Source organism: Uliginosibacterium flavum (assembly GCF_040566545.1).
GTDB lineage: Bacteria > Pseudomonadota > Gammaproteobacteria > Burkholderiales > Rhodocyclaceae > Uliginosibacterium > Uliginosibacterium flavum.
Window position 1 is genome coordinate 1 of the sequence record NZ_JBEWZI010000006.1, and the last position, 220,813, is coordinate 220,813.

202 protein-coding genes are annotated in these 220,813 nt (G+C 59.7%); 85 read left to right on the top strand and 117 right to left on the bottom strand.

The window, feature by feature from the left end:
- Window positions 1–356, bottom strand: a 356-nt coding sequence (locus ABXR19_RS06865) for a hypothetical protein (protein WP_354600369.1), incomplete at its 3' end; no start/stop codon positions are given.
- 261 nt (window positions 357–617) lie between these two features.
- Here ABXR19_RS06865 and ABXR19_RS06870 point away from each other — a divergent pair.
- Window positions 618–1,952: an IS4 family transposase gene (locus tag ABXR19_RS06870; RefSeq protein WP_435594302.1), complete on the top strand. Its 1,335-nt coding sequence runs from the start codon at window positions 618–620 to the stop codon at window positions 1,950–1,952.
- Here the strand turns inward: ABXR19_RS06870 and ABXR19_RS06875 are convergent.
- From ABXR19_RS06875 to nifL, 3 genes are all read right to left on the bottom strand, one after another.
- The gene (locus tag ABXR19_RS06875; protein ID WP_354600370.1) at window positions 1,912–2,478 is read right to left on the bottom strand and encodes a DUF5343 domain-containing protein; all 567 of its coding nucleotides are present in this window, start codon (window positions 2,476–2,478) and stop codon (window positions 1,912–1,914) included. The genes ABXR19_RS06870 and ABXR19_RS06875 overlap by 41 nt on opposite strands.
- Before the next feature lie 526 nt (window positions 2,479–3,004).
- A complete protein-coding gene (nifA, locus tag ABXR19_RS06880) occupies window positions 3,005–4,546 on the bottom strand; it encodes a nif-specific transcriptional activator NifA (RefSeq protein WP_354600371.1) in 1,542 nt (513 codons plus the stop codon).
- Window positions 4,547–4,642: 96 nt separating this feature from the next.
- Window positions 4,643–6,184, bottom strand: coding sequence for a nitrogen fixation negative regulator NifL (gene nifL / locus ABXR19_RS06885; RefSeq protein WP_354600372.1), 1,542 nt, complete (start codon window positions 6,182–6,184; stop codon window positions 4,643–4,645).
- Window positions 6,185–6,495: 311 nt separating this feature from the next.
- On the opposite strand from nifL, the gene rsxA reads away from it, so the two are divergent.
- From rsxA to ABXR19_RS06925, 8 genes are all read left to right on the top strand, one after another.
- Window positions 6,496–7,077 (top strand): electron transport complex subunit RsxA, encoded by a 582-nt coding sequence (rsxA, locus tag ABXR19_RS06890; RefSeq protein WP_354600373.1) that lies wholly within the window; start codon window positions 6,496–6,498, stop codon window positions 7,075–7,077.
- Window positions 7,078–7,087: 10 nt separating this feature from the next.
- Entirely contained in the window at window positions 7,088–7,615 is a 528-nt protein-coding gene (locus ABXR19_RS06895) for an RnfABCDGE type electron transport complex subunit B (RefSeq protein WP_354600374.1), read from the top strand.
- A gap of 73 nt (window positions 7,616–7,688) precedes the next feature.
- Window positions 7,689–9,206, top strand: coding sequence for an electron transport complex subunit RsxC (gene rsxC / locus ABXR19_RS06900; RefSeq protein WP_354600375.1), 1,518 nt, complete (start codon window positions 7,689–7,691; stop codon window positions 9,204–9,206).
- Window positions 9,203–10,288: an RnfABCDGE type electron transport complex subunit D gene (locus ABXR19_RS06905; RefSeq protein ID WP_354600376.1), complete on the top strand. Its 1,086-nt coding sequence runs from the start codon at window positions 9,203–9,205 to the stop codon at window positions 10,286–10,288. Before rsxC ends, ABXR19_RS06905 begins: the two co-directional genes overlap by 4 nt.
- A gap of 1 nt (window position 10,289) precedes the next feature.
- Window positions 10,290–10,898 carry an RnfABCDGE type electron transport complex subunit G gene (locus ABXR19_RS06910; protein WP_354600377.1) on the top strand — a complete coding sequence of 203 codons (609 nt, stop codon included), beginning with the start codon at window positions 10,290–10,292 and terminating at the stop codon, window positions 10,896–10,898.
- On the top strand, window positions 10,895–11,587 hold the full coding sequence (locus ABXR19_RS06915; RefSeq protein WP_354600378.1) for an electron transport complex subunit E: 693 nt from the start codon (window positions 10,895–10,897) through the stop codon (window positions 11,585–11,587). The genes ABXR19_RS06910 and ABXR19_RS06915 overlap by 4 nt, the downstream gene beginning before the upstream one ends.
- Before the next feature lie 13 nt (window positions 11,588–11,600).
- Entirely contained in the window at window positions 11,601–11,882 is a 282-nt protein-coding gene (locus ABXR19_RS06920; RefSeq protein ID WP_354600379.1) for an RnfH family protein, read from the top strand.
- Between the two features lie 207 nt (window positions 11,883–12,089).
- Window positions 12,090–13,004, top strand: a complete 915-nt coding sequence (locus tag ABXR19_RS06925; protein WP_354600380.1) for a hypothetical protein — start codon at window positions 12,090–12,092, stop codon at window positions 13,002–13,004.
- Here ABXR19_RS06925 and ureG read toward each other — a convergent pair whose 3' ends face one another.
- The 15 genes from ureG to urtA form a co-directional block, all read right to left on the bottom strand.
- Window positions 13,005–13,622, bottom strand: a complete 618-nt coding sequence (ureG, locus tag ABXR19_RS06930) for an urease accessory protein UreG (RefSeq protein ID WP_354600381.1) — start codon at window positions 13,620–13,622, stop codon at window positions 13,005–13,007.
- A gap of 38 nt (window positions 13,623–13,660) precedes the next feature.
- Window positions 13,661–14,071: a hypothetical protein gene (locus ABXR19_RS06935; protein WP_354600382.1), complete on the bottom strand. Its 411-nt coding sequence runs from the start codon at window positions 14,069–14,071 to the stop codon at window positions 13,661–13,663.
- A 9-nt stretch (window positions 14,072–14,080) separates the two neighbouring features.
- On the bottom strand, window positions 14,081–14,761 hold the full coding sequence (locus tag ABXR19_RS06940) for an urease accessory protein UreF (RefSeq protein WP_354600383.1): 681 nt from the start codon (window positions 14,759–14,761) through the stop codon (window positions 14,081–14,083).
- Between the two features lie 402 nt (window positions 14,762–15,163).
- Window positions 15,164–15,652 (bottom strand): urease accessory protein UreE, encoded by a 489-nt coding sequence (gene ureE, locus ABXR19_RS06945; protein WP_354600384.1) that lies wholly within the window; start codon window positions 15,650–15,652, stop codon window positions 15,164–15,166.
- A gap of 57 nt (window positions 15,653–15,709) precedes the next feature.
- Window positions 15,710–16,462: a hypothetical protein gene (locus ABXR19_RS06950; protein ID WP_354600385.1), complete on the bottom strand. Its 753-nt coding sequence runs from the start codon at window positions 16,460–16,462 to the stop codon at window positions 15,710–15,712.
- Window positions 16,411–18,111, bottom strand: a complete 1,701-nt coding sequence (gene ureC, locus ABXR19_RS06955) for an urease subunit alpha (RefSeq protein WP_354600386.1) — start codon at window positions 18,109–18,111, stop codon at window positions 16,411–16,413. Before ureC ends, ABXR19_RS06950 begins: the two co-directional genes overlap by 52 nt.
- 109 nt (window positions 18,112–18,220) lie before the next feature.
- Window positions 18,221–18,526, bottom strand: coding sequence for an urease subunit beta (locus ABXR19_RS06960; protein ID WP_354600387.1), 306 nt, complete (start codon window positions 18,524–18,526; stop codon window positions 18,221–18,223).
- 109 nt (window positions 18,527–18,635) lie between these two features.
- Complete coding sequence (locus ABXR19_RS06965; RefSeq protein WP_354600388.1) at window positions 18,636–19,220, bottom strand: HupE/UreJ family protein; 585 nt, start codon at window positions 19,218–19,220, stop codon at window positions 18,636–18,638.
- A 15-nt stretch (window positions 19,221–19,235) separates the two neighbouring features.
- Window positions 19,236–19,538, bottom strand: a complete 303-nt coding sequence (ureA, locus tag ABXR19_RS06970) for an urease subunit gamma (RefSeq protein WP_305978066.1) — start codon at window positions 19,536–19,538, stop codon at window positions 19,236–19,238.
- Window positions 19,539–20,417 carry an urease accessory protein UreD gene (locus ABXR19_RS06975; RefSeq protein WP_354600389.1) on the bottom strand — a complete coding sequence of 293 codons (879 nt, stop codon included), beginning with the start codon at window positions 20,415–20,417 and terminating at the stop codon, window positions 19,539–19,541.
- Window positions 20,418–20,555: 138 nt separating this feature from the next.
- Window positions 20,556–21,248, bottom strand: coding sequence for an urea ABC transporter ATP-binding subunit UrtE (urtE, locus tag ABXR19_RS06980; protein ID WP_354600390.1), 693 nt, complete (start codon window positions 21,246–21,248; stop codon window positions 20,556–20,558).
- 102 nt (window positions 21,249–21,350) lie between these two features.
- Window positions 21,351–22,217: an urea ABC transporter ATP-binding protein UrtD gene (gene urtD, locus ABXR19_RS06985; protein ID WP_354600391.1), complete on the bottom strand. Its 867-nt coding sequence runs from the start codon at window positions 22,215–22,217 to the stop codon at window positions 21,351–21,353.
- 94 nt (window positions 22,218–22,311) lie between these two features.
- Complete coding sequence (urtC, locus tag ABXR19_RS06990) at window positions 22,312–23,415, bottom strand: urea ABC transporter permease subunit UrtC (protein ID WP_354600392.1); 1,104 nt, start codon at window positions 23,413–23,415, stop codon at window positions 22,312–22,314.
- 17 nt (window positions 23,416–23,432) lie between these two features.
- Window positions 23,433–25,049 (bottom strand): urea ABC transporter permease subunit UrtB, encoded by a 1,617-nt coding sequence (urtB, locus tag ABXR19_RS06995; RefSeq protein WP_354600393.1) that lies wholly within the window; start codon window positions 25,047–25,049, stop codon window positions 23,433–23,435.
- 214 nt (window positions 25,050–25,263) lie between these two features.
- Window positions 25,264–26,538 (bottom strand): urea ABC transporter substrate-binding protein, encoded by a 1,275-nt coding sequence (gene urtA / locus ABXR19_RS07000; protein ID WP_354600394.1) that lies wholly within the window; start codon window positions 26,536–26,538, stop codon window positions 25,264–25,266.
- Window positions 26,539–26,741: 203 nt separating this feature from the next.
- Between urtA and ABXR19_RS07005 the strand changes: the two genes are divergently transcribed.
- The 3 genes from ABXR19_RS07005 to ABXR19_RS07015 are packed head-to-tail and all read left to right on the top strand — an operon-like array spanning window position 26,742 to window position 29,634.
- Window positions 26,742–27,284 carry a GbsR/MarR family transcriptional regulator gene (locus ABXR19_RS07005; RefSeq protein WP_354600395.1) on the top strand — a complete coding sequence of 181 codons (543 nt, stop codon included), beginning with the start codon at window positions 26,742–26,744 and terminating at the stop codon, window positions 27,282–27,284.
- A gap of 29 nt (window positions 27,285–27,313) precedes the next feature.
- Window positions 27,314–28,642 (top strand): cytochrome ubiquinol oxidase subunit I, encoded by a 1,329-nt coding sequence (locus tag ABXR19_RS07010; protein WP_354600396.1) that lies wholly within the window; start codon window positions 27,314–27,316, stop codon window positions 28,640–28,642.
- Window positions 28,639–29,634 (top strand): cytochrome d ubiquinol oxidase subunit II, encoded by a 996-nt coding sequence (locus ABXR19_RS07015; protein WP_354600397.1) that lies wholly within the window; start codon window positions 28,639–28,641, stop codon window positions 29,632–29,634. The genes ABXR19_RS07010 and ABXR19_RS07015 overlap by 4 nt, the downstream gene beginning before the upstream one ends.
- Before the next feature lie 251 nt (window positions 29,635–29,885).
- Here ABXR19_RS07015 and ABXR19_RS07020 read toward each other — a convergent pair whose 3' ends face one another.
- Window positions 29,886–30,692 carry a TIGR01458 family HAD-type hydrolase gene (locus ABXR19_RS07020; protein ID WP_354600398.1) on the bottom strand — a complete coding sequence of 269 codons (807 nt, stop codon included), beginning with the start codon at window positions 30,690–30,692 and terminating at the stop codon, window positions 29,886–29,888.
- Between the two features lie 378 nt (window positions 30,693–31,070).
- Between ABXR19_RS07020 and ABXR19_RS07025 the strand changes: the two genes are divergently transcribed.
- Window positions 31,071–31,901 (top strand): helix-turn-helix transcriptional regulator, encoded by an 831-nt coding sequence (locus ABXR19_RS07025; RefSeq protein ID WP_354600399.1) that lies wholly within the window; start codon window positions 31,071–31,073, stop codon window positions 31,899–31,901.
- 133 nt (window positions 31,902–32,034) lie between these two features.
- Window positions 32,035–33,030: an MBL fold metallo-hydrolase gene (locus ABXR19_RS07030; RefSeq protein WP_354600400.1), complete on the top strand. Its 996-nt coding sequence runs from the start codon at window positions 32,035–32,037 to the stop codon at window positions 33,028–33,030.
- A 127-nt stretch (window positions 33,031–33,157) separates the two neighbouring features.
- Here the strand turns inward: ABXR19_RS07030 and ABXR19_RS07035 are convergent, their stop codons facing one another.
- The 6 genes from ABXR19_RS07035 to nifV all read right to left on the bottom strand — a co-directional run bounded on the left by ABXR19_RS07035 (window position 33,158) and on the right by nifV (window position 40,600).
- Window positions 33,158–33,889, bottom strand: coding sequence for a response regulator (locus ABXR19_RS07035; RefSeq protein WP_354600401.1), 732 nt, complete (start codon window positions 33,887–33,889; stop codon window positions 33,158–33,160).
- Complete coding sequence (locus ABXR19_RS07040) at window positions 33,870–37,454, bottom strand: hybrid sensor histidine kinase/response regulator (protein ID WP_354600402.1); 3,585 nt, start codon at window positions 37,452–37,454, stop codon at window positions 33,870–33,872. Before ABXR19_RS07040 ends, ABXR19_RS07035 begins: the two co-directional genes overlap by 20 nt.
- Window positions 37,455–37,708: 254 nt before the next feature.
- Window positions 37,709–38,581 (bottom strand): nitrogen fixation protein NifM, encoded by an 873-nt coding sequence (gene nifM, locus ABXR19_RS07045; protein ID WP_354600403.1) that lies wholly within the window; start codon window positions 38,579–38,581, stop codon window positions 37,709–37,711.
- Window positions 38,574–39,047: a nitrogen fixation protein NifZ gene (locus tag ABXR19_RS07050; RefSeq protein ID WP_354600404.1), complete on the bottom strand. Its 474-nt coding sequence runs from the start codon at window positions 39,045–39,047 to the stop codon at window positions 38,574–38,576. The genes nifM and ABXR19_RS07050 overlap by 8 nt, the downstream gene beginning before the upstream one ends.
- The gene (gene nifW, locus ABXR19_RS07055; protein ID WP_354600405.1) at window positions 39,044–39,370 is read right to left on the bottom strand and encodes a nitrogenase-stabilizing/protective protein NifW; all 327 of its coding nucleotides are present in this window, start codon (window positions 39,368–39,370) and stop codon (window positions 39,044–39,046) included. Before nifW ends, ABXR19_RS07050 begins: the two co-directional genes overlap by 4 nt.
- Before the next feature lie 93 nt (window positions 39,371–39,463).
- Window positions 39,464–40,600 carry a homocitrate synthase gene (gene nifV, locus ABXR19_RS07060; RefSeq protein ID WP_354600406.1) on the bottom strand — a complete coding sequence of 379 codons (1,137 nt, stop codon included), beginning with the start codon at window positions 40,598–40,600 and terminating at the stop codon, window positions 39,464–39,466.
- A gap of 463 nt (window positions 40,601–41,063) precedes the next feature.
- Here nifV and ABXR19_RS07065 point away from each other — a divergent pair, with 463 nt between their 5' ends.
- The 4 genes from ABXR19_RS07065 to ABXR19_RS07080 all read left to right on the top strand — a co-directional run bounded on the left by ABXR19_RS07065 (window position 41,064) and on the right by ABXR19_RS07080 (window position 43,738).
- Entirely contained in the window at window positions 41,064–41,522 is a 459-nt protein-coding gene (locus ABXR19_RS07065) for a hypothetical protein (protein WP_354600407.1), read from the top strand.
- A 239-nt stretch (window positions 41,523–41,761) separates the two neighbouring features.
- Complete coding sequence (locus ABXR19_RS07070; RefSeq protein ID WP_354600408.1) at window positions 41,762–42,139, top strand: DUF4398 domain-containing protein; 378 nt, start codon at window positions 41,762–41,764, stop codon at window positions 42,137–42,139.
- A gap of 80 nt (window positions 42,140–42,219) precedes the next feature.
- Window positions 42,220–43,152, top strand: a complete 933-nt coding sequence (locus tag ABXR19_RS07075; RefSeq protein WP_354600409.1) for an OmpA family protein — start codon at window positions 42,220–42,222, stop codon at window positions 43,150–43,152.
- A 49-nt stretch (window positions 43,153–43,201) separates the two neighbouring features.
- Entirely contained in the window at window positions 43,202–43,738 is a 537-nt protein-coding gene (locus tag ABXR19_RS07080; RefSeq protein WP_354600410.1) for a ferritin-like domain-containing protein, read from the top strand.
- A 1,057-nt stretch (window positions 43,739–44,795) separates the two neighbouring features.
- Here ABXR19_RS07080 and ABXR19_RS07085 read toward each other — a convergent pair.
- The 4 genes from ABXR19_RS07085 to ABXR19_RS07100 form a co-directional block, all read right to left on the bottom strand.
- The gene (locus ABXR19_RS07085; protein ID WP_354600411.1) at window positions 44,796–45,539 is read right to left on the bottom strand and encodes a Crp/Fnr family transcriptional regulator; all 744 of its coding nucleotides are present in this window, start codon (window positions 45,537–45,539) and stop codon (window positions 44,796–44,798) included.
- 5 nt (window positions 45,540–45,544) lie between these two features.
- Entirely contained in the window at window positions 45,545–46,372 is an 828-nt protein-coding gene (locus tag ABXR19_RS07090; RefSeq protein ID WP_354600412.1) for a response regulator, read from the bottom strand.
- The gene (locus tag ABXR19_RS07095) at window positions 46,369–49,956 is read right to left on the bottom strand and encodes a PAS domain S-box protein (RefSeq protein ID WP_354600413.1); all 3,588 of its coding nucleotides are present in this window, start codon (window positions 49,954–49,956) and stop codon (window positions 46,369–46,371) included. Before ABXR19_RS07095 ends, ABXR19_RS07090 begins: the two co-directional genes overlap by 4 nt.
- Before the next feature lie 411 nt (window positions 49,957–50,367).
- The gene (locus tag ABXR19_RS07100) at window positions 50,368–51,684 is read right to left on the bottom strand and encodes a cation:proton antiporter (protein ID WP_354600414.1); all 1,317 of its coding nucleotides are present in this window, start codon (window positions 51,682–51,684) and stop codon (window positions 50,368–50,370) included.
- Between the two features lie 299 nt (window positions 51,685–51,983).
- Between ABXR19_RS07100 and ABXR19_RS07105 the strand changes: the two genes are divergently transcribed.
- Both ABXR19_RS07105 and ABXR19_RS07110 read left to right on the top strand, forming a co-directional pair.
- Window positions 51,984–52,631: a hypothetical protein gene (locus tag ABXR19_RS07105; protein WP_354600415.1), complete on the top strand. Its 648-nt coding sequence runs from the start codon at window positions 51,984–51,986 to the stop codon at window positions 52,629–52,631.
- 121 nt (window positions 52,632–52,752) lie between these two features.
- Window positions 52,753–52,998 carry a hypothetical protein gene (locus tag ABXR19_RS07110; protein ID WP_354600416.1) on the top strand — a complete coding sequence of 82 codons (246 nt, stop codon included), beginning with the start codon at window positions 52,753–52,755 and terminating at the stop codon, window positions 52,996–52,998.
- A gap of 420 nt (window positions 52,999–53,418) precedes the next feature.
- Here the strand turns inward: ABXR19_RS07110 and ABXR19_RS07115 are convergent, their stop codons facing one another.
- The gene (locus tag ABXR19_RS07115) at window positions 53,419–53,577 is read right to left on the bottom strand and encodes a DUF3309 family protein (protein WP_354600417.1); all 159 of its coding nucleotides are present in this window, start codon (window positions 53,575–53,577) and stop codon (window positions 53,419–53,421) included.
- Between the two features lie 399 nt (window positions 53,578–53,976).
- Between ABXR19_RS07115 and ABXR19_RS07120 the strand changes: the two genes are divergently transcribed.
- The 8 genes from ABXR19_RS07120 (at window position 53,977) to ABXR19_RS07155 (ending at window position 68,042) form a co-directional block, all read left to right on the top strand.
- The gene (locus tag ABXR19_RS07120; protein ID WP_354600418.1) at window positions 53,977–54,510 is read left to right on the top strand and encodes an ElaB/YgaM/YqjD family protein; all 534 of its coding nucleotides are present in this window, start codon (window positions 53,977–53,979) and stop codon (window positions 54,508–54,510) included.
- A gap of 113 nt (window positions 54,511–54,623) precedes the next feature.
- On the top strand, window positions 54,624–54,848 hold the full coding sequence (locus tag ABXR19_RS07125) for a CsbD family protein (protein WP_354600419.1): 225 nt from the start codon (window positions 54,624–54,626) through the stop codon (window positions 54,846–54,848).
- A gap of 79 nt (window positions 54,849–54,927) precedes the next feature.
- Window positions 54,928–55,350 (top strand): hypothetical protein, encoded by a 423-nt coding sequence (locus tag ABXR19_RS07130; protein WP_354600420.1) that lies wholly within the window; start codon window positions 54,928–54,930, stop codon window positions 55,348–55,350.
- A gap of 52 nt (window positions 55,351–55,402) precedes the next feature.
- Window positions 55,403–55,786, top strand: coding sequence for a GlsB/YeaQ/YmgE family stress response membrane protein (locus tag ABXR19_RS07135; protein ID WP_354600421.1), 384 nt, complete (start codon window positions 55,403–55,405; stop codon window positions 55,784–55,786).
- Between the two features lie 188 nt (window positions 55,787–55,974).
- On the top strand, window positions 55,975–56,289 hold the full coding sequence (locus ABXR19_RS07140) for a BON domain-containing protein (RefSeq protein ID WP_354600422.1): 315 nt from the start codon (window positions 55,975–55,977) through the stop codon (window positions 56,287–56,289).
- Window positions 56,290–56,548: 259 nt separating this feature from the next.
- The gene (locus ABXR19_RS07145) at window positions 56,549–65,527 is read left to right on the top strand and encodes a glycoside hydrolase family 94 protein (protein ID WP_354600423.1); all 8,979 of its coding nucleotides are present in this window, start codon (window positions 56,549–56,551) and stop codon (window positions 65,525–65,527) included.
- Between the two features lie 352 nt (window positions 65,528–65,879).
- The gene (locus ABXR19_RS07150; RefSeq protein ID WP_354600424.1) at window positions 65,880–66,878 is read left to right on the top strand and encodes a 2-hydroxyacid dehydrogenase; all 999 of its coding nucleotides are present in this window, start codon (window positions 65,880–65,882) and stop codon (window positions 66,876–66,878) included.
- A gap of 198 nt (window positions 66,879–67,076) precedes the next feature.
- Window positions 67,077–68,042 (top strand): AraC family transcriptional regulator, encoded by a 966-nt coding sequence (locus ABXR19_RS07155; protein ID WP_354600425.1) that lies wholly within the window; start codon window positions 67,077–67,079, stop codon window positions 68,040–68,042.
- A 395-nt stretch (window positions 68,043–68,437) separates the two neighbouring features.
- Here ABXR19_RS07155 and ABXR19_RS07160 read toward each other — a convergent pair whose 3' ends face one another.
- The 4 genes from ABXR19_RS07160 to ABXR19_RS07175 all read right to left on the bottom strand — a co-directional run bounded on the left by ABXR19_RS07160 (window position 68,438) and on the right by ABXR19_RS07175 (window position 71,844).
- A complete protein-coding gene (locus ABXR19_RS07160) occupies window positions 68,438–68,710 on the bottom strand; it encodes a hypothetical protein (protein ID WP_354600426.1) in 273 nt (90 codons plus the stop codon).
- A 183-nt stretch (window positions 68,711–68,893) separates the two neighbouring features.
- Window positions 68,894–69,436, bottom strand: coding sequence for an REP-associated tyrosine transposase (locus ABXR19_RS07165; RefSeq protein WP_354600427.1), 543 nt, complete (start codon window positions 69,434–69,436; stop codon window positions 68,894–68,896).
- A 98-nt stretch (window positions 69,437–69,534) separates the two neighbouring features.
- A complete protein-coding gene (locus tag ABXR19_RS07170) occupies window positions 69,535–70,368 on the bottom strand; it encodes a hypothetical protein (RefSeq protein WP_354600428.1) in 834 nt (277 codons plus the stop codon).
- 66 nt (window positions 70,369–70,434) lie between these two features.
- On the bottom strand, window positions 70,435–71,844 hold the full coding sequence (locus ABXR19_RS07175; RefSeq protein WP_354600429.1) for a DUF2130 domain-containing protein: 1,410 nt from the start codon (window positions 71,842–71,844) through the stop codon (window positions 70,435–70,437).
- A gap of 394 nt (window positions 71,845–72,238) precedes the next feature.
- On the opposite strand from ABXR19_RS07175, the gene ABXR19_RS07180 reads away from it, so the two are divergent.
- Together ABXR19_RS07180 and ABXR19_RS07185 are read left to right on the top strand one after the other, a co-directional pair.
- Window positions 72,239–73,276 carry an alpha/beta hydrolase gene (locus ABXR19_RS07180; protein WP_354600430.1) on the top strand — a complete coding sequence of 346 codons (1,038 nt, stop codon included), beginning with the start codon at window positions 72,239–72,241 and terminating at the stop codon, window positions 73,274–73,276.
- Between the two features lie 70 nt (window positions 73,277–73,346).
- Window positions 73,347–74,408: an NAD(P)-dependent alcohol dehydrogenase gene (locus ABXR19_RS07185; protein ID WP_354600431.1), complete on the top strand. Its 1,062-nt coding sequence runs from the start codon at window positions 73,347–73,349 to the stop codon at window positions 74,406–74,408.
- A gap of 144 nt (window positions 74,409–74,552) precedes the next feature.
- Here ABXR19_RS07185 and ABXR19_RS07190 read toward each other — a convergent pair whose 3' ends face one another.
- Window positions 74,553–75,845: an MFS transporter gene (locus ABXR19_RS07190; protein ID WP_354600432.1), complete on the bottom strand. Its 1,293-nt coding sequence runs from the start codon at window positions 75,843–75,845 to the stop codon at window positions 74,553–74,555.
- Between the two features lie 646 nt (window positions 75,846–76,491).
- Between ABXR19_RS07190 and ABXR19_RS07195 the strand changes: the two genes are divergently transcribed.
- Together ABXR19_RS07195 and ABXR19_RS07200 are read left to right on the top strand one after the other, a co-directional pair.
- Window positions 76,492–79,422 carry a chemotaxis protein CheB gene (locus tag ABXR19_RS07195; RefSeq protein ID WP_354600433.1) on the top strand — a complete coding sequence of 977 codons (2,931 nt, stop codon included), beginning with the start codon at window positions 76,492–76,494 and terminating at the stop codon, window positions 79,420–79,422.
- Window positions 79,419–81,650: a PAS domain-containing hybrid sensor histidine kinase/response regulator gene (locus tag ABXR19_RS07200; RefSeq protein WP_354600434.1), complete on the top strand. Its 2,232-nt coding sequence runs from the start codon at window positions 79,419–79,421 to the stop codon at window positions 81,648–81,650. The genes ABXR19_RS07195 and ABXR19_RS07200 overlap by 4 nt, the downstream gene beginning before the upstream one ends.
- A gap of 179 nt (window positions 81,651–81,829) precedes the next feature.
- Here the strand turns inward: ABXR19_RS07200 and ABXR19_RS07205 are convergent, their stop codons facing one another.
- Window positions 81,830–82,405 (bottom strand): chemotaxis protein CheB, encoded by a 576-nt coding sequence (locus ABXR19_RS07205; RefSeq protein WP_354600435.1) that lies wholly within the window; start codon window positions 82,403–82,405, stop codon window positions 81,830–81,832.
- 358 nt (window positions 82,406–82,763) lie between these two features.
- Between ABXR19_RS07205 and ABXR19_RS07210 the strand changes: the two genes are divergently transcribed.
- Window positions 82,764–83,063: a hypothetical protein gene (locus ABXR19_RS07210; RefSeq protein WP_354600436.1), complete on the top strand. Its 300-nt coding sequence runs from the start codon at window positions 82,764–82,766 to the stop codon at window positions 83,061–83,063.
- A gap of 432 nt (window positions 83,064–83,495) precedes the next feature.
- Here the strand turns inward: ABXR19_RS07210 and ABXR19_RS07215 are convergent, their stop codons facing one another.
- Together ABXR19_RS07215 and ABXR19_RS07220 are read right to left on the bottom strand one after the other, a co-directional pair.
- Window positions 83,496–84,323 carry a universal stress protein gene (locus tag ABXR19_RS07215; RefSeq protein WP_354600437.1) on the bottom strand — a complete coding sequence of 276 codons (828 nt, stop codon included), beginning with the start codon at window positions 84,321–84,323 and terminating at the stop codon, window positions 83,496–83,498.
- 63 nt (window positions 84,324–84,386) lie between these two features.
- Window positions 84,387–84,938, bottom strand: coding sequence for an NADPH-dependent FMN reductase (locus ABXR19_RS07220; RefSeq protein WP_354600438.1), 552 nt, complete (start codon window positions 84,936–84,938; stop codon window positions 84,387–84,389).
- 330 nt (window positions 84,939–85,268) lie between these two features.
- Between ABXR19_RS07220 and ABXR19_RS07225 the strand changes: the two genes are divergently transcribed.
- The 3 genes from ABXR19_RS07225 (at window position 85,269) to ABXR19_RS07235 (ending at window position 86,688) form a co-directional block, all read left to right on the top strand.
- Complete coding sequence (locus tag ABXR19_RS07225; RefSeq protein ID WP_354600439.1) at window positions 85,269–85,781, top strand: hypothetical protein; 513 nt, start codon at window positions 85,269–85,271, stop codon at window positions 85,779–85,781.
- Between the two features lie 29 nt (window positions 85,782–85,810).
- Window positions 85,811–86,101, top strand: a complete 291-nt coding sequence (locus ABXR19_RS07230; RefSeq protein WP_354600440.1) for an acyl carrier protein — start codon at window positions 85,811–85,813, stop codon at window positions 86,099–86,101.
- Between the two features lie 257 nt (window positions 86,102–86,358).
- Window positions 86,359–86,688, top strand: a complete 330-nt coding sequence (locus ABXR19_RS07235) for a TraR/DksA family transcriptional regulator (protein ID WP_354600441.1) — start codon at window positions 86,359–86,361, stop codon at window positions 86,686–86,688.
- A 174-nt stretch (window positions 86,689–86,862) separates the two neighbouring features.
- Here ABXR19_RS07235 and ABXR19_RS07240 read toward each other — a convergent pair whose 3' ends face one another.
- The gene (locus tag ABXR19_RS07240; RefSeq protein ID WP_354600442.1) at window positions 86,863–87,699 is read right to left on the bottom strand and encodes a PRC-barrel domain-containing protein; all 837 of its coding nucleotides are present in this window, start codon (window positions 87,697–87,699) and stop codon (window positions 86,863–86,865) included.
- Between the two features lie 337 nt (window positions 87,700–88,036).
- On the opposite strand from ABXR19_RS07240, the gene ABXR19_RS07245 reads away from it, so the two are divergent.
- A complete protein-coding gene (locus tag ABXR19_RS07245) occupies window positions 88,037–88,684 on the top strand; it encodes a YiaD family glycine zipper/OmpA-like lipoprotein (RefSeq protein ID WP_354600443.1) in 648 nt (215 codons plus the stop codon).
- A 223-nt stretch (window positions 88,685–88,907) separates the two neighbouring features.
- Window positions 88,908–89,645 carry a Crp/Fnr family transcriptional regulator gene (locus ABXR19_RS07250; protein ID WP_354600444.1) on the top strand — a complete coding sequence of 246 codons (738 nt, stop codon included), beginning with the start codon at window positions 88,908–88,910 and terminating at the stop codon, window positions 89,643–89,645.
- 107 nt (window positions 89,646–89,752) lie between these two features.
- Here ABXR19_RS07250 and ABXR19_RS07255 read toward each other — a convergent pair whose 3' ends face one another.
- The 5 genes from ABXR19_RS07255 to rsgA all read right to left on the bottom strand — a co-directional run bounded on the left by ABXR19_RS07255 (window position 89,753) and on the right by rsgA (window position 97,865).
- Entirely contained in the window at window positions 89,753–90,877 is a 1,125-nt protein-coding gene (locus ABXR19_RS07255; protein WP_354600445.1) for an ABC transporter permease, read from the bottom strand.
- Between the two features lie 9 nt (window positions 90,878–90,886).
- Window positions 90,887–93,637, bottom strand: a complete 2,751-nt coding sequence (gene rbbA, locus ABXR19_RS07260; RefSeq protein ID WP_435594303.1) for a ribosome-associated ATPase/putative transporter RbbA — start codon at window positions 93,635–93,637, stop codon at window positions 90,887–90,889.
- Window positions 93,634–94,830: an HlyD family secretion protein gene (locus ABXR19_RS07265; RefSeq protein ID WP_435594304.1), complete on the bottom strand. Its 1,197-nt coding sequence runs from the start codon at window positions 94,828–94,830 to the stop codon at window positions 93,634–93,636. The genes rbbA and ABXR19_RS07265 overlap by 4 nt, the downstream gene beginning before the upstream one ends.
- Window positions 94,827–96,272, bottom strand: a complete 1,446-nt coding sequence (locus ABXR19_RS07270) for an efflux transporter outer membrane subunit (protein WP_354600446.1) — start codon at window positions 96,270–96,272, stop codon at window positions 94,827–94,829. The genes ABXR19_RS07265 and ABXR19_RS07270 overlap by 4 nt, the downstream gene beginning before the upstream one ends.
- Before the next feature lie 444 nt (window positions 96,273–96,716).
- Window positions 96,717–97,865, bottom strand: coding sequence for a ribosome small subunit-dependent GTPase A (gene rsgA, locus ABXR19_RS07275; RefSeq protein WP_354600447.1), 1,149 nt, complete (start codon window positions 97,863–97,865; stop codon window positions 96,717–96,719).
- 740 nt (window positions 97,866–98,605) lie between these two features.
- Between rsgA and ABXR19_RS07280 the strand changes: the two genes are divergently transcribed.
- Complete coding sequence (locus ABXR19_RS07280) at window positions 98,606–99,301, top strand: Crp/Fnr family transcriptional regulator (RefSeq protein ID WP_354600448.1); 696 nt, start codon at window positions 98,606–98,608, stop codon at window positions 99,299–99,301.
- A gap of 77 nt (window positions 99,302–99,378) precedes the next feature.
- On the opposite strand, the gene ABXR19_RS07285 is transcribed toward ABXR19_RS07280, so the two are convergent.
- From ABXR19_RS07285 to ABXR19_RS07300, 4 genes are all read right to left on the bottom strand, one after another.
- Entirely contained in the window at window positions 99,379–100,245 is an 867-nt protein-coding gene (locus ABXR19_RS07285; RefSeq protein ID WP_354600449.1) for a diguanylate cyclase domain-containing protein, read from the bottom strand.
- A gap of 222 nt (window positions 100,246–100,467) precedes the next feature.
- Window positions 100,468–101,547 (bottom strand): OmpA family protein, encoded by a 1,080-nt coding sequence (locus ABXR19_RS07290; protein WP_354600450.1) that lies wholly within the window; start codon window positions 101,545–101,547, stop codon window positions 100,468–100,470.
- A gap of 163 nt (window positions 101,548–101,710) precedes the next feature.
- On the bottom strand, window positions 101,711–102,073 hold the full coding sequence (locus ABXR19_RS07295; RefSeq protein ID WP_354600451.1) for an HPF/RaiA family ribosome-associated protein: 363 nt from the start codon (window positions 102,071–102,073) through the stop codon (window positions 101,711–101,713).
- A 227-nt stretch (window positions 102,074–102,300) separates the two neighbouring features.
- A complete protein-coding gene (locus ABXR19_RS07300; protein ID WP_354600452.1) occupies window positions 102,301–103,134 on the bottom strand; it encodes a PRC-barrel domain-containing protein in 834 nt (277 codons plus the stop codon).
- Between the two features lie 96 nt (window positions 103,135–103,230).
- Here ABXR19_RS07300 and ABXR19_RS07305 point away from each other — a divergent pair, with 96 nt between their 5' ends.
- Window positions 103,231–103,884 carry a BON domain-containing protein gene (locus tag ABXR19_RS07305; protein WP_354600453.1) on the top strand — a complete coding sequence of 218 codons (654 nt, stop codon included), beginning with the start codon at window positions 103,231–103,233 and terminating at the stop codon, window positions 103,882–103,884.
- 76 nt (window positions 103,885–103,960) lie between these two features.
- Window positions 103,961–106,561 carry a cation-translocating P-type ATPase gene (locus ABXR19_RS07310; RefSeq protein ID WP_354600454.1) on the top strand — a complete coding sequence of 867 codons (2,601 nt, stop codon included), beginning with the start codon at window positions 103,961–103,963 and terminating at the stop codon, window positions 106,559–106,561.
- A 305-nt stretch (window positions 106,562–106,866) separates the two neighbouring features.
- Here ABXR19_RS07310 and cls read toward each other — a convergent pair whose 3' ends face one another.
- The 10 genes from cls to ABXR19_RS07360 form a co-directional block, all read right to left on the bottom strand.
- Window positions 106,867–108,288, bottom strand: coding sequence for a cardiolipin synthase (gene cls, locus ABXR19_RS07315; RefSeq protein WP_354600455.1), 1,422 nt, complete (start codon window positions 108,286–108,288; stop codon window positions 106,867–106,869).
- Window positions 108,289–108,304: 16 nt separating this feature from the next.
- Complete coding sequence (locus ABXR19_RS07320) at window positions 108,305–109,663, bottom strand: PQQ-dependent sugar dehydrogenase (protein ID WP_354600456.1); 1,359 nt, start codon at window positions 109,661–109,663, stop codon at window positions 108,305–108,307.
- Window positions 109,663–109,923, bottom strand: coding sequence for a DUF3309 domain-containing protein (locus tag ABXR19_RS19685; protein WP_435594305.1), 261 nt, complete (start codon window positions 109,921–109,923; stop codon window positions 109,663–109,665). The genes ABXR19_RS07320 and ABXR19_RS19685 overlap by 1 nt, the downstream gene beginning before the upstream one ends.
- Before the next feature lie 806 nt (window positions 109,924–110,729).
- Window positions 110,730–110,993, bottom strand: coding sequence for a hypothetical protein (locus ABXR19_RS07330; RefSeq protein WP_354600457.1), 264 nt, complete (start codon window positions 110,991–110,993; stop codon window positions 110,730–110,732).
- Between the two features lie 9 nt (window positions 110,994–111,002).
- Window positions 111,003–112,082, bottom strand: coding sequence for a zonular occludens toxin domain-containing protein (locus tag ABXR19_RS07335; protein ID WP_354600458.1), 1,080 nt, complete (start codon window positions 112,080–112,082; stop codon window positions 111,003–111,005).
- A gap of 3 nt (window positions 112,083–112,085) precedes the next feature.
- Window positions 112,086–112,391, bottom strand: a complete 306-nt coding sequence (locus ABXR19_RS07340) for a DUF2523 domain-containing protein (RefSeq protein WP_354600459.1) — start codon at window positions 112,389–112,391, stop codon at window positions 112,086–112,088.
- A 1-nt stretch (window position 112,392) separates the two neighbouring features.
- Window positions 112,393–113,460: a virulence factor TspB C-terminal domain-related protein gene (locus ABXR19_RS07345; protein ID WP_354600460.1), complete on the bottom strand. Its 1,068-nt coding sequence runs from the start codon at window positions 113,458–113,460 to the stop codon at window positions 112,393–112,395.
- 65 nt (window positions 113,461–113,525) lie between these two features.
- Window positions 113,526–113,741 carry a major capsid protein gene (locus ABXR19_RS07350; protein ID WP_354600461.1) on the bottom strand — a complete coding sequence of 72 codons (216 nt, stop codon included), beginning with the start codon at window positions 113,739–113,741 and terminating at the stop codon, window positions 113,526–113,528.
- 252 nt (window positions 113,742–113,993) lie between these two features.
- A complete protein-coding gene (locus ABXR19_RS07355; protein ID WP_354600462.1) occupies window positions 113,994–115,019 on the bottom strand; it encodes a phage/plasmid replication domain-containing protein in 1,026 nt (341 codons plus the stop codon).
- Window positions 115,020–115,085: 66 nt separating this feature from the next.
- Complete coding sequence (locus ABXR19_RS07360; RefSeq protein WP_354600463.1) at window positions 115,086–115,379, bottom strand: CTX-RstB family phage integration protein; 294 nt, start codon at window positions 115,377–115,379, stop codon at window positions 115,086–115,088.
- Between the two features lie 102 nt (window positions 115,380–115,481).
- On the opposite strand from ABXR19_RS07360, the gene ABXR19_RS07365 reads away from it, so the two are divergent.
- Window positions 115,482–115,895, top strand: coding sequence for a hypothetical protein (locus ABXR19_RS07365; protein ID WP_354600464.1), 414 nt, complete (start codon window positions 115,482–115,484; stop codon window positions 115,893–115,895).
- 187 nt (window positions 115,896–116,082) lie between these two features.
- Here ABXR19_RS07365 and ABXR19_RS07370 read toward each other — a convergent pair whose 3' ends face one another.
- Window positions 116,083–116,784, bottom strand: a complete 702-nt coding sequence (locus ABXR19_RS07370; RefSeq protein WP_354600465.1) for a DUF3592 domain-containing protein — start codon at window positions 116,782–116,784, stop codon at window positions 116,083–116,085.
- A gap of 384 nt (window positions 116,785–117,168) precedes the next feature.
- Between ABXR19_RS07370 and ABXR19_RS07375 the strand changes: the two genes are divergently transcribed.
- From ABXR19_RS07375 to ABXR19_RS07395, 5 genes are all read left to right on the top strand, one after another.
- A complete protein-coding gene (locus ABXR19_RS07375) occupies window positions 117,169–118,206 on the top strand; it encodes an amino acid ABC transporter substrate-binding protein (RefSeq protein ID WP_354600466.1) in 1,038 nt (345 codons plus the stop codon).
- Between the two features lie 214 nt (window positions 118,207–118,420).
- Entirely contained in the window at window positions 118,421–119,389 is a 969-nt protein-coding gene (locus ABXR19_RS07380; protein WP_354600467.1) for an amino acid ABC transporter permease, read from the top strand.
- On the top strand, window positions 119,386–120,417 hold the full coding sequence (locus ABXR19_RS07385; RefSeq protein WP_354600468.1) for an amino acid ABC transporter permease: 1,032 nt from the start codon (window positions 119,386–119,388) through the stop codon (window positions 120,415–120,417). Before ABXR19_RS07380 ends, ABXR19_RS07385 begins: the two co-directional genes overlap by 4 nt.
- A 203-nt stretch (window positions 120,418–120,620) precedes the next feature.
- Entirely contained in the window at window positions 120,621–121,415 is a 795-nt protein-coding gene (locus ABXR19_RS07390; RefSeq protein ID WP_354600469.1) for a substrate-binding periplasmic protein, read from the top strand.
- A gap of 80 nt (window positions 121,416–121,495) precedes the next feature.
- Window positions 121,496–122,428 (top strand): dihydroorotate oxidase, encoded by a 933-nt coding sequence (locus ABXR19_RS07395; protein WP_354600470.1) that lies wholly within the window; start codon window positions 121,496–121,498, stop codon window positions 122,426–122,428.
- A gap of 160 nt (window positions 122,429–122,588) precedes the next feature.
- Here ABXR19_RS07395 and ABXR19_RS07400 read toward each other — a convergent pair whose 3' ends face one another.
- The 3 genes from ABXR19_RS07400 to ABXR19_RS07410 all read right to left on the bottom strand — a co-directional run bounded on the left by ABXR19_RS07400 (window position 122,589) and on the right by ABXR19_RS07410 (window position 124,847).
- Window positions 122,589–122,786, bottom strand: coding sequence for a hypothetical protein (locus ABXR19_RS07400; protein WP_354600471.1), 198 nt, complete (start codon window positions 122,784–122,786; stop codon window positions 122,589–122,591).
- A gap of 551 nt (window positions 122,787–123,337) precedes the next feature.
- Window positions 123,338–123,952 (bottom strand): 3'-5' exonuclease, encoded by a 615-nt coding sequence (locus ABXR19_RS07405; protein ID WP_354600472.1) that lies wholly within the window; start codon window positions 123,950–123,952, stop codon window positions 123,338–123,340.
- Window positions 123,953–124,136: 184 nt separating this feature from the next.
- A complete protein-coding gene (locus ABXR19_RS07410) occupies window positions 124,137–124,847 on the bottom strand; it encodes an ABC transporter ATP-binding protein (protein ID WP_354600567.1) in 711 nt (236 codons plus the stop codon).
- Window positions 124,848–124,866: 19 nt separating this feature from the next.
- On the opposite strand from ABXR19_RS07410, the gene ABXR19_RS07415 reads away from it, so the two are divergent.
- Window positions 124,867–125,439 (top strand): arylesterase, encoded by a 573-nt coding sequence (locus tag ABXR19_RS07415; protein WP_354600473.1) that lies wholly within the window; start codon window positions 124,867–124,869, stop codon window positions 125,437–125,439.
- Window positions 125,440–125,885: 446 nt separating this feature from the next.
- Here the strand turns inward: ABXR19_RS07415 and ligA are convergent, their stop codons facing one another.
- The gene (gene ligA / locus ABXR19_RS07420; protein WP_354600474.1) at window positions 125,886–128,240 is read right to left on the bottom strand and encodes an NAD-dependent DNA ligase LigA; all 2,355 of its coding nucleotides are present in this window, start codon (window positions 128,238–128,240) and stop codon (window positions 125,886–125,888) included.
- Window positions 128,241–128,522: 282 nt separating this feature from the next.
- On the opposite strand from ligA, the gene ABXR19_RS07425 reads away from it, so the two are divergent.
- Window positions 128,523–128,924, top strand: a complete 402-nt coding sequence (locus ABXR19_RS07425) for a hypothetical protein (protein ID WP_354600475.1) — start codon at window positions 128,523–128,525, stop codon at window positions 128,922–128,924.
- A gap of 177 nt (window positions 128,925–129,101) precedes the next feature.
- On the opposite strand, the gene ABXR19_RS07430 is transcribed toward ABXR19_RS07425, so the two are convergent.
- Together ABXR19_RS07430 and smc are read right to left on the bottom strand one after the other, a co-directional pair.
- A complete protein-coding gene (locus ABXR19_RS07430) occupies window positions 129,102–130,247 on the bottom strand; it encodes a cell division protein ZipA (protein WP_354600476.1) in 1,146 nt (381 codons plus the stop codon).
- Between the two features lie 224 nt (window positions 130,248–130,471).
- Window positions 130,472–133,990 (bottom strand): chromosome segregation protein SMC, encoded by a 3,519-nt coding sequence (gene smc / locus ABXR19_RS07435; RefSeq protein ID WP_354600477.1) that lies wholly within the window; start codon window positions 133,988–133,990, stop codon window positions 130,472–130,474.
- Window positions 133,991–134,136: 146 nt separating this feature from the next.
- Here smc and dapC point away from each other — a divergent pair, with 146 nt between their 5' ends.
- The 4 genes from dapC (at window position 134,137) to prmB (ending at window position 138,617) form a co-directional block, all read left to right on the top strand.
- Complete coding sequence (dapC, locus tag ABXR19_RS07440; RefSeq protein WP_354600478.1) at window positions 134,137–135,321, top strand: succinyldiaminopimelate transaminase; 1,185 nt, start codon at window positions 134,137–134,139, stop codon at window positions 135,319–135,321.
- 41 nt (window positions 135,322–135,362) lie between these two features.
- The gene (gene dapD / locus ABXR19_RS07445) at window positions 135,363–136,187 is read left to right on the top strand and encodes a 2,3,4,5-tetrahydropyridine-2,6-dicarboxylate N-succinyltransferase (protein ID WP_354600479.1); all 825 of its coding nucleotides are present in this window, start codon (window positions 135,363–135,365) and stop codon (window positions 136,185–136,187) included.
- 204 nt (window positions 136,188–136,391) lie between these two features.
- A complete protein-coding gene (locus ABXR19_RS07450; protein WP_354600480.1) occupies window positions 136,392–137,573 on the top strand; it encodes a PilT/PilU family type 4a pilus ATPase in 1,182 nt (393 codons plus the stop codon).
- A gap of 90 nt (window positions 137,574–137,663) precedes the next feature.
- Window positions 137,664–138,617: a 50S ribosomal protein L3 N(5)-glutamine methyltransferase gene (gene prmB, locus ABXR19_RS07455; protein WP_354600481.1), complete on the top strand. Its 954-nt coding sequence runs from the start codon at window positions 137,664–137,666 to the stop codon at window positions 138,615–138,617.
- A 74-nt stretch (window positions 138,618–138,691) separates the two neighbouring features.
- Here the strand turns inward: prmB and ABXR19_RS07460 are convergent, their stop codons facing one another.
- Together ABXR19_RS07460 and ABXR19_RS07465 are read right to left on the bottom strand one after the other, a co-directional pair.
- Window positions 138,692–139,159, bottom strand: a complete 468-nt coding sequence (locus ABXR19_RS07460; RefSeq protein WP_354600482.1) for a YaiI/YqxD family protein — start codon at window positions 139,157–139,159, stop codon at window positions 138,692–138,694.
- Window positions 139,159–140,046, bottom strand: coding sequence for a LysR family transcriptional regulator (locus tag ABXR19_RS07465; protein WP_354600483.1), 888 nt, complete (start codon window positions 140,044–140,046; stop codon window positions 139,159–139,161). Before ABXR19_RS07465 ends, ABXR19_RS07460 begins: the two co-directional genes overlap by 1 nt.
- 209 nt (window positions 140,047–140,255) lie before the next feature.
- On the opposite strand from ABXR19_RS07465, the gene ABXR19_RS07470 reads away from it, so the two are divergent.
- The 8 genes from ABXR19_RS07470 (at window position 140,256) to ABXR19_RS07505 (ending at window position 149,622) form a co-directional block, all read left to right on the top strand.
- Complete coding sequence (locus ABXR19_RS07470; RefSeq protein WP_354600484.1) at window positions 140,256–140,567, top strand: DUF485 domain-containing protein; 312 nt, start codon at window positions 140,256–140,258, stop codon at window positions 140,565–140,567.
- Window positions 140,564–142,219, top strand: coding sequence for a cation acetate symporter (locus ABXR19_RS07475; RefSeq protein ID WP_354600485.1), 1,656 nt, complete (start codon window positions 140,564–140,566; stop codon window positions 142,217–142,219). Before ABXR19_RS07470 ends, ABXR19_RS07475 begins: the two co-directional genes overlap by 4 nt.
- 62 nt (window positions 142,220–142,281) lie before the next feature.
- Window positions 142,282–144,087, top strand: coding sequence for a putative nucleotidyltransferase substrate binding domain-containing protein (locus tag ABXR19_RS07480; protein ID WP_354600486.1), 1,806 nt, complete (start codon window positions 142,282–142,284; stop codon window positions 144,085–144,087).
- Window positions 144,084–144,713, top strand: coding sequence for a 3'-5' exonuclease (locus ABXR19_RS07485; RefSeq protein ID WP_354600487.1), 630 nt, complete (start codon window positions 144,084–144,086; stop codon window positions 144,711–144,713). Before ABXR19_RS07480 ends, ABXR19_RS07485 begins: the two co-directional genes overlap by 4 nt.
- A 312-nt stretch (window positions 144,714–145,025) precedes the next feature.
- Window positions 145,026–145,559: a YgjV family protein gene (locus ABXR19_RS07490; RefSeq protein WP_354600488.1), complete on the top strand. Its 534-nt coding sequence runs from the start codon at window positions 145,026–145,028 to the stop codon at window positions 145,557–145,559.
- A 2-nt stretch (window positions 145,560–145,561) separates the two neighbouring features.
- Window positions 145,562–146,605 carry an RNA methyltransferase gene (locus ABXR19_RS07495; protein WP_354600489.1) on the top strand — a complete coding sequence of 348 codons (1,044 nt, stop codon included), beginning with the start codon at window positions 145,562–145,564 and terminating at the stop codon, window positions 146,603–146,605.
- A gap of 288 nt (window positions 146,606–146,893) precedes the next feature.
- A complete protein-coding gene (locus ABXR19_RS07500) occupies window positions 146,894–148,324 on the top strand; it encodes an alanine/glycine:cation symporter family protein (RefSeq protein WP_354600490.1) in 1,431 nt (476 codons plus the stop codon).
- Window positions 148,325–148,821: 497 nt separating this feature from the next.
- A complete protein-coding gene (locus ABXR19_RS07505) occupies window positions 148,822–149,622 on the top strand; it encodes a beta/gamma crystallin-related protein (RefSeq protein WP_354600491.1) in 801 nt (266 codons plus the stop codon).
- 82 nt (window positions 149,623–149,704) lie between these two features.
- Here the strand turns inward: ABXR19_RS07505 and ABXR19_RS07510 are convergent, their stop codons facing one another.
- Both ABXR19_RS07510 and ABXR19_RS07515 read right to left on the bottom strand, forming a co-directional pair.
- Window positions 149,705–150,181, bottom strand: coding sequence for an FKBP-type peptidyl-prolyl cis-trans isomerase (locus ABXR19_RS07510; protein ID WP_354600492.1), 477 nt, complete (start codon window positions 150,179–150,181; stop codon window positions 149,705–149,707).
- A gap of 92 nt (window positions 150,182–150,273) precedes the next feature.
- Complete coding sequence (locus ABXR19_RS07515) at window positions 150,274–151,617, bottom strand: pectate lyase family protein (RefSeq protein WP_354600493.1); 1,344 nt, start codon at window positions 151,615–151,617, stop codon at window positions 150,274–150,276.
- 244 nt (window positions 151,618–151,861) lie between these two features.
- Between ABXR19_RS07515 and ABXR19_RS07520 the strand changes: the two genes are divergently transcribed.
- Window positions 151,862–152,860, top strand: coding sequence for a 2-hydroxyacid dehydrogenase (locus tag ABXR19_RS07520; protein ID WP_354600494.1), 999 nt, complete (start codon window positions 151,862–151,864; stop codon window positions 152,858–152,860).
- A gap of 256 nt (window positions 152,861–153,116) precedes the next feature.
- The gene (locus ABXR19_RS07525; RefSeq protein WP_354600495.1) at window positions 153,117–154,676 is read left to right on the top strand and encodes a DUF4832 domain-containing protein; all 1,560 of its coding nucleotides are present in this window, start codon (window positions 153,117–153,119) and stop codon (window positions 154,674–154,676) included.
- 191 nt (window positions 154,677–154,867) lie between these two features.
- On the opposite strand, the gene ABXR19_RS07530 is transcribed toward ABXR19_RS07525, so the two are convergent.
- From ABXR19_RS07530 to ABXR19_RS07570, 9 genes are all read right to left on the bottom strand, one after another.
- A complete protein-coding gene (locus tag ABXR19_RS07530) occupies window positions 154,868–155,248 on the bottom strand; it encodes a hypothetical protein (protein ID WP_354600496.1) in 381 nt (126 codons plus the stop codon).
- Window positions 155,249–155,403: 155 nt separating this feature from the next.
- Window positions 155,404–156,486, bottom strand: a complete 1,083-nt coding sequence (locus tag ABXR19_RS07535) for an alkene reductase (RefSeq protein ID WP_354600497.1) — start codon at window positions 156,484–156,486, stop codon at window positions 155,404–155,406.
- Window positions 156,487–156,510: 24 nt separating this feature from the next.
- Window positions 156,511–156,840, bottom strand: coding sequence for an ArsR/SmtB family transcription factor (locus ABXR19_RS07540; protein ID WP_354600498.1), 330 nt, complete (start codon window positions 156,838–156,840; stop codon window positions 156,511–156,513).
- A gap of 256 nt (window positions 156,841–157,096) precedes the next feature.
- Window positions 157,097–157,591, bottom strand: a complete 495-nt coding sequence (locus tag ABXR19_RS07545) for an SRPBCC family protein (RefSeq protein WP_354600499.1) — start codon at window positions 157,589–157,591, stop codon at window positions 157,097–157,099.
- 133 nt (window positions 157,592–157,724) lie between these two features.
- The gene (locus ABXR19_RS07550) at window positions 157,725–158,159 is read right to left on the bottom strand and encodes a VOC family protein (RefSeq protein ID WP_354600500.1); all 435 of its coding nucleotides are present in this window, start codon (window positions 158,157–158,159) and stop codon (window positions 157,725–157,727) included.
- 59 nt (window positions 158,160–158,218) lie between these two features.
- A complete protein-coding gene (locus ABXR19_RS07555; RefSeq protein WP_354600501.1) occupies window positions 158,219–158,566 on the bottom strand; it encodes a GFA family protein in 348 nt (115 codons plus the stop codon).
- A 25-nt stretch (window positions 158,567–158,591) separates the two neighbouring features.
- Complete coding sequence (locus tag ABXR19_RS07560) at window positions 158,592–159,038, bottom strand: SRPBCC family protein (protein WP_354600502.1); 447 nt, start codon at window positions 159,036–159,038, stop codon at window positions 158,592–158,594.
- Between the two features lie 53 nt (window positions 159,039–159,091).
- Entirely contained in the window at window positions 159,092–159,592 is a 501-nt protein-coding gene (locus ABXR19_RS07565) for an SRPBCC family protein (RefSeq protein WP_354600503.1), read from the bottom strand.
- A 41-nt stretch (window positions 159,593–159,633) separates the two neighbouring features.
- On the bottom strand, window positions 159,634–159,972 hold the full coding sequence (locus ABXR19_RS07570; RefSeq protein ID WP_354600504.1) for an ArsR/SmtB family transcription factor: 339 nt from the start codon (window positions 159,970–159,972) through the stop codon (window positions 159,634–159,636).
- Window positions 159,973–160,153: 181 nt separating this feature from the next.
- Between ABXR19_RS07570 and ABXR19_RS07575 the strand changes: the two genes are divergently transcribed.
- On the top strand, window positions 160,154–161,200 hold the full coding sequence (locus ABXR19_RS07575) for a Rieske 2Fe-2S domain-containing protein (RefSeq protein WP_354600505.1): 1,047 nt from the start codon (window positions 160,154–160,156) through the stop codon (window positions 161,198–161,200).
- A gap of 111 nt (window positions 161,201–161,311) precedes the next feature.
- Here the strand turns inward: ABXR19_RS07575 and ABXR19_RS07580 are convergent, their stop codons facing one another.
- Entirely contained in the window at window positions 161,312–162,910 is a 1,599-nt protein-coding gene (locus ABXR19_RS07580; protein ID WP_354600506.1) for a B12-binding domain-containing radical SAM protein, read from the bottom strand.
- 582 nt (window positions 162,911–163,492) lie between these two features.
- Here ABXR19_RS07580 and ABXR19_RS07585 point away from each other — a divergent pair.
- Window positions 163,493–165,043, top strand: coding sequence for a pectate lyase family protein (locus ABXR19_RS07585; RefSeq protein ID WP_354600507.1), 1,551 nt, complete (start codon window positions 163,493–163,495; stop codon window positions 165,041–165,043).
- Window positions 165,044–165,169: 126 nt separating this feature from the next.
- Here the strand turns inward: ABXR19_RS07585 and ABXR19_RS07590 are convergent, their stop codons facing one another.
- The 7 genes from ABXR19_RS07590 to purL all read right to left on the bottom strand — a co-directional run bounded on the left by ABXR19_RS07590 (window position 165,170) and on the right by purL (window position 173,893).
- Window positions 165,170–165,607 carry a hypothetical protein gene (locus ABXR19_RS07590; RefSeq protein ID WP_354600508.1) on the bottom strand — a complete coding sequence of 146 codons (438 nt, stop codon included), beginning with the start codon at window positions 165,605–165,607 and terminating at the stop codon, window positions 165,170–165,172.
- A 471-nt stretch (window positions 165,608–166,078) separates the two neighbouring features.
- Entirely contained in the window at window positions 166,079–167,035 is a 957-nt protein-coding gene (locus tag ABXR19_RS07595; RefSeq protein ID WP_354600509.1) for an MBL fold metallo-hydrolase, read from the bottom strand.
- Window positions 167,036–167,670: 635 nt separating this feature from the next.
- Window positions 167,671–168,108 carry a hypothetical protein gene (locus ABXR19_RS07600; protein ID WP_354600510.1) on the bottom strand — a complete coding sequence of 146 codons (438 nt, stop codon included), beginning with the start codon at window positions 168,106–168,108 and terminating at the stop codon, window positions 167,671–167,673.
- 65 nt (window positions 168,109–168,173) lie between these two features.
- Window positions 168,174–168,764 carry an AbiU2 domain-containing protein gene (locus tag ABXR19_RS07605; RefSeq protein WP_354600511.1) on the bottom strand — a complete coding sequence of 197 codons (591 nt, stop codon included), beginning with the start codon at window positions 168,762–168,764 and terminating at the stop codon, window positions 168,174–168,176.
- Window positions 168,765–168,927: 163 nt separating this feature from the next.
- Window positions 168,928–169,131, bottom strand: coding sequence for a hypothetical protein (locus tag ABXR19_RS07610; protein ID WP_354600512.1), 204 nt, complete (start codon window positions 169,129–169,131; stop codon window positions 168,928–168,930).
- A 98-nt stretch (window positions 169,132–169,229) separates the two neighbouring features.
- Window positions 169,230–169,451, bottom strand: coding sequence for a DUF1161 domain-containing protein (locus ABXR19_RS07615; protein ID WP_354600513.1), 222 nt, complete (start codon window positions 169,449–169,451; stop codon window positions 169,230–169,232).
- 518 nt (window positions 169,452–169,969) lie between these two features.
- Complete coding sequence (gene purL / locus ABXR19_RS07620) at window positions 169,970–173,893, bottom strand: phosphoribosylformylglycinamidine synthase (protein ID WP_354600514.1); 3,924 nt, start codon at window positions 173,891–173,893, stop codon at window positions 169,970–169,972.
- Window positions 173,894–174,034: 141 nt separating this feature from the next.
- Between purL and msrB (ABXR19_RS07625) the strand changes: the two genes are divergently transcribed.
- Both msrB (ABXR19_RS07625) and msrB (ABXR19_RS07630) read left to right on the top strand, forming a co-directional pair.
- Window positions 174,035–174,433: a peptide-methionine (R)-S-oxide reductase MsrB gene (msrB, locus tag ABXR19_RS07625; RefSeq protein WP_354600515.1), complete on the top strand. Its 399-nt coding sequence runs from the start codon at window positions 174,035–174,037 to the stop codon at window positions 174,431–174,433.
- Between the two features lie 461 nt (window positions 174,434–174,894).
- Window positions 174,895–175,290, top strand: coding sequence for a peptide-methionine (R)-S-oxide reductase MsrB (gene msrB, locus ABXR19_RS07630; RefSeq protein ID WP_354600516.1), 396 nt, complete (start codon window positions 174,895–174,897; stop codon window positions 175,288–175,290).
- A 118-nt stretch (window positions 175,291–175,408) separates the two neighbouring features.
- Here msrB (ABXR19_RS07630) and ABXR19_RS07635 read toward each other — a convergent pair whose 3' ends face one another.
- The 5 genes from ABXR19_RS07635 to ABXR19_RS07655 all read right to left on the bottom strand — a co-directional run bounded on the left by ABXR19_RS07635 (window position 175,409) and on the right by ABXR19_RS07655 (window position 182,593).
- Complete coding sequence (locus ABXR19_RS07635; protein WP_354600517.1) at window positions 175,409–176,125, bottom strand: DUF599 domain-containing protein; 717 nt, start codon at window positions 176,123–176,125, stop codon at window positions 175,409–175,411.
- Window positions 176,126–176,388: 263 nt separating this feature from the next.
- Entirely contained in the window at window positions 176,389–178,302 is a 1,914-nt protein-coding gene (locus ABXR19_RS07640; protein ID WP_354600518.1) for an ABC transporter substrate-binding protein, read from the bottom strand.
- 71 nt (window positions 178,303–178,373) lie between these two features.
- A complete protein-coding gene (locus tag ABXR19_RS07645) occupies window positions 178,374–179,216 on the bottom strand; it encodes a helix-turn-helix domain-containing protein (protein ID WP_354600519.1) in 843 nt (280 codons plus the stop codon).
- Window positions 179,217–179,292: 76 nt separating this feature from the next.
- Complete coding sequence (locus ABXR19_RS07650) at window positions 179,293–180,246, bottom strand: alpha/beta fold hydrolase (protein ID WP_435594306.1); 954 nt, start codon at window positions 180,244–180,246, stop codon at window positions 179,293–179,295.
- Complete coding sequence (locus ABXR19_RS07655; protein ID WP_354600569.1) at window positions 180,230–182,593, bottom strand: DNA internalization-related competence protein ComEC/Rec2; 2,364 nt, start codon at window positions 182,591–182,593, stop codon at window positions 180,230–180,232. Before ABXR19_RS07655 ends, ABXR19_RS07650 begins: the two co-directional genes overlap by 17 nt.
- 93 nt (window positions 182,594–182,686) lie before the next feature.
- On the opposite strand from ABXR19_RS07655, the gene ABXR19_RS07660 reads away from it, so the two are divergent.
- On the top strand, window positions 182,687–183,244 hold the full coding sequence (locus tag ABXR19_RS07660; RefSeq protein WP_354600520.1) for a DUF2062 domain-containing protein: 558 nt from the start codon (window positions 182,687–182,689) through the stop codon (window positions 183,242–183,244).
- An 88-nt stretch (window positions 183,245–183,332) separates the two neighbouring features.
- Window positions 183,333–184,034 (top strand): hypothetical protein, encoded by a 702-nt coding sequence (locus ABXR19_RS07665; protein ID WP_354600521.1) that lies wholly within the window; start codon window positions 183,333–183,335, stop codon window positions 184,032–184,034.
- A gap of 392 nt (window positions 184,035–184,426) precedes the next feature.
- On the opposite strand, the gene ABXR19_RS07670 is transcribed toward ABXR19_RS07665, so the two are convergent.
- The 3 genes from ABXR19_RS07670 to ABXR19_RS07680 form a co-directional block, all read right to left on the bottom strand.
- Complete coding sequence (locus tag ABXR19_RS07670; RefSeq protein ID WP_354600522.1) at window positions 184,427–184,765, bottom strand: hypothetical protein; 339 nt, start codon at window positions 184,763–184,765, stop codon at window positions 184,427–184,429.
- 686 nt (window positions 184,766–185,451) lie between these two features.
- Window positions 185,452–186,147: a lipoprotein-releasing ABC transporter ATP-binding protein LolD gene (lolD, locus tag ABXR19_RS07675; protein WP_354600523.1), complete on the bottom strand. Its 696-nt coding sequence runs from the start codon at window positions 186,145–186,147 to the stop codon at window positions 185,452–185,454.
- Complete coding sequence (locus ABXR19_RS07680; protein WP_354600524.1) at window positions 186,140–187,393, bottom strand: lipoprotein-releasing ABC transporter permease subunit; 1,254 nt, start codon at window positions 187,391–187,393, stop codon at window positions 186,140–186,142. The genes lolD and ABXR19_RS07680 overlap by 8 nt, the downstream gene beginning before the upstream one ends.
- Before the next feature lie 81 nt (window positions 187,394–187,474).
- Between ABXR19_RS07680 and ABXR19_RS07685 the strand changes: the two genes are divergently transcribed.
- The 3 genes from ABXR19_RS07685 to ABXR19_RS07695 all read left to right on the top strand — a co-directional run bounded on the left by ABXR19_RS07685 (window position 187,475) and on the right by ABXR19_RS07695 (window position 190,654).
- Window positions 187,475–188,623 carry a hypothetical protein gene (locus ABXR19_RS07685; RefSeq protein WP_354600525.1) on the top strand — a complete coding sequence of 383 codons (1,149 nt, stop codon included), beginning with the start codon at window positions 187,475–187,477 and terminating at the stop codon, window positions 188,621–188,623.
- Window positions 188,620–190,329, top strand: coding sequence for a single-stranded-DNA-specific exonuclease RecJ (gene recJ, locus ABXR19_RS07690; RefSeq protein WP_354600526.1), 1,710 nt, complete (start codon window positions 188,620–188,622; stop codon window positions 190,327–190,329). Before ABXR19_RS07685 ends, recJ begins: the two co-directional genes overlap by 4 nt.
- A 118-nt stretch (window positions 190,330–190,447) precedes the next feature.
- Window positions 190,448–190,654 carry a hypothetical protein gene (locus tag ABXR19_RS07695; protein WP_354600527.1) on the top strand — a complete coding sequence of 69 codons (207 nt, stop codon included), beginning with the start codon at window positions 190,448–190,450 and terminating at the stop codon, window positions 190,652–190,654.
- Between the two features lie 62 nt (window positions 190,655–190,716).
- On the opposite strand, the gene ABXR19_RS07700 is transcribed toward ABXR19_RS07695, so the two are convergent.
- The 4 genes from ABXR19_RS07700 to ABXR19_RS07715 all read right to left on the bottom strand — a co-directional run bounded on the left by ABXR19_RS07700 (window position 190,717) and on the right by ABXR19_RS07715 (window position 195,373).
- On the bottom strand, window positions 190,717–191,970 hold the full coding sequence (locus ABXR19_RS07700) for an L-lactate MFS transporter (RefSeq protein ID WP_354600528.1): 1,254 nt from the start codon (window positions 191,968–191,970) through the stop codon (window positions 190,717–190,719).
- 273 nt (window positions 191,971–192,243) lie between these two features.
- Window positions 192,244–193,701 (bottom strand): serine/threonine-protein kinase, encoded by a 1,458-nt coding sequence (locus ABXR19_RS07705; protein ID WP_354600529.1) that lies wholly within the window; start codon window positions 193,699–193,701, stop codon window positions 192,244–192,246.
- A gap of 11 nt (window positions 193,702–193,712) precedes the next feature.
- Window positions 193,713–194,585, bottom strand: a complete 873-nt coding sequence (locus ABXR19_RS07710; RefSeq protein ID WP_354600530.1) for a c-type heme family protein — start codon at window positions 194,583–194,585, stop codon at window positions 193,713–193,715.
- Window positions 194,586–194,635: 50 nt separating this feature from the next.
- Window positions 194,636–195,373: a FecR domain-containing protein gene (locus ABXR19_RS07715; RefSeq protein WP_354600531.1), complete on the bottom strand. Its 738-nt coding sequence runs from the start codon at window positions 195,371–195,373 to the stop codon at window positions 194,636–194,638.
- A gap of 470 nt (window positions 195,374–195,843) precedes the next feature.
- On the opposite strand from ABXR19_RS07715, the gene ABXR19_RS07720 reads away from it, so the two are divergent.
- The 3 genes from ABXR19_RS07720 (at window position 195,844) to ABXR19_RS07730 (ending at window position 198,520) form a co-directional block, all read left to right on the top strand.
- Window positions 195,844–197,046 (top strand): DUF2252 domain-containing protein, encoded by a 1,203-nt coding sequence (locus ABXR19_RS07720; protein ID WP_354600532.1) that lies wholly within the window; start codon window positions 195,844–195,846, stop codon window positions 197,044–197,046.
- A 197-nt stretch (window positions 197,047–197,243) separates the two neighbouring features.
- Window positions 197,244–197,807, top strand: a complete 564-nt coding sequence (locus ABXR19_RS07725) for an NADPH-dependent FMN reductase (RefSeq protein ID WP_354600533.1) — start codon at window positions 197,244–197,246, stop codon at window positions 197,805–197,807.
- Window positions 197,804–198,520 (top strand): pirin family protein, encoded by a 717-nt coding sequence (locus tag ABXR19_RS07730; protein ID WP_354600534.1) that lies wholly within the window; start codon window positions 197,804–197,806, stop codon window positions 198,518–198,520. Before ABXR19_RS07725 ends, ABXR19_RS07730 begins: the two co-directional genes overlap by 4 nt.
- Window positions 198,521–198,729: 209 nt before the next feature.
- Here ABXR19_RS07730 and tatC read toward each other — a convergent pair whose 3' ends face one another.
- The 10 genes from tatC to hisB all read right to left on the bottom strand — a co-directional run bounded on the left by tatC (window position 198,730) and on the right by hisB (window position 204,209).
- Window positions 198,730–199,452, bottom strand: coding sequence for a twin-arginine translocase subunit TatC (gene tatC, locus ABXR19_RS07735; protein WP_354600535.1), 723 nt, complete (start codon window positions 199,450–199,452; stop codon window positions 198,730–198,732).
- A gap of 5 nt (window positions 199,453–199,457) precedes the next feature.
- A complete protein-coding gene (gene tatB / locus ABXR19_RS07740) occupies window positions 199,458–199,919 on the bottom strand; it encodes a Sec-independent protein translocase protein TatB (RefSeq protein ID WP_354600536.1) in 462 nt (153 codons plus the stop codon).
- A gap of 84 nt (window positions 199,920–200,003) precedes the next feature.
- On the bottom strand, window positions 200,004–200,225 hold the full coding sequence (gene tatA, locus ABXR19_RS07745) for a Sec-independent protein translocase subunit TatA (RefSeq protein ID WP_354600537.1): 222 nt from the start codon (window positions 200,223–200,225) through the stop codon (window positions 200,004–200,006).
- Between the two features lie 12 nt (window positions 200,226–200,237).
- Window positions 200,238–200,585, bottom strand: coding sequence for a histidine triad nucleotide-binding protein (locus tag ABXR19_RS07750; RefSeq protein WP_354600538.1), 348 nt, complete (start codon window positions 200,583–200,585; stop codon window positions 200,238–200,240).
- On the bottom strand, window positions 200,582–200,905 hold the full coding sequence (locus ABXR19_RS07755; protein ID WP_354600539.1) for a phosphoribosyl-ATP diphosphatase: 324 nt from the start codon (window positions 200,903–200,905) through the stop codon (window positions 200,582–200,584). Before ABXR19_RS07755 ends, ABXR19_RS07750 begins: the two co-directional genes overlap by 4 nt.
- Window positions 200,906–200,925: 20 nt before the next feature.
- Window positions 200,926–201,327, bottom strand: coding sequence for a phosphoribosyl-AMP cyclohydrolase (hisI, locus tag ABXR19_RS07760; RefSeq protein WP_354600540.1), 402 nt, complete (start codon window positions 201,325–201,327; stop codon window positions 200,926–200,928).
- On the bottom strand, window positions 201,324–202,082 hold the full coding sequence (gene hisF, locus ABXR19_RS07765) for an imidazole glycerol phosphate synthase subunit HisF (protein ID WP_354600541.1): 759 nt from the start codon (window positions 202,080–202,082) through the stop codon (window positions 201,324–201,326). The genes hisI and hisF overlap by 4 nt, the downstream gene beginning before the upstream one ends.
- 4 nt (window positions 202,083–202,086) lie before the next feature.
- On the bottom strand, window positions 202,087–202,836 hold the full coding sequence (gene hisA, locus ABXR19_RS07770; protein WP_354600542.1) for a 1-(5-phosphoribosyl)-5-[(5-phosphoribosylamino)methylideneamino]imidazole-4-carboxamide isomerase: 750 nt from the start codon (window positions 202,834–202,836) through the stop codon (window positions 202,087–202,089).
- Between the two features lie 90 nt (window positions 202,837–202,926).
- The gene (gene hisH, locus ABXR19_RS07775) at window positions 202,927–203,559 is read right to left on the bottom strand and encodes an imidazole glycerol phosphate synthase subunit HisH (protein WP_354600543.1); all 633 of its coding nucleotides are present in this window, start codon (window positions 203,557–203,559) and stop codon (window positions 202,927–202,929) included.
- 62 nt (window positions 203,560–203,621) lie between these two features.
- Entirely contained in the window at window positions 203,622–204,209 is a 588-nt protein-coding gene (gene hisB / locus ABXR19_RS07780; RefSeq protein WP_354600544.1) for an imidazoleglycerol-phosphate dehydratase HisB, read from the bottom strand.
- 127 nt (window positions 204,210–204,336) lie between these two features.
- On the opposite strand from hisB, the gene hisC reads away from it, so the two are divergent.
- Window positions 204,337–205,413, top strand: a complete 1,077-nt coding sequence (gene hisC, locus ABXR19_RS07785) for a histidinol-phosphate transaminase (RefSeq protein WP_354600545.1) — start codon at window positions 204,337–204,339, stop codon at window positions 205,411–205,413.
- Window positions 205,414–205,473: 60 nt separating this feature from the next.
- On the opposite strand, the gene ABXR19_RS07790 is transcribed toward hisC, so the two are convergent.
- Window positions 205,474–206,424, bottom strand: coding sequence for a hypothetical protein (locus tag ABXR19_RS07790; RefSeq protein WP_354600546.1), 951 nt, complete (start codon window positions 206,422–206,424; stop codon window positions 205,474–205,476).
- A 146-nt stretch (window positions 206,425–206,570) separates the two neighbouring features.
- Between ABXR19_RS07790 and recQ the strand changes: the two genes are divergently transcribed.
- The 8 genes from recQ to ABXR19_RS07830 all read left to right on the top strand — a co-directional run bounded on the left by recQ (window position 206,571) and on the right by ABXR19_RS07830 (window position 213,056).
- Window positions 206,571–208,388 carry a DNA helicase RecQ gene (recQ, locus tag ABXR19_RS07795; protein WP_354600547.1) on the top strand — a complete coding sequence of 606 codons (1,818 nt, stop codon included), beginning with the start codon at window positions 206,571–206,573 and terminating at the stop codon, window positions 208,386–208,388.
- Between the two features lie 159 nt (window positions 208,389–208,547).
- A complete protein-coding gene (hrcA, locus tag ABXR19_RS07800) occupies window positions 208,548–209,579 on the top strand; it encodes a heat-inducible transcriptional repressor HrcA (RefSeq protein ID WP_354600548.1) in 1,032 nt (343 codons plus the stop codon).
- A gap of 10 nt (window positions 209,580–209,589) precedes the next feature.
- Complete coding sequence (locus tag ABXR19_RS07805) at window positions 209,590–209,925, top strand: helix-hairpin-helix domain-containing protein (protein ID WP_354600549.1); 336 nt, start codon at window positions 209,590–209,592, stop codon at window positions 209,923–209,925.
- A gap of 9 nt (window positions 209,926–209,934) precedes the next feature.
- Window positions 209,935–211,041: a ferrochelatase gene (hemH, locus tag ABXR19_RS07810; protein WP_354600550.1), complete on the top strand. Its 1,107-nt coding sequence runs from the start codon at window positions 209,935–209,937 to the stop codon at window positions 211,039–211,041.
- On the top strand, window positions 211,038–211,400 hold the full coding sequence (locus ABXR19_RS07815; protein ID WP_354600551.1) for a phage holin family protein: 363 nt from the start codon (window positions 211,038–211,040) through the stop codon (window positions 211,398–211,400). Before hemH ends, ABXR19_RS07815 begins: the two co-directional genes overlap by 4 nt.
- 253 nt (window positions 211,401–211,653) lie before the next feature.
- Window positions 211,654–211,956, top strand: a complete 303-nt coding sequence (locus tag ABXR19_RS07820; protein ID WP_354600552.1) for a 4a-hydroxytetrahydrobiopterin dehydratase — start codon at window positions 211,654–211,656, stop codon at window positions 211,954–211,956.
- A gap of 111 nt (window positions 211,957–212,067) precedes the next feature.
- Window positions 212,068–212,517, top strand: coding sequence for a glycoside hydrolase family 104 protein (locus tag ABXR19_RS07825; RefSeq protein WP_354600553.1), 450 nt, complete (start codon window positions 212,068–212,070; stop codon window positions 212,515–212,517).
- On the top strand, window positions 212,514–213,056 hold the full coding sequence (locus tag ABXR19_RS07830) for a hypothetical protein (RefSeq protein WP_354600554.1): 543 nt from the start codon (window positions 212,514–212,516) through the stop codon (window positions 213,054–213,056). The genes ABXR19_RS07825 and ABXR19_RS07830 overlap by 4 nt, the downstream gene beginning before the upstream one ends.
- Before the next feature lie 141 nt (window positions 213,057–213,197).
- On the opposite strand, the gene ABXR19_RS07835 is transcribed toward ABXR19_RS07830, so the two are convergent.
- Window positions 213,198–214,109, bottom strand: a complete 912-nt coding sequence (locus ABXR19_RS07835; protein ID WP_354600555.1) for an SPFH domain-containing protein — start codon at window positions 214,107–214,109, stop codon at window positions 213,198–213,200.
- A gap of 30 nt (window positions 214,110–214,139) precedes the next feature.
- Entirely contained in the window at window positions 214,140–214,562 is a 423-nt protein-coding gene (locus ABXR19_RS07840; protein ID WP_354600556.1) for an NfeD family protein, read from the bottom strand.
- Window positions 214,563–215,044: 482 nt separating this feature from the next.
- On the opposite strand from ABXR19_RS07840, the gene ABXR19_RS07845 reads away from it, so the two are divergent.
- Window positions 215,045–216,418 carry a pectate lyase family protein gene (locus ABXR19_RS07845; protein WP_354600557.1) on the top strand — a complete coding sequence of 458 codons (1,374 nt, stop codon included), beginning with the start codon at window positions 215,045–215,047 and terminating at the stop codon, window positions 216,416–216,418.
- Window positions 216,419–216,519: 101 nt separating this feature from the next.
- Here the strand turns inward: ABXR19_RS07845 and ABXR19_RS07850 are convergent, their stop codons facing one another.
- The 5 genes from ABXR19_RS07850 to ABXR19_RS07870 form a co-directional block, all read right to left on the bottom strand.
- On the bottom strand, window positions 216,520–217,026 hold the full coding sequence (locus ABXR19_RS07850; RefSeq protein ID WP_354600558.1) for a zinc ribbon-containing protein: 507 nt from the start codon (window positions 217,024–217,026) through the stop codon (window positions 216,520–216,522).
- Between the two features lie 69 nt (window positions 217,027–217,095).
- Entirely contained in the window at window positions 217,096–217,326 is a 231-nt protein-coding gene (locus tag ABXR19_RS07855; protein ID WP_354600559.1) for a DUF3096 domain-containing protein, read from the bottom strand.
- Window positions 217,327–217,638: 312 nt separating this feature from the next.
- Window positions 217,639–218,301 carry a PEP-CTERM sorting domain-containing protein gene (locus ABXR19_RS07860; RefSeq protein ID WP_354600560.1) on the bottom strand — a complete coding sequence of 221 codons (663 nt, stop codon included), beginning with the start codon at window positions 218,299–218,301 and terminating at the stop codon, window positions 217,639–217,641.
- Between the two features lie 361 nt (window positions 218,302–218,662).
- Window positions 218,663–219,568, bottom strand: a complete 906-nt coding sequence (locus tag ABXR19_RS07865; protein WP_354600561.1) for a patatin-like phospholipase family protein — start codon at window positions 219,566–219,568, stop codon at window positions 218,663–218,665.
- A 180-nt stretch (window positions 219,569–219,748) separates the two neighbouring features.
- Entirely contained in the window at window positions 219,749–220,558 is an 810-nt protein-coding gene (locus ABXR19_RS07870; protein ID WP_354600562.1) for a DUF3025 domain-containing protein, read from the bottom strand.
- Window positions 220,559–220,813 lie beyond the last annotated feature (255 nt).

Consider the following 220,813-nt stretch of genomic DNA (forward strand, 5'->3'; position numbering starts at 1 on the left):
GCATTTCTACCTGTATGCCATTGATTCTTTGCTTCTGCCGCTTTCCGATCTTCCACTTTCTTTTTCATAGCTAGAGAAGCTCGCTTACTGAACCATTCTTCTTGATCGAGTTCCTCAAGAACCTCACGAACAAACTCTCGCACCACGTTCTCTAAGACAAATAGAAGGCGGTAGCAACGCTGCATGTAGAGCGACCCAGATCGTATTGATTCCGAGACTGGGGCCATGAGATCAATATCACCCCGTTCTTGTGCGTCTCCCATAGGCTCTCGTAGTTGGCCGACTGCTTGCATATCGCGTAGCGCGTGTTTCGTTAGAAGTCCGCGAAACATGAAATCAGACAGGTTTGCTTTCACATTAGCTCCTCGCGCAACGCACGAAATATGGCGCGATATGTATCAACGTTTTGAGTGTCTGGCAAATTAATTTCAAAACGATAGACCAGTCCAATCTGCGACTTGTGCGTATTGATTTGGGGTAATGGCTGGCCTGGGTTGGATGCACGCCATTCCACACAAGTCCTATGACATAAGTTCCAGCTGATTCTGGGGCGCAATACCCCTTGAAATTAGTCTGGTATACCTCGTGCTTGCCCATGCCTTTTGATCAAACAAGGCATGATGATGCGTTACGAGGAAGGCTGGGCAATGGACGAATTTGGCAAGGCGCAGATGGGCGATGCCCGTCTGACTAGGCGGTTGATCAAGTTGGCGGACAGACTGGGTGACGCACCATCGGCGAGCATTCCGGGCGCCTGCAATGGGCACGCGGAAACCCAAGGGGCTTACCGGCTCTTTGACCAGGCGCGTAAGGATAAACGTGCGCTGGGCTGGGAGGCCGTGCTCACGCCGCACATGGCGCGTACCGAGGAGAGGATGGCCGCGCACCCAGTCGTGCTTTGTCTGCAAGACACGACGGAACTGGACTTCAACGGGCAGCAGATCGACGGGCTGGGCCGCCTGTCCTTTGATGCGCAGCGCGGCATGTACTTGCATCCAACCTACGCAGTCACGCCCCAGCGGCTGCCCTTGGGCATTCTGGATAACTGGATGTGGGCCCGGCCGCTGGAGGGCTCGGAGAGCCGGCGCTGGGTCGAGGGTTATGAACGCGTGGCCGAGCGGGCTGGACACATGCCGGACACGCGTCTGGTCTTTGTCGCTGACCGCGAAGCCGACATGCTGGAGCTGATGCAATGCGCCCACGCACTGGGTCACCCGGCGGACTACTTGCTGCGCGCCCAGCACAACCGCTGCTTGCCGCAAGGCGGCAAGCTGTGGCCTGCAACGCTTGAGGCTGCGCCCTTGGGCGAGATCGAATTCACCCTGCCTGCGCGTACTGGCCAACCCGAACGCCTTGTCCGCCAGGCGTTGCATGTCCGCACGCTAGATTTGCCGAACGGCCAAGGTGGCACGATGCCGGTCACCAGCCTGATCGCCCGCGAAGTGGGCGCACCGCCGGGCAGGAAAGCCATCGAATGGCGCCTGCTGACCAACCGGCATGTCGCCACGCTGGAAGCGGCTGCGGAGCTGATCGACTGGTATCGCTGCCGGTGGGAAATCGAAACCCTGTTTCACGTGCTCAAGAACGGTTGCCGTGTTGAGGCACTGCAACTGGGAGACATCAAAAAGCTGGAGCTGGCCTTGGCGCTCTATCTCGTGGTGGCTTGGCGTCTGGCACATCTGACCCGGCTGGCGCGCGTTCATCCCGATCTGCCTGCCGTAGCTGTATTTGATCCTCTCGAATGGCAAGCGGCCTGGCTCGCGGCCGGGAAAGCACCACCCAAAAAACCGCCCACCGTGCGCGAGGTGGTCCGCCGCATCGCCATGCTCGGCGGCTTTCTCGCGCGTAAAGGCGATGGTGAGCCCGGCGTCAAAACGCTCTGGCAGGGCTTTGAAGGCCTCCGCTGCTTCGTCAGAGGCCTTGAGACGATGCGCGCGATTCATGCATTATGAGTTGTGTGGAATGGCATGGGTTGGATGAGGTGGCATCCTCCTGTGTCTCGGACGACGACTTTGTTGACTCGGTTGTCGATGAATCAACTTGATCGACATTAGTCGGTGCTGAGAAGTCTCCGTAAGCTGCTAGTGAGCGAAAGGTAGAAGCAAGCTTTTGAGCAACCGCGTCACCGGCTCCCGTTTTTGTTTTGAACCACCCCTTTAAATGCTCAACTGACTTTGTATTCGCATTTCGATCGGCAGTGAATAAATCATCAAAGGCGACTTTAATTCGGGACGCCAAGACCCGTTTAGCTTTGTTGTGATCCATGAACTCACGGTATGGCGCAAGTGGCCTGCCTGACTCGTCGAGCATTCCCAAATATTTCAGAATTTTTACGGCGCCACGATCATTAGATCCCTTGAAACCCAAATCCCTTAGGAAGTCCAGATGAAATACTTCAGGAGCTCCGGCTCGTTGGATTGCATCGAGAATTCTATGCAGGTTGCTGACTGAAAGCATGTACGGGATATTTGCGTTCAATGGAAATCCTTTTTTTGAAAATCATGAAGTTGCAAAAATAACTAAGTATTTGATCGTCGTTCAAACTGCCGTTTGAGCAATGTTTGTTGGATGGCCAAAGCATACGCCGGCCAGTAGGACTTTCGTCACCTTGTTTAGGTAATTTGCATCAAGCTGCGCACCAATTCACGTTTTCGGGGCACGCCTGCAGAGCCGCATGGGGCGGACCTGTGCGGGCAGGGTGGCCGGAGAAGTCCGCTGGGTGCGGGTCTTCGGGCGATGGTCTGGAGTTTCTCCCTCGCCCCTTGGGGGAGATGGTTGGGGAGAGGGGAGTTGGCGCTGGTGCGCCTTCATGCTTCGACTCCATCCGCTGCGCTTCTTACGCTCAGCACGAACGGAGTTTTTGTGGACGGACGCTTGCCCTCTCCCTTGGCCCCTCTCCCTTGGCCCCTCTCCCTTGGCCCCTCTCCCGCAAGCGGGAGAGGGGAATGGTTTGGGCCGGTGCGGCTTTAACTCAGCACTCAATCCTCAGAACTCAGCACTGATTTCAGAACTGCTTGACCTCAATCCCCAAGGTCAATATCCGGTAAGCAATCTGCCTCGGGGTCATGTTGAGCAGGCGCGCGGCCTTGGCTTGCACCCAGCCGGCTTGCTCCAGCGCGCCGATGACTTTGGTGCGCTCGTCGACGTTGGGATCGTCGAAATCAATGCGGGGGCCGGCGCTGGCGCTGGCGGTGGAGATGGGGCCGCTGTCGCGCTGGCGGTCGATGCGGATCAGGTCGCTGTCGATGTGGCCGCTCTCGGACATGACGGCGGCGCGCTCCAGACAGTTTTCCATTTCGCGGATGTTGCCGGGCCAGGGGTATTGGGTCAGGCGGGTGATGGCGGCTTCGCTCAGATCGAGCGGGCGGCCTTGCATCTGGCCGATGCGGCCCATCAGGTGACGGGCAATTTCGGGCACGTCTTCGAGACGCTCGCGCAGGGCGGGCAATTTGATCGGCATGACGTTGAGGCGGAAGTACAAATCCTCGCGGAATTTGCCTTCGTCGATGGCGTCTTCCAGATCGCGGTGGGTGGCGGCGATGACGCGCACGTCGACCTTGATGGTGCGACCACCGCCGACGCGTTCCAGCTCGCCTTCCTGCAGCACGCGCAGGAGCTTGGCCTGGAAGGCCGGGGAGATCTCACCGATTTCGTCGAGGAAGATGCTGCCGCCATCGGCCATTTCGAAGCGGCCTTTGCGTGAATTGACGGCGCCGGTGAAGGCGCCTTTTTCGTGGCCGAAGAGTTCGGATTCGAGCAGGTTTTCGGGCAGCGAGGCGCAGTTCAAGCGCACGTAGGGGCCGCGCGCGCGCGGCGAGTTGTAGTGGATGGCGTTGGCGATGAGTTCCTTGCCGGTGCCGGTTTCGCCACGGATCAGGACGGTGGTGTTCCACTTGGCGACCATGCGCACTTGTTCAAAGATGCGGCGCATGCCGGCGGAATGGCCGACGATGTTGTCGAAGCCGTGCTGAACGCGCACGGTGCGGCGCAGGGTGTCACGTTCCTCGGCGATGACTTTCTTTTCTTCGGCCACGTCGAGCGAGAGCCGCACGCTCTGGCCGATGAGGTTGGCGACCATTTCGACGAAGCGAGCACGCACGGCGAGCAGGCCGTCGTCGAGCCGGTTCGGCTGCACGGCGAGCACGCCTTCCATGGCGCCGCCGATGTGGATGGGCGCGGCGATGAAGGGCAGGCGGCGCTCGTAGATGCCGAGGCGATTGAGGAAGCGCGGATTGGCGGCGATGGAGGGCAGGGCGACGGTCTTGCGCTCTTCCAGCAAGAGGCCCAGCACGCCTTCGCCAGACTGATAGCGGATCGGCTCGAATTCCTGTGGCTCGATGCCTTGCACGGCATTGACGACCAGATCGCCGCTCTCGGCGTCGAGCACGCTGATCATGCCGCGCGTGAGGCCGGCGGATTCTTCGAGTACGCGCAGCACTTCCTGCGGTGCGGTTTTGGTGTCGAGCGAACGCGAGAGGATGACGCTCACTTGGTAGAGCGCTTCCATCAGCGTGCGGTTCAGGGTGCCTTCGGCGTCGAGAGCCATGATGCTTACCTTTTGCTTCGGTGCTGCGTAACTGTTTCGTAGGTCGGGCTTCAGCCCGACGCTTTCGGGTTCGTGGGTGTCGGGCTGAAGCCCGACCTACATCTGCCCATTTCGTTTGAGTGGTAACACCAACTTCGCTACGCAGCCGCCATACGGCCCTGTGCCCAGTTCGATGCTGCCGTCGTGATCGACCGCCACCTGCTGGGCCGAGGACAGGCCGGTGCCCAGATGCTGGCCCTGACCTTTCTTGGTGCTGAAGAAGGGCTCGAAGGCTTTCAGGCGCAGATCGGGATCGATGCCGGGGCCGCTGTCGGTGACCGTGACCTCGATGCTCTGTTTGTCAGCGCGGGTGCTGATGGCGAGCAGGCGTTGCTGCCAGCCCTTGGTGTTCATGGCTTCGATGGCGTTGTCGACCAAGGCCTTGATCAGCGTGCGCAAGCGGTTCGGATGGCCTTGCAGGGTGGGCAGGACGAGCTGCGGATCCCATTGCACGGAGATGCCGGTGGCGAGAAATTTCTGTGCGGACAGGTCGAGCACGTCGCGCACGGCTTCATTCATATTGACCGGCCCGGTGATCGCGCTGCCCAGCGCTGGCACGGCGGCGCGCAGGGTTTCGAGCGCGTCCTGACCGGCCTTGAGGGCATCCGTCAGCGCAGCCTGGGCGGGATCGCAGCCGCGCCGGCCCATCACGGTGACCACGGAATTGAGGACGTTGAGCGGACCTTCGAGCTGGTACACGGCGGCCGAGAGGCTTTCGCGCAGGGCCTGCTGGCGGTTCTCGTCGGCGAGTACGGCGTGCAGGGCGGCGACGCGGGATTTCTCCTGCTCCATGACCATGCGCGTGACATCGGTGGCGACCAGCAGCAGATAGCTTTCGGCCGCCTCGTCGTAGAAGGCGTCGGTGCTGTCCTTGTCGGCAGCCACCCACACGCCGGAGCAGGCGTAGCAGCGCGGCGTGCGCCAGTGCGGGCGATCCAGGCGGATCTGCTGGTCGAGGAAGGCGTGCGCGCCCGGTTTGAAGGGGCCAAAGCCCGCGCCCAGATTGGCCCGCACGGCCTCGAGCAGCACCGCGGCGGGTTCCTGCATGCGCAGGTCGGCCATCAGCGCCTTGTAGGCGTGGTTATCCAGCAGCACGCGGTCTTCCATGTTGAGCAGGGCCAGCACCAGCGGCGCGCCATCGACGACGGATTCGATCAGCGCCTTCTGGTTGCGCACGGCGCATTCGAGCTTGTGCAGCTCGGTGATGTCGCGGTGCAGGCCGAGGAAGTGCGAGATCTCGCCAGCCTCGTCCAGCACCGGGGTGATGGTCAGGTCGGCCAGATACTTGCCGCCATCCTTGCGGCTATTGACCAGACGCCCGCTCCAGGGCTGCTTGCTGTTGATCTGCTGCCACAGCGCCTTGTAAACGCCGGGCGGAGTGGTGTGGTTCGACAGGATGCTCTGGTTCAGGCCGACGGCATCTTCCGGGCTGAAGCCGGTCTTGCGGGTGAAGGCCGGGTTGACGTATTCGATGTTGGCGCGCGGATCGGTGATCGAGATCGCGATGTCGGCCTGCTCCACGGCGGCGCGATACAGCGCGGCGGGGATGGAGCGCACGGAGCTGCGCGGAGTGGCGGTTTTCTTTTTCGGACTGGGCATGACGGGCCTCGCATGGGATTCAGGCTGCTTCAGACGGGTTAATGCAGCTTCCGTGCCTTCTCGTGCCCGTTCGCGCAGACGATCCGGTTTCCTTGCGCTGGCTCAAACCCTGTCGACGCAATGGGCTTTGTCGTATCCATTCGTCGGCTTGTTGCATCCCCTACAAGCCGCGCGCAGCTTGCCTCCCCGGCCTGCATGCCTGCAGATGCCCGCAAATGGCGGCTGCGCAAGGCATGCACGCACCGGATCGGTGCTGCGCCCAAAACTTGGCACGGATTCTGCGAAAGGGGAGCCAGGAGGTTGTACCCGACATGAGTGAATACCTGATCCTGCTGGTGACCACGGCGCTGGTGAATAACGTGCTGATGGCGAAATTTCTGGGCCTGTGTCCGTTCATGGGCGTGTCCAAAAACATCGATAGCGCACTGGGCATGGGCTTGGCGACGACTTTCGTGATCACGGTGGCCTCCGGCGCGGGCTGGATGATCGACCACTTTCTGCTCGCCCCACTGGGGCTGGAATACCTGCGCATCCTGACCTTCATCGTGGTGATCGCCGCGACGGTGCAGTTCGTCGAGGCGGTGGTGAAGAAGTCGGTGCCGGGGCTGTATCGCGCGCTGGGCATCTACCTGCCGCTGATCACGACCAACTGTGCGGTGCTGGGCGTGGCCCTGCTCAACGTGCAGGAAGGCAACAGTTTCGTGAAGAGCCTGGTGTATGGCTTCGGCTCATCGATGGGCTTCACCCTGGTGATGGTGATGTTTGCCGGGCTGCGCGAGCGTCTGGTGCTGGTCAAGGTGCCGGCTGCGTTTGACGGCGTGCCGATCACCTTCGTGCTGGCGTCCTTGCTGTCGCTGGCCTTCATGGGTTTTGCCGGCCTGAACTTCAATTAAGGAGATCGCGATGATTGCAGCCATTCTGAGTTTGACCGCGCTGGGCCTGATTCTCGGTCTGGGCCTGGGTTACGCGGCGAAAGTCTTTGCGGTGGAGGGCAACAGCCTAGTCTCCGAGCTGGTCGAGATGATGCCCGGCACCAACTGTGGTCAATGCGGTCTGGCTGGTTGCGGCGCGGCGGCGGAGGCGGTGGTGGAAGGCAACGCCGCAGCGACGGTTTGCCCCGGCGGCGGTGTGGCGCTGGCCCAGGCGATTGCGGCCAAGCTGGGGATCACCTTGTCGCTTGATGGTGTGGCGGACAAAGGCCCGATGGTGGCCGAGGTGGCGGAAGAGATCTGCATCGGTTGCGGCAAGTGCATGAAGCATTGCGCGACGGATGCCATTGTCGGCGCAGCGAAACAGATTCATGGCGTGCTGCATGAGGCCTGTACGGGTTGTGGCGGCTGCATGGATGACTGCCCGACGGGCGCGATCATCTTGCGTCCGCTGCCGCAGACGCTGCGTGACTGGAACTGGAGCAAACCAGCCCTGGCTTGAAACGATTGTCGGGTTTGGCCTGTCGCTAAACCGACCTGTGAAATGCCGGCGCTGGCCGCCTGAGGAGAAGAATATGGGTATGCTTGAAATGCTGAACGGAGCGCGCTGGGGCGTGCATCCGCATGACGATCACAAACGCCCGGCGGCCGATGTGCCGCTGCGCGTGATGAGCCTGCCGGCAAAGCTGTGTGTGCCATTGCTGCAGCACGTAGGTGCGCCGGCCAAGCCGCTGGTGGCGGTGGGTGACCGGGTGCTGCGCGGCGAGTTGATTGCCAGCGCGCAGGGCAATGTATCGGCACCGGTGCATGCGCCCAGTTCCGGCATTGTCACGGCGATTGGCGAAGTCACTGCGCCACATCCTTCCGGCCTGCCGTTTGCAGCGATCACGATTACGCTGGATGGCAAGGACGAAGCGATTCCGCTGATCGAAGTGGCCGACCCTTTCAGCCTGGAACCCGCCGAGGTGTCGCAGCGCATCGCCGATGCCGGCATTGTCGGCCTGGGCGGCGCGACTTTTCCGTCGGCGCCGAAAGCACAACTGGGCCGCAAGCTGGCCGTACAGACGCTGGTGATCAATGGCGGCGAATGCGAACCGTATCTGTCCAGCGATGACAGCGTGATGCGCGAACGTGCCGACGATGTGATCGACGGCGTGCGCATCCTGATGCATGCCACCGGCGCGCCGCAGGCCTTGGTCGGTATCGAAGACAACAAGCCGGAGGCGATTGCCGCGATGCGCAAGGCCGCCGCGCCGTTTGCCACGATCAAGATCTGCCCGGTGCCGGCGCGCTACCCGATGGGTTCTGACCGTCAGCTGGTGCAGGTGCTGACCGGCAAGGAAGTGCCCTCCGGCGCGCGTACCGCCAGTGTTGGCGTACTGGTCAATAACGTCAGCACCTGTGCGGCGATTCATCGCGCCGTGCGTCTGGGGGAGCCGCTGACCCAGCGCATCGTGACCGTGAATGGCGGTGCGGTGGCAATGCCGGGCAATGTGTTGGTGCCGATCGGCACGCTGGTGGAAGACTTGCTGGCTTTCGTCGGCCTGAAGGAAACCCCGGCGCGCCTGGTAATGGGCGGGCCGATGATGGGCGCCGCTCTGCCGCATGCGCAGGTGCCGACGGTGAAGGGCTGCGGCGGCATTCTGGCGCTGACCGCCGCCGAGATTACGGTGGAAGAGCCGTCGCCGTGCATCCGCTGCGGATCGTGCGTGAAGGCCTGCCCGATGGGCCTGGTGCCGCTGGAAATGGCGGCCCACATCAACGCCGGTGATTACGACAAGGCCGATGCGCTGGCGCTGGACGATTGCCTGGCCTGCGGCTGCTGTGCCTATGTGTGCCCCTCGCATATTCCGCTGGTGCAATCCTTTTCGCATGCCAAGGGCGAAATCTGGAAGCGCGCGCAGAAGAAAAAACGCAACGAATTTACCAAGGGTCTGGCGCAGGCGCGTGTCGAGCGTCTGGAGCGCGAAGCGCGCGAACGCGCCGAGGTTGCGGCCAAGCGCAAGGCCGCGCGGGCGGCGCAACTCGCGGCCGAGGCGGCTGCAGCGGCTGCGGCAATCGAAGCAACAGGTTCACAGGAGAGCTCGATATGAATACATCCATTTCCTCTGCTTTGCCCGCCGTCGCAGCTTCGCCGCACGCACAGGCACAGGGCAGCATCACTGCCGTGATGGCCAAGGTGATGTTGGCGCTGGCCCCGGCCACGCTGTGCGGCTTCTGGTTCTTCGGTTTGCCGGCGCTGAGCTTGTGGATCGTCACCATCGCGGCGGCGCTGGCGGGTGAAGCCATCTGTTTGCGCCTGATGAACAAGCCGGTGAACAGCACGCTGTTTGATGGCTCGGCCATCCTCACCGGCTGGCTGCTGGCGATGTCGCTGCCACCCTGGGCGCCCTGGTGGATTGGCGTGCTCGGTGGGTTGTTCGCTACGGTCATCGGCAAGCAGGTGTTCGGTGGTGTAGGGCAGAATCTTTTCAACCCGGCAATGATCGCGCGGGTAGCCTTGCTGGTGTCCTTCCCGGTGCAGATGACGGCCTGGGTGATGCCGATGACGGCGGCCCATGCGCCCGGCCTGCTGGATGCGCTGCAGGTGACCTTCGGCGGCGGCGCGATTCCGGACGCGATGTCCAGTGCCTCCTTGCTGGGTCAGGCCAAGAGCGAGTTGTCGCGCGGTGTGAATCTGCTGCATGTATTTGCCAACGGTTTGCCCACCTCGTTCAGTGGTGCACGCCCCGGCAGCATGGGCGAAACCGCCGTGCTGCTGATTGCGGCCGGTGGCGTAGCGATGATGCTGATGCGCATCATCACCTGGCATATCCCGCTCGCCATGCTGGCGGCGATTGCCGTGCCGGCGGCGATTGCACATGGCATCAATCCGGCGCGCTACCTGGATGCGGGCACGCATGTGCTGTCCGGTGCGGCAATGCTGGGCGCCTTCTTCATTGCGACGGACTACGTCTCTTCGCCCACCTCGCGTGCCGGGCAGATCGTGTTCGGCCTCGGCTGCGGTTTCCTGACCTGGGTGATCCGCAGCTACGGCGGTTATCCGGAAGGTGTGGCCTTTGCGGTGCTGCTGATGAATGCGCTGACCCCGGCGATTGACCGCCTGGTGAAGCCACGCGTGTATGGCCGCGATTTCAAGGGCCTACCGATTGTTTTGAAGAGCGGGGGGAAGTGACATGGAACTCGCGATTCTGCGGGACAAGATCGGCTATCACGGCGTTTCGCTGGCGCTGGCCACGGTGCTGACCGGCGCGGCGCTGATGCTGGCCAACCACCTGACCCTGCCGGCGATTGCTCAGGCGGCAGAAGATGACCTGAAGGCCTCGCTGGTACAGGTGCTGCCGGAAGGCATGGCGGACAACAACCTGCTGGCCGACACGGTGAGCATCGACGGTCTTGGCGGCAAGCCGGTGACGGTGTATCGCGGGCGCAAGGCCGGCGTTTACTCGGCGGCGGTTTTCCAGCACCGCGCGCGCGGCTATGCCGGGGATATCGTGATTCTCGTTGGCCTGAATGCCGAAGGCGTGGTGCAGGGTGTGCGCGTCCTCAAGCACGCTGAAACGCCGGGTCTGGGTGACAAGATCGAGGTGGCCAAATCGCCTTGGGTGCACGCTTTCGAAGGCAAGGCGCTGGGCACTGCGCGTTGGGGGGTGAAAAAAGATGGCGGCGAGTTCGATCAGTTCGCTGGTGCCACCATCACGCCGCGCACCGTGGTCAAGACGGTGAAGGAAGCGCTGGAATTCTACGCAGCGCATCGTACTGAAATTGCAGGAGAGAAACCATGAATTGCGAATCGGTGACAACGGGCAAGCTGTTTCGTGACGGGCTGTGGGACCAGAACGTGGTCTTCGCCCAGTTGCTGGCGATGTGCCCGGCGATGGCGGTGACGACCTCCGGCACCAATGGATTGGGCATGGGTCTGGCGACCACGGCGGTGCTGGTGGTGTCGAACATGTTGATCTCGGCGATCCGCAATCTGGTCAGCGATCAGGTGCGCATCCCGATCTTCGTGGTGGTGATTGCCACGCTGGTGACCCTCGTGGATATGTCGCTGAACGCCTGGCTGCATGACTTGCACAAAGTATTGGGCTTGTTCATCGCCCTGATTGTCGTGAACTGCGCAATTCTTGGCCGGGCCGAGGCGTTTGCTTTCAAGAATGGCGTTAAGGCATCGGCCATTGACGGGCTGGCGATGGGCCTGGGCTTCACGCTGGCCTTGACGATCATGGGTCTGGTGCGCGAACTGATCGGCGCGGGCACACTGTTTGCACAAGCCAGTCTGTTGCTCGGGCCGAGTTTTTCATTCCTCGAAGTGAAAGTGATCCCGAATTACTCCGGCGTGCTGATGATGATCCTGCCGCCGGGGGGCTTTCTGGTGCTGGGCATGTTGCTGGTCGTAAAGCGCATGGTCGATCAGCGTCTGGCCAAGCGTGGCTGTGCGACGCCGGATGCGGCCGCACATTGCAGTGTCTGAGAGGGAGAGCGAAATGAAAGTTGCCGTTGCCTACACCGAACCCGCTGGCCAGACCTGGCTTAACATTGACGTGGCCGATGACGCCAGCGTGCAGGACGCGATCCACAAGAGCGGCATCCTCGCGCTCTATCCGCATATCGATCTGAACGCCCAGCGTGTCGGCGTATTCGGCAAGGCGGTGAAGCTGGAAGCTGCGCTGCGCGCAGGCGACCGTGTCGAGATCTATCGCCCGATCAGCTGCGATCCGCTGACCGTGCCGCGCCGGCCGGGCTTTGAGCTGGATCTGGATGAGTAGGCGGATAAGTAGCCGCAGGGTCGCGCTTGAGTCCGGGAGTGTTAAATCAATGCAAACCGTCCATGCGGGAACGAGAATCTTGTAATTAGCTGCTAGATTGAGGGAGCCGGTTGTCGGACGCACGCAGATTGGAGCTGCTGCGCGTCGACTCCGTACCGCCCGGGCTGCTTGCCCGGGTGCCGAAATGACCTTCGGAGCCCCAGATTGATGACGCACCTGAGATCGCTGTTGTCCTGCCTGCTAATTGCAGGGCTCGCCCATGCAGGCTTGGCGCAAGCTGAAGACGTGATTCTCCTGCAGGGAACAGACCCGGCCAAGGGCACTGTCTCGGATTTCAAGATCACCGTTGTCGATGAGGCGCTCAAACGCACAGAAAAACGTTATGGCCCTTATCGCTATGTGCAGGGGACGTTGAGTTCGACGCGCGAGCGCATGCTGCAGGAATTGCTGCTCGGGGAAATTCAGAACATAGCCATGGTTGCCACCCAGCCCGCCTGGGAGGAGAAGCTCATTACGATCCGGATTCCGATCGACATGGGCTTATCGGGTTTGCGCATTGCGCTGATCCGCAGTGATGCACAGGCCAGATTGGCTGCCGTGCGCACGGTGGAGGATCTGAAGGCCTTGCGCATGAGCGTCGGTGCCGGCTGGGCTTCGCGCAAGGTGGCCGAAATGGGCGGTTTTTCGATTGCCCCCGCTGAGAACTACGAGGCAAGTCTGAAAATGCTGCTGCGCGAGCGCACGGACTACTTCCCGCGCAGCTTGAATGAAGCCTTTTCTGAATACGATACTTGGCATGAAAAGGCCCCGGAGCTGGCCATTGAAAAGACTCTGCTGCTGAATCTGCCGCTGCCAACCTATGTCTTTATTTCGCCCAAGGCGCCACGTCTGGCTCAACGCATCGAAGAAGGCATGGAGTCGATGGTGCGCGATGGTAGTCTGCGCAAGCTGATGCTTCAGTTCAATGCAGAGGTCATCGCGCGTGCCGACTTGTGTTCGCGTCGCATCATCGAGATCGAAAATCCGATGCTTTCATCGCAGACCCCCTTGAGCCGCAAGGAGCTGTGGTTCAATCCCAGAGACCCGAAAACGGGGATCTGCCGCAGCGGCAAGCGCCGCTGATCAGACCGCGTGCAGCATGCCCTGCGTTTCGATGAAGGCAATGATCTCGGCCAGCCCTTGACCGGTCTTCTGATTGCTGAAGACGAAGGGTTTGCTGCCGCGCATCTTCTTCGAGTCGCGATCCATCACCTCCAGCGAGGCGCCGACCATCGGCGCCAGATCGATCTTGTTGATCACCAGCAGATCGCTCTTCATGATCCCCGGCCCGCCCTTGCGCGGAATCTTGTCGCCGGCCGACACGTCGATTACATACAAGGTCAAATCCGACAGCTCGGGCGAGAAGGTCGCCGCCAGATTGTCACCACCACTTTCCACAAAAATGATTTCCAGCCCCGGGAAGCGCTGATTCAGGCGGTCGATCGCCTCTAGATTGATCGAAGCATCTTCGCGGATCGCCGTGTGCGGGCAGCCGCCGGTTTCCACGCCCAGAATGCGCTCGGCCGGCAGGGCTTCATTACGCACCAGAAACTGCGCGTCCTCCGCCGTGTAGATGTCGTTGGTCACGACCGCGATGTTGTACTTGTCGCGCAGGGCGATGCACAGGGCTAGGGTCAGGGCCGTCTTGCCGGAGCCGACGGGCCCGCCGATGCCGATGCGCAGGGGTTGGGATTGGGTCATTTTTGGTCAGGTCAGTCGTAGTTAGTGAAGTGCTGCGTTTACGTACTCAATAAGCTTTCTGGTTCATCTGACCAGACTTCCGCCTGCTCCCCGAATTTGCTTTCTAGGGCATTTCGAACAAGCGCCGGATAGCCAAACCAGTACTGCCTTTTGATGGCATTTTTGGTGTGTTCTGCTCCAAACCACTCGCAATAGTATTTTTGCTCCACGCTTGAAAGAGGGCTTCTGTCGTCGGTGAGCAGTGCGCGTCGGTACTTGGTCAAGAGACGTTTTAGCTGCCCGCGTGTCGTGATTTCGAAGCGAGCAAGTTCTGGAAGCAATTCCTCAAAGAGTGTTATGTCGGAGACGTAGTCATTTCTCTTCGGGAAAATTCTGCGCATGATGCTGCGAATGTTCGGTCCGGTGAGCGGCTGATCCTGCAATATTTTTCTCGCAGATGGCGCGTGCATGGTCATCCTTCAGGAACGAAAAAGTCGGGTGTATTGGATTTCGTGCTGACAGCTCGCCAGCGTCATGCCGGGGGTGAAGTTTTCCCAGTCTTGTTCATCGGCGCGGCGCTGGGCTTCGGTCGCCAGCGCGGGCAGGTCTTCGGCCAGTGCCACGAGCATGCGCTGGCCGGCGGTCTGGCCCAGAGGTACGAGCTTCACAGCGGCCATGACCTGATTCTCCAGCCAGGCCCACAGGTAGGCGGTGGCGGCTTCCAGTTCATCAATCTGCCAGTGCGCGGCCGCTGCGGCCCAAGGCGTGGGGAAGGCAATTTCGCGCAGATCAAGCAAAGCGGTTTTGCTGGTTCCGGGCGTGTCTGGCAGGTCGCGCAGTAGGCGCGCCAGCGAATAGCCCATCTGCAGGGTTTCGGCGCGCAGTTCGGCGGTTTCGCGGGTGGAGATGAACTCGGCATTCAGACGGGCAACTTCGGCAGTGTCGCCGGCCTTCCAGGCGCGCAGCAGGGCGATCAGGGCCGGTGCCTCGCAGCGGGCCAAGGCGAAGTGCAGGGCGTCGTGAATCCAGAGTTGGGCGGCGGCTTCGGTCGTGACCGCGCCGGATTCGACAGCCCATTCCAGACCTTGCGAATAGGAGAAGGCGCCGACGGGCAGGGCCGGGCTGGCCAGATGCAGCAGGCGCACGAGTTGCAGGTTCATGCCGCAAGGCCTGTCTGGAGAGCCGCATGCAGTAATCCTCTACAGGTAGGTGCTGTGGATAGGTTTACTGGACGGACTTGTTCAGCATGGTTGCCTGAAGATGTCCGCTGGGTGCGGGTCTTCAGGTGGGCTATTCCATGCTGAAAAGCCGAGCCACTTGTGTACTGAGTTCGGCAGACCCGAACATTTCCTCCCCCTTCCAGGGGGAGGGCGAGGGTGGGGGTAAATGCGTCAAATCCAGAGCTGGCTTTGTTGAGCGAGACAACCCCCATCCCAACCTTCCCCCTGCAAGGGGGAAGGAGCCGTTCTGGCTCGGCGCGGCGAAGTGTAACGGTTTGGCAGGGAGACGCCGTTTGAGAGCGTATTTGTGAATTTCGGCTTTTAGCCTTCATCAAGGCCCGCTCAACCATGCGCTCCGCCCATGACATGAATCTTCGCCTCGGTGGCGCCGCGTTCCGCATGATGATGGCCCGAGGCATAGGCGCCGGCTTCGGGTTCGAAAGGCGCATCGAGATGCGTAAGTTCGGCGCCCAGGCCAGTCAGCATGTGTTCCAGCACGTGATCCTGCTGGATGCGCAGCGCACCCTCGCAGACCTGCACGGCGACGTGGCGATTGCCCAGGTGATAGGCGGTGCGCGCCAGTTCGAAGGCGCTGGCGCAACGCGCTTCGACCAGGGCTTCGGGCGCAGAGACCACCTCAACGATGCGTCCGTCCTGCGCCTGCAATTTGTCGCCGCCGCGCAGGATGCCGCCACGCGGCAGAAACAGGCCCACTTCCTCGCCGGACGCCAATTGCGTGCGCAGCCGGGTCTTGGTGCGCGCGTCGAAGTCGAGGATCAGCTGTTCGGTGGCTGGCGCAGTGCCAGTGTAGAGGGATTCGATTAGGAGCATGGTGAAAAAAGCAATTTCAAAATTAGTGTTCGTGATCAGGAAGTATGTCTGTTTGGTTTAGATTGGCTGAACAAGTGATGTGACTGGAATTTCACACAAGATGCCGTTTTTGCGATTAGTGATAATCAGCTTGTTGTCGTGTAATTTCATGTCCTTGAATTCGTAGTGGTAAGCAAGCGGATCTGGATCAGTACTCAAGATTAATGTTGAATGTTCGGCTTGTCCGTCCCGTTCGGTTGCAAGCGTCAGAGTGAAGTGATGTTGTGAGATTCGGCAAATCAGTTTTGCGACCAGCTTCTTTCGAATAATAGTTTTACTCTGATAGAGCCATTCGTTAACACAGTGGCCATCAAAGAATTTATCAACAGCATCAAGAACGGGAGTCAGGTTGTACGATTTTTCTGCAGAAATCCCTGAAATGCAGGTTCTTATGAATGTTCGCATGAAAGCAAAAACATCAATTGCCTCTGTTTTGGCTCTATAGGATATTTCATCAAATGGAGCCCTTAGGCAGGCAACTCCAAAAGAGTTGACCTTAAAATCAAATCTGTCAGTTTTTGCGCCGTTAAGTACCAACTTCGATGAATCAAAAAAAACTTCTGTCTTGATAAGTTCTCGTTCAACAAAATTGCAGAGAGCTCGGGAACGAAGGTATAAGTCGTAACCAAATTCGTTGGGCCAATCGTACCTATCCAGGTTAAGTGCAAACTTTCGGAGTCGTTTTTGCTTTGCAAGCATTGTTGTCTCTATTCCCGGAATTAAAACAGGAAGTAACGCTGTGCCATCGGCAGTGAAGTCGCCGGTTCGCACACCAGGTGTTCGCCATCGGCACGCACTTCGTAGGTTTCCGGATCGACCTGGATGTCGCCACACCAGTCGTTGTGAATCATGTCGGCCTTGGTGACGCTACGGATGTTCTTTACTGCGACCAGCGGCTTGGCGAGACCCAAGCCGGTGAGCGTGCCCTTGTCCAGCGAGGCCTGTGAGACAAAAGTCAGCGAGGTCTTCAAACCGCCGCCGAAGCTGCCGAACATCGGGCGGTAGTGCACCGGCTGTGGCGTGGGGATTGAGGCATTCGCGTCGCCCATTGCGGCAGCGGCGATCATGCCGCCCTTGATGATGGTGGAGGGTTTTACGCCGAAGAAAGCGGGACGCCATACCACCAGATCGGCGAATTTTCCGACCTCGACCGAGCCGACGACATGGCTGATACCGTGGGCGATGGCCGGGTTGATGGTGTATTTGGCGATGTAGCGCTTGGCGCGGAAGTTGTCATTCTTCGCGCCATCGCCTTTCAGGGCGCCGCGCTGCTGCTTCATCTTGTGTGCGGTCTGCCAGGTGCGGATGATGACCTCACCGACGCGGCCCATGGCTTGCGAGTCGGACGACATCATGGAGAGTGCGCCGATGTCGTGCAGGATGTCTTCGGCAGCGATGGTTTCGCGGCGGATGCGCGATTCCGCGAAGGCCACGTCCTCGGCAATCGAGGAATCCAGGTGATGGCAGACCATGAGCATGTCCAGATGCTCGTCGATGGTGTTGACGGTGTAAGGCCGGGTCGGGTTGGTCGAGCTGGGCAGCACGTTCTTCATGCCGGCGAGTTTGACGATGTCTGGCGCGTGACCGCCACCCGCGCCTTCGGTGTGGAAGGTGTGGATGGTGCGGCCTTTGAAGGCGGCGGCGGTGTCTTCCACAAAGCCGGATTCGTTGAGCGTGTCGGAGTGGATGGCGACCTGCACGTCGTACTTCTCGGCCACCGCCAGGCAATTGTCGATGGCCGCTGGCGTGGTGCCCCAGTCCTCGTGCAGCTTCAAACCAATCGCACCGGCTTCGATCTGCTCGGCCGCCGGGCCGGGCAGGCTCACATTACCCTTGCCAAGAAAGCCCAGATTCATCGGGAAGGCGTCTGCCGCCTGCAGCATGCGCGCGATGTGCCAGGGGCCGGGCGTGCAGGTGGTGGCAAAGGTACCCGTGGCCGGGCCGGTGCCGCCGCCGATCATGGTGGTCACGCCACTCATGAGTGCTTCGTCGATCTGCTGCGGGCAGATGAAGTGAATGTGGGTGTCGATGCCGCCGGCCGTGATGATCTGGCCTTCGCCGGCGATGATCTCGGTGGCCGCGCCGATGGCAATCGTCACGCCGGGTTGTACGTCCGGATTGCCGGCCTTGCCGATGCCGCTGATGTAGCCGTTCTTGATGCCGATGTCGGCTTTGACGATGCCCCAGTGGTCGATGATCAGCGCATTGGTGATCACCGTATCGGCCACTTCAGCGGCAGGCAATTGGCTCTGGCCCATGCCATCGCGGATCACCTTGCCTCCACCGAATTTCACTTCCTCGCCGAGGATGGTGAAGTCTTTTTCAACCTCGATAATCAGGTCGGTATCGGCCAGACGCAGGCGGTCGCCGACGGTGGGGCCGAACATTTCCGCATAGGCGCGGCGGGAGATTGTTGCCATGGTGGTTCCCCGTAGGGTGGGTTCGCGAAGCAACCCACCGATGTATCAATTCATTAATTGCAAAGTTCGGCTGGTGGGTTGTCGCTACGCTCCGAACCCACCCTACGAATTACAAGCTGCCCTGTACCAGGCCGCGGAAGCCATACACCTTGCGCTCGCCGGCGTAATCAACGAGTTCCACCGTGCGGCTCTGGCCCGGCTCAAAGCGCACCGCCGTGCCACTGGCGATGTTCAGGCGCATGCCGTGCGCGGCGACGCGATCGAAACTCAGCGCCGCGTTGGTTTCGGCAAAGTGGTAGTGCGAGCCGATCTGGATCGGCCGGTCGCCGGTATTCGCTACGCTGAGCGATTGGGTGCGGCGACCGACATTGAGTTCGTGCTCGCCCTCATCGACGAAAAGTTCACCAGGGATCATGATTTCCTTTCCGCCGCAAAAGCGGCGCATTACGTTCCCCTCTCCCGTTCGGGGAGAGGGGCTAGGGGAGAGGGTAAGCAAGCGCCCTCTCCCGGCTTTTATAAGCGTATCAGGCTGCCAGCAGGCTCAGACCGAACAGGGCAACAACGGCTCCGGTGATACGCGGCAACCAGACATTGCGCTCCAGACCAAAGCGGGCCAGTGCCATCCCTCCGACGTGCAGCAGCAGGGTGCCCAGCAGCATGCCGGAGAGGGCCGCCAGTGCCCGGTCTACAGGCAGTTCTGTGCCGTGGGCGATGCCATGAAAAACGGCGAAGGCGCCGACAATCAGCGCACCGACCAGCGCCGGCAGCTTCACGCGCAGTGCGACCATCAGGCCCAGTACCAGCAGCGAAGCGGCGATCATCGGCTCAAGCGCACCGAATGCCATGCCTGTGAAGCCGAGCAGGCCACCAATCAGCAGCAGGCCGGCAAAAGCGGCCGGAGCTGCCAGCGATGCGCGCGAGCTATGGCTGAAGGCGAGCATGCTCCACACCCCGACCATGATCATCGCGGCCATGTGATCCAGCCCGGTGAAGGGATGGGTAAAGCCGATGATGAAAGCCGAGCCGTGATGGATGCCGGCATCCGCGCCGATGTGGGCAGAAGCCAGGGCAGGGAACAGAGCGATGAGAGCTAGCAGGCTGCGTTTCATGTGAGTCTCCTCTGATTAAATAATTGGATTGTGAACCGTGACGAGTTTGGTGCCGTCCGGGAAGGTGGCTTCCACCTGGATTTCGGGAATCATCTCGGCGATCCCGTCCATGACGTCGGCGCGCGACAGGAGTGTCGTGCCGTAGTGCATCAGTTCGGCCACGCTGCGCCCGTCGCGCGCGCCTTCCATGATGGCGGCGGAAATGAAAGCAACCGACTCCGGGTAATTGAGCTTGAGGCCACGGGCCTTGCGACGCTCGGCGAGCAGGCCGGCGGTGAAGATCAGCAGTTTGTCTTTTTCGCGGGGGGTGAGTTCCATTCAGGTTCTCCAGATGCGAGGCGGTACTGCCTCGCGTTGCAATACATGGGGCCGGGCCAAGGCCCAGATGGCTTCGAAATACTGACGCGCCGCTTCACTGGAGTGTGACAGCAAGCGCACGACAGTGACATCCGGCAGGGCCGATATGCCACATTCGCCTTCGGCGATGTTGATGCTGCGCAGGGCTTCGGTCAAGGCCGTCTCGGGCGCCGATTTTGCGTTCACTCCGGCCAGCCAGAGCGTCCCGAAAACAGTGTAGTTCTTCAGGGCGACGGCAGACTGCATGGCGGCGTCGCTGCCCTGCAGATGCATGGCTTCCTGCCAAAGTGGCGTGCCGTCCGGGCGCTGCAGGCGCAGGTGCTGACGAAATGAGCCGTGATCGAAGGCTTCGCCGCTGGCCTGACGGCCCAGACACAGGATGTCCCAGCCGATGGCGCGGGCGCCTTCGGCGAGGCTGATGGTAGTTGTGGCACGCGCGCGCGCCTGATCGAAAATGATCACCTCTTGTGGCAGCCATTCCAGCGTGGCATCGGCGGCGATATTCAGATTGATATCTTGCGTCGCCAGCGGCCCCTTGCTGCGATACCACTTGCCCGCACCGGGCGTGGTGACCTGGGCGTGGGCGCCTGTCTCGACGTCCAGCGTGATACGTAACTGGTCGCCCCCAGCAATTCCGGCCGGTGGGTGCAGGATCAGCAATTGGCAGACCGCATCGCCTTCGGGGTACAGCGCCTTCTGCACGCGCAGCGGCCCCTGATGCAGGTTGTGCGCCAGCACGCTGCGGCTCTCACGCGAGGCGACACGCAGGTCGAGCGAAGCCTGCCAGCCTTGCTGATGAGAGTGTTCTTGCAGGAGGATCGCGTCGGTTAATGCGTTCATGCAGCTTGCGTGGGTCGCGTAGGGTGGGTTAGCGAAGCGTAACCCACCGGTTGTAAGCATGCGGGCGTTTTACGCCCGGAAATTATTGTGATCGGTGGGTTACGCCTACGGCTAACCCACCCTACTGTCACGATTGCGTCAAATTGCCACCAGACTCTTTACATTCTGTTCCTGCATCTCGCTGCCCGGCCCGGCCTTGATGATTTCACCACGGCCCATGACCGCATATTGATCGGCCAGCGATTCGGCGAAATCATAATACTGTTCGACCAGCAGGATGGCCATTTCTCCCCCTTCGGCCAGCTTGCGGATGGCGGAGCCGATGTCCTTGATGATGGAGGGCTGGATGCCTTCGGTGGGTTCATCGAGGATCAGCAGCTTGGGGCGCATGACCAGCGCACGGCCGATGGCGAGCTGCTGTTGCTGGCCGCCGGATAGATCGCCGCCGCGCCGCTTGAGCATGTCTTTCAACACCGGGAACATCTCGTAGATGTAGCCCGGCACGCCGCGTGAGGCCTTGCCGTTGGCGAGACCCATCAACAGGTTTTCTTCTACAGTGAGGCGAGGGAAGATTTCGCGGCCCTGTGGCACATAGGCCATGCCCAGTGCGGCGCGGGCATACGGCGCGGTTTTGGTGATGTTCTTGCCATCAAAACTGACCGAGCCTTTGGCGACCGGCAGCAGGCCCATCAGGCATTTGAGCAGGGTGGTCTTGCCTACGCCGTTGCGCCCCAGCAGGGTGGTGACTTCGCCTTGCTTGAGGGCGAGCGAGACGCCGCGCAGAGTGTGGCTGCCGCCGTAGTACTGGTTCAGATTTTCTATGTTCAACATCGCGTTGCTCACATCTTCGGTAGGGTGGGCTCGGTGAGCCCACGCGTTGATTTCCACGAACCGCGTGGGCTCACCGAGCCCACCCTACGGCCAGTGCCCCACTCATCTTCCCAGATACACCTCAATCACCCGTTCATCGTTCTGTACCTGCTCCAGCGAGCCTTCAGCGAGCACGCTGCCTTCGTGCAGGCAGGTCACCTTGCCGTTGCGTGCGGAGATCTGCTTGATGAAATCCATGTCGTGCTCGACCACGACCAGGGTGTAGTCCCCGGCCAGTTCCAGAAAGAGTTCGCCGCTGCGTTCGGTTTCCTCGTCGGTCATGCCCGCCGCAGGTTCATCCAGCAGCAGCAGGAGCGGCTCCTGCATCAGCAACATGCCGATTTCAAGCCATTGTTTCTGGCCGTGCGAGAGCAGACCTGCCGGGCGATGGGCCTGATCCTTGAGGCGGATGAGTTCGAGTTTCTGTTCGACCTTGCTACGGGCTTCTCCCGTGAGCTTGAAGAACAGGCTCGACCAGATGCCCTTGTCGGTCTTCATCGCCAGTTCAAGATTCTCGAACACGGTCAGTTCTTCGAAAACGGTCGGTTTCTGGAACTTGCGACCGATGCCGGTGTGGGCGATCTGTGCTTCGTTGAGCTTGGTCAGGTCGATGGTCTGGCCGAAATAGGCGGTGCCGGCGCTGGGGCGTGTCTTGCCGGTGATCACGTCCATCATGGTGGTCTTGCCGGCGCCATTGGGGCCGATGATGGAACGCAGCTCACCTTTGTCGATGGCGAGGTTCAGATTGTTGATGGCCTTGAAGCCGTCGAAGGAAACGGTAATGCCTTCCAGATACAGGATCACGCCGTGCGTGGTGTCCAGCTGGGTCGAATCAACCGGGCGTTCCAGACCGACGGCGCGGTCGAAGGCGCTTTCGGCGCCGGAGATTGGCAGGCCGGGTTTCTTTTCCGTTGTAGCTGCAGCGTTCATGCGGGGCATCCTTTTAACTCTTGCGCAGCAAGGGCTTGAGGCTCCCCTCGCCCTTTAAGGGAGAGGGGTTGGGGGAGAGGGTAGAAATTTTCAGTCATGCCCGTTCCTCTTTCTTGCTGAACCAGCTCTGCACCTGACCCAGCACGCCGCGCGGCAGCCATAGGGTCACGAGGATGAAAATCAAGCCGAGGAAATACAGCCAGTATTCGGGAAACGCCACCGTGAACCAGCTCTTCAGAATGTTGATGAGGCCAGCCCCGATCAGCGGGCCGATCAGGCTGCCGCGCCCGCCCACAGCGGTCCAGATGGCGATCTCGATGGAGTTGGCGGGGCTCATTTCACCGGGATTGATGATGCCGACCTGCGGCACATACAAGGCGCCGGCAATCGCGCAGATCACGGCCGACAGGGTCCAGATGAAGAGCTTGTAGGGCAGGGGGTTGTAGCCGGAGAACATGACGCGCGATTCGGCATCGCGGATCGCCGCCAGCACTCGCCCGAGCTTACTGGTGACGATGAGGCGCCCCAGCAGCAGGAAGCCGATCAGCGCAGCAGCGGTCAGGCCGAAAAGCACGATGCGGGTTTCCGGTGCAGTGATCGAGAAGCCGAGGATGCGCTTGAAGTCGGTGAAGCCGTTGTTGCCCCCGAAGCCGGTTTCGTTACGGAAGAACAGCAGCATCGTGGCATAGGCCATGGCTTGCGTGATGATCGAGAAATACACGCCCTTGATGCGCGAACGGAAGGCGAAGTAGCCGAAGATGAAAGCCAGCAGGCCCGGCACCAGCACGATCAGCAACAGGGCCCAGAGGAAGTGCTCGGTGCCCTGCCAGTACCAGGGCAGTTCCTTCCAGTTCAGGAAGACCATGAAATCCGGCAGATCGCTCTGGTAGTTGCCCTCGCGGCCGATGGCCCGCATCAGATACATGCCCATGCCGTAGCCGCCCAGCGCGAAGAACACTCCGTGGCCCAGCGAGAGGATGCCGGTGTAGCCCCAGACCAGATCCATGGCCAGCGCGACGATGGCGTAGCACATGATCTTGCCGGTCAGCGTGACCCAGTAGGTGGACAGGTGCAGGGCACTGGTTTCGGGTACCGCCAGATTCAGCAAAGGCACGATCACCAGCATCAGTGCCGCAAAGGTGGTGAGGGCGGTCCAGGCTTTGGGGCCGAAAAGTCGGGATGTGAGGGTTTTGTTCATGGCTTATTGTTCCGCGCTCAGTTTTCTACAAACCGGCCCTTCATCGCGAACAGGCCTTGTGGCCGTTTCTGGATGAAGATGATGATGAAGACAAGCACCGCAATCTTCGCGAGTACAGCGCCGGCGTAGCCTTCCAGCAGCTTGTTGAGCACGCCCAGACCGAGTGCGGCATACACCGTGCCGGCGAGCTGACCAACGCCGCCGAGCACCACGACCATGAAGGAATCGATGATGTAGCCCTGACCCAGATCCGGCCCGACATTGCCGACCTGGCTCAGCGCGCAGCCGGCCAGCCCGGCCACGCCGGAGCCGAGCCCGAAGGCTAGGGTGTCGACGCGCGGGGTGGCAACGCCGACGCAGCTCGCCATCTGGCGGTTCTGAGTGACGGCGCGGACAAACAGGCCGAGCCGCGTGCGGGTCAGGATCAGGGTCATGCTGATCACGACAATGATGGCGAAAGCAATGATGGCGAGGCGGTTGTAGGGGAGCATCAAATTGCCCATCACCTGCACGCCGCCCGACAGCCAGGCGGGGTTTTCGACCATCACGTTCTGCGCACCGAATACCGTGCGGACCAGCTGGATCAGCATCAGGCTGATGCCCCAGGTAGCCAGCAGCGTGTCCAGCGGGCGACCGTAGAGGAAGCGAATCACCAGGCGCTCCATCAGCACACCCATCAGGGCGGAGGTCATGAATGCCACCGGAATGGCCAGCAAGGGATAGAACTCGAAGAGCTCCGGCGCGTAGTTGCGCACCAGATTCTGCACGACGTAAGTGGCGTAGGCGCCAATCATGATCAGCTCGCCATGGGCCATGTTGATCACGCCCATCAGACCGTAGGTAATCGCCAGACCCAGTGCCGCAAGCAGCAGAATGCTGCCCAGCGAAATGCCGGTGAACAGTCCGCCCAGCGCCTCGCCAAGCTTGAGTTGCGAGTTGATGGTGTTGATGCCTTGCTGGGCGGCGACACGGATGGCTTCATCCGGCTCCTTGGGTGTGGCGCCGTCCTTTTCCAGCAGGGCGACGAGAAGCTGCTTGGCGTTAGGCTCGCCGCTGGCGCCCAGCGTGGCAATCGCCGCCAGGCGTACTGTCTTGTCCGGGTGCTGCAACTGGGCTGCGGCCTGGGTCAGGCGCAGCAATTTGATGATGTGCGGGTCCGCTTCAATCGCAAGAGCCTTCTCCAGCAGCGGCAGGATGGCCGGATTGGCCGAGTTCTGCAGCTGCTTCACGGCGGCCAGACGCAGCGCCTTGTCGGGCGAAATCAGGTCGAGCGCGGCGAGGGCGCCTTCAAGGGCATTGGTGACACGACCATTGCTGACCACGTCTTCGAGTTCGTCCGGCACCTTGGCCAGTTTTGCGCCGGTAATTGCATCAACAGCAGTTTCGCCGTCATAGATGATGGCTTGCTTGCCGCCCAGGGATTTGAGCGTGTCGTCGCGCAGGGCTTCGAGGATCGGCAGGGCTTCGGGATCGGCACTGCCGGCAATCGCATAGAGTGCGGCGACCTTCGCATCGTTGTCGCCGATGACAAGCTGGAGAACCAGTTCGGGCGCGGGTTTGGCGAAGCTGGCCGGACTGATGGCGCAAAGGGCCAGGGTCAGCAGAGCGAGGAAAGCGGGGCGCATGAAGGTCATGGCGGGTCACAGATATGTGTTGCGCTTCCCCGAGCAGAGAAACGCCTCTTGAACCAGACTCGCCCTTTGCTTTTTCGGCGCAGGGCGGGCGTAGCGCTTAGGGAGAAATCGTCGCGAGCGGGAGCAAGGTCGAAACGAGGAGCGGAAACGTATGTGAATACGTTGAGCACCGGAGTTTCGAGATTGCCCCGCGCAGCAGATTTATACCAAGTGCTTACTTCTTTTCCGGCTCATCCTTCTTTTTGTCGTTGCCTTCTACGAAGGGGCTCCAGGGCTGAGCCTTGACCGGACCTGGCGTCTTCCACACCACCTTGAACTGACCGTCAGCCTTGATCTCGCCGATGAACACCGGCTTGTGCAGGTGATGGTTTTTCATGTCCATGGTGGAAACGAAGCCGCCCGGAGCCTTCACAGTCTGGCCGGCCATCGCCGCGATCACCTTGTCGGTGTCGGTGCTCTTGGCCTTCTCGACCGCTTGTGCCCACATCTTGATGCCGATGTAGGTGGCTTCCATCGGGTCATTGGTTAGCGGCTTGTCCTTGTGGCCGGCGATGCCCTTGGCCTTGGCGTAGTCGCTCCACTGCTTCACGAAAGCGGTGTTGGTCGGGTTCTTCACGCTCATGAAGTAGTTCCAGGCGGCCAGGTGGCCCACCAGCGGCTTGGTATCCACGCCGCGCAATTCTTCTTCACCCACCGAGAACGCCACGACCGGCACGTCGCTGGCCTTCAGGCCCTGGTTACCCAGTTCCTTGTAGAAGGGCACGTTCGAATCGCCATTGATGGTCGAGATGACCGCGGTCTTCTTGCCTTCAGAGGAGAACTTCTTGATCTTGGCGATGATGGTCTGGTAATCGCTGTGACCGAAGGGGGTGTATTCCTCGATGATGTCGGCCTCGGCCACACCCTTGGATTTCAGGAAGGCGCGCAGGATCTTGTTGGTGGTGCGCGGATAGACATAGTCGGTGCCCAGCAACACGAATCTTTTCGCGCCGCCGCCGTCCTTGCTCATCAGATACTCCACGGCCGGGATGGCTTGCTGATTCGGCGCGGCCCCCGTGTAGAACACATTCTTCGACAGTTCTTCACCTTCATACTGCACCGGGTAGAAGAGCAGGCTGTTCAGCTCTTCATAGACCGGCAGCACCGACTTGCGCGACACCGAAGTCCAGCAGCCGAAAGTGACGGCAACCTTGTCCTTGGAAATCAGCTGGCGGGCCTTTTCGGCGAACAGCGGCCAGTTGGAGGCCGGATCGACGACGACCGGCTCAAGCTTCTTGCCGAGCACGCCGCCCTTGGCGTTGATTTCGTCAATCGCCATCAACACGGTGTCTTTCAACACGGTTTCGGAAATTGCCATCGTGCCGGAGAGCGAGTGCAGCACGCCAACCTTGATGGTGTCAGCGGCAGACGCGCTGAAGGATGCGAAGCCGGCGACGGCCATGGCGGCCGACAGGGCCGAGATCTTGATGAAGCTGCGACGAGATTGCATTGAAGAACTCCCTGGCAAGTTGATGGTGTGCTGGCGGCCCGTTGTCTTGCCGCGTGGTGCCACTGTAGGGAGTCAGGCTCTGCGCATGAATACGTCAGAGTGCGTAGGTCAATGAGCAGAATTGAAGTGTTCTCAATTTTCAGAAATTTCTGAAACTTCATGATAGTCTTGATGCAGATCAAAAACTAACAGAGAGTCTGCCCGTGACGCCACTTGTTCGCGCCTTCGTTTCCCATTTTGGCGAGATGGGTTCCCGCTGGGGAATCAACCGTACCGTAGGCCAGATTTACGCACTGATCTATGTCTCGCCACGCCCCCTGAACGCCGATGAGATCGCCGAGGCGCTTGAGTTCTCGCGCTCCAACGTGAGTATGGGTCTGAAGGAATTGCAGGCCTGGCGACTGGTGTGCCTGCGTCATTTCAGTGGAGATCGCCGCGAATACTTCGAAGCGCCCGGTGATGCCTGGGAGGTATTCCGCACCCTGGCCGAGGAACGCCGCCGCCGCGAGATTGAGCCCACGCTCTCAATGCTGCGTAGTTCCCTGCTGGAGGATGTCAGCAGCGAGGAAGACCTTCATGCCCAAGCGCGGATGCGCGACATGCACACGTTGATCGAGCAGTTCACCACCTGGTTCGACGATGTCCAGCGCCTGGATAGTGCCACCCTCAGCAAGCTGATGGGTATGGGGGCAACAGTGCACAAGCTGCTCGACTTCGCCGACAAGTTCAAGCGCAACAAAAACTAAGTTCCTGCAACATCCCCCGGAGTAGCACCATGGAAGTCTTCGACCCCCTCTTGCTGGCGCGCATTCAGTTCGCCGCCAACATCACTTTTCACATTCTCTTTCCTACCATCACCATCGCGCTGTGCTGGGCTCTGCTTTTTTTCCGCTGGCGCTGGATCGCCACGCGTGATGAGGCCTGGCTGGAGGCTTACCGCTTGTGGACCAAGGTGTTCGCGCTATCTTTCGCCATGGGCGTGGTCTCGGGTATCACCATGAGTTTCCAGTTCGGCACCAACTGGCCGGGATTCATGGAGCGCGTGGGCAACATCGCCGGCCCTTTGCTTGGCTATGAGGTGCTCACAGCCTTCTTTCTGGAGGCTACTTTCCTCGGTGTGATGTTGTTCGGCCAAGGCAAGGTTTCCGAACGCGTACACATGTTTGCGACTGCGATGGTGGCGCTGGGCACCACTTCTTCTGCATTCTGGATCCTCGCGCTGAACTCCTGGATGCAGACGCCAGCGGGCTTTTATGTGGAAGGCGGCCAGTACCATGTGGCCAGCTGGCTGGCAGTTATCTTCAACCCCTCTTTCCCCTATCGCTTCAGCCATGTGCTATTGGCCTCCGGACTCACAGTGTCCTTCCTGCTTGCCGGGCTGTCGGCTTGGCAGATCCTGCGCCGCCGCGAAACGCTGGGCACCGGCGTGGCGCTGCGCACCGGCCTGATCGCTGGCGCCATCCTGATCCCGATTCAGATTTTCGTGGGCGACATGCACGGGCTCAACACGCTGACGCACCAGCCGCAAAAGGTGGCCGCCATTGAGGGCGTCTGGGAGACTCAGAAGGGCGCGCCGCTGCTGTTATTTGCCCTGCCGGACGAAAGGACGCGCAGCAACCACTTTGAAATCGGCATTCCCAAAGGTGCCAGTCTGATCCTCACCCACAATCCGGAGGGCGAAATCCGTGGACTGAACGAGTTTGAAGGCAAGCATCCGCCTGTCGCGCCGTTGTTCTGGGGCTTTCGCATCATGGTGGGGGTGGGCATGCTGATGCTGGCGGCCAGCTGGGCAGGCGTGTGGGCCTTGCGTCGTCGTGCCGCCAATGCCTTGCCACGTCCTCTGTTGTGGGGTTTGGTGGGGATGACCTTCTCCGGCTGGGTGGCCACCGTGGCCGGCTGGTATGTCACTGAGATCGGCCGCCAGCCCTATCTGGTGTTTGGTGAGCTGTTTACTCGCGATCTGGTAGGCCCTGCGCCGGCTTCTTCCATCGCCGTCTCCCTTGCCGCTTATCTGGTCACCTATCTGGTGCTGATCGTGGCTTACGTCAACGTGCTGTTCTACATGGCCGGCAAGCCTGCCAATGCAAAAGGAGTCTCGGCATGAGCTTCGACCAGTTCCTCCCGATCTATTTTTTCGTCATCCTCGGCGTGGCGATGCTGCTCTACGTACTGCTAGACGGTTTTGACCTCGGCATAGGCCTTCTCCTGCCGCTGGCGCCGGATGCGGAGCAAGACAGCATGATTGCCTCCATTGGCCCCTTCTGGGATGCCAACGAAACCTGGCTGGTGCTGGGCGTAGGCGTGCTGCTGATCGCTTTTCCGCAGGCCCACGGGAAGATCCTCGGCGCGCTCTATCTGCCAGTCATGGTCATGCTGATCGGCCTGATCCTGCGTGGCGTGGCCTTCGATTTTCGGGTCAAGGCGCGTGATCAGCACAAGCATTTGTGGAACCTGAGCTTCTTTGTCGGCTCATTGATGGCTACCTTGGCCCAAGGCTGGATGCTCGGCCGCTATGTCACCGGCTTCGGCGAGAGCGCAGGTCATCAAGCCTTTGCACTGCTGATCACACTCACCCTGCCGGCCGCCTATGTGATGCTGGGTGGCTGCTGGCTACTGCTGAAAAGCGAAGGTGCATTGCAGGACAAGGCGCGCCACTGGGCACGCAACAGCCTTGCTCCGGTGGCGTTGGGCCTGCTTCTGATTTCGCTCGCCACGCCCTGGGTAAGCGAAACAGTGCGTGAGAAGTGGTTCGCCATGCCCGCCTTCCTTGCTCTGCTGCCGATTCCGCTGATCAGTGTGCTGGCCCTCGCGGGTCTGGCTTGGGTTTTGCAGCGGCCAAAAGTGCGCGATGAATTTTCCTGGCTGCCCTTCGTGCTCGCTATTGTGATCTTGCTGATGGGCTTTTTTGGTTTGGCCTACAGTCTGTATCCCTATGTAATCATGGACCGGATGACACTGTGGGATGCCGCCGCCTCCACACCCGCACTCACCGTTATTTTCTACGGTACCGTGGTTACTGTGCCGGTGATTCTCGGCTACACAGCCTTCGCCTATTGGGTTTTTCGCGGGAAAAGTACGCCGCTAACCTACGGTTGAGAGCTCCTCACCCGCATTGTGATGCGGGTGAGGGTATTTCATCAGCATCCTGCAGCCTTAGTTGGGCGGCAGATTGCCTAACGCGCATGGGTCTCGATGTTCGGTGTTGTTTCGCACTTGTGTGTGGTGCCGGGCGCTGCCTGAAGATCCGCTCTGCGCTTGCTGCTGCAGTGCTTGTCGGCGGAGAGTAGCGATGATATTGGTTTGCCGTGATGCTCGCCGGCGCAGGCAAGCACATAGAGATTTTTCGGCTAGGTTGTCGGCATGCTCAGGCTGCTGCCGTTGAGAATGGCCTCGACCGCTGTGGAAAAATTATTGGTGATCATTGCGGGCCGCTCGCCTGCGGCTTCTTCGTCTTGCGGGCGATACTTGCCGGTGCGTACCAGAATCGCGCGGATGCCCGCCGCCTGGGCGCCTTGTACGTCGTCGCGCAGATCGTCGCCGATCATCAGCGCTTCGTCGGCACGGATGCCAAGATCTGCCAGCCCGGCGGCAAAGAAGGCCGGGGAAGGTTTGCCGATGACGGTGGCTTGAACACCGCTGGCGTATTCCAGCGCGGCGACAAAGGCGCCCATGTCAATGGTCAGCCCGTCGGCTTCCTGGAAGTAGCGGTTGCGGGCCATGGCGATCAGCGGCAGGCCGCGCATGAGCAGGCGGAAGGCGGTGTTCATGGCGTCAAACGTGAAGCCGGCGCCGGCATCGCCGAGTACCACCGCGTCGGGTTCGGCAGCGCTGGGCCCGGTTTCATCTGTCACGTCGGGATGTACCAGCCAGTGCGGATGCAGACCACGGCTTTGCACATATTGTCGCGTGGCATGCACGGCGGTGAGGATTTCCTCTTCCTTGATATCGAAACCCATCATGGCCAGCTTGTGCACAATCGTGGTGCGTGGGCTGCGCGTCGTGTTGGTCAGGAAGCGCAGCGGGATGTTCGCTATGCGAAGGCGGTGCAAGCCAGCCAGCGCGCGAGGAATCGGCGTATCGCCCGTGTGCAGCACGCCGGCAAGATCGATCAGGATTCCCTTGGGACGCTCGGGTCCGAGCGTTGTCGTCGCCATGCTTGCTCCTTCTGTACGCAGCGTTCAATCAGACAAGCAAGAAGTGCTCTTGTTCCACCGTTTGCTGATTCTTGCATTTCGCCTGTCGAGGCCCGCAGTGAGGCTCAACGAAACGCCTTGATAAGCGCATGCGCAAGGTGGTAGTGCCAAATTGCCAATTCAGCAGCCGGTGCTCGAAGAAGCTTGCTGATACTGGCTCTCCAGCGTGCCTGCCCGAAGACGCTCGTCGGGCGCGGCTCTCCGAGCACACGGGCATAGTCCTCCCGGCCCGCAACCCGGCGAGCCGAAACTGCGAGTGAAAGCCTCCGCTGACCTGTAATCTGACGGTTTGACACGCGGCATTTTGCCGCGCGCCGGATTAACGGAAGGATGTATCAAGTGACGGCCGCTTCACGTCTGGATCAACTGCTGGCCCTTCTGCTGGAGCTCAGTCGTCGCGAGACGCCGCTCCCGTGCCTGTGTGTGCGAGCACTCAGCTCCCATCGTTTGAATGCTTTCGACGTCACCGGTCCGCTTGTTGCCCTGCCGCTGCAGGGGCGCAAGCGTGCGCTGGAGGGCGGTGAATGGATAAGCAGCGTGCCGGGGGAGTTGTTTTTGGTGCCGGGCTCACGCCGTGTGGATGTGGAAAATATTCCCGATGCAGAAAGTGGCGAATATGTCGCGCTGGGGGTGTTGATCAGCGCCAATATTCTGGAGGCTGCCCGTCAGCTGATTCCTGACCATGTGCAGGCAGAGCCGGGGCCGATCGCTTCGGTGCCGTTGGAGTCGCTGGTCGATCCTTTGCTGAAGTGGGGCGAGTCGCTGCAACACGAACGCTATCCGCAAGCCTGTCACGGCATGCTGGGAGTGGTGCTGCGCCTCTACGAGATGGGCTATCACGGTCTGCTCAGTCGGCCGGTGGAGAGTCTGGCGGCACGCGTTCGCAATCTGGTGGCCGGGAATCTGAGCCGCGAATGGGTCTCGGGTGACATCGAAGACGCGCTTGGCATGAGCGGTGCAACATTGCGCAGGCATCTCGCGGCTGAAGGAACCAGCCTGCGCGATGTGATCGTCAATGCGCGACTGGCACGCTCGCTGGAATTACTGTATTCGACGCGCCTGCCAGTCAAGGCGGTGGCGCAGCGGGTCGGCTATGCGTCTGCTTCAAGCTTCACCAAGCGGTTTACCGAGCGTTACGGGATGGAGCCCTCACGTATCGGCAATGCCTGATCCATCTGAACGGACTTCCGGCTGATCACTTCGCGCGCCATTCTGAGCGTTTCGCGTAAGCAGTCGTCGTTATGCTCCACCTATGTCGTGACAGTCAGCTATTCTGGAACGATCAACCCTGGGAGAGAAAACAATGAATCACCAATCAGTATCTGTATGGGCTCGCAAGACAGCCTTGCTGGGCATTGCCGCGATCGCACTGAGCGGCAGTCTGACTGCAGCCGCCGCTGCGCCCGCCCAACTTAAAACCCAGGTGCCGGGCTATTACCGCCACGCGCTGGGCGAGATGGAAGTTACCGCGCTGTACGACGGCTACGTCGATCTGGGCAGCAATCTGCTGAAAGGCATTCGTGCCGATCAGATCCAGAGCCTGCTGGCGCGCATGTTCCTCAAGGACATCAAGGGTATTCAAACGGCGGTGAATGCCTATCTGGTGCACACCGGCGGGCGTCTGGTGCTGGTGGATGCCGGCTCGGCCAGCTGCTTTGGGCCGACTCTTGGCCAGGTTCAGGACAATATCCGCGCGGCTGGTTATGCGCTGGAGGATGTCGATACGGTGCTGCTGACGCACCTGCATCCTGACCATATGTGCGGTCTGCTGAACAAGGATGGCAAGCCGGCATTTCCCAACGCAACCGTCTTTGCTGCGCAGGAAGACATGGATTTCTGGTTGAGCGAAGCGACAGCGGCTACCGCGCCGGAAGACAAGCGCCCGTTCTTCAAGATGGCGCGTGAAGCCGCCGCTCCGTATCTAGCTGCTGGCAAGTTCCGCAGCTTCAAGGCGGGTGAGCAATTGTTCGCTGGCGTCAGCGTAGTGCCAACCCAAGGACACACGCCGGGCCATATGTCCTACCTGTTCAGTTCCAAGGCCAGGCAGCTGCTGGTGTGGGGCGATATCGTGCATAACCACGCCGTGCAGTTTTCACGGCCAGAGGTGTCTCTGGAGTTTGACTCGAACCAGAAACAGGCAATCGCTACGCGCAAGGCATTGTTCGTGACCGCGACAAAAAATGGCTGGGAGATTGCCGGTGCACACTTGCCCTTCCCCGGCATCGGCCATATCCGCAAGGATGCCAAGGGCTATGCCTGGGTGCCGCTGGAGTTCGGTCCGATTCGCACGGATCGCTGAAGCGCAGATTGAGCGGGGCTGGCTGGAATTTTGTTAATGACAAAGTTCCAGCCAGGCTCCTTTCTTCCTTGTGCCTGCCCGAAGAAGCTTGCCGGACGCGGCTCTGCAAGAGTGCGCCGCTCAGCACTCATTGCTCAGAACTTTTTTTGTCATTTTCCTCGCTCAACACCAGCAGCCATTCGTCATCGGCGCTCTGGCTGTGCAGGCTGAAGATGACGCGGCTGGAGGCATGAATGACTTTCAGCGGCTGCAGTGGTGTGCCCGGTTGGCTGCGTAAACATGCGATGCTGGTTCTGAGCCAGTTGCGCACGATGGGCGGCACCAGATCGATCCGGATGTTGAAGTAGCGGGCGAGCAGGTCACGGGCCAGCGGGGTCTGCCAGGTGACGCGGCCGGTTTCCGGAATTACCGACATGGTGGCCTGGCCGAAGGCGTCGAGGGCGCTGCGTGCCTGTGTTGTTTTGCGGGCGCTCTGCAGGTGGCTGGCGATGCGGGCAATGACTTCGCTGGTGCGTACCGGCTTGCTGACATAGTCGGTGCCTCCGGCTTTGAAGGCGGCGACGATATGCTCGGGTTCCGTGATGCCAGTCATGAAGATGATCGGGATATGGCTGGTGGCGAGGTCGGCCTTGAGGAGACTGGCGACTTCGAAACCATCCATGCCCGGCATCGCTGCGTCGAGCAGGATGATGTCCGGCAGGCTCTGGCGCGCGCGGATCAAGGCCGATTCGCCATTGAGGGCGGCCAGCACCGAGTAGCCGGATTCATCCAGAGCATCGTGCAGTACCGAGAGGTTTTCCGGCACGTCATCGACGATCAGTACCAGGCGGGTGGCGCGATCAATTCCTTGTGATGGCATCAAGATCCTTTTTGATCAGTATTGTCATGGCATCCAGTTCGAAGTCTGCGAGCATTTGTCGTAGCGGCTCGGCATAGCTTTGGCCGGGTGTGTCGGTGGCGATTTTGTCCAGCACGCTGTGCACGCCGCGCACGTAGCCGAGCTTGAGCTGATGGGCGAGTTGTTCGAGAAGCTCCCGCGCAGGCAGGCTGGACGAGGCTTCGCGAGGGGCTGCCTGAAGAAGGCCGTCCGGTGCGGCTGCGCAGGCCGCCTCCTGCCATTGCAGATCGAGCTTGCGGCCGATCCATTCGAGCAGCTCAGCTACTTTGAACGGCTTGAGAATGAAGTCTTCGCTGGCGACGCCCACGTCATTCTCCAGGCCCTTGTCAAAGGCATTCGCCGAGAGGATGGCAATCTGTGCGTCAGACAGTTTGCCGGCGCGGATGCGGCGGATCGTCTCCCAGCCGTCGATGCCGGGCATGGCCAGGTCCATGAAGATCAGGTGGGGCTGGAAACGCGGCAGCACTTCCAGACATTCGATACCGGAGGCTGCCTGATCCAGCTCGAAGCCCAGCGGCGCGAGGATGCTGGCGAGCAGTTCGCGATCCGGGGCTTCGTTATCCACGATCAGGATGCGCCGCTTCTCGCCTACGTAGCCGGTGTAGTGGCGGCGCGGCAGCTCTTGCGCAGCCTGGGCCGAATGCAGTTGGGGCAGGAACAGACGCACGGTGAACAGGCTGCCGCTGCCGGGCGTGCTCTTCACCGTAAGTTCGCCCCCCATCAGGTTGGTGAGCATGCGCGCGATGCTCAGGCCCAGACCGGTGCCAGCCGCCTGCTGTGGACTGTCGCCACGCGCAAAGGGCTCGAACAGGCGCTCGATCTGATCCGCCGGGATGCCGGGCCCGCTGTCTTCGATTTCGAAAGTGGCCATGTCGCGGGCGAAGTTCATGCGGAAAATCACGCCACCGTTCTGGGTGAATTTCACCGCGTTACCGAGCAGGTTGATCAGGATCTGGCGCAGGCGTTTTTCGTCGGCGCGCACCACGGCCGGAATTTCACGGGCGTGCTCGAAGTGGAAGGCAATCCCCTTGTTTAACGCCTGCAGTTCGAACATGTGGGTGAGCTGTTGCAGCAACTCGCGAAAGTCCAGCGCACGCACCTCCAGCTTCAGTTTGCCGCCCTCGATGCGGGCGATATCCAGCGTGCCTTCGATCAGTGAGAGCAGGTGGTCGCCACTGCGGCGGATGACCTTGATGGCCTGCTGACGATGGGCCGGAATGCTTGGGTCGCCATCGAGGATTTGCGCATAGCCGAGGATGGAATTGAGCGGCGTGCGCAGCTCGTGGCTGATGGTGGTTATGTAGCGGCTTTTGGCCTGATTGGCTGAGTCCGCAACACGTTTGGCTTGCTGCAGCGCTTCGTCAGTCTGCTGGTGGGACGCGATTTCGCGCATCAACAAATGGGTCTGACGGTTCGATTCCTCTTGCGCCACCTGCCGGCTCTTGTGGGTCAGCACCAGCCACCAGGCGATGATGCCGCTGGCCAACAGCAGCACACTGAAAACCTTGATGAAGCCCGTACGCAGGGCCGGCAGCAGCACCGGATCGCTCAGCGTTTGTGCTTGCTGGTAATACAGCACGCCGAGCAGCGTCCCCAGCCCGGCGACGACCGCCGCCATCAGCAGCAGGTAGTGGCCGAGACCGCTGTCGATGTAGGGCCACAGCGGGCGCGGCAGCAGATGGCGCATGCCCGCCGACCATTGTGCCGACAGGCGCGCATCGGGCTTGCACAGGTCATGGCAGCGTGCATCCAGCGAACAGCACAAGGAGCAGATATGCCCTTGATAGGCCGGGCAATGCGCCATGTCCTCGCCTTCGTACTGGCGTTCGCAGATGACGCAATGGAGGGTGGCTACGATAGGGTTTGGGTTTGCAGGTAGGCCATCTTCCAAATCCCGTGCGTCCTGAGCGTAGTGCAACGAAGTCGAAGGGCAGGTTCCGTGGCAGGTGGTGGGGCACGCTGCGCTTCGACTTTGCTCGCCTTGCTCGCGACGCTCAGCACGAACGGGTTGTGGTAGGACGCTTGGCTCCGGCTTGCGCGCCAAGTAGTACTTGCCCTTGGTGGCCCAGGCAATCAGCGGCGAGGCGATCAGGGCGCTGGCCAGCGCGATGAAACTGGCGAAGGCTTGAGCGTTGGCGCCGAATGCACCCAGATACGCCATGATCGACAGTGTGGAGGCAATGAACATTGCACCGACGCCGACCGGGTTGATGTCGTACAGGTGTGCGCGCTTGAATTCGATGCCCGGCGGCGACAGGCCTAGCGGCTTGTTGATGACCAGATCGGCGACCACCGCCACCAGCCATGAAATCGCGATATTCGAATACAGGCCCAGTACCTGACCGAGCGCCTGGAACACATCCAGCTCCATCAGCATCAGCGCAATCGCTGTGTTGAAGACCATCCACACCACGCGGCCCGGGTGGCTGTGGGTCAGGCGCGCGAAGAAGTTGCTCCAGGCCAGCGAGCCGGCATAGGCGTTGGTGACGTTGATCTTGAGCTGCGAAATGATCACGAAAGTGGCGGTGGCCGCTACCGCCCAGCCCGGATGACTGAAGACCGCCTCGAAGCCGACCAGATACATCTGGTTGGGGTCGACAGCGCGATCAGCCGGTACCGAATTGCGCAGGGCCAGGTAGGCCAGCAGGCAGCCGCCGAACATCTTGGCCACGCCCATCACGACCCAGCCGGGCCCGCCAACCAGCACGGCGGCGAGCCAACTCTTGCGATTGGCCTGCGTGCGTGCCGGCATGAAGCGCAGGTAATCGACCTGTTCGCCCATCTGGGTGATCAGCGCAATGCCCACGGTCAGCGCGGCGCCGAACAGATGCATGTTGAATTTGCCGCCTTCGCCCTTGGCGCCGGCGTACTGGCTCAGTTCGCCGAGCACACCGGGATTTTTGGCCAGCACAAAGATGAAGGGCAGGGCCAGCAGGATCAGCCAGATTGGCTGGGTCAGGCGCTGCAGACGGCTGATCATGGTGACGCCGTGGGTCACCAGCGGAATCACCGCCAGCGCACAGAGCAGATAGCCCCATGCCGGCGGAATGTCGAAGGCAAGTTCCAGCGCGTAGGCCATCACCGCCGCTTCGAGCGCGAAGAAAATGAAGGTGAAGCTGGCGTAGATCAGCGAGGTGATGGTCGAGCCGATGTAGCCGAAGCCCGCGCCGCGCGTCAGCAGATCCATGTCCAGGCCGTAGCGCGCCGCGTACAGGCTGATCGGCGTGCCACACAGGAAGATGATCAGCCCGGTAGCGAGGATTGCCAGGGCCGCGTTGGTGAAGCCGTAATTGACCAGCAGGGTCGCGCCGACGGCTTCCAGGATCAAAAAAGATGCGGCGCCAAAGGCCGTGTTCGCCACCTGCCATTGCGACCATTTGCGGAAGCTTTTGGGCGTGTAACGCAGGGCGTAATCTTCGATGCTCTCATTGGCGACCCAGGTGTTGTAGTCGCGCCGCACTTTGACGACGCGCTGGACGGCGTCGCTATCGGCAGCACTGCTCTGGGGCGGGGAATGGGTACTCATCCCCGATTCGATGCACGGCGCGTGCCTGAGTTGGCAAGATCTTGATTCAAATACGTTTATCCGTGAATCAAGGGCATGCCCTGAGGGTCACCAGTTGCTCATGCACTGGCATGGGTCGGCGTATGGCACGAATCCGCACCACTTTGAGCGCAAAGCCAGCATGAAAGACCATCTTCAGCGGCAATGCCTGAAGAGCCTCTTCCGCATTGGGTCTTCAGCATACTAGCCTGAAGATACCCGCTGGGTGCGGGTCTTTAGCTTGCTCGTTGCAACAGGCTTTTCACCCAGGCGCGTTGCTTGTTCTGGCGGCGAACTTGCCGCATCTGTTCGCGAATCTTGTCGCGCACCTGAGTCAGTGGCAAGCTGCCAGCGGGCTGGATATTCTCGCAGCGCAGGATGTGAAAGCCCATGGGCGATTCAAGGACTCCGGACAAGCTGGCCGGACGCATCTCGAAAGCGGCAGCGTCCAGTGAGGGAAACAGCTGACCGCGCGGCACCTGACCGAGCAGACCGCCTTGCATGGCCGTCGGGCATTCGGAGTGACGCAGGGCTTGTTCGGCGAAGCGATCCGGCGCTTTCAGAAGCAGGGCGTGGATGGATTCGATGCGCTTCAGTGCTTCCTCACGGCCATTGCTTTTCAGGTCTTCATTGATGGTGACCAGGATGTGCCGCAGGCTGCGCCGTTCCGGCGTCTGGAAGCGTTCGAAATGCTGGTAGTAAAAGACCTCTGTTTCCAGATTGCTTACCGGCGCGATGCGGGCAGAAATGAAATCGAGCACAGCCTCGACACGCAGTTCGCGTTCTACATCTTCGCGCAGCGTTTGTTGGCTGAGGCCGTGGCGCGCCAGATCGAGAATGAACTCGGCTTCGGTCGTGAAGCGCGCGGCAATCTCGGACAGGTTGTGCTCGATGGCTGCGGCATCGACGACGACATGGGCGGCCTGTGGGCTACTCAGGATGCGTCGTTCGATTTCGTGCTGACGGGCCACGACGGCACTGACTTGTTGCCGCTGCTCCGGCGTCAGCGCCTCGGGCGTCGCTGAAAACATCGCATTGGCATGCTTGAGCGTCAGGTAGGGAGAGCTGGCGGCGCTGATGGCGGCAGAGGTGGCGGCAAGTTCAGACATGATGTGTTTCTTCCTGCAAGGCGCTGGCGGATTCCAGCGCGGTTTCACGAACAATCAGGGGGTGGCCGGCGTAGCAGCCGAAATGCACGTGGTAGGCAACGCCGCCGGGGGCATCGCGCAATACATTCATGACTTCTCCACGCGAGCCGGCGGGCACGCGCACTTCGCCGCCAATCGCCAGCGGGCGGCTGTTGCGCACGTATTCACGGACTTCAAAACGCGTCTCGCACCAGTATTCGTCCAGATCCATCAGTTCTTCTTCGCGACAACCGACGACGCGGCCGTGATCGAGGAAATGTACCGAGTAGATGACTTGATCCATCAGGAAAGTGCCGATATCCACCACCGTGCCGATGCTGCCGCGCCGCACCAGCAACTGGCCGCGCGTGGCGCCCGGAAAGGTGCCGTCGTCACGCACGTTGCGGGTGACGCGCACTCCAGTGCCTTGTTCCCAGCGCGGTCTCATGGCCGGGCCCTGCCAATGGCGCTGATCGGAATTGTGGTGATGCCCTTGGCGCGTTTGAAGACGCTGAACACGCCTTCGGTCAGCGCGTCGGAACGCACGAAATCATCGTAGGCACGGGCCAGCAGGCGCCGCCAGGTCTCGTATTCAGGCACATTGCCGGCGCCGCGTAGATAGTCGTGAAAGCGTTGCAAGATGTGCAGACGATTGATCTGAACGACGGTGCGATCAAATTCGATGTTGAAGTAATCGAGGAAGTCTTCGATTCCCTCCAGATCGGCAAGCTCGGCAGAAAATTCTTCAGGACTGAGAGTTTTGGCGGTCATGGTCGGTCTCCGTTTCCGTCGCAACGCGACGCTTGAAGCTCCCCTCGCCCCTGAGCGGGAGAGGGGTTGGGGGAGAGGGCATCCCCTCGGTTTTCAGCAGTGTTGGCATTCACGTTGCAAGCCTGCAAAGAGCAACATCAATTCGGATTCATCAGGACTGCGTTTTTTCAGATCGACGAAGCGACGCACCAGGCTCAGTAGCAGACCCGCTTCTTCGTCAGCCAGTTGCCGCCCCAGCGCAGCGAAGACGGATTTCACCGCCCGCGTGCCGGAATGCTTGCCGAGCACAACGCGATGTTCGCGCCCGACAATGGCCGGGTCGAAGCCTTGATAGTTGGCTGGATCCTTGAGCAGGCCATCAACATGAATGCCGGATTCGTGCGTAAACACGTTGGCGCCGGTCAGGCTTTTCTGCACTGGAATCGGCCGCCCCGAGGCACGCGCCACGCGTTCAGCGAGGGCAGGGAAGTCCTGCAGATCAACGCCCGTATCGATGCCATAACACTGCTTGAGGCCATGCACGACCTCCTCCAGCGCAGCGTTGCCAGCGCGTTCGCCGAGGCCATTGATGGTGGTGTTAACGTGAGTGGCGCCAGCCCGCACCGCAGCCAGGGTGTTGGCTGTAGCCATGCCCAGATCATCATGGGCGTGCATCTCGATCTCCAGATCACAGCTGCGGCGCAGCGCCTTGATTTCGCGGGCGATGCCAAAGGGCTCCATCACGCCCAGCGTGTCGGCGTAGCGCAGGCGACGCGCACCAGCGCGCTGGGCGACTTCAGCAATCTGGCGCAGAAAGGCGGGATCGGCACGCGAGGCGTCTTCCATGCCAACGCAGACTTCCAGGCCCAGATCGCGGGCGCGTTGCACCAGCCGATAGATTTCGCTGAGCAGCCAGGCGTGACTCTTTTGCAGCTTGCTGGCGATATGCTGATCCGAGGCCGGCGCCGAGATATCAATCAGGTGCGCGCCCAATTTGGCGCAAGCCGCGATGTCGCGATCATTCAGGCGCGACCAGACCATCAGGCGCGCGTTCAGGTCGAGCGCTGCAATCGCGCGGATGCTTTCGCGTTCGGCTTCGCCCATGGCCGGAATGCCGACTTCCATTTCGCGCACGCCCATCGCATCCAGACTGCGGGCGATATCGATCTTCTCGCCAAGACTGAAGGCCACGCCGGCAGTCTGCTCGCCGTCGCGCAATGTGGTGTCGTTAATGGTGAGTGTGCGGATCATGGCGCGGCTCTGGTTTGGGACACCCAATCCATAGCAAGCACAGTGCCATTCACCTTGAGCCGAGCAAAGCCCTGTGCTGGCAAGGATTTGGCTGATTTGTCGGATTTCTTACAGTGGCGGTTCAGCTACAGCTTTGAAGGATTTGCGCCACAAGTGGAGGCTGCCGCGCCATCTGGCGGAGATTTGCGCAACAAAGCAGGCGGACGCAAACGCTATTGATTCGGCCCGACTTGAATTTGAAACGCAGGTGCGACTTCAGTCGCACACCACGCTCAGCCGGCCGACTGAAGTCGGCCCTACATCAGCATCCGACACTATTTGCGGGCCCAAACGCGAATTGAAGGATGCTTCGCGATATGGGTGCCAGCGCACAGAAGTGCACTTTGATTCCGGGCATCGTGAGTGCCGTATCAACGAGCCCGCATCCCCGACAGCATATTCATGACTTAGGGAGTGTGGGCTGATGAACTTACACGTAGCTCAAGGAGATCTGGATATGTTTGCACTTAACGATTCAACACGCTGGAATTTCAAGTTTTTCTCGAAGCGCGCCGCAGTGGCGATGCTGGCATCCGCAGCACTGTTGAGCGCCTGTGGCGGTGGCGGTGATGCAGGTGGCTCGGATTCCATCCCTGATTCCATTACGGTCACCTCAATGGATGGCCCCAGTGGCGGATCTGTTGGCCAAACCACCACCATGAATGTCAAGGTAACGACTACCGGCAACATTGCAGCCAACGAAATTTCGTACAACTGGGAGCAGACGGCAGGCACTGCCGTACTGAGCAAGTCGCAGAACAATGGTGACTATGAGTCGACCTTGTCCTTTATTCCTGGCGTCGCCGGTGACGTGACTTTCAAGGTGACGGTCAGCGCGCGTGGCAAGACGGGGTCGCAGTCGAAGTCCGTGCCGATCAACTAACACGGCTTGTCAATCCGGATGTTTTGCTTGAATGGGGCACCGTGAGGTGCCCTTTTTTCGTCCGGCAATCAGCCTGAACGTCTATGCCAATGGATATCCCGCCAGGGGCCGCACGATCCAGCGGGTGTCCCGGCAATTTCTATGTGCTGCAGCGCACAGACCTTGTAGCAGGACCAGCATATAAATCATCCATCGAGGCGGTGTTCTAAACCTCGACCCGCAATTTAATGGAGAAAAACATGATCTCGAATTCAAAGAAATTATCTATTGCCCTGTGTGGCGCTTTTATGGCCATGACGATTGGCTGTGCCAGCATGAAAGCCCCTGCAACTGCAGATGTTGCCGTATCGAAGGCCGCCGTGGATAACGCCGCCGGAGCCGGTGGCGTTGAGTACGCGCCGGTTGAAATGAACTCTGCGCGTGAAAAGCTGGCCCAGGCCAACAAGGCCATGACAGCAAAGGATTACAAGCTGGCGCGCGAACTGGCGAGCGGCGCTCAGGCCGACGCTAAGCTGGCCCAAAGCAAGGCCAATTCAGCCAAGGCAACCAGCGCTGCCGATGCGCTGCAAGACGATATCCGCGTCTTGCGTGAAGAGCTGGATCGCACCAGCAAGTAAGGCTTTGCGTCAGCCCCGAATATCAATCGCACTGGGCCGCGCTCCTGCAGCGCGCCCTTGCATTCAAAAGGAATTGAATCATGAATAAACGTAACATTACTCCCGCTATTTTTGCCGTCGCTGTTCTTGTCAGTGCGTGCAGTTCCATGCCTAAAACCACGACTCTGCTGGATCAGACGCGCGGCGATTACGTTGTTGCCGAGGGCAACCCGAGCGTGGCGCGCTATGCCCCGCTGGAATTGAAGCAGGCCGGCGAAGCGCTGGCAAAAGCCAATGCATCAGCCCGCGACGACGACAGCAGCGCAGACATTGACAAGCTGGCGTACATCGCCAAGCAGAGAATTGCCTTGACGCAGGAAGTTGCCAAGCAGAAATCGGCTGAGGCCGATGTGGCGAACTCCGGCAAGGAACGCGATCAACTGCGTTTGAATCAGCGCACGAATGAAGCCAATCAAGCCAAAGCCAATGCCGAGCAGTCTTGGCAGATGGCCCAGGTCGCACAGAACGACGCCGCCATTGCACAACGCGATGCCGCCGCCGCTCAGCGCAAGACCCAGGAAGCTCAATTGAATACGCAGGACGCACAAGCCCGTGCCGCCAAACTCGAAGCGCAATTGGCAGAGCTGGCCGCCAAGAAGACCGAACGTGGCCTGGTGATCACCCTGGGTGATGTGCTGTTCGGCACCGACTTGTCACGCCTGAATGCAGAAGGCATGCGCACGGCGCAGAAACTGGCGGACGTGCTGACGCAAAACCCCATGCGCACCGTATTGGTTGAAGGCTTTGCCGACAGCACTGGCGCCTCTGCGTACAACCAGGAGTTGTCTGAGCGTCGCGCCACCGCAGTGCAAAGTGCATTGCTGGAAATGGGCATTGCCCGTGACCGCGTTGCAGTTCGTGGCTATGGCGAGGCTTTCCCGATTGCTGCCAACACCAGCGAACAGACCCGTCAGTTGAATCGGCGCGTCGAAATTGTTGTTTCAGATGACTCAGGAATGATTTCGAAGCGCTGAATCCTGGCTGCTTCAGATTGTTTATTCTTGATTTGAATCGAGGAAGATCATGCATAAAGACAAGCATTCAAAGCACGCGGGAATCGATGTTTCCGCAATCAGGGAAGCTGCCAAACATATCGACGACGGTGCGGTGACGGTTGGCTATCAGGCAGATCGCCAGCAAATAGTCGAAATGCTCAATGCCGCACTGGCGACCGAGCTGGTGTGTGTGTTGCGCTACAAGCGCCATTACTACACAGCAAGTGGCTTGCAGAACGGCCCGATCAAGGCGGAGTTCCTGCAGCACGCCTTGGAGGAGCAGGGCCACGCAGATTTGCTGGCGGAGCGCATTGTGCAATTGAACGGCAAGCCGGATTTCAATCCGGCTACCCTGATGGAGCGTACGCATGCAGAGTACGATGATTCAGACTCGATCCTGGACATGATCAAGGCCAATCTGATTGCCGAGCGCGTGGCCATCGAATCCTATCGGCAGACGATCGAACGGGTTGGCGATAGCGACCCGACCACGCGTCACATGCTGGTGGGCATCATGGCCATGGAAGAGGAACACGCTGACGATATGCGTGATCTGCTGGCCTGATATTTGAAGGCAACCAAGCCGCGCTTGCTGAAACAGCAAGCGCGGCTCTTTTACGTATGGATATTTTTCGCAAAGAGCCTGTCTGTAGAGCCGCTCCTGGATTGGCTCTGCAGCATGAATGCCCCGTCAGCCTTGCTGGGGGCGGCTCTTCAGGGCGCTGCTATTGATTCGGCCCAATGAGGTTTGATTTCGTCGACAGCAGGTCGCAGGACAAGCTCCGCTCAAACTGAAATCGGCAGGCCCCAACATTCCCTCGCTCGTTTAGCCTGAAGCGCGAAAGCATCCCTGAAAGATCTTGGTGTCGAGATGATTCGCAAGCCGCGCACTTACTGCGCAGTCCAATGAGCTTGATCAACCCTTCTGGACCGACATGATCACGACCTTGTTGCTATGATTTCGGCGTGCTGGCGGGAGTGATCAGTCAGCGGCTATCGGCTAGGAGCGGGCGTTCGTTCCATAAGCCGAAAACGGGTATTTGTAGGGTGCAATAACCGAAGGGCATTGCACCGGGAGCTTACGGCAAAAGAACTCGCGTACAGATGAACGCGCCACCATCCGGTGCAATGCGCTAACGCTTATTGCACCCTACGTGCTGGCGGAAGTGATCAGTCAGCGGCAATCGGCTAGGAGCGGGCTTTCGGAAGGCTAGGCGGAAAGCGGTCATGTGTAGGGTGGGCACGGTGTGCCCACGCAGCATACGATCAGATACCATCGACAAAACGCGTGGGCTCACCGAGCCCACCCTACCTGGCTTACTACGCCCGATCAGCGGACGGTCGGCCTGCCGTGCCGGAAGCGGGCATTCGTAGGGTGGGTTCGGAGCGCAGCGACAACCCACCGTTACGTTTCAGTAAAGCTCATAGTTGGTTGCTTCACCCCCTATTTGCCTTCTGACGCCTCCATCGCCGAAATCCAACTATCTAACTCCGTAATACATAAGCATTCGTTATTGCCGTCATTCTGTTGCGCACCTTGCTGGGCTACCACCAGCGCAGTGATCAAATCGACCAGACAGATGCGCTCGCGCGATCAGATCGACACCCGGCTCCAAGGCTCGTTAGGCCGTGTGCTGTGAGCCTGACTCCAGAGCCTCGGCATACGGCAGCAGGCGCGCGAATTCGTCCTTGACCACTGCGTAGCACTCGCACACCCGGTGCTCCAGCCCGCCACGATCCAGCACGGCTATGTGGCCGCGGCGGTAGCTGATGAAGCCCGCACGTTGCAAGTTGCCCGCCGCTTCCGTGATGCCTTCGCGGCGCACGCCGAGCATGCTGGCGACCAGCTCCTGAGTCATGATCAGTTCGTTCGTGGGCAGCCGGTCCAGCGTCAACAGCAGCCAGCGGCACAGTTGTTGTTCAACGGAGTGATGCCGGTTGCAAACCCCTGTCTGTGCCATCTGGGTAATCAGCGCCTGGGTGTAACGCAGCAGCAAACGCTGCATGACTTCGCCGCGCTTGAATTCCTGCAGCAGTACGCGGCGCTCCAGCCGATAGGCGTGGCCGGCGGTTTGCACGACGGCGGAGCTGGGCGTGGTGTCGCCACCCATGAACAGCGAAACGCCGACCAGGCCTTCATTGCCGACACCGGCCGTTTCGGCCGAGGCGCCAGATTCCGTCACATAGTGCAGCGAGACGATGGAGCTCGTGGGGAAGTAGGCGTGCTGCAACTGGCTGCCGGGCTCGTAAAGCATGTGTCCCAGCGGCAGCGGCACCAGTTCCAGATGTGCGCTCAGGGCTTCGAGTTCAGCCGCGGGCAGGGCGGCGAGCAGGTAGTTCTGTTTCGGATTATGAGGTGATTGCATGTCTCTCAAGCCTTCTTTGGCGTGAGTTCCACGCCAATTCCGCGGTAACCGATGAAGCGGGCCGACTGGTTGAACATCGGCTCTCCGCTGACCTGGAATTTCTGTAGCGAGCCATCTGCATTGACGCGGCTAAAGACGAAATCGAGGAAGGGCTGGCGCGCTGAGATCGTGGCTTGCAGCAGTGCCCGCTCACTCTCGTTCCAGCCATCGGCTGCGTTGCCGACCGCTGCGGTATTCAGACTGTCGACGCGAACCCCGAGCATTTCCAGCACCGGGCCTGAGACCTTGGTGAAGCTCATGTTTTCGTCCTGCTCCCAATACCAGTCGGAGGCCAGTTCGGTGAGGCTGCGATAGCGCGCTTCGCTCTCGCGCAGTTCGGCGGTGCGTTCCATCACCGTTTTTTCCAGCAACAGGTTGTAGTCTTCGAGTTTCTTGTACAGCAGGCGCACTTCCAGCATATTGCGGATACGCGTTTTGACTTCGAGCAGGTCAAACGGCTTGCTGATAAAGTCCTTGGCGCCAGCTTGCAGGGCGCGCAATTTGTGGCCGGGCTGGGCGGTCAGTACGATCACCGGCAGATAGTCATCACCACTGTTGGTCTTGAGGCCTTCCATCACCTCGAACCCATCCATCATCGGCATCTGCAGATCCAGCAGGATCAGGTCGTAGTTGTTCTTGCGATGCAGCGCACAGACCTCCTGGGGGTCCATTGTCGATGTCACCCAAGTATAGCCAGCCTCGCTCAGCAGTTGTTCCAGCAGACTGATGTTCGGTTGCTGATCATCAACAATCAGGATGCTGGCACTCAGGATTTCGGATGGACTGATGATCATTGGTGTTCTCCTTCTTCTACGGCAAGGGCTGTTTTATCGTTTGCAAACTGCAGTGCCACATCCAGTGTTTCCATGAACTCTTTGACCTTGATGGGCTTGGTCAGATAGCGGAAAAAACCAGCTTCAATTCCTTTTTCGATATCACGCGGCATGGCGTTGGCACTCAGTGCCACAATCGGTATGTGCGCCGTGGCGGGGTCCAGCGCCAGAATCTGCAGTGCTTCGATGCCGCTGATGCCTGGCAGATTGATATCCATCAGGATCACATCCGGCAGCGTGGCACGCGCAATCGCAATGCCCCGGCTACCGTCGCGTGCACTCAGCAGATGGATATCGGGCCGGCGTGCCATCAGGTCTTCGACCAGCATCAGATTGGCCGGGTTGTCTTCTACATACAGGAGCGTGTGCAATGGGGGATTTCCTTGGTTTTTAGCTTGTTCAGGTAGTGCATAGGCATTTTCATGAACTTCCAGTTCGGGGTTCGTCGTCAGTTCGAGTTCAAACCAGAACACGCTGCCCGCGCCGACGCTGCTTTCGACACCGATCACCCCGCCCATCAATTCAACCAGACGCTTGCTCACGACCAGGCCGATGCCGGTGCCTTCCTCGGTTTTGGATTCCTGACCGAGACGGTTGAAGGGCTGGAAGAGTTGGGCGATCAGCTTAGGCGTCAAGCCTTCGCCAGTATCGCGCACGCTGATGCGAATCGAGTTTGGCGGGCTCAGCTGACAATCCACCACCACGCTGCCGCCCAGCTTGTTGTACTTGATTGCATTCGACAGCAAGTTGATGAGCACCTGCTTGACGCGGGTGCGGTCGCCTTGGACGATATAAGGTAGTGCCAGCGGCGGGAAGCTCACACTGATGCCGCGTTTTTGCGCCTGCTGCTCGATCATGGCCTGGCATTCGACCAAGACTTCGGGCAGGGCCACAGGTTCGACCGACAGCGATAGCTTGCCCGATTCGATCAAGGCGAGATCGAGGATCTCATTGATCAGTTCCAGCAGATACCAACCCGCCCGCAGGATCTGGTCGATGCTGCGTTTTTGGGTGGGAGTAGGCTGCGGCGTGCCGGATTCGATGAGTTGGGCAAAGCCCAGGATCGCTCCCAGTGGCGTGCGCAGCTCGTGACTCATGCTGGACAGGAAATCGGACTTGGCCAAGTTGGCTTTCTCTGCAACAAAGCGGGCACTTTCCAGCTCAACATTTTTATCCTGCAGCGCCTGATCAAGCAACGTGCGTTCGGCCTCAATCAGCTTGCGCGCGGTGTTGTCGGTGCCGATCAGCAGATAGCCGATGATGGCCTTGTGCTCATCGCGCAGCGCGGTGACCGAGACCATCGCGGGGACGCGACTGCCGTCCTTGCGACAGTAGGTCAGCTCGTAGATGTCTTCGATACCGCGCGAGGCCTTGAACACCAGGGCTTCGAAGCCCGGGTTGATCGTGGTGCCCAGTTCCAGGCTGAGGGCTTCAGCGCGCACGATCAGTTCGGGCTGATCCGAAATTTCGGCAGGCGTGACGATATTGACGACGTCGACCGCGTCGTAACCCAGCATGCGTTCGGCGCCGACATTGAAAATCTGGATCACGCCTTGGGCATCTGTGGCGATACTGGAGAAATTGGCACTGTTGAAAATAGCGTTCTGCAAGGCGCCAGCTTTGATCAAGGCCTCTTCGGCCTGCTTGCGCGCGGTGTTATCCGTGCCGATCAGCAGATAGCCGATGATGGCGTCCTGGGCATCACGCAGCGCAGTGACCGACACCACGGCGGGGAAGCGGCTGCCATCCTTACGGAAATAGGTCAGTTCGTAAATGTCCTCGATGCCACGCGAGGCCTTGAACACCAGCGCGTCGAAGCCGGGAGCAATCGGCGTGTCGAGTTCCAGACTCAAGGCCTTGGCGCGCACGACCAATTCCCTCGGGTCAGAAATATCGGCCGGGGTGATCGTGTTCACAACCTCGGCTGCGGCGTAGCCCAGCATGCGTTCGGCGCCAACGTTGAAAATCTGGATCACGCCTTTGGCATCGGTGGCGATGCTGGAGAAGTTGGCACTGTTGAAAATTGCGCGTTGCAAGGCGCCGGCCGAGAGGACCGCCTCTTCGGCCTGCTTGCGCACCGAGACATCGCGCAAAATTCCGGTGAAGAACCGCTGACCGCCGAGCCACATTTCGCTTACCGCGATCTCCAGCGGAAAGGTGCTGCCATCCTTGCGCCGGCCAACGACCTTGCGAGACAGGCCACTGGCACGCTCCTCTTCGCTGGAGCTGAAGTATTCGAGCGAGCCGATCCGGTTGTCCTCATCCAGCTCGGGAACCAGCTGGCTGAAGGGATGGCTGACCAGTTCATCCGCAGCGTAGCCAAACATTTTCTCGGCAGCCGGATTGACGGTTTCGACCACGCCGCTACTGGCATGCAGGGTGATGATGCCGTCCACCACGGTATTCAGAATCGTGTGGACCAGCGCCGAACTGTCGCGCAAGGCCTGTTGTACGGCATATTCTTCGGTGACGTTGCGGAACACCAGTACTGCGCCAACAACATCGCCCTTGTGGTTGTGAATCGGCGCGCAACTGTCAGCGATATCGTGTTCGCAGCCATCGCGGGCGATCAGTACGGTGTGATTGGCCAGGCCCTGAATCGTGCCCTTGGCCAGGGTCTTCATGACCGGGATGGCGCTGGGGCGATGAGCTTCCTTGCTGACGATAATGAAGACTTCGGCTATCGGCCGGCCAAGGGCTTCTGCCTGCGTCCAGCCGGTGAGCTGCTCGGCGACAGGATTCATGAGGGTTACGCACGCCCTGACGTCCGTCGCAATCACTGCGTCGCCGATGGAGTTGAGGGTGACGCCGAGTTTCTCTTCGCGATCCTGCAGGGCGACGTTGGTCTGCAGCAGTTGCTTGTTCAGTGTTTCCTGAATGTCCAGCAGATTGCAGGTTTCCAGGTGGATTGCATTCTTGAGGCCTTGCTGCGTCTGGCGGTAGATCAGGTAGGCAAACCACAGTGCAAACAGCAATGCGGCCATGCTGACGGAAACGATGATGGTCAGCATGCGGTGCATGTCCGCCTGGAAGGCGGTTTCGTGCTTGACCAGCAAGTCCTGCTGAATCCGGGTGAAGCGACCCATTTCTGTGCGAATCGAATCCATCAGGCGTTTGCCTTGACCCGTGCGTTCCAGTATCAAAGCTTGCGTCATATCCTGGCTGCGGCGGAATTCGATGGCCTGCGCCATGTGCGCCAGTTTGGCGTTGACCAAGGGCTGTATCGCGTCCAGATGGGTGCGGGCTGTGCTGACCGTGGAAAGCTGGTGCAACAATTCTAGGTCCTTGCCGATATTGGTGCGTACCGACAGATACGGCTCCAGAAAGACTTCATCGCCCGTCAGCAAGTAACCGCGCTGCCCCGTCTCGGCGTCAGTCAATACCGACAGAAACTCATTGGCGCTATTCAGAACAAGATAGGTGTGGCTGCGCAGTTCAGATTCGTCCTCGATCTGTTTGAACGACCACAGCGATACTGTGACGCCCAGCGCAACGAGCAGAGTGGCGGCTGCAAGTGCCGCGGCGGTCTTGTAAGAAGCTTTCAAGGGAATATGTCCTTCGCCATGTTGGCGTTGCTGCAAATGGAAATCATCATCCCGCAGCGGGGTGGGCTTGAAGCGCTGACAGATCTGAAGGAGCAAGCAGGGATGACTGCCGCGAATCGTGCGATCAGTTATACGCGGTTCCCGTACAAATAATTGCCCGCATTTTCTACGCGGTACCGATAGGAGTGAATTGAGCCTGCAACAAACGCTGAATCAGTACCCGCGCATGATGGCTATCGCTTTCTTTGTGGTCTGTGCGTCAGGCCGCATAGGCGATTTAAATATGACTGCCTGTATAGCCGCACCTGGCAACACTCTTCAGGCTACTTGCTCGCAGAGGTCCGCGCGAAGGGCTTCTTCAGCATGCCTTCCGTGTGAGGCAATACGGACGCGGCTCGGCGCCGATGTATTTCAGCGTCTGCGCCATTGCGCTTTGCGGCGCATGTAGAGGCGCATCAGCGGGGTGACCGAGATGCCGTGCAAAACGATTGATGCGGCGACCATGCTCAAGGTGATGGCAATGATCTGCTCCGCCAAAGCGAGCGAGAGTCCCTGGTTAATCGCAAACATCAGGTAGTAGATCGAGCCGATGCCGCGGATGCCAAACCAGGAAATCATGATGCGCTGATCGCCGGATGCCCTTGCACCGAGCAGGCCCAGCCATACCGACAGCGGGCGTACAACGAACAGCAACAGCAGCACGAAGCAGATGGCAATGGTCGGCAGATTGATGAAGGCCAGCATGGCTCCCAGCACCAGCACCATGGCGAGCTCGGCGATCCGCTCCAGCTGGGCATTGAAGCCCTCCATCTCGTGCATCATGAATGCGCTGGCCGATTCAGCGTGGGTGGCCAGCGCCTCGTTGGCTTGTTTGCTCTGGATGCCGGTTTCCCGCAGCGTTGGTTTGGCCTCATCGACCGGCGCGGCACGCACGCGCTGGAGTGCCAGACCGGCCGCGAATACGGCCAGAAACCCATAGGTGTGGAGCAGGATGGATAGCCCATAAGTCAGCGCGATAAGGCCGATGGCCAGAAACTCGTCGAGGCCGACGGACTCTTTATGGTGGCTGCGTAGATACAAGACCAGCTTCCCGATCAGGTGGCCCAGTGCGCCGCCAGTCAACAGGCCGCCGGTAACGGCCCACAGCACATCCACGGCCAACCAGCGCCAGCCCCAGTCGCCCAGATCATGCAAGCCGAGCAAACCCAGGCCGAGCATGACAAAAGGGAATGCAGCACCATCGTTCAATCCGCCTTCGCCAGTCAGGCTGAAGCGCAGGCGATCACGATCACTGGCTTCAAGCACCTGCACATCGGAAGCCAGAACCGGGTCGGTCGGTGCGAGGATCGCTCCGAGCAACACCGCCGCGCCCAGCGAAAGGCCCAGCCCCCACACGCCGATCACAGTGATCAGTGCCACCGTGATCGTCATCGAAACAATCGCCAGCCGCAGTGGCAGATGCCAGCCTTTGTCGGACAGAGGCAGACCCAGCTTGAGGCCGACGGCGAACAGGGAAATGAGTACGGCGATTTCGGAAGCGTGTTCGAGAATGACCGAGTAGTTCAATGGGTCGGGGGAAATCAGGGCCCATCCGGCCGGGCCAAGCGCACCGCCGATAGCCAGGTAAATCATGGCAGAGCTGAGAGGCAGGCGCTTCAATGCGGTGCCCGACAAGGCCATGGTGATCAACAACAGCCCACTGATGATTGCCCAAACAGGATAAGACATGGTTTACCGCAAGAGGCGGCTGATTCTCCTTGTGAAGAAAACGCTGAATGACTGAAGAAACACGCTTCGCGTACTGCTACCGCAAGGTGGAGGTTCATTCATTGACGCCAAAACTTACGCGAATTGCCTTGCGCTTTATGTGCGCAAACAGACAGACCGACGAAGGAAGCTTGCCTAATCTCCGCTCATCCGGACTCGCCGGTTTGCATATTTTCAAGTGCAACTCCAGCAAGGATCGGTGCATGCCCGGGATTCATTCCCGATGCATCACTCCCAAATCAATCAATAAAGGAATAGAGATGAATACGCTCAATATCACGATGATTACTCTGGCAGTGGCCGCCGTTTTCAGTACTGGTGCGATGGCTCAGAACATTTCGAACAATGACTACAAAGCCGGCAAGGACAAGATCTCCGTCGAGCACAAGTCTGCCAAGGCCGGCTGTGCATCCTTATCCAGCAACGCCAAGGACATCTGCATCGCGCAGGCTGATGGCAAGAACAAGGTTGCTCTGGCTGAACTTCAAGTCTCCTACACGCCCAGCGTGAAGACCCGTTACGAAGTCCGTATCGCTCAGGCTGAGGCTGACTATGCCGTCGCCAAGGAACGTTGCGATGATCAGGCAGGGAACGCCAAGGATGTGTGCGTGAAAGAAGCCAAGGCTGTCGAAACAACCGCTAAGGCCGATGCGACCGCGCAGATGAAGACGACAGATGCAAACATGACGGCCAATGAGAAGACCAATGCTGCAAACGCTACGGCCAATGAGAAGACCAGTGCGGCTAAAAGCAAGGCCAGCGAAAAGAAGGCAGATGCCCGTAAGGAAGCCGCTGCCGACAAGACGGACGCTGAGTACGCCGTTGCAAAGGAAAAGTGCGATGCACAAGCCGGTGTTGCCAAGGACACTTGCCTGAATCAGGCCAAGGCCCGCTTCGGCAAGTCCTGAACCCAGGAATGAACGAGCGCCCTGAAAGGGCGTTCGCACATCACCTTGATCCCGCAGCAAGAGTCTTCGAATCGATCACTCTTGCTTTCGGACGTGTGTATTACTGAAGAGGACGTCAATCATGAAATTCGGAAAAACAGTCAGTACCGTAGTCGTGGCAAGTGCTTTGTTGCTGGCGCTTGCCGCCTGCCAGAAAACAGAAGGTCCGGCAGAACGCGCCGGCAAGGAAATTGACAATACAAGCGAGAAGGTCGGGCAACAGTTCGATGCCGCAGGCAACAAGATCGAAAGGGCCGCCGACAAGACGGGTGATGCGCTGGAGAAAGCCGGTGGCAAGGTCAAGGATGCCGTGACGCCGGACAAGTAAGCTGGAGTGCGGGCCGATGCAGCTCGATGCTCAGTAGTCCTCAAAAAAAAGGGAAATCCGGCGTTTCCCTTTTTTCAATTCTGCTTATCAACCCTCGTCCGGAGCCGCCTGCCACACGCCCAACACCGTCGTTCCCGCGCAGGCGGAAAGGCAGTGCCTTTCCCCCAGCGACGTTCGCGAAGTCGCTGGATTCCAGCCTTCGCGGGAGCGACGTCGGAGAGGTTGTTGATCCTTAAGTGATCTGTACTACCTACAGGCGGGCTTCTTCAGCGCGGCATCGTGAAGAGCAAGGCGCCGCGCGGCTGTACAGGCAACGGATGGGTTGCAAAAAAAGGCGCGCCTGACTCACTTGATGAGCCAGGCGCGCCTGGGGCTCGGATGGTGCTGCTTGTCTGCGCACAGACAAGCAGCACCTGTAGATCAAATCCGGCCGAGTAGCATCAACACGACGATTACCAGCAGCACGGTACCAAGAATGCCGCTGGGGCCGTAACCCCATGAGCGGCTGTGCGGCCAGCTCGGAATCGCACCGAGCAGCATTAATACGAGAAGCACCAGCAGAATTGTGCCTAATGTCATTTTGTTCTCCTAAAAAGATGGTGTGCTGAACAGCGGACGCAAACAACATCTGCATGCTGATCAGAGATTTTCAGAGGTGTCGCGGCGGCTATGCGCACGGCAAATAAGCCTGCCACGCCCCTGCCTCTAATGTGCCTTGACCTTAAGTTTTCGTCTGTGCGCTAGCGCACATTTTTCTCTGCGGAGAGCCTCTGGATATGTATCTGGGCTCAGCTGCGTGTGCGCTGACGCACAGACCGGTTTGGTCGCGGAGAACAGGATGCGTATCAGAGGGAGGCGATATTTCAGTCATGAATGTCGCAAATGCGGGCTCCACCATTCTTGGTGGCGATCCTGCGAACCCTTTTTTCTCCGCTCGATAATTTCGGCTTTCATGAGAAGAAGGCCAGGAGTACCACGATGACGCCATTCGCATTTCTGATTGCTGTTGTGATTGTCGCGTTGCTCCTTTGGGCCTGGAGGAACTTGAGCCTGTGGTTGATGGCAGGTCAGGATCTTGTTTTTTGCATTGCTGACCGCTCTGACGGTCGCGGTGATTTCAGGGGCGAAAAAGCACAAACCCGTGCCGCAATGGTTCCCTTTTTTTCGTTTTTACCTGGAGGCAGTATGAACACAGCAATTGATGGAAATTTTGACCATAGCCTGATTGATGGCAAGAAGGAAAAACTCGTAACGGATCTTAAAGGCGTGCTGGCCGATGCCGACGATCTGCTCAAGGAAGTGGGCAACTCCACTGCCGAAGAGTTCGCCGCCATTCGTACGAAAGTCGAGGGGAAACTGAGCGAAGCACGAGTCAAGCTTGAAAGCGCGCGTGGCGTCGCCATGCAAAAAGCTCAACACGCTGGCGATTATGTCAGCGCCAATCCGGGTAAATCCCTTGGGGCTGCGGTCGTTGCCGGACTGGTGATTGGCCTCATTCTGAGCCGTCGTTGATTGACTGACGAGCCCCTTGCGTCCGGCATGCTGGTTCGCGACGGGTCTGCAGAAATTCAGGATACCCGGCTGGCAACGATTCCAGCCGGATCCTGCGTAAAAGGAGTTTTGATATGAACTGGGATATCGTCGAAGGTGACTGGAAGCAATTCAAGGGCAAAGTAAAAACGCAGTGGGGCAAGCTCACTGACGACAAGCTTGATGAAATTGCGGGAAAGCGGATCGAATTGTCCGGCAAGCTTCAGGAGGCCTATGGCATCTCGAGGGATGAAGCCGAGACTCAAATCAAGCGCTTTGAAAAAAACCACAAGGATTCCAGCAAGGATTGTTGCAGCTGATCCGCTCATGCCATGTGCTGCACGGTGCTGCGCGTGGCAACAAAGAGTCTTGATAAATCAGAACAGCAGGAGACTCAATATGAAACGAATTCTTATTGGCGCAGCGCTCGCCGTTTCCGCAGTGTCGATCCAGGCGGCCGACGTTGGCGTATCCATCAGCCTGGGTCAGCCTGGCTTTTATGGACGTATCGAACTTGGCGACTATCCACCACCCCAACTGGTCTACAGCAGCCCGCGAGTGATCCAGCGCGTGCCCACTGGCCGCCCGCCGATTTACCTGCGCGTGCGTCCGGGCCACGAAAAGAACTGGGGCAGGCACTGTCGCCAATACAACGCCTGTGGCGAGCGGGTCTATTTCGTGCAGAACAGCTGGTACGACCGCGAGTACGCCCCCCGTTACCGCGAGCGGCATGGCGAGCGGCGGGATGATCGGCGCGGGGAAGAGCGCGGTCGTTCGGAGAATGATCGGGGCCACGGGCGTGACCGCAATCGTGATCGATAAGACGCATCGAACATCAGCGCGCAACGACTCTGCAGCTTGAGCCTGAAGCTATGTGTTCGCTAACGCACCGACAGAAACTCTTCCAGTGATCAAGCTATGCCTTGACGTGACGGGCACAAATTTTCAACCGGATTCTGTGCCTGTCAAATGCAATGAAGATAACCGGATGCTTCACAGACTGGATTCAATGATGCCGCTACTTGCCTGGATCGTACTTGGACTTATTGCTGGATTCGTTGTCAGCAAACTATTCAACGGAACCGGATCAGGGCTTGTGATGGACGTTGTACTTGGCGTTCTGGGGGCGGTTATTGGTGGCGGTCTGTTCAGTAATTTTGTGATGGCGGGTGTTGGCAACTTGAGTCTTCATGGCGTGCTGGTCGCGATCATGGGTGCAGTGTCCTTATTGCTGCTGTATCACGCCATTCCCCGGTAGAGAACGCTCATCAGGACGAATAACTATTTGCGAAGCAGTCCGGATCATCTCTGACTTCTTTGCAATTCCATCGCTACACCGTCGGCGTAGCGCCATTTTGGCGGTTCTGGATAACGCGGCCTCGCAAGCTTTTTCAAAGATTCCGAGATCACGAAGTCCTTCTTCATTAACATCAGGAGATATCAATCATGACTAAATTCAGCAAGTATCTATCCGCACTTTTCCTGGCCGTGACGCTGACATCTGTCATCGGCTGCGCCTCAACCACAAAGCAAGAGAGCACTGGCGAGTACTTTGACGACAGCTTCATCACCACCAAGGTCAAGACCGCTATCGTTCAGGAATCTACCTTGAAGAGTTCTGAAATCAATGTTGAAACCTTCAAGGGCACCGTTCAGCTGAGTGGTTTTGTAAGTTCGACAACCGCAGCGAACAAGGCTGTCGAAGTTACTCGCGCCGTCAAGGGTGTCAAAGCCGTCAAGAACGACATGCGTATCAAGTAATTGGTGTTTGCGAGACTGCTGCAAGGCTTTGTGTTTTTCAGCAGTCTCGATGTTTAACGGCCTTATGCCGTATATTGCCCCGGCAGCATCCATGAAATATTCGCGAGTTGTCCCGTCTTTCACTCGCAATCGCCCCGCCTACGCGCTGTACGCCGCTTCATCAGAATCTCTCAACTTCTGGACCACGCATTGTTGCGGGTCTGCACTCGTACGCACCGTGCGTCGTTGAGCTTCTATTTCCCGGAAAGGGAGTCCTGAATTGGCCGCAGCCAAAAAATTCATTGAGCACTTGCTCGCTTGGATCACGCCCGCACTTGGTGAATCCAGAATTGGCGACTGGCCACAAATCTCGTCTGACGAAGAGGCGCCTTTGCGTGCCGAGTTGTTCAGTGCTGATCAGATGGAGTTGCATGGCAAGTCACTTGCAAGCGCCCACAGGATAACGCTGGATCGTGCGCCGGATCAGCTGCTGGCGCGTCTGGCTGAAAACGAAGCCGCCCTGATCGAGGTATGTGATCTGCTGACCTCGGCCGTCACGGAAAAGCGCCGGATAACCCCAGCTGGTGGTTGGCTGCTCGACAATTTTTACCTCATCGAAGAACAGATCCGCGCGACCCGGATTCACCTGCCCAAAGGCTATAGCCGGGGTTTGCCTCGCCTGAAATCGGGTTCGTCCGCCGGCCGTCCGCGCGTTTACGACATTGCGCTTGAAATTGTTTCGCACGGCGATGGACGCGTTGATGCCGAAGTGCTGACGCGTTTTGTCGCTGCGTACCAGAACGTCACGCCACTGAAGCTGGGCGAGCTGTGGGCGATTCCCATCATGCTGCGCCTGGCGATCATCGAAAATCTGCGGCGCGTTGGCGTGCGGGTGGCGGTGGGGTGGAATGAACGCAATCTGGCGGGGTCGTGGGCAGACCAGATGACGGAGATCGCGGAGCGCGATCCGAAAAGCCTGATCCTGATCATTGCTGACATGGCGCGCTCCAATCCTCCGATGGGAGGGGCCTTTGTTGCCGAGCTGGCGCGTCGCCTGCAGGGGCGTGGCCCGGCACTGGCTTTGCCGCTGACCTGGGTCGAGCAAACCCTGTCGGAATCTACGCTGACCATCGAGCAGCTGGTGCAGCTGGAAAATCAGCAGCAAGCCGCAAATCAGGTTTCGATCAGCAACAGCATCGGCAGTCTGCGGGTGCTGGGTGCCATGGATTGGCGCGAGTTTGTCGAAACCTTGAGCGTGGTCGAGCAGACTCTGCGTGAAGACCCGGTTGGCATTTATGGGCAGATGGATTTTGCGACGCGTGATCAGTATCGCCATGCAAACGAGGCCTTGGCCAAAAAGAGTCCGCTGAGCGAAGGTGAGCTGGCTCGTCAGGTTGTCGAGCTGGCGCGTGCCGGTGCGGATAAAGCTACCGTAAGCGGAGAACGTGCGCGACACGTTGGTTTCTATCTGATCGGCAAAGGTCTGCCCGCGCTGGAGCGTGTTGCGCAAATCCGTCACTCCGGCCTTTACAGCTTATGGAGCAACGTGAAGCAGCATCCCGAGTACCTGTATCTGGGTGCCATTGCGCTGCTCACGCTGATTTTCGCCGGCGCCATGGTGTTCCTGGCGCAGACGGCCGTAACTTCTCGTCTGGTCTTGGGGCTGTTTGCTATTCCGGCCTTGCTGGTGGCGAGCCGTCTGGCATCAGCCCTGGTTAACTGGGTGGCTACGCAGGTGGTCAAGCCACATGCCTTGCCCCGGATGGATTATTCGGAAGGCATCCCGTCTCAATCACGTACACTGGTCGTTGTACCGACCATGCTGACGGGCGCGCAGAGCATCGAGAATCTGGTCGAGGCACTGGAGGTCCGCTTTCTGGCGAATCGGGATGAACGTCTGCATTTCGCGTTGCTGACGGATTTTCTCGACGCTCACGAAGAGACATTGCCGGAAGACGAGGCGCTGTTGCTGCTGGCACAAGCCCGGATTGCTGATCTGAACGAGAAGTACAGCAGTGACGGCGGACAAACCCCCAATGACATTTTCTTCCTCTTTCATCGCCCACGCCGCTGGAACCCTCAGGCCGGAATCTGGATGGGTTACGAGCGCAAACGCGGCAAGCTGGCTGCACTGAACGCGCTATTGCGTGGCGAGACGTGGGGAGCTGCCACGGATCAGTTCTCGATTGTGGTCGGTGATACCACGGCACTGTCCAGCGTGAAGTATGTCATTACCCTGGATACCGATACGCTGTTGCCGCGTGACGCCGCACGGCAATTTGTCGGCACCATGGCACACCCGCTGAATCGCCCTTGTTACGACGAGAGCAAGCAACGCGTTACCGAGGGTTACGGCATCCTGCAACCACGAGTGGCGATCAGCCTGCCGGGAACCAACCGCTCACGCTATGCACGCCTCTATGGCGGCGAGCCCGGGATCGATCCTTACACGCGTGCAGTGTCGGATGTCTATCAGGATGTGTTTCGCGAAGGCTCCTTCATCGGCAAAGGGATCTACGACGTTGATGCCTTCGAACAAGCGCTGGGCGGGCGTTTCCCCGAAAACCGGATCCTCAGTCACGATCTTCTGGAAGGTTGTTACGCGCGGGCAGGGCTGCTCAGCGATGTGCAGCTGTATGAAGATTACCCGGCACGCTATGCCGCTGATGTGAGTCGTCGTCATCGCTGGATCCGCGGCGACTGGCAGCTGGCTGCATGGTTACTGCGTCGCGTGCCTGATCATTGTCTGGGCAAGCATGCAGAAAAACAGGCGGACGCCAAGGCTGTGAGCGCACAGCGCCTGGCTCCGCAAAAGAACCCATTATCCGGTTTGTCGCAGTGGAAGCTGATCGACAACCTGCGGCGCAGCCTGCTGCCGGCAGCACTGATGCTGGTATTGATTCTGGGGTGGACGCTGTTCTCGCCGGCATGGCTGTGGACGCTCATGCTGCTGGGCGTCATGCTGATCCCACTGTGCGCATTGACGCTTGATCTGCTGCGCAAACCCGCGGACGTGCCCTTGCGGCAACACGTTTCAGTCATCGCCGATTCGGCTTCGCGCGGCTTCATACAAACGGCATTCGAACTGGCCTGCCTGCCTTACGAAGCCTGTTTCAGTCTGGATGCCATTTTGCGCACCCTGTGGCGAATGGGCGTGACGCACAAGCGCTTGCTTGAATGGAATCCTTCCAGCGAAACCGAGCGTGCGGCCTCGACACGCGAGGGGAGTGAGCTATCCACCGCTATCCGCTCGATGTGGGTGGGGCCAGTCATTGCATCGCTCGGTGCAGTCTATCTGGCCGTTTCGAATCCGGCAGCGCTGATCGTGGCCATGCCGATCCTGCTGCTGTGGTTCGCGTCACCGCTCATCGTGTGGTGGATCAGTCGCCCGCTCGTTCGCAGTCAGGCAAGCCTGAGCAAGGAACAGACAATCTTTCTGCGTAATATTTCACGGCGAACCTGGGCCTTCTTCGACAAATTCGTCAGCCCGGAAGACAATTATTTACCGCCCGATAACTACCAGGAGTATCGCGTTGCTGCGATTGCTCACCGCACCTCGCCGACCAACATCGGAATGGCTTTGCTGGCGAATCTGACAGCTTATGATTTCGGCTACATCCTCGCAGGCAAGCTCATCGAGCGTACGACGAATACGCTGCAGACGATGGGCAAGCTGGAACGATACCGAGGTCATTTTTACAATTGGTACGACACACAGACGCTACAGCCGATGCAACCACTGTATGTGTCGACCGTGGATAGCGGAAATCTCGCCGGTCACTTGCTGACCTTGAATCCGGGTTTGCTCGCGCTGGGCGACGAGCAGATATTGCCGGCACGCCTGTTTGATGGTCTGGGCGACACGTTCAGGATTTACATGGAGATGGCCGACGAGACCGACCGGATTGCCGCAGGGCAGGCGGCGGCCTTGCGGAACGAACTGGAGTCGGCGTCCGCGATTCGCCCAGGCACGCTGATGGCTGCTCACGCGACACTGCTACGACTCTCAGCCAATGCAATCGCGCTGTTTGATCGCGTCGCCAGCCAGCTTGCGCTCGTGGACAACACGCCGCTTGAAGTCGACGCGAAAGCTTCGCAAGCCAGATCAGCTAAAAAAACAGAGGCCGCATTCTGGGCGCAGGCGCTGGTGGAACAATGTCGTGAAGCTCTGGATGAACTGAACTTCCTTGCCCCCTGTGTGTCACTTGCGCCCCCTCCGAGCGGGCTGGAAATGTATCTCCTGGGGAATTCCCGATTAGCCACAATCCCGACGCTGCGTGAACTGGTGAGTCTGGAGCCAGCCTTGCGCCCGGACATCAGTGCCCACTTCGACGCCGATAACATGCAGCCGGCGCAGTACGCCTGGCTGCTGGCATTGCATCAGGCCGTGACGCTGGGAAGTTCCCGCGCTCAGGCGCGACTCGAAGCCATCGAAGATCTGGCCTTGCAAGCCAGTGATTATTCCCGCATGGAATATGACTTCCTGTTTGACAAGACACAGCACTTGCTCAGCATTGGCTACAACGTCAGTGACCGTCGGCTTGATGCGGGCTACTACGATCTGCTCGCATCCGAAGCGCGGCTGGGCTGTTTCGTGGGCATTGCCACAGGGCAATTGCCACAGGAGAGCTGGTTTGCGCTGGGGCGCTTGCTTGCCGCCACAGGCGGCGAGCCGGCCTTGCTGTCGTGGAGCGGCTCGATGTTCGAGTATCTGATGCCGCTGCTGGTCATGCCGACCTATGACAATACCTTGCTCGATCAGACCTGCGCAGCAGCGGTGACGCGTCAGATCGAATACGGCAAGCAACGCGGGGTGCCTTGGGGCGTTTCCGAGTCGGGTTACAACACGGTCGATCTGGAACTCAATTATCAATACCACGCCTTCGGAGTGCCGGGCCTGGGGCTCAAGCGCGGGCTGGCTGAAGATCTGGTGATCGCACCGTATGCATCGGCGCTGGCGCTGATGGTGGCGCCAGAGCAGGCCTGCGTGAATCTGCAGCGTCTGGCGGCGGATGGTCTGGTGGGCAAATATGGTTTCTTCGAAGCCATTGATTACACCGCCTCGCGTCAGCGGCGCGGTCAGTCCAGCGCCGTGGTGCGTTCATTCATGGCCCACCATCAGGGCATGAGCTTGCTGGCGCTGGCTTATCTGCTGCTGGATCGGCCAATGCAGCGACGTTTCGAGTCGGAACCGCAGTTTCAATCCGTCATGCTCTTGCTGCAGGAGAAGGTCCCTAAAACGACCGCGCTGTTTTCGCATACGGCCCAGCGTTTTGATACTGCGGCGAGTGCGGAAACCGTCGAGACGCCGATCCGTGTGTTCAACAGCGCCAGCACGCCGATCCCCGAAGTGCAGTTGCTGTCGAACGGGCGTTACCACGTCATGCTTACCAATGCCGGCGGAGGTTACAGCCGCTGGAAGGATCTGGCGGTTACGCGCTGGCGTGAAGATACGACACGCGATAACTGGGGCTCTTTCTGCTATATCCGCGATGTCGCCAGCAAGGCCTTCTGGTCGTCGACCTATCAGCCCACGCTCAAGCGCCCGGAACACTATGAGGCGATCTTTTCGGAGGGTCGCGCGGAATTCCGTCGGCGCGATTCCGTCGGCGGTGGTCTGGGTGCCGATCTGGGAAATTTCGAGACACATACCGAAATTGTCGTCTCGCCCGAAGATGACATCGAGCTGCGCCGGGTGCGCATCACCAATCGTTCGCGCCAGCGCAGGGTAGTGGAAATCACCAGCTACGCCGAGGTGGTGATTGCCCCGGCCGCCGCAGATGCGCTGCATCCGGCCTTCAGCAACCTGTTTGTCCAGACCGAGATCCTGCGCGAGCGGCGCGCAATCCTGTGCACGCGTCGGCCAGCCTCGGTGGGCCAGCAAGCGCCGTGGATGTTTCATCAGATCGCGGTACATGGCACGGACATCCGTGAGGAGTCATACGAAACGGATCGCATGCGCTTTATCGGCCGCACCCGCAGTGCTGCAGAGCCGCTGGCCATGAGCGAGATGGCGCCACTTTCCAATACCGAAGGTTCGGTGCTGGATCCTGTCGTTGCCATCCGCGTCTCGTTCACGCTCGAAGCAGAGCAGTCCGTCACCCTAGATATGGTGACGGGCGTGGCCGATACGCGCGAACTGGCCATGGGCCTGGTCGACAAGTATCAGGATCGGCACCTCGCCGATCGCGTCTTCGATCTGGCCTGGACACACAGCCAGGTGGTGCTGCGCCAACTCAATGCCAGCGAAGCCGATGCGCAGTTGCACGCGCGTCTGGCCAGTTCGGTCATCTACGCAAACCCCGGCTTGCGCGCCGAGGCACCTCTGCTGATCAGGAACCGGCGTGGGCAGTCCGGACTGTGGGGTTACACCATTTCCGGGGATCTGCCGATTGTGCTGCTGCAGATTGGCGATGCCGACAATATCGATCTCGTGCGTCAGCTCATCCAGGCTCAAGCCTACTGGCGCCTGAAGGGCCTGGCGGTGGATCTGGTGATCTGGAACGAAGATCGCGCGGGTTACCGTCAGCAGCTGCAGGAACAGATCATGAGCTTAATTGCTTCAGGGGTCGGTGCCAGCCAGGTTGATCGGCCGGGTGGCATCTTCGTGCGCTCTGGCGAGCAGATGTCCGGCGAGGACCGTATCCTGTTCCAATCCGTCGCGCGTGCCGTCATCACGGATGGCCGCGGCAGCCTGGCCGAGCAGTTCGAGCATCGTGGCCCCCGCGAAACCCGGGCTCCGCGCTTTGCCCCCACCAGCCTGCCCAAGATTGCTCACCGCTCCGAACCGAACTCTTCGTCGATACCGGCGCGACGCGATCTGATCCTCTTCAATGGCCTGGGTGGCTTTGCCCCGGACGGGCGCGAATACGTCATCACCCTGGCCCCCGGTCAGGTCACGCCCGCGCCCTGGGTCAATGTGCTGGCGAATGCGAATTTCGGTACGGTCATTTCGGAAAATGGCGCGGCCTACACCTGGAGTGAAAACGCTCACGAATTCCGGCTCACGCCCTGGCACAACGATCCGGTCAGCGATGCCAGTGGCGAAGCGCTGTATCTGCGTGATGAAGATACGGGCAACGTCTGGTCACCGACACCGCTGCCGGTTCGCGCGACGACGACTTATGTCATTCGCCACGGCTTCGGCTACAGCGTGTTCGAAACTCATGTGGATGGCATCAGCACCGAACTGTGGGTGTATGTGGATCTGAACGCCGCGGTCAAGTTCTCGGTGCTCAAGGTGCGTAACGAATCGGGTCGGCCACGCAGGCTGTCCGCCACAGGCTATGTCGAATGGGTCCTGGGTGATCTGACACCTAAATCGGCCATGCATGTCAGCACCGAAATCGTCAATCCAAGCGGCGCCCTGTATGCGCGCAATCCCTACAACACGGCGTTTGCCGAGCGGGTCGCATTCTTCGACGTGGATGATCCGGCACGCAACCTCACCGGCGACCGCAGCGAATTCATCGGTCGCAATGGCTCCCTGCGCAGTCCGGCCGCACTGAGTCGCCAGCGCCTGTCCGGCAAGGTCGGCGCGGGCATGGATCCCTGCGCCGCGATCCAGACCAGTTTCGATCTGGCTGACGGGCAGGAGCGCGAAATCGTCTTCCGCCTGGGCGTCGGGCGCAATGCGGACGAGGCTGGCAAGCTGGTCCAGCGTTTCCGTGGCTCGCTGGCCGCGCGTAGCGCACTCGATGCGGTGCACGCCTATTGGCGGCGCACTCTGGGCGCGGTGCAGGTGGAAACCCCGGATGCATCGGTCAACGTATTGGCCAATGGCTGGCTGGTGTATCAAACCCTGGCCTGCCGCATGTGGGCACGCAGCGGCTATTACCAGTCCGGTGGTGCCTACGGTTTCCGCGACCAGTTGCAGGACACGATGGCGCTGGTTCACACCAAGCCCGAATTGATGCGCGAGCATCTGCTGCTGTGCGCCAGCCGTCAGTTCCAGGAGGGCGATGTCCAGCACTGGTGGCATCCGCCTTCAGGGCGGGGCGTGCGCACGCATTGCTCGGATGACTATCTGTGGCTGCCACTGGCGGTGTGCCGCTATGTGCAGAGCACCGGCGATACCGGCGTGCTGGATGAACCGATTCACTTCCTCGAAGGCCGTCTGGTCAGCCCCGGCGACGAATCCTATTACGACCTGCCGGGCCGTTCGGTCGACGCCGCGAATCTCTACCATCACTGCGTACGCGCCATCGAGCATGCCTTGAAGTTCGGCGAACACGGCTTGCCACTGATGGGCTCCGGTGACTGGAACGACGGTATGAACCGGGTCGGGATTGAGGGCAAGGGCGAAAGCGTCTGGCTCGCCTTCTTCCTGTGTGAAGTGCTCAAGCAGTTTTCGGTTCTGGCACTGCGCTGTGGCGACTCAGGTTTTGGCGATCGTTGCATGGCCGAGGAAACACAGCTGCGCCAGAACATCGAACAGAACGCCTGGGATGGCGAATGGTATCGCCGCGCCTGGTTCGACGACGGCACGCCGCTCGGCACGGCGAGCAATGCGGAATGCCGCATCGATTCGGTCTCGCAAAGCTGGTCGGTGCTCTCCGGCGTCGGCGAGGCGCGTGGCCACGGCGAGAGCAATCTGTCGCGTTCCTGCCAGGCCATGCAATCGGTCTACGAGCATCTGGTGCGTCACGATGAAAAGCTGATCCAGTTGCTCGATCCGCCCTTCGACAAATCCAGTCTCGATCCCGGCTACATCCGTGGCTACGTGCCCGGCGTGCGCGAGAACGGCGGCCAATACACGCATGCTGCCGTCTGGGCCGCGATGGCGTTTGCCAAGCTGGGCGAACACGAACGCGCCTGGGAATTGCTGGCCATGATCAACCCGGTCAACCACACCCTGACGGCGGAAGGCGTGGCGATCTACAAAGTCGAACCTTATGTCGTTGCCGCCGACGTCTATGCGATGGCGCCGCACACCGGGCGCGGTGGCTGGAGCTGGTACACCGGCTCGGCCGGCTGGACTTATCGCCTCATGATGGAATCCCTGCTGGGTCTGAACCGGGTGGGTAACAGCCTGCTGCTGACGCCGTGTCTGCCCGCGCACTGGCCTTCCTTCAAGATGACGTATCGCTATCGGGAGACTGTCTATCAGATCAGCGTCACGCAAACCGCAGGCGACGCTGCGGGAATGTGCGTGAAGCTGGATGGCCTCGAACTGGCGGACAAGGCGGTTCCTCTGGTCGACGATCATCGTGAGCATGCGGTCGAGGTGGTGCTCTGGATGCGGGCGGATCAGGTTTGAGATTCACTGCGTTGAGACATTCCGTGAGCAGGTGGAGTGTTTCTGAATTGATGAAACCACGTCAAAACCCGTCATTCCGGGCTTGACCCGGAATCCAGAAGACAGGCGGAGAGGGTGACTGGATTCCGGGTCAAGCCCGGAATGACGGAGAAGGAGCGGTTCTTGAGTTCTCGAATCGCCGCACTAGCGCAGCTGATGGTCCGCGTGCGAGCAATCGTCAGCTGCGCTAGCTCCTGCGGGCAGCAGCCTGAAGACCCGCGCCCAGCAATCCTCTTCAGGCATGCATGCTGAAGAGCCAATACACAAGCGGCTCTGCAGCTTGCCTCTCAAAATATCCATCAGGAGTTCCCGCATGCGCATCGCCGTTTTCGACACCCATCCGTACGACGAACAGGCGCTCACCGCCGCCAACCTCGCTGCAGGCCACACCCTGGAGTTTTTCGAAGAGCGCCTGCACGAAAAAACCGTCGAACTGGCGCGGGGCTTTGATGCCGTGTGCCCCTTCGTCAATTGTCATCTGAACGAAGCCGTATTGCAGGGCCTGGCGCAGATGGGCGTGAAACTGGTTGTCCTGCGCGCGGCCGGTTTCAACGGCATCGACATCGCCGCCGCCGAGCGTCTGGGCATCTGCATTGCTCGCGTGCCGGCGTATTCGCCCGAGGCCGTAGCCGAGCACACCTTTGCCTTGCTGCTGACCCTGGTGCGCAAGACCCATCGCGCCTTCAACCGCGTGCGCGAACAGAATTTCTCGCTGGACGGTCTGGAAGGCTTCACCCTGCACGGCAAGACCTTTGCTGCGCTGGGGGCAGGGCGCATCGGCCAGTGCACCATGCGCATCGCGCGCGGTTTCGGTTGCAAGGTGCTGGCCTACGATCCTTATGAAAACGCCGCGGTGGCCGCCGAGATCGGCTTCGAATACGTCAGTGTCGAACGCATCTTGCGCGAGGCCGACGTGATCTCCCTGCACCTGCCGCTAACGGAGCAAAGCCATCACATCATCAATGCCGCCGCGCTGGCGAGCATGCGCAAAGGCGTCACCCTCATCAACACCAGCCGGGGCGGTTTGATCGACGCCGTGGCGCTGATTGCGGCGCTCAAGAGCGGGCAGGTCGGTGGTGTCGGGCTGGATGTGTATGAGATGGAGGAGGGCGTGTTCTTCCACGATCTGTCGGATCGCCCCCTGCAGGACGACACCCTGGCGCGCCTGCTGAGCTTTCCGAATGTGCTGATCACCTCGCACCAGGGCTTCCTGACGCGTGAAGCCCTGCAATCCATTGCCGAGACGACGCTCGGCAATGCCAGCGCCTTCGAGCAGGGCGAGCCGATGGTCAATCAGGTGAAGCTGGGCTGATCAAACCCGTCCGCAATATTGTGAAATCTGGTCAAACGCGAGTGCCCATCAAGTCAAGCTGAGCCTTTCCGTTCAGCCTCGATGTAACAGGAGAGCATTCCTCCGGATTTCTTGCCTGATCCTGCAAATGCACAGACATTTACAGGACAAGTCTCTGTGCCCGGTTTACATTCAGTAATACGAGCACAAGGAGGCAACATGGCATTGGCAGGCAACCCGGAGCAGCACATCAAGGCACAGAAGAACGAACTTCATGCTGCTCTGGCGCGCGCCATCGCCAGCCGGACGGTCGGGGATGAGGATTGCAGCACGTCGATCCCGGCCCTCTTGTTCTTCCGGCGGGAGGCGATTACCCAGCCTTGCGCCTGCCTGGTCGAGCCCAGCGTGGTCCTCGTTGCCCAGGGCACAAAGCAGATGCTGGTCGGCGACGAGGCCTATCCCTATGACCCGGATCGTTTCCTGATCACCTCGCTGGATCTGCCGGCCAGTTCGCAGGTCATCGAAGCCAGCCCCGAAAAACCCTGCGTGGGGCTGGTGCTCAAGCTCGATCTGCGCGTCATTGCAGACCTGATCGCGCAAGGCGGGCTGACTCCGCCCGGAGAGCGCGCAGTCGACAGGGGCATGGCACTCGGCGAGATCACCATCCCTCTGCTGGAAGCCTTCAAGCGCCTGCTCGACCTGCTAGACGACCCCGCCCCCATCCCGGTGCTGGCGCCGCTGATCCAGCGGGAAATTCACTATCGCCTGCTGATGAGCGATCAGGCTGCACGCCTGTGGCAGATCGTCTCGGCGGGCAGCCAGAGCCAGCGGATCTCCAAGGCCATCGACTGGCTGAAAATCAATTACGCCCAGCCACTGCGTATCGAAGAGCTCGCTGGCCGCATCCAGATGAGCACCTCAAGCCTGCATCACCACTTTCGTCAGCTCACCGCGATGAGCCCCTTGCAGTACCAGAAATGGCTGCGCCTGAACGAAGCGAAGCGCCTGATGCTGAACGAGCATCTGGATGCGGCAAGCGCCGCCTTTCAGGTCGGCTACGAGAGCCCCTCCCAGTTCAGCCGGGAGTACGGTCGCCTGTTTGGCGCGCCGCCCAAACGCGATATCGAAAGCCTGCTCAAGCGCCCGCTCAGCACCAGCCGCGCCAACCGGCAGATCCCTGCCTGATCGTTGATCCGCACCCGCGCCGCTAACCGCCGCACGCTGAAAGTCTCGTCGGCCTTGTGCCGAGCGGCGCCAGCGCCCAAACCTCAGCTCACACCGACGGGCGTTTTCATTCGAGCGGCATCGAAAATCACTTCTCCCACGCCGGCACAGGCCTCAAACAAAGCCTGACTGAAGAGCCGCGCACAGCCTTGATCTACAGGCACGCAATCCGAAGAAGTCCGGCCACAAAGCCTCTGCAGGCATACACACCGAAGAAGCCCGCCCAATAAGGCGCTGCAGGCATATCGAAAATCAAGCCCTTCATGCGCAGCGCAGGGTGACGAATCGGGCGCCCATAAAAAGAAGCGCCGCAATCGCGGCGCTTGGTCAAACTGCAAACACCTTGCGCGAGGCGCTTAGTGCTTGGCGTTCACGCCCATCCACTGAGCAGACTTGCCATCGCTGGTCGGCTTGCACTCGACGGCAATGCCGGAGACCGTCGCCTTGGTGCCGGCATTCTGAAATGCGCCAGCATCGCCATTCCAGCACTGCGGAACAGCCTTGGCAGCAGGCGCGGCTTCGACTTTAGCGGGGGCAGGAGCAGGCGCCGGGGCAGATACGGGAGCAGGAGCCTGGCTAGCACAGGCAGACAAAAGAACAACAGAGGCGATGGCGAAAAATGAACGCATTTAAAACTCCTGCAAGAAAGATTGGTTAAACAAAGCGCTCGGATTCTAGGGGGCTCGCGTTACAGAATGATTTCACGCCAGACCACTGCACTACAGCCCCATTGCACCGACCCCGAAGCTCATTGCCCGATATGTGAGCACTCACTCTGCCGGATGGCGGGTGTCTTCTTCGACACCACCGGCTCAATCGGCCGGATATACACCGGCCTTCGCCAGCCGGTGAAACGTGGAATACGGCCAATCCGCCACATGGCTCACCCAGCCATGTTTCACCGGGTTGATGTGCACGTAATCCATGTGCGCGCGAAAGTCCGCGTCATCACGAATCCGGTGTTCCCAATACCGGCGTTGCCAGACGCCCCGCTCGCAGCGCTTCTGGCGAGACGCGTTCCGGCGCTCGGTGAGCGGCATGGCCTTCGAGAAATCCATCTTGATCAAGCGCCAGCGCAAAGCGAAATCCGCATCATCTGGCGGAAGCTCGATCACGCAATGCAAATGCTCGGGCAGCATCACCCATGCATGAATCACAAAAGGATGACGGCGCTTCACATCCATCACCACGCGCCGCAGCACGTCAATGTGGCGTATGAGCAAATCATTGCCTTGCCGTTGCAGCAAATTCACCGTGAAGAAGAAAGTGCCGCCGGGGCACCAGGCACGCAGATAGTTTGGCATTGGGCGAGATTGCCACCGCGAAACATCCGGTGCAATGGCCTTGGTGGCCATGCGCAACCGCAACGCGTAGGGTGCAATAGCCGAAGGGCATTGCGAACCACATTGCGCAATGTGTGGGCACTCATCGGGCCGGATGGCGGGCGTTTTCTTCAAAGCAACCACCCCAATCCATGTTTTGCCGTTGCAGCAAATCCACCATGAAGAAGAAAGTGCCGCCGGGGTGCCACCACGTAGGGTGCAATAACCGAAGGGCATTGCACCGAAACCCATTGCGCAATGTGTCGGCACACATCGGGCGGGATGGCGGGCGTCTTCTTCGAAGCCAGCACCCAATCCATCCCTTGCCTTTGCAGAAAACTCACCGTGAAGAAGAAAGTGCCGCCGGGTGCCGCCACGTAGGGTGCAATAACCGAAGGGCATTGCACCGAAACCCATTGCGCAATGTGTGGGCACACATCGGGCCGGATGGCGGGCGTTTTCTTCGAAGCCCCCAATCCATGCCTTGCCGTTGCAGCAAATTCACCATGAAGAAGAAAGTGCCGCCGGGGTGCCAGACATGAAGATCGTTCGGCATCGGGCGAGATTGGCGGCGCGAAACATCCGGTGCAATGCCCTCGGAGGCCACGCGCAACCGCGACACGTAGGGTGCAATAACCGAAGGGCATTGCACCGAAACCCATTGCGCAATGGGTAGGCACACATCGGGCCGGATGGCGGGCGTCTTCTTCGAAGCCCCCCAATCCATGCCTTGCCGTTGCAGCAAACCCAGCATGAAGAAGAAAGTGCCGCCGGGCCGCCACCACGTAGGGTGCAATAACCGAAGGGCATTGCACCGAAACCCATTGCGCAATGTGCAGGCACATATCGGGCCGGATGGCGGGCATTTTCTTCGAAGCCCCCCAATCCATGCCTTGCCGTTGCAGTAAATCCATCATGAAGAAGAAAGTGCCGCCGGAGTGTCTGGCACGAAGGTCGTCCGGCATCGGGCGAGATTGGCGGCGCGAAATCCGGTGCAATGCCCTTCGGTTATTGCACCCTACGGCCCTGCTTCACCCCTCACCGGAACCATCCCCCGTCTTCACCTCCCCAAACTTCCCCGCCATCGTCGGATTCCCGCGCGTCAGCCGCTTGATCGTCACGTCCTGCGCCTTGTCATTGGCGAGGCGCAGATTGCGGTCGGTGCCCAGCAGAGCTTCCTTGGTTTTCTGCAGGTGGTCGATGGATTTGTCGATCTCGTCGATGGCGGTCTGGAAGCGGCGCGAGGCAAGGTCGAAGTTCCGCGCAAAGCCGGTCTTGAAGGTTTCCAGCTCGTTCTCGAAGTTGGTGATGTCGATGTTCTGCGCGCGAACCAGCGCGAGCTCGGTTTTGTACTTGAGCGCGTTCATCGCGGCGTTGCGCAGCAGGGTGATGATGGGGATGAAGAACTGCGGGCGCACGACGTACATCTTCGGGTAGCGGTAGAAGAGGTCGACGATGCCGGTGTTGTAGAGCTCGCTGTCGGGTTCGAGCAGTGAGACGAGCACGGCGTATTCGCAGCCTTTTTCGTTGCGGTCTTTGTCGAGCTCTTTGAGGAAGTCTTCGTTGCGGTTCTTTGTTGCGGTGAGGTCGCTTTCGTTTTTCATCTCGAACATGATCGAGACGATCTCGGTGCCGGCCTCATCCGCATCGCGGAAGATATAGTCGCCCTTGCTGCCGGTGCGTGCGTCGTTGTCTTTCTCGAAGTAGGCGCGGGGGAAGGCGGTGGCGCGAATGCGGTTGAACTCGGTTTCGCAGTGTTGTTCGAGGGTTTCGCCGACCATCTTGGTCGACAGGCGCGCTTTCATGTCGCGCAGGCGTTCGATGGCGTCGTCGCGATCCTTGATCTGGGTCTCGTACTTGTCTTTGAGCGATTGCTCGGCGAGCTGCTTTTCAAGCGCTGCGCGCTCCAAGCCACTCTTGAGTTCGTCGCGTTCCTTCTCGACGGTGCCGAGTGCTTCGGTGATGGCGATTTTCTGCGTGAGCGCAATGGCGTCGAGCCGGGCCTTGAGGTCCTGGATCTGTGCGTCTTTCGTGGCTTCGCTCTTCTGCAACTCGCCGAGTCGCTTGGCCTCGGCCAGCCTGGCGGTCGATTCTTTTTCTTGGCGGGCCTGCGCGAGTTCGTTCAACAGCGCGTCGCGCTCTTTCTGCACGGTGCCGAGCGCTTCGCTCACGGCGAGTTTGCGCGCGACCTCTTCGGCATCGAGTCGGGCCTTGAGCCCCTGAATCTCGGTGTCTTTGGCTGTGGCGACTTTCTGCAGTTCGCCCGCGATTTTTGCCTGGGCCAGTTCGACGGCGTTGCGCTTGTCCTGCTCGGCAAGCTCAAGGCGCTCATGCAGCTGCTTGTCGAACTCCTTGTCGCGCACCTGCTTGACGATGTCCGCATAGCCGGCTTCGTCGATCTTGAAGGCTTTCCCGCAATGCGGGCAGATGATTTCGTGCATGTTTCCGCTTCCCTGGCTTGCCGCAGAACAATCTGGATTTCTGCTGTGTCATACATACCTTCGGCATGCTACTACTCTTTTTAACGCAGACGGCCTTGAATGCATTGCCTGTTTGATGAATGCAGGGAGGCGGTGAAACCTCTTGCCGGATGCTGCCGGTCTCGGTATGCAGCGTGGTGAAGCGCTGATATGACACAGCTGCCAGAAAGTCGCCCGCCGCAGAGGATCAGGCAACAAATCGCCAGTAATGCGTTACCGCCTGAAGCAGCTCCCCTGCAAAGATGGTTTCCGAGACATGGCCCGACTCAAGGGCACTTGATGAGTCCCTTGATCAGCACAGCGATATGCGCATGGGCGACTCGTCTTCGATCCACCCTCAATGAAAGGAAATCCCATGAAAAAGCTTCTCGTGCTTTTCGGTGTCTGGATCAGTTCTATCTGCTCAGCCACCGCCAACGCTGCCGACCTGTCCAGGGGCGCAGACAACTTCTACAAGAGCGACAAGGTGAGCGTGCAGAAGGTCAGCTTCAAGAATCAGTATCAGATGAAGATCGTCGGCAATCTGTTCATCCCCAAGGGCATGGACAAGAAGGCGAAAAACCCGGCCATCGTGGTGGGGCACCCGATGGGGGCTGTCAAAGAGCAGAGCGCCAATCTCTACGCGCAGAAGCTGGCGGAGCAGGGCTTCATCACCCTGGCGATTGACCAGGCATTCTGGGGCGAGAGCGAGGGCAAGCCGCGCAACGCCGTAGCGCCGGATATTTACGCAGAATCGTTCAGCGCGGCAGTCGATTACCTGGGCACCCGCCCGTTTGTGGACCGCGAGCGCATCGCTGCGCTGGGCATCTGCGGCAGCGGCAGCTTTGTGATCAGTGCAGCGAAGATCGATCCGCGCATCAAGGCTGTGGCCACCGTCAGCATGTACGACATGGGCGCGGCCAATCGCAATGCGCTGAATCACTCGCTGACGCTGGAGCAACGCAAGCAGATCATCGCGGATGCGGCCGCACAGCGGTACGTGGAATTCACCGGCGGTGAGATCAAGTACACGGGCGGAACCGACCATGTACTGAACGAAAATACCCACCCAATCCAGCGCGAGTTCTTCGATTTCTACCGCACCCCGCGCGGCGAGTTCACGCCCAAGGGTTCGTCACGCCAGCTGACCACGCACCCGACGCTGACCAGCAACGTGAAGTTCATGAACTTCTACCCCTTCAACGACATCGAGACGATCTCGCCGCGCCCCATGCTGTTCATCACGGGCAGCGAAGCGCATTCCCGCGAGTTCAGCGAAGCGGCCTTCAAGCTTGCTGGCCAGCCGAAGGAGCTGTTCGTTGTTCCGGGAGCCGGGCACGTCGACCTGTATGACCGCGTCAATCTGATTCCCTTTGACAAGCTGACCAGCTTCTACAAGCAATCTCTCAACTGATGGTTTGCCTTGGCGAGCGCCGCAGGCATGGCGCCGCACTGCATGATTTGATGAACTGAAAGGAAAAAACATGACTGAAAACGTTCGCGCTTACGCCGCCGTATCCGCCACCAGCCCGCTGGGGCCGTATGCGATTCAACGCCGCAGCACCCGCCAGGACGATGTCGAAATCGAAATCTTCTACTGCGGCGTGTGCCACTCGGACCTGCACACCGCCAGGAACGACTGGGGCTGGACGAGCTATCCCATCGTGCCCGGCCACGAAATGATTGGCCGTGTCGTGAGCGTGGGCGCCAAGGTGACGCGTTTCAAGATCGGTGACGCGGTGGGGGTGGGGTGCATGGTCGATGCCTGCGGCCACTGTGCGCCCTGCGAGCAAGGCCATGAGCAGCATTGCGTCGAAGGTGCCACCTTCACCTATGGCGGCGTGGATCGTATCGATGGCACGCCGACTCACGGCGGCTATTCCGAGAAGATCGTGGTGAAACAGGATTTCGTCGTGCGCGTGCCCGACAACCTCGACCTGAGCGCAGCCGCGCCGCTGCTGTGCGCGGGCATCACGACCTGGTCGCCACTGAAGAATGCCAAGGTCGGCCCCGGCAGCAAAGTCGCGGTGGTCGGTCTCGGTGGTCTTGGCCACATGGCGATCAAGCTGGCGAAGGCATTGGGGGCGGAAGTAACGCTCTTCACCCGCTCGGCAGGCAAGGAAGCCGATGCCAGGCGCCTCGGCGCGCATAAGGTCGTGCTCTCGACGGATGAGCGCCAGATGGCGGCAGTGGCCGGCAGCTTCGACCTGATCGTGGATACCGTGCCCTACGCGCACGACCTGAATCCCTACATCCCGACCCTGGCGTTCAAAGGCACGCTGGTACTGGTCGGCTACCTCGGCCCGCTGGAGCCGGCACTGAACTCCGTGCCCATGGTGCTGGGCGGCAAGGCGGTGGCGGGCTCGCTCATCGGCGGCATCCCGGCTACGCAGGAATTGCTCGACTTCTGTGGCCAGCACGGCATCGTCTCTGACGTAGAGGTGATCAGCATGCACGACATCAACGCAGCCTACGAGCGCATGCTCAAGAGCGACGTCAAGTATCGCTTCGTCATCGATATGGCCTCACTCAAGAACGAGGCCTGACAACAGGGCCGCCGCAAGGGCGGCCCGCCATTTTCTTCGCTCTTGGTCGGCAGTCGCCGGCTGATCACAAGAACCTGCATGCTGCGCTCATGGCAGTTGCGCGGATGATCAGGCTCGGCGGATTGCGCCGCACCTGATGTCTCGTCAGATTTCGACCTTTTTCATGCCCGGTACAAGCGCGCTGAAAATCGCGAAGGCCACCAGATAGGCGCAGGCGCCAATCACGAAGAGCGCCCAGTAGTTGCCGGTCCGCTCCAGCACCACGCCGATGACGGTCGAGAACAGCACGCCACCGACCGAGCCGAACATGCCACCGATGCCCACAACCGAGCCCACGGCATGCTTGGGGAACATGTCGGAAACCGTCGTGAAGATATTGGCCGACCAGCCCTGATGCGCGGCTGCCGCCAGACCAACCAGGGCGACTGCGACCCACAGGTTCTCCACCATCGAGACGAAGCCGATCGGCACCACGCAACAGGCGCAGATGAACATGGCCATCTTGCGTGCCCGGTTGGGCGTCATGCCACGTTTCATGAAGGCGCCGGAAATCCAGCCGCCCGATACGCTGCCAACCGTGGCGAACAGGTAAATCACGATCAGCGGCATGCCCAGATTGGCAATGTCGATACCCCGGGTTTCGTTGAGCCATTTCGGCAGCCAGAACAGATAGAACCACCAGATCGGATCGGTGCAGAACTTGCCGATGGCAAACGCCCAGGTCTGGCGATAGCCCAGCAGCTTTTTCCATTGCACCTTTTCGGCGGGTTCTTCCGCTTCCGTGTCCTGGCGGATATAGGCCAGCTCATCCGGGCGAACGGCCTTCATCTTTTCCGGCTTGCCAAACAGGAGCAACCAGGCGGGCAGCCACAACATGCCCAGCACCCCGATGATGATGAAGGCGCCACGCCAGCCAAACTGCAGCGCGACCCACGGGATTACCGCCGGGGCGATCACCGCGCCGATGTTCGCGCCGGAATTGAAAATCCCCGTTGCAAACGCGCGCTCCCGCTTCGGGAACCACTCGGCCACCGCCTTGATGGCCGCCGGAAAATTTCCCGCCTCGCTCAGGCCCAGCAGCGCACGTGCCGCCGCAAAACCACCTATCGAGGCGACGGCCGCGTGCAGCATCGCCGACAGGCTCCAGAAAAACATCGCCCATGCGTAGCTGATCCGGGTGCCCAGTTTGTCGATCACCCAGCCAAAGCCAAGCAAACCAATCGCATACGAAAGCTGGAAGGCGTTGATGATCCAGCTGTATTCGATCTGGCTCCAACCGATGTCCTTCTGCAGCATTGGCGCCAGCAGACCGAGGATCTGGCGATCCATGTAGTTGATCGTTGTCGCGAAGAAGAGCAGGGCACAAATCACCCAGCGGTAGCGCCCCGAAGGGGCCGGAACGACAGCAGGGGCTGGCGCAGAGATGGGCGTAGTCATGGTGTTTCCTGGAAGCTGTGTTGGTTCGGGCTCAGGCTTGCAGAGCCTTCACAAAGCAGGTGCTCTGCTTGTGCCGGCCGCAAACTCTGCGCTCCACGGTTTAATTCGCTTAAGCATGACTGAGCGCTCTTCGCTGCTCGGTACGCCAGCACACTTAGTGTTGCGATTCGCTGTTGTTAGCGAGCAATAACAGCAGGGCTGAGACTGGCTCGCGTGGTGGGTTTGCATCACCCATTGCCGCAGATCCTTTGTGGGCAAGGATCTTCGAGCTGCAAGGCTGCAGATCAAGACTGCATGCGGCTCTGCAGCCAGCTCCTGTTTCTGGCCTTTTCTTACGACAATCTGGCTAAACAAAGTGCGTTTGTAGCCTGAGAAGAGGACAATCAGTCTTCCGGGTTCAGCCATCAGTCATTTATGCCTGATGAAATAAAGCCCCGCATCCTCTTCCGGAGTTACGTTCCGAGCCAGACGCCTGTCGCCCGGGCTGTGATTTGCACGTGTTTCAAATGAGTGCGTTGCGCCTGAATGGCGCGAGGAATGAGGAATGTCCGCCAGGAAACCCGCAGGAAAATCCAGATCACAAGCCGGCGTAAGGCCGCCCTTGGCTCCCGGCCCGGCAAAAAACGAGTCTGTTCCGCGTGTGTCCGTGGCTTTTCCGATTGTCGGCATCGGCGCTTCGGCGGGTGGCCTCGCGGCGTTCGAGGCCTTCTTCTCCGGTCTGCCCAAGGATGTCGATCCGGGCATGGCCTTCGTACTGGTGCAACATCTGGCGCCGGATCACAAAAGCATTCTGACGGAACTCATCCAGCGCTGTACCCGCATGCCCGTGTTCGAGGTCGCGGATGGCATGCTGGTGCAGGCCAATTGCGTCTACATCATCCCGCCCAACCGGGATATGGCATTTCTCGGTGGTACCCTGCAACTGCTGGAGCCGGTCGCACCGCGCGGGCAGCGCCTGCCGATTGATTTCCTTTTCCGTTCGCTGGCGCAGGATCAGGGCGAGCGGGCCATCGGCGTGGTGCTTTCCGGTACCGGCAGCGATGGCACGCTGGGCGTGCGCGCGATCAAGGGCGAAGGTGGCATGGTGCTGGCGCAGAATCCGGATTCCACGGAATTTGACGGCATGCCGCGCAGTGCCATCGCTACCGGCCTGGTGGATTTCGAACTGCCCCCAGCCGAGATGGCGGGGCAGATCATCGCTTATGCCGCTCACGCCTTCGGCAAGCTGCCACGCCCGGAAACCTCCCGTGCATCAAGCACTGCGAGCGCCCTGAAGAAAATTTTTGTGCTGCTGCGTGCCCAGACCAGCCACGATTTCTCGCTGTACAAGCCGAGTACGATTCACCGCCGCATCGAGCGGCGCATGGCGGTGCATCAGATCGATTCGATCGAGCACTACGTCAAATATCTGCAGCAAACGCCACAGGAAGTGGAGTCGCTGTTTCGTGACATGTTGATCGGCGTGACCAATTTCTTCCGCGATCCGGAGGCGTTCAAGATTCTGGAAGAGCAGGTCATTCCGAGACTCTTCGAGAACAAGCCTGCGGGCTCGGTGATCCGGGTCTGGTCGACGGGCTGTTCCAGCGGCGAAGAGGCCTACTCCATCGCCATCTTGCTGCAGGAACGCGTAGAGGCACTCAAACAAAGCTACACCCTGCAGGTTTTTGCGACCGACATCGACAGCAATGCGATTGCCACGGCGCGTGCCGGGCTGTATCCGGCGAGTATCGCTTCGGATATCACGCCGGAACGCCTGGCGCGCTTCTTTTCGGCGGAGGCAGACGGCAGCGCCTACCGCATTCACAAGAGCATTCGCGACATGCTGGTGTTCTCCGAGCAGGATGTGATCAAGGATCCACCCTTCTCCCGGCTCGATCTGCTCTGCTGCCGTAATCTGCTGATCTATCTGGGGTCTGAGCTGCAAAAGAAGCTCATTCCCTTGTTTCACTATGCGCTGAAGCCGGGCGGCATGATGTTCCTTGGCACCTCGGAAGGCGTGGGTGATTTCACCGCGCTATTTTCCGTGCTGGATCGAAAAGCCAAGCTGTATCAGCGCAAGGATGATTACCAAAACGCGCAGCGCGGCGTATTGGGCCGTTTTCTGCCGCCCCTGACCGCCATCGATGCAAGCCGCCCACGTGCCGAGCCTAAAACGGAGTTTCCCTTGTTTCCAGTAAAAATGCCCCTGCGCGAACTCACCGAACAAACCCTGTTGCGGCAGATGGCGCCTGCCAGTGCGCTGGTTAACGCCCAGGGCGACATCCTCTATCTGCATGGTCGCACCGGCATGTATCTGGAACTGGCACCCGGTGAAATCGGCGTCAGCAACATCCTGAAAATGGCTCGCGAGGGCTTGCGCCGTGATCTCGGCATGGCTTTGCACAAGGCAGCCAGCAGTCAGGAGATCGTGCGTAGCCCCGGCTTGAACGTCAAAACCAACGGTCACTTCACGCGCGTCAATCTGAGCGTTTGCCCGGTGGCCGTCGGTAGCACCGCGAGCGCAGAGTCGCATCTCTATCTGGTGATGCTGGAGGAGGCGCCAGCACCGATAATTGATCAGAGCAAGGCCGCAACGGGTAGTGAACAGACGGATACGGACGCCCGTATCGAAGCGCTCACGCAGCAGTTGCGGGCCAAGGACGAATACCTGCAGACCACGCATGAGGAGCTGGAGAGTTCGAACGAAGAGCTGAAATCTTCGAACGAAGAGATGCAGTCGGTGAACGAGGAATTGCAATCGACCAACGAGGAGCTGGAGACCTCCAAGGAAGAGCTGCAGTCGGTCAATGAGGAGCTGGCCACCGTTAATTCCGAACTGCAAACCAAAGTGGCCGATCTGTCGCGCGCGAATAACGACATGAACAATCTGCTGGCTGGCACAGGCATCGGCACTGTGTTTGTCGACCATCAACTGCGCATCCTGCGTTTCACCCCGGCGGCGAGTTCCATCATCAACCTGATCCTCAGTGATGTTGGCCGACCCGTGGCCCACATCGTTTCCAATCTGGTTGGCTACGACACACTGGTAGCTGATACCAGAGCGGTACTGAATACTCTGGTGCACAAGGAAGTGGATGTCCAGACTGCTGAGGGTAACTGGTACGCGATGCGCATTCAGCCATACCGCACGCTGGATAACGTGATCGAAGGCGCGGTGATCTCTTTCGCCGACATCACGGAGACGATGCGAATCCGCTCGGCCTTGCTCAAAGCCAATGACATGCTGCGTCTGGCAGTGGTCGTGCGCGATGCACATGATGCCATCACCATGCAGAATATGGCCGGTCAGACCCTGGCCTGGAACCCCGGCGCAGAACGGATGTACGGCTGGAGCGAAACAGAGGCTCTGCAGATGAACGTGCGCGAGCGAATCCCGCAGGCCTTGCGCGAAGACGCATTGGCCAGGTTGCGGCAATTGAGTCAGGCCGAAATTCTGGAGCCATATCGCACCGAACGGCTCACCAAACTAGGTGTGGTCGTGCCGGTTTCCATCATCTCCACCGCCTTGCAGAATGAAGCGGGGGAGGTCTATGGCATCGCCACCACCGAACGCGTAATTGGCGGAGGACTTGAATGATGGACAAAGACGAGCAAGCGGAAGTTGACGCGGCATCGGGAAGTGCTTTGAACACCTTGCGCTTGCGTGCCGAAAGACGCTGGACCGATCATGCGATGGTCTTTCCTGACAGTTTTGAAACCCATTCGCCCGAAGCCGTGCAGCGATTGCTGCACGATCTGCGCGTGCATCAGATCGAGCTGGAGATGCAGAACGAGGAGTTGCGCGAATCGCAGGCGGCGCTGGATGCCAGCCGGGCGCGCTATTTCGACCTCTACGATCTGGCGCCGGTGGGCTATTGCACCGTCAGCGTACAAGGCCTGATCCTGCAGGCCAACCTGACCGCCGCCAGCCTGCTGGGAGTGCCGCGCAGCGCCTTGGTCAAGCAGCCCTTGTCCCGGCTCATCGTCAAGGAAGATCAGGACATCTATTACCTGCAGCGCAAGCAGTTACTTGAAAGTGCGGAGCCACAATCCTGCGAATTGCGCATGCTGAAAAACGATGGTGCGCAGTTCTGGGCGAAGCTGATGATCAGCGCAGCCCATGATGCAGACGGCGCTCCCGAATTGCGCGTGGTCATCAGCGATGTCTCGGTGCGCAAACTGGCCGAAGAGGCGCTGTTCAGAGCGGAGCTGATGCAGAACGCGATTTTTCATAGCGCCAATTTCTCGATGATTGCCACCGATGCGCAAGGTGTCATCCAGCTCTTCAATATCGGTGCCGAGCGCATGCTCGGCTACGCCGCCGCCGATGTGCTCAACAAGATCACGCCGGCGGATATCTCTGATCCGCAGGAACTGATCGCACGTGCAGAGGCTTTGAGCTTCGAGTTCGGCAACCCGATCACGCCCGGCTTCGAAGCCTTGACCTTCAAGGCCGCGCACAACATCGTGGATATGTACGAGCTGACCTACCTGTGTCAGGACGGCAGCCGCATCCCGGCAGCCGTTTCCGTGACGGCCTTGCGCGATGCGCAGGAGCAGCTGATCGGCTACCTGCTGATCGGCACCGACAATACGGCGCGCAAACGGGTTGAGGCAGAACGCACTCTGTTCGATCAGCTACTGCAGGACAAGAATCTCGCGCTGGAGGCAGCCCGCTTCGCAGCGGAGCGGGCTAATCGCGCGAAGTCCGACTTTCTCTCCAGCATGAGTCACGAATTGCGCACGCCGCTGGGCGCGATTCTGGGCTTTGCCCAACTCATCGAATCCGGCACGCCGCTGCCCACGCCGACGCAGAAACGCAGCGTTGAGCAGATCCTCAAGGCAGGCTGGTATTTGCTGGATCTGATCAACGAAATCCTGGATCTGGCATTGATCGAATCCGGCAAGCTTTCACTGTCGGTAGAGCCGGTGTCGCTGGGCGATGTCATGCTCGAATGCGAATCCCTGATCGAATCACAAGCGCAAAAGTATCGCGTCAGTGTGGTTTTTCCCGAGCTTGAGAGCCCGCATTGCGTGCAGGGCGACCGGATGCGGGTCAAGCAGGTGCTGGTCAATTTCTTGTCCAACGCGATCAAGTACAACAAGGTGGGTGGGGCCGTAGCGGTGACCTGCAGCCGTACTGCGGAAGACTTGATTCGCATCAGCGTGCGCGATACCGGCGCGGGTTTGAGCCCGGAGCAGCTTGGTCAGCTGTTTCAGCCCTTCAACCGCCTCGGGCAGGAGGCGAATGTGGTTGAAGGCACGGGTATCGGCCTGGTCGTCAGCAAACGTCTGGTGGAGCTGATGGAGGGGCGCATCGGAGCGGAAAGTGTCGTTGGCGAAGGCTGCGAATTCTGGATTGAACTGAAGCCGATGACGGCACTGCAATCGGCTGCCAACATTGTCGAATCAAGAAGCGAGTACTCACCGATCAAAAGCGCTGACGCTTTGCGTACGCTGCTATACGTCGAGGACAATCCGGCAAACCTGATGCTGATCGAAGATTTGATTGCACGGCGCCCTGATCTCGAATTGTTGAGTGCTCAGGATGGTCAGCAAGGCATCGAGATGGCACGCAAGGTATTGCCGGATGTGATCCTGATGGACATCAATCTGCCCGGCGTGAGCGGAATCAAGGCGCTCAAGGTCCTGGGCGACGACCCGAATACGGCACATATTCCGATCATTGCCTTGAGTGCCAATGCCATCCCGCGCGACATCGAAAATGGCCTGAAAGCGGGCTTTTTCCGCTATCTGACCAAGCCTATCAAGGTCGCCGAGTTCATGGATACGCTGGATCTGGCACTGAAGTTCACGGAGAAATAGCTGCTGGTGCAGGGCTCCGCAAATTTCTGCACAGACAAACTGTACGTCATTTTTTCCTGAGCCGGAACATCGCCCCTTCCGTCATTCCCGCGAAGGCGGGAATCCAGTGACTCTGCGAACGCCGCTGGATTCCCGCCTTCGCGGGAATGACGGACTTTTGATGTCAACTTGTGCTTTTGTCAGGCCTCGGCCTGGGCAATCCGCACGATTTCCGTGGCAATCTCTTCAGGCGATAAAACCAAATCGACGTAGCCACTGGCAATCGCGCTCTCCGGCATGCCTGGCTGTTTGGCCGTACTCAACTTCTGCGCGATGGTGATGCCACCGACTTGCTTGATGCCCCCCAGCGCGGCCGCGCCGTCACCGTCGTAGCCCGACACGATCACGGCAATCAGCTTGCCGTCCCAGCAGTTGGTCAGGGAGCGCAGAAAAACCGTGATCACATCCGGCCAGCCCCGTGGTTTCGAGATTGGCGCCAGATGAAAACCATCCTTGTCGACATGCAGGTCGCGGTTTTCCGGGATCACGAACACGTGATTCGGCTCGATCAATAAATCTTCCGTGATCAAATCAACGGGCATGCCAGTGAAATAGGGCAGCACCTTGTGCAGTTGGGTCGGCATCGAGCGGATGTGGTTGACGATGATGATCGCCACGCCCATGTCCGTCGGCAGATTGCGCAATAAGCGGATATAGGCATCCAGGCCGCCGGCGGAGCCGCCCACACAGACAATCGGAAAGTTGCTTGCCAGCATGCTCACCTCAGGCCGTCTCCATCCTGAAAATCAAGGACGGGGTGGTCTGATGCTTTGTGTGTGGCATTGCGTTATTCCGGCTGTTCATTTTTCCCACCTGCGCTCTGTCCAGACAAGGCTGCATCGTGGACCAGCCTGGTTACGCAGTCGGTACGGCAGGCAACACATGGATCAGAGATTTGGCTGAGACGAAATCACCGTGAGCGGTAGTCGGCCTTTGTGTTCGTCAACGCACTGAAAGCCACACCGGCGATGTCTATCCTGCTGAAACGCTGGTTCAATTCGTCATTTGTGATGATTGTCCACGGAGGAATCAAGGCCATCCTGGCCACGCTTTTCCAATTCAAAAGGACTTCCCATGAAAAATCTGATCCTGATTTCAGCAATGCTTGCGACGCTTGGCTTGACTGCCTGTGATAAACCCACCGTCGTGAATGTCCCCGCCACCCCTGTTGCCGTGCCTGGCCCGGCAGGTCCGGCTGGCCCACAAGGGGCAACGGGCAGCCAGGGCTATCAGGGCAATGATGGCAACGTGGGCGCCTCCGGCGTTCAGGGCAATGACGGCAACCAAGGCGCAACAGGCCTGCAGGGCAAGACGGGCGGCGGCAGTACGACCGTAATCGTGGTGCCGTCAGAGGCTTCTGCCCCGGCGAACTGATTACCCGGAGACGCCTCCTGTTTGCTTGCGACGTAGGCAGGAACGCAGTTGCTCCGAACAAGATGCGTATGAAATTGGCCTCATCAAAACCTGTTTTGATGAGGCCAATTTCGTAGCGGGAGCTGATCTGGAGCGTTCTCACGCGCTGCAAAGGAGGGGCTTTGCTAGCGCTCTACGCGAGGATATAAGCCCGTCGTTCCCGCGAAGGCGGGAAGCCAGTGACTTTGCGAACGCCGGGAAAGCCGCTGGGTTCCCGCCTTCGCGGGAACGACGGGGAAGAGGTTGTTTAGAGGGGTGTCACGCAGAGCGTGGGAGCGAGGAACTGTTGCCTGTAGAGCCGGGCAGGGCGGACTTCTTCGCGATGGCATGCCGAAGAAGCGCGCTGGATGCGGGTCTTCGAGCACGTCTTCGCGCAGCTGAATTTACGTCCGTTCAGTGTGCTACCAGGGTGCAGCACTGCGCACGCAACAGAATGTCGCGGGTCATTCCGCCCAGCGCCCATTCACGCAAGCGGCTGTGCCCATAGGCGCCAGCAACGATGAGATCGATGTCTTGTTCCTGCGCCAGGCTGGTCAGCCGGCTGGCGTCTTCATTGCTTGAGGGGGATACGATGGGTTCTGCGATAACGCCATGACGTTTGAGCCAGCTGACGACATCGGCCAGACGTTTGTGGGCGTTCGCTTCTTCTTCCTGTGTGGCAATTTCCACGATGCTGATCTGCGTAGCCTGTTTCAGCAGCGACAGCGCAACAGAAATGGCGTGGCGTGATTCACGCGTGTCTTTCCAGGCGATGAGAACCCGGTTCGGCGTGAATGCAGTGATGGCGCTTGGCACCAACAGGACAGGACGGCCGGTTTGCATGATGAGATCGCTGATATCGACGCGTCTTGAGGTGTCGAACAAAGTGCCGGAGGGCAGGGCGCTAATGAGCAGGTCGGCGCTGCGAGCCTCGTTTGCCAGGTAATCAGCGATTGAGCCGGGCAGCACGCTGGAACGCCATTCGAGCGCGCCGATGCGCGACTGAAGCGCGTTGCGGAACTCGGTTTCCGTCTCCTTGCGATCCATTTCGATTTGCTGGCGATCCTGCTCGAAATACTCTGCGGCAATGTATCCACCATCAAAGGGGAGTTGTTTGGGGTTGCAGGCCGCGATACCGATCACGCTGGCATGCATGCTTTCCGCCAGATCGCCGGTAATTTTGAGCAAATCAGTATTCAGGTGGCCGAGTTCCAGATTAACCATCAGGCTTGAGTAATTCATGATGCGTCTTTCGTGGCGGAAGCTGCGTTCCGCGAATCAGGTTGAAGGGAGTTCGCAGGTAGATCAGCTGGCGTGTTTCATCACCCAGGCTGTGTAGTGATCCATCCATGTCTGCAGGAAGACCTTGCTGTCCGGGCCAATATCGCCAGCGTCATCAAACAGCCCGTCCTTGGCCTGAATGAATGCCTCAGGCTGACCCATTGTCGGCACGTCGAGGTAGGCCAGGATATTGCGCAGATGCTGTTGCGCCATGGCCGTGCCGATCGCCCCGACGGAGACCCCCAGAATGCCTGCGGGCTTGCCCGCCCAAGCGCTCTGACCATAGGGGCGGGAGGCGTGGTCAATCGCATTCTTGAGAACGCCGGGAATGGAGCGGTTGTACTCAGGCGTCACAAACAGCAAGCCATGCGCAGCGTCAATATCGGCCTTGATTTGCTTGACGGAAGCATCCTGATTCTCGTCGTCATCCTGGTTGTAGAGCGGCAAATCGCCAATCTGCAACTGCTGGAACGAGAAGCCAGATGGCGCCAGCTTGGCCAGCGCACCCGCCAGTTTGTAGTTGAATGAATCGTGACGAAGGCTGCCGACGATGATTGCGATCTGGTACGTGGTCATGATGAGCTCCTGAGAGTGTGAATGCCTTGAAGGGTGTCAGACGGGCTGGTGACGCCACCTTACACAGCGCTGCGGGGCTACTCTGTGCGTCAGGCCGCACACGCAAACCCTTTCCAGTCTGAGTGCGATGGCGCACCGACGCAGACCTGACTCCACGCGCACGGCGCAGACCGGCAATCGCCTTCGCTTGCGGGTTAGGGCGCAAAGCACCCGCTGCCTTGGATTCAAAAGCCAAAAAATGGTGTGTGCGCCACCCCACCGACAGCGGACTTTGTGCCGGGTAGGCTAGTGATCAACTCGCCTCTTCGCACGATATCCGGGAGACCACACATGCAGGCATACCACCATCACGTATCAGGATTCTTCGCCACTCGCGCAGAGGCCCATCACGCACTTTCCTCACTCATCGAACGAGGACTGCCGCGCGCACGCTTGCGCATTTTCGACAATCAATCCGAGATGCCGGCAGACGTGCCCCAAGCCAGCAGTGACGAAGTTCTGAAGGATGTGCTGGTCGATGGCGCGATTGGCGCCACCGTGGGCAGCGGCCTTGGCGCTTTGGCCAGCGTCGCACTGGTGGCGGCCAATGTCAGCCTGTTCATCGCCAGCCCCTTGATCGCCCCTTTGGCAATGCTGGGTTGGGGCGCCAGCCTTGGCGGCTTTCTGGGGGCCGCAACCGGAGCCGGCAACGAGAAGCGGCCTTTCTCGGATCTGGTAAGAGATGCCATTGCCAACGGTCAGATCGTGCTGCTGGCCGATACGCGGACTGAACTGGAAACCACGGTTGCCGGAGAAGTCATCCTGGCTGCTGTGGGTGACTACGAAGATACCAGTCTGACCTGAACATTCAGAATCCATCCATAGGAAACGCCATGAAATCAACATTTGATCGACTCAGTGCCACGCTGGTTAAAAACTACCAGATCGCCCCGGAAGCCGTCAGCATCAACACCGGCTTCGCGAGCCTGAACATGGATTCGCTTGATGTAGCAGAGTTGCTTTTCGACATCGAAGACGAATTCAAAGTCACCTTTCCCGCCGAGCCTGAACAGCTGCCGACGGTGGGGGATGTGGTGCGTTATATCGACCGTCTCGTCATCGCTCAGGGCGCCAGCGATGAGCGCATGGATGTCGGTGCGCTGCCCGCATTGCAAACCTCGTGAGACGGCTCGTCCGCTATCTGAATCGCAAGCTGGCAGGCAATGGCTTTCAATGGAGAGTCAGGGGCGACCGGGCTGAGGTCGGCACGAAAGACGTGTTTCGACGTAGTCGTTCCGGGAAGGCTTGCTGGGCGGACCTCTTCAGGCACTACCCCTGAAGATCGAATCCGGGTGCGGCTCTACAGCCATGCTTCGGCGAATCCGATCCTTGCCACGCTGAGCGTGCGGCGATCAAAACAACCAAGGAAATAGACATCTCCATGCATCTGACTCCGCAGCAGCGCGCTGCCTTGCGGGCGCGGCTGCTCATGCTTGAACAGTTGCAGACCGAGCGCCAGCAGGGCGACCCGAACAATGATGCTGCAGCGACTCTGTCCGCCAGCGATCAGCTGCACTGCGATGCGGTGAGTCGAGCGCTGGTGCGCGTGCACGGCAAAACTTACGGTCTGTGTATTGATTGCAACGAGAGCATTGCGTTTGCCCGCCTGAAGATGGAACCCCAGACTTTGCGCTGTCAGGACTGCCAGGCTCGGCATGATTTGCAGATCTGGCGCGACCCGTCGGCAAGATGGGTGAATGCATTCTTGTGAACAACTGAAGGTTCAGCTCGTTCCCACGTTCTGCGTGGGAATGCTTCTATTGGCGCTCTGTGCCAGGTTTTCAGGGCTCGCTGCGCCCTCCAAACCGGACGCGGGAGCGTCCAGCAGGACGTTCCCACGCGGAGCGTGGGAACGATAATGCCAAAGACGCCGTTCTGGCCTGATTTAACCCTCGGTACGTGAATGCTCCGGCTCCTGGGCCAGTTCCTCCGGCCAGTAGCCCACGCGTTGATAGTGCGCGTAGAGGTCCTTCTCGATCTTGCGGTTCAAGGCCAACGCCGAATCGTAGATGGGCGAATCCATCACGGATTGCCGGTTCAGGCCGACCGATATCTTCTGCTCGGCCCAATTCACATCCTTGAACCATTGCGGGGCGATGATCACTTGATGCCCCAGCCACCAGTTGCTGGTGTTCACGATGAGGTAGCGAATGGCCCAGCTTGCTTCATCGACCAGAAAGCCTTGAATGTGGCCGATCTCGCCGTCGGTGGCGTGGACGTGATAACCGATGACGGCTTCGCAACTGCGCAGGTGGGGATCGTCGTCGCGCTGACGACTCTGTTCCGCCTTTTCCGTAGCGAGATTCGTTTTTTCGTACACTTCGCGTTCTGATGAATTGTCCGGCCCACCTATTGGAAACATGTCTGGCGCCATGACACCACCAAAAATGCCGACACCATCCCAGTAGTACGGATAGCCGTAGTAACCGAGATACTGGATCTCGTGCTGGCGTGAAATGGGCTTGTCGGTGTCGATGTCGGGGCTGTTCCTGACCTGTTCCCGGGTGAGCACGGCCGGCAGGGTTTGTTCGCTCCAGTTGGGGTGGCGGATCGCTTGTGGCGAGATCAGTACCTTGCGGCTGGCCAGCCATGGCCCAGTCTCGACCACCAGATAGCGGATGACCCAGACAAGGTCGTCAAAGTAGAAATCTTCCACATGGCCGATGTCTCCATCGCTGGCTTCGATCGTGTAGTGATCCAGATCTTTCAGGCTATGCAGCATTTGTATGTCCTCAGGTGCGCCGAGATGTCTCGACGAATTAGAAAAAGAGTCATCGCCGGCCTGTCTATGCAGACCGCGCGATGACGACAGTCGGGGTTGGTGCTTGGGTCTTCAGACTGTGGGCGCTGCAGGCACGCCGGTCTGTTCGGCGCCGAACATAGGTCCGGATGTCTATCGAGGGCGTCTCTGAAATAAGCCGAGGGGAGTAGCAAGCGCGAAAAAAAGTCCCTTCAGCGTTCGCCAGCGAACATTCAGGCGCCGGGCTTGTCTGTCACCCTGTGCTCACGCGCTGCCGTGCAGCACACTCCATTTTCATCAATCAGAAATCGAGAAAAACATGATCAAGAAAGCAATCAGTGTAGGCATGTCAGGGCTGCTGGTTTTGGCCGGATGCGCAGAACTCACCCCGATTCAACGCGGCACGGGCATCGGTGCTGGTGTGGGCGCCGCCTCCGGTGCCGTAATCGGCTCAGCCACCGGCAGCAACAAGGTTGGCCGCGATGCTGCGATTGGCGCTGCGGTCGGCGCGCTGGGCGGCTACATCTGGTCCTCGCGCATGGAAAAACAGAAGGCCACAATGGAGCAGGCCACGGCTGGTACGGGCGTCAGCGTCAGCCAGACGGCCGACAATCAGCTCAAGCTGGATGTGCCCAGCGATGTGTCCTTCGATGTGGGTCGCGACGACATCAAAGGCAACTTCCGTCCGGTGCTCGACCGCTTCGCTGAGACGCTGAGGAGCAACCCGGCCACCAACATCCAGGTCATCGGCCATACCGACAGTTCCGGCTCGGACGCGATCAACAATCCGCTGTCCGTCAATCGCGCCGCCAGCGTGCGTGAATACCTTGCGGACCGCGGCATCTCCTCTTCGCGCATCGGCATCGACGGTCGCGGCTCCCATAGCCCGATTGCGGATAACAGCAGCGAGTTCGGCCGCGCCAGGAATCGTCGTGTTGAGATCTTCGTGGGCGAACGCGGCAACTGATTTGGCTCATCCGGTTTGAGTCCCAAGCCCAAGGTCTGCACGTGAGCCTTGGGCTTTTCTGTGCCTGAAGAGCCGCGCATGAACTGAGTCCTGGAATGCCATGCCGGCACAGGCACAGCTGACGCGGATATACAAGCAGGCATGCCAGAGAGCCAAGCGCGGTGCGGCTCTTCAGCTTGCACATTGTCTACTTTTACCCAAAATAGAGCCGGATAGATCATCTATGTCGAAGAAAAGAACGCCGAGCGTCCAGCCCCCGGATCCAAAGCTGAATCGCATACTGGCCTCGCTCCCCGCCAAGGATTTTGAACGTCTCCAACCCGAACTTGAACTTGTCCAATTGCCTTTGAGCTGGACGATGTGCGAGTCTGGTGATCATGTGAACTACCTGCATTTTCCGACCTCCGGAATCGTCTCGCTCATCTATTCGCTGGAAGATGGCTCCACGAGCGAAACGGCACTTGTCGGCAATGAAGGTTTGATTGGCATCTCCATTTTCATGGGTGGCGAGAGCATGCCGAACAGCACGGAAGTGCAGAGCGCGGGTTACGCCTATCGAATCAGTCGCAAAGTCATGAAAAACGAGTTTCGGCTCGGAGGCCAGCTGCAACATGTGGTGCTGCTCTTCACCCAGGCGCTGTTTGCCCAGACTTCGCAAATTGCCGTATGCAATCAGCACCATTCTTTGGACCAGAAGATGTGCCGGTGGATGCTGATGATGCTGGACCGCTCCCACGGCGATGAATTGATGGTGACGCAGGAGATGATCGGAAACTTGCTGGGCGTTCGCCGCGAGAGCGTGACCCAGGTTTTGGGCCAGCTCCAGAAGGATCAATTGATAGAACGAGGTCGTGGTCGCATAACCGTGATCAACCGCAGGAAAATCGAGGATCGTGTATGCGAATGCTATTCGGTGGTTCGGGAAGAGTATGAGCGCTTGCTTCCGGACAAACGCCATTAGTAGCATTCCTTGTGTCACAGCTTGTGCACCCGAAGCGCAAATAGCCGCCGGATAGAACTCTGCCTCTACGAGCAGGCCGGCCTGGGAGCCAAGCGCAGTGCGGCTCTTCAGGTCGTCTGACTGATGGTCTTGCGAAAGCGTGCGAGCGCGGCGACGAACAGCAGGCTGCCGATGAGGATGATGGCGAGCAGTTGCGGCCACACCACATCGAGCCCGGCACCACGATAGAGGATGGCCTGGGCGGCGGAGACGAAGTGCGTCGTCGGCGCGGCGAGCATCACGTTCTGGATCAGCGCGGGCATGCTTTCGCGGGGACTCATGCCGCCCGAGAGCATTTGCAGCGGCAGCAACACGAGCACCAGCAACATGCCGAATTGCGGCATGGAGCGCGCCAGAGTAGCGAGGAAGATGCCCATCGAGGTAGTGGCGAACAGGTGCAGCGCGGCGGCAAACATGAACAACGTGATCGAACCATTGATGGGTACACGCAGCGCGCCTTGCACGATGAATACCAGAGCCACCAGTGCCGCCAGCAGTACCACGAATCCCATCGACCAGACCTTGGCGAGCATGATCTCGGTGGGCGTGACGGGCATCACCAGCAGGTGTTCGATGGTGCCGTGTTCGCGTTCGCGGATCAGCGCCGCGCCGGTCAGGATGATGGAGAGCATGGTCACGTTATTGATCAGTTCCATCACCGAGCCGAACCAGCTGTTTTCCAGGTTGGGATTGAAGCGCATGCGGGTCACCAGATCGACCGGCGGAGTCACGTTGCTGCGGTAGCGCTGCACGAATTCATTCACTTCACCAGCCACGATCTGCTGGATGTAAACGTTGCCGGTGAAGGCCTGGCTCATGCGCGTTGCGTCGATATTGAGTTGCATGGCAGGTGTACGGCCCGCCAGTACATCGCGCTGGAAATTCGGCGGAATATCGAGCACGAAGGTGTAATCGCCGCGATCCATGCCGGCATCGACTTCGGCGAGTGAAATCATCTTTGGCGTGTTGAAATGCGGCGGGTAAAAGCTGGCCACCAGACGTGCCGAAAGCGGCGAGCCGTCTTCGTCGACAATCGCGATGGAGGCTTTGTGAAAGCTCTCCGGCATGGCTGTGGCGGCGACGTAGATACCGGCCGAAAACGTCCACACGATCAGCAGCAGCATCATCGGATCGCGGAGCAGGCTCCACAGCTCCTTGACGCCCAGACGGTAGATGTTGGCGGCGTGACTCATTGGGCAGTCTCAGCTTTCCTGCTTCTTCAACAGCATGATGGACAAGCCAAGGATGACGGGCACGGCGGCCAGCAAGGGCCAGAACGAGGGCGCGAGGGTGCTGAAGTCCAGCGCCTTGCTGAACACGCCCCGACTGATGGTCAGCATGTGGGTGGCCGGGTAGATGCGGCCGATGAAGGCGCCGATACCTTCAAGCGAAGACACGGGATTGAGCAAGCCGGCGAACTGCACGCAGGGAATGATGGTGCCGATCATGGTGACGAACAGTGCGGCAATCTGGCTTTTGGTGAAGGTGGAGGCGAGCAGGCCGAAACCGGTGGCGCTGATGACAAAGATCAGGGTGGCCAGCGCCAGGGTGAAAAAGCCACCCTTGATCGGCACGCCAAAAACCGTGACGGCCAGCGCGCTGAGCAGCAGGAAATTGACCATGCCCAGCACGATGTAGGGTAACTGCTTGCCGAGCAGGAACTCGCTGCGCGTCACTGGCGTGACATACAGATTGATGATCGAGCCGAGCTCCTTCTCGCGCACAACCGACAATGCGGTGAGCATGGCCGGGATCATCATCAACAGCAGCGGAATCACCGCCGGCACCATGGCAGGCAGGCTGCGTACATCGGGGTTGTAGCGGTAGCGGGTTTCCAGCGTGCTGGGGGTGCTCAGCTGCATGCCAAGCCGGTGGCTGGCCATATCGGCGAGCCACATCTGGTGCATGGCCTGCACGTAACCATTCACCGTTTCGGCGCGCGTCGGCATGGCGCCATCGATCCAGGCACCGATCTGCACCGCGGTGCCGCGCTGGATGTCACGGCCAAAGCCGGCGGGAATCTCGATAGCCAGCGAAAGTTCGCCGCTGCGCATGCGCTGATCCAGATTGGCGTAATCGGTGATCGGCGCTTTCTCGATGAAATAACGCGAGCCGGCCAGATTCAGCGCGTAGTTTTCGCTGAGCACGGTCTGGTCGCGGTCGAGTATGGCGTAGCTGAGGTTCTCGACATCCAGACTGATGCCGTAACCGATGATGAACATCAGGATCGCGGTGCCCAACAGTGCCAACGTGGCACGCACCGGATCGCGCTGCAGTTCCAGGGTCTCGCGCAGGGTGTAGCTGAAGGCACGGGCCAGGCTGAAGCGCAGACGGCGCGGCGGCAGGGCGGGCGTGTTGCTTGACGTGGGGCTTGGCGTCTTGGCGGCGGGCGGCGGATTGTCTTCGTTACTCTCGCTTGAAGCTTCCTCCAGATATGCAATGAAAGCCTGCTCCAGAGTTTCGGTGCCACGCTGGCTCACCAACGCGGCAGGCGTGTCGGTAACAAGAACCTTGCCGGCATTCATCAGCGAAATGCGGTCGCAGCGCTCAGCCTCGTTCATGAAGTGAGTGGAGATGAAAATCGTCACGTGATCCTTGCGCGAGAGGTCGATCATCAGCTGCCAGAACAGGTCGCGCGCAATCGGGTCGACGCCCGATGTCGGCTCGTCGAGGATCAGCATCTCGGGCTTGTGCACCATCGCCACGGCCAGCGACAGACGCTGGCGGATGCCCAGCGGCAGCTTCTCGGGCATGGCGTCCACCACATCGCCCAGACCGAAGCGCACCAGCATCTCGTCGACCCGCGCGGGGATTGCGTCTTCAGCCACCTGAAACAAGCGCGCATGCAGCACCAGATTCTGGCGCACCGAAAGTTCGCCATACAACGAGAAGCCCTGTGACATATAGCCAACGCGCCGGCGGATTTCGATGTCCCTGGAGTCGACATGCTTGCCGAACAGCCAGGCCTGCCCCTCACTGGCGGGCAGCAGGCCGGTGAGCATCTTCATGGTGGTCGATTTGCCGCAACCGTTGGACCCGAGAAAGCCGAAAATCTCGCCACGCTGGATGCGGAAATCCACATGATCCACCGCCACGAAATCATCAAAGCGCATCGTTAGCCCGCGCGCTTCGATGGCGATGTCTGTTTTTGCCGAGACCGCCAGTGGCGGAACCACCACTGCGACGTGACCGCTGCGACGGGCTTCGGGCAAGAGCGCGATGAAGGCTTCTTCCAGTGATGCTGTATGGGTGCGCTCGCGCAGCTCGGCCGGTGTCCCGCTGGCCAGCACCTTGCCGGCGTCCATGGCCAGCAGCCAATCGAAGCCGTCGGCTTCTTCCATGTAGGCCGTGGCGACCACGACGCTCATGTTCTGGCGTGCGGCGCGGATATGCGCGACGAGATCCCAGAACTGCTTGCGCGATAGCGGATCGACGCCGGTGGTCGGTTCGTCCAGGATCAACAGATCAGGGTCGTGAATCAGGGCGCAGCACAGGCCCAGTTTCTGTTTCATGCCACCCGAGAGCTTGCCGGCCGGGCGCGACAGGAAGGCTTGCAGGTGGGTGCTGGCAGTCAGCTCGTCGATGCGCCGGCGCCGCTCGGCTTTGTCATGGCCGAACAGGCGGCCGAAGAACTGCAGATTTTCTTCCACCGACAAGGTGGGGTAAAGATTCTTGCCCAGGCCCTGCGGCATGTAGGCGATGCGCGGGCAGATGGCATCGCGATGAGGCGTGCTGGCCATATCGCCGCCCAACACTTCAAGCGTGCCTTGCTGCACGGCACGTGCCCCGGCCAGTAGCGATAGCAGGCTGGACTTGCCGACGCCATCCGGGCCGATCAGGCCGACCATGCAGCCAGCGGGAATCTCCAGACTGATGTCATCCAGCGCCAACGTCTTGCCGTAGCGCAGGCTGATCCCGTTCAGGCTGGCGATAGAGGGTTTGTCCGCGTTCACCAGGGCACCTTGACGACCAGATCGGCCGGCCAGGGCGCTTGCGCATCAAGCTTGAGCCAGGCCACGCCCGGCAATCCGCTCTTGACGAGCTGCAGATGCTTTTGCAGCAGCGCCGGATCAATCTGCGCCTTGACGCGGAACATCAGCTTCTGCCGCTCGCTGGCCGTCTCCACCGTCTTGGGTGTGAACTGCGCGGCGCTCGCCACGAATGACACCTTGGCCGGGATCACATACTGCGGCGCGGCGTCTAGAATCAGATGTACATCCGCGCCCAGCGCCAGTTTGCCGGCGACGGCTTCCGGCACGAAGAAGCTCATGTACACGTCCGACAGATCGACCAGATTCAGCACCTTGCCGCCCGCACCGAGCACTTCACCGGGCTGCACGATGCGGTATTGCACGCGGCCAGCGCGGGGTGCCGTCAGCGCGCTGTCATCAATATCGGCATTCACGCGGGTGACGGTAGCCTCCACAGCCTTGGCCGCCGAGCGAGCACCGACAACCTGGGTGCGGGCAGCAACAATCGCAGCCTGCGCGGCGTCAACCTGCGCCTTGGCCGCGACGACTGCTGCCTGCACGCTGCGGGTGCGAGCACGGTCGTCATCAAGCTCCTGCGCCGACGAAGCGCCTTCACGCGACAGCGTTTCAGAGCGGGCCAGACGGCGCTGGGCTGCATCGAGTTCGCTCTCGCGCTGCGCCACCAAAGCGAGTGCGGCCTGCTTGTCGCTTTCACGCACCGCCACCTGGGCTTCGGCGCTGGAAATCGCGGTAATGGATTGCTGCTGCCGAGCACGGGCTTCATCGCGCTGGGCTTCGAGTGTTTGCACCTGCATGTGGGCGAGAACTTGCCCGGACGTCACGACATCCCCTTCACTCACCAGGATGTCCTGTACGCGCCCGCCGAGCTTGGCCGATACATCGATTTCGGTGGCTTCCAGGCGGCCATTGCCGCTGACGAAGCCTTCACCCGGCCCTTTGGGCTGAAGCACTTTCCAGATCACCAGCGCGGCCATGACGAGGATGACGACGATTGCCCCGCCGATCAGCCACTTCTTCCATTTCTGGAAAAATGTGGGTGCGGGAGGCGCCACAGCAGGTGCTGCGGGCTTGACTGCTGGCGGCGGCGCGGGCGCAGGTGAAGGTGCAGCTGCTGGAAGCAGCGGGACTTCTGGCGGAGGAGTGCTCGGGTTCATGGTGTGTTCTTGGCTCGCGCGGGTTCAAGGGATTTCGGAGTATCGCTTGCGGAGTGCGATGAGGCTGCATTCAAGCCACCGCCAAGCGCCGCATACAGACTGACGCGGCTGGAGAGCAAAGTCCGGCGGGTCTGCACGAGTTGCTGTTCCGCCACCAGCAGTTCGCGCTGGGCGTCCAGAATTTCCAGGAAGGTTGATGCGCCATTGTCATAGCGCAATTGCGACAGGCGCGCCCGCTCGGTCTGCGCCCTCAATGCAGCTTGCGCGATGCCGACTTGTTCGCTCAACCAATGTCGCGCCGCCAGGGCATCGGACACATCGCGGAAGGCGCTCTGCACGGTCTTCTCGTAGTTGGCTACAGCCAGATCGCGGCGCACTTCGGCCAGATCCAGATTGTTGCGATTGCGTCCACCATCGAAGATGGGCAGCGAGATACTCGGCGAGAAGCTCCAGGCCAGGCTGCCTGAGGCGAACAGGCCGCTGAGTTCGGCGCTGGCCGTGCCAAGCGAGCCCGTCAGCGCGATGCGTGGAAAGAAGGCCGCACGCGCGGCGCCGATGTTGGCGTGGCTGGCTTTAAGTTGATGTTCGGCCGCGACAATGTCGGGCCGGTTGATCAGCAGTTCGGAAGGCAGGCCTGGAGTCAACTCGATCAGGATCTCCGGGGAGTTTGACTGGTTTTGCATAGCAGGCATGTCGATGGGCGTGCCCACCAGCAGGGTCAATGCGTTGACTTGTGTTGCCCGCGTCATCTGAAGCTGCGCACGCAATCCCTGCGCCTGGGTCAGCAGGGTCTGAACCTGGGTCAGCTCAAGTCTGGAGCTGGAACCAACTTCCACCCGGCGCGTGAAGATGCGCAGGGAGTCTTCGCGGCTGACGGTGGTCTGATTCGCCAGCGCAATGCGCTCATCCATCTCGCGCAGGCCCAGATAGCCGTTAGCGACCTGCGCAATCAGCGCGATGCTCACGGCACGGCGCGCTTCGTCGCTGGCCAGATAGTTCTCCAGTGCCGCTTCCTTGAGGCTGCTGATGCGCCCCCAGAAGTCGATCTCCCAGCTCGCCAGTCCCAGCGCCACCTGATACTGGCTGACCAGCAATGGCTTGCGGGTGATGTTCAGATCGGCTGGCGTGCGTGAGCGATCCATGCCGGCCTGTGCATTGATATTGGGGAACTGCGCAGAGCGCTGAATGCCATACGTAGCGCGGGCTTCCTCGACGCGCAAAACAGCGATACGCAGGTCACGGTTATTATCCAGTGCCGCGGCAATCAGGGCTTGCAGATCAGGGTCGGTAAAGTATTCGCGCCAGCCAATGGAGGCCGTCTGGCTCAGCGCCTGAGCTGCAGACTCTGCATAGCTTGAAGCCACCGGCAGTACCGGTACTTCATAAGACGGCGCCATCGAGACGCAAGCGGCCAGCATGAATGCCGCACCCGTCATCGCCATTCTGAACGCATGACAGCGAAAATGAGTAGAGCAGGGCAGGGAGGTCATCGACGCGGGGCTTCAGGAATGTGTCCCTGGAGTCTGCGCGGATCAGTAGGGTGGGTCTGTGCGTTGTCGTACGCACGAGTCACTGAACGGCTACAGGTGGGGCATGATCGTCAGTCACTTGATATGATGGGGTGCGGTTGGCGAGTGTCGGCCAGAAGCGGTCTGTCGTCGTATTCACGAATCGGCAATCTGAATAGCGACTCCACTTTTAAACCAGCCAGATGGCTTATGAGTACAACTCGGCCAAAACGGCCAGTCAGCAACCATGATTTGAAAGACAGGTTTGCACTCCCAAGCGGACACTCTGGATAATTGACAGATATCGGGAAACAAAATGAGAAGCGCCCCACTCAGGGAGCGCCACCTCGATTTATTCCTTATTTTCTTTGCGAATAATTATTTTCGTCCTCTCTTGGTTTTTATGATGGAATGAACAAACTTTCCAAATGCCCGATCCTTTTGGCGTTTTTCAAGATAAGACATGTCGTGAAACTCGGATTCCTTTTTGAGTTTCACATAGTTTTGAAAATGCCCAGCATCCAGTTCAGCTTGCGCTAAGGCGCGCTGAACAGCACAGCCCGGCTCGGTGACATGGGTGCAATTGGTAAAGCGGCAACGCTGGGCATATTCCTGGATATCGGCAAAGCTTTCGTCGATGCCTTCGCTGACACCGAGCATGCCCAGTTCGCGCATTCCCGGCATGTCAATCAATAGCCCGCCATGCTCAAGCACAATCAGCTGCCGCCGGGTGGTCGTGTGCCGGCCTTCCCCCGTGTGGCTCACTGCGCCGGTTTCAAGGCAAGCATCACCCAGCAGACTATTGATTAGCGTGGTTTTGCCTACCCCGGATGAACCGAGCAAGCAGCAGGTTTTTCCCGGCAGAATGCACTCCCGAATTTGATCAACGCCCATTCCACTCACATTGCTGAGCGCAATGATTCGGGCGCTGATGCCTGCGCGGTGAATCTGCTCAATTCGGTGCTCTAGTTCATCCGGGCTGATCAGATCGGTCTTGGTGAGCAAGATGATCGGCTCAATATTCCCCTCACTCACCATGACCAGATAGCGCTCCAGCCTTTGCACATTGAAATCATAGTGGCAGGACTGAACAATGAATGCGGTATCGATATTCGCAGCAATCATCTGGAATTCAATATTCTTCCCAGGGCTTTTGCGTCGCAAAAATGATGTTCTTGGCAGGAGGTCATGGATGCTCGCCCGGGTTGCGCCATCGTGATATCGCACACGAACCCAATCTCCAACACAAGGTAAATCGGCTGGGGAATCGTGGGTGTAGAAAAACCTCCCCGTCAGTTCAGCGGGCAGCTCTCCTGCTGTATTTCTGATCAGATATTGGTCGCGATCCACCGCGCTGACTCTGGCGATCCCCTCGTCGAGATACGCAGAATCATTGACTAAGCCAACACCTCCACGACAATCGCCAGGCATAGAGGCAACAGATGCAGAATTTTCGGGGGGTGCGACAAGGCGGTCAGTTGACGTAAGCGCGAGAAAAGACCGTTGTTCCGGTTTGGAAGTGTTCATGTTGAAATTCCGTATGCAGTAATTTAAGAACAAGCAAAAACAGCAAGCCCCAATGGGTGCTTGCCCAGTTTTGAGTCCACCGATAACCGTAATCCCCCTCAGGTGCAGGGATTGAGTTACCGGATTACTGCAATGTCCAACATCCAAACCTCGAAGAGATAAAACGAGCCAAAGTTAGCTACGTTGTACGAGCCTAATCAAACAGAGAATGAAAATCAAGGAACAGATGAGGCTACGGTGCCCGCTGTTTGCTGTCTCGTCCATGGCTGATCACAACCAGGAAAAGGGCCGTCACCTTGTGGCCGGTAAGTAAGTAGCCCGGATGAAGGCGAAGCCGGAATCCGGGCCTTTTCCTTGTCGCCGCGGTCGCCCCCCGGATTCCGCTACGCTGCATCCGGGCTAAGTTTCGAAGGTCTGCGTTTCTTTTCCCCGATCGACCGCCCCGGGTCGAAAGCACCGGCTCATGGGCACAGTTTGTGTCTTTCTGTGAAGCGTATCGCTCCGGCCCTCAAATCGGCATCCAGTCAGCAGCGGGCAGGAGTGGAGGCGCTTATAAGGTAAGATCGTCCCGCGGTGACAACCATCAGTCCCTGGTTTAAAAACCGGGGGCGCGAGGATAGTGAAGCAACTCGATTCGCTGTCGCCTGATGAACACGTTTTTTCAAAACCGGGGCACTGTAGAACTTATGTCGAAGAATAAAACGTCGAGCGTCCAGCCTCCGGATCCAAAACTGAATCTCATGCTGGCTTCACTTCCCGCCAAGGATTTTGAACGCCTGCTGCCCGAACTCGAACTGGTCGAAATGCCTTTGGGCTGGACGATGTCCGAGTCTGGCGATCATGTGAACTACCTGCATTTTCCGACCTCGGGGATCGTCTCGCTGATCTATTCGCTGGAGGATGGGTCTTCGAGCGAAACGGCTCTGGTTGGCAACGAAGGCCTGGTTGGCATCTCCATTTTCATGGGTGGTGAGAGCATGCCGAGCAGCACGGAAGTGCAAAGCGCAGGTTACGCCTATCGACTCAGTCGCAAAGTCATGAAGAGCGAGTTTGCACTCGGCGGCCAACTGCAACACGTAGCGCTGCTATTCACCCAGGCGCTGATTGCCCAGACCTCGCAAACCGCCGTATGCAACCAGCACCATTCACTGGATCAGAAGATGTGCCGGTGGCTGCTGATGACGCTGGATCGTTCTGAAGACAATGAATTGATGGTGACGCAAGAGATGATCGGAAACTTGCTGGGTGTTCGTCGCGAGAGCGTGACCCAGGTTTTAGGTCAGTTCCAGAAGGATCAATTGATAGAGCGTGCTCGTGGCCGGATCACGGTGATCAATCGCGAAAAAATCGAAAAGCGCGTATGCGAATGCTATTCGGTGGTTCGGGAGGAATACGAGCGCTTGCTTCCGGGCAAGCGAGGTTCAAAAAAATCGTAATCTTTTTGCGACACGCAGCTTCCGTGCAGGAAACGAGAGTCGCAGAGCTTTGCCGGACGGCCCCAGACAATCAGCTTTCAGTCTGGTGATACGGCCAGGTTACCGAAAAGCGCATACCCGGATTTATTCCTTTTAGCCTGATACATGGCCTTGTCGGCATTGGCGATCAACGCATCCGCTGTCGTGCCATCAGCCGGAAAAATCGCGATGCCGATACTGGGCTGAATGACCAGACTGAGCGTGATGTCCCGGACCTGAATGTCACACGGCACATTGACCATTGCGATGATCTTGTCCGCGATGGCGGTGATATCCCGTTCGTTTCTGATCTCCGCCAACAGGCACAGAAACTCATCTCCGCCATGACGGCAGACGGTGTCCTCATCTCGAGACGCCTGCTTGATCCGCCCGGCAATCGTGGTCAATACGATATCGCCGACTTCATGCCCATGCGTGTCATTGATGCGCTTGAAGTCATCCAGATCAAGGAACATCACGACCAGAGAAATGCCATTTCGCTTAGCATGCGCCAATCCATGTTCGAGTCGATCATTGAAAAGCACACGGTTGGGGAGGCCGGTCAATGGATCATGGAGAGACGCATAGAGCGCTTCGTCGCTCTGTTTTTCCGCCGCCGCCAATCTCTCTTGCAGGATCGTCCGCTCCTGCACTTCTTCCGTCAGCGCCAGATTGACCAGCGATAAGGCCTTGGAAGCATCCTGCACCTTGCCCTCGATGGTCTCGCTTTCTTCCAGAGCGGTTTCAATGCCGGGCGAGATCTCACCATCCTGCAGTTCGCGCTTGATGCCCGCGTTGACCGACGAAAGACCGTCCGCACATTCCTCGACAATGTCTTTGACGCGCTCACTCTGTCCCAGCACTTGAGTCAAGGAATTGGCGGGTGACGGGCTCTTCAATAAACGAGCGGCTTTATTTTTTTGCATGGCTTCATGCGTCCGGGCAGCTGATGACTCAAGATTGGATTCGATTAACAAGGCTTCGCGGGATTTATGGATTAAGTCGATAGTTGAACATTCGCTGAATTGACAGTCTGTGCGCAAACGCACCGAGCACAGGCAGCGACAGGGTTTCATCGCAAAAGCAGGGGAATTGTGGATATGAAAAAGCCAGCCCGAGGGCTGGCTTTCTGACTACTGAGGTCCGGATTACTTGACGCGGCGTTCGATGACGATTTGCTCGACTTCGACGCGACGATTCGGCTCCAGACAGGTGATCAGAGCGCTGCGATTCTTTTCCGAACACTCGACCACCGGATTGCTTTCACCCTTGCCGACTGCGGTCAAGCGATTTGCATCGACACCCTTGCTGACCAGATAAGTCTTGACGGTCTGGGCACGACGTTGCGACAGCTTCTGGTTGTACTGATCCGAACCCAGACGATCCGTGTAGCCAATCACGTTGACGTTGGTGATCGTGGTGTCACGGTTCAGGACATCGGCAATTTCGTTCAACTTCGGCTGAGCAGAGTTCAGATCGGAGCTGTTGAAAGCGAACAGTTCTGTCGATGACAGGGTGTAACGCTCGAAACGCGGAGGAGGCGGGGCTACGACAACCGGTGGCGGAGTCACGACCACGGGAGCCTGAGCAACAGGCGCCGGTGGCGGGGTTTCACGATAAACCGGTGCCGGTGCGGCAGGCTTGTCGAACGCGTAGGTCATGCCAACGGTGAGAATATTGGTATGGGTGTGATCAAAGCCGAGCTTGCTGTCCTTCATGTAGCTTTGTGCGTGGCGCAGATCGGCCTGCACACCCCATTGATTGTTGATGGAGTATTGCACGCCGATACCGACATTGGCGTAGGGCGAGATCTGGCTGGCATGTACGCTGGGGCCGTTAGCCTTGTCGTATTGAGCGCCTCCACCGAGCAGAACGAAGGGACGGAGGCGATCACGCGAGAACATGAACAGCGCATCGGCGCCGAGGGTGTTCTGGCGATAGCTGTCTGCACCGTCACGTGAACGTGAATAGGTGGTGCCAAACTGGATATCCCAGGACGGCGAAATCGGCTTACCCATGCGCAGGCCACCGCCGCCACCGATCTTGTCAGCATCGAACTGGTGATCAGGATCCATCGCATTGAGGCTGGGCGCGATATACCAGGACGGATGATAGGTGCCTGCAGCGGGTTTCTCGTATGCGTTGCTTTGCGCCAGAACCGTACCGGAGGCAGTCAAGCCCAGAAGGGCGACAGCGGCTGCAATGTATTTCATGTTGTTGGATTTCATGTGGACCTCGTGAAGTGCTTCCTTGGATGCCTGGCTTTGGAAGCCAGGCGGGTTTTGGAACCTTGCTGATCAAGACCTGCCCCGGCACGCGGCAAAAATCGTTTTGATCCGGCTGTCATCAGGATGCGCGATCAGCACACAGACGTCTGTGCGCTGCCGAACGTTAGGATTCAGGCCCGGACGAATCCGGCACGAGGAACGCTTCGCTGCGGGTTTTCTGGTCGTGAACACGCCCTAGTGCGCTGTCAAGCAATCGCATCAGCTTGCGTGCAGCACCTTCGACGGATTGATGCAGGCTTGTGGCATGGTGGGTGGCGGCCAAAGGTTGGTGATGTTCAAGGCGTGCTTCAATCACGCAGGTTTTCTCGCTCTGAGCGCCATGTTTATTGCTTTCACTCAGATGAACTTCCACGCTGGTGACATGATCACGCAGGTAGTTCAGGGCGTGCGCAACGATGCCACTTACATGCGTGGCCAGCGCTTCGCCCCCTTCAATGTTGTGGTCGGTGTTGATTGTGATTTGCATGATTTTCTCTTTGTTTGATTGGGGGATTTCGCGGTTATACGATGGCTGGAGAGCCGCTTGCAGCAAGAGTCTTCAGGGGTATTCCTTGTACAGGCAGGCGGGATGCGGCTCTTCAGGCATGGCTATTGAATTGATCGTTCAGCCGCACGGGGCAGGGCGTTCTGGCGGCAACACCGGCAACACTGCGCAAGCCTGATGGACTTGCGCAATGCGCCTGCGGTGGGGACCTATTTTTCGACTGATTGACGCAGGTGATCGACGGCCTTGCTGACTTCACGCTCGAATTTTTGCCATTTCTTCTCACCGGCACGCTTCAGCTCGGACAGCTTGTCTTCAGCGGCTTGCAGGTTCTGGCGCAGGGTCAGAACTTGATCATCCAGCTTGGTCTTGGCATCACCGGTCGCATCTGCGGCAGATTTTTCGATGTCTGCGGCTTTCCGCTTTGCAGAGGCAATCTCTTCTTCAGTCGCTGCGATGAACTTATCGCGCTTGGACAACTGCGGCGCGTAGTTGAACTTCGGCATTGCTTTCAGGGATTCCTTGGTGGCGCCTTGCATGACGAATCTGCCGGCTTGATCCTTGATTCGCACGACTGGAATGGCGACGTCATGGGTGCCCATGCCAACAAAGCCGCCCGCCCCGATGATCAGATACGAAATGTTCTTCTCCGGAGAGATGATCAGATCAACGACCGTGCCGACTTTCTCGCCGGAATCGTTGTAAATCGCCTTGCCCAGAAGGTCTTTCCTGACACTCCAGCCACGCGCCAACTCCCGCATTTCGGTCACGACGACGTCAACCGTGACTGATCCGGCAACCTGTGCATGGGCGGTCCCGACAGCACTCAGTGCGCCTGCAATGCCTAGCATCGCAATCAACAGGGGTTTTTTCATGGTTTTTCCTTTCGGTTTGTTGAGTTGGTGCCGAGGCAACACGTTTGGCACAGGCGCCATGCTTGCAATGACTTGCTGCAACACATGGCGACCCGACGTGATGCTTTCAGTGCGGCACTCAGCACTTTTAGCGAGTATGGATAAATGGGTCTGTGCGCCAGCGCACATCGATGAGTCAGGGCTAACCAGACGTACGCAAACGCACAGACCAAGTGGCAGCAGCCGCGCAGGCTTGGACCTCCTCAAATTAATCGAAAGCTCATCATGAAATCCGACACACAACTGCAATTGGACGTCATTGCCGAACTGAGGTGGGACACTTCAGTCAACCCTGCCGGAATCGGCGTGGAAGTGAAGGACGGCATCGTGACCCTTGCCGGTCATGTAGGCAGCTATGCCGAAAAATGGAGCGCCGAGCGTGCGGTGCAACGCGTAGCCGGCGTGAGGGCTCTGGCCGTCGAGATGGACGTCAAGCTGAGCGGGCTCAATGTACGCAGCGATGCCGATGTTGCCCATGCGGCACAGAACGTCCTGCAATGGCTGACCGCCTTGCCACCGGACTCCGTCAAGGTCATGGTCGAAGGGGGCTGGATTACATTGTCCGGCGAAGTCGATTGGGATTATCAGCGGCTGGCGGCAGTTGAAGCCGTTTGTAACCTGATGGGGGTGACCGGCGTCAGCGAACAGATCGCGATCAAGCCACTGGTGTCGCCGGGCGCAGTGAAACTAGAGATCGAGGCGACATTGAAGCGCCGAGTCAAATCGGAAGGGCAGAGCATCTCGGTTGATGTCGTGGGCGACCGCGTGACCTTGTCGGGCAATGTGCATAGCTGGGCCGAACGCGAGATAGCCAAACACTCCGCCTGGGGGACGCCGGGTGTGCGTTTTGTAGTGGATGACTTGACGGTCTCGCTCTGATCCAGGCGACGGGAAGCCCTGGCTTGACCGCCAATCTTTGGTCTATGGCGTTCTCATGCGCCAGAAGGAGTCGACAATGCAAGAAGCTGGCAAACCACCGGAAACGAATTCCGGCTTGAGTGCTGCCGTAGCCGCCGAACGTCTCAAGCAGGACGGCTACAACGAGTTGCCCAACCCCGAAAAGCGCGGCATCTGGCGCATCTTGTCAGAGGTGCTGCGCCAGCCGATGTTTGCCTTGTTGCTGGTCGGCGGTGTTGTCTATCTGCTGCTGGGTGACCGGATCGAGGCGCTGCTCTTGCTTCTTTTTGCATCCTTCTCCGTGATGATCACGATCGTTCAGGAGTCGCGCAGCGAACGCGTGCTGGAGGCGCTGCGTAATCTGGCGAGCCCGCGCGCGCTGGTGATTCGCGATGGCAAGCGGCTGCAGATTGCGGGCCGCGATGTCGTCCGTGAGGATCTCATCGTGATTGCGGAAGGTGACCGCGTTGCTGCGGACGCAATGCTGCTGTCCTCACAAGATCTGTTGCTGGATGAATCCTTGCTGACCGGCGAATCCAACCCGGTACGCAAAGTGGCGCAGGACGCCGCCGCACAGAATGGCGACAAAGCCGCGGTGCCGGGGCCGGGCGGAGAAGACCTGCCGTATGTCTTTGCCGGAACACTGGTGGTGCGCGGCACCGGGCAGGCGCTCGTGCATGCGACGGGCATTCGCAGCGAAATGGGCAAGATTGGCCATGCCCTGCAAAGCATTGAGACCGAGCAGCCCCATCTGCAAAAACAGATCAGTGGATTTGTGCGCAATTTCGCGATTATCGGGGCTGTCGCTGGTGGCTTGGCGGTGCTGCTCTACGGCTTGCTGCGCGGATCGTGGCTTGAAGCCATGCTCAGTGGCATAGCGCTGGGGATGTCTTTGTTGCCGGAGGAGTTCCCGCTGGTGATGGCCGTGTTCATGGCGATGGGCGCCTGGCGTATTTCGCGCGCCCGTGTGCTCACGCGGCGGGCTTCGGCCATCGAGTCGCTCGGCGCGACAACGGTTTTGTGCACGGACAAGACCGGCACGCTGACTGAAAATCGCATGACGCTCGTCTCGATTCTTGGCGTTGAGTCGCGCTGGGATCAAGGCGGGCAGGGTGCAATTGCGGACAAGACGCGGGAGGTGCTGGACGCGGCCTTGCTGGCTTGCCCACGCGAGGCGACCGACCCGATGGATCTTGCCGTGCATGCACTCGCCAAGGCGCAGGCAGGCTCCGATGAATCAGGCTTTGGCCAGCGCACGCTGCTCCGCGCCTATGGTCTCAGGCCGGACTTGCTGGCGGTGGTGAACGTCATGTCGGCCGATGCTGAAGGGAAGGACGATGCCACGGCTTACGCCAAGGGCGCGCTGGAGGCGATTGCCGAGCTTTGCAAACTGTCGCCTGAGCAAATGGCCGGCATCAACACGCAGATGGATGCGCTGGCGCGCGATGGTATTCGCGTTCTGGGTGTGGCCCGGACGGGCTCTCTGGGTGTCGTGCAGGAAGACAAGCTGCCGGAGTCACCGCGCGAACTGAAGTTTGAGTACGTGGGGCTGATCGGCTTTGCCGATCCCGTACGCGCCACGGTGCCCGCCGCGGTCGCGGAATGTCGCGCGGCGGGCATTCGCGTCGTGATGATTACCGGTGACTATCCGGCAACGGCCAGCGCCATCGGCAAGCAAGCCGGCATCGAGTCGACGGAGGTCTTGTCGGGTGACGACATCGAAGCCCTGTCGGACGCGGATCTGGCTACGCGCGTCAAAACCGCAAACATCTTCGCTCGCATCCGGCCCAATCAGAAGCTGCGGATTGTTGAAAGCCTGAAGGCAAATGGCGAAGTCGTGGCCATGACCGGCGATGGCGTCAACGACGCACCGGCGATCAAGGCCGCCCATATCGGCATTGCCATGGGCGGGCGTGGTACCGATGTGGCGCGTGAAGCTTCGGCCATCGTGCTGCTAGATGACGATTTCGGCTCCATCGTGAAAACCATCCGCCTGGGCCGGCGCATCTACGACAATCTGCGCAAGGCCATCGAATACATCGTCGCGGTGCATATCCCGATTGCCGGTCTGGCGCTGCTGCCGCTGGCGCTGGGCTTGCCGATGATGCTGACGCCAATCCACATTGCATTTCTGGAGATGGTGATCGACCCCGCCTGCTCGGTGGTGCTGGAGGCTGAAGGCGAAGAGGACGATGTGATGAAACGCCCGCCGCGTGATCCCGCCAGCCCCTTGCTGATGCCGAACCGGATCGTGTGGGCCGCATTGCAGGGCCTGATCGTGCTCGCGATTCTGGCCGGCATCCTGATCAGCGCAGCGCAGGCGGATATGCCTGAGGATGACATGCGCTCGCTGGTGTTTGCCTCGCTGGTGCTCATGAACATGGGCCTCATCCTGATCAATCGCTCGTTCAAGGCTTCGCTGATTCGCGCATTTTTGCGGCCGAATCGTTCACTGTGGATTCTGCTGGGTGGTGTCGGTGCGGTGCTGGGTACGGCACTCGCCTGGCCGCCGGCACAGACCCTGTTCAATTTCGGCCAGTTGCACTGGAGCGATCTGGCGATCAGCGCTGCAGCGGGCTTCGTCAGCTTGCTGGTGCTGGAAGGCGTCAAGTCACAATGGTTCCGGATCAGCGGCAACAAGGATGCGGCTTTGGCGTGATTCAAAGGCTTGAGAACAGGGTGCCCGAAGAGCCGCTATCAGCGCGCCTCTCTGGCATGGGGTGCCGAAGACGATTGCGGGGTGGGGCTCTGCGGGCATGCCGTGCTGTAGGTCAAGATGTGTGCTTCCGGATGGATGAAAGCACGTAAAAACCCGTCATTCCGGACTTGATCCGGAATCCGGAAGACTGGCGGCGCGGGGGACTGGATTCCGGGTTCCGGTTTAAGCCCGGAATGACGCAGCCCGGAATGAGAGAGGAGGCGTCATTGCACCAGCGGTTCCGTTGATCTCCATCGCAATTTCATTTACAGCCAGTATGCCCACAATCGCGCAAAGTATTCTTTGAGGCGCAGATCGAGTCCACGCTGCTCCCACTGCTCCAGCACGATGGCGTCTGATGCAGCTAGATCCTCGTCGAATAAGGTTTGCAACTGCGCGCCAAATTCTGCTCCCAGCACCACCGCGTTCAACTCCTGGTTATGCAGGAAGCTGCGCCAGTCCAGATTGGTCGAGCCTACTGTGGCCCACACGCCGTCAATCAGTCCGGTCTTGGAATGCAGGATCACGTCACGCCGCTCAAAAATTTTCACCCCGGCGCGCAATAGCTGATCGTAATAGCCGCGTCCGGCGTGGAAGACCAGCGCGGAGTCGGTTTGGCTGGGCAGGATCAGCGTCACATCGACCCCACGCCGGGCTGCGGCTTCGAGAGCGGCCAGAAGCTGGGGGTCGGGAACGAAGTAAGCGTTGGTCAGATGCACGCTGGTTTCTGCGCTGCCAATCGCGGACAGCAGCGTGGCGTAGATCAGGCTGTACGCCTCATCGGGCGAACTGCCGATGGCGCGGACGATCTGCCGGCCGGCTTTTTCGGGGGCAGGATAGTATTTCTTGGCGGCCAGTGGTTTGCCCTTCTGATTTTCCCAAGTGGCAATGAAGAGTTTCTGCAATTCCGCGACCACCGGCCCTTGCAGCTGCAAGTGGGTGTCGCGCCAGGCAAGCTTGCCATCGGGCTTTGGCTTGGCCTTCGTGCTGAAAGAGCCACCGGAGTAAACGCTACTGATGTTGATGCCGCCCAGGAATGCGGTGCGGCCATCCACGATCAGCAGTTTGCGATGGTCGCGCTGATTCAGCTCCCATCCCTTCCGTGCCGCCAAGGGATTGACGGGATTGAATTCGAGCATGGCGATGCCGCTCTCGCTCATCTGCTTAAAAAAAGCGGCCGGCGTGGCGAGAGTGCCGACACTGTCGCGAATCAGATTGACCTGCACGCCTTGCCGCTGTTTGGCGATCAGTGCTTGTGCAAAGCGCTGGCCGATCTCGTCATCGTCCAGGATGTAGGTTTCCATGTTGATGTGATCACGGGCTGATGCAATCGCCGTGAACATGGCTTGATAGGTAGCCGGGCCATCCTGCAGCAGGCGCACCTGATTGCCGGTGCTCAGCGGACTGCCGACGATGGCCTCTTCGAGTGCCAGATGACGGTCAAAAATATTTGTGGTCTCGCCTCGGCGTTCCAGCTTGTCGAGAATCAGCTTGCTTTGCGCGGCTGAGAGCGGGCCGTTTGCGCCTTGCAACTGAACAGGGCGGCCCGATGTGCGGGCCAGGTCCGGGGTGATGCGGGGCAGGCTGCTGCAGCACACCAGACCGAGCAGAGCCAGTACGGCGAGTCCGCTGGCAAGGCGTGCAGCAATGGGATGAGGCGTGTGTTGCCGCGCGATTGTCGGCCCCATTTGTCCGGGCCTCGCCTCAAGGTTGCGCGCTTACACGCCAGACCACATTGCCTACATCATCCGCTACGAGCAAGGCACCTTGTTTGTCGAGGGCCACGCCAACCGGTCGTCCGAAAGCATTGCCTTCCTCACTGAGAAAGCCAGTCAGGACGTCGACCGGCACGCCCGCGGGCATTCCGTTTGCGAAGGGCACAAAGATGACTTTGTAGCCACTGTGCGGGCGGCGGTTCCAGGAACCGTGCTGACCAATGAACATACCGTTGGCGTAAATTGAAGGTAAGCTATTCCGGGCTGAGGACACCAGGCCAAGGGGGGCGGTGTGTGACCCCAGTGCGTAGTCCGGCGCGATGGCTTTGGCGACCAGATCGGGCTGCTGCGGTTTCACGCGTACATCAACATGCTGGCCGTAATAGCTGTAGGGCCAGCCGTAGAAAGCACCATCGCGTACTGAGGTGAGGTAATCAGGTACCAGATCGCTGCCCAGTTCGTCGCGTTCATTGACGACGGTCCACAGCACGCCGCTTTCCGGGTTCCACGCCAGTCCATTCGGGTTGCGCAATCCGGAGGCAAAGATGCGGTGAGCACCGCTCTTGATATCCACCTCCCAGATCGCGGCGCGTTCAGCCTCCGCCTCCATCCCGCGTTCGGCCACATTGCTGTTCGAACCCACGGTGACGTAGAGCTTGCTGCCATCCTTGCTGGCAATGAGATTCTTGGTCCAGTGATGATTGATCGGGCCTGCCGGCAAAGCGACGAGTTTGACGCCGCCCGCGGAGATGTGGGTGTCGCCGCTGTTATAAGGAAATCGCAGAACGGCATCGGTATTGGCAACATACAGATCCTTGCCGACCAGCACCATGCCGAAAGGCGAGTTCAAACCATCCAGCAGCACCGTACGCAAATCGACCTTGCCGTCACCATCAACATCCCGCAACAGCGATATGCGATTGGCACTGGGAACTGCAGCGCCGGCTTTTTTCATGACCAGGCCCATCACCCAGCCTTTGATGCCTTTGCCGTCTTCGGGCTTCGGCGGCGCATTGCTTTCAGCGACCAGCACATCGCCGTTGGGCAAGGCATACAGCCAGCGCGGATGCTCAAGTTCGCGGGCAAAGGCGGTGACGCGTGTGCCTGCGGGCGATTGGGGCGTCGTGCCAGTTGGCCAGCCCTTGGCGGGGGCAATATTGACCGTTGGAATCAGCGTTTGCGCAGGGGAGGGCAGCGTCGGATTAGGCCCCGTTCCTGCCTCTATCGGTAGTTTGGCCATCTCGCCACAACCGGAAAGTGCAAATGCCACCGTAATGCAAGTGCAGCCAATCCATGACAAGGTCGTGTTGAATTTTGCCAGCCTGAGCGCGGCGATGAGCGGCCGCATCACAAGCGCCCGGAAAACAGCAGCACAATGGTAATAATCAACAGCACGCCCAAGCCACCGCTCGGCATGTAGCCCCAGCTCTGACTATGGGGCCAGTGAGGGAATGCTCCCACCAGCATCAGAATCAACACCACCACTAAAACAGTTCCGAGGCGCATATGCTTTTCCTTAATCTGTTTGCGTGGACTTGATTCTGGATAAGCCTGGAAGGATTGCGGCAGACCAGACAAAGTTTCGACGCCGGGCCTGATCAGCTTCATCCTGGCAGATACATTGTGAAGTCATGGCTTTTGCATGCTGAGGCAACCAGCACTGCCATCCGTTGCTCGGCCGCATGCCGAGGTAACTTTCGCTAGATTCAGCGGAACTAATCATGGTGAAACTCCGGAGCTATGTGGACATCGAGGGCGCAGCCTCAAGCCGCGTCTGGCGCAACTATAGAGAGTCAATCACGAGGCGTATGTTCGCTATCCAACAGATCATTAAATGCGTGTAATTACGCCGCTCGTCACACGCGAAGGCATGCTTTTCTGTGTTGCACACAGGCAACTTCCAGATGAATTCGGTACGCAGTGAGTACTGAATTTTCTCGGCATCCAGAGCGAGATAGAAACTCCGGAAATGGTGCCGACTTTCAACCGAAAAACTCTTGCCGAACTCAACGCCTAAGTGCGCACAGACCTAAACGCCTGCCCATAGTTTTGAAGCGGATCAGTGCTGGGTGGATACATAGAAAAACGCAACACTTGTAGAACAACCAAAAGTAACGATAATTTTGGATTACGTCGTCATGTAACCGAAGTCCAAAACGTATCAACGAGTTACAGGAAATCGCAAAAGTGACCATTGTCTGAAAAGGCAACAAACCACAGAAAAAAGCCCGAGAAATCGGGCTTTTTTGTTGATATGCGGGCTTTAGAGGGCGTTTTAAGACGTGGGCATTAGTGACGGTTTGGGCGCCGCTCAGATCGTCGCTGGCCGGGACAACCGGCCAAAACGCTCCTACATCTGATCGGGTTCCCGTTCTGCCCTGCGGGTTCCCTCGCACTCTCGTGACTCGGCAGAACTACTTGAAGCCTTGGCGGCGACCGAATTCAAGCCACCAGTCACGAATGTCGCTTAGATCTGCGTCAGGATCAGACATATACCTAGCTAATGTAATGTTGGAAAGGCCCGCCAAGCGCGTTTTCCGGGCCTGTGCGCGTTCCAATTCAGATTTACGGTATCTGGACTGTCTTTGTGCTGACGACAGCGTGACGGCCTTTTTAGGGCGTCCAGCGGGCCGGTATCCAAAGAGATCAATCGTCAAAAAATCTTTGTCGTGTTTCATACAACCACCTCAAGACTTTTTCCCGCAGCCGCCAACGCCGCCGCAATCAATCGCTCCGCCAGAAACTTCACCGCCGCCCACCTTGCCGCCCGCTGCGCTTGCGGCGTCGGCGGCGGTCGGCGGTGTCGATTTCAGCTTCGTTTTGTCGGCGGTGTCCCAAGCGACGAAAAAGCCCTTTTTGACGATCTGGCCGCACATCTCAGCACTGACAGACAAGATTGTCCCTTGCTGGCTGTAACAGCGGCACTCGCCGCGCATCAAGACACACGCAGCAGGGTAGGGAGCCGTGACAGGCGCAGTCACGCGATCATAAACAGGCGCGGAAAACGCCAGATCAGCAACTCGCGGCGTACGGCTCTCAAGATACTGAGCTGTTGTCAGTACTGACCCCTCAGATTGCTGTCCAGGGGGAGAAGAAAGAGGGCGTGCGCCTGGCAAAACTTGCGGCGAAGAAGCAGACAAGACGGTTTTCGGTGAAGAAATTCCGCTAATTTTTTGGTAGCTGAACCAGAAAAGACCAGCGGCAATAATGGGTGCGGCAAACATGAACCAGATACGCGCAGGTATCCGGGTTTTGTGGGTATGCACTTCGGCAGACTTGTAATAATCGAAAACTTCTCTTGGGTAGTTCCAGACCGTAGAAACAGAATCCTTGCGCTGTTTCGGATTCTCGCGGCACTCCGCCCATTCATGAATTACAGACCGATGCGCACCAAACATGCGGACGACATGCAAATGCCTGCCAGTGAGCATGCGGCAGTTTTTATGCAGCAGCATCGGCATTTGCGTGATCAAAACCAAATCAATGCCAGAGTGCCGGTGATCTTCCATTTTGCTAATGTGCAAAGGCACACCAGCGCCGGGCGTCATTGGCCGGAAGATTTTTTGAGCCTCATCAATGATGATGATTGAATTAGGCTCGCACTCATACCATTTTTCTGGATCAGCAAGCGGAAGCCACGGCAGCTGTAAATTATTAATTCCATGGTAATAAATTGGGCGATTCTCTTTTTCAGAGAGCGCCTTTAAACGCCAGATCGTGTGCAATGTCTTGCCAGAGCCGGGCAAGCCGGTTGTCATTTCAATCATGATTTACCCCTGAGGCGCGCCGCCCTTGATCTTGAATCTCGACACGGTGCCTTGCACGCCGGAGAGCGTTAGCCGCATGGTTACAGCACTCATCAGGATAGAAAACGAGGTTCCGACCTTGAGAATGCCAAGGAGACCGACAACGCCAGCAGGCAGACCGGAAGCGGAATCCATGAACATCTGACGAAGAAAATCAAGTGCATAAGTGATGCCGCTATAGGTAACGACGCCGATAGAGGCAGATAAAAGAAACTGAACAAGTAACGTTCCAGCGGCAGCGATCAACGCGCCAATAATTGCGGCACCCATTTTAAGTTTTCCCCACGATCAAAGCTGCACAAACAATTGAAGCCATCACGCCGACATAGCCGAGAACGCTGAGCCAATAGCACGCGGGCTGCATGGAAATAGAAACGGACTGACCCACCACGGAAAAATTAATATCTTCTATGCATGAAGATGGAAACAGTTCAGACACGCCAGAAAATGCAGAACCAACGTCGATTTGCTCGCGGTTCTGTTCGGCAGTTGGATTGTTTTGACCACCTGAAACGCCATCAATAACAGCTTGGTCGTAGGCGTTTTTTTGTTCTTCGGTAGGTTCTAAAGCGCACCGCGTTTTGAAGGATTCAATCGCAATTGCACACGCCACAGGGTCACCTTCACAAGCTGGTGATGATTTGCAATCTCCAGCGCTCCATGAGCCGCCAGAAGAAGAACTACTACTACCGCTTGAACTTGATGCAGAGCCACCGCTAGAACTAGATCCAGATGAACCGCCGACAGAGCCGCCTGTGTCTCCAGTGCCACTTGATCCAGGGGAACCAGAGCTTGAACCAGTACCACTTGAACCGGTCGAACCGCCCGATGACGATGTACTTGAAGAACTTGACGAGCTTGAAGAACTTGAAGAACTAGACGAGCTTGTAGAGGAACTAGAGCCACCGCCGGAACTACTAGAAGAACTTGAAGAACTCCCCGACGCTGCGCCTTCATGCCAACACCATCCATTCGTTTGATGAATGTCACCCGCATCACAAACGGAATCAACAACCGGGACATACATGAAAAAATAATCTTCGCCCGTTGAAACCGACTTGCCAAAACAATCAGCCGCGCCACTAACTAAACCGTCAGTAGTTTTATAAACTTTTGTATATGAAAAGACAGCAGCGGTAGCAGCACGGAAAGCATATTGACAAGCAGGGTCAGGAGTGGATGAATAAGTGCCATCGGCCTGAGAACCATAGTAATAAGTCGGCGTATAAACATAGCCAGCAGCAAAAACGTCAAGGCTAAAAAACAGCCCAAGAATCAGGAGAATAAAATCCAGCCTGCGCCAAGAATTGCGAGAAGTAACCATAGTCCCATTTTGCATACCTCTGTCCGATCTTAAAAAAGGGGAGCAGCGCCCCCCTTTCTGTTGCAGGCGATACCGCGAAATTACATTGCGGCACGAATCCACTTGAACACCTTGCCACCGACGAACATCACCAGCACGGCAGCACCAACGACCGCGATAGCTGCGCCGGCGTCAGTAATTGCGGTCGTAACAGCGGCAGTATCGACAGCAGCTTGCGAAGCCGAAACAGCACCCAGAACGCCAACAGAAACGGCCACCAAACGACCACCAACACGACGAACAAAGGTATTTTTCATGCGACTACTCCTCAGGTTGTGAGACGTCGAAAGACGTCAAGAAATTCCGCAAAGCGCGGAAAGCAAACGCCGTCGCCCAGCACAAAAGAATCGCTGTTCCGATCTGCTGTGCGGCGGCAATATCTAAATTGAATGGTGAAGGTTCAAGCTGCAATTCAGGGCCAGAAGGAACAACCATCTGGCAATTCGTGAAATCCGTAACTGATGAATCAGGCACTAGATATCCGTTATAGATAATTAAGCAGGTAGCCATCAGACAGCCCTCAATCGCGACTGGAGTTCGTACCAGTCAGGGACTTCAAGCGGCTGCATTTCAATTACCGTTACGCGTGACGGAAAAGAAACGACATTGCGAGGTTGAAAAACGTCGAGGCCGTAATCCTTCAAAATCTTGGCATGGCGATATAAGGTCGCCTGACTCACCAAGCACGAAAGATCCTCACCACGGAGCCAAGCAGCAGCATAGGCACGCGACCGCGATGGAATGGACGCCAGCAAATCGGGTTCTTCTGAGCGATCCACGCGGCGCAAAATTTCAGTCTGGTCACAATAAGCAGCCTCCAACTTTTCCTGCGTAATGTCGTCCCAATCATTCATTTTCAACTCCGCCAAAAGTCGCCGTTTCAATTCAATCTCAACGCGAACAAGGCCATTACGTAAGCAATAAGCAGCAACTGCCTCATCACTATTTGCACCATGAGCCAGCATTTCAGCCAGCTTGCGATATGCCTTAAACATGTAACGTGTATTTGCCCACCACACCGATTCATCACCGACCTGACCACGCTTGCACCGGCTTACTGCTTGCGACCCAATCCACCGGATGACAGCACGAGCCTGCGCATCTGATCCGGCGGCAAAGTTAGCGGTGACGTCCAGACGAGATACTTTCGCCCCGCTACAAATTTCGTCTTGTCGCGCCGTTTCTGCCACACCAGTTCCGTCGAAAAGGAGTCCAGGACCTGTGAAAGCAGGAAGTCCGTTTGCCGCGAGAATTCGATTAGCAGCTCTTTGCGTTCCTTCCCAGTCCAGATTGAACAGGTTGTCTTGACGACCAAAGCGCCCGACATTTCCGCTAAGGCAGACACGAAAACCGTCGCACTTGATGCGGACAGTAGTGTCGAATGATCCGAGAACAGGCGCGGAGCAAGAGCGCTCAGTGCGCGGGATGCCTCGGGAGTCATAGAAGACGTTAAGCCCTCCAACGAGGACTGGAAGACCCCCGTTTGGATGGTATTGAGAAGCGGTGAGCCAATCGATAAAGACCGCATGCGACATACCCCTTTTCCTTCTCAAATTCTCAAATTGAGAAAAATCGGCAATGTGTTACTAAAGCCGTTCGGATCACTTGGCCGCCGGAAGGAAGCCGACGACGAAGCTCTCAAACTTGCCCCGGTAGGCTCGCGGTTCGATCACCAGCTCAACATCACAAGGGAAGGGTAGGGACAGGAACTTGGGCATTGCTTCGGGCAGCAGACTCATCTCGGCGACCTCAAACCCTGCCCCGGTGATCTGAAGCTTCCCGGAAGCCATTGACTCAATCGGCGACAAAGCGATAATCCGGCACATGTCGAACGGCGCACCGCTTTCCTTGGACTCACCCTTGACGCGCTTCACACCCAGAACTTGCAGCTTCATGACCTACCCCTTTTCGTGACTGTTACGGAAATACCCGATAACCTTCGGGCAACCGAACGCTACCCGAAAGCAATCGGGTATGTCAATCATTAGAGATAAAAAATGAAACCAAGCGAACTTGTACGGAAAGCCATGGAGCAGTCAGGCGCCAAATCGGCCTATGCACTGGCGAAGGTGACCGGGATCAGTGAAGACTCGTTGAAGAACTACGAAAAAGACAAAGTTGGAAAGAACGGGATCAGCAACGAATTTGCTCGACGACTGGCCGAAGCTGCTGGACTGAGCACGCTCAAAGTGATCGCAGAACTAGAAATGGAACGTGCCAAGGACGACGCGACGAGAACCGCGTGGGGAAAAGCCCTAGCCAGCATCAGGACGACGGCCGTTATCCTGATACTGGCTTTGACGACAGCAATAGCGGCCCTAAGCCTTCCTGATGGCGCCCTCGAGCGCTTTTTGCGACGTCTAAAACAGACGATAATTTTTATTATGTTAAGTTGCGCCGAGCTGTTTTGACTCTGGCGTCAAAGTGCTCTCCACTGAATCTTGATCCTTTCCTCCGTTCAAACGGCGACTTTCCGCCAGCACCATGGTGAGCGGACGTTTTGTCGCCCGAATACACTGCCCGAAGAGCTGCGCACAGCGGACCTCTTCAGGCAAGCTATCAGCAGAGCGATGCATCCAGCAGCGCTTCGGGCGACAGTCAGTCAGCCAGTTTCGGCAGGAAACTTGTGTCTACACAGTAGCTTCGCGGATTCAAGGGGTCGATGAAGACCGGGATGTTCTGGCGGTCGATGTGGGATTCGGGGTTGAACCAAAGATTCTGGCTGAAGAAAACATGCAGCTTCTGCGTCTTCGGATTCTGCCACTGGCACACGATGCGCCAGGGGTTCGTGCCATTGACCTCCAGGCCGGTGTTTTCCTCAACACGCAGATATGCGGCTTCAACCACATGCCCAAGTTTGCGCAAGCGCGCTTCGCGCCGCGTTCCACGCAGCGCGATCACCCAGATGCCGACACCGACGGCAAAGAATATCAAGCCAAGCCCACCCACGATCAGCGGGCCACCCCACAGGGAAAAGAAGCTGTTGATCCGCGCATCATCCGGCTTGGCAGGCGAATACAGCACCTCGACTTCCTCACCCTCATCGTATGCAGGCGGATTGCTGCCGGCAGATGACTTGAAGAAGCGGTTTTCCCCATCCGGCGTCTGGTAGCCCACGACCGGGTGATAAACCGTGGAATCGTCACTTTCCGAAGCAACAAGTTCGAGGATCACGCCTGAAGCGCGCTGCGCCTCACTCAGAAAGCTGCGTGTATTGGCGAACCAGATCAGGGCAATAATCAGGATGACGGCGCCAATGCCACCAAAGATGTATTGAAAAATTTTAAGTGGATTTTTCATGGTCACGCATGCCGTCCGGTTTGATGAAGGGTACCGAGTGTAGCCGGCATCAAGCGCTGGTTCACGGGCGTCGGATGATCTGCCTGACGGGGCTGCCAGCCGGTCGAAATCAACTCGTTCTTGACGCTGAAGCATGGCTTGCGACTATGCTGGGGCGGACTCCGTGGCAATCGAAGTCTTTGCTACGCAGCAGGAAGAGTATCTTTAACCTGCTGCATCGCCCGTCGTTACAGGCGTGCGACGCGGGCTAACGTCCCCTGCCCTCGGCCCGAATCCCGGCGCAGACCAAATGATGATTTGCATAGAACCATAATGTGCTTTCCCCCCGCTGCTGATGCTTGCTAGGATGGGGACAGCCCTGTTTGAACCCAAGAGAGGTATTCCATGACTGCTCCAAAAATTCGCCATCTAAGCCTGCTGTGCGCACTGGCCTTCGGCACACTGGCCGCGCCTCTCGCTCACGCCGGCAAGACTGTCGATGCCATCAAGCAACGCGGCAACATTCAGTGTGGGGTGAGCAGCGGTGTAGCCGGCTTCTCGCTACCGGACAATCAGGGTAACTGGTCAGGTTTTGACGTGGATCTGTGCCGCGCCATCGCCGCCGCCCTGCTCGGGGATGCGAACAAGGTGAGCTTCGTGCCGCTGAATTCACAACAACGTTTCTCGGCGATCCAATCGGGTGAAGTGGATGTGCTGGCACGCAACACGACTTGGACGCTGAATCGCGACGCATCGCTGGGTCTGAGTTTTACCGGCGTGACCTATTACGACGGGCAAGGCTTCCTGGTGCCAAAAAAGCTCAAACTCACCAGCGCCAAGCAGTTGAAGAATGCCGAGATCTGCGTGCAGTCCGGCACGACCAATGAAAAGAATCTGGCCGACTATTTCCGCAGTCAGAACGTCAAAATCAAACCGGTGGTGTTCGAAGGTTTTGAAGCATCCTTCAAGGCTTTCTTCTCCGGGCGTTGCCAGGCGTACACCACGGACATCTCCGGTCTGGCCGGGGTGCGCAACAAGGAAGCGAAGAATCCGGACGACTACATGATCCTGCCGGAAGTGATCTCCAAGGAGCCGCTCGGCCCAGCGGTGCGCCGTGGCGATGATGAATGGTTTGCGATCGTGCGCTGGGTGGCTTTCGCGCTGATCGAAGCCGAGGAGTACGGCATCACCAAGGCCAATGTCGACGCCATCAAAGCCGAGAGCAAAGACCCCGGCATCGGGCGTTTGCTTGGCAGCACCGAGGACACCGGCAAGCTGCTCGGTCTGGATCGTGAATGGGCTTACCGCTCGATCAAGGCTGTCGGCAATTACGGTGAGATCTTCGCCCGCAACGTGGGGCCGGATTCGGTGCTGAAACTGCCGCGCGGCCTCAACAATCTGTGGAACAAGGGCGGCATTCTGTACGCGCCGCCGGTGCGCTGAACGACTCGCCGAAGCGGAGTTGCGGCGGCATGTCCTGTACAGCCGCCCCCCGCCTTGCTCTGCAGACTTCATGCCTGAAGAAGTCAGCCAGATGCGGCTCTTGGGCATGCATTTCTTTACCGGCTTTGTGCTGATTTGAACAGGGCTCGCGATAATCCGCGCGCCTTTGTTTGCCTGCAGTGCCCCGTTTTTTCTTCGCACGGATTCCGTTCCAATGCGCCACGCCCTGCTCCGCTGGTTGCCCCAGATTGCGCTCGTGGCCCTGCTCGCCCTTCTACTGGGCTGGCTGGGCAACAACGTGCTGGAGAACATGCGCGAACGCGGCATCCGCGCCGGCTTTGATTTCCTGCTCGACCCGGCCGGCTTCGAGATCGGCGAAGGCCTGCTCGATTACGACGCGTCCCAACCGCTGTGGCGGGCCTTCATCACGGGCACGCTGAACACGCTGCGCGTCGCACTGCCGGCCATGGTGCTGGCGACCCTGCTGGGCATTCTGATCGGGCTTGGCCGCTTGGCCGAGCACCCGGTGCCGCGCAAGCTGTGCGGCACGCTGATCGAAACCCTGCGCAATATCCCGCTGCTGCTGCAATTGCTGATGTGTTATTTCGCACTGACGGGCCTGCTGCCGGAAGCCAGCGCGGCGATCTCGCCCCTGCCCGGCGCGCTCCTGAGCAAGAGCGGCCTATTCCTACCGGCCTGGGGCTGTACACCTGATTGCGCCTGGGACCTGCCGGTCGCCGAAGGTTTCGGCATCAGTGGCGGCTGGTCGTTGAGCCCGGAGTTCCTCGCCGTGCTGATCGCCCTGAGCCTGTACAGCGCCGTATTCATTGCCGAGATTGTGCGTGGTGGCATCCTGTCGGTGGCGCGCGGCCAGATCGATTCTGCTCAGGCGATTGGCCTCTCGCGCCTGCAGGTGCTGCACTACATCGTCTTCCCGCTGGCGCTGCGAGCCATCGTGCCGGCCCTGACCAATCAATATCTGAACCTGATCAAGAATTCCTCGCTGGCCGTAGCCGTGGGCTATCCGGAACTGGTGTCGGTCGCCAACACCTCGCTCAACCAGAGCGGACGCGCCTTCGAGTGCATCGTGATTGTCATGGCCGTGTATCTGTCGCTGTCGCTCATCACCGCCTTGCTGATGAACCAGTACAACGCCCGCGTGGCCCTGCGAGGTTCGCGATGAACCCAAGGATCCGATTACCGCGCAAACGCACGATTTTTTGGGGCCTGCTCGCAGCGGCGCTACTGTGGCCGATCTTCAGCTGGGCAGTGCTGAACGCAATATGGGACGCGGATCTTGAGGCATGCCGGGCCGCACGCGGCGTTGGTGCTTGCTGGGGCGTGATCGTCGAAAAGCATCGCCTGCTAATCTTCGGCCGCTATCCGTTTGACGAGCAATGGCGCCCGCTGCTGGCGACGCTGCTGATCATCTGCGTGCTGGGCCTCGCCACCTGGCGCCGTCTGTGGCAGCCGCGTCTAGCCCCGGTCGCGCTGACGGCCCTGCTGGCGGCGACACTACTGATGCTGGGTGGCTTTGCGGGACTCAGCTTCGTGCCGACCAAGCTGTGGGGTGGCCTGCCGCTGACCCTGCTGATCTCGCTAGGCAGCACGCTGCTGGCCTTCCCTTTCGCCATCCTGCTGGCGCTGGGCCGCCGCTCCAGTCTGCCGCTGCTGCGCAGCGTGTGCACGCTGTACATTGAGCTAGTGCGTGGCGTGCCGTTGATCAGCCTGCTGTTCATGGCGGCCTTCCTGTTTCCGCTGCTGCTGCCTGCGCAATTGCGCATCGACATCCTGCCGCGGGTTGTATTCACCATCGCCGCCTTCGCCGCTGCCTATCTGGCCGAGGTAATCCGCTCAGGCCTGCAAGCGGTACCCGCCGGCCAGCTCACTGCCGCTCAAGCCATTGGCATGAATTACTGGCAAACCACGGCTTACGTCGTGCTGCCGCAAGCCCTGCGCTTTGCGCTGCCGGCGCTGGTTAACAGCTTCGTAGGGATCTTCAAGGACAGCTCGCTGATTTCCATCGTCAGCCTGCACGAGCTGACCGGCGCACTGGCGCTGTCATTGGGCGGCGACGCCGAATGGCGCAGCTTCTATCTGGAAGGCTATCTGTTCATCGCTCTGATTTACTGGCTGTTCTGCTTCCTGCTATCGCAGGCCAGCAAGAAGCTGGAATCAGGCTTCAAGCAGAGCAGGCCGGAGCGGACTTGAAGGCCAGCGGTAAATGCCTGCAGCTCCATGCTGCGATGAGCCGGAAGAATAATCGTTGCAGTCCATGCTGCAAGCCTGAAGCAATAGTTGGTGGCCCCTACCCTTGAGAACACCGCTCGATGGCTTGATCCCGGCGGTCTGCAAGGCTAGCTTTCAGAGCAGACGCACGAACAGCGAATCGATGGACATCGACAAGGAATGACATGCGAAATTTCGGCTGGAAGACCTGCTGCCTGTGCCTTATCGCTAGTCTCATGCCTTTGCCGGGATTTTCTCAGGGGCCCGACGACACCGACGAGATTGTGTATGCCACCAATCCGCACTACCCCCCGTATGACTGGAGGGTTAGCGACAAGGCATTTGCCGGCGCTAGCATCGAATTGCTGGAGCTGGTCAAGCCACCTGGCGTCACGCTGAAGCCCGCCGTACTGCCATGGAAACGGGCACAGCTGTATGCCGAGCAAGGGCTTGTGGATCTGCTCGTAAGCATCCGCATCACCCCCCAACGCAGCGAGTATCTGGTCTTTACAACGCATCGCGCCTTTCCGAACCCCATCGCCGTATTTGCACGCAAAGACCGCCCCTTCCCCTTCAAGTCTTGGGCGGACCTGAAACCATTGATAGGCGGCTGGAGTACGGGCGACTACTTCGGTGGCGGCTTCGACGAATACTGGCGGCGCGAATTGAAAATGGAAGAAGCGCCGAGCATGGAGAACAACTTCGGAAAACTGGGGCTGGGCCGCATCGATTATTTCGTCACCGGGTATTACGTCGGAATGGCCTACATCAATACGCATCCGGACATGCTGTCAATCACGGCTCTGACGCCGCTCATCTCGTCCCAGGACATTCACTTCGGGTTCAGCAAACGCTCAAAGCAGATCCATCACCTGAAATACATGAGCCAACGCCTCGAAGAGCTCGATAAACAGGGCGTCCCGGAAGCGCTGCTGAATAAGCATCTGGAGCTCTACATCCAGAATCCCGGGCCGCTCTGAGCACAATCACGGCCTGATCCCGATCAGCAGCCTGCATTGGGCACGGTAGAATCACGGCTTCGCAACACCAGAAGCCAACCATGAGCCTCCTGTCCGCCTCCCTGCTCGGTATCGATTTTGCCAATCCCTTGCTGAATGCCTCCGGCGTATATTGCCGCGATGTCGCCGAACTGGACGCGCTGGCCGCCAGCGCCGCCGGCAGCCTCGTCACCAAGAGCTGCACCCTGCTCGCCCGCGAAGGCAATCCCGAGCCGCGTTACTACGCCACGCCGCTGGGCAGCATCAACTCCATGGGCCTGCCCAACGCCGGCTATCAGTATTATCTGGCTTACGCCCAGCAACACGACTACGCGGCCAAGCCGCTGTTCCTGTCAGTTGCGGGCCTGTCGCTGGCCGACAACCTGACGATGCTCGCTGCCATCCGCGCCGCTGACACCCCGGCGATTGTCGAGCTGAACCTGTCCTGCCCCAACGTGCCGGGCAAGCCGCAGATCGGCTACGACTTCGCCGCCATGACGGCAATGCTGGAGGCCGTCACGCAAGCTTACGACCGTCCCTTCGGCGTCAAGCTGCCGCCCTACTTCGACATCGCTCATTTCGACGAAGCCGCCGCCATCCTCAACCGCTTCCCGCAAGTCGCTTTCGTCACCTGCATCAATTCCATCGGCAACGCGCTGATCATCGACGTGGAGGCCGAAAGCGTCGTGATCAAACCCAAGGATGGTTTCGGTGGCATCGGTGGCGATTACGTCCTGCCCACCGCGCTGGCCAACGTGAATGCCTTCTACCGCCGCTGCCCAGCCAAACAGATCATCGGCTGCGGTGGCGTCACGCGTGGCGAACACATCTTCATGCACCTGCTCGCCGGCGCCTCGCTGGTCCAGGTCGGCACCGCGCTCTACGAAGAAGGCCCCGGAATTTTCGCACGGCTGAATGACGAGCTGGCGGAACTACTCACCCGCAAGGGCTATCGGGGCATTGAAGAAGTGCGTGGCAAGCTGCGCACGCTGTAACAGCAACCGCCTGCAGAGCCCTATGGGACGGGCTTCTTCAGCATGGCATTGCGAAGAAGTCCGTCAGATGTTGATGTGCAGGCAGCTCACCTGAAGAGCCCCGGCACAAGAAGCTTTTCAGGCCAGGCATCGAAAAGCGGCGTGAATGTAGCGAGGGTATCTAGTTCAAGGGCTTTTCTTCGGTGGGCACCGGAGCCGCTTCATCCGGGACCTTGGGAGTGTCAGACACATGATGTTCCATATGCGTCTTCTTTCCTGGTTGCGGAGTCTTCTCGGCACCCGGCGCAAGTTCATCGCCGTGGTGTTTTTTTTCCTGTGCAATTTTCTTGTCGTGGGCGACGTTACGTGGGTCTGTCACGGAATTTTCTCCTGAACTTTGTATGCCGGACACTCGCCCGAAGGCCGTAGCGTGGCTTGGCTAATCGATTCATTCGGCGCGGACGCCGGACGGTTAAGAGTAAATGGCGAACTGCACCAGCCTCCAACCCTAGGCTACGGATTCAGACATGCGCCGTCTGTTAGCTGCCATACACAGGCGGACAAAATGTTGCACCAGAAGGACGGTTCCAAGGTTGATCCACCCAATCCTGCTGGCTCAACACAAGGCCCCAGCAACAGCCCGAGCTGCCGGTGTCAGCGCCCCACCTACTCAGAAATCATCCTGAAAACACCTGTACTTCCCAAGCTCGGAAGCTAGGCTTTAAACACGTTCCGGCACTTTTCAGACTCGCTTGGAACGGGGCTGTTTCTGGCAACAGGAGGTTTTTATGGTGGATAGTCCGCCGCAAATTTTCGTGAAGTTCCGCTAGCAGTCCAACGGCGAATAGCCGAACACCCGGGCCATGAGTGCCTTGGTTAAAGATCTACGAAGCCCGTGCCTGAATGCATGGGCTTCATGCTTTTTCGCGGCTAGCAGGCGGCTTGATGACGCGCCAGGCACTGCTCCAGCTTGGCCTTGGGGACGCTTTGAATCTTGCACAGCAGCTCATGCGAGACTTCACGAACCTGATAGCGGCGACGCAATTCCTCTTCCAGCCGCACGATCAGACTGGCGGCCATTTCGGCGTCGGCCAGCGCGCGGTGGGCGCGCCCCGCTACGGGCAAATTGGCGAATTCGATCAGCGCACCGAGCTTATGGCTGGGCGCTTGCGGAAACAGACGACGCGATAGCAGCAAGGAACAGGCAAAGGCCTGCTGTCTTTGCTGATTGATGCGGGCCAGCTCGGCATCCCAGAACTTGCTGTCGAACCCGGCGTTGTGGGCCAGCAAGGGCGTGTCGCCCACGAACTCGGCCACTTCCCGCATGACCTCGGCGGCCGGTGGCGCCGAGCGGATCATGGCGTTCGAGATGCCGGTGAGCGCTTCGATGAACGAAGGAATGCGCACGCCCGCATTCATCAGGCTTTGATAACGATCCACGACCTTGCCATCCTGCAGGATGACGACGGCAATCTCGGTCGCACGGTCCCCCTGGGCCGGTGACAAACCGGTCGTTTCAAAGTCGATTACAGCCACTACGTCCAAAACTGATTCCTCCGCTGCGTGATGCAATGCGCAAATTATTGGCGCGCATTGTCTCATTTGCCGAAGGGCCTGACTCCTGTGGTTTGCGCGCACGGCTGTCCGGTGCTTCATGTCTCTGGATAAAACGACTCAAACGGCGAGCGGGTACTGATCGCGTCCAGACCTTGGCAGAATCCGGACCCGCTCAGGCGTCTCCATTCCGCTCAATCATCCGCCCCGAGCGCAAACGGATGCTGCGTCCGCAGGCGCTGGCCAGCACCTCGTCGTGCGTCACCAGCAGCAGTGTGGTGCCCGCCTCGCGGTTCAATTCGAAGATCAAGTCGATGACGTGCTGACCTGTCGCCGCATCCAGATTGCCGGTCGGCTCATCGGCCAATAGCAGCGCCGGCTGCATTGCAAAGGCCCGCGCCAGCGCCACGCGTTGCTGCTCGCCGCCCGACAGATGCTTCGGGTAATGGCTCAGACGCTCAAGCAAGCCGACCCGATCCAGCCAACGGCTAGCAGTCTCCCTGGCGCCGCTGCGTCCGGCCAGTTCGAGCGGCATCATTACGTTTTCCAACGCGGTCAGCGCAGGCAGCAACTGGAATGACTGAAACACAAAGCCGATCATCGCGCCGCGCAAGGCCGCCCGTCCGTCCTCATCCAGTGCAAAAATGTCCTGCCCGCCTACCTTCACTGAACCCGCACTGGGAACGTCCAGCCCCGCCAGCAGTCCGAGCAGGGTGGATTTGCCCGAACCCGAAGCGCCGACAATCGCCACCGTTTCGCCAGCCCCCACGGCAAAGTCAATCTCCTGCAAAATGGTCAGCGTGCCGCCATCGGCCAGCCCCACCGTTTTGCCCAAGTCCTTCACCGCCAACACTGGCCCGGAGTTTTCCTGCATGACACGCTGCATAGCAATCCTGTTCTCAATCATGTTCATTCAAAATGCTTCCGCCGCCACCCTGCTCATCTGGGGCGACAGCCTGTCCGCCGCCTATGGCATCGAACAGAATACTGCCTGGCCCAAGCTGCTCGAGCAGAAACTGCAAAGCGAAGGCTACCGGTACCCGGTCATCAATGCCAGCATCAGCGGCGAAACCACCGCCGGTGGCCGCGTCCGCCTGCCCGCCGCGCTGGCCGAGCACAAACCTGCTGTCGTGATCATCGAACTCGGCGCCAACGATGGCCTGCGCGGCCTGCCGCTTGCCGCCCTGCGCAGCAACCTCGACAGCATGATCCGCGCGGCACAAGGCACTGGCGCCAAAGTCGTGCTCATCGGCATGCGCATGCCGCCCAACTTCGGCCCGCTCTATACAGGGAAGTTCCAGGAAACTTATGCGGCCCTCGCCAAGGAACGCAAAACCGCCCTGCTGCCCTTCCTGTTTGATGGCTTCGCCACCCGCGCAGAACTCTTCCAGGCCGACATGCTGCACCCCACCAGCGCCGCCCAGCCCCTGATCCTGCAAAATATCTGGCCGGTACTCAAACCATTGCTCAAGAAGTAGCTGAAGAGCCGCGCGCAGGGGGCGTCTTCAGGCAGGTATGCTGAAGAATCAGGCAGGGAGCGGCTCTACAGGCTCCCCATCCGAAAATCCGGCCCGGATTCTGACGCCATTTTTCCTTTGCAAAGGCCGGACGATGAGCAGTGGCTTTTTGCTCTTTGCTGGCGCCTGGCCAAACACGACGAAACAACCATCTCTCAAAAGGGTCTGGTTTTCACGGAGGATCCGCTTCAGCGGCGCAAGGCATACTTTGCGAATATCTTGTTCCGCCCCATTTTTTGCCAAGGAGGGAATGTTCGGGGCGGCATATTGGTCGAGCCCGCAAACAGTCGCTTGTGCCCATGTGTAGGGCTGACTTCAGTCAGCCTGCAAAGCGGCGTGTGCAACCGAAGGCGCGCCTGAACTTATCGAGCGATGGCCCCTGCGTTTCAAACTGAAATCGGGCCGGCTTAGTTGCTCACGCCCAGCAACGCGAGCAACCCTGCTTCATCCAGCACCGTCACGCCGAGCTGCTCGGCCTTGACGAGTTTGGAGCCGGCTTCGGCACCGGCCACCACGTAGTCGGTCTTCTTCGACACCGATCCGCTGACCTTGCCGCCGTGTTGTTCGATCAGGGCGCTGACTGCGTCGCGACTGAGCGTGGGTAAGGTGCCGGTGAGGACGAAGGTCTTGCCGGCTTGCGGCGAGCTCATGCTGGCGTCCTGCTGCGGGGCGGCAGCCAGCAAGCGTTGGCAATAGGCTTCCAGCGCTTGCAGCTTTTCGCCCTGCCCCGGCTGCACCAGCCATTCGGCGAGCGCCAACAGCACATCCGCAGGCAAATCCAGCGCGGCGAGTTCAATCGGCGTCAGGGCGGCCAGCGCCGACAGGCTATCGACCTGCGCGGCGAGTTGCTGGGCGCGGACGGGCGTAAGGCGGCGAATGCCGAGCCGGCTCAGCAGCTCGACCGTCGTGAATTGCTGCGCCAGACGCGCCGCCGGCGGATGTTCGTCAGCGGGCGTAACGCCGGCGCGGACCAGTTCATCGAGGACGCGTTCGTTGTTGGGCTCGGCAAAGAATTCGTGCAACGAATCGGCCACGACACCGCCGATATCCGGCAGACAGGCGAACACTTCGCGCGGGGCATGGCGGACGTTTTCCAGCGAGCCCAGCCATTCGGCCAAAGTCTTGCCCGTCGACTCGCCAACGTGACGAATGCCCAGCGCGAACAACAGCCGGGCCAGCGGCGGACGCTTGCTGGCGGCAATCGCTTCGATCAGGTTCTCGGCCCACTTGGTGGCGATTTTGCCCTGTTGCACGGTGTCCGGCGTCACGCCATCGCGCTCGTCGGCGCGGCGTTTCATTTCCAGCAGTTTGTCGAGCGTCAGGCTGTACAGATCGGCAATCCGTTCGACATAGCCCAGCTCGACCAGGGATTCGATGTAGCGCTCGCCGAGGCCGTCAATATCCATCATGCGCCGACCGGCAAAATGCATGATGGCCTGCGCGCGCTGCGCCGGGCAGGCCAGGCCGCCGGTGCAGCGCGCCACGGCTTCGCCTTCCTCTTTGACGATGTGCGAGCCGCAGATCGGGCAAACGGTGGGCATGATGAATTCGCGTTCGCTGCCGGTGCGGCGCTCGGGCAGCGCGGTGACGACTTCGGGGATGACGTCCCCTGCCCTGCGCACGATAACGGTGTCACCGATCTTCAGATCCTTGCGGCGCAGTTCGTCCTCGTTATGCAGGGTGGCATTGGTGACGGTGACGCCGCCGACGAACACCGGCTTGAGACGCGCGACCGGGGTGATGGCGCCGGTGCGGCCGACCTGCACTTCGATATCGAGCAACTCGGTCAGCTCTTCCTGCGCCGGGTATTTGTGGGCGATAGCCCAGCGCGGCGCCCGCGACACGAAGCCGAGCATCTCCTGCTGGTCGACGCGATTGAGCTTGTAGACGACGCCATCAATATCAAACGGCAAGCCATCGCGGGCGGCGGCGATGCGGCGGTAATAAGCGAGCAGGCCATCGGCGCCAGAAACCACATCGCGCAGGGCACTGACCGGAAAGCCGCGCGCTGCAAGCATCTCCATCGTTGCACTGTGAGAAGGCAATGCGGGCGCGCCTTCCAGACGCACCACCGCGTAGGCATAGAACCGGAGCGGCCGGCGGGCCGTGATGCGTGAATCCAGCTGACGCAGGCTGCCGGCGGCGGCGTTGCGCGGATTGGCGAAAAGCTTCTCGCCCAATTCGGCTTGGCGCGCGTTCATGGCCGCAAAATCCGCACGGAACATCAGCACTTCACCGCGCACTTCGAGCAGGCTGGGCGGATTGTCGCCGAGCAGGCGCAGCGGAATGCAGCCGATGGTGCGCAGGTTCTGCGTCACGTCTTCGCCGCTCATGCCGTCGCCGCGCGTGGCGCCCTGCACGAGGACGCCGTCGCGGTAGATCAGGGTGATGGCCAGGCCGTCGAACTTGGGCTCGACGGCGTATTCCACCGTCTCCACGTCCAGCCCCTCGCGGCAACGCCGGTCGAAAGCGACGACATCGTCTTCGGCGAAGGCATTGTTCAGCGAGAGCATGGGCACCACATGCGTGACCTGACCGAAGCCGGCCAGCGGCGTGCCACCGACACGTTGCGTCGGCGAATCCGGCTGGATCAGCTCCGGGTGCGCGGCCTCGATGGCCTGCAGCTCGCGGAACAGCCGGTCGTATTCGGCATCCGGCACGCTGGGCGCGTCGAGGACGTAATAGGCGTGCGCGTGACGGGCAAGTTCGGCCCGCAGTTCGTTGGCGCGGTCTTCGTCGTTGGCTTGGGAAAACAGGTCCATGTTCTATGTCGGCAAGAATTTTCGGGAAGGCGCATGGCCTTGTTTCGTCATTCCCGCGCAGGCGGGAATCCAGTGACTTTGCGAACGCCGCTAGGTTCCCGCCTTCGCGGGAACGACGGGATTACGTTAATCAGAAGCTCATTTCCGCGCAGATCAAATGTCCCGCCCTACCTGGCTTGGCCTCGCGTATCGGGACAAATATTCTCGACAGAAACGCTACGTTGGGCATCGCGCATTTGGTCTGCGTATTTGGTCGCCCAACGCGCAGCTACCGGCGCGGCAATGCAGGCTGAAATGAGAATGGCGACTGAAGTCCGACGGACAAAGGGTGCAAGCCTCGCTGATTTTGCGGCCAAAAAATCCACAAAATATTTGCACAAGCTTATGAGAAAAAACACCAATACCATGAAGCCTGTGCTGGCCAACACAGTAAAGATGAGATCCCACTCAAGAGGCAGGGTGCGCACCCTGGCGAAGCCAGAGACCTGGGTGATGGCGGTAAAAAGGTTGAAGCTTAGCCAAATGATTGCGCCAATGATCAACGGACTCGGAACAGACACGTTTGCCGGCTTCCCCGGCGCCCACAAGCGCCCCCAAAACGAAGGCTTGTTCACCATCTGCGTTTCTATTGGCATATCTCTTTCCTCTGGGAGCGCTAAAAACGTGTCCGCTCGGGTCAATTGACCCACCCTTGTACCAGGCCTTGAACGTCCATTTCGCCGTCATTCCGGACTTGATCGGAAATCCAGAGCCCCTCGCCACCCGTCTTCTGGATTCCGGATCAAGTCCGGAATGACAACTCTATGAATGGCTTCGTCTATTCCTAAAACCGCTACCGACAGTTCGGAGGGAATGACCAGATCAAGCAAACAGCCTCAACGCAATCTCACCACCCGCGGGCATCGACTGGCGATCCATCTGCAGTTCAAACTGGCCGATCTGGCTGCGGATCAGGCCGATGGCGCGATCTGACAGCGGGGCGCGATTGTCATCGACGACCACGCCGCCCATCGATTCGGCGAAGTGGTGGGCCAGCGCGACCATGCGGTCAAAGGCCGCAGCCGGATTGGCGACGCGGGGCACGTCCAGCACCCAGCTCAGGCCGTGAGTCTGGAGGTGGCGCAGTTGCTCGATGGAGAAGGGCACGGCCTCCTGATTGGCGAGGGTAAATAGCGTGTTTCCGCCCTCGTCCCTGGCGTGGTAGGCGCCATCGGTGCCGATCACCAGCCCGGCGGATTCGGCCAGGGCGCGCAGTTTGGTGCCGGAAAAACTGGTTTTCTGGGCGACGACGCTGAGGGCGATCTGTACATCGACTTCGGCACAGAAACTGTCGATTTCGGCGGCGTGATTGAGGACATCGTTGCGTGCAGGCAGACGCGGCACGGCGAGGAATTGCTCGCAGACGCGCTGCAGTTGCTGGTAGAAACGATCCAGCTCGACTTCGCTGATGGCGCCGCGCCGATCCACGAGTTGCAGGGTGACGCAGGCGCGGTTGATGGCGCCGGGCGTGCGCGCGTCGATGAGAAACCACTGGGCGTCCAGATCGCTCCAGCCATACCACTGCAGGCGGCGCGTGATGCCGGCAAGGACTTCCTGCCCGGCCAGAAACAGGGCGGAGGCGGATACGCCTGCAGGCGCTTCGATGCTGACGGCGCAATCGATGGCCTGGGCTTCGAAACCGAGGACGGGTTCTTGCTGGCGCTGGGTGCGCTGGGTGCTGCGGGCGGGCTGGGTGGGCAAGCTGGCCACCGTGGCAGACCGGGCCGACTGGGCTGGCGTCGCAGCGGGCTCGGCGCGCAGGCCGGGCTCCATGCGGCCGCCGGGGGCGGGCGGCACGACGGGCTCAGCGTCGCCTTCGAGCAGCACGTCATGGTGGGTCGAGCGGAAGGCTTGCTCGGCGTGTTTGCGTGCCTTGCGTTCCTGCCACAGGTTGTAAACGACCAAACCCAGAATGGCCAGGACACTCAAGCCGATCAGGCTGTATTGCAATTCGTTTCCGGACATCATGCCTCGTGTTCAGGTTGAGATTCGCAAAAAAGCTGGCGCATTATGGCATTACTGCTCGCCTTGCGTGGCATGGGTGCCTTTTTTGGCAGGGGTTTGATTCACAAGGAAGTCATGCCCCTCGCGATTCCTGATTTCGTAGGGTCGACTTCAGTCGGCCATTCACGTGCTGTGTGCGACTGAAGGCTCTCCTGAGCGTGTCGAAGGATCGCACCTACGTGCCCCGTTTAAGCCGCCTCGACTTGCGCCAGTTTCAGCGCCGCATCGATGTCCACTTCCACCACGCGGGAGACGCCCTGCTCCTGCATCGTCACGCCGATCAGCTGTTCGGCCATCTCCATGGTGATCTTGCTGTGGCTGATGAAAATAAACTGGGTGACGGCCGACATGTGTTTGACCATCTCGCAGTAGCGCTCGGTGTTGGTGTCGTCCAGCGGCGCGTCGACTTCGTCGAGCATGCAGAAAGGCGCGGGGTTGAGCTGGAACATGGCGAAGACCAGCGCGATGGCCGTGAGCGCCTTTTCGCCGCCGGAGAGCAGATGGATGGAGCTGTTTTTCTTGCCCGGCGGCTGGGCGACGATCTGCACCCCGGCATCCAGCAGATCTTCGCCGGTCAGCAGCAGTTCTGCCCTGCCCCCGCCGAACAGGCGCGGGAAGAGTTCGCTGAAATGCTGGTTCACGGTGACGTAGGTTTCGTTGAGTTTCTCGCGCGTATCGCGGTCGATGCGGCGGATGGCGTTTTCCAGCGTGCCGATGGCGCTCATCAGATCTTCAAACTGCAGATCGAGGAAATTCTTGCGCTCGCGCGCCGAATCCAGCTCGGCCAGGGCGGCTAGGTTCACCGCGCCCATCTCGGCGATTTCGCGCGCCAGACGGCTGACTTCGCGGCTCAGGGCGAGTTCGCGGATCTCGGCCATCACGGCATCCTCCAGCGCGATGACTTCCGCGCCGAATTCACCAAGGCGCTCGGCCGCCTGCGTACTGCCCAGTTCGGCGGCCTGATGCCGCAGGCGCAGTTCGGCAAGCTGGTCGCGCAGGGGTGCAAGGGCGTGTTCGGCATGCAGGCGAGAGGCGTCCAGCGCCTTGAGCTGCTGACCGATGGCTTCGAGTTCTTCGCGGCGTTGGGCGACGACGGCCTCGCGGGCGCGGCGCAGATCCAGCGCGGTCTGCAGCGAGGTCTGCAAGGCGGAGTCGTCCAGTTCGCCCTGTTCCTGCGTGAGCTGACTGCGCTCGATGGCGAATTTTTCGAGCTGAGCCTGCGCCAGCGCGGCGTTGCGGCTCAGTTCGTCGAGCTTGGCATTGCCTTCGCGCACGGCAAATTCGGCTTCGTGACGCGCGCGCTGCTGATTACTCAATACTTCGCGGGCGGCCCGCAGAGCGGCTTCGGTACTGGCGCTGCGGGCAGCGGCCAGCTCAGCCGCATCGCGCAAGGCGTCCAGCCGCTCCTCCGCGGAGAGCCGCGCCAGCTCAGCCTCTTCAAGGTGGGCCTGTTCCACGCCTTCGAGGCGCAGCAGCTCGGCCGCTTCGCGTGCCAGCTGTTCGATACGCTCGACATGGCGGGCCTGTTCCTGCTGCACTTTCACGAAGGAGAGCTGGCGTTCATGCAGGCGGGATTGCAGTTGCTGCTGCACGCGACGCGTGTCGCCGAGTGCAGCCTGCAAGACCTTGACTTCGTCTTCATCGTCCGCGACGCGTGTGGTGAGTTCGTCCCGCGCAGCTTCGGCGGGAACGATTTCGCGCTCCAGGGTTTCGATCTCGCGCTGGCGCTCGATGGCGCCGTGCGTGCCGGCATCCGGCGCGAACAGCGTCAAGGCGCTGCTGCTGAGGATTTGCCCGCTGCGACTGACCAGCAGCACACCGGCCGGCAGTGGACGCTCGCCGGCGAGCCAGGGGCTGATTTCATCCACGGCATACACGCCATCCAGCCAGTGCGCGAGGTGCGGTGCCAGATCGGGGCGCTGGCTGCGCACGCGCTCCTCCAGCAAGGTCGCGTCAAACAGCACGCCACGCGGCGCAGGCGGCTGGCCTTCGCGCAACAGCACCACGGTCTGCGGTGCGGCCTGCGCGGTGCTCGCGCCCAGATCACCGGCGAGCGGGCCGATGGCGGCAATGCGCTCGCGCAGCACCGCCTCTACGGCCAGTTCCCAGCCCGCGTCGACCTGCAGCGATTGCCAGACCCGGGCCTCATCGGCCAGCCCGGCGGCACGCAGCCAGCCGGCCAGATCGCCCTGATCGCGCAAGCTGGATTGCAAACCACGCAAGGCATTCAAACGGGCGGCTTGCTGCGTAAGCGCGCTGGACGCGGCTTGCAGGGCAGCCTGCCCGGAGATCAAGGCTGCTTGCGCCTCTTCGAGCATCTCCTGTTGGCTGCCAAGCAGCAGCTCGGCTTCCTGTTGCTGGGCGATCAGTTCGGCGACTTCCAGTTCCAGCGCAGCTAAAGCGGCTTCATCCTCGGGGCGCAGGCCGGCGCGCTCGCCCTCCATGCGGGCGCGGCGCTGGGCCAGCGCTTCCAGCGCGCGTTCGCTGGCGATGCGCTTGGCATCTTCGACGCGAACATGCTGCTCAATCTGATTCAGCGTCCGGCGCGCCTCTTCCTGACCGGCCAGCGCGCCGCGCCAGGCTTCTTCGGCTTCGGGCAGACGTTCCTCGGCCTCGCCAACCTGCAACAGGCTTAGTTCAAGCTTTTCATGCGCGATGGCGTTCTGCTCGGCCCAGCGTTCCTGCTCGGCCAGCGACTGGCTCAGGCGTTCCTGCCACAGGGTTTCATCGGCCAGCAATTGGCCGCCGCGCTGCGTAATGCGCGCATAGGTGTCGCGCAGGCTGCGTAGCTCGCTCTCGATGCGCGTGACTTCGTTGGCGATCGCGAACACATCGCCCTGCGCGGCGCTCAGCGCCTCGGTGTGTACGATGTGCGCCTCGCGCGTCAGGGTAATCCGCGTGTCGGCTTCGACCAGCTTGTAATTGTTCTCTTCGATGGCCGTCTGGGCCTGGGCGATGGCTTCGGCCACGGCGGTCTGCTCGCGCTGCGCGGCGGTGTGTTTGTAGCGCCACAGCAACACCTGTTTCTGCGCCAGCTGCGAGGACAGATCCTTGTAGCGCAGGGCAACTTCAGCCTGCACGGCGAGGCGCTCGATCTGCTGGCCCAGCTCGGCGCGGATGTCTTCGACGCGCGCCAGATTGTCGCGCGCATCCGCCAGACGCCCTTCGGTCTCGCGGCGGCGTTCCTTGTATTTGGTGATGCCGGCAGCTTCTTCGAGGAAGGCGCGGACTTCTTCCGGGCGCGCCTCGATCACGCGCGAGATCATGCCCTGCTCGATGATGGCGTAGGCGCGCGGGCCCAGGCCGGTGCCCAGAAACAGGTCGATCACGTCCTTGCGGCGCACCGACACGTTGTTGATGAAGTAATCGGAGTTGCCGTTGCGGTCGAGCTGGCGCTTGACAGAGATTTCGGCGTACTGCGACCACTGCCCGGCAGCGCGCCCATCGGCGTTGTCGAAAATCATTTCGACGCTGGCGCGCGAAACCGGCTTGCGCGTGGTGGAACCGTTAAAGATAACGTCCTGCATGGAATCGCCGCGCAAGGCGGAGGCGCGCGATTCGCCCAGCACCCAGCGCACGGCGTCGATCACATTCGATTTGCCGCAGCCATTCGGCCCGACGACGCCCACCAGCTGACCCGGCATGAGCACCGTGGTGGGATCGACAAAGGATTTGAATCCGGCGAGTTTGAGCTTCGAGAGGCGCACGTGGGCAGGCGAGTGAGGCGAGTAAGAGTGGTGGTGGGTTTATGGCGATAAGCGCGAGCTATAATACCACCCCGATTCGGCCCGGATGGCCCGCCCGCCCACACGGAGCGCCGCCCGGCCTCAACCCGACAACGCGAAAAATCATCTTGAATCCGCTGCTCGATCACCTGCACCCCTACCCTTTCGAGAAACTTCGCGGCCTGTTTGCCGGCGTGAAGCCTGCCGATCTGCCCGCCATTCGCTTGTCCATTGGCGAACCGCAGCACGCCACGCCGGAGCTGGTGTTCCGCGCGATGAGCGAGTCCTTCTCAGGTCTGGCGATTTATCCGACCACGGCCGGCACCGACGCCCTGCGCCAGACCATCGCCAGCTGGCTGCAGCGCCGCTACGCGCTGCCCAAGATCGACTGGGCGACGCAGGTGCTGCCGGTGAATGGCTCGCGCGAAGCCTTGTTCAGCTTTGCCCAGGCGGTGATTGATGCGAGCCAGCCGGCACCGCTGGTGGTGTGCCCGAACCCGTTCTACCAAATTTATGAAGGTGCTGCCCTGCTGGCCGGCGCGCAGCCGGTTTTCCTGAATCAGACGCCGGAAAACGGTTTCGGCTTCGACTTTGATTCGCTGAGCAGCGCCGAATGGAACCGCGTGCAGCTGATGTTCGTGTGTTCGCCGGGCAATCCGACCGGACGCGTACTGTCGTTGGACGACTGGCGCGAGCTCTTCGCGCTGTCGGACAAATACGGTTTCGTGATCGCTGCCGACGAGTGCTATTCCGAGATCTACTTTGACGAGGCGAATCCGCCGCTGGGTGCGCTGGAAGCGGCCCGCCAGCTTGGGCGCGAGGATTTCCCGCGTCTGGTGGTGTTCTCCAGCCTGTCCAAGCGTTCCAACGTGCCGGGCCTGCGTTCAGGCTTCGTGGCCGGCGACGCGAAGATCCTCGCCGACTTCCTGAAATACCGCACCTATCACGGCTGCGCCATGAGCGTGACGGTGCAGCAGGCCAGTATTGCGGCCTGGAACGATGAGGCGCACGTGCTGGCCAATCGCGATCTGTATCGCGCCAAGTTCCATGCGCTGGTGCCGATGCTGGCGCCGGTGCTGGGCGTGGTGCGGCCGGATGCTGGCTTCTACCTGTGGGCCAGAACGGCGGGCGATGACGCGATCTTCGCGCGCGACCTGCTGGCCGCCACCAATGTCACCGTATTGCCCGGCCAGTATCTGGCCCGCGAAGCACATGGCCGCAACCCCGGCCAGGGCTTTATCCGTATCGCGCTGGTGGCCTCTGAGCAGGAATGCCTGGCCGCCGCACAGCGCATCGTGGATCATTTACAGTAATCTGTTTTCTTCAAGCTCTTTCAATTTCATCAGGAACCGACATGTCTCAACATCCGCTGCAAGCCATCATCGACGAAGCCTTTGAACGCCGTGCCGAAATCACTCCGAGCTCCTTTGACCCGATTCTGGGCCGGGCCATCGAAGAAGTGATCGCCGAGCTGGATTCCGGCCGTCTGCGCGTGGCCGAGAAAATCAACGGCGAATGGGTGACGCATCAGTGGCTGAAGAAGGCTGTGCTGCTGTATTTCCGCACTCACGACAATGCGGTCATTGAGAGCGGCGACGTGCGCTACTTCGACAAGGTGCCGACCAAGTTCGCCGATTACTCCGAGGCGGATTTCCGCGCCGGCGGCTTCCGCGTGGTGCCGAATGCGGTGGTGCGCAAGGGCAGCCATATCGCCAAGAACGTAGTGCTGATGCCGTCCTACGTGAACATCGGCGCGTATGTGGATGAAGGCGCGATGGTCGATACCTGGGCAACCGTGGGTTCCTGTGCGCAGATCGGCAAGAACGTGCACCTGTCCGGCGGCGTAGGCATTGGCGGCGTGCTGGAGCCGCTGCAGGCCAACCCGACGATCATCGGCGACAACTGTTTCGTCGGCGCGCGTTCAGAAGTGGTGGAAGGCGTGATCGTGGAAGACAACTGCGTGATCTCGATGGGCGTGTATATCGGCCAGAGCACCAAGATTTATGACCGTGCCACGGGTGAAGTCACTTACGGCCGCATTCCGGCGGGCTCGGTGGTCGTGTCCGGCAATCTGCCCTCGGCAGACGGCAAGTATTCGCTGTACTGTGCAGTGATTGTGAAGAAGGTGGATGCGCAAACCCGCTCCAAGACTTCCATCAACGAACTGCTGCGCGATTGAGACTGATGTAAAAATGGGAGTAAGCCCAATTGTTGCCTGGTTAGACTGTTGGCATCAAAATCCCGTCATTCCCGCGAAGGCGGGAATCCAGCGGCGTTCGCAAAGTCACTGGATTCCCGCCTTCGCGGGAACGACGTCGGAGCGTTGTTGCTCCTTGAGTGAACTGTATTAGGCTTCAGGCCCCCATTTAATTCGGGAGATTTCATGATTTTCGACAAGCTGTTCCAGTTGATGGCCGAGCGCCACGCCTCCGATATTTTCGTATCGGCGGGTGCGCCCATCCACATCAAGATCGATGGTGTGGTGCTGCCGATCAATCAGCAGCTAATGGACCCTGCGGTGATTCAGCGCATGGCCTACGAGATCATGAACCCGGAGCAAATCGCGATCTTTGAACGCGAACGCGAACTCAATATCTCCTTCAGCCGTCGCGGCCTGGGCAACTTCCGGATCAACTTCTTCTGGCAGCGCAACAGCGTCAGTATCGTGGTGCGTTACATCCAGGGCGAAATCCCTGCACTGGAGTCACTCAGCCTGCCGCCCGTCCTGTACGACATCATCATGGAAAAGCGTGGTCTGGTGCTGGTGGTCGGCGCGACCGGTTCGGGCAAGTCGACGACCATCGCGTCGATGCTCGACTACCGCAATACTCATGTGTCGGGCCATATCCTGACGGTCGAAGACCCGATTGAATACCTGTTCCGCCACAAGCGTTCGGTGATCAACCAGCGCGAAGTCGGTTTCGATACGCACAGCTGGAATCATGCGCTGAAGAACGCCATGCGCCAGGCGCCCGACTGCATCCTGATCGGCGAAATCCGCGATCTGGAAACCATGAAAGCGGCGATTTCCTACGCACAGTCCGGCCACCTGGTGCTGGCCACCCTGCACGCGAATAACGCTCACCATGCGCTTAACCGCATCACCAGCTTCTTCCCGCTCGAAAACCGCCCCCTGCTCTTCCTGGATCTGGCCGTATCGCTGCGCAATATCGTATCGCAACGTCTGGTCAAGAAGCCGGATGGCTCGCGCATCCCGGCGGCCGAAATCCTGATGAACACGCGCCACATTGCCGAGCTGATCGAAAAAGGCGAGTTCGGCGATGTGCGTGAAGCCATGGAAAAATCCTTGGCGCCAGGCTCGCAGACTTTTGAGCAGGATCTGTTCCGCCTGTATCGCGCCGGCATCATCACGCTGGACGAGGCGCTGGCGAATTCCGACTCGCCCACGAACTTCTCCTGGCTGGTCAATAACGCCCCGGACGAAAGCGCCGAGACTGCGGCGAAAAACCCGTCGCAGCTCGACAGCATTGTTGAATTCGATGCGGCGGAAGATGATGGCGCGTCCTTCAGCTCATTTACGCTGCACATGGACGAGACGAGCTAAGTCCGTTTCTCCGTATTTCAAACCACAAGAAGCCCAAGCGCGATGCCTGCCGCTTGGGCTTTTGATTCCAGCCTCCCACGGATTTAAATCATGCCCCATCACGACCACGACCACGAATGCGACCACGACCACGACCATGCGGAACATGAACACTCGCCGCTGGAGGAGCTCATCACCGTTCGCGACCTGATCCGCTACGCCACCAGCCAGTTCAACCGAGCGGGCCTGTTTTTCGGCCACGGCACGACTGACGCTTTTGACGAGGCTGTCTATCTGGTGCTGCACACCCTGCACCTGCCGATTGACCGGCTGGACCCGTTCTACGACGCCTGCATTCCGGTGAACGAACGCATCGAAGTACTCGACATCATTCACCGCCGTGTGGAAGAACGTATCCCGGCGGCCTATCTGACGAATGAAGCCTGGCTGGGTGATTTCCGTTTCTACGTGGATGAGCGCGTGATCGTGCCACGTTCCTTCTGTTTCGAACTGCTACAGGCCGGCTTCGAACCGTGGATTCAGGAGCCCGCTGAAGTCAGCCGGGTGCTGGATCTGTGCACCGGCAGTGGCTGCCTGGCGATCCTGCTGGCCCATCACTTCCCGAACGCCCAGGTGGATGCCATCGATCTGTCGGAGGACGCGCTGGATGTGGCGCGTCAGAATGTCGCGGACTATGGTCTGGAGGATGTGGTGCGCCTGATCAAGTCAGATGTCTTCGACTCCCTGGGGGACGAGCGCTACGAGCTGATCCTGAGCAATCCGCCGTATGTGACGGAAGAGTCGATGCAGGTGCTGCCTGACGAATATCTGCGCGAACCGCGTCTGGCCCTGGCCGGCGGCGATGACGGCATGGATATCGTGCGCCGCATCATTGCTGGCGCGCGTCGCCACCTGACCGATGACGGAATTCTGGTGGTCGAAGTCGGCCACAACCGGGATCTGGTGGAGGCGGCTTTCCCGCAGCTGGAATTCGTATGGCTCAGCAACGCCAGCGAAGCGGAAAAAGTTTTCCTGCTGCGCGCAGACCAGCTTTCAGAAGCGTAGGCTGAAAAGCCTCGCCCGACGCGGTTGTGCGGGCAGGCCGGCCGAAGAGCCAATCCAAACGCAATTCGGGCAGATCAATCCGGAATGCGCGCCAGGAGCCGATCCAGCTGATTGGCGAAGGCTTGCCGGTCGGCCTGACTGAAGGCCGCCGGGCCACCGGTTTGCACGCCGCTGGAGCGCAGACTCTCCATGAAATCGCGCATCGACAGGCTCTCGCGGATGTTCGCTACCGTGTACAGCTCGCCACGCGGATTCAGTGCGCTGGCACCGCGCTCGATCACCGCGGCAGCCAGCGGAATATCTGCCGTCACAACCAGATCCCCTACCCGCACCTGGGCGACGATGTAGTTGTCAGCCACATCAAACCCGGCGGGCACCTGCACCGCCCGGATATGCGGTGAAGCCGGCACGCGCAGCATCTGGTTGGCGACCAGAATGGTTTCCATCTGTTTGCGCGTGGCGGCACGGAAAATGATTTCCTTGACGACGACGGGGCTGGCGTCCGCATCGACCCACAGTCGCGGCCGCAATACCTCGGTCATCAGGCCAGATCCCAGATGGACTTGAGTGAATCGCGCAATGCCATTAGCAGCGGATCGCCTTCGCGCTCCGACGGGTAAATGAACTGCAAGGGCGCGCGGATAACCACTTCACCACCGCGCCACAGCACGCCGGAACCCTCGGCAGCGAATCGTTTGGCCGTGCGCTCGGCCAGCAGGGCCATGCCCAGGCCAGCCTTGATCAGTTCGGAGAGGGTGGCTTCATCATCAAACTCGCCGACCTCGCGCGGCGTGATGTTATGCGTACGCCACAGATCATGGGTCATCCCCCAGATCGTCGAGCGCGGCGAAATCCCCAGCCAGGGCGAACCATTCATCTGCTGCCAGTCCGCATGCCCCAGCGCATCGGCCAGCGCCGTCGGAATGGCGACACAGAAGCCGATTTCGGTGAGCGGGACAGCGGTGACATTGGCAAAGCTGTCACGACCGAGAAAGAAGCCGCAATCCAGATTGTTGCGCCGGATCTCGGCCAGATTGTCTTTTGACAAGCCCAGCCGGGTCTGTGGCTCCAGCAAGGGGTGGCGGCGCTGTACATCGGCCAGCCATTGCCCCAGCCGCAGCCGTGCCGGTACGATCAGTGTGCCGATGCGGATACGGCCGCGTAACTCGCCCTGCATGCTGCGTGCGTGATCAATCAGGCCACGTGCGCTGCCCAGCACCCGCTCCGCATCCGGCAAGAGGCGCTTGCCGGCGTCGGTCAGTTGTACACCACCGGAAACCCGGTCAAACAGGCTCACGCCAAGTTCTTCTTCCAGCGCCTTGATCTGAGCCGTGACAGCAGGCTGCGACAAATGCAGTTGTTCAGCCGCCTGCGTCAGATGACGCTGCTGAGCAACAGCCAGAAAGGTGCGCAGCTGATATATTTCCATGACATTCCACTTGGGGTAAACACTCACCACAAGGCCTTGCCCGATTGGCCGAAATGGGCCGCAAAGCCTTGAATAACAAGGGCTGAGGATACAGCATAACCTCACCTGATGTGATTCATCAGGAATTGCCATTGGCGTGAAACTAGCCTATTCCAATAGAGTCAGCACAACCCGGCTGCTAGTCGGGTCTTGCCTTGGAGGAGAGATATATGACTTCACCCACAATTGAACGGATACAAAATAATCCGAAATTCACTGCGCTGGTTCATACCAAGCGCGTGTTCTCGTGGACCCTGTCCATCATCATGCTGGCGATCTATTGCGGCTTCATCCTGATCATCGGCTTCAAGAAAGAATTGTTCGGCACTCCGCTGGGCGCAGACACCGTCATCACCTGGGGCATCCCGGTCGGTGTCGGCGTAATCCTCTCGGCATTCGTCCTGACCGGCATTTATGTGCGCCGCGCCAACACCGAATTTGACCGACTGACCCGTGAAGTAGTCGAGGAGGCACAGCAATGAAGCGTCTTTCCCTGATCTTCCTGAGCCTGATGGCCTGCATGCCTGTCTGGGCGGCTGACGCAATCAGCGGCGATGTAGCCAAACGCGGTCTTAATGTTTCGGCCATCGTCATGTTCTTCATCTTTGTCGGCGCCACGCTGTACATCACCTACTGGGCCGCCAAACGCACCCGCTCCGCCAAAGACTTCTATGCCGCTGGCGGTGGCATTACCGGCTTCCAGAATGGTTTGGCGATTGCTGGCGACTACATGTCGGCGGCCTCATTCCTCGGGATTTCGGCCCTCGTTTACGGCAGTGGTTACGATGGTCTGATTTACTCCATCGGCTTCCTCGTCGGCTGGCCCCTGATCACCTTCCTGGTAGCTGAGCGTCTGCGCAATCTGGGCAAATACACCTTTGCCGACGTCGCGTCCTACCGCCTGCAACAAGGCCCGGTACGCTCCTTCGCGGCCGTGGGTACACTGGTCACGGTGGCCCTGTACCTGATCGCGCAGATGGTCGGCGCAGGCAAGCTGATCCAGCTGCTGTTCGGCATGGACTACAGCACCGCCGTCATCATGGTCGGCATTCTGATGGTGTTGTATGTCATGTTCGGCGGCATGCTGGCCACCACCTGGGTGCAGATCATCAAGGCGGTGCTGCTGCTCTGCGGCGCAAGCTTCATGGCCTTCATGGTGCTCAAGATCTCCGGCTTCAGTCTGGAAAACATGTTCAAAACCGCAATTGAAGTTCATCCGAAAGGCACGGCCATCATGTCGCCGGGCGGACTGGTATCCAATCCGATTGACGCGATTTCACTGGGCATTGGTCTGATGTTCGGCACGGCCGGCCTGCCGCATATCCTGATGCGCTTCTTCACCGTGTCGGATGCCAAAGAAGCACGCAAATCGGTGTTCTACGCGACAGGCTTCATCGGCTATTTCTACATCCTGACCTTCATCATTGGTTTCGGCGCGATCATGCTGGTGCTGAACAAACCGGAGTACATGGACGCCAAGGGCCTGATCGGCGGCAACAATATGGCGGCCATCCATCTGTCCAATGCGGTTGGCGGCGATCTGTTCCTCGGCTTCATCTCGGCCGTGGCCTTCGCCACCATTCTGGCGGTGGTTTCGGGTTTGACGCTTTCCGGTGCTTCGGCTGTATCCCACGATCTGTATGCCAGCGTATGGCGTCATGGCCGGGTCAATGAAAAGGATGAAATCCGCGTCTCCAAGATCGCCACCGTGTTCCTCGGCATCATCGCCATCGTGCTGGGCATTGCCTTCGAGAAGCAGAACATCGCTTACATGGTCGGTCTGGCCTTCTCGATTGCCGCCTCGGCCAACTTCCCGGTTCTCTTCATGTCCATGTTCTGGAAAGGCCTGACCACGCGCGGCGCTGTGCTGGGCGGGCTGATTGGCCTGATCTCGGCGGTTTCCCTGATCATTCTGGGACCGACAGTCTGGGTCGACGTACTGAAAAACAAGGAAGCCATCTTCGCCTACAAGAATCCGGCCCTGTTCTCGATGACCGCCGCCTTCTTCTTCACCTGGCTGTTCTCGGTGATGGATAACAGCGAATCGGCTAACAAGGAACGCGCCTTGTTCATACCCCAGTTCATTCGCTCCATGACCGGCGTCGGTGCCGAAGGCGCTACCGACAAGCACTAAGTTTTCCCCCGCAGCAATTGCCCCGGACCCAGGTCCGGGGTTTTTTACGTGAGGCCCGGCTCGTGACCCCGTTCGATTTCAGCCATGCCCCGTTTGATTGCCTGAATCCTGCCGAGCGCCAGCGACTGGCCGAGCGCGTGGATGTGGTGTATTTCCCGAAAAATACCTGCCTGCACGAAGCCGAGAGCCTGGTCGAATCGCTTTACGTCGTGATCAAGGGCATGGTGTCCGAACACAGCGAGGGCGAAACCCTCGGCTACTACGGCCCGCAGGACAGTTTCGACTCCCGCTCCATGCTTAGCGGACGCGCCCAACATCGCCTGCTCGCGGTCGAAGACACGCTGGTGTTCTGTCTGCCGCGCGAACTGGTGCTCGAACTCACTCAGCACAACCCGGTTTTCGGCGCCTTCTTCTATCAGGAAGTGGCCGCCCGCTTTGCCGTCCTTGCCAATCGTCCGCTGCAAGGGCAGCTGCAAGCGATGCTGATGAGCCGGGTTGAATCCGCCTATCTGTCGCCAGTTTTGTGGCTGGATGCTGACGACTCCGTACTCACTGCGGCCCGCTTGATGCAGAAACATCACGCCACCTGCGTGCTGGTGCATACCGACAAAGGCGACGGCATTTTCACGCGCAGCGATCTGCGCGATTTCGTCATCAGCGAATTGCCTGCGGCCAGCACCCCCATCGGTCCGCTGGCACGCACACCACTGGTGAGTATTTCAGCAGACGCCTATCTGTACCACGCTCAGGTGCTGATGGCTCAGCACACCATCCAGCGCGTCATCGTGACGCGTCAGAGCGAAGTCATCGGCATCCTTGAGCAAGTCGAACTACTGTCCTTTTTGAGCAACCAGTCGCACATCGTGCTGGCCCAGATCGAGCGTGCCGACAGCATTGTCGAACTGATGGCGGCCAACCGCAGCATGGACGAGCTGATCAAGCTGCTGCACGGCAATGGCGTCAAGGTTACGCTGATTGCCGACCTGCTCTGCGAGCTGCGCCGCCACCTGCTCGGACGCGTCTTCACACTGCTTGCGCCGCCTGAAATCCTTGAGCATGTCTGCCTGCTGGTACTGGGCTCGGAAGGCCGTGGCGAACAGATTCTCAAGACCGATCAGGACAATGCCCTGCTCATCGCAGATGGTTTTGAGCACCCCGAACTCCAGGCAATCTGCCAGCGCTTTACCGAAACCCTGCTCAGCTTCGGCTACCCGCCCTGCCCCGGCGGCATCATGCTCAACCAGCCGGACTGGTGCTGCGAAGTGAGCGTAATGCGCAGCCGTCTGCTGGGCTGGATTCGCAGCGCCAATGCCGAAAATGTGATGCGTCTGGCGATCTGGGCCGATGCGCGCCCGGTCGCCGGCAAGTCCGCGCTGCTTGAAACGGTGCAACTGCAAAACCTGCCCGAGCTGGATGCAGCCTTCCTGTCGCGCTTTGCCCTGCCTGTGATGCAGTTCGATGTGCCGCTCAACCTGTTTTCGCGCCTGGTACTCGATGCCGGCGCCCAACGCGACCGCCTGGACATCAAGAAAGGCGGTATTTTCCCGCTGGTGCATGGCGTGCGCAGCATGTCCGTGAAAGCCGGCATCGGCGCGAGTAACAGTTATCTGCGCATCGACGCGCTGCTCAGTCGCGCATTGCTGCCAGCGGATCTGGCGCAGGATCTGCGCGAAACCCTGATCTTCCTGCACGCTCTGCGCCTGCAACACGGCCTTCTTGCCGTCGCGCAAGGCCGGGTGCCGGACAACCTGATCGATCCGGCCGCCCTGTCCACGCTGGAGCGCGATTTATTGAAAGATGCGCTGAGCGTGGTCAAACGTTTCCGCCAGCTGATCGAACACCACTTCCAGCTGCAGCGGATTTCATGAGTCTGATGGCCCGATTTCAGCGCTGGCGAGCACAGCGCGCCTTGCGAGAGACACGCTTTGGTTTTCTCTTCGAAGCGCCGCCAGCTGATGAATGGATAAGTATTGACTGCGAAACCAGCAGCCTTGATCCGCGCGAAGCCGAAATCCTCAGCATCGCCGCGGTACCTGTGCGTGGCAACCGCATTCTCAGCTCGCAAACCCTGCGTCTGATCCTCAAGCCCAGCCGGCCGATTGCTGCGCAAAGCATTCCCATCCACCAGTTACGCCAGCAAGATGTCGCCAGCGGTCTACCAGTACAAGAAGCCCTTGGCCTGCTGCTGCATTTCATCGGCTCGCGCCCGCTGATCGGCTATTACCTGGAATTCGACCTCGCGGTCCTCAACCGCCAGATCAAACCCTGGCTGGGCATCAAACTGCCCAACCCGGCCATCGAGGTCTCTGGCTTGTATTACGACCGCAAAGTCACCGCCTACCGACCCGAAGTTGATCTGCGTCTGGACAGCATTCTTGCCAATCTGAACCTGCCGGCGCTGCCGCGCCACGACCCCGCGAACGACGCGCTGCTGGCAGCGATGATTTTTCTCAAGCTCAAACACCAGCACGGCTCACTTGATCAGCGGAACTGATCAACGAAATCAAATAAACGGATCAAGCGAAAGTTTTCTCTCTTTCAGTCAACCAGTAGACCAGCTTTCAAAGATCTAGCCGGCAAACCGGCGATTCTGACGTAACCCAGCAGCTGCCTGAACAGCCGCACCCACGCATGCTCTACAGGCGTCCACCCCGAAGATGCACGCCCATCCTGCCTGAGCAATGAGGCTGCCTGCAGAAGTCCGCTCCATGCGGGTCTGCGGGCATACCTTCTTGCGGTCGACGCCCCACCCAATCCCCGCTAAAGTGACGTCCCCGCGCTACATTCCGGCCCGCACCGCCGCATCATGTTTTCCGACGCACTCTCATTTCCCCAGCTCTTCGGCTACGTAGCCTTCGTGCTCGGCGTCAGCTCCTTCCTGCAGAAGAACGATCGCCACTTCAAGCTCTACATGTTTGGCGAGTGCATCGCCTACGTCGTCCACTTCTGGCTGCTGGGCAATCCGGCCGCCATGGCCAGCTCCGCGATTTCCGCCACGCGCTCCGTGCTCTCGCTCTACACACGTTCGCTGTGGGTCGTCGCAGCCGTCATCAGCGTCAATCTGCTGATTGGCGTCAGCGTTGCCGAGCACTGGTGGAACTGGTTTCCGCTGATCGCTTCCTGCATCGGCACGCTCGCCCTGTTTCTGCTGCACGGCATCCGCATGCGTGTGGTGATGCTGCTGGGCACGGCGCTTTGGATCGTCAACAACATCCTCTCGGGCTCGATCGGCGGCACCGCACTCGAATTCGTCATCCTCGCCGTCAACAGCCACACCATCTGGCGCATGCGGCGTGACGCCCTGAGCAAGGTCGGGCATCCCCTCACGGAAGAGGGCTGAGCATGCACATCGATGACATCCGCCAGCGCCTCACCGCCCAGGGCGCCAAGCCCTGCCACAGCGAACGAATCCTGCGCGCCTGGGCGCTGGCCAAGTCGCTGGAAAGCGGCCCGAAACTGGCGCAAAACGTGTTGCCACTGCCTGTGCGCAATGATCTGCCGGCGCTCGCCGAAGCGCTGCAAGGCTTGGCGAAGATCAGCAGCGCGCATCAGGGCGATGACGGCTCCGAACGCCTGCTCGTAGCGCTGGCCGACGGGCAAACCGTGGAAAGCGTGCTGCTGCCGCGCGACGGCCTGTGCGTGTCGACCCAGGTCGGCTGTGCAGTTGGCTGCGTGTTCTGCATGACCGGGCGTGACGGTTTGCTGCGCCAGCTTGGCAGCGCCGAAATCGTCGCCCAGGTGGTGCTGGCGCGCGCCCGCCGCGCGGTGAAGAAAGTCGTGTTCATGGGCATGGGCGAGCCGGCGCACAACCTCGACAACGTGCTTGAAGCCATCGATTTCCTCGGCACGGCCGGCGGCATCGGCCACAAGAATCTGGTCTTCTCCACGGTCGGTGACCGCCGCGTGTTCGAGCGCCTGCCGCAAGGCCCGGTCAAGCCCGCACTGGCACTGTCGCTGCACACCACCGATCCCGAACTGCGCGCCCGCCTGCTGCCCAAGGCACAACGCATCGATCCGGCTGAACTGGTGGAACTGGGCGAGCGCTACGCCCGCGACACCGGCTACCCGATCCAGTATCAATGGACGCTGATCGAAGGCATCAACGACAACGAAGCCGAACTCGACGGCATCGTGCGCCTGCTCACCGGCAAGTACGCGCTGATGAACATGATCCCGTACAACAGCAACGAAGGCCTGGATTTCAAGCGCCCCAGCTGGGATCGTGCCGCCGAAATCGCCCGCAGCCTGCACAAGCGCGGCATCCTCACCAAGCTGCGCAACTCCGCCGGCCAGGATATAGACGGCGGCTGCGGCCAACTGCGCGCCCGGGCGCTCGGCGATGCGGGCGCAGCGCCGGTCGTCCTGCACAGGCGCCAGCAGCCCTGATCTGCGCGGTTTGCCGGACAATGCGATTATCAGCATGACCGCCACCGCTTTCCCCTACGGGATAGTACGCAGACGACCAATGCTGCTTGGCAGCAAAACCACGAGTCAATCAAACATCCACCAGACGCCCCGGACGCTCAGCCCTGACGACGCAGCGGAGCCTCTAGAATCGGCGCCTTGCGTGCCCGGTGCAGCCGGACACGAGCGCGGTGTTATTGCGTTCAGGATCATAGAAATACGCAAGTTCTCACAACACATCTAACCCCGATCATTTGCAGGAGTATTCCCTTGGAATCCATCATCAATCAGATCAATGACATCATCTGGAGCCCGGCGCTGGTGTTTCTGTGTCTGGGCGTCGGCCTGTATTTTTCGATCCGTACCCGCTTCATGCAGGTACGCCACATTGGTGAAATGTTCCGTCTGATGTTCGACGGCAAGGGCTCTGACGCGGGCGTGTCATCCTTCCAGGCGCTGGCAATGTCGCTTTCCGGCCGCGTCGGCACCGGCAATATCGCGGGCGTGGCTGCGGCGATTGCCTATGGCGGACCTGGCGCAGTCTTCTGGATGTGGATGACCGCCTTCCTTGGCGCGGCTACAGCCTATATCGAATCCACCCTCAGCCAGATCTATAAAGAACAGAACGACGGCCTGTACCGCGGCGGCCCGGCTTATTACATCGAGAAGGGCTTGGGCTGGAAAAAATACGCCTGGGTTTTCGCGATTGCCACGATTATTTCAATGGGCTTCCTGTTGCCCGGTGTGCAAGCCAACAGCATCGCTGCCGGGCTACAGAATTCACTGGGCATAGCACCTGAGGTGTCGGCAGCCATCATCGTGGTACTGCTAGGCCTGATCATCTTCGGCGGGGTAAAACGCATCGCGCGATTTGCGGAAATTGTCGTTCCCTTCATGGCATTGGGTTACATCCTGGTTGCTGGCGTCGTGATCGGTTTGAATATCGAGAAGCTGCCCGGCGTGATGCATCTGATCATCAGCAGCGCCTTTGGCGCCGATGCGGTCTTCGGTGCCATGCTCGGCGCTGCGATCCAATGGGGCGTCAAGCGTGGCGTATTCTCCAACGAAGCCGGCCAGGGCAGCGGCCCGCATCCAGCAGCCGCAGCAGAAGTCACCCATCCGGCCAAACAGGGAATCGTGCAAGCCTTTTCTGTGTACGTCGACACCCTTTTCGTGTGCTCCGCGACAGCCTTCATGCTGCTGATCACCGGGCTCTACAACGTCAAAGGCGTCAATGGCGATATGCTCGTCAATGCCCTGCCCGGCGTCAGCGTGGGCCCGGCCTTCACCCAGGCCGCCGTGGAGTCCGTACTGCCGGGCTTCGGCAGCATTTTCGTGGCCGGCGCACTGTTCTTCTTCGCCTTCACGACCATCGTGGCCTATTACTACATAGCCGAAACCAATGTCGCCTACATCAACCGCAAAGTGGGAAGACCCTGGCTGGTGTTTGCACTCAAAGTCGCCTCGCTTGCAGCCTGTCTGTACGGCGCAGTTCGCTCGGCCGATCTGGCCTGGACGCTGGGCGATATCGGGGTAGGCGTCATGGCCTGGTTGAACATCGTTGCAATCCTGTTCCTGCAAAAACCGGCGCTGGATTCGCTCAAGGATTACGAAGCCCAGCAAGCCAAAGGCCTGGACCCCGCATTCCTGACGACCAAGACCGATCTGCCCAACGCGGATCTATGGGTCGGTGATGACTGAGCCAGGCAACTATGGAATAACGGGGTGCATCCGGTTTGAGTTGAGGTGGCCCCGTCCGCCAGCGCTGTCGCCGGAACTCATCGTGCCGCCACCCGTGGAAATGCCAGCAGCGTCCGCCGACTCGTCACTCATGCGGGCCGCACCGTGAGCGCCCTTTTCCAGGCCGTGCAGGAATTCAAAGCCTGATAGCCCCTGCCCGAAGAGCCGCACGCAGCGGCTCTCTGCAGGTAGGCAAGGCTGTGAGCAAGAAATGGCGGGCATCTGCAGGCTGGCAAGTCTGCGAAGCTGCATCGGCCCGGCTCTTCAGGCATGCACTCTCATCCTTGGCTCACCGCTCGACGGCCTGTGTGTGCTGCCGCACAGTCGCATCCGCCGTGGTCCCCGAGAATGCACGATGCGGTTTGCCCTGTTCAGAACAAGGCCGATTTCACCCCTCGTCAGGCCTGAGCAATCGGCGCGATGAGCCATACACGCAGCATTCAAGTATCGGAGCCACAATGAACTGGAAACTTAAAAGCAGTCTGGCCATTTCCGCACTCGTCCTGACAGGCCAGGCCTTTGCGCAAGTCACCTTTTATGAATTCGAAGACTTTCGCGGGCGGGCGTTTACGACGGCCCAACAGCTCGCCAACTTTAAAAGAGCTGGCAGCAACGACCGCGCCTCTTCGGTAATCGTCAGAAGCGGTCGCTGGGAAGTGTGCGAAGACGTGCGCTTTGCCGGGCGTTGCGTGGTGCTGCGCCCGGGCAATTACGACTCCCTGCGGCAGTTGGGCATGGACAACAAGATTTCCTCGGTGCGGCCGGTAAGCCGTCGCGCCCGTTACGACAATGACACGCCAGAGCCCATCGCCGCGCCCGCCTACGAATATCGGCGCCGCCCGAGCGAGCGCGTCTATGAAGCTCCCGTCACCTCGGCGCGTGCCATCGTCGGGCCGCCCGAGGAGCGCTGCTGGATGGAACGCCAGCAAGTTGAAACACAAGGTCGCGACGCCAATGTCGGTGCCGCGATCATTGGCGGCATCATTGGCGGGATTCTCGGCCATCAGGTCGGCGAGGGAAGCGGCAAGGACGTAGCCACGGCCGGCGGCGCTGTCGTTGGTGCAGTGATCGGCTCCAGAACCGGCGGTGGCGCTCCCGGCAGCGAACGCGACGTACGTCGCTGCGAAAGCAGGGAAAGCCAGACACCCGCCTACTGGGATGTCACCTACCGCTATCGCGGTGTCAATCATCGCGTGCAGATGAACAGCGCGCCGGGACGGACGATTTCAGTCAACCGGAATGGCGAGCCCCGCCAGTAATCCGGCTTTGATCTGAAACACACGCATCAAAAAGCCCGCCGGATTGGCGGGCTTTTTGCTGTCCTGCATTGCTACGCAGGAATCAATGCTGATGGCCGTGCGCGCCATGCACGTGTTCGTGGGCGATCTCTTCGGCACTCGCTGCGCGTACTTCCAGCACTTTCGCCGTGCAGCTCAGGGCCTTGCCAGCCAGCGGGTGATTGCCGTCGAGCATCACGATCGGGCCCTTGATCTTGGTGACGAAGAAATAGCGCGACTCGCCCGCGTGATCCATCTGCTGCACCTGACCGCCGACCTTCACGCCGGGCGGGAACTCGCTCTTCGGCATGGTCTGCACCAGCGCCTCATCGTAAGCGCCAAAGGCATCGTCGATGCCCAGCGCCAGCGTTACGACGAAGCCGGCTTCCTGGCCTTCCAGCGCGTCTTCCAGCTTCTGGAAAATGCTGTCGTAGCCGCCATGCAGATAGGCGAAAGGCTTCTTGCCATCGTCAAGCACCTGGCCCTTGTCGTCCATCACCTTCAGGCTGATGGTGACGGCGGTATTTTTGGTAATTTTCATGGGTCAATTCGTTTAGGTGAGTTGAATAGCTGGCCATTTTCGCTGATTGCGCCGGCTTGGGGAACTGCACTGAAGTTGGCGGGCCGCAAGATTCATTTCCCGGTGACCTCTTCCGCCATCTTGCGCAGCCATTCGGTCACGCCCGTGGCGGGCACTTCCAGCTTGCGCAGCACGGCTGACGCCACCGGCGGATAGCCGCCGACCTCGTCCTGACTGTCGATGATGCGCCCGCTGCCCTCGCGCACACCGGCGACGATGCGCGCATCGGCAGCATCGCGCTCCAGCGGACGCGCGCCGGCACGCGCGAGCACCGCTTCGCGTACCGCACTGACCGGGCTTGCGGTGAGGCCGGTCGGCCACAGCGGCGCGGCATCCAGACGCGACACCAGCGGACCGAATTCGGGTGGCGGCGTCTTGCCGGCCTGCCCGCTGTAATCGATCAGGTTATCCACCGAATAGGCCTCGGCTGGGCCTTCGCCGAAAGTCCGGCTGATATTGGCGACAATCAGCGCGCGCACCTTGGTGCTGGCGCCGGCGATCAGGTGATTGCCCACCACGGCGATGCGCGGCGGCGGCGGCGGCTCGCGCCCGGCCCATTCGCCCATCGCCGCACCGGCTGAAATCGCGATGCGGCCCGGATCGTAGATCAGGTTATTCACCACCACCCCGGTCGCGCCGCCCTTGAACATCGGGTTGCGATCGTCGTTGTGCGCATACAGATTGCCGATAACCGCCACATCGCGCACGAAATCGTGGATCAGCGTGCCCTTGGAATGTGGCTCCTTTTTCGAGTGCACCGACACCATCAAGCCCTCGGCAATGATGTTGTTCGACAGGGTCACGCGCCGCGCCGTGCCCTCCGGTCCGTCATAACGCGGGCCGGAAATCGACATGTTTTCATCCACGCCCCAGGCGAATGAGCAGTGATCGATCACGATGTTCCAGGCCTTGGCCCCGTTGGTCGTCACATCCACATCCCAGCCCTTGCTGAACGTCCAGCTGGTGTAACGCGGCAGACCCGCGTCGCCCATGCGAAAACGGATGTGCTGCATCAGCACGTCGTGGGTCTTGATCTCCAGCCCACCGCGAATCAGCGTGATCCCCGGCGCCGGCGCGGTCTGGCCGGCAATCGTCACGAAAGGCTCATCCAGCACCAGTGACTTGCGCTCCAGATCGATCACCCCGCCCACCTCGAACACGATCACCCGTGGCCCTCGTGTGCGCAGTGCCGCGCGCAGGGAACCCGCGCCATCAGCCGCCAGCGTCGTCACCCGCACAATCGCCCCGCCCTCGCCGGCCACCGTTTCGCTGCCGAAACCGACCAGACCATAGCCCTCGGCCACGCTGGCCGAGGGCGAGGCCGCCGAGGCCGCCGGCGTGAGCAATAGAATAAACACAGCGGGAATCAGGCCCGCGAGCACACGAGGAATCAACATTGCTGCTACCTCAGGAAAAACGGATGGCGCAATGATCGCGGATTACGCGGGAGTTGGGGTGGGCTTTTGGCTGACGCCAGAGACTGAATGAAACAGGTAAGAGCCAACGCGGCATGCTGCAGTATCAATCAAGGCATTTGCTGGCGGGATCGAAACATACGATGCCGGCGAGACGCGCACGGGGCTGGCCGCGACGGCATACTTCTTCCAGGCACTGAACGAAGAATCCCAAAAGGAGATTGCCATGCGTATCGCTGTGTTTGACACCCACCCCTATGATGAACGCGCGCTGAGCGAGGCGAATGCCGCTGGCGAGCATGTGCTGGAATTCTTCGAAGAACGCCTGCACGACAAGACCGTGGAACTGGCCAAGGGCTTCGATGCGGTGTGTCCCTTCGTGAATTGCCGGCTCACCGCTGGCGTACTGCAGCGTCTGGCGCAACTGGGCGTGCGTCTGGTGGTGCTGCGTGCCTCGGGCTTCAACGGCATCGACATTGCCGCAGCGGAGCGCGAAGGCATTGCCGTGGCGCGCGTGCCGGCCTATTCGCCGGAGGCCGTAGCAGAGCACGCCTTCGCCCTGCTGCTGACGTTGATCCGCAAGACACACCGCGCCTACAACCGGGTGCGCGAGCAGAACTTCTCGCTGGACAGCCTGGAAGGCTTCACCCTGCACGGCAAGACCTTCGGCGCGCTCGGCGCGGGGCGTATCGGCCAGTGCGCCATGCGCATCGCCAAGGGTTTCGGCTGCAAGATCATCGCCTATGACCCTTACCAGAATCCGCAGATCGCCGCCGACGTGGGCTTCGAATACGTGAGTCTGGAACGCCTGCTGCAGGAGGCGGATGTGATCTCGCTGCACCTGCCGCTGACCGAACAGACTTACCACGTCATCGATGCCGCCGCGCTGGCGCAGACACGACGCGGCGTGATCATCGTGAATACCAGCCGGGGCGGCCTGATCGACGCAACCGCGCTGATTGACGCGCTGAAGACCGGGCAAGTCGGCGGAGTGGGGCTGGACGTGTATGAAATGGAGGAAGGCGTGTTCTTCCACGACCTGTCGGATCGCCCTTTGCAGGACGACACGCTGGCGCGGCTGATGATCTTCCCGAATGCACTGATCACGTCGCACCAAGGCTTCCTGACGCGCGAAGCATTGCGGGCGATTGCGGAAACCACGCTGGGCAATGCCAGCTCTTTTGCGCGCGGTGAAGTGCTGGTGAATCAGGTCAAGCCGGGCTGATTCTGGCTGGCGCGCGGAGGCAAGACTCTCAGCAAAAATGGCGATCAACATTGATCCAGCCAGGCAAAATCAAGGCAATGGCACGCGGTGTTAGGAAAGCAGCAGGATGACTTCATCAAGGCCTGAGGCTAGGCTGAATACGGGTCATCCAAAAGCTGCCGGTCAGGGGCAAAATCACTCCGAATATCGGAATAACCCCTGACAAAAGTGTGACATAAGTCACAAAATTCATTCTTTCTGCCGCAGGCTCGCTTCCATGCAATTGTTTCATTCCGCCAGCTCTCCGCGTGCGCTGTCCGTACTACTTTGCCTGCTTCTGGTTGCCTGCGGAGGGGGTAGCGGTGGTGGAGCCGAGGGCAGTAGCGGCGCGCCTGGCAGCGCCTCCTCATCCAGCAGCTCTTCATCTTCGCCTTCGTCCAGTTCGTCATCCTCGTCCTCGTCCAGTTCGTCTTCGTCCTCTTCATCAGGTTCCGGCAGTTCGTCTTCCGGCGGCACATCGGTGACGGCGAGTTTTTCCGCCAGTGATGCGGAAATACCGAATCCGGAGCGAGGCTTCTATCGCTGGGCCTGGACACCGCTCGATGCGCTGGCCGCTGATGATATGCAAGATGCCTTCGATAACGGCTACCGGCTCGTTTATGCTCTTTTACGTCTGGACACCTACCGCACCACTGATCTGCCGGCAGATCTGCTCACGCGACTTACTGCCAGTTTCAACAAAGCACGCAGCAAGGGCGTGAAAGTCCTTGTGCGCGCGGTTTATAACTATCCGAACAGCGAAACCGATTACCAGAATGCCGAGGATGCAAGCCTGCAACTGGTACTCAGGCACATCAGTCAGCTCAAACCCGTTTTTCAACAGAATGCAGACGTGATTGCCTATGTGCAGGCCGGTTTCATTGGCGCATGGGGCGAGTGGCACACCTCGTCGAACGATCTCACCTCATCCACCAATCGCACGCAGATCCGCGATGCGCTGCTCGATGCCGTTCCGCCCGAACGCTTCATCCAGCTGCGCTATCCGCCCTACGTCATGAGCTGGACTCCCACACTGCCCAGCCTGAGTACGACCTTGCTGGGCGGCTACCGCGTCGGCATTCATAACGACTGCTTCCTGGCGAGTGCTACCGATGTCGGCACCTATTCCGACAATCCAAGCACGCGTAGCACACAGCAGAATTATGTGGCGGCACTCGGACAGCTCGCGCCATTCGGTGGGGAGACCTGCGACCCGGCCGATGAGCCGGGTGCCGTGCCCCGCACCAGCTGCGCCGCCATTCTTGAAGAGGGCGCCAAGTATCACCTCAGCTATCTGAACGATGAATACTATCGCGACATTTTCCACACCCAGTGGATCGCCAATGGCTGCATGGCGGAGGTGAAGCGGAAGATGGGTTATCGCTTGCAGATCCTGAGCGCACGTCACCCGGATTCGGTAAGTGCCGGCCAAACGCTGCGTGTCGAGCTTTCAGTCCGCAATACCGGCTGGGCCAGGGCGTTCAACCCGAGAGCCGTGCAGATCATCCTGCGCACGCCGGGCAGCAGTACGGGCACACGTATCGACACCCGCGGCGCAGATCCGCGAGCCTGGTTACCAGGTCAAGACAGCCTTGCTACGCTTGACCTGACGATACCCGCCGGACAGATCGCAGGAACTTACGAGTTGCTCCTTGCCCTGCCCGACTCCGCCAGCACGCTGCGCAGTGATGCCCGCTTCGCCATTCGCCCGGCCAACGCGGACAACACGTCCATCAACCAGAAGTGGGACGCGTCGCTCGGGGCCTTCGCACTTGGCACTCGTGTTCAGGTGCGTTGAAACAGGCCTTCAAGATACGCACCGCATGCAGCTGGACTCAGGGCTGCACGCGCGCAAATATTACGGGGCAAACCTCCGAACTCCCATGTCGGCTCTAGGCAATCCACGCAAGGCCCTACAGGAAGGCTCCTTGCAAAAACCCATCTGAAGCGGATCTTAAGGACTCGTCGGAAAAGCATCCACAGCCGCCCTCAAGCGCTCTTGCGTGCCTGCAGGACATCGAGTTCGTTCTGCAGACGCTTGATACGCTGATCGAGGTCATTTTTCTTGATATTGCGAATCTTGGCAGCCAGGGAGAGAAATTCTGCGAACTCAGGCTTCTCTTCAGCACCAGGCTGAGCCTTGACGAGCACCTCGACAGCATTCATCAGTTGACCGATCTGGCGGCCATAACTGTGTTGCGATACGACTTGCTGTTCAACATCCGGCGCAGAAGAATTCATGCGATTGACAATCACATTGCCGAAACTCCAGCCGGGATTGATCGGTTGGGTCAGATTTTGCGGCACCCAATCGAAGAGCGAGAGCGGCCAGGCAGACAACGATTTCTGCAGATCTGATGATTCACCCATGGCAAGCCTCCTTGCGAGACAACGCACATTGCGTTTACCGAACGGTAGTTCTCGCCAAACAGGGCGCAGTACAGTCTGCACATGTGGGCATGCACACGCCCCATCTGCCATGCGGACGGATGGGGCTCGCTACCAAAAGCCCGTAATAGCCGGGTTTAGCGCTGTACGGCCAGCTTACCGAGGGCGGGGTAATCTGTATAGCCAATGGAGAAATCGCTCTGACCGTAGCCGTAGAAACTTTCAGCGTGCCAAGGATTGAGCGGAGCATCCTGCAGCAAGCGCAGCGGCAGATCGGGGGTAGAAATGAAATCCTTGCCGAAACTCACCGCATCCGCCTCGCCGCTGGCCAGTAACTGCTGGACGATCTCGGTGCTCAAGCCCTGATTGGCAATGTACACACCGCCAAATGCAGCCTTGAGGGCCGGGCCGAGACGCGGTTCATCCTGCGATTCGCGCGCGAAAATAAAGGCGATCTTGCGCTTGCCCAGCTCGCGTGCGACATAGCCGAAGGTTGCCAACGGATCGCTGTCGCCCATGCTGTGTGAATCGCCACGCGGTGCAAGGTGCACGCCGACACGACCAGCGCCCCATACGCTGATCGCGGCGTCAGTCGCCTCCAGCAGGAAACGGGCGCGATTTTCGATGCTGCCGCCGTAATTGTCGGTGCGCTTGTTGGTGCTGTCCTGCAGGAACTGATCCGGCAGATAACCGTTGGCGCCGTGAATTTCCACGCCATCAAAGCCAGCCAGTTTGGCGTTCTCGGCGGCCTTGCGATAGGCCGCGATGATCACCGGAATCTCGGCCGTTTCCAGCGCACGCGGCACGACGTAATCACGCATCGGGCGCAGCAGGCTGACGTGGCCTTTGGCGGCAATCGCGCTGGGCGCCACCGGCAATTCGCCATTCAGGAATTCAGGATCGGAGATGCGGCCGACGTGCCACAACTGCAGAAAAATGCGCCCGCCAGCAGCATGTACGGCGCGGGTCACCAGCTTCCAGCCCTCCACCTGCTCATCCGACCAGATTCCCGGCGTGTCGGGATAGCCGACGCCCATCGGCGTGACGGAAGTGGCCTCAGTCAGGATCAGACCGGCGCTGGCGCGCTGGGCGTAGTACTCGGCCATCAAGGCGTTGGGCACTCGGCCGGCATCGGCGCGGCAGCGGGTCAGCGGCGCCATCACGACGCGGTTGGGCCAGCTCAGGTCGCCGACCTGGATCGGATCAAATAGATTTGTCATTTTGTATCTTCCTTGGGGGTGGGATTAAAGGGCGTGCTGCATCTGCTGGAGGAAAGCCGAAATCACGGCCTCGTTGCGGGAATAGAAAATCCACTGACCGACCTTGCGCGTGCTGACCAGACCGGCACGCTGCAGGCTGGCGAGATGGGCCGACACGGTGGATTGCGACAGGCCGGCCTTCTCGTAGATCTTGCCGGCACAGACGCCGAGTTCAAAGGAATGGGCCTGGGCGGAAAACTGCTGTTCCGGGTCCTTGAGCCAGGCGAGGATCTCGCGCCGGGCCGGGCTGGCCAGGGCTTTCATGATCTCGTCCATGTCGGCGGCGGCAATCGCGATGGGTTCTGGGGTGTTCATTGATTCGCTTTCTGACGAAAGATGTTTCGCATTTTATCGAATCATATTTCGCTAAAACACGAAACACAAGATCAAAAAGAAAAACTTATCCCGCAAGTCTCCGGAACCCAGCTTCACTCAAGGATCAGCGCAGACCGCCTTCAGGGAGCTTCGACAGGATGAGCACCCGGAAAGCCGCACGGGGCGGACGTCTGCAGACCCCCTGCCCGCTGAGCCACGCCAGCTGCGGCTCTTCGGGCAGGCGTCCGTACAGGAATCAGGACAGCTGCTGCAGGTAGGCGGCGAATCCGCTGAGTGCGCCCTGCCAACTGCTATCAAAGCCCATTGCCATCGCCTCCTCGCGCGCGCGCGCCGAAGCGAAGCGGGCGTGGAGGGAAAGACGCGTCTGACTCCCCTGCTCCACAAAGCTCACCGTCACCCGGCCGCGCGGCGGCAAACCGCTGCCGCAGGCGTGACGATCATCGTCGATGCCGCGATAGATCAGGCGCGCGGGCGGCGTGATTTCTTCGTAGATACCCTCGCAGGGATAGTCATCGCCCTCGGGGCTGCGCATGCTGAGAAAAAAGCGCCCGCCCACGCGCAGATCAATCTCGCACTCCGTCGCAGTGAAGCCGGGCGGCAGCCACCAGCGGGCGACATGGGCCGGCTCGGTCCAGGTGCGGAACACGAGTTCGCGCGGTGCATCGAACACGCGCGTGATCAGCACTTCACAGGGATTGTCCGAAACAGCGAGAGCAGCAGACTGAAACATGGGCAACATGCCTTCTAAACCCCGTCGAAGGCGGCCTGAATGGCCGCAATATCGATCTTGATCATCCTCAGCAGGGCCGCAAAAACGTGCTGCACGGTCGTGCTGTTGGAAGATTGCTGCTGCTTCTGCACGGTCAAGCCTTGGGCAGATCAAAATTCACCATCCACAGGATCCCGAATTTGTCCGCACACATGCCGAAGAGGGCGCCCCAGAACATCGGCTGGAAGGGCATTTGCACCGTACCACCCGCCGACAGAGCCTCGAACAGGCGGCGCGCTTCGGCTTCGCTATCCGGATGCAGGGACAGCGAGACATTGCTGCCAGTCGTCACCGGCGGGCACAGCGGCGGCACCGCATCGCTGGCCATCAGCATGTTCGCACCGATGGGCAAGGACACGTGCAGGATCTTCTCGCCCAGCTCGGGCGGCACATCCCCACAGCCGTCCATCTTCGGGCCGTCCTTGTAGCGGCTCAGCATGGCGAACTCGCCACCAAAAATGGACTTGTAGAAATTGAAGGCTTCTTCAGCCGTGCCGGGGAAATTGAGGTAGGTATTGAGGACTGTCATGGTGATCCCTTTCTCTGATTGGGGCCTCGGGTCGAGGCGGGCAGAACGGCTTGCGGTGCTTACATTGAGCGCCCGTCGAAATGTTTTACCGGAATCGCATCCAGGTCGACTTCGTCCAGACAGCGGATGTTGATCGCCGCCATCTGCGCGCCACCGGGGCCTACACCTTCGCCAAAGGCATGAATGCCGCAGGTCTTGCAGAAGCGGTGCTGGATGACGTGCTTGTTGAAGGTGTAGTTCGTCAGCGCATCTTCGGGCGTCAGCAATTTGAAGCTCGCGCGCGGCACGAACCACATCAGTGCGGCCTTGCGCGCGCAGATCGAGCAATTGCAGGACATCGCGCCCGTCAGCTCGCCTTCCACCTCGAATTTCACCTGTCCGCAGTGACAGCTTCCTGTGTATTTCATGCCGGCTCTCCTGTCTGTGTGGGTATCAATTCTGAATATCCGGCTCGACCAGATTGGCCAGCTGCGCCAGCGATTCCTGCCAGCCCAGATAACACATCTCCAGCGGAATCACGGCCGGAATGCCTTCCTGCACGATCAGCAATTCAGTGCCGCATGAAACCGGCTTCATGGAAACCGTTACCAGCATGGCGCCGGGCAGGTTCGGGTCGTCAAACTTGTCGGTATAGCGAAGGCGTTCGCCCGGAACCAGTTCCAGATACTCGCCGCCGAAAGAATGTCCCTGCCCGGTCGTGAAGTTCTCGAAGGACATCTTGAAGCTGCCGCCAACGCGCGCGTCCATGTGATGCACCTTGCAGAAGAAGCCGTAAGGTGGAATCCACTTGGCAAGCGCGTCAGCATTCAGGAAGGCGCGATAGATTTTCTCCGGAGTGCTGCGCAGTACGCGCTGCAGGCGAACGGTTCCTGTTGTCATGGTGTTTCCTCTCTGTGGGTTGATTGTGTTCAGTCCAGCGGCCACGCACCGGTCTATGCCGGCTGGCGCAGCACGCCTGGCAAATAATTAGCCAGGCGCTGCAGGGTTTGTTTGCCGCCTTCGATGGCGCCGTATTCGCGCACCACCATATCGCGCGCCTCGGCTGAATCAAAGACCATGCAAACGCTCAGTCGCGTATGCTTGTTGCCCAGATCCTCAAAGGTCGAGGTCGCGAAAAAATTGGCCGCGGGGCCATTTTCACGGGCACCTCCATGAGCGTAGACGATGCGCTCGGGCGCGACGACCTCTTTGAAAACGCTGCTATTCGGATAGTCCGCAGCATCCGGCCCGTGCATGGTGTGTTGCCACACGCCACCGGGGCGCACATCCATTTTCCTGATCGTCGTCGTAAAGCCATTTGGCCCCCACCACTGCACCACTTGCAGCGGATCGGTCATCGCCGCCCACACCAGTTCGCGCGGGGCGTTGAGCACCCGCGTGATACGGATTTCGTTCGGCGCCCCGGCCAGCTCCCGGCTTTCTGTTGTATCCATCTCAGCTCTCCTCGAATTGCCGGCATGGCTCCGGCTCAGGCTTATCCTGGCTTCTGTCCGGTCTGCAAATCGCGCAGGTACTCATCCAGCCGATCCAGACGCTGCTCCCAGAATTGCCGGTATTGCTCGATCCAGCTGCCCGCCTCCTGCAAAGGTTTGGCCTCCAGCTTGCACGGCCGCCATTGCGCCTGCCGCCCCTGCGTGATCAGGCCGGCGCGCTGCAGCACCTTGAGATGCTTGGTCACCGCTGGCAGGCTCATCTCGAACGGCGCGGCCAATTCGGTGACCGAAGTTTCCCCCAGCGCGAGCCGCGCCAGAATGGCGCGCCGCGTCGGATCCGCCAGAGCGGCAAAGGTGGTACTCAAATGATCGTGAGGCATCAGCATCCGCTTTACATTTAACCTGTTGGTAAATTACAAGCTGCAACGGGGCCTGTCAAGCAGGACGTCCTGGCTATAAGCATCGGCGCAGATTCCTCATACGCCGCGCCGCATGGGTAGCATCGAGCAATCGGCCTAAACTCGGTTCCACATAATCCATTGCCTGAACCCGAGGCCCGCCATGCCCCAAAGTGCCACGACCACGCCCGCCGCCCCGCCCTGCGCCAGCAGTTTCAACCCACAGGATTGGGCCATTCTTGCCCGTCACTGGTATCCGGTTGCGCGCATTCAGGATGTGCAGCAAACGCCCGTCACGGCGCGCCTGCTGGATGTTCCGCTGGTACTGTTCCGCAGCTCCGAAGGCCTGTGCGTGGCGCGCGACGTCTGCCCGCATCGCGGCGTGCCGCTGAGCATGGGACGGCTGGACGGCGACGCGCTGGTCTGCGCCTATCACGGCCTGCGTTTCGGCAGCGACGGCAGATGCCGCAAGATCCCGGCGCAGCCCGAGCTGAAACCTGCCGCGCGCCTGAATCTGACGCACTACCCGGCCATTGAACGCTACGGTTTGATCTGGACCTGTCTGGCGCCGGACGAGGCCAGCGAAATTCCACCGATGCCCAGCTGGGACGATCCGGCGCATCAAACCATCCTGCCCGAGCCCGTCGACATTGCCGGCTCGGCGGGCCGCCAGGTCGAAGGCTTTGTCGATGTCGCGCATTTCGCCTTTGTGCACGCCGCCGCCTTCGCCGATCCGGACAATTCCGTGGTGCCGAGCTACGACACGGAATTCACCGACTTCGGCCTGCGCACTCACTACGCCAGCAGCGTCAGCAACTATCCGCAAGGATTGCAGCATCTGGCCCCGCCGGATTTCGTCTGGCTGCGTGTCTTCGAGGTCTACCCGCCCTTCAGCGCGCGCCTCACTGTGCATTTTCCCGCTGTCGGCCTGCTCAACATCCTGAACGCCGCCTGCCCCGTCTCCGCGACCCGCACCCGGCTGTTCGTGCCGATCACGCGCAACTTCGATACCGGCAGCCCGCTGGAGCCGGTCTACGCCTTCAACGCCCAGATCTTCGCCGAAGACCAGGCGCTGATCGAACGCCAATGGCCCCTGCAACTGCCACTCGATCCGCACGAAGAAGCTCACTTCGCGGCAGACCGCAGCTCCCTTGGCTATCGTCGCCTGTTGCGCGAAATGGGTCTGAGCTTCAAATCGGCACCGACTTGAAGAGCCGCACGGGACCGATCTCTGCGGGCATGCAGGCTGCAGAGGCATGGCAGGCGCGACTCTCCGGGCAGCATGGTCAGCTGTCCAGCACCCGCGCGGCTTCTGACGTGATCAGCCTTGACTGGCTGGCGCGGCGTTTTCACCATGCCGCGCCTGGCGCTGCGCCAATGCCGATGCTGATCGCGCCAGCGGCGCACCGCGATCAGCCTGCAAACCTTGCAGACAGGCCGGATTCGAACGCGCGCCACTGGCCACGTAGTCGGCCAACAGGATCTGGCGGATCGCTTCGAGCTCGTGCGCGCACACGCCCGTGAGGTAAGCGAAAAGCGCATCGAGCAGCATTTCCGGCGTCAGGCCGCTGGTTTTGCCACTGCTTTCCCACAGCCAGTCCGAGAAGTTCATGAAGGCCTGGAACGCCGATGGCCCCAGCATCAGCAGCGCCAGGCTCTGCTTGAAGCGACCGGAGTTGGCGAGCAGATCCCAGTAACGCGCCAGACGCTTGAAGCGCAGCATCGTCGCCTCATCCACCACGCCAGTCTGCTGCACGATATACGGTGCGTCCGCGTCATACACCATGCCGAACTCCGCCGTGTGGCGTGCCATCGGCGTGCCGCGCAGGTGTTTCAGAATGCCCAGCTGGATCTCGTGCGGGCCGATGGCGTACAGGCGGTCAAAGCCCTCGGCAAAGCTCGCCAGCGTTTCGCCGGGCAGGCCGAAGATCAGGTCGGTGTGCAGGTGGGCGTGGCTCTCGGTCATCAGCCAGTGCAGATTGGCTTCGGTCTTGGCGTTGTCCTGACGGCGCGAGATCGTCTGCTGCACAGCCGGATTGAAACTCTGAATGCCGACTTCGAACTGCAGCACGCCGGGCGGAAAGCGCGCGATCATTTCCTTCAGCCGATCCGGCAGATGATCCGGCACCACCTCGAAGTGCAGGAAGAGATCCTCGGTTAGACGATCCAGAAAGAATTCCAGCACCCGGATCGACGCATCGATTTTCAGATTGAAGGTGCGATCCACGAACTTGAAATTGCGCGCACCGCGCTGGTACAGCGCGTCCATCGCGGCCAGAAAGTCGTCCAGATCGAAAGCCCAGGCGGTCTTGTCGAGCGAACTCAGGCAGAACTCGCACTTGAACGGACAGCCGCGCGAAGCCTCTACATATAGCAGCCGGTGCGCCAGATCGGCATCGCTGTACTCGGCGTAGGGCATCACAATCTGATCCAGCGGCGGCTGCTCGCCAGTGATCACCTTCATCAGGGGCTGCGGGCCGTGGATGATTGCACGGCACAGCTTGGGAAAACTGACGTCGCCCCAGCCGGTAATCAGGTGATCGGCCAGCTTCACGATGGGCTGCGTTTCCCATTCATGGCTGACTTCCGGCCCGCCCAGCACGATTCTGATATCTGGGCGCGCCTGCTTGAGCAGACGCACGACCTCGGTGGTCTGACTCAGATTCCAGATGTACACACCAAAGCCGATGATCTGCACGCCACGACTATCGTCTTCTCCCAATCCGGCCAGAAGCGCGTCAACTATGTCTTTAGGGGTACGTCCGATTGTGAATTCTTGTAACAATGTTTGGGCGCGCAAGCCCTCTCCGCCGTGACGATCCATGTTCGCCAGCAGGTAACGCAGGCCCAGTGAAGCATGGATGAACTTGGCATTCAGCGTGCACAAAATGATGCGCGGTGGGCAGGGATGTTTCAGCATTTTGCAATTATCCCTTGGATGAAGAATGCACGGTTCACTCAAACGATCACAGGCTTTCAGCCAGCATTCAAGATCCAGAAACAGGCGGCAAAAAATCAGCCGCCGGAGACCCTTGTCAGATAACCACCTACAGGCAATCTCCTCTGAAACCCTGTACAGGAGCGGATCTACAGGCACGGCAGCCTGCAATCCTTGGAGGGTAGGCGTCTGGCCAGGCATACAGAAATTCGGGGCCAGCCTGTCAGGCTTGTGCAAAGCAGCATGGCGCTCACCCACAGCAAAAACACCTCCTCCGAAGACCTTGGATTGAGCTTGCCATCAGGCGACCGATTTCAGGTTTCTCGATCAAAAAGTGCGTGCTTTCAGCTGCGTAAAAACCGGCCCGCCAAGAGCAAAAAACACCCTCTGGCACACACAAAATGTTGTCAGACAAACTCCTGTATAGAAAATCCAGATGGTTGCATTAGCTCAGCCTTTCATGCCTAAATAAGCCGTCTGTAAAAAAACAGGCGGCACCGCTCGAAGCAGACCAAACCAGGCAGGTTTAGTCATTCGGGCCGAACAAAATCCAGGAGACAAAAAATGAATTTCAAGCTCAAGACAGGCGTAGTTCTCGTTGCACTGGCAGCCAGCAGCATGGCATTTGCAGGCAACACGGGTGGTTTCGCAACTACCGATGGCGGTAACGTTACTGGTGCCAAGTCTGTTACGGTCAGCTCAATGCAAGGCATGATTGATGCCATCGCCGCTGCGCGCATCGATGCCTCTGGCAACAAGGTCACAGCTGGTGCCTATCCGCTGATCATCACCTACACCGGTAATGAAGATGCCCTGATTGCCCAGATCGTCAAGGATCACACCAAGGACGCAGCCGGCAACTGCCCGAAGCCACACTGGAATGACGCCTACCGCGAAGTCTCGCTGAAGGAATTCACCAAGGGTCTGACCATCATTGGCGCAAATGGCTCTTCGGCCAACTTCGGCATCACCATCGTCAACGGCGGCAATGTCGTCATCAAAAACATGAAGATCGGTGCCCTGGGCGGCGCCAACAGCGATGCTGACATGATCCGCATCGACAACTCACCGAACGTGTGGATTGATCACAACGAACTCTTCGCGGTGAACAATGAGTGTAATGGCTCGCCGGACGGCGACCTGACCTTCGAATCCGCCATCGACATAAAGAAGAATTCGACCAACATCACGGTTTCGTACAACAACATCCACGACAGCAAGAAGGTCGGCCTGATGGGGCACACCCAGAGTGGCGGCACGACTGACTATCAGCGCAACGTTACCTTCCACCACAACATTTACAACAATGTGAATGGCCGTCTGCCGCTGCAGCGCGGTGGCATCATGCACGCGTACAACAACATCTACAGCAAGATCACCGGCTCGGGCATCAACGTGCGCGCCGCTGGCAAGGCGATTGTCGAACGCAACTACTTCGAAAATTCCATGAACCCGCTGACCTGCCGCTTCGATACAGTGGGTTGCGGCACCTGGTATCTGGACAGCAACAACACCACCAGCGCAGCCAGCAATGCCACTTACGGCATCACCTGGGATTCGGCCGGCACGGGTGGCGTGAATGCTGACAACTGGACCTCCACCCTCAGCAGCAAGCCTTCACTGACCTACACCTATGAGCCAGTCTCGGCCCAGTGCGTGAAGGACAAGCTGGCTTCCTACGCAGGTGTGGGCAAGAACGGCGCGACGCTGACGGCTGCAGCTTGCGGCAGCTCGTCTTCTTCCTCCAGCAGCTCCAGCTCCTCGTCCAGCAGCAGCTCTTCTTCGAGCAGCTCGTCCTCTTCGTCCAGCAGCTCTTCCTCGTCCAGCAGCTCCAGCTCTTCGTCTTCGAGCAGCAGCTCCTCTTCGTCGAGCAGCTCCTCGGGCGGTGCAGCACCGGCATTGTTGGGCACCAGCGACTACCCCACGGGCTTCAGCAAGTGTGCTGACCTGGGCGGCACCTGCGCTGTTGGCTCCGGCACCGGCTGGGTGGCCTTCGGCCGCAAGGGCCTGTGGGTGAGCAAGTATGTCGGCGTGGGCAAGAGCATCGCCTGTACCGTCGCTGCATTTGGCAAGGACCCGTTGGGCAACCCCAACAAGTGCTCTTTCCAGAAGTAAGCACTGCCTGAACAGACCGGTCACGCAAGTGGCCGATCCAGACAAACAAAACCCCCGGATTTCGGGGGTTTTGTTTTTCCAGCACTGCATCACAAGCAGCCATGACTTCGGTCTGCTCGCCCTCGCTCAGTAAAATCCGCCGTACACATACTTCTCGAACAGATCCCCGTCTTCCCCCAGCATCGAAGGATCGCCGATCTGGTCGTCGCCCCAATGGCACAGCTCATGCAAAAGCGTGACGACAGCCAGATGCTGTTGCCCCTTGACCCAACTGTGCTTGATGTCTGTCCCGGCTTCAAACTCCAGAACCAGTGCCTGACTGATCCGGATTTCGTTTGATTTTGCTCCGGCCGTAAAAGCGCCGTAAGAGCCCAGCTGTGGCACGATCTTGATGTCCGGCCCCGTGCCCCACTGAACAGCCCGCATCAGGGCTGCACTGTCCAGATGACCAAAGAGCCGCATGCCCGCGACAACCTGCTGGTCGTTCTGCACCAGTGGCAGATCCTTCAGGACGTACTTGGCGAAGTTTTGATAGCGCGTGATGTCCGCATTCTGCATTTTCATACTGCCTCCCGCTGGAGTGAGCCTGGGGCGAAAAGCGGCAGATCATGCGAACCCGCCGCCAACAGCGAACTTGCCGATGGCGAGCTCGTGCGCAGCTCATTCTTACGTCAGGAAATCGGCCGCGAATGCCGACGGTACTCCGCACAGTTTGATCACGTCACCCTGCCCGGAAGGGTGGGTCACAGCAACCCGGCGGCGCAGAACAAAGCCCTGCCAAACCCCATCTGGCCCTGACACTGTTCACTTAAGAATCAACAAGCCCTCTCTCGTCGTTCCCACGTAGGCGGGAACCCAGTGACTTCGCGAACGCCGCTGCGAAAAACCACTGAACTCCCGCTCTGGCAAAGCCCGGCCTGTCCTGAGCTTGTCGGAGGGCGGGAACGACGGAGTTTCGATGTCAAAAGCTTGAAAAACGGTATTACCGCCCGGCGCCTGCTAACAGCCCCTCTCGTTACCGATCAGGGCCGCCTCTCAGGGCAGCGGCGTGAACTCGTAGCCCTGTCCGCGCACGGAAAGAGTGCCGATGCCCGGGCTGCTCAGATGGTAACCGGCGACCAGCGCGTTCTCGGCAATTGCCAGATCGGCGATGCGGCGGCGCGTCAGCCGGGCGGCTTCAGCATCCATGTCGAAGCTCACCGCCCAGTCCGGGTTGCGCACGAACATCGCGACGTTGGTGGTGTCGGCCCAGTACAGCAGCTTGCGCGAGCCGCCTTCGATCATGAACACGGTGTGGCCCGGCGTGTGGCCGAAGGCCGCAATCGAGCGCACGCCCGGTAGCACTTCGGCGCCCGGCTCGAAGCGCGTCACCGTACCGGCCAGCGGGCTGAAGACGCGGCGGGCGGTGTTCAGGCCACCGCGCGCGGCTTCGGGCGTGGCGGCGTAGCGGGCCTCGTCCATCCACCAGCTCCATTCAGGCGTCGGCACGTAGATCTTGGCATTCGGGAAGACAAGCGCGCCGGCCTTGTTGCGCAGGCCGTTGATGTGGTCGCCATGAAAATGCGAAATGATCACGGCGGTGATCGAAGCGGGATCGATGCCGGCCTTGGCCAGATTCTCCAGCAGCTTGCCAGCGCTGGCACCGCCGAATTCCCCGTTGCCGGTATCGAAGAGCACGCGCTGGCTGCCGACATCGACGAGCAGCAAGTTGTAGGGCACATCCAGCTTGTCGGTCGGCAAGCCCGCGGCTTTCAGATCGGCCTGCACCTCGGCCAGCGGCGCGTTGCGCACAAACTTCTCATCCAGCACACGCGAGCCCTGCCCGTCTTTCAACATCGTGACGCTGACTTTGCCCAGATCGACACGCGTCGCCCCCTCGGCCAGCACAGTCGTGCGTGGCAAGCTGGAAGCACAGCCCGTCAGAAAACCCAGCGTCATCGCCGCGACCAGCGCCGCCCACTTCACCAGAACCTGTCTGCGTTTGATCATCATGTCTGTGCCTCCTTTGTATATTGATCCGCTAGGCAAGTTTACCCAAGCGCTGCGAAAACACCCTGCCCGCAGAGGCCCACGGGGGGACTTCTTCAGACAGACAGGCCTGCGAGGCAAGCAGGGAGCGGGTCTTCGATGGAGTGCCTGAAAAAGCCAAAGCCTGCCGGATGGAGCAGGCTTTGGCTCACGGATGTTGGAATGTTAGAACTGACCCCGGAGTTCTGCGGAGTTCCGAGCCATCAGCAGTAACGGCTTGCCGCCTTTGGACGCGGTGGGGAACAGATGGTTTTCTGGGGCGGTGAATACCGCCAGGGATCAGAACACCGCGCCGGCCTTGATCCTGATGGGTGACTGGTGCGCCGCATGCGCAACCAATAATCGAGAACCAAAGTGCGCAAAAGTGTTGCAAACAAAGAAAAGCGAGGCGTGGGCGCGCAGGTTTTTTTGCGCCCCTATTGACGGAGAAGAGTGACCCCGGTATTCGCGTCGTGGTCACGCGGAAACGAGTAGCGGACGTTCAATTCGTCGGGTGCGCACTGCGCACCATTTCAAGAACCCATCTATAGCCGATGCCGACTAAAAAGCGCCACGCGACCACAAACATGGATTCAGCGTGCGCAGTGCGCACCCTTAGCTTATTTAACATACTTTACGAGCGAGCTAGCTAACATATCGCATTCTGTAACGCTATCGCCTGACAATTTTACAACCCTAACTACGCCGCGCGTAGTACTCATTACACATACTCTTTGGTATCCGGAATACGCTCCAAATTTATTTTTCGCATTGACTTTTAAACCAATCCAGACCCAGAAGGACTCACCGTTGCTTTTGTCCGTCAGCTCGACAATCGTCACTCCGTCCGGAGTGTCATAGCGTGCCGATTGGCTATCAAATAGTTCAGTGCGTAACTGCTGCTTTACCTGTGAAATTGCTGATGAGGTTTGGCTTTTTGTTGCGGCACGAATCACCACAGATTTACCTTCAAAATCATCAATAGTTACTTCTTTTTGAGCTGGCGCAGCGATTGATGAGCACGATAAAATCAATGCGAACATGGCCAAAAATTTCATTTCACGTCCTTTTGTGATGAGCGATAAATCATAAATCCACCTCCCATAAGTGAAAAAATATTAATCTACGTGTCTTTTGTTAAATCCATCTTAACAACAAGGTTGGCACAGATGTCATCAATAAGATTCTCAAAATATTTTTTTCCGCGTATGTTAAATAACATATGGACGTTATGTAACTCTCCAGAAATATCAAACAATAGATCTTGGCATAGTGTAATCATGTCTTGAAGATCCTTGATTGTGAGACCAGATAATTCATGCGACTGCGATTTTGTGCGTTTTAGCGTTTGATGGCCTACAACTTCATTTCGGATGACGCAAATTCGCTTCCATATGATTTTAATTTCAGAAAACTTCTGATTAACCCCTTGAACAAATTCTGGGCAAGCATCAGGAGGAAAAGTTTTGCGCAGACTCCAAAAGTTGACTGTATCATCTCTATTCTCAAATAAAGCGTAGAGAATTGCCACTAGTGAATTAAAAAAAGTATTTTCTGCAGATGAGTAAAAATGTAAATAGCGGCTACTGATAAGTAAATTAAGGTTTTTATTTTCTCGGGCCATTCGCATTGATTGCCAAAGATCAAAATCAATCTCAGCCTGCATCAACATGGAGTGAAGCGATTCACGAATTCTAGCAGCGTCGTATTCCACAAGATCTCCAATGAGAAACGCGGGGCCAGTTCTAACATTCATACATTGCGAAGCAAAATCGAATACGGACCAGTTCGGAGAAAACACATCCCCCACCTGCGCACCAAACCGCAGCCTCCCGATCCGCATATCTGAACAGGATTCTACGGGGGCAAACTGTCTTTCAGGCAGGATAAACGACGATCCAGATCAAATAGTCCGGATTCATTTTTAAAAGCGTGAATTCCGTCACGCTTTGCTGCAGAGCCGCATCTGGCGGGTCTTTGCGGAATGCCTGCCTGCACAGCCGCACGGGGCGGACTTCTTCAGGAGATATTGCCTGCGAGGCAGGCTGGATGCGGCTCTTGGGGATGGCAGCTTGCGCCAACACTTCCGACGAAAATTGGCGCGCAGGCCGCTCGATGGCTTTGTCACCGGCAAGAAAAAAGGGCCGCTTGGCCCTTTTTTCTTGTCTGCGGAAGCCGCTTACTGCCGCTTGTAAGCAATTTCCTTGCTGCCGCCTTCGCAGGTGCCGACGACCTTGGCGTCCTTGGTTTCGCCCTTGGCGACGATCTCCAGGCTGTAAGCCTTCACGCCGTGGCCCTTGATGCTGGCTTCGATCTCGGATTTCAGCTCGTCGCAGGATTTCTGGGCAAACGCGGGTGAGGCAAGCAGAGCCAGCAAAGCGGCAAGTATCGTAAATTTCATTTCAAACTCCCTATTGAACGCTTTGGCTGATCAAGAACGCCACACGTCGATGGCGAACTCGTTTTTCTGCGTCGAGTGTAAGCGGATGCAGCCCGCATGAGCATACGGACCAAGGGGTAGTTTGCGCGATTACCGAACAATCTGTCGGGCATTCAGCGTTTGAGGGTTTTTCTAAACGGCGCGACCCGCCTTCGTAGGTGCGACTTCAGTCGCACGCCACGCGCGGCGGCGGACTGAAGTCCGCCCTACACAAGCACAGCGGTCGTCTGGCCGTCAGAAACGAAAAGAGGCAGCACGCTTTCAAGCATCGTTCCCGCGAAGGCGGGAATCCAGTGACTTTGCGAACGCCGCTGGGTTCCCGCCTTCGCGGGAACGACGGGAGTTTGATGGCAAGGGCCAAATAAAACGGGGCCTTGCGGCCCCGTTTCAATTTGCAATTCCAGACTTCCAACTTCCGGCTTGCGTTCCGGGTTCCGGTTCAAGCCCGGAATGACGATACCGGGAGCGACTCGCGAGAATCAGCCCAGCCACATCCGCGCATTGCGGAACATGCGCATCCAGGGTGAATCTTCGCCCAGCGTGGCCGGCGCCCAGCTCATCTGCACGGTGCGACGGCAGCGCTCGGGGTGCGGCATCATGATGGTAAAGCGCCCGTCCGGTGTGGTCAGGCCGGTGATGCCGGCCGGTGAGCCGTTCGGATTGGCCGGATACTGGCTGGCGATTTCACCCTTGTTGTCGATGAAGCGCAGCGACACGAGAGCCTGATCCTGTGCGCCGTGCTGGCTGAAGTCGGCACGGCCTTCGCCGTGGCTGACGACGATGGGCATGCGGCTGCCGGCCATGCCGGCGAGCAGGATGCTCGGGGATTCCAGCACTTCGACCAGCGCGGTGCGGGCTTCGAACTGCTCGCTGTTGTTGCGCTGGAAACGCGGCCAGGCATCGGCGCCGGGAATGATCTCGGCGAGGTTGCTCATCATCTGGCAGCCATTGCACACGCCTAGCGCGAAGGTGTCGGTGCGTGCAAAGAAGCCGGCGAACTGTGCGCGCAGCTGCTCGTTAAACAGGATGGACTTGGCCCAGCCCTGCCCCGCGCCGAGCACGTCGCCATAGGAAAAGCCACCGCAAGCAGCCAGACCGTGGAAGTCGGCCAGATTGACGCGACCGGCCATCAGATCGGACATATGCACGTCATACGGCGCAAAGCCGGCCGCCTCGAAGGCCGAGGCCATTTCGTTCTGCGAATTCACGCCCTGCTCGCGCAGGATCACGACCTTTGGACGTGCGCCCTTGGCAATATAGGGTGCAGCCACATCGGCCGACGCATCGAAGCTCAGCGCCACGGACAGACCCGGATCAGTCTTGTCGGCCAGCGCGGCGAATTCCTGATCGGCACAAGTCGCGTCGTCACGAATGCGGGCGATTTCGTGGCTGACGCCGCTCCATTCCTGCAGCAGTGTGTGCACATCGGCTTCGAACACGGTCTTGGCGTTGCGGCGGATGCGCAAACTGCCGCGATCATTCGGGAAGCCGATGAAGTGCGTTTCGGCGCCCAGCCCGGCTTCGCGCAGCATGACTTGCACGCGTTCGCGGTCGCTGCGGCGGATCTGCACGACGGCACCGAGTTCTTCGGCAAACAGCGCGCCGAAGACGCGATCATTGAAGCGGCCCTTGAGCATGTCCGGACGTTTTTCGGCGCCGTCGATGTCATTGACCATGTCGTCGTAGCACAGCGAATCCAGCTCGATCGAGATGCCGGTGCGCGCGGCGAAAGCCATCTCGGCCAGGGTGGTGAACAAGCCGCCGTCGGAGCGGTCGTGATAGGCCAGCAGCAGATCGGCTTGCTTCAGCGCGGTGATGCCCTTGAAGAAGGCCTTCATGGTCGCCGCGTCGATATCCGGCGCGTGCTCGCCGACCGAGTTGTAAGCCTGCGCGAGGATCGAGCCACCGAGGCGATGCTTGCCACGGCCCAGATCGATCAAGACCAGTTCGGTCTCCAAACCGGCTTCGATCTTCAACTGCGGCGTCAGGGTCTTGCGAATATCCTGCACCGGCGCGAAGGCGGTGGAAATCATCGACAGCGGCGAGGTCACAGATTTGGCTTGCTCGCCATCGGTCCAGGTGCTGCGCATCGACAGCGAATCCTTGCCGACCGGAATCGACAGATCCGCACCGATACAGAATTCGGACACGGCCTTGACCGTGTCGAACAGACGCACATCTTCGCCGCGCTGACCGCAGGCGGCCATCCAGTTGGCGGAGAGCTTCACGTCGCCGATGTTGGCCACATCAGCCGCGAGTAGATTGGTGATGGATTCGCCCACTGCCATGCGCCCCGAAGCAGCCGGATTCACGCAGGCCAGCGGGGTGCGCTCGCCCATGGCGAAGGCATCGCCGGTGTAGCCGTGGAAACTCATCGCGGTGACGGCCACATCGGCCACGGGCGTCTGCCAGGGGCCGACCATCTGGTCGCGCGCGGTGAGGCCGCCCACCGAGCGGTCGCCGATGGTGATCAGGAAGGATTTGGAGCCCACGGCTGGCATGCGCAGCACGCGCAGCGCGGCTTCGCTCACGTCGATATCGCTCACGTCAAACGGCGGCAGGTAGATGGCGCGCGTAGCCACGTCGCGAGTCATCTTCGGCGGCTTGCCGAGCAGCACCTGCATATCCATATCGACGGCGTGATTGCCGAAGTGGCTGTCGGTCACCTGCAGGCGGCCATCGCCGGTCGCTGTGCCGACCACGGCAAACGGGCAACGCTCGCGTTCGCAGAAGGACTGGAACAGTGGCAATGACTCGGGGCCAATCGCCAGCACGTAACGTTCCTGCGACTCGTTCGACCAGATCTCGCGCGGGCTCATGCCCGGCTCTTCGATCTGGATATTGCGCAGCTCGAAATGCGCGCCGAGTTCGGCGAAATCGGCCAGCTCCGGCATGGCGTTGGACAAGCCGCCCGCGCCCACATCGTGCATGGCTAGAATCGGGTTCTTGTCACCCAGTTGCCAGCAGTGATCGATGACTTCCTGTGCGCGGCGTTCCATTTCCGGGTTGCCACGTTGTACCGAGGCGAAGTCCAGATCAGCCGCATTGCTGCCGGTGGCCATCGAAGACGCCGCACCACCGCCCAGACCAATCAGCATGCCGGGGCCGCCAAGCTGAATCAGCAGCGTGCCGGGCGCAAACTTGGTCTTGAAGGACTGCTCGGCCTGAATGCTGCCAAGGCCGCCAGCGATCATGATCGGCTTGTGATAGCCGCGCACTTCGCCTTCGACTTCCTGCTCGAAGGTGCGGAAGTAGCCAGTCAGATTCGGGCGGCCGAATTCGTTGTTGAAGGCGGCGGCACCCAGCGGGCCTTCGATCATGATGTCCAAGGCGGACGCGATACGTTCCGGTTTGCCATAGGCTTTTTCCCAGGGCTGGCCAGCGCCGGGGATGTTCAGGTTCGATACGGTGAAGCCGGCCAGACCGGCTTTCGGACGCGAGCCGCGACCGGTGGCGCCTTCGTCACGAATCTCACCACCCGCGCCGGTCGAGGCGCCGGCAAAGGGCGAAATCGCGGTCGGGTGATTGTGGGTTTCCACCTTGGTGATGATGTGGGTCAGCTCCTTGCGGTAAGCCCACTTTCCCTCGGTATCCGGGTAGAGGCGATCCACCTCGAAGCCTTCGATGATCGAGGAATTATCCGCGTAGGCCACCACCGTGCCCTGCGGGTGCGCCTTGTGCGTGTCGCGAATCATGCCGAAGAGCGTCTTCTCTTCCTTGCGGCCGTCGATGATCCAGTCGGCGTTGAAGATCTTGTGGCGGCAATGTTCGGAATTGGCCTGCGCGAACATCATCAATTCGACGTCGGTCGGGTTGCGATTCACCTTGGTGAAATTGTCGACCAGATAATCGATCTCGTCGTCTGACAGGGCCAAGCCCAGTTCGGTATTCGCGACGACCAGCGCGGCGCGGCCGCCGGCGAGGATGTCGACGGTGGTCAGCGGCTGCGGCGCGTAGTGGGCGAACAGGCCGGTGGCGGCTTCCACGCTATCCAGCACCGATTCGGTCATGCGGTCGTGCAGCAACGGCAGCACGGCTTCGCGGGCAAATGTGCCATCCAGCGAGAACTGGATGCCGCGCTCGATCCGCACGATCTTGGCGAAGCCGCAGTTGTGGGCGATGTCCGTGGCCTTCGAGGACCAGGGCGAAATCGTGCCGAGGCGCGGGGTCACCAGCAGCGCCGTGCCGGCAGGCGTAGCGGCGGTAACCGGGCGGGCGTCGAGCAAGTCAATCAGGCGGGCCTGCTCAGTCGCATCCAGTGGCGCTTTCAGTTCGACGAAGTACCAGAACTCGGCCACCACGCCGCGCAATTTGGGGCTGGCAGCTTGCAGAGCGCTGGAAATACGGGACAGGCGCGAGGCCGAAAAGGCCGGTGCGCCGCGAAGGCTGAGGATTTCTGACATGGACGCGTACTCGAGTGGAGCCGGCAAGGCCGGTCTGAGGAGGCGCGGATTATACCGGATCAGGCCCTTCAAAACCGCCAAAAACTGCCGTTACAGGGGAAGCAAAGCCGGACGTACTCAACCCACCAGGAGGAAACCAGCATGCCCCACACCATCGAAAAACCCGAAGCCCAATGGCGCGAAGAGCTTGACCCGGAGCAATTCCGCATCGCCCGCCTGAAGGGCAATGAACGTCCGTTTGCTGGCGAATACTGGGATGTGTGGGACAAAGGCAGCTATCACTGCCGCTGCTGCGACGTCGAACTTTTTGGTGCGGAGGCCAAATTCGACGCTGGCGACGGCTGGGCCACTTTCCACAGCGAAGCACAGCCCGGCAACATCGAGCAGATTGACGACTTCAGCCGCGGCAACTACCGCATCGAAGCCGCCTGCCGGCACTGCGGCGCGCACCTGGGCCACATCTTCGACGACGGCCCCGGGCCGAACGGCACGCACTATCGGATCAATTCGGCCTCGATCAGGCTCAACAAGAAACCATAGCCCGCTGAAGAGCCGCATGCAGACTTGATCTGCAGCACATCTACCCGCTCAGGCTTGCTGGACGGCGCTGAGCAGACAGGCATGTCGAAGAAGATTGCCAGGAGCGGATCTTCAGGCATGCCTATTGATTCGGCTCGATTCAAGTTTGAAACGTAGGTGCGACTTCAGTCGCACACCGCGCTCAGCCGGCCGACTGAAGTTGGCCCTACACCAGCACGTGCCACTATTTGCTGGCCCAATCAATAGTTGAGCCGGGCACCACACCAAGCCTGCACGCCAAAGTTGAGGGCGCGAAGTGCATTCCATCATGGCGCCGGGCGGGCTAATTCCATTTCTAAATCAATACGATCACGAAAACTAGCCGCAGAAAGTGTAAAGACACGGCAAGGCAAAGTTGACAAAGAGCGGATTGATTTAGAAATGGAATAAGATCAAAACGCCCCCTTCTGCAGAGACCCGACATGACCGACAAAATCGAAAAACCCGAGGCCGAATGGCGCGAAATCCTGAGCCCGGAAGAATTCCGGGTGGCGCGCATGAAAGGCACCGAACGTCCCTTCACCGGTGAATACTGGAATGTGTGGGACGCTGGCGAATACCACTGCCGCTGCTGCGGCGCACCCTTGTTCAACGCTGATGCCAAGTTTGACGCCGGCTGTGGCTGGCCGAGTTTCAGCAGCGCGGCCGTGGCCGAGAATGTCTCCGAAATCAGGGACATGAGCCATGGCATGATCCGCACCGAAGTCGTCTGCCAGCAATGCGGCGCGCATCTGGGCCATGTCTTCCCCGACGGCCCCGCGCCGACCGGGTTGCGCTACTGCATCAATTCCGCCTCGATCAAGCTGGATAAGGCGTAGAACCGCCTGCGTAGGTGCGACTCTTCGACAAGCTCAGGAGAGCCGCGCCCCGCTTTGCTCTGCAGCCTGCCTGCCTGCCTGCCTGCCGCAAGAGTGAAGCTGGGTGCGGCTCTGCGGGCTAGCCGTGCTTGATCACATCAATCTCGCGCAAGGCGCGCAACACCGGCGAATCGAACTCGCGCCGCGCCTGCACGAACACGATCACGCTCGTGGCGATGATGAACAGCCAGGGCGAGAGCATCCAGCCCAGCACCGCCATGCCGAAGTAGTAGGCACGAATGCCGCGGTTGAAGTCATCGCCGGCACAGGTATTGGCCGCCGCGTGTTTCTGCGCGTAACGCTCCAGCTGATCCGGATCGGCTTCCTTCTGCGGCACCGCGCCGGTGATGATCGACAGCACGTTGAACTGACGTAGCGCCCAGGTGAATTTGAAGTAGGCGACCACGAAAACCGTGATCAGCAGCACCAGCTTCAGTTCCATCGCCTCACGCGAATAGCTGTGTGAAAACTGCAACTCGGCCGCCGTATCCATGAAGCGATCCAGCGCGCCCAAGGTCGCGAACAAGCCCGCAATGATGTAGATCGAAGTGTTGGCGTAGAAGGAAACGCTGCTGACCAGATTGCTCACCAGAGCGCAGTCGACGATGCGGTTCTCGCGCGTGAGCAACTCGCGCGCCCATTCCAGACGCAGCCGATGTCCTTCGGCCAGCAGCGTGGTATGGCCTTTCCAGCCTTTTTCCACGAGGCGTTCGTAACCGAACCAGCAGATCAGAAACCAGCTCAGACCGAGCCAGTCGACCCAGGAAAATTTGGCGAAGAAACTGAAGAAATTCATGTGGGCGTGCCCGCAGCAAGAGACATGACAAGCGGGCGAGCATGCCCGAGCCGCTTGCGCGGCGCAAGAGCTGTCAAAACAGCACGCTGAAGAGCCGCACGCAGCATGCCTCGCCAGACATCCTGCCCGGCAATCGCCGTCCAGCTTGCGTTTGCAGAATGAATAGCCTGCAAGCCACGCCCATAGCCACTCTGCGGACACATACGATGAGGGCGGCCGGCTCCGGTCAGCCAGCCGCCCCACCGCGCCCCCTCTCGAAGGGCTTACTGCTCAATGAAATATTGCTGGGGTAGCGACGGGTTGGGCGTTGGCCAGATCCACGCGCCGAGCATGCCTGCGGGTACACCGTGCAGCCGGGTGGCGCGAATGCCGGTCTGCGCGGGGGAGCTGACGGTACCGAGTACTTCCAGCTCGTCGGCAGCAATCGCAAGGATCTTGCGAAACAGCGCATCGGCTTCAGCGTCGGATTTCGCAGCCTTCCACTGATCCCACAGTGCGAGGCGCTGCTTCATCGGCACCGATGGTTCGACTCCCTGCTTGCCGCCGCTCTCGTACCAGCGCACCCAGGGCAGGCTCTGGCGCGAATCGGCCGGGTGCTGGGCGAGATAGGCGCGCGGGTTCTGACTCGGATCGATGCCGCCGGAGACGACATCCACACCGATGTCGTAATCATTGGCGCGCGCCCGGTTCATCACCACCACGCGATCCAGCGATTCGATCACCAGTTCCACCCCTGCCTGTGCCCAGCTTTTCTGGATCAGCTTCAGCGAATCGACCATCTGATTCGAGTAGTTGTTGACGATGGCGCGCAGGCTCAGGCGCTTGCCGTCCGGCAGCAGGCGATAGCCCTCGGCGTCACGCCGGGTAAGGCCCAGCGCGTCGAGCTGACTGTTCGTGGCAGCAAGATCAAAGCGCGTGTACTGCGTAGCAAGTTTCTCGTTATGGAAGCGATGCCCGGCTGGGGGGCCCACCTGCCAGGGGCTGGCTTCGCCATGGAACACCTCGCGGGCGATGGCCCCACGCTCGATGGCTTGCGACAGCGCGGCCTTGAAGCGCACATCAGAGAACAACGCGCCCAGGCCTGAGTTCGGGGTTGTGTGGTTCAGGTACAAACCGACCGCCGAGGCATTCACATCCGGCAGGCGCAAAATCAAGTGACTACCGCGCGCCACCAGCGGCGCCAGTTGTTCGCGCAGGGCCACGCCGCCGACATGACGAATCTGCAGATCGAGATTGCCGGCTATCGCCGCAGTCTGGATGGCTGCGGCGTCCTTGAACAGATCAAACTGGATGGTGTCCAGATACGGCAATTGCCGTCCGGCCTGATCGACCTGCCAGAAGTAGGGATTGCGCCGCACCACCACGGGCGCCATGCCCCGCCCCATCGGCGCACTGATCACCCAGGGATCCAGCGTCGGCTTGGCAGTGGTGTACCAGCGCCCACCAAAAGCCGGGCAGCGCTGATTGAAGAGCGCCACCCAACCGGAAAGCCCGGCTTCCTTGGCCAGCGTGTCGGCCTGCGGATTGTGGGCGGCATGGAACTGGGCACAGTAGTGTTTCGGATACAGCACGGGGTGATGACCGTAGGGCCCAGCCAGTTCCTCGGGCAGGCCCCGGTTGCCGGCAGCGAAGCGGATGCGCACGCGCCAGCGATCCAGCGCCTCGGCCTGCATTGGCTGGCCGCCGGCCTGATAGCGATCCGGCGGATTGCCGGAAAGCGGCTGGTTGGCGATCACGTCATTGACCGCGAACACCACGTCGTCTGCAGTAAAAGGCACGCCATCGGACCAGCGCATGCCGCGCCTGAGCGTGAAAATGTATTCGGTTGAATCCTTGTTTGCCGTCCAGGCTGCGGCGATGTTGGGCTGCACGCGGTCGAATTTCGCATCCCAGCGCGTGAGGCCCTGAGCGATGAAGCGCAACACGCCATTCTCGTCACCAGTCGCCAGCAAGGCCGTGCGCAGGCTACCGCCGTAGCGGCCATTGGCTTCAAGCGGTGTAATGATTTCCGGCTGATCCGGCAGACGGCGCTGCACCGGCGCCAGCTCACCAGCGGCGACTTTTGCGGTCAGTTCCGGGGCTTCGCTGAACGCCTGGCTGTTCATGGTCGCCAAACCGGCGAGTGCTGCCAGCGCAGCACGGCAAAGCCAGCTCCGTACGAATGGCTCTGGATGCATGATCATTCCCTCTCGAATACCGGTCAGTTCCCGGCACGTCAAGCGTGCCACGCTGGCGATATGGAAATTGATCAGGATCGGCGTTTGGAGAGATGCGCAACCGGCAGATAGAAGGCGAAACGCCGCTCCTGCGGGGCGGTATAGCCGCTCACCGTAATCTCGCGCAGCAGCATGCGGGCGTCCTCACGCAAGATGCAGCCCAAGTCGCGACGGATCTGTTCGACCACCGCTGTCAGCTGAACGGCACGCGGATAGCCCAGGGTATGCCAGACCGCATACAAGCCGCCGTCATGTAACACATGATCGACCCGCGCCACATCCTGCGGTTGCCCGGCGGCGGGGACGAAATGCAGGACATCGACACGATCCAGGGCTGATCCTCCCAGCGGCCGATCGCGATCCAGCGCCATCCAGTTGCGCCAGCGCTTTGCCCCGGCCACCGCCAGGCTGCCCACCAGCAGCCCTGTCACGCTGCGCTGCTCCGCGATGACGCCCTGATACGGCAACTGATAAACCTCACGCGCGGGCAGTTGCTCAAGATGAAGTGCCGGCAGCACTGCTGCATGTGGCATCAGAACGGGGGTTTGCGAGGGCGCGAAGCCAAACTGCCGCACAAAGGCGTGATTGAAGGCGGCCGCCGAAGCATAGCCAGCCGCCAATCCAAGATCCTGAATGCTCGACCTGCCCTGCCGCATCTGCACCATCGCGCGCTTCAGACGCAGGCGCCGCAGGGTCACCATCGGCGTCTCACCCACCTTGCTGCGATACAAACGCTCCAGCTGGGACGGCGACAGGCAGGCCAGATCGGCCAGCCGCGCCAGCGACACTTCGTCATCGAGATGCGAGCCCAGATAGTCGAGCACGCTGCGCACGCGCTTGGACTGCAGGGCAAACAACTCAACACTCATGCGCATGAATCACTCCCCATGGATGCCATGAAACACGACAGATTAAGTGCAGACCGCAGCAAAACTTGATCGAAAAACGCGTTTAAACCGGATCGGATGACTCAGGTGCTTCCAGCAAAAAATTCCGCACGATTTCAATCTGCCCGGCACACATCAGCATCGGCGCATGCCCCGTTTCGGCGATTTCCACGATATGCGCACGCGGTCCGCGCTGACTCATGGCCTCGGCGGTTGTGTGTGTCAGCAGATCTGAATCCACGCCCCGCAAGACCAGCGTGGGCGCGCGGATCGCATCGTACATTGGCCACAGCAACATATCGGTCTTGAGTGGCGAGGCGCGCATCACTTCACCAATCGCCGGATCGTAGCGCATGCGCCAGCCATCAGCATCCCGCCGCAGGCCACTGACGGTCAGCGCCCGCCACTGATCATCACTCAGCTTGCCAAAGCCCGGCCCCACTTCACGCAGATATTGCTCGGCCGCTTCTACCGATGCGAACAGGGGCGCCCGCCCGACGTATTCGCCAATCCGGCTCAGCGCCGGCGCCGATAGCACCGGGCCGACATCATTCAGGATAAGGCGCCGGATCGGCGTATCCGGCAAGGCCGCCAGACCCATGCCGATCAAGCCGCCCATCGAGGTGCCGAGCCAATCCACCTGTGCCACATCTAGCCGCGCCAGCAGTATCAGCATGTGCTGCACATACACCTGCACGGCATAGTCGTTCTTGTTGGCGAGCCAGTCGCTCTGCCCGCGCCCGGCCACATCCGGGCAGATCACGCGATAGTCACGGCTCAAGGCTCGTGCCAGCTCATCGAAATCGCGGCCATTGCGGGTCAGACCATGCACGCACAGCAGCACGCGCGGATTGGCGGGGTCGCCCCATTCGGTATAAGCCATATGATGCAGTTGGCCTGAAGTAAGGCATTGCACACCGCTCTCGCGCATGCCCGGAGACGCGCCAAACAGGGATTTGAGTTTCGACCAGCAGCACAAGGCCATCAGGATTCTCCGATCATCAGTAAGTACGGTCATGCCAGTAACGCGCCTGCTCGATGCGCGCCCGGCTCACCTGCAAACCTGCTTGCCCGAAATCAAAACGCACTGCGCCGTCGCCATCCGAGCGGTATAGCGTCGCGCTGCTGGCCGCATAGCGCGCCACCACCTCGGGCGCGGGGTGCTGGTAACGATTGCGATAGCCCGCCGTGAACACCACACTGCGCGCGCCCACTGCCGCAATGAAAGCCTCCTGCGAGGAACTGTGGCTGCCGTGGTGCGGAGCCACCAGCACCTGTGCCGGCAATTGCGCGGGCAGGCTGGCCAGCAAGGCGTTTTCCGCGGTGATCTCCACATCGCCCGTCAACAGAATGTTCCCCTGCATGGTCTGCACCCGCAATACACAGGAACGCTCATTGTCGCTTCCCGCAAATTCTGGCGTGGGGTGCAGCATGTCGAAGTGCACCCCATCCCATTCCCAGCCCTGACCACGCAGACAGGGCTGATGCGGCGCAGCTGCGGCCAACAAGGGACTATCCACAGGCAGACTGCTGCGCCAGGCCAGCACCGGGATTTCAGCCAGGATGGAATCGGCGCCGCCAGCGTGATCCTTGTCCTTGTGCGACACGATCAGCATATCCAGATGCGGCGTGCCCTCGGCGCGCAGATAGGGAATCACGACCCGCTCGCCAGCATCCGTCTCCGGCGAATACTGCGGACCGGTATCGAAGAGCAGATCGTGCGTCGCTGTTCGCACATGCACCGCCAGACCCTGACCCACATCCAGCACCGTCACCTGCGCCGCGCCCGGCAAGGGACGGAGCGGCGACCAGATGAGCAAGGGCACAAATGCCAGCAGCCCGATCCAGCGCGCCGGCACACCGCGTGGCAGCAGGCTCCACAGGGCCACGCCGGAACACACGGCGACCAGCCACATCGGAGGAGCCGCCTGCTGCCACACAGCGAAAGGCGCTGCCGCGCACCATTGCAGGACGGTCATCAGCAAGCTCAGCAGCCAGTGGGCGAATTCGGCCAGCGCCGGCAGCGGTAAAAGCGCGAACAACAAGGCCAGCGGCGTGATCACCAGACTCACCAGCGGAATCGCGACGGCATTGGCCAGCGGCGACACCAGCGAAAACTGGCCGAACAAGCCGAGCAGCATCGGCAAGGTAAACAAGGTGACGGCCCACTGCGCGCGCAGCCAGTTCGCCAGCCAATGCCAGCGCCCGCCTCGCTCCGGCAGTCCACGCGCCATCAGCAGCAAGGCGCCAACCGCGCCAAACGACAACCAGAATCCGGCCGAGAGCACAGCCCAGGGATCAATCAACAGCACCACCAGCAAGGCCAACGTCATCACCCGCAGCGCCCCGGTGCCGCGCCCCAACCACAAAGCCAGCGCCGCCACGGCCAGCATGTATAACGTGCGCTGCGCCGGCACCCCGCTGCCTGCCAGCAACACATACGCCCCGGCCGCCAGCACACCCGCCAGCACCGCCGCCTTCTGCGCCGGCAGGCGCAAGGCCAGCGCAGGCACACGTCGCCACAGCCCGCCCACACCAAAACCCAGCAAAGCCGCGATCAACGTAACATGCAGGCCAGATATTGACATCAGATGGGTAACGCCCGTCTGGCGAAACAGCTTCCATTGATCTTTCGGAATCGCCGCCTGATCGCCCACGACCAGCGCCACCAGCACGCCGCGCCAGGGCGAATCCGGCAAGGCCCGCTCAAAGCGCGTGCGAATCCGCTCGCGCCAATGATCAATCCAGGCCATCGGCGTCGCATCGAAGGCGGCGAGGCGCTCATTGCGGCCCTTGGGGCGCACATAGCCGGTGGCGCCAATGCCGCGCTCGAACATCAGCGCTTCGTAGTCAAAACCATGTGGGTTGAGGCTGCCATGCGGCTGACGCAAACGCAGCGTGAAATGCCAGCGCTCACCGGCATGCACGGCAGGAAGACTCGAATCCTCCTCCGCCGTCGCGTCGTAAGTCTGACTGTAACGGCCTTGCACGTACCAGACCAGCGCCAGATTTTGCGGCACACCGGGCGGCGCATCCAGCGTCTCCAGCTGGAAACGCAAACCCCGCGCAAAGGGCTGCGGCAAATCGACGATGCGCCCGACCACCTCTACATCCTGCCCTTCCAGCGCCTCAGCCAGCTTGTCGGCCAACTGCAGTTCTGCGCGCCAGTTCGCGTACGCAAACCCCGCCAGTAAAGCTGCTGCTAGCAGCATGCCCCAAGAGGAGCGCCTGGCGTGCTTCTTCAGCATGCCTGCCACAAGAAGCCCGCCCGCTGCGGCTGTCAGGGCATGTGCCCACGAAAACAGCTCCGCCTGCTGCTGACACAGCCAGATCCCCAGAGAAAAAAACAGGATGAAGGAACGCATCAAGCGATTATCGCCAGTGCATTTCCTGAATCGCATTGAACTACCCGCATTGCCAGCCGTCCACGTGCACATCCCGTCGACCATAATGAGCGCATGCGCAAACTGATCCGTCGCCACCTGCCCCACTCTGACAAACTGCGCGAGCATAAAGTCTTCTCCCTGCTCGGCAACAGTGTGCTGCATCCGCGCCTGTGGCACCTGAACCGCCACTCCGCCGCCGGTGGTCTGGCCATCGGCATGTTTTGCAGCCTGATTCCCGGCCCGCTACAAATGCTCGGAGCCGCCATCCTGTGCATCTACTTCCGCGTCAATCTGCCGCTGGCCCTGGTCGGCACCTGGTTTTCCAACCCATTCACCATCGCCCCGCTATACATGGTGGCCTTTTACATCGGCCGCTTTGTTAGCGGCAGCGAGGCAAAATTCCAGGCACCGCCCGAGTTCGACTTTCATAGCCTCGGCGCTACGCTGCACGCCTTGTGGCACTGGATGCTGGCGCTGGGCCACCCCTTGCTGATCGGCGTCCCCATCCTCGCTTTCCTGATGGCCTTAGCCAGCTATTTCGGCGTGAAATGGGCCTGGGAATTTCATCTGCGCCGCTCCCTGGTTCGGCGCCGTGCCGCTTGTCAGGCCAAGCAGAGCCGAAAAATCTGATCTGGATCAAACCAGCGGCCTTTGATGAGAACGATTCTTGTTTGATAGATACAATCCGGCTATTCCCTCTTTCAAACAAGGTCATGCCATGAAAAAAGCTCTCCTGCTCGCCAGCCTGCTCAGCGCATCCCTCCCCGCCTTCGCCGGCCGCCCCCTCGCCACCGACGATGCGGGCACAGTCGGCGACAAACAATGCCAGTTCGAAGTCTGGCGCGAACGCAGCAAAGAAACCAGCAGTGGGGTTGCCGCACCGGCCTGTGGTCTGGGGGAATTCGAACTCGGCGCGGAATTTGACAGGACAAAACTGCCGGATGAACAGACAAAAACCGCACAAGGCGTCGCCCTTAAATGGGCGCCAGAAATGCTCAAATTCGGCCCCGTCGGCTTCGGCGCCAAGCTATGGACCGGCCGCGCCCGCGTCAACCCGGCCGGCGAAGACGAAAAAGGCGGCTGGCAGCCCGTTGAAAATGGCGCCCTCGCGCTCGCCAGCTGGGACATCGGCGCCGGCTTCACCGCCCATGCCAATCTGGGCAGCGTCCGCGACCGCATCGAGCACCAAAACGTGCGCCTCGCCAATCTTGCACTGAGCTACGCACCGCATGAACGCGTCCTGCTCTTCGCCGAAGCGCAAAACGTACAACGCGCCGGCACCACCCAGTCCACCGGCCTGCGCCTCTGGGCCATCCCCGAAAAGCTCGGCATCGACCTCACCGCCTCGCGCGTGGCGGGCGTGAGCAATTCAAACAGCTTTGGCGTGGGCTTTGGCTGGTACGGGATTCTGGGGGATTGATCAGGTTGATCTGGTCTGAACACGGCTGGAGTTTGTCGATGCCATGTGGAAGCTAACGTTTCGCGACACACGGAAATCGACAGGCCCGAACATTCAGGGCAAGGGCAAGGGTGGGGGTAAATACGTCAAATCGAGGACTCGCCTTGTTGAGCGAGAGAACCCCCATCCCAACCTTCCCCCTGAAAAGGGGAAGGAGCCGTTTGAGCGCGGCGCTGAGGGTGGGCCATGAACAACCTGAAGAACAAGGCTGGGCGCGGCTCTTCGGGCGGCGGGTTTCGTAGGGTGGGTTAGCCGCGATTTTTGCGGCGTAACCCACCGCTTGCCGTCCGTATGGACGGCTTGGCTGGCAAGCTCCGACATGTCCGCGCGGGTCAATGACCCGTCCTACAAGGCTAAAGCCGCCCCTCCAAATGTTCCCATGTTTCAATAGCTGGCAAAAATGGAGACCGCACTTTATTTAATAAATCATAAAATTCAAACTTGCCGTCTTTCCCGGTTATTTCGTCTGGAATAACGTATGAATATCTACCACCCTCTTTGCGTACGATAGATTTTTCATAAACAGGTCGGACATATTGAACTATTCTATAATAGACTTTTACGCTTAGCTCACATAGTTTTGTGAAGTGATAACCGCCAAAGTCATCAAAAAGCCAATTATCAATATCTTCAAGAATTAGCACTCCCGCACTCGGCTCTAGGTTTGCTCCGTTCTGATTATAGATCTTCAAGATCTTATCAATAATTGCATTTGATCTCGGGAGAGAATGCTTGCATCTATTTCCAATAAGATATATGGCATCTTTCCGAGACAGTCGTATTTTTAGTTCTTTTCCAACGTTGGCTGAATAGATCTCATACTCAAACTCGTAATCAAGCCAAGCCTCAAAATCCTCAACTGATTTTTTTTAATGCGGCAGTACGATTAGATACTGAATCAAGTGAAGGTGATGTAGATATCTTGTGAAGAAGCCGAAGTATGGTATCGCCACTATCTTTTGAGGAAATTATTTCCTTATTGACGCTTGCAACGATCTCCAGTAACAGTATAAAAAAATACTTTTTAGCTGTATTGTCTTTTGGCGATACAGTTTTTACGAGTGCAGATCGATCCTCAGGAAAGCAACATACGGCGTAATTCACATAGCTGGTTATCAGCTCGACAGATGAGTTCAGGACTCGCACTTCCTGTTGCATGTGCATTTCTTATGATGCCTATTGATTCGGTCCGATTTAAGTTTGAAACGTAGATGCGACTTCCGTCGCACACCACACTCAGTCGGCCGACTGAAGTCGGCCCTGCACCAGCACGAGTCACTATTTTCGGGCCCAATCAATAGTGAAATAAAAACCAAAACGTCCGTTTAATTGGATGTTGCGCGCAAATAAGCCCATCACCCGCAGACCCGCCCCCAGCCTAGCTCTCCAGCACCCCATCCCGCAGCGTCAATATCCGTGCGGCTCTGCGGGCAATGTCCGGATCGTGTGTCACGATGATCAATGCGGTACCCAGACGACGGTTCAGGTCGAGCATCAGTTCGAAAATCGTTGAAGCGGTGACGCGGTCCAGATTGCCGGTCGGCTCGTCGGCCAGCAGCACGCGCGGCTCGGTTACGAGGGCGCGGGCAATCGCGGCGCGCTGACGTTCACCACCCGACAACTCGCCCGGCGTGTGCTCGAAGCGATGCGCGAGGCCGACGGCATCGAGCATCGCGGCGGCACGTTCGCGCACCTGCGACATGGGCATGCCACGAATGATCAGGGGCATGCCGACGTTTTCCAGCGCGGTGAATTCGGGCAACAAGTGATGGAACTGGTACACGAAGCCCATCGCCGAATTGCGCATGCGGCCGCGTTCGGCCTCATTCATCTTGGTCAGCGGGCGGCCCAGCAGTTCGACGCTACCGGCGCTCGGTGAGTCGAGCCCGCCGAGCAGGTGCATCAGGGTGCTCTTGCCGGAACCGGAGGCGCCGACAATCGACAGCGTCTCTCCCATGCCGACAGACAGGCTCACTTCATGCAGCACGCGCACGGCGGTCGAGCCGCTGCCGTAGGTCTTGGAAAGCCCGTTGGCTTCCAGCACGTAGTCGGAAATCACCTCACCATTACTCATAACGCAGCGCCTCGGCAGGATTGATGCGCGAAGCGCGCCAGCTTGGATACAGGGTCGCCACCAGGGTCAGCACGAAGGCGATACCGAGCACGCCGATGACATCGCCCCAGAGCAATTGCGAGGGCAGATCGGAGATGTAATACACGTCCTTGGCCAGAAACTGGGTGTTCAGCGTGCGTTCCAGCCAGGGCACGATGCTGCTGATATTGAGAGCCACCGTCACTCCACCAAGTACGCCAACCCCCAGCCCGATCAGGCCCATCATGGCGCCCTGGATCACGAAAATCAGCATCACGGAACCGGGACTGGCGCCCAGCGTGCGCAAGATGGCGACATCGGCCTTCTTGTCCTGCACGGCCATCACCAAGGCCGAGACGATATTGAAGGCGGCCACCGCCACGATCAGCGACAGAATGATGAACATCACGGTCTTTTCCATCTGCACGGCACGGAAGAAGTTGGCGTGACTCTGCGTCCAGTCGCTCACATACACTTCGGGCGGCAATTGCTGGCTGAGTTCGCCAGCCACGCGCCGCGCCTGGAACAGTTCCGTGAGCTTCAGGCGCACACCGCTGACAGCGTCGCCCATCTGATACAGCACCTGCGCATCCCGGATATGAATCAGCGCCAGACCGGAGTCGTATTCGAACATGCCGGCTTCGAAGATGCCGACGACACGGAACTGCTTCACGCGCGGCAGCACTGCCGCCGGGGTAACCAGCCCTTGCGGGGCGATCAAGGTCACCTTGTCGCCCTGACGCACGCCCAGCGCACCGGCCAGTTCCTTACCGAGAATCACGCCGAACTCGCCGGGGGCCAGATCGCTCAGCTGGCCGGACTTCATGAAAGACGAGAAATCCGCCACGGTGTTTTCCAGCGCCGGATCGATACCGCGGATCACGCTGCCGCGCACCGACTGATCCATCGAGAACATCGCCTGCTGCTGCACGAAGGGCGCAGCGGCGAGTACGTCGGGGCGCTTTTTGGCCAGCGCGGCGTACGCCGACCAGTCTTTCAGATCGCCATCGAAGGCCACGATCTGCGCATGCGAGGCGACGCCAAGGATGCGATTGCGTAATTCTTCCTGGAAACCGTTCATCACCGACAGCACGACGATCAGGGCCATGACGCCCAGCGCAATACCTGCCATCGAGGCGAAGGAAATGAAGGAAATGAAGCCGCCGCCAGAGGCATTGCGACGTTTGGCGCGCACGTAGCGCAAGCCGACGAGGAGAGGGAAATTCATAGCGGGGCAATGCTACACTGCCCCGGCTTCATCTGCACCTTCGGCATAGTCCTCGAACCCGCTTTCAATCAAGATTATTCAGTGAGCTTTCACCCCAGCATGGTTCTGCGTGCCCATTTACCGCAAAGCAGTCGAGTGACCTGTGTGCTGCCCGGACTGGTGTGGCCCGGCAATGGCATTACGGCCACGCTGCGCGAGCTGGAGTTGCCCGGTCTGGCGGCGATTCTTGGCCACGGCCGGGTGCGCCAGCAAAGCGGCCTGCCGTATGCAAGCTGGCTGGCGCAGCAATTCGGGGCGGAGAATCTGCCCTGGGGGGCGCTGCGCTGGGAAGGCGAAAGCGAAAGGGCTGCCGACGGACGGGAACAACCCTTCGCCCCCAAAGACGCGCCCTACCCCAATATTCTGTGCGCCGATCCGGTGTCGCTGGCATTCACCAGCAGTTCGCTGGTGCTGCGCGGGCCGCGCGAACTAGACCTGCGACCCACCGAAGTCGAAGCACTGATCGCTGCGCTGAACGAAGAATTTGCGCACATTGGTGAATTCCACGCGGCCAACGCTCAGCGCTGGTACCTGCATCTGCGGCAGCCTGTCGCCACGCATTTTCATCCGCTGGCCGATGTGCTGGGTCGACCCGCAGCACTCTTCCAGCCCGAGGGCGAAGGCGCGCGCGACTGGAACCGGCTGGCCAATGCCATTCAGGTGTTGCTCTACAACCATCCGCTCAACCGCCTGCGTGGCGAGCGCGGCCAGCTCACCGCCAACGCTCTGTGGTTCTGGGGCGCAGCGCCAGCCGGCTGCACCGAATTCAGCCCGCTAAAACGCCCTGCCAACACCCTGATCGGCGACGAACCAACGCTGCGTGGTCTGGCCGCCGTTAGCGGCGCGCACTGGTTCGCCAGCGACGCGGCCGATTCGCCCGCCAGCGGCCAGGCGGGGCACCGCTGGTGGCATGACACACGCCTGCAGGATGCGGCGCTGGCCGGCGATTTCATGGGCTGGCTGACGGCCTTGCAGGAACTGGATGACGAGCTGCTGCAGCCGCTGTGGGAAGCCTGGCAAGCCGGGCGTTTGCAGGAGCTGAACTTGTGCGCCCCCTCGGACCGCATGTTTTTAAGCAGCAGCCTGAAGACCCGCTCCCGCTGGGCCTTCTGGCGTGGCACACTCGCAAACGACCGCCTGGCGCCGCTCTTGCAGGCAGCACCGCAACCATCCCCTGACGCACCTGAATGACCCAGCTGATCCAGCGCTCTGCCCCGCCCGCCATCGCCCGTCGCCTGAGTGAAGCTGGCCTGCATCCGCTACTGGCGCGGCTGTATGCCGCACGCGGGATTGCATCCGCCAGCGAGCTGAAGACCGATCTGTCGACCCTGCTCCCGCCCGAAGGCCTCAAGGGCATTCACGAAGCCGCGTTGCTGCTGGCCGATGGCATCGAGGCCAATGCGCGCATGGTGATCGTCGCCGATTACGACTGCGATGGCGCCACCGCCTGTGCAGTTGGCGTGCGCGCCTTGCGGGCAATGGGCGCCAGCGATGTGCATTACTTTGTACCGGATCGCGTGGTGCATGGCTACGGCCTGTCGCCCAGCGTGGTGGCCGAGGTCGCCAGGCTTGAAGCAGAGATCCTGATCACCGTCGATAACGGCATCGCCAGCGTAGACGGCGTGGCCGCCGCGCAGGCGCTGGGCATGACGGTGCTGGTCACCGACCATCACCTGGCCGGTGACACGCTGCCGACAGCCGAAGTTATCGTCAATCCCAATCAGCCGGGTTGCACGTTCGAGAGCAAGAACCTCGCGGGCGTCGGCGTGATGTTTTACGTGGCACTGGCGCTGCGTGCCGAGCTACGCAGCCGGGGCTGGTTCAGCACGGAGCGTGCGGAGCCGAACCTGGGAAATCTGCTCGATCTGGTCGCGCTCGGCACCGTCGCCGACGTGGTCAAGCTCGACCCGAACAACCGCCTGCTGGTGCGTCAGGGCATCGCGCGCATGCGCGCCGGGCGTATGCACGCCGGCATCCGTGCGCTGTTTGGCGCCGCCGGGCGCGATCCCGAGCGCGCCTCCACTTTCGACATGGGTTTCGCGCTGGGCCCGCGCCTGAACGCCGCCGGCCGCCTATCGGACATGAGTCTGGGCATCGAATGCCTGCTCACCGACGACTATGCCCGCGCCTTCAATATCGCCCAGCAACTGGATGCCCTGAACCGCGAACGGCGCGAAATAGAAGGCGAAATGCGCGACGCCGCGCTCGCCACGCTGGATGCCACGCGTATCGACGAAGGCCCGGCGATTTCACTGTTCGAACCCGAGTGGCATCAGGGTGTCGTCGGCATCGTCGCCGGGCGCATCAAGGATCAGGCGCACCGCCCGACCATCGCCTTCGCCCGCGCTTCGGATCACAACGGCGAGGGCGAGATCAAGGGCTCCGGCCGCTCGATTGCCGCCCTGCATCTGCGCGATGCGCTGGATCTGATCACCAAGCGCCACCCCGATCTGATCCTCAAGTTTGGCGGCCATGCGATGGCGGCTGGCCTGACGATTCACGAACGTGATTTCAAACGTTTCCGCCAGATCTTCGCTGACACCGTCGCCAGCCTGCTCAGCCCGCAGGATCTGCAGCGCAATCTGGAAACCGACGGCGCGCTGGAAACTGGCTACATGAATCTGGAAATGGCCCGCCTGCTCGAAGCCGAAATCTGGGGTCAGGGCTTTGCAGCGCCGCTGTTCGAAGATGTATTCCAGGTCGACAAGCAGCGCCTGCTCAAGGATAAGCACCTCAAACTCACCCTGTCCAAACCCGGCGCGGTGTTCGAGGCGATCCGTTTCAATTGCGCCGAGAGCGTGCCCGCGCGCATCCGCGCGGCCTATCGTCTGGCGACAAATGAATATCAGGGCGTGGCCAGCGTGCAGCTGATGCTGGAATATTTCGAGCCGGCCTGATTCCATTTCTAACTCAATCCGCTCTTTGTCAACTTCGCTTTGCCGTGTACTTACACTGTCTGCGGCTCGTTTTCGTGATCGTATTGATTTAGAAATGGAATGAGAACGTCACACGACCATGCCCAGCCCCGCAGAACTGTTCGCTTCCCTCCTCTTCGGCCTGATCGGCATGGCGGTGTTCGGCTACGGCAAGAAGACCGCCAACATTCCGCATGTGATGATCGGCTTGTGCCTGATGGGCTTTCCGTATTTTGTATCAAGCGTCTGGCTGCTCTATGCAATCGGGATCGGTTTGTGCGTAGCAGTGTATTGGTGGCGGGATTGATCAATGCAAAAAGCCCGGATCGGCGCCGATAAGGCGCGTCCGGGCTTGTTCAGGTGCGGCGTTCAGGCAGGCTGTTCGGCAGCGTCAGGCACCGACTGCACCGCAATCTGCGGCGTACGCATGAACCACGCGAGTACGGCAGCGGCGAGCAGCATGCCGGCGCAGATCACGTAGGCCAGATCGAAGGAGCCGAACATGTCGCGCACCCGACCACCGAGCAGCGAGCCGAACACACCGGCCACGCCGAAGCCGGTAAACACCAGACCGTAATTGACGCCCATATTGCGCAGACCGTAGTAGTCGGCGGTGGCGGCAGGCATCAGCGTGAAAATGGTGCCATAGCACATGCCGGCAAACGAGGCGCCCAATGCGATGGACAGCGGGCTGGTGTAGTGGGCAAAGAAGAACAGATTGATGGCCTGCAGGGCGAAAGCGATCACCATGGTATGGGTGCGACCCAGACGATCCGACAGGGCGCCGCTGCTGAAACGGCCCAGCGTGTTGAATACGGCCAGCAGCATCACCGGTACGAAGCCGGCTTCCCACCCCGCTTGTTCCTTGGCGATGATGGGCACGTTGGCGATGATCATCAGGCCGGCCGAGGCGGTCAGCACATACATCACCCATAGCTGATAGAACTGTGGCGTGCGCAGCATTTCATGCCATTCGACATCACGACGCGGTGCCACGACTTTAACACCCTGCCCCACTGCGGCTTGTCCGGTTGGAACATAGCCTTGCGGCGGATTGGTGAGGAACTGGGCCAGAATCAGGATCGATACGGCTGAGCCGAGACCGAGGATCAGGAAGGTCTGGGCAATGCTGCTCTGCGCCAGCAGAAACTGGGTAAGCGGCGACATGAACACCGCAGCCAGGCCCACGCCGCTGACAACGATGCCGGTAATCAGGCCCTTGCGCGAGGCTGCGAACCACTTCACGGCAGCCGGCGTAGTGGCCGAATAAGCCAGGCCGATGCCCATGCCACCGACCACGCCGAAACACAGCATGATGGCCAGCGGCGAAGAGAAAAAGGAAGACGCTGCCACGCCCAGCCCGAAGAACAGACCGCCTAGACTGGCCACCCCACGCGGCCCGAGCTTGTCCTGTGCACGGCCGGCAAACACCATGGTGATGGCGAACACGGCAGTGGATACGGCGAAGGGCAACACGGCGTCGGTCTTGCTCCAGTGCAGCTGGACGACCAGCGCCTTGCCCATCACGCCCCAGGCGTACAGCGTGCCCAGCAACAGATTGACCCCCAGGCCCGCCAGCGCGACGCGCCAGCCCCGATTGCAGATGCTTTGCGATGCGGACATCGATGAATCCTCCTTTTGTGTGGTGGTCGCTGAGCGCCATCCGTTTTTTGGTCGGCCATAAATAAGCCGCTTTTCAGGCAGGATTAATTCCAGCCCGCACGCAACATGACATGGCGCTGTCCACGCAAACTTGATCCAGCACAGTTGCGCAGCCTTATTGCAGTGCGCCATGGGAGGTTTAAAGAGAGCGGCCTGAAGAACCGCATGCAGAGGACCTGTCGCGGCATGCTGCCTGAAGAGGTCCGCCAGGTGCGGCTCTTCAGGCAGAGCCCCTTATTGCTTGACGCCTACGTCTTTGAGGAAATTGCGGCGTTCATCATCGCTGCCCAGCTTGTCGGCAAGCGAGGTGTAAAAAGCACTCAGGCTGGGCGCCTGGAGTGCGGCCTTCTTGACCAGCACGCCGGCAATCGGACCAAGGTAACGGGCGAGCTGACGGGATGTCGTATCAATGGTCTGCTGCGGGATCTGTGCAACAGACGCCGACACCATCGAAGGCGCCATACCCTGCGTGACGACCCGGATGCCACTGTGATTTGACACCTCGGCGGGATCCAGACGACTGATGCCGCTGAGAAATTCACGCCGCGCACCTTCGCTCTCAAGATTGCTCGCCAGAATGGCGTAAAGCTCCTTCATATCGACCGTGCTGGACGCGGCCTTCCTGACCATAACCTTGGCCATCGGCCCGATATGCGCGGCCAGCTGACGTTCGACATCCTTGAGGGTGGCGTCGTGCCAGCTGGTGATCATCGACTGCTGACCCGACAGGCTGGCCTGCCCGGGCTGGCTGGGCTGTCCCGCCGAAGCGCGTTCGGCTTTGGCTTTCATTGCCGCCATGCTGGCCTGCACGGCTTGCGCGGTCAGCACCACCGTCTGTTCGGATACATCCAGGCTGGGACGCGTCTGGAAAGAGCCTTCGTAAGCCGCTTGAATGCCCTGGCTGAAATCACGCGCGCTGGCGTAACGTTCCTCCGGCAACTTGGCCAGCGCCTTGGCCGAGACAAGATTGAAAGCGACGGGCAGATCCGGCTGGATCGACGAAGGCGGCGCCTCGACGTCATAGCAGACCTTGGACGGCATGGTCTCGGCAGAGCCCACAAAGGGCCGCTGGCCGGTGAGCATTTCGTAGAACACCACGCCTGCCGAAAACACATCGGAGCGCCTGTCGGCCGGCAGACCCATGAACTGTTCCGGCGCCATCGAGGCCGGTGTACCGATGATGGTGCCGACCAGAGTGAGGTGCGAGGTATCCAGCCGGGCGATACCGAAATCGGTGATCTTGAGCTTGCCATCGCTGGTGATGAGCAAGTTGGCCGACTTGATGTCGCGATGGGTCACGCCCTGTTCGTGCGCATAGTCCAGCGCGGCCAGCAGCTGCAGCATGATGCTGACAACATCGGCGAGCGGGATCTTCGGATTGGTTTTGAAGAACTGGTTCAGGCCGCAGCCGTTCACGTACTCCATCGCAATGAAGGAGACGTCTTCGTCTTCGCCGTAATCGTAGATGGCGACGATGCCAGGGTGGTTAAGGCGTCCGGCCGCACGCGCTTCGTTCTTGAAGCGTTCGACCATATCGGCGCCCTGCCCGTCCTCCAGCAATTCCTTACGGATGGTCTTGAGGGCAACGGTACGCTCGATAACGGGATCAATCCCTTGGTAAACGGTGCCCATACCACCTTTACCCAGAACTCCCGTGATCTCGTATTTGCCCAGTTTGCTGATATCCGCCATAGCTGTGTCTATCAGGACTCAAGCATTTTCAGGGCGTGCACCAGGCTCTTGCGCATGCGGCTGAAAGATCCGGCTAGGGTGGCGATTTCATCACCGCCACGGCTATCGAACTCCTCCACATCCATCTCGCCCAGACTGACCTTGTCAGCGAGACCGGCAAGCTTGTTGACCGGGCGTACAACCAGCACGATCAACAGCACATTAAGCAGAATGAAGATGAAGGCGCCAAGCGCCAGCAGCAAGCCCATGAAGACCTTGAAAGTGTTCCAGGCACGTTGCACCGGCAAATCCATCGGCACCGAAACAATCTGCGCCCCCACCACTTCGAGCATGTTCCAGCCAAAACCATTGGCGCTGCCGTAGCGATCGATCATCGATTTCGGTGCGGCTTCGACAGTGCTGTGACAGGTGAGGCAATTCGGATCCTTGATCTGCATCGGCCGCGCCAGATACAGGGTGCTGCCGGTTGGCGTGTCGCGCATGCCGATGATTTCCTTCTGCTCGCCGCCCTGGCGGAAATTATTGACGATATCCGCCTCCCAGTCCGTAGCGCGATCACGCAGATTGGTCGGGTTCAGCGTCGCTTCCTTGTAGGCGTATTCAGGATACTGTTTGCGCAGCTCGGCAAAGTATTCCGTCGCCGCGAAAGCCGATACCGACTGCGGCAAAAAGTCGTACTTCATCTGCGTTTCCAGCAGCGGTTTGATCTGGCTGCTGGTGTAGCCGCGCACCGCCAGCGCACCCTGCATCATGATGCGAGCATTCTGCAAAACTTCCTCCCGCGCATTGCGCTGCAGGACTTCGTGCGAAACATAGCCGGCCGCGGCAAGGCCAAGGACAAAAACGAGACTCAAGGCCAGATTGAATTTGATGATCAGTTTCACGGTGCGCTTTCGTTCATGTCAGGGTGGGCTGAGTGTGTGCTTCGGTGTACTTACGGTCGTTTTACAGGCGGCGGATGCAGAATCCGCTCCCATTCCGGGTGATTCTTGAGGCCGGCATCCAGTTGCTGACGAAACTTCGGATCTGCCAGACGCGGCTCGAAACGTTTGACGAAACCGGCCCGCCAGTTTTGGGGCGCACTCAGCCAGTCAGCCACATCGGCATAAGTAACTGGCCCGGCAGACTTGGCTTCGACACTGCGGTCCTTGAAACGATCCAGCCGTGCTGGCAAGGCGTCCTTGAATGCCCCCGGCATGACACTGAGGAATTCGGCACTCGGACGTGCTTGTGACACCGGCGGCTTGTCGCCATTGCGCATCACGAACTGTCCGGGCTTTGCCGATTGCATGCCCGCAGGACGGCCCCGCTTGTCGGTCTGTCCGACACTGGGCGAGCCGCTCTCGACAAAGACTTCACCCGCCGCTGCGCGTGCATGCGCGATCAAACTCACGTCCTTCCAGCCGACCGATTGGGCCTGGCTGGACAAGCTGTAGGTGCTGGCGCTGTTACGCGACTGCGCCTTCAGCCAGCCTTCGAGCAGAAAAATCTCGGAGCCAGCTTGCGGCGTGCGCGAAACCATTACGCGCGTGGCAGCGCCGAGGGCGATCACTGTGCCATCCGGAAATTCGATCAGCGCGAAGCCGGGCTGGGCCGTTTCCAGAATGTCGGCAGGCTCCAGCACGGCGCCCGCGGCGCCTAGCAGAATGGAAGCATCGCGAATCACCCGCACGCTCCCTTCCGTGAAAGTGATTTTTCCCAACGATTGGGCAAAGACCTGCAGAGGCAGGAACAGGACTATCAACAGCCAATAGCGCATGGCAATAGGAAGATCGAATAAAGTTGGGGGTAAAGGCTTCTCCGCCAAAGGCCGGAAAAACAAGCTTTGCTGCACGCATTCATGGCGCGTCTTGCACCCGTTTTCCGGGCGGCAATGCTCAATGCTAGGTGCCAGCCGCAGGGCGTGTCAAACAAGTATTGAAGCCGGCTGCAAATCCGCAGCGGATGCGGGATAGATCAGACCAAGGTCTTAGGCTCGCCAGCAAAAACCATTCAACAACAATGGTTTAAATAAAGAACCTATCCAAGCCTGTTAAAGAAGCCATACTGCAGCGTCCCAAAGTCTGGGTGTCACAATTCTGACGCGGAGCAAGCGCTACCCTCACACCAAGCACCAACCACAACACGCCTTTACGAGACTCCATGCCCCGCCTTATCGATACTCTGATCAGCTACAACGCCGGACGTGAACCCGAACGGCTCGCCCTCAAATACGCAGCACTGCGCCAGGATCCGCTGGCCTTCCTGCGCGGCACCAGCCACCTTTTCAACGCCCGCATGCCCGAGGAAAAATCACTCTACAAGGCTCCGCTGGCGTGGTCATGCGGCGACCTGCATCTGGAGAACTTCGGCAGCTACAAAGGCGACAATCGTCTGGTGTATTTTGACCTGAACGATTTTGATGAAGCCACATTAGCCCCTGCGAGCTGGAGCCTGGTGCGCTTTGTGGCCAGCGTGCTGGTCGCGGCGCCTGCACTTCAGATCAAACACGATGAAGCCATCGAGCACGGCCGCGCATTCATTGACAGCTATGCCAATGCGCTGACAACAGGCAAGGCGCGCTGGCTGGAGCGTGACAGCGCCGAAGGCCTGATTCGCGAACATCTGGAAGAGTTGCGCGGGCGCAGCCGCAAGGATTTTCTGGATAGCCGCACAAAGTTGCGTGGCAAGCGCCGCAGCCTGCGCGTGGATGGCGACAAGGCGCTGCCTGCCAGTATCAAACAGTCCGAACGTGTGCAAGCCCTGCTCGCTGAATTCGCCGCGCAACAGAAAGATCCCGGCTTTTTCGAAGTGCTCGATGTCGCACGTCGCGTCAGTGGCAATGCCAGCCTGGGCTTGGAGCGCTATGTCATTCTGGTGCGCGGCAAGGGCGGGCCGGATGGCAACTACCTGCTGGATCTGAAAGCCGCCCAGCCCTCCTCGCTGACGCCCCGGCTCAAGAACCCGGAACCACGCTGGGCCTCGGATGCCGAGCGCGCAATCGGCGTGCAGCAAATGATGCAAGCCAGCCCGAACGCCTTTTTGCATGCGCTGGATCTGGGGCGCCACGCATGCACCCTGCGCGAGCTGCAGCCCGCGCAAGACCGTATCGATCTGAGCCAGTGCGTCGGAAAATCAAAACAGTTTCGCGAACTGCTCGAACAGATGGGCCAACTCGTCGCCTGGGGTCAATTGCGCAGCAGCGGCCGCAAGAGCGCGGCGAATGCCGACGAGCTGATCGAATTCGGCCAGAAAAACAAATGGCGCGCACGCCTGCTGACACTGGCGGAAACCTGCGCCGAACAAGTCGAAAGCGACTGGAAGGAATATGCCAAGGCTTACGACGACGGCGCCTTCAAAGCCTGATCCAGTTGGCAGACACGACGCATGCTGAGCACTGCCTGAAGAGCCGCGCCTGTCGGACTTCTTCAGGGCATCCTGCTGAAGATCTCCGCCCCTTGGGGCTCTTCAGCAGGATGCCCTGAAAACCACCTGCACCAGTCTGCGGCTTGGTCTAAACTCGTGACTCACCCGCAAGACATCCCCACACGAGAGCTCACCCCATGAAAACACTCAAAATCCTTGGTATCTGTGGCAGCCTGCGCCGCGCTTCACGCAACCTCACCTTGCTGCGCTACGCACAGGCGCATGCGCCCGAAGGCGTGGAGATCGAAATTGCCGACTTGTCAGCCCTGCCTTTTTATAATGCCGACATCAGCGAAAAGCCCGCTGCCGTGCACTCTCTGCTGACCCAGATGGCCGCAGCGGACGCATTGCTTTTTGCGTGCCCCGAATACAACTACTCGATTGCACCTGCCCTGAAGAATGCGCTCGACTGGGCCTCGCGCGAGCCGGACAACCACTGTCTGGCCGGCAAGCCCGCCGCCATGATGGGCGCCGGCGGCGGCATGGGCACTTCGCGTGCGCAATACCACCTGCGTCAGGTCTGCGTTTTCCTGGATCTGCATGTCCTGAACAAGCCGGAAGTTTTCGCCAACGCCTTCAGCGCCAGTTTTGATGCCGACGGCAATCTGGTCGATACGAAGCTGCAAAGCCTGATCGTGCAGCAACTGGAAGCGCTGCAGGCTCATGCGCAGAAACTCTCCCAAAACGGTACACCAGCATGATCAAGATTTTTCGTGCAGCTACGCTGGGTCGCTCGGATCTGGGCTGGCTGCAAAGCTGGTTCCACTTCTCCTTCGCCGACTACCACGACCCGAAACGCATCCAGTTCGGCGCGCTGCGGGTTATCAATGACGATCTGATCGCCCCGCAAACAGGTTTCGACACCCACGGCCACCGCGACATGGAGATCATCTCCTACGTCATCGACGGTAGCCTGACGCACGCCGACAGCATGGGCAACCAGCGCACACTGACGCGCGGCCACGTCCAGTACATGAGCGCCGGCACCGGTGTGCGGCATAGCGAACACAACCAGGGCAGCGAGACCTCCCGCCTGCTACAGATCTGGATCCTGCCGGATCGTGCCGGCTATGCACCGAACTACGGCGATCACGAGTTCGACTGGGCGGCGCGTGAAGACAAGTGGCTGCATCTGGTCTCCCCCGAATTCGGTGGTGCTCCCGTCAAGATTCATCAGGACGCGAACTTCCACGTCACCGCCCTCTCCGCTGGCGGCACTACACGTTTCGAGGTGTATCCGGGACGTCAGGCTTACGCCGTCTTGATCGAAGGCGAGGCGCAGATCAATGGCGAAACGCTCAAGGAGCGCGATGGGCTGGAGTCGGTCGGCACTTCGCTGGACATCAGCAGCGCCAGCGGCGCGCATCTGCTGGTGATCGAGATGGCGGCTGGGCCGGCGATGGCCCGAGCTTGATCTGCGCGAAAGGCTCCTACCCTCTACCCCGTCATTCCGGACTTGATCCGGAATCCAGCGCCCTTCGCCACCCATTTTCTGGATTCCGGATCAAGTCCGGAATGACGATTTTAAACAGTGGCTGAAGAGCCTTTCCCCGCCTGGGTCTTCAGCCTGCCTTGCACAAGAGCCAAGCTGGAAGCGGCTCTTCAGCTTGCATCAAAAATTTCTCAAACCGCCCTTTTGCGCACCACCACCCGTGCCACCAGAATGCCTGCCTCATACAGCAGGCACATCGGGATCGCCAGCATCAGCTGCGAAGCCACGTCGGGCGGCGTAATCACCGCCGCTACGACAAATGCGCCAACAATAACGTACCGGCGAATCTCGCCAAGCTTCTCGACCGAGACCACCCCCATTATCACCAACAACACCACGACCACCGGGACTTCAAATGTCGCGCCGAAGGCCAGGAACATGCCCATCACAAAGCCCAGATACTTGTCGATATCGGTCATCCAGGCCACGCCCTCGGGCGTAAAACTCGCCATCACGCGAAACATGCCCGGGAAGAAAACGAAATAGGCGAAGGCCATGCCGGCCACAAACAGCAGGCAGCTGGCGACCAGCAAAGGCACGGCCAGACGCTTCTCATGCGCATACAGACCCGGCGCGATGAAAGACCAGGCCTGATACAGAATGTAGGGCATGGCAATCAGCAGGGACACCCAGCCAGCCACCTTGACCGGCACCAGGAAGACGCCCACCACGTCGGTGGCGATCATCTGTCCGCCTTGTGGCAGCACCGCCATCAACGGCGCGGCGAGCAAGGCATACAGATCCTTGGCCCACCAGACGAGGCACAGGAAAATCACGAATACCGCCAGCAAGGCTTTGACCAGGCGATTGCGCAGTTCGACCAGATGCGAAATGAAGGAATCCTGCATATCCATAAGCTTCAAACCTTCCGCACAGGGGTTTCAGGCATGCCGAAAAGATCAGGCTGACTGTCATCCACCTCTGGTTCTGTCGTCACCTCGGCTACCTCGACAGGCGCGTCGCCCGTCAATTGGAATGGCTCCGGCTCAGCTGGAGTGGCAGTTGAATGCTCCGGACTCATGGACAGATCCTGATGGATGCTGCCTATCGATTGCTGAAAATCAGCTTCCAGGGAGCGGGCCTGCGTATTGAGCGTGTCCTGCAGGCTGCGCACGCCTTCTTTCAGCTCGTCATGGATGTGTTTCACATCAGCCAGTTCCATCTCGCGACTGATGTCGGACTTCACATCTGAAACATAGCGGCGAAACTTGCCAAGCAGATGGCCGATGGTACGCGCCACACGCGGCAGATCCTCGGGGCCGAACACGACCAGCGCCACGATGCCAATGAAAATGAGCTCAGAAAAAGCAACGTCGAACATGATATTCAGTCTGAATGATCTGACAGCTTGAAAACAAAAAGGGCGCAAACTCTCGCGCCCCCAACCTGATCGCAACGAAGCGGATCAATCCTTCTTTTCGCGGGCCTGGCCTTCAACGGTTTCGCCACTGGCGATCTTGGCTGCGGGCTCGGTCGGTTTGTCCTCAGAACCATCCTTCATGCCCTGCTTGAAACCCTTGATCGCACCGCCCAGATCTTCGCCGATATTGCGCAGTTTCTTGGTGCCGAAAACCAGCAGTACGATCACCAGAACAACCAGCCAATGCCAGATACTGAATGAACCCATTTGAATCGCTCCTTAATGTTGCAGCATGGCCGGCAGCGGCGCATTGCCACCCAGCACGTGAAGGTGCAAATGATACACCTCCTGCCCGCCGACCCTGCCTGTGTTGATAATGGTCCGGAAACCGTCCGTGGCACCTTGATCCGCAGCAAGACGCGGCGCGAGTGCGAGCATGCGGCCCAGCAGTGGCGCGTCCTCAGCCTGTGCGTCCGACAGCGTCGCAATGTGTTTTTTCGGGATGATCAGCAGATGCACCGGTGCTTTCGGATGGATATCCTTGAAGGCGAGAATTTCCTCGTCCTCATAAACCTTGTTGCTGGGGATTTCGCCCTTGGCTATGCGGCAGAACAGGCAATCGCTCATGATTTTCTCGAGTTCTTTTCGTCAATGCCGGAGATACCTTCGCGCCGACGGAATTCGCCCAGCACATCATCGGCCGACAGGCCGAACTGGCTCAGCAAAATCAGCGAGTGAAACCACAGATCGGTGACTTCATACACGATGTGACGCAGATCGCCATCCTTGGCCGCCATGATGGTTTCAGCGGCTTCTTCAGCGACCTTCTTGCAGATCGCATCAGTGCCCTTGGCGTACAGGCTGGAGACGTAGGACGACTCGGGTGGCGCGGCCTTGCGCTGTTCCAGCGTCGCCGACAGGCGTTGCAACACTTCAGGATCGATCATCGCAAAAAACCTTTGCAGAATTATTTCTTGACGTAAATATCGGCCGGATCTTTCAGCACAGGCTCCACATCCTCCCAGCCACCACCATCGAGATGGCGTTGAAAGAAGCAACTGCGGCGGCCGGTATGACAGGCAATTCCGCCGACCTGCTCAATCTTCAGCAGCACAACGTCGCCATCGCAATCCATGCGGATTTCGTGCACGCGTTGGGTATGACCTGACTCTTCACCTTTGTGCCAAAGCTTGCGACGAGAGCGTGACCAATACACGGCCTCGCGCCTCACAGCGGTTAACTCCAGAGCCTCGCGATTCATCCAGGCAAACATTAGCACTTCGCCGGTTTGGGCGTCCTGCGCAATGGCGGGCACGAGACCTTGCTCGTCCCATACCACGTCGTTCAACCAGCGTGTATCTTCACTCATAGTCTCACCTCGACACCGCGTGAACGCATGTACTCCTTGGCTTCACGCACGGTGTGCTCTCCGTAGTGAAAAATGCTGGCCGCCAGCACCGCATCAGCCCGCCCTTGAATCACGCCATCGGCCAGATGCTGCAGATTGCCCACACCGCCACTGGCGATCACTGGGACATTCACCGCATCAGAGATTGCCCGCACCAGCGCCAGATCGAAACCGATCTTGGTGCCGTCGCGATCCATGCTGGTCAGGAGGATCTCGCCCGCCCCCAGTTTCTCGACGCGCTGCGCCCACTCGATCGCATCCAGATCCGTCAGTTTACGGCCGCCATGCGTGAACACGCCCCATTTGCCCGGCGCGATCTGCTTGGCATCAATCGCCACAACAATGCATTGGTTACCGACCTTGCCGGAAGCCTCGGCCACCAGATCGGGATTATTCACCGCGGCACTGTTGATACTGACCTTATCGGCGCCCGCATTGAGTAGGCGACGCACGTCGGCGACGCTGCGCACGCCACCACCGACGGTGAGCGGGATGAAGACCTGATTGGCGACCTGCTCAACGATATGCAACATGATGTCGCGCGCATCGGAACTGGCGGTGATGTCGAGAAAAGTCAGTTCATCTGCGCCTTGCTCGTCGTAACGCCGGGCGATTTCTACCGGATCACCCGCATCACGCAGTTCAAGAAAATTGACACCTTTGACAACCCGTCCGGCGGTCACATCCAGACAGGGAATAATGCGTTTAGCCAGCATTGGGTCAGTCGGCCTCGCCGTTAAGCTCATCGGCACGCGCCTGAGCTGCTTCGAAATCCAGCGAGCCTTCGTAAATCGCCCGGCCGGTAATCGCCCCCATGATGCCTTCAGCCTCGACGGCACACAGCGCATCGATATCGAGCAAGTTGGTGACGCCGCCGCTGGCAATAACGGGGATGCGCAAGGCTCGCGCCAGATTCACGGTAGCTTCAATATTCACACCACTGAGCATGCCATCGCGGCCAATGTCGGTATAAATGATGGACTCAACGCCGTAGTCCTCGAACTTCTTGGCCAGATCGATTACATCGTGCCCGGTCAGCTTGGACCAGCCGTCGACGGCAACCTTGCCCTCCTTGGCATCCAGGCCGACGATGATGTGGCCGGGAAAGGCGCTGCAAGCGTCATGCAGGAAGCCGGGATTCTTCACCGCAGCCGTTCCGATGATGACGTAGCTGATGCCGTCGTCAAGATAGCGTTCGATGGTATCCAGATCACGGATGCCGCCACCGAGCTGCACCGGAATGTCGTCACCGACCTCTTCACAGATCGCCTTGATGATCGCCTCGTTCTTCGGTTTGCCGGCAAAGGCACCATTCAGATCGACGAGATGCAGGCGACGTGCACCCTTGTCCAGCCAGATTCGGGCCATGGCGCGCGGATCTTCGGAAAACACGGTAGCGCCTTCCATCTCGCCTTGGCGCAGGCGAACACAGTGGCCGTCTTTGAGGTCAATTGCAGGAATCAGCAGCATGATGGAGTGAGTGCTTTAAGCGCTTGGGAAAGCGACAGGGTCTTGAGGGAGAGTAGGTCTGATATTCCAGATGACTCGTTGGTGTAACGCTCAGGGTTGCCAGTGCACAAAATTGGAAAGAAGCTGCAAACCTGCTGCCGCACTTTTTTCCGGGTGAAACTGTACTGAAAAGATATTAGCTTGGGCTACCGCCGAGGTAAAGCCAAGCCCGTATTCCGTACGCGCCGCAGTGGCAGCGTCATCCGTGGGCTGGCAATAGTAGCTATGCACGAAGTAAAACCGCGAACCGGGCTCGATCCCTTGCCACAGAGGGTGTTCCCGCGTCGGCAGCACTTCGTTCCAGCCCATGTGCGGCACCTTCAAACGCAATCCATCCGGGCCGAGCATGCCATCGGCGAAGCGTTTGACCTGCCCGGGAATGAAGCCCAGCCCGGGCGTATCGCCTTCTTCGCTGTGATCAAACAGCATCTGCATGCCCACGCAGATCCCCAGAAAGGGTTTGGTCTGCGCAGCCTGATGCACAGCTTCACGCAGGCCGCGCGCCAGGAATTCGCGCATGCAATCGTGCATCGCCCCCTGACCCGGCACGACTACGCGATCAGCCGCATGTATCTCAGCGGCTTCGCTGGAAATCAGAACGTTTGCATCCGGCGCAACCTTCTCGATGGCCTTGGCGACCGAGCGCAGATTGCCCATTCCGTAATCAACGACGACGATTTTCATTCTTGGTGTGAAGCTGGGAGTGAGTTTGCGCGCAGATTTTCGGTCTGCGCGCCAATCAAAAATTAAAGACAACCCTTGGTCGAAGGCATGGTGCCCGCAGCACGCTCATCGACCTCAACGGCCGCCCGCAGCGCCCGGCCAAAGGCCTTGAACACGGTTTCGCACTGGTGGTGCGCATTCACCCCACGCAGGTTGTCGATGTGCAAAGTTGCCAGAGCGTGATTGACGAAGCCCTGGAAAAATTCGCGGGTCAAATCCACGTCGAAGCCGCCGATCATGGCGCGCGTAAAGGGAATGTTGTATTCCAGCCCCGGCCGCCCCGACAGATCGATCACCACACGCGACAAGGCTTCATCCAGCGGCACATAGCTGTGACCGTAACGACGCAAACCCTTCTTGTCGCCCACAGCCTTGGCAAAAGCCTGACCCAGAGTGATGCCGACATCTTCCACCGTGTGATGCGCATCGATGTGCAGATCACCCTTGGCTTGCACCTCCAGATCCATTAGGCCGTGACGCGCGATCTGCTCCAGCATGTGATCCAGAAAGGGAACGCCGGTAGCCAGTTTGGCCACGCCCGTGCCATCCAGATTGATGCGCACGCTAATCTGCGTTTCAAGGGTATTGCGGCTTACTTCGGCTTGCCTCATGGCACAACCCTATATTGATGGTGGCTAAGAGCCGCGCGCACAGGGTGCGTCAGGCGGTGGCTATGATAGCATTGGTGCGGCTTTGCGCCATGGCCGACCACCATTTTCCATCCCAGAAAGCAGCCCGATGAGTGCCTATTGGAGCGACCTCGTAAGTCGCCTGACCCCCTACGTTCCCGGCGAGCAGCCCAAGATCGCCAATCTGGTCAAGCTCAACACCAACGAAAACCCCTACGGCCCATCGCCCAAGGCACTGGCGGCGATTGCTGCTGAGGCCAGCGATGCGCTGCGCCTCTACCCGGATCCGAACTCGGATCTGTTCAAACAGGCGGTGGCGCGTTTCTTTGCGATTGATCCTGCCAGCGTTTTCGTCGGCAATGGCTCGGATGAAGTGCTGGCCCATGTTTTCCTCGGTCTGCTCAAGCACGACAAGCCTCTGCTCTTCCCGGACATTACTTACAGTTTTTATCCGGTGTATTGCGGCCTGTATGAGATTGATTTTGAAACCGTGCCGCTCGATGCGTCATTCGGTATCCGCGTCGACGACTACCTCGCACGCGAGGCCGGCGCGATTATCCTCGCCAACCCGAACGCACCTACCTCCTGCCTGATGTCGCTGGCCGAGATTGAACGTCTGGCCGCCGGCAAGCCGGATACGGTCATCGTCATTGACGAGGCCTATATCGACTTCGGCGGCGAATCGGCGGTACCGCTGACCCAGCGCTATCCGAATCTGCTGGTGATCCAGACGCTTTCGAAGAGCCGCTCGCTGGCCGGCTTGCGAGCGGGTTTTGCCGTCGGTCATCCGGCGTTGATCGAAGCGCTGGAGCGCATCAAGAACAGTTTCAACTCCTACCCGCTGGATCGCATGACCATCGCCGGCGCGGCTGCCGCGATGGATGATGTCGCCTGGTTTAACGACACCCGCCAGCGCGTGATCGCCAGCCGCGAAGCGCTCTCAGCCCGCATGGCAACGCTGGGCTTTGAAGTCCTGCCCTCGGCCGCCAACTTCATTTTCGCCCGCCATGCGCAACGCGATGGTGGCGAACTGGCGCAAGCCTTGCGCGCGCGCGGCATCATCGTGCGTCATTTCAAACTGCCACGGATTGATCAGTTCCTGCGGATTACGGTGGGCACCGAGGCGGAATGTGTGCAACTGACGGATGCGCTGGCGCAGATCTTGGATTCAACAGCACCCGCCTGAAGACCCGCCCCCAGCCTGCCTCTGCAGACAGGCTGTCGCAAGAGCCAAGCCCCGCAAGGCTTAGCGGGCTGCCCTGGAATTTTTCTGAGTGCTAACCGGACAAATTCCGGTTTTCGGATCGTAGGGATTGAACCAGAGTTCCTTGCGCTGCAGCGGCGTCTTGTCCGAGAGGAACGGGTTTTCGATATGGAAAACCCGCCGCGAACAGAAATTCGCACGCTTGATCATCTCGGCATGGTAGTTCATGACCATTTTTAGCAAAGTCCCGTCGTGCACCATGGACTCCAGACCCTCCGTCAGGCGCTGATGCAGACGCGGTGCCTTGGGCGACACGAAAACATAGCCGGGAAGCGGGAACTCGACCACCAGATCACGCTCGATGAGCAGATCTGGATTGGCCTTGCTGCGATCATCGTATTCCACGAAGACCTCATTCATGCCACGCGGAAAGTAATCAACCCGTTCCGCCGTCAGCATTTTCAGCAGCGGCTCGAAATTTTCGCCCCGCACCGTATTGAAACCGTTGGCATCCAGCACCTTGCGTGAAGACCACGCAGCGCCCACGCCTACGCGCAATGCCTTCAGCTGATCCAGCGTCTGCACGGCCGAGATGCGTGCTTGTGCATTGCGATGCGTCAAGGCGATGCGGTAATTGGACAAACCCATGTCAGTCGGAATCCAAATCGGCAGTAATTGCTGCTCCCAACGGGGCTGGCTGGCCATCACCGTGGTATTGAATTTCTCCCCGTCGATCATATCCAGCAGCAGGCGTTCGCGCCCACCCCTGCCCGCACTGACTTCGATGCGATAAGGGCCGAATTTTTTCTGCGTGCGCCGCATCGCTTCTGTCAGCACCTGATTGGTGTAGTCGTTGCGGCGTTCAACGCCCACGTCCTGGCGCTGACGGCGCAGCACATCTTCAGCCTTTACTGACGGTACGCTGATCAAACCCAGCAGCGTCAGCAGACCCAAAAGGAGCTGACGACCTGCATTTTCGCCAAACAATCTCAACACACTCTCCTGACTTGAATCGCCGCTATCGCAAGATGCAGCTGCGCACAAACAGCCCGGAACAATCAGCCTGCAAGGGTAAGGCCTGGGCTGTTACAAAAGAAGCCGCTGAATGGGCAGCACACTCTGGCAAAATACGCCCCGCGATGAATTCACCTGAAACACACGATCCGGCGCTGCATACCCTGCGCCACACATTCGGCTACCCGGCCTTCCGGGGCGAGCAAGCGGCAATTGTCGGCCATGTGCAACAGGGCGGTGACGCGCTGGTGCTGATGCCCACCGGCGGCGGCAAGTCGCTGTGCTTCCAGATCCCGGCGCTGTTGAGAGACGGCTGCGGCATCGTCATCTCACCGCTGATTGCGCTGATGCAGGATCAGGTACAAGCGCTATGCCAGCTAGGTGTGCGCGCAGCTTACCTGAACTCCACGCAAAGCTTTGACGAATCCAGCGCCATTGAGCGCCAGCTGCTGGCCGGCGAGCTGGATCTGCTCTATGTCGCCCCCGAACGCCTGCTCAACGGTCGCTGCCAGGCCTTGCTGGAAAGTTCCAGGATCGCCTTGTTCGCGATTGACGAAGCGCACTGCGTGTCGCAGTGGGGCCACGACTTCCGCCCGGAATACCGTCAGCTCACGATCCTGCACGAGCGTTTTCCGCAGATTCCGCGCATCGCCTTGACGGCTACCGCCGACGAGGCCACGCGCGCCGAGATCATCGAACGTCTGGCGCTGGAAGAAGCGCGCATCTTCATCTCCAGCTTCGATCGACCCAACATCCGCTACACCGTGGTCGAGAAGGACAATCCGCGCAAGCAGCTGCTCAAGTTCATCCGCACCCACCACGAGGGCGACGCCGGCATCATCTACTGCCTGTCGCGCAAGAAGGTCGAAGAAACCGCTGCCTGGCTGCGCTCCGAGGGCATTTCCGCCCTGCCCTATCACGCCGGGCTGGATGCCGCCGTGCGCGCCGATCACCAGACGCGCTTCGTGCGTGGCGACGGCATCGTGATGACCGCCACGATTGCCTTCGGCATGGGCATCGACAAGCCGGATGTGCGCTTCGTCGCCCACCTTGACCTGCCCAAATCGCTCGAAGCCTATTATCAGGAGACGGGTCGCGCCGGCCGCGATGGTTTGCCGTCCAACGCCTGGATGGCCTACGGCTTGCAGGACATGGTCCTGCAGCGCGAGATGATCGAGCAATCGCAGGCGCCTGATGAAGTCAAACGCGTCGAGCGACGCAAGCTCGAAGCCCTGCTCGGCTACAGTGAAGCGCCCGCCTGCCGGCGCGAAGTGCTGCTGCGCTACTTCGGCGAAGAATCCACGCCCTGCGGCAACTGCGACATGTGCCTGACCCCGCCGGAGACTTTCGACGCCAGCCTGCCCGCGCAACAGGCGCTGTCCACCATCTACCGCAGCGGCCAGCGTTACGGTGCGGCGCACATCATCGACATCCTGATCGGCAAGGCCACGCCCAAGGTCGTCGAGCGCGCGCACGACAAACTGTCCACCTTCGGTCTCGGCAAAACCCAGCCTGAGGCGCAATGGAATTCGCTGCTGCGCCAGTTCGTTGCTCAAGGTTTACTGGGCGTCAGCGAATTCGGTGGTCTGATGCTGCAGGACGCCTGCCGCCCGGTGCTGCGCGGCGAAACCACATTCATGGCCAAGCGCGTGCGCGCCGCCGCGCCCAAGGCTGCGGCCAGCGTGCGCCGCGAAATCGAGTTCGAGAGCGACGAAGCCAGAACGCTGTGGGCCGCGCTGCGCCAGTGCCGCCGCGATCTGGCCGAAGAACAGAACGTGCCCGCGTACATGATTTTCGGCGACGCCACGCTCAAGCAGATGCTCGACAAACGCCCGATGAGCCTGGACGCGATGATCGAACTTTCCGGCGTGGGCGACCGCAAGCTTGACGCCTACGGCAGCCAGTTTCTCGACGTCATTCAGGGCCACCAGCGCCGTTTGTAACAAAGGCCTGAAGAACCGCATCCGGCGGACTTCTTCAGGCGGCATGCCTGCACAAGTCCGCTCTATGCGGCTATCCAGACACATCGGCTGCAAAGCCTTTCTGCATGCGGCTCTCCACCCTGCCTCCTATTTGCCACGCCCAGCCCTTACAATCGCACCATGCATCGCCAACTTGATCAACGCGCCAAACTCCTGCTGAAAACCCTCGTCGAGCATTACATTGCCGACGGGCAGCCGGTGGGGTCGCGCGTGCTCTCGCGGCAATCCGGGCTGGAACTGTCGCCCGCCACGATCCGCAACGTGATGTCGGATCTGGAAGAGCTGGGCCTGATCGCCAGCCCGCACACCTCGGCCGGGCGCATCCCGACCGCGCGCGGCTATCGCCTCTTCGTCGACACCCTGCTCACCGTCAAGCCGCTGGCGCAGACCGAGGTGCGCGAGCTGCAATCGCACATCCACCGTGACGAGCCGCGTCGCGTGCTGAGCGCCGCCTCAAGCCTGCTCTCGGAGCTGACCAATTTCGCCGGCATCGTTGCCGCGCCGCGCCGCGAAGTCACCAAGATCCGCCAGATCGAATTCGTCAGCCTGTCGGACACCCGCGTGCTGCTGATCATCGTCACCATGAATGGCGACGTGCAGAACCGCATCCTGTTTACCCAGCGTCCCTACACCAGCTCGGAACTGATCTCCGCCGCGAACTATCTGAACCATCACTGCGCCGGCCTGGGCTTCCATGAAATGGTCGAACACCTGCGCGGCGAGCTGACCCAGTTGCAACAGAACATGACCGAGCTGATGAACGCGGCGATCAGCGTCGGCCAGGAAGCCATGGGGGCGCAAAGCGACAACTACCTGATCTCGGGCGAACACAAACTGCTCGAAGTGGACGACATGTCCTCCAACATGAGCCGCCTGCGCGAGCTGTTCCGCATGTTCGAACAGAAATCCGGTCTGGTGCAGTTGCTGGATATCTCCAACCGCGCCGAAGGCGTACAGCTCTTCATTGGCGGCGAATCCGGCATGAGCCCGCTGGATGAATGCAGCGTGGTCACCGCGCCGTATGAAGTCGACGGCGAAGTCGTCGGCACCATCGCTGTGATCGGCCCGACGCGCATGGCCTACGAGCGCGTGATCCCGATTGTGGATATCACGGCGCGGCTGCTTTCCAGCGCGCTGTCAAACAAAGACTGACATTCTCGCGATGCACCCAGCCAAAGTCCGTCGCGAGAATGTTCGAACCCTCACCGACCTGCCCAATATCGGCCCGGCACTCGCCCGCCGACTGGCGCTGATCGGCGTCACCAGCCCGGCGCAATTGCTCGGTCAATGCCCCTATGCGCTGTTTGAAGATCTGTGCGAGCGCACTCAAACTCGCGAAGACCCCTGCGTGCTCGATACTTTCATTTCCCTTACCCGTTTCATGGCTGGTGAGCCGGCGCAAGCCTGGTGGGCGTACACGACTGAACGCAAACTGCATCAGCAACAAGAATCGGCCAAACTCTGGCCACCCAATTCAACGTCTGCTTCGCGGAGCTAGCCTTTCACAATGTCCTCTGACCACTTCCTCCCCGAGCCCAAATTCGAACACGGCACGCCACCACGCATCGGCGTGCTGCTGATCAATTTGGGCACCCCCGCCGAGCCGACCGCCCAAGCCGTGCGACCCTACCTGAAGCAATTCCTCTCAGATCCGCGCGTAGTCGAAATTCCGCGCGCGATCTGGTGGCTGATCCTCAACGGCATCATCCTGAATACCCGCCCCAGGAAATCCGCCGAGAAATACGCCAAGATCTGGAGCAAGGAAGGCTCGCCGCTGCGTGTGCATACCGAACGCCAGGCCAAGCTGCTGCAAGGCTATCTGCTCAAGGCCGGCTTCCCGGATTTGCCGGTGGATTACGCCATGCGCTACGGTCAGCCGGATGTCGAAGGCGCGCTGATGCGCCTGAAGGCGCGCAACTGCACGCGCATCCTGGTCTTGCCGCTGTACCCGCAATACGCCGCCAGCACCACCGCCAGCGCCTTTGACGGCGTCGCCAGCGCCGCTGCGAAAATCCGCAATCTGCCGGAACTGCGTTTCGTGCGCAGCTTCCACGACCATCCAGACTACATCCGCGCCCTCGGTCAGCGCATGGCCCGTCATTGGGAAACGCAGGGCGGCACGCCCGACAAGGTAGTGATGAGCTTTCACGGCTTGCCGCGCTTCTCGCTCGACAGGGGCGACCCCTACCACTGCGAGTGTCACAAGACCGCGCGTCTGCTGGCCGAATACCTTGCGCTTAAACCGGAGCAGTATGTGGTGACTTTCCAGTCCCGCTTCGGCCGCGCCGAATGGCTCAAACCCTATACCGAGCCCACGCTGGTGGCGCTGGCAAAAGAAGGCGTGAAAACTATTGACGTGATCTGCCCCGGCTTCGTGTCAGACTGTCTGGAGACGCTCGAAGAGATCGCACTGGAATGCAAGGCCGCCTTCCTCTCGGCCGGCGGCAAGGAATTCCGTTACGTGCCCTGCCTGAACGAAGATCCCGAGTTCATCGGCGCACTGCGCAATATCACGCAAACTCACATGCAGGACTGGCTTGCCAGCCCTGCTCCATCCGCAACAGAACTAGCCGCCAGTGCGGCCCGTGCCCTATCACTTGGATCAAAATCATGATGACTATACTGCGCTGGGCCCTGAATGCCGGCGCCCTGATGCTGCTGCCGGAGATCGTTACCGCGATCCAGGTGCGCAGCCTCACCGCCGCGCTGGTCGCGGCCATCGTCATCGGCCTGCTCAATACCCTGATCCGTCCGCTGCTCCTGCTGCTGACCCTGCCGATTACTGTCCTCACCCTCGGCTTGTTCATCCTGGTGATCAACGCCCTGCTGTTCTGGGTCGCCTCAGGTCTGGTCAAAGGCTTCTTCGTCCCCGATTTCTGGGCGGCGATGCTCGGCGCACTGGTCTACAGCATCCTGACCTGGCTGGTCGATCTCGCACTGGGCGACAAACAGGCCCACATGCGGCGGCGCTAAGAGCGCCGTCACGATCCTGACTCCAAGTGCTTTCTGAGAGGCACCCATCACGCGAGTGCAGCCCGGAATGGCTCGGCCCCCGAGCAAAGCGGGTCTGCCGCTGCCGGCAAACAGGTTTGCGCCGAGTTTCAGCGACGGGATGACGAGTGCGCCGCCGCTGTAGCACATGACATACAAGCGCTCGATATCACAAGCGCGCTGACGTAGGTGCGCGCATCGACTACGCTGGAAGCTCCCCGCCCCGGAGAACGCCATGCGCCCCGCCAGACTCGACGACGCCGCCGTAATCACAGCCCTTGAAGCACTTAATCAGCACTGCGCACAGGCTTGGACCATCGAAGACGGCAAGCTGCAGAAGAGCTTTCGTTTTCACGATTTCCGCGAAGCTTTCGCCTTCATGACCCGTGTTGCCGAAAGCGCGGAGGCTCTCAATCACCATCCGGAATGGCGCAATGTTTACAACCGGGTACAGGTAAGTCTCAGCACCCATGATGCCAGCGGCCTCACCGAACTGGATTTCCAGTTGGCGAGGGCGATGGAGGACGCGACACATTGAACCACCCCGCCATCCATCCGGACCAGCCGCCATTTGCGCCCCGCTCAGCGCATCGCCCATTTGAGGGCGGCTAGACTTCGCGCTCCGCCGCCCTAGCCAAACAAGAACACCATGAGCACCGAAGAAATAAACGTCGCAGCTTTCCTCAGATTCATCCGCTACGCCGAACATCAGAGCGACGACGACAAGGTGTATTTCCTCCTCTACGGCGGTCAGCAACGGTTCACCGACACCAACCTGCACCCCAACAAAGCCATCACAGCCTGGGGTCACACCTCCACCGCGGCAGGCGCCTACCAGATTCTCTATAGCACCTGGAAAGAGGCCAAGGACAAGGGCGTCGTCATCGATTTCTCCAAAGCATCGCAGGACAAACTCGCCATCAGCAAGCTGCGCAGCCGCCGCGCACTCTCCTACATCGAGGCCGGCGACATCGACCGCGCCATCCCCCTTCTGCGCAACGAATGGACTTCCATGCCCGGTGCTAAACAGTCCGCAATGAGCATGAGCACGGCTCACGAACTGTTCAAAAAATACGTTGCGGAGCTCGGCGGAAAATGAAAGCCGCCCACATCCTCGTGCTGAGCTGCACGCTCATATTTCCTGCCGGCGCGGCAATCGCACAGCAGCAGGCCACACTGCAACGCAGCGGCCACCTGCAATGCGGCCCTGCGCAACTCGACGCCGAAACCCGATACCTCGACCTGCCGGATCAAGCGCGCCAAGTGCTGGCACAAAGCCTGTCGCTCACCAACACAACTACGGGAAGCACCAGACGGCTCAAACACGATGCGCGGCCACTGCGTCAGCCATTCCTCAAGCACACGCCCGTACTGGATGCTGCCGTCACCGGCTGGGCCTGCCTCGAAAACAGCGTTGGCAAGCCCTACATCTACCTCAGCTACACCTGCATCGAAAGCCCATCCCGCCCGACATGCGTAGGCAATCTGCGCGAATGGGCTCGCCTTTTCGACACCGCCGGCAAGCCGCTCAACGCACACGCCCCGCGCAGTGGCCAGCGCATAGCCGCATTGATGAAGAAGCTCGACCTGAGCCGCCACCTCAGCGCAGGCGTTTCCTTGCAGGATATTGACGAATAAGGCGCTCTGTCCGGAATTGATCAATCGGCACAAAAAAGCCGCGACACGCGCGGCTTTCCGGTGGGCAGCCCGATCACACCCAGGCCGCAGCACAAATTCCGCCGGAACCGCGTCTTGCACGCGGCCCCGGCTGCAGGCGAATCAATCGCGCTGCGACTGCATCATCTTCATTGCCGAGGTGATCAGCGCCGACACTTCGGTCATGTTGCTCGGCACGATCAGCGTCGACTTGGCGCCGGCCGCCACCTTGGAATACGCATCCACGGCGCGTTCAGCCACTTTCAACTGCACCGCTTCCGTACCGCCGGGCTGGCGGATCGCTGCAGCGATCCGCTCAATGGCCTGCGCAGTTGCCTCCGCCACAGCCAGAATCGATTGCGCATCACCTTGCGCCTTATTGATCACGGCCTGCTTCTCGCCTTCCGAACGGGCGATGAAGGCTTCGCGCTCGCCGGTGGCGATGTTGATCTGCTCCTGACGACGGCCTTCCGAGGCCGCAATCAGCGCGCGCTTTTCACGCTCGGCAGTAATCTGTTGCTGCATCGCGTGGAGGATTTCCTTGGGCGGTGTCAGATCCTTGATCTCGTAGCGCAGCACCTTCACGCCCCAGTTCAGCGCCGCTTCATCAATCGCCTGCACGACCTGCGAATTGATGATGTCGCGCTCCTCAAAAGTCTTGTCCAGCTCCAGCTTGCCGATCACCGAACGTAGCGAGGTTTGCGCCAGTTGCGAAATCGCCACGATGTAATCGCTGGAGCCATAGCTCGCACGCATCGCATCCGTCACCTGGAAATAAAGGATGCCGTCGACCTGCAACTGCGTGTTGTCGCGCGTGATACAGATCTGGCTCGCAATATCCAGCGGGATTTCTTTCAGCACATGCTTGTAAGCCACACGATCAATGAAGGGCACCAGAAAATTCAGGCCCGGCATCAACGTGCCGTTGTACTTGCCCAGACGCTCGATCACCCAGGCGTGCTGCTGGGGAACAACCTTGACCGTCTTCATGACGAAGATGATGGCCACCACGAACAATACGATTGCAATTTCCATTGAGCTCTCCTTTTGATCCGACTCGATTGATTACAACTTCTTGATAAGCAGACGGCTACCCACGACTTCTTCAATCTGGTGCATGCCGGGCGTCGGCGTCTCGCCTGTCACCGGCATAGCCACCCAGTTCGCGCCCCGATACTTCACCTGCGCCGTGCCATCTGTCGCCCAGGCATCCACCATCACACGGGCGCCGACATCCAGATTGCCATCAGTCTTGCTGAGCGGATTTTTCGCCGCTGCTGCCTTGCGATAAAAACGCAAAGCCACCGACAAACCACCACCCAGCAACGCAGCCACGGCGATCTGGAAAGGCAGCGAAACCCCCAGATGCGCCGCAATCGCCGCGCCGATCAATCCCGCCGAAACCATCAGCAAATAAAAAGTGCCGGTCAATAATTCCGCCCCGACAACCAAGCCCGCCAGCACCCACCAGATAGTTGAATCAGTCATTTTTCACCTGATTTATTGACACGAATGAATGGCAGGAGCTGCGCTCGAACCCGCATCCTGCGAACCCCGGCCAGTATACGCACATTCCCACGGAATACCGCAGCGCAGGGTGGTCCCACGGGTTTGAACGCTAGCAAAGGGCTTTGCCGAGCACGCTCCACAGGGCAGCAAAAATCTTTACGCCCTGCCTGAAGAGCCTCTACGGGCGGGCGTCTTCAAGCAGTCCGGCCTGCGAGAAAGGCGGGGAGCGGCTCTTCGGCCAGGTGTTAAAAAACAGCCGAATTCTGCCGGATCGTATGTTTTTGCCAAGCCGGAAATTCTCAAAATGGTGCAATCCAGGACATTGTTTCCGAATGCACTCCACGGACTCTGGCAAATGCTGCGCAGTTCCTTGACCCCGCATATTTTGTAGGCCATATTCCTATAGCGATCAGGCGAAATCGTCCTGTTCGTATACAAAATACAATTACAGGAGACAAAAAATGATTCGCAAAATCACTGCGGGCTTCTTCGCCTGCATGCTGGCCGGTGGCGCGCAAGCGGCTGCTGACGCCCCCTCAGGCTGGGTCAAGTGTGCCCAACCTGGCGGCACCTGCAACATGACGGGCACTCACCAAACCACGCTGGGCAAATCCGGCGTGTTCGCGCCGACAGTCGTTCGCACCGGCTCATTTGCCTGCTCAACGGCCAATTTCCCCGGTGCTCCCAATCCGTCGGCCTGGTGTTCTTACAACCCGGCCGTCGCATCGTCCAGCTCCAGCAGCTCGTCCTCCAGTAGCTCTTCTTCGAGCAGCTCCAGCAGCTCCAGCAGCTCATCGTCGTCCGGCAGCTCTTCATCAAGCTCGTCTTCATCCAGCAGCTCAGGCGGTTCAAGCTCCAGCGGCAAGGGCCAGGTCGGCTTCTCGACGCAGAATGGTGGCACGACCGGCGGCGCTGGCGGCGCTACCGTCACTGTCTCTACCGGCACCCAGCTGAACGCGGCTCTCTGCGGTCGCGCGGCGGTCAGCACACCGATCATCATTCGCGTAAATGGCACCATCAACCATGGCAACACCACCAAGGTCAGCGGCAGCTGCAACACCGCAGCCGATGTCATCGATCTCAAGGGCGTCAGCAACATCACCCTGATCGGCGTTGGCAGTGCAGCCCTGTTCGACCAGATCGGCATTCACATTCGCGAGGCACGCAACATCATCATCCAGAACGTGCATGTGCGTAATGTGAAGAAGTCCGGCTCGCCGATCTCCAATGGCGGTGACGCCATCAGCATGGAGTCCAACGTATCCAATGTCTGGGTTGACCACGTTACGCTCGAAGCCTCCGGCGGCGAATCGCAGGGCTACGACGGCCTGTTTGATATGAAAGCCAACACCAAGTACGTCACTCTGTCCTGGAGCCACCTGAAGAACTCCGAACGCGGCGGCCTGGTTGGTTCAGGTGATGGCGATAGCGGCAACGGCCCGGTGACCTTCCATCATAACCACTATCAGAACCTGAACTCGCGCGTACCGCTGTTGCGTCATGCCACCGCGCATGCCTACAACAACTACTACAACGGGATTGTCGAATCCGGCATGAACCCGCGTATCGGCGGCAAGATCAAGGCCGAAAACAACTACTTCACCAACGCTCAGAACCCGATCGGCACCTTCTACACCGACGACATGGGCTATTGGCAAGTAAGTGGCAATGTCTTCGCAGCCGGCGTCACCTGGCTGACCGGCGACAAGTTGCATCCGGCTGGCCCGAACGTAGTTTCGACCACCTCGATCACCATTCCATATGCCTACACGCTGGATAGCGCAGCAAACACGCCCACCATCGTGACGAGTGGCGCTGGTGTAGGACGCATCTAAGCAAAAGGTAGCTGATGCAAAAAAGGGCCGGAGTCATACTCCGGCCCTTTTTTCATGGAATCAAGGATCAAGCCTTGAGTGCAACGTGAACACAAGAAGAATCAATAGCCCTTGCTGAAAAGGGTGGCGCTGCATTTAGGACAGGGCGGAACATGCCCGGTTTGCTTCAACTGCACAGTCTGCCCGCACGCCTGACAAGTCAAAGTGCCGGCAGAGCTCATCTCACCTGTCCGGTATCCAAGCGATTCCTTGGCTTTACTGCTCAGGGATCGCAAGGCATCGCCGCCAAACTCCAGCACGGCCGCGATGGAAGAAAGTGCGCCAGCGCCCAGTCGGGCGGGATGAAACCTCTCTTTAGCTTCATCACCAAGCTGCTGGGCATCCACAATGGTCTGATCCAGATCGCGGGCGAGGTACTGCTTCAGTTCCTCCCCTTGTTCGGTCGTGAACTCCCCGAGTGAAACCAGATGCTCGTGCGCCTTATCAAGTGCGGCGGTCATCGAATCACGGCCGCGCAATTTCCCGGCCCAATACAACTCATTGAACTTGTCGGCAAATTTGTCGTACTGCTCTGCCAGCCTGCTCTTGTCCTGATTCTTGTGTTCCATGACCCAAAACTCCTGTAAACGCAGCACGCAAGGCATTGCCGCAATGTCCCGATACCTTACCTGATGCTCTTAGAAACGACCTGCGCCGAATATTCCTATCAACCCGATCAGAATCAAATAGATCGCGACAATGTAATTAAGCATCCGCGGAACGGAAAGAATCAGAATTCCTGCCAACAACGAAACCACGGGAGCCAGTGCCAGATGCATATTCATGATGGAATCACCAATACCTTTCGTAAGTTTGGTTCGTGCAGCGACAATCAGCGCACTGACGCCGCCAAGCAAACCATCGTTCATTTGATTTTCAAGTCCGCACTCAGGGATGCTGCGTCTTGATGCATCAAGAATATCGGGATTCAAAACCAGAGTATGTGCGCTTACGTACAGACAGCGCCGTCGCGCAAAATTGTCGGGGCTACAGCGTTGTATCGAAGGGCGGCGCCGGGCGGACGTCTTCAGGCAAGCGGGCCTGCGAGGCAGGCGGAGTGCGGCTCTCGGAGCAGTACTCTGGAAAAGTCAAAGCCCACCGAATGGCGGGCTTTGACGGGGAGACTCAGTCCGGAAATATCCTGAATCGGCCCCGCTTTACTGTGAGCATGCGTGCTCAACTCACACCGCAGCAGCCTGACGGCGACGCCCGAACAGACCAAGCAGACCGAGACCGACCACCATGGAAGTCCAGATTTCTGGCTCCGGAACAGCCGTCACGTTCAAGCTGAATGCCGCATTGCTGTCGCCGATCCCCGCGGCGGTATATGCAGATCCGCCCAGCACGAACGCGTAATAATTCGTCCCCACCGTGAAATTCAGCGGAGCCGAGTACAACGCGTTGATATTTGTGCTGCCATTGTTCGTGAGAACGTTACCCCAGGCCAGGTAATTCCAGCTGCTGACATTGGTATTCAGCCAGGAATCAGCATTACTCGCCGGATCTAGCAAACCGCCAATGCTGGCCGGATTATTGAGCAGCGCATCGTTGGGGGCTGAGGCAAACAACACGCCCAGCAGGGTCGTGTAGGTATTCACGTTCCCCTGAGTAAACGTGATCTGCGTATTGCTCCCGTCAAGCAAAGAACCCAGATCAAATCGCTGTATGGCCATGCCTGCATTGATCGTCGCCACCCCCGCGTCCGTGTTCAGCGTAACCGGCGCAGGCGTCGCACCGGCAAAATCCAGAGTGCCGCTGTAAGTAGCAGCCTGAGCCAAATTGACTTGAGCAGCCAGCAGTGCGCTCACCCCGACCAAACCGAGCATTTTCCTGATCTGATTCACATTAACTCCCTTGCATGAAAACGATGGGAAGGCGCTGGGGAGATCCCAGGCCCTTCAGCAGACAGTACAAGTACCCACACCAGCAAGCCCGGCGTATCACTCGCCAGGCCAAGGGTTTTCCGAGCAAGTCGGGCGGCCCTCAGCAACGCGTCAGCGCCGCTTGCTGGACAAGTTGTAGTTCCTTTGCATGTCCGGAAGCAATACGAAACCGACGCATGGACGGACCGAGGCGCCCTTTTGTTCATCTTCCAGAGCAAACCTGTCCACCCGAAAGGCCACACTCAACCGATACCCACAGCATGATGCAGATCCCGGCTTACTCGCTCACCCAACCTCAGAAATGCTCATACCCGCCAGCCGCTCAGCCCAGTACTTCTCGGATCATCGGCAAAGCGTGCTCGGCGGCGCGCACGCCCTCTTCAATTGAAACCGCAGCGCGATGAAAATCGGTAATGGCGATGTCCGACAAGCGCGGACGGATCAGCACATCAGCGGGTTCGCCGGCCAGTCGGCTCTGGGTGATGCGCACCTGCATGATGTTCAGGCTGGTAGCCAGCACCTCCAGCATCGACGGTACAGCTGGCGCAGCCTCTGCCTCGTTCGTCGCCGGTCTGGCAGAACGGAAGCGTGAAAGGAAGCTCTCGATCCGACCATTCCCCGCCGGCATCGCTTCAGTTTCTGGCGCGCTCGGCTGCCGGTAGCGACGCCCGACCAGATCCCAGTTCAGGTCCACCGCAATCACGATATCCGCGCCCATCGCCCGGCACAATGACACCGGCACCGGATTCACCAGCCCGCCGTCTACCAGCAGTCGCCCATCGAGCAACGCGGGGATGAAGATCCCCGGCAAGGCTATCGAGGCCCGCACCGAATCCACTACCGACCCCTCCCGCAACCAGATCTCTCGACCCGTGCTCAGATCCGTCGCCACGCAACCGAACGCCTTCGGCAGCTGCTCGATGCCCCGATCATCAAACCGCGAGCGGAAAAACTCCACCAGCTTGCCGCCCGCCATCAGGCCGCCGCCCATCTTCAGATCGAGAAAGCCCATCACCGCCTGCCAACGCAGCTGCCTGACCCAGGCCTCGAAGCGTTCCATCTCGCCTGCCGCGTACGCAGCACCGACCATTGCGCCAATCGATGTGCCACACACTATGTCGGGTTGAATGCCCGCCTGCTCCAGCACGCGAATCACCCCGATATGCGACCAGCCCCGTGCGGAGCCACTTCCCAAGGCAAGACCGATGCGCGGACAATGTGATTTCAAGCTGATGCTCCTGTTCTGGCGGGTTTCAGACCGATTGTAAATCCTACCCCCGCTCTGCACAGGAAGCTCATGCCGGACGGTCCTGCAACCAGTCTTGCAGTGACGACGACGCGTGAATATCAGGCGCAGAGCGTTCGCCCGCAGAACATGGGAGCAATCAGGAACTTGCCCCTACTCAGCTCACTTGACCCGTTTCGGCCGGAACACGCTGGCATCGGCATAGAAATCCGCGCCCTGCCCCGCCCACCAGTCCGGCACGCCAGACACAGGCATCGGCGTGAAGCAGCGCGTGTTGAAATCGACGGGATCGCGCGCAGCCAGATCATGCGCCACTGCCTCATCCAGCCAGGCCCGTCGCGCCACGTGTGGCAGGTCAAAGAAGGCATCGGGCGCGCTCACGACCCATGTGTGGGCGGTGATCGCCTTGTACGGCGTCACCAGTTTTTCCATCAAGGCATGGCCGAACAGCCAGACTTCAGCGTGCGCAGCGAAGCGACTGCGCTGCTCCAGGAAGACTTGTTGCCATTCATGATTGCGCAGCGCCTCCGCCATTTCGTGCCCCGGCGCACCTTCGCGCAGAACCAGCAGCGCCGCATTCTCATCAAAAATCGTCACCGCATCGCGCGTCGCGCCACGGATCTGGCCCACGCCAGCCCGTTCGATCTGAGCCGCCTGCATCGCATTGAGCTGCGCCTTGAGGCGCGGAAAGCTCAACCACACCAGTGCGTTGAAGAAGTCATGCAGATTCGCCCGCGTCGGCACGCGGCCGGTTGCCGAGATGAAAACCTCATAAGCCGTCCCCATCGGCAGCGCCGCTTGCGTCACAAAGGACAGTGGCAGACCACGATGATTGTGCAAAGCCAGAGTACGAGCCTGCTGATTCAGGGCCGTCAAGTCGTCCGCAGCGCCTTGCAAGCGCTCAGCCGCCTGTGCCACCGAGGCATACCAGGGGCGCGGCCAATCGACGGCTTCAAAAAAAGGAAGAGACATGGGCGGCATTGTGAACGGTAGGCCCGCCGAGCGCGAACAAAACACGGGCTTGCATGGCGGCGAACCCTGCCTGAAGAGCCGCTCTGGGTGTGCTTCTGCAGGCAGCATGGCCTGCGAGCCAAGCGGGATGAGGCTCACGAGAGGTGAGGCTTTTAAACAAAAAGCCCGCCGGATAAGGCCACCCCATTCAACACAAGTCCACCAGCATAATTCGGCGCATCTCCCGCGCCCAGAATAACCCCTTAGTTTAGTCTG

Coding starts and splice junctions, on each gene's coding strand:
- ABXR19_RS06870 (WP_435594302.1), top strand. CDS start 618: ATGATGATGCGTTACGAGGAAGGCTGGGCAATGGACGAATTTGGCAAG.
- nifA (WP_354600371.1), bottom strand. CDS start 4,546: ATGGCTCTCGACGCCGAAGGCACCCTGAACCGCACGCTGATGGAAGCG.
- nifL (WP_354600372.1), bottom strand. CDS start 6,184: ATGCCCAGTCCGAAAAAGAAAACCGCCACTCCGCGCAGCTCCGTGCGC.
- rsxA (WP_354600373.1), top strand. CDS start 6,496: ATGAGTGAATACCTGATCCTGCTGGTGACCACGGCGCTGGTGAATAAC.
- ABXR19_RS06895 (WP_354600374.1), top strand. CDS start 7,088: ATGATTGCAGCCATTCTGAGTTTGACCGCGCTGGGCCTGATTCTCGGT.
- rsxC (WP_354600375.1), top strand. CDS start 7,689: ATGGGTATGCTTGAAATGCTGAACGGAGCGCGCTGGGGCGTGCATCCG.
- ABXR19_RS06905 (WP_354600376.1), top strand. CDS start 9,203: ATGAATACATCCATTTCCTCTGCTTTGCCCGCCGTCGCAGCTTCGCCG.
- ABXR19_RS06910 (WP_354600377.1), top strand. CDS start 10,290: ATGGAACTCGCGATTCTGCGGGACAAGATCGGCTATCACGGCGTTTCG.
- ABXR19_RS06915 (WP_354600378.1), top strand. CDS start 10,895: ATGAATTGCGAATCGGTGACAACGGGCAAGCTGTTTCGTGACGGGCTG.
- ABXR19_RS06920 (WP_354600379.1), top strand. CDS start 11,601: ATGAAAGTTGCCGTTGCCTACACCGAACCCGCTGGCCAGACCTGGCTT.
- ABXR19_RS06925 (WP_354600380.1), top strand. CDS start 12,090: ATGACGCACCTGAGATCGCTGTTGTCCTGCCTGCTAATTGCAGGGCTC.
- ureG (WP_354600381.1), bottom strand. CDS start 13,622: ATGACCCAATCCCAACCCCTGCGCATCGGCATCGGCGGGCCCGTCGGC.
- ABXR19_RS06935 (WP_354600382.1), bottom strand. CDS start 14,071: ATGCACGCGCCATCTGCGAGAAAAATATTGCAGGATCAGCCGCTCACC.
- ABXR19_RS06940 (WP_354600383.1), bottom strand. CDS start 14,761: ATGAACCTGCAACTCGTGCGCCTGCTGCATCTGGCCAGCCCGGCCCTG.
- ureE (WP_354600384.1), bottom strand. CDS start 15,652: ATGCTCCTAATCGAATCCCTCTACACTGGCACTGCGCCAGCCACCGAA.
- ureC (WP_354600386.1), bottom strand. CDS start 18,111: ATGGCAACAATCTCCCGCCGCGCCTATGCGGAAATGTTCGGCCCCACC.
- ABXR19_RS06960 (WP_354600387.1), bottom strand. CDS start 18,526: ATGATCCCTGGTGAACTTTTCGTCGATGAGGGCGAGCACGAACTCAAT.
- ABXR19_RS06965 (WP_354600388.1), bottom strand. CDS start 19,220: ATGAAACGCAGCCTGCTAGCTCTCATCGCTCTGTTCCCTGCCCTGGCT.
- ureA (WP_305978066.1), bottom strand. CDS start 19,538: ATGGAACTCACCCCCCGCGAAAAAGACAAACTGCTGATCTTCACCGCC.
- ABXR19_RS06975 (WP_354600389.1), bottom strand. CDS start 20,417: ATGAACGCATTAACCGACGCGATCCTCCTGCAAGAACACTCTCATCAG.
- urtE (WP_354600390.1), bottom strand. CDS start 21,248: ATGTTGAACATAGAAAATCTGAACCAGTACTACGGCGGCAGCCACACT.
- urtD (WP_354600391.1), bottom strand. CDS start 22,217: ATGAACGCTGCAGCTACAACGGAAAAGAAACCCGGCCTGCCAATCTCC.
- urtC (WP_354600392.1), bottom strand. CDS start 23,415: ATGAACAAAACCCTCACATCCCGACTTTTCGGCCCCAAAGCCTGGACC.
- urtB (WP_354600393.1), bottom strand. CDS start 25,049: ATGACCTTCATGCGCCCCGCTTTCCTCGCTCTGCTGACCCTGGCCCTT.
- urtA (WP_354600394.1), bottom strand. CDS start 26,538: ATGCAATCTCGTCGCAGCTTCATCAAGATCTCGGCCCTGTCGGCCGCC.
- ABXR19_RS07010 (WP_354600396.1), top strand. CDS start 27,314: ATGGAAGTCTTCGACCCCCTCTTGCTGGCGCGCATTCAGTTCGCCGCC.
- ABXR19_RS07015 (WP_354600397.1), top strand. CDS start 28,639: ATGAGCTTCGACCAGTTCCTCCCGATCTATTTTTTCGTCATCCTCGGC.
- ABXR19_RS07020 (WP_354600398.1), bottom strand. CDS start 30,692: ATGGCGACGACAACGCTCGGACCCGAGCGTCCCAAGGGAATCCTGATC.
- ABXR19_RS07030 (WP_354600400.1), top strand. CDS start 32,035: ATGAATCACCAATCAGTATCTGTATGGGCTCGCAAGACAGCCTTGCTG.
- ABXR19_RS07035 (WP_354600401.1), bottom strand. CDS start 33,889: ATGCCATCACAAGGAATTGATCGCGCCACCCGCCTGGTACTGATCGTC.
- ABXR19_RS07040 (WP_354600402.1), bottom strand. CDS start 37,454: ATGAGTACCCATTCCCCGCCCCAGAGCAGTGCTGCCGATAGCGACGCC.
- nifM (WP_354600403.1), bottom strand. CDS start 38,581: ATGTCTGAACTTGCCGCCACCTCTGCCGCCATCAGCGCCGCCAGCTCT.
- ABXR19_RS07050 (WP_354600404.1), bottom strand. CDS start 39,047: ATGAGACCGCGCTGGGAACAAGGCACTGGAGTGCGCGTCACCCGCAAC.
- nifW (WP_354600405.1), bottom strand. CDS start 39,370: ATGACCGCCAAAACTCTCAGTCCTGAAGAATTTTCTGCCGAGCTTGCC.
- nifV (WP_354600406.1), bottom strand. CDS start 40,600: ATGATCCGCACACTCACCATTAACGACACCACATTGCGCGACGGCGAG.
- ABXR19_RS07065 (WP_354600407.1), top strand. CDS start 41,064: ATGAACTTACACGTAGCTCAAGGAGATCTGGATATGTTTGCACTTAAC.
- ABXR19_RS07070 (WP_354600408.1), top strand. CDS start 41,762: ATGATCTCGAATTCAAAGAAATTATCTATTGCCCTGTGTGGCGCTTTT.
- ABXR19_RS07075 (WP_354600409.1), top strand. CDS start 42,220: ATGAATAAACGTAACATTACTCCCGCTATTTTTGCCGTCGCTGTTCTT.
- ABXR19_RS07080 (WP_354600410.1), top strand. CDS start 43,202: ATGCATAAAGACAAGCATTCAAAGCACGCGGGAATCGATGTTTCCGCA.
- ABXR19_RS07085 (WP_354600411.1), bottom strand. CDS start 45,539: ATGCAATCACCTCATAATCCGAAACAGAACTACCTGCTCGCCGCCCTG.
- ABXR19_RS07090 (WP_354600412.1), bottom strand. CDS start 46,372: ATGATCATCAGTCCATCCGAAATCCTGAGTGCCAGCATCCTGATTGTT.
- ABXR19_RS07100 (WP_354600414.1), bottom strand. CDS start 51,684: ATGTCTTATCCTGTTTGGGCAATCATCAGTGGGCTGTTGTTGATCACC.
- ABXR19_RS07105 (WP_354600415.1), top strand. CDS start 51,984: ATGAATACGCTCAATATCACGATGATTACTCTGGCAGTGGCCGCCGTT.
- ABXR19_RS07110 (WP_354600416.1), top strand. CDS start 52,753: ATGAAATTCGGAAAAACAGTCAGTACCGTAGTCGTGGCAAGTGCTTTG.
- ABXR19_RS07115 (WP_354600417.1), bottom strand. CDS start 53,577: ATGACATTAGGCACAATTCTGCTGGTGCTTCTCGTATTAATGCTGCTC.
- ABXR19_RS07120 (WP_354600418.1), top strand. CDS start 53,977: ATGACGCCATTCGCATTTCTGATTGCTGTTGTGATTGTCGCGTTGCTC.
- ABXR19_RS07125 (WP_354600419.1), top strand. CDS start 54,624: ATGAACTGGGATATCGTCGAAGGTGACTGGAAGCAATTCAAGGGCAAA.
- ABXR19_RS07130 (WP_354600420.1), top strand. CDS start 54,928: ATGAAACGAATTCTTATTGGCGCAGCGCTCGCCGTTTCCGCAGTGTCG.
- ABXR19_RS07140 (WP_354600422.1), top strand. CDS start 55,975: ATGACTAAATTCAGCAAGTATCTATCCGCACTTTTCCTGGCCGTGACG.
- ABXR19_RS07150 (WP_354600424.1), top strand. CDS start 65,880: ATGCGCATCGCCGTTTTCGACACCCATCCGTACGACGAACAGGCGCTC.
- ABXR19_RS07155 (WP_354600425.1), top strand. CDS start 67,077: ATGGCATTGGCAGGCAACCCGGAGCAGCACATCAAGGCACAGAAGAAC.
- ABXR19_RS07160 (WP_354600426.1), bottom strand. CDS start 68,710: ATGCGTTCATTTTTCGCCATCGCCTCTGTTGTTCTTTTGTCTGCCTGT.
- ABXR19_RS07165 (WP_354600427.1), bottom strand. CDS start 69,436: ATGGCCACCAAGGCCATTGCACCGGATGTTTCGCGGTGGCAATCTCGC.
- ABXR19_RS07170 (WP_354600428.1), bottom strand. CDS start 70,368: ATGCCGGACGACCTTCGTGCCAGACACTCCGGCGGCACTTTCTTCTTC.
- ABXR19_RS07175 (WP_354600429.1), bottom strand. CDS start 71,844: ATGCACGAAATCATCTGCCCGCATTGCGGGAAAGCCTTCAAGATCGAC.
- ABXR19_RS07180 (WP_354600430.1), top strand. CDS start 72,239: ATGAAAAAGCTTCTCGTGCTTTTCGGTGTCTGGATCAGTTCTATCTGC.
- ABXR19_RS07185 (WP_354600431.1), top strand. CDS start 73,347: ATGACTGAAAACGTTCGCGCTTACGCCGCCGTATCCGCCACCAGCCCG.
- ABXR19_RS07190 (WP_354600432.1), bottom strand. CDS start 75,845: ATGACTACGCCCATCTCTGCGCCAGCCCCTGCTGTCGTTCCGGCCCCT.
- ABXR19_RS07200 (WP_354600434.1), top strand. CDS start 79,419: ATGATGGACAAAGACGAGCAAGCGGAAGTTGACGCGGCATCGGGAAGT.
- ABXR19_RS07205 (WP_354600435.1), bottom strand. CDS start 82,405: ATGCTGGCAAGCAACTTTCCGATTGTCTGTGTGGGCGGCTCCGCCGGC.
- ABXR19_RS07210 (WP_354600436.1), top strand. CDS start 82,764: ATGAAAAATCTGATCCTGATTTCAGCAATGCTTGCGACGCTTGGCTTG.
- ABXR19_RS07215 (WP_354600437.1), bottom strand. CDS start 84,323: ATGAATTACTCAAGCCTGATGGTTAATCTGGAACTCGGCCACCTGAAT.
- ABXR19_RS07220 (WP_354600438.1), bottom strand. CDS start 84,938: ATGACCACGTACCAGATCGCAATCATCGTCGGCAGCCTTCGTCACGAT.
- ABXR19_RS07225 (WP_354600439.1), top strand. CDS start 85,269: ATGCAGGCATACCACCATCACGTATCAGGATTCTTCGCCACTCGCGCA.
- ABXR19_RS07230 (WP_354600440.1), top strand. CDS start 85,811: ATGAAATCAACATTTGATCGACTCAGTGCCACGCTGGTTAAAAACTAC.
- ABXR19_RS07235 (WP_354600441.1), top strand. CDS start 86,359: ATGCATCTGACTCCGCAGCAGCGCGCTGCCTTGCGGGCGCGGCTGCTC.
- ABXR19_RS07240 (WP_354600442.1), bottom strand. CDS start 87,699: ATGCTGCATAGCCTGAAAGATCTGGATCACTACACGATCGAAGCCAGC.
- ABXR19_RS07245 (WP_354600443.1), top strand. CDS start 88,037: ATGATCAAGAAAGCAATCAGTGTAGGCATGTCAGGGCTGCTGGTTTTG.
- ABXR19_RS07250 (WP_354600444.1), top strand. CDS start 88,908: ATGTCGAAGAAAAGAACGCCGAGCGTCCAGCCCCCGGATCCAAAGCTG.
- ABXR19_RS07255 (WP_354600445.1), bottom strand. CDS start 90,877: ATGAGTCACGCCGCCAACATCTACCGTCTGGGCGTCAAGGAGCTGTGG.
- ABXR19_RS07265 (WP_435594304.1), bottom strand. CDS start 94,830: ATGAACCCGAGCACTCCTCCGCCAGAAGTCCCGCTGCTTCCAGCAGCT.
- ABXR19_RS07270 (WP_354600446.1), bottom strand. CDS start 96,272: ATGGCGATGACGGGTGCGGCATTCATGCTGGCCGCTTGCGTCTCGATG.
- rsgA (WP_354600447.1), bottom strand. CDS start 97,865: ATGAACACTTCCAAACCGGAACAACGGTCTTTTCTCGCGCTTACGTCA.
- ABXR19_RS07280 (WP_354600448.1), top strand. CDS start 98,606: ATGCTGGCTTCACTTCCCGCCAAGGATTTTGAACGCCTGCTGCCCGAA.
- ABXR19_RS07285 (WP_354600449.1), bottom strand. CDS start 100,245: ATGCAAAAAAATAAAGCCGCTCGTTTATTGAAGAGCCCGTCACCCGCC.
- ABXR19_RS07290 (WP_354600450.1), bottom strand. CDS start 101,547: ATGAAATCCAACAACATGAAATACATTGCAGCCGCTGTCGCCCTTCTG.
- ABXR19_RS07295 (WP_354600451.1), bottom strand. CDS start 102,073: ATGCAAATCACAATCAACACCGACCACAACATTGAAGGGGGCGAAGCG.
- ABXR19_RS07300 (WP_354600452.1), bottom strand. CDS start 103,134: ATGTGCGCTGGCGCACAGACCCATTTATCCATACTCGCTAAAAGTGCT.
- ABXR19_RS07305 (WP_354600453.1), top strand. CDS start 103,231: ATGAAATCCGACACACAACTGCAATTGGACGTCATTGCCGAACTGAGG.
- ABXR19_RS07310 (WP_354600454.1), top strand. CDS start 103,961: ATGCAAGAAGCTGGCAAACCACCGGAAACGAATTCCGGCTTGAGTGCT.
- cls (WP_354600455.1), bottom strand. CDS start 108,288: ATGGGGCCGACAATCGCGCGGCAACACACGCCTCATCCCATTGCTGCA.
- ABXR19_RS07320 (WP_354600456.1), bottom strand. CDS start 109,663: ATGCGGCCGCTCATCGCCGCGCTCAGGCTGGCAAAATTCAACACGACC.
- ABXR19_RS19685 (WP_435594305.1), bottom strand. CDS start 109,923: ATGAAGCTGATCAGGCCCGGCGTCGAAACTTTGTCTGGTCTGCCGCAA.
- ABXR19_RS07330 (WP_354600457.1), bottom strand. CDS start 110,993: ATGAAACACGACAAAGATTTTTTGACGATTGATCTCTTTGGATACCGG.
- ABXR19_RS07335 (WP_354600458.1), bottom strand. CDS start 112,082: ATGATTGAAATGACAACCGGCTTGCCCGGCTCTGGCAAGACATTGCAC.
- ABXR19_RS07340 (WP_354600459.1), bottom strand. CDS start 112,391: ATGGGTGCCGCAATTATTGGCGCGTTGATCGCTGCCGCTGGAACGTTA.
- ABXR19_RS07345 (WP_354600460.1), bottom strand. CDS start 113,460: ATGCAAAATGGGACTATGGTTACTTCTCGCAATTCTTGGCGCAGGCTG.
- ABXR19_RS07350 (WP_354600461.1), bottom strand. CDS start 113,741: ATGAAAAATACCTTTGTTCGTCGTGTTGGTGGTCGTTTGGTGGCCGTT.
- ABXR19_RS07355 (WP_354600462.1), bottom strand. CDS start 115,019: ATGTCGCATGCGGTCTTTATCGATTGGCTCACCGCTTCTCAATACCAT.
- ABXR19_RS07360 (WP_354600463.1), bottom strand. CDS start 115,379: ATGAAGCTGCAAGTTCTGGGTGTGAAGCGCGTCAAGGGTGAGTCCAAG.
- ABXR19_RS07365 (WP_354600464.1), top strand. CDS start 115,482: ATGAAACCAAGCGAACTTGTACGGAAAGCCATGGAGCAGTCAGGCGCC.
- ABXR19_RS07370 (WP_354600465.1), bottom strand. CDS start 116,784: ATGAAAAATCCACTTAAAATTTTTCAATACATCTTTGGTGGCATTGGC.
- ABXR19_RS07375 (WP_354600466.1), top strand. CDS start 117,169: ATGACTGCTCCAAAAATTCGCCATCTAAGCCTGCTGTGCGCACTGGCC.
- ABXR19_RS07380 (WP_354600467.1), top strand. CDS start 118,421: ATGCGCCACGCCCTGCTCCGCTGGTTGCCCCAGATTGCGCTCGTGGCC.
- ABXR19_RS07385 (WP_354600468.1), top strand. CDS start 119,386: ATGAACCCAAGGATCCGATTACCGCGCAAACGCACGATTTTTTGGGGC.
- ABXR19_RS07390 (WP_354600469.1), top strand. CDS start 120,621: ATGCGAAATTTCGGCTGGAAGACCTGCTGCCTGTGCCTTATCGCTAGT.
- ABXR19_RS07395 (WP_354600470.1), top strand. CDS start 121,496: ATGAGCCTCCTGTCCGCCTCCCTGCTCGGTATCGATTTTGCCAATCCC.
- ABXR19_RS07410 (WP_354600567.1), bottom strand. CDS start 124,847: ATGCAGCGTGTCATGCAGGAAAACTCCGGGCCAGTGTTGGCGGTGAAG.
- ABXR19_RS07415 (WP_354600473.1), top strand. CDS start 124,867: ATGTTCATTCAAAATGCTTCCGCCGCCACCCTGCTCATCTGGGGCGAC.
- ligA (WP_354600474.1), bottom strand. CDS start 128,240: ATGGACCTGTTTTCCCAAGCCAACGACGAAGACCGCGCCAACGAACTG.
- ABXR19_RS07425 (WP_354600475.1), top strand. CDS start 128,523: ATGCAGGCTGAAATGAGAATGGCGACTGAAGTCCGACGGACAAAGGGT.
- ABXR19_RS07430 (WP_354600476.1), bottom strand. CDS start 130,247: ATGATGTCCGGAAACGAATTGCAATACAGCCTGATCGGCTTGAGTGTC.
- dapD (WP_354600479.1), top strand. CDS start 135,363: ATGTCTCAACATCCGCTGCAAGCCATCATCGACGAAGCCTTTGAACGC.
- ABXR19_RS07450 (WP_354600480.1), top strand. CDS start 136,392: ATGATTTTCGACAAGCTGTTCCAGTTGATGGCCGAGCGCCACGCCTCC.
- prmB (WP_354600481.1), top strand. CDS start 137,664: ATGCCCCATCACGACCACGACCACGAATGCGACCACGACCACGACCAT.
- ABXR19_RS07460 (WP_354600482.1), bottom strand. CDS start 139,159: ATGACCGAGGTATTGCGGCCGCGACTGTGGGTCGATGCGGACGCCAGC.
- ABXR19_RS07465 (WP_354600483.1), bottom strand. CDS start 140,046: ATGGAAATATATCAGCTGCGCACCTTTCTGGCTGTTGCTCAGCAGCGT.
- ABXR19_RS07470 (WP_354600484.1), top strand. CDS start 140,256: ATGACTTCACCCACAATTGAACGGATACAAAATAATCCGAAATTCACT.
- ABXR19_RS07475 (WP_354600485.1), top strand. CDS start 140,564: ATGAAGCGTCTTTCCCTGATCTTCCTGAGCCTGATGGCCTGCATGCCT.
- ABXR19_RS07485 (WP_354600487.1), top strand. CDS start 144,084: ATGAGTCTGATGGCCCGATTTCAGCGCTGGCGAGCACAGCGCGCCTTG.
- ABXR19_RS07490 (WP_354600488.1), top strand. CDS start 145,026: ATGTTTTCCGACGCACTCTCATTTCCCCAGCTCTTCGGCTACGTAGCC.
- ABXR19_RS07495 (WP_354600489.1), top strand. CDS start 145,562: ATGCACATCGATGACATCCGCCAGCGCCTCACCGCCCAGGGCGCCAAG.
- ABXR19_RS07505 (WP_354600491.1), top strand. CDS start 148,822: ATGAACTGGAAACTTAAAAGCAGTCTGGCCATTTCCGCACTCGTCCTG.
- ABXR19_RS07510 (WP_354600492.1), bottom strand. CDS start 150,181: ATGAAAATTACCAAAAATACCGCCGTCACCATCAGCCTGAAGGTGATG.
- ABXR19_RS07515 (WP_354600493.1), bottom strand. CDS start 151,617: ATGTTGATTCCTCGTGTGCTCGCGGGCCTGATTCCCGCTGTGTTTATT.
- ABXR19_RS07520 (WP_354600494.1), top strand. CDS start 151,862: ATGCGTATCGCTGTGTTTGACACCCACCCCTATGATGAACGCGCGCTG.
- ABXR19_RS07525 (WP_354600495.1), top strand. CDS start 153,117: ATGCAATTGTTTCATTCCGCCAGCTCTCCGCGTGCGCTGTCCGTACTA.
- ABXR19_RS07530 (WP_354600496.1), bottom strand. CDS start 155,248: ATGGGTGAATCATCAGATCTGCAGAAATCGTTGTCTGCCTGGCCGCTC.
- ABXR19_RS07535 (WP_354600497.1), bottom strand. CDS start 156,486: ATGACAAATCTATTTGATCCGATCCAGGTCGGCGACCTGAGCTGGCCC.
- ABXR19_RS07540 (WP_354600498.1), bottom strand. CDS start 156,840: ATGAACACCCCAGAACCCATCGCGATTGCCGCCGCCGACATGGACGAG.
- ABXR19_RS07545 (WP_354600499.1), bottom strand. CDS start 157,591: ATGTTTCAGTCTGCTGCTCTCGCTGTTTCGGACAATCCCTGTGAAGTG.
- ABXR19_RS07550 (WP_354600500.1), bottom strand. CDS start 158,159: ATGACAGTCCTCAATACCTACCTCAATTTCCCCGGCACGGCTGAAGAA.
- ABXR19_RS07555 (WP_354600501.1), bottom strand. CDS start 158,566: ATGAAATACACAGGAAGCTGTCACTGCGGACAGGTGAAATTCGAGGTG.
- ABXR19_RS07560 (WP_354600502.1), bottom strand. CDS start 159,038: ATGACAACAGGAACCGTTCGCCTGCAGCGCGTACTGCGCAGCACTCCG.
- ABXR19_RS07565 (WP_354600503.1), bottom strand. CDS start 159,592: ATGGATACAACAGAAAGCCGGGAGCTGGCCGGGGCGCCGAACGAAATC.
- ABXR19_RS07570 (WP_354600504.1), bottom strand. CDS start 159,972: ATGCCTCACGATCATTTGAGTACCACCTTTGCCGCTCTGGCGGATCCG.
- ABXR19_RS07575 (WP_354600505.1), top strand. CDS start 160,154: ATGCCCCAAAGTGCCACGACCACGCCCGCCGCCCCGCCCTGCGCCAGC.
- ABXR19_RS07580 (WP_354600506.1), bottom strand. CDS start 162,910: ATGCTGAAACATCCCTGCCCACCGCGCATCATTTTGTGCACGCTGAAT.
- ABXR19_RS07585 (WP_354600507.1), top strand. CDS start 163,493: ATGAATTTCAAGCTCAAGACAGGCGTAGTTCTCGTTGCACTGGCAGCC.
- ABXR19_RS07590 (WP_354600508.1), bottom strand. CDS start 165,607: ATGAAAATGCAGAATGCGGACATCACGCGCTATCAAAACTTCGCCAAG.
- ABXR19_RS07595 (WP_354600509.1), bottom strand. CDS start 167,035: ATGATGATCAAACGCAGACAGGTTCTGGTGAAGTGGGCGGCGCTGGTC.
- ABXR19_RS07600 (WP_354600510.1), bottom strand. CDS start 168,108: ATGAAATTTTTGGCCATGTTCGCATTGATTTTATCGTGCTCATCAATC.
- ABXR19_RS07615 (WP_354600513.1), bottom strand. CDS start 169,451: ATGAAATTTACGATACTTGCCGCTTTGCTGGCTCTGCTTGCCTCACCC.
- purL (WP_354600514.1), bottom strand. CDS start 173,893: ATGTCAGAAATCCTCAGCCTTCGCGGCGCACCGGCCTTTTCGGCCTCG.
- msrB (WP_354600515.1), top strand. CDS start 174,035: ATGCCCCACACCATCGAAAAACCCGAAGCCCAATGGCGCGAAGAGCTT.
- msrB (WP_354600516.1), top strand. CDS start 174,895: ATGACCGACAAAATCGAAAAACCCGAGGCCGAATGGCGCGAAATCCTG.
- ABXR19_RS07635 (WP_354600517.1), bottom strand. CDS start 176,125: ATGAATTTCTTCAGTTTCTTCGCCAAATTTTCCTGGGTCGACTGGCTC.
- ABXR19_RS07640 (WP_354600518.1), bottom strand. CDS start 178,302: ATGCATCCAGAGCCATTCGTACGGAGCTGGCTTTGCCGTGCTGCGCTG.
- ABXR19_RS07645 (WP_354600519.1), bottom strand. CDS start 179,216: ATGCGCATGAGTGTTGAGTTGTTTGCCCTGCAGTCCAAGCGCGTGCGC.
- ABXR19_RS07650 (WP_435594306.1), bottom strand. CDS start 180,246: ATGACCGTACTTACTGATGATCGGAGAATCCTGATGGCCTTGTGCTGC.
- ABXR19_RS07655 (WP_354600569.1), bottom strand. CDS start 182,593: ATGCGTTCCTTCATCCTGTTTTTTTCTCTGGGGATCTGGCTGTGTCAG.
- ABXR19_RS07660 (WP_354600520.1), top strand. CDS start 182,687: ATGCGCAAACTGATCCGTCGCCACCTGCCCCACTCTGACAAACTGCGC.
- ABXR19_RS07665 (WP_354600521.1), top strand. CDS start 183,333: ATGAAAAAAGCTCTCCTGCTCGCCAGCCTGCTCAGCGCATCCCTCCCC.
- lolD (WP_354600523.1), bottom strand. CDS start 186,147: ATGAGTAATGGTGAGGTGATTTCCGACTACGTGCTGGAAGCCAACGGG.
- ABXR19_RS07680 (WP_354600524.1), bottom strand. CDS start 187,393: ATGAATTTCCCTCTCCTCGTCGGCTTGCGCTACGTGCGCGCCAAACGT.
- recJ (WP_354600526.1), top strand. CDS start 188,620: ATGACCCAGCTGATCCAGCGCTCTGCCCCGCCCGCCATCGCCCGTCGC.
- ABXR19_RS07695 (WP_354600527.1), top strand. CDS start 190,448: ATGCCCAGCCCCGCAGAACTGTTCGCTTCCCTCCTCTTCGGCCTGATC.
- ABXR19_RS07700 (WP_354600528.1), bottom strand. CDS start 191,970: ATGTCCGCATCGCAAAGCATCTGCAATCGGGGCTGGCGCGTCGCGCTG.
- ABXR19_RS07705 (WP_354600529.1), bottom strand. CDS start 193,701: ATGGCGGATATCAGCAAACTGGGCAAATACGAGATCACGGGAGTTCTG.
- ABXR19_RS07720 (WP_354600532.1), top strand. CDS start 195,844: ATGCCCCGCCTTATCGATACTCTGATCAGCTACAACGCCGGACGTGAA.
- ABXR19_RS07725 (WP_354600533.1), top strand. CDS start 197,244: ATGAAAACACTCAAAATCCTTGGTATCTGTGGCAGCCTGCGCCGCGCT.
- ABXR19_RS07730 (WP_354600534.1), top strand. CDS start 197,804: ATGATCAAGATTTTTCGTGCAGCTACGCTGGGTCGCTCGGATCTGGGC.
- tatC (WP_354600535.1), bottom strand. CDS start 199,452: ATGGATATGCAGGATTCCTTCATTTCGCATCTGGTCGAACTGCGCAAT.
- tatB (WP_354600536.1), bottom strand. CDS start 199,919: ATGTTCGACGTTGCTTTTTCTGAGCTCATTTTCATTGGCATCGTGGCG.
- tatA (WP_354600537.1), bottom strand. CDS start 200,225: ATGGGTTCATTCAGTATCTGGCATTGGCTGGTTGTTCTGGTGATCGTA.
- ABXR19_RS07750 (WP_354600538.1), bottom strand. CDS start 200,585: ATGAGCGATTGCCTGTTCTGCCGCATAGCCAAGGGCGAAATCCCCAGC.
- ABXR19_RS07755 (WP_354600539.1), bottom strand. CDS start 200,905: ATGATCGATCCTGAAGTGTTGCAACGCCTGTCGGCGACGCTGGAACAG.
- hisI (WP_354600540.1), bottom strand. CDS start 201,327: ATGAGTGAAGATACACGCTGGTTGAACGACGTGGTATGGGACGAGCAA.
- hisF (WP_354600541.1), bottom strand. CDS start 202,082: ATGCTGGCTAAACGCATTATTCCCTGTCTGGATGTGACCGCCGGACGG.
- hisA (WP_354600542.1), bottom strand. CDS start 202,836: ATGCTGCTGATTCCTGCAATTGACCTCAAAGACGGCCACTGTGTTCGC.
- hisH (WP_354600543.1), bottom strand. CDS start 203,559: ATGAAAATCGTCGTCGTTGATTACGGAATGGGCAATCTGCGCTCGGTC.
- hisB (WP_354600544.1), bottom strand. CDS start 204,209: ATGAGGCAAGCCGAAGTAAGCCGCAATACCCTTGAAACGCAGATTAGC.
- hisC (WP_354600545.1), top strand. CDS start 204,337: ATGAGTGCCTATTGGAGCGACCTCGTAAGTCGCCTGACCCCCTACGTT.
- recQ (WP_354600547.1), top strand. CDS start 206,571: ATGAATTCACCTGAAACACACGATCCGGCGCTGCATACCCTGCGCCAC.
- hrcA (WP_354600548.1), top strand. CDS start 208,548: ATGCATCGCCAACTTGATCAACGCGCCAAACTCCTGCTGAAAACCCTC.
- ABXR19_RS07805 (WP_354600549.1), top strand. CDS start 209,590: ATGCACCCAGCCAAAGTCCGTCGCGAGAATGTTCGAACCCTCACCGAC.
- hemH (WP_354600550.1), top strand. CDS start 209,935: ATGTCCTCTGACCACTTCCTCCCCGAGCCCAAATTCGAACACGGCACG.
- ABXR19_RS07815 (WP_354600551.1), top strand. CDS start 211,038: ATGATGACTATACTGCGCTGGGCCCTGAATGCCGGCGCCCTGATGCTG.
- ABXR19_RS07820 (WP_354600552.1), top strand. CDS start 211,654: ATGCGCCCCGCCAGACTCGACGACGCCGCCGTAATCACAGCCCTTGAA.
- ABXR19_RS07825 (WP_354600553.1), top strand. CDS start 212,068: ATGAGCACCGAAGAAATAAACGTCGCAGCTTTCCTCAGATTCATCCGC.
- ABXR19_RS07830 (WP_354600554.1), top strand. CDS start 212,514: ATGAAAGCCGCCCACATCCTCGTGCTGAGCTGCACGCTCATATTTCCT.
- ABXR19_RS07835 (WP_354600555.1), bottom strand. CDS start 214,109: ATGGAAATTGCAATCGTATTGTTCGTGGTGGCCATCATCTTCGTCATG.
- ABXR19_RS07840 (WP_354600556.1), bottom strand. CDS start 214,562: ATGACTGATTCAACTATCTGGTGGGTGCTGGCGGGCTTGGTTGTCGGG.
- ABXR19_RS07845 (WP_354600557.1), top strand. CDS start 215,045: ATGATTCGCAAAATCACTGCGGGCTTCTTCGCCTGCATGCTGGCCGGT.
- ABXR19_RS07850 (WP_354600558.1), bottom strand. CDS start 217,026: ATGGAACACAAGAATCAGGACAAGAGCAGGCTGGCAGAGCAGTACGAC.
- ABXR19_RS07855 (WP_354600559.1), bottom strand. CDS start 217,326: ATGAACGATGGTTTGCTTGGCGGCGTCAGTGCGCTGATTGTCGCTGCA.
- ABXR19_RS07870 (WP_354600562.1), bottom strand. CDS start 220,558: ATGTCTCTTCCTTTTTTTGAAGCCGTCGATTGGCCGCGCCCCTGGTAT.